Raw genomic sequence first — 230686 nt, 5'->3', positions numbered from 1 at the left:
GCCGGCTGCGCCGCGCACCGGGCTGGGCGGGACTGTGCGCCCTGCTGGACCGCGCCCTCGCCCCGGCGCCGGCCACCTCACGGAGCACCCCGTGAACGCGCTGCTGGTCCTCGCCCTGTGCCTGGCGGGCTGCTCCGCGGCGCTGCTGGGCGGACCGCTCCACCGGGTCCGCGCGGCCGCGCGGCGGGACCCGGGTGGGACACGGGCGCCGGCGTGGCGGTCCCGTCTGTCCCGGGACGCCGCCGCGGAGGCGGCCGAGTGGGTCGCGCTGCTGCGCCGGCTCGCGGCGCTGCTGCAGGCGGGACGGTCGCCGGCGACGGCCTTCGAGGGCGCCGCCGGTGGAGCCGGCCACCGGTCGCGCACACCCACCGCCCGGCACGTGGAGCAGCTGTGCGCCGCCGTGGCGGCCGCCGCCCGCCTGGGCCTGGGCACCGCGGACGCGCTCGCCGCCGTTCCCTCCCCGGCGCTCGGCCACCGGCCCCTGGAGCGGTGGGCGGCCTCGGCCACGGCCGAGCTGACCCTGTGCTGGGAGGTCTCCGAGCGCACCGGCGCACCGCTGGCTGAGCTGCTCGGCGGCCTCGCCGACGCCCTCGAGGCCGAGCTGGACGCCGAGGCGGCCCGGAGCACGGCACTGGCGGGCCCTCGGTCGACCGTCCGGATCCTGTCCTGGCTGCCGGTGCTCGGGATCGCCCTGGGCATGCTGATGGGCGTCGACCCGCTGCGCACGCTGTTCACCACGCCGTGGGGCGTGGCCGCGCTCGTCGCCGGCGCGGTCCTCACCGTCCTCGGCCGTGCCTGGACGCGAGCGCTGATCGCCCGGGCCGAGGCCGTGGGTGCGCGATGACGGCCCTGATCGCCGCCGCCGCCGGGCTGCTCCTGCTCGCGGCCGCGGCCGTGGCGCTCCTGCCGCACCGGGCGCGCCTGACGGCGTCCTCCGGTCCGGCCCCGGACTTCCGCCGGGCTCCCGCGGCGCACGTCTCCGCCGGGGTCCTCGTGGAGCTGACCGCGGCCATGCTGGACGCCGGACTGCCGCTCGGAGAGGCCGTGGCCGTGCTGGGCGGCAGCCGGGGGCACGCGCCCGGCAGCGCCCTGGCCGGGGTGGGCGCCGGGCTGAGGCTGGGTCTGCCGTGGGCCACCGCCTGGGCCGCGGCCGGCGAGCTGCCGGCGCACCTGGAGGACTACCGCGCGGCCCTCGCGTTCACGGCGACCTCCGGGGCGCCCTCGGCGCGGAGCCTGCGGTCCCAGGCCTCCCAGGTGCGCCGGGCCGCCTACCGGCGGGCCGAGCGCGCCGCGGAGGTGCTGTCCGTGCAGCTCGTGCTGCCGCTGGGGCTGTGCTCCCTGCCGGCCTTCGTCTGCTGGGGCGTGCTGCCGGTCGTGATGGGCCTCGTCCCGGAGGTGTTCCGATGACCCGCCGCGCACGGAGCCGCGCGCCCCCGTCCGCGGGAGCCCGCTCCACCCGAAGCACCGCCCACCGATCGATGCGGATCACGCCGCCTCCCTCCGCTCCACCCATCCCGAAAGGACCCGTCATGTCCCAGCAGCAGCTCTCCCGGCCCCGGTTCTCCTCGCGCGAGGCGTCCCGGCGCCGCAGGTCCGTGGCACCCGACCTCGCGCGGGGCACCGGCCTCACGCCCACCGCCGGTCGAGCCGCCCTGCGCGGCGCCACCGCCCCGCCCCGTCCGCTCCGGCGGGCGGAGGACGCGGACCTCGGGGCGACCACGGTCGAGTACGCCATGGTGGTGCTCGCCGCCGCGGCCTTCGGCGGCGTCATGGCCGCGGTGCTCTCCTCCGGTCAGGTGCGCGAGCTCCTGACCGCGATCGTCGAGAAGGCGCTCGGGGTCTGAGAACCGCGACACCTGGGGTCCGCGGCGCCGGTCCCGGCGCCGCGGACCCCACGGTTCTCTCTCCCCTCCCCGGGGCGGGTGCCTGTTCCCCACGCCCGGGTCCGGCGGTGCTCGGGCCCGGGCCGCCGACACCCGCCCTGTCCCCGCCGTGCAGGTCCTGCTGCCGCGGGTCCGTCCGCCCGTCCGGCCGTCGGCACCCGTCCTGTCCCCGCTGTCCACCGGCTCACCGCCTCATCACCGTCCACCGGCTCACCGCCTCATCACCGTCCGCCCACTCACCGCCTCATCACCGTTCACCCTCCACCTGCTCACCGTTCGCTCACCATCCGCGAGGAGACCGCCATGACCGCCGACCGTCCCCGTCCGTCGCCGCGCGCCGCGTGTCCCGACCGCGGGGCCGTCACCGCCGAGACGGCGGTCCTGCTGCCCGCGCTCGTGCTGCTCCTGGCCGTGCTGCTCGCCGCGGCGGCGGCCGGGATGACGCTGATCCGCTACGAGGAGGCCGCGCGGGCCTCGGCCCGGGCCGCAGCCCGCGGCGAGAGCTCCGCGAGCGTCCGCTCCATCGCGCTGTCCGTGGCGGGACAGGACGCCGCGGTGCACCTCGAGGCCGGGACCGGGACCTCCACGGTCGTCGTGGCCGGACCCGCCCCCGGGATCCTGGGCACCTGGGGCGGCTGGGAGCTGCGCGCCGAGGCCTCCGCCGAGACCGAGGGCGCCCGGACGGCGGGGGACCACGGTGGCTGACCCGGCAGCCCGTGCGGCGATCCGCCCGGTGCCTGTCGGCGGCGTGCCGCCGGCCGCCGACCGTGGCAGCGGCACCGTGCACGTGCTGACGCTCTCCCTGGTGCTCGGCGTGCTCCTGGTGACGGTGCTGCTGCTGGCGCAGGCGGGTGTTGCGACCCACCGGGCGGGCAAGGCCGCGGACCTCGCCGCGCTCGCCGCCGCGGACGTCGCCCGCGGTCTCGCGGCCGGTGAGCCGTGCGGCACCGCCGCCCGCGTCGCGCAGGCCAACGGCGCCCAGCTGGAGCTGTGCGAGCTGGTGGAGCCGGAGCGGGTCGTCGTCGACGTGGGAACCGTGGTCGCGCTCGAGGGACCGCTGGCCCGGTTCGGCGCAGCCCGCGGTGTCTCCCGGGCCGGTCCGCCCGGGGACCCGTGAACGGTCAGGCGCCCGGGGCGTTGCGCAGCAGCGCGTCGATCAGCTTCACCGCGCCGTGCTTGTCCAGCGGGTTGTTGCGGTTGCCGCACTTGGGCGACTGCACGCAGGACGGGCAGCCGTGCTCGCACTCGCAGGAGGAGATCGCCTCCCGGGTCGCGCGCAACCACGCGACCGCGGTGTCGTAGCCGCGCTCCGCGAACCCCGCGCCGCCGGGGTGCCCGTCGTAGACGAAGACCGTGGGCAGCTCGGTGTCGGCGTGCAGGGCGGTGGAGAGCCCGCCCACGTCCCACCGGTCGCACGACGCCACGAGCGGGAGCAGGCCGATGGCGGCGTGCTCGGCGGCGTGCAGCGACCCGGGGACGTCCGGCTCCTCGATCCCGGCGCCGTTCAGCACGGGCCCGGGCACGGTGAACCACACGGACTTGGTGAACAGGTCCCGGGCGTCGAGCTCCAGAGGCTCCTCGCCGAGCACCTCGTTGGAGGTCACGGCCTTGCGCTGGAAGGAGACCACCTTCGTGGTGACCTGCACCTGGCCGAAGTGGACGGTCACCGGCCCCCACGTCTCCGAGCGCTCCTCCGCCACCACGGTGACCTGGGTGACGTCCCGGGCGGTCGTGTAGAAGTCCGGGTGCGCCCGGGTCACGGCCGCGTAGGAGTCCGACTCGTTGAGCTCGTCGACGATGTAGGTCCGCCCCTGGTGCACGTACACGGCCCCGGGGTGGGCCTGGTAGTGCGACTGGGGGGCGTCCATGGTGCCCAGCACCGCGCCCGTGTCCGTCTCGATGATCCGGATCGGCCCGCCCCCGTCCGAGCGCAGGGAGACCATCCCGGCCGCGGACTGCGGGTGCGTCCAGAACCACCCGCTCGGCCGGCGGCGCAGGTGCCCGTTGGCCACCAGGGAGGAGAGCACCTCCGCGGCCGTGGGGCCGAACGCGGTGACCTCCTCGGCCCGCAGCGGCTGCTCGGCCGCCGCCGCGCACAGGTGCGGGGCGAGCACGTAGGGGTTCGAGGGGTCGAAGACGGTGGCCTCGACGTCCACGTCGAAGATGGCCTCCGGGTGGTTCACCAGGTAGGTGTCGAGGGGGTCGTCGCCGGCCACGAACGCCGCCAGCGCCTCCTGCCCGGCCCGGCCCGCCCGGCCGATCTGCTGGAATAAGGACGCCCGGGTGCCGGGCCAGCCCGCCACCACCACGGCGTCCAGGCCCGCCACGTCGATGCCGAGCTCCAGGGCGGAGGTGCTGGCCACGCCGAGCAGCCGCCCGTCCCGCAGGGCCGCCTCCAGGGCGCGGCGCTCCTCCGGCAGGAAACCGGAGCGGTAGGCCGCCACCCGGTGGGCCAGGGACGGGTCGACCTCCTCGAGCTGGCGGTGGGCGATCTGGGCGATCGTCTCCGCGCCGCGGCGGGACTTGATGAAGGCGATCGTCCGGACCCGGTGCAGCACCAGGTCCGTGAGCATGTCGGCGGCCTCGGCCAGCGCGGTCCGGCGCACCGGGGCGTCGTTCTCACCCCCGCCGTCCGTCTGCTCGGGCTCCCAGAGCACCACGGTGACCGGCCCGTGCGGGGAGAAGTCCGTGGTCACCGGCGTCACCTCGGCCTCGGGGACGCCCACGAGCCGGGCGAAGGAGGCGTGCGGCTCGAACGAGGTGGCCGAGGCCCCGATGAAGACGGGGTCGGCGCCGTAGGCCCGGCAGATCCGGCGCAGCCGCCGCATGAGGTTGGCCACGTGCGAGCCGAAGACCCCGCGGTAGGAGTGCGCCTCGTCCACGACGACGTACCGGAGCCGGCGGAAGAACCGCGACCAGCGCGCGTGGTTGGGCAGCACCCCGTAGTGCAGCATGTCGGGATTGCACAGCACCACGTCGGCGTGGTCCCGGACCCAGCGGCGCTCGGCCGGGTCGGTGTCGCCGTCGTAGGTGGCGGCCCGCAGGGTCGGCAGGCCCAGCGCCTCCAGCCCCTTGAGCTGGTCGGCCGCCAGGGCCTTGGTGGGCGAGAGGTAGAGGGCCGTGGCCTCGTCCGGGTGGCGCACCATGCCGGGATGGGCGAGCGCGGCCAGCCGGCCCCGGTGCACGGCGTCCGCCACGGGCGCCTGGTAGGCCAGGGACTTGCCCGAGGCCGTGCCGGTGGCCACCACCACGTGCCGGGGGGCCAGCACGGCCTGGACCTGGTGCAGGTACGGCCGGTGCACGCCCAGCCGCTCGTAGGCCGCGACCACGTCCGGGTGCAGGTGCTCGGGCCACGGCGCCGTCACCGCGTCCCGGTCCGGCAGCTCCCGGACATGGCGCACCTGCTCCGGCGCGTCGCCGCGGCCGAGCAGGGGGATCAGGGAGGCGTGGTCGGAGGACGGCACCGGTTCATTGTGCCACCGCGGCCCCGGCGGCCCCACCCGTGGAGGGACCGCCGGGAAGCGCCCGCCGCGGACAGGACCGGCGACCCGGCGCCGGGCGACGCGGTCCGTCCCGACAGACCCGGACGCGCCGGTCCCGTCGCACGGGGATCGCGGCACCGGCCCTGTCCTGCGGCGCGCGTGCCGACGGTCCGGTTCCGCCGGTCCTGCCCGTCAGCCCTGTGCGGCCGCGCCGTGGACCCGCCGGTGCACGCGCGCCTCCCAGGGGGACAGGACGGTGACGTCCGCCGGAGCGGAGCTGCCGGGCAGGTTGCCGAGCAGCACCTCGGTGCCGGCCCACGCGGCGGCGTCCGGGAGGTCGACGCCCACCTCCTCGCCCGAGACGTTGGCCAGCACGAGCAGCTCCACGTCGCCGAGCCGCCGGGTGAAGGCGTAGACCTGCTCGTGCTCCGGGACCAGCATCGTGAAGTCGCCCAGGACCACCGCCGGCTCGGTGCGGCGCAGCTCGATGAGCCGCCGGTAGTGGTGGAACACGGAGCCCGGGTCCGCCCGGGCGGCGTCGGCGTTGACCACGTCGTGGTTCGGGTTGACCGGGATCCACGGGGTGCCGGTGGTGAACCCGGCGTGCTCCCCGGCGCTCCACTGGACCGGGGTGCGGGCGTTGTCCCGGCCCGTCCAGCGCAGGCCCTCCAGCACGGCCGCCGGGTCCGCCCCGGCGGCCGTGGCGTGCCGGTAGTGGTTGACCGACTCGATGTCCCGGAAGTCCTCGATGGAGCCGAAGGCGGCGTTCGTCATGCCCAGCTCCTCGCCCTGGTAGACGTAGGGCGTGCCGCGGTGCAGGTGCAGCAGCGTGGCCAGGCACGTGGCGGAGGTCACCCGGTGCTCGGGAGAGTCGTCGCCGAAGCGGGAGACCACCCGGGGCTGGTCGTGGTTGTTCCAGTACAGGGAGTTCCAGCCCACCTCCTCCAGGCCCTCCTGCCACCGGCCCAGGGAGGCCTTCAGATCGGTCAGGCGCAGCGGCTTCGGATCGAACTTGCCGCCGGGGCCGTGGTCGAGGTTGACGTGCTCGAACTGGAAGACCATGTCCACCTCGGCCCGGGCCGGGTCGGTGAACAGCACCGCCTCCTCCACGGTGACGCCGGGCATCTCGCCCACGGTCAGCAGCTGGGCGTCCCGGCCGGCGAAGACCTCCCGGTGCATCTCCTGGAGGAACTCGTGGATGCGGGGGCCGTTGGTGTAGGACGCCGAGCCGTCGCCGTAGGGGGTCCCCTCCACGGGCGGTCCGTCGTGCAGGTGCCCGTCGGCGGCGACGTCCTTGCTGATCATGTTGATCACGTCCATCCGGAAGCCGTCCACCCCGCGGTCCAGCCACCAGCGCATCATGGCGTGGACGGCCCGGCGCACCTCGGGGTTCTCCCAGTTGAGGTCCGGCTGCTTGGTCGAGAACAGGTGCAGGTAGTACTCGCCGGAGGCCTCGTCGAGCTCCCAGGCGGGCCCGGAGAAGATGCTCTGCCAGTTGGTCGGCTCCGCCCCGGGGGCACCCGCCGCCATGCCGCGGCGGGGCGTGCGCCACCAGTACCAGTCGCGCTTGGGGGAGTCGGGGGAGGAGCGGGACTCCACGAACCAGGGGTGCTCGTCGGAGGTGTGGTTGACCACGAGGTCCATCACGAGCTTCATCCCGCGGGCGTGCACCGCCTCGAGCAGCTCGTCGAACTGCTCGAGCGTGCCGAAGGACGGGTCGATGTCCTGGTAGTCGCTGATGTCGTAGCCGTTGTCGTCCTGCGGCGAGCGGTAGATCGGCGACAGCCAGATCACGCCCACCCCCAGCGCCTCGAGGTGGTCCAGGTGGGCGAGGATCCCGCCGAGGTCACCGATCCCGTCGCCGTTCGAGTCGGCGAAGGAACGGGGGTAGATCTGGTACACCACGGTGTCGGTCCACCACGCGGGGGCCGGGGCGATGGCGACGTCGTGCTGCTGGGGGCTGGTGGTCATTTGACGGCTCCTCGGGTCACGCCGGAGATGACCCACCGCTGGGCGAAGACGTACACCACGAGCAGTGGTGCCATCGCCATGAGGTAGGACGCGAACGCGACGGTGTAGTTGGTCTGGAACTGGGACTGGAACACATACTGCACGAGCGGCAGGGTCGCCTGCCCGGGGTCGGAGACGATGATGAGCGGGAGCAGGAAGTCGTTCCACGCCCACAGGCAGGTCAGGATCCCGACGGTGGCGTTCATGGGCGTGAGCAGCGGGAAGATCACCCGCCAGAAGACGCCCCACGTGCCGGCGCCGTCCATCCGGGCCGCCTCCTCGAGCTCGAGGGGGATGGAGCGGATGTAGGCGGTGAAGATGAAGATGTTGAAGGACAGGCCGTAGACGACGTACAGCAGGACCAGCCCGGCCGGGTTGTCCAGGCCCAGCTGCGCGGTCTGCTTGGCCACGGGGAGCATCAGGATGGGGAAGGGCACGAAGAGCGCGGAGACGAAGTAGAAGAACAGGCCCTTGAAGAGGCGCCGGTGCATGTTCCGGGCGATCGCGTAGGCCACCATCGAGTTCGTCAGCAGGGTCAGGGCCACGGCCGACACCGTGATCACCGCGCTGTTGAGCGCCGCCCGGGGGAAGTCCGTCAGCGTCCAGGCGTCGGCGAAGTTGGCCCACCGGACCTCGGTCGGGAGCGCGAAGCCGCTGCCGCCGAGCTGGTCGGGGGTCTTCAGAGCGGTGACCACCGTGAAGTACAGCGGGACGAGGACGGTCAGGGCCAGCACGACCAGCAGCGCGGTGAGCCACCAGTTGACCCGGGCGCCGGTGCGCCGTCGTCGGGCGGGGCGCGGGGCGGCGGCCCCGAGGGCGGGGGCGGCGGTGCCGCTGGGCGGGGCGGCGACGTTGGTGGAGGACATCAGGCGGACACCTCTTCGCGACGGAGGACTCGGAGCTGGACGACGGCGAAGACCACCAGCACCACCATGAACACCACGGCGTTGGCGATCTGGTAGCCGTACTCCCCGCCCTGGAAGCCGCCCTTGTAGATGAGCACGGAGACGGACTCCGTGGCGGTGCCCGGTCCGCCGCCGGTCATGGCGATGATGTGGTCGAAGACCTGGAGGAAGTTCTTCAGCGACAGCACCATGTTCAGCGTGAAGAACGCCGCGATCATGGGGAAGGTGATGGACCAGAACCGCTTCCACGGGCCCGCGCCGTCGATGGCGGCGGCCTCGTAGAGCTCCGCCGGCACGGTCTGCAGACCGGCGAGGTAGATGATGATGTTGAACGCGACCGCCTGCCACACGGCCAGGACGACGATCCCGACCCACGCGAGCTCGGGATCGGCCAGCAGCGACGTCGAGAGACGGTCGATGCCCAGCGCGGCGCCGATGCTCGGCAGCGAGTTGGTGAACAGGTAGTTGAAGACGTAGCCGACGACCAGCACCGCGAGGACGTTCGGCACGAAGTAGACCCCGCGCAGGGTGTTCTTGAACCTGATCCTCCCGTTGAGGCCCACGGCCAGGGCCAGGGCGACGACGTTGACCAGGACCGTGGCCACCAGGGCGAACCGGAAGGTGAACCAGTAGGCGGCGCGCACCCTCTCGTCGCCGAACAGCGCGGCGTAGTTGGACAGCCCGACGAAGTCCCAGTCGCCGTAGCCGGGGGAGTCGGTGAAGCTGTAGAAGACCCCCTGCAGCACCGGGGCGGTGTGGAAGATCAGGAAGAGCACCAGGGCGGGGAGCACCATCCAGTAGTAGGCACGTCCGGGGCCCGTGCGGCGGTTCCGGGGCCGGCGGGAGGTGGCGGGACGGGTCGTGGTGCTCATCGGGACTCCACCGCCCCCAGGCCCCAGCTGCGCCGGGTGGCGACCTCGTCCCAGCTCTCGTCGAGGGATGCCAGGAACGCCTCCCGGTCCCCGTCGATGAGGTACTGCTGCAGGAGCGGTCCCAGGGGGACGGCGGGGATGAACTGGTGGTCGAAGAATCCCACGATGCGCTCCTGGTCGATGTAGGGCTGGATCCCGGTCAGCGCGGGGTCGTCGTTGGAGAGGCCCTCGAGGGTCGGCACGGCCGTCTGCTCCTCGGCGTAGTCCTGGACGACCTCGGGCTGCATGAGGAACTCGACGAAGCGCCGGACCTCCTCGGGGTGCTCGGTGTCCGCGCCGGCGGTGATCACCACGTCCACGCCGGAGACCAGGACGGTCTGCGCCGGATCGTTCGTGGCGGGCAGGGCGAAGCTGCCGATGGTGAAGTCGGGCTCGAACGAGCGGATCTGGGGGACGGCGTAGTTGCCCAGCAGCAGCATCGCCGACTCGCCCCGGGCGAAGGCGGCGGTGCCGTCCTCGTAGCCGGTGGCCACCGGGTCCGGCTGGGTGTGCTCGAACAGCTCCGCCAGCTTCCCGGCGGCCTCCGGCCACTCCTCCTGGAAGGTCGTCTCCCCGGCGAAGCGCTGCTCCCAGAAGTCCTCGGGGGTGGTCTGCGGGACGATCGGTGCCAGGGGCGCCTGGCCGGTCCACGCGTCGGCGAGCGTCCCGTAGAAGGGGGTGACGCCGCGGTCCTCGAACGTCCGCGCCGCGGCGATCAGCTCGTCCCACGTCTGCGGCACGGCGACACCGTGCTCGGCGAAGAGCTCCTCGTTGTAGAGCACACCGGCGGCGTTGGCCGCGAAGGGGATGCCGTTGACGGCCCCCTCGGAGCCGGCGCCGAGCTCCTGGACGATCTGGGCGTAGGCCGGGTTGACGTCCTCGAGCGCCGCGGAGCCCGCGAAGTCGGCGAAGACACCCGCTGAGGCCAGCTCTCCGAACGTCCCGTTGGCGTTGAGGGTCAGCACGTCCGGCACGTCCTCCTTCACCAGGCGGGTGCGCAGGGCGGTCTCCGGGTCGGGGACGTTGTCCACGACCACGCGCACGTCCGGGTTCTGCGCCTCGAACTGCCGGGCGAGGTCCTCGAAGTAGGCCACGGCCTCGCCCTTGAACTGGAAGAACGTGATCGTGGTGGGCTGCTGCGCCTCGCCCACGGAGCAGCCCGTCAGCAGCAGTCCGCACGCGGCGAGGCCGGTCCAGCGGAACAGGGACCGACGGCCGACCGGGGAGGCCGTCACCTCGTGCCCGCTGAGGGCGGGGCGGCGGTCCGGGAGGAAAAGCGGGAGCTGGTGCGCATGGGGATCTCCTGCGGTGGCGACCCGCGGTGGTCGCCGGTCGGGTCTTCCAGGGATATATTCAGAGCTTAGATTTATTGCTTGGACTATTATGTGGAGCACATTCGACGAACGTCAAGGGGGAGCGAGTGAGCCGTGCCGGAACATCGCCGCGGCTGCTGCGCCGGACCAACCTGGCAGCGGTCCTGCAGGTCCTGCGCGACGCCGGCGTGGTCACCGTCACCGACCTGATGGCCGCCACCGGCCTGGTGCGCACCACGGTGATCGCCGTGTGCGACGACCTGCTGGACCGGGGCTGGATCCAGGAGGTCGAGGGATCCTCCGGGGCGCAGGTGGGCCGGCCCGCGCGGCGGTCCCGGTTCGACGACCGGGCGGGCTTCGTCGTCGGCGTGGACGTCGGCGAGGCCAGGACCACCGCCGTGGTGGCCGACCTCCGGGGTCGCGTCCTGGGCCGGGAGACCCGCGTCTTCGCCGACCGGGCCCCGGTGCGGCGCCTGGCCACCGTGGACGCCGCCGTCGACGGCGCGCTCGCGGACGCCGCCGTGGTGCCGGCCGCGGTGCTGGCCGCCGCGGTCGGGATCGCCGCGCCGGTGGACCGCCGCGGCAGGATCTCCCACGGTCAGCCGTTCTGGGAGGCCTTCGACCACGGCTTCGAGCGCCGGCTGCAGAAGCGCCACGGCTGGCCCACCCTCCTGGCCAACGACGCCAACCTCGCCGCGATGGCCGAGCGCTGGTGCGGTGCTGCCTCCGGGGTGGACGACCTGGTGGTCATGCTGGCCGGGGAGCGGATCGGCACCGGGGTGATGGAGGCCGGCCGCCTGCTGCACGGCCGCTCCGGCGCGGCGGGCGAGCTCGGCGGCCTGGCCCTGGTGCAGGGCGTCGGCAGCCCGGACGGCATCGCGGCGCTGTGCCGGGCCTGGGGTGCCGAGGCGCTGCGGCCGGGGGCGCCGGCCACCGCGCTGCGGGACCTGGCCGGGCCCGCCGGGACGGTGGAGGCCCGGGACGTGTTCCGTGCGGCCGCCGCCGGGGACGACGTCGCCCGGCGGATCCTCGACCGGCTGGCCGAGCGCCTGGCCCGGATCATCGGCCTGCTCGGCACGCTCTTCGATCCCGAGCTGGTGGTCATCGCCGGGGCCGTGGCCGAGTCCTCCGCCGTCCTGCTGGAGGGCATCGACCGGCAGCTGCCGCGGTTCACCGCCACGCCCCCGCGGGTCGCCGTCTCCGCACTCGGGGACGCGGTCGTCTCGGTGGGTGCGGTGCGCCTGGCCCTGGACCACGTGGAGCGCCACGCCCTGGACCTGGAGCTGGGGGCGGCGGCCGGCTGAGGTCCTCCGGGCGCAGCGCGCCGCGGCCGCCGCGAAGGACCTGCGCGCCCGTGGCGTGTGCGCTGCGCCACCGGCGGCACCGCGCTGATACCGTCGATCCGGTACGCCCTTCCGCCGCCCCCGGCGCAGGAGCGGCTCCCCGCCCCCGGCCCGGACCGCCGTCCTGGTCGCCCCACCGTCCTCGCGGCCGTCGCGAGCGGCCCCACCCTCCAGGAGGAACCCGTGACGTCGTTCCCGCTTGCCGCCGGCGGCTACACCGCACTCGTCGACACCCTCGGGGCCGCGCTGTGCGCGCTCGAGCACGACGGCAGGGCCCTGGTGGTGGCCCGGGAGCCGGGCACCACGACCGAGGACTTCCGGGGCGTCGTGTGCGCTCCGTGGCCGAACCGCCTGGCCGACGGCCGGTACCGCTTCGGCGACCGCCGGCTCGAGGTCCCGGTCACGGAGCCCGAGCGCGGGACGGCCCTGCACGGGCTGGTCTTCGACCGCGACTGGGAGGTGGTCTCCAGCAGCCCGACCGACGTGGTGCTCGCCCTCCGCCTGGGCGCGGACCCCGGGTACCCCTTCGCCGTGCGGGTGGAGGTGCACTACACGCTTGGCGAGGACGGCCTGCGGGTCGGGATCCGGGCCCGGAACGAGGGGGAGACCGCCGCGCCCTTCGGGTGCTGCTCGCACCCCTACGTCGTGGCCGGTCCCGGGAACGTGGACGACTGGGTCCTCGAGCTCGACGCGTCGGGCATGCTGCAGGTCTCCCCCGACCGGCTCCTGCCGACCGTCCTGGAGGACACGGCGGGAGGCGCCTTCGACTTCCGGGCGGGGCGTCCGCTGCGGGGCGCCTCCATCGACAACCCGTTCACCGGCCTGGTCCCGCGCGACGGGCGGTGCACGGTCCGCCTCACGGCCCCGGACGGGCACGGGGCGCTGCTCGGCTGGGACCCCCGCGCCGCCTGGGTGCAGATCCACACCGGCGACCACATCGTGGGCGCGCCGCGCAGCGGGCTGGCGGTCGAGCCGATGGACTGCCCGCCCGACGCCTTCAACTCGGGCCAGGACCTCGTGGTGCTCGCCCCGGGGGCCGAGCACACGCTGGACTGGGAGCTCCGCGCGTTCTGAGCGCGCCGCGCCGGCCGGGCCGGGGCCGCGGCTCGGCTCCCCGCCCGGTCGGTGCCGAGCAGGATCCCCGGCCGGCCGTGCCCGGGCAGGACGCCCGGCGGCGCCGGGGCAGGGCAGGGCAGATGGTCCGGCCGTGCCGGGTCAGGATCCCCGGCCGGCCGTGGCCGCGAACGGGGCCTGCCGGACGTACAGGCCCTGCTCGAGGACGTCGGCGAGGAAGGCCGCCAGATCGGCCCGGCGCATGCCCGTGGACCGCGCGGACACGTGCGCATCGTGCTCCACCCGGCCGGTGGCGGGTCCCTCCAGCAGCCTCGGCGGGCGCACCAGCGTCCACTCCGCACCGGTGTCCTGCCACGCCGCCAGCTCGGCGGCCTTGTCGGCCACCATCGACGGGGCGAACCAGCCCATGGCGGTCGAGATCGCCCGGTCCCGGGGCCGTTTCCGGTCGCCGTCCGCGGTGACGCCGGCGCCGCTGACCCCGACGTAGCGGCGCACGGCGGCCGCACGCAGGGCAGGCGCCAGCTGTGCCACGGTCTCCCGGTGCAGGTGCGTGTCCTTCCCGCTGGGCCCCAGCGCCGAGACCACGGCGTCGGCCCCGGCGAGGGCCGAGCGCAGGGCCTCGCCGTTCCTGCTGTCCCCGACGACCACGCGCGCGCCCTCCGGCGCCCGGGACGGGTCGCGGACCAGCGCGGTCACGCCGTGGCCACGCCGCAGCAGCTCCTGCACCAGCAACCGCCCCGTCCGTCCTGACGCGCCGAGCACGGTGACGTTCATGCTGCCCTCCCTGGTGGGCCTTTCGGCCGCGCACCGGACCCGCGCGTCACGACCTCTCGGCGCCGGCTCCCGAGGGCCGGTGGGTGCCCGTCCGGGTCGGCCAGGCATCGGATCCGCCGCTTCAATATGTGTATGGTACACATGTGAGAGCCGACCTGTCCGTCCTCGACGACGCCCTGATCCGTCTGCGCCGGTTGTGGAGTGCCTCGCGCACCCGCTTCGTCGAGGACGGCGCCACCCCGGTGGAGATGTCCAGCCTGCTGGTGGTGGAGGCCTGCGCCCGGGGCGCGGCCGAGGGGCGGGAGGTGGCCGTCGGCGACGTGGCCCGGCTCGCCGACGTCACGGCCTCGACCGCCAGCCGGCTCGTGGACCGCGCCGAGGCGGCCGGCCTGCTGCGCCGCGCCCCGTCCGCGGTCAGCGCCCGGCGCACCGCCCTGGAGCTGACCCCCGCCGGGTCCGCCCTGCGCGAGCGCGCCGTGGCCGCGCGCCTCTCCTGGCTGGCCGGTCAGCTGGAGGACTGGGACCCGGCCGACGTGGCGCTGCTCGGTGGGCTGCTGGCCCGTTTCGCCGACGGTCTGGACCCGGTCGACGGGGCCGGTGGCGCACCGCCCGCACCGGGATCGTGAGCCGCGGCGGCGCCGATCGGACCGCGATGGCCGAGCGCTGGTGAGCGGCGGCCGCGGGGCGGATCCTGAATCGGCCGGCCGAGCGCCTGGCCCTGGACCACGTAGAACGCCACGCCGTGGACCTGGAGCCGGGGCGGCGGCCCGGGGGGCCCTTCCGGCCCCGCGCTCACCGCTGGGCGACCTCTTCTGTTTCGTCCCGGGCTTCGCTCCCGGCGTCGAGGTGAAGGATGCGCAACGTCTCGGGATCCAGACCAGGGGCGTGGACCCCCATCGTCTGCAGGACGCGCCCGGAGAGGGTGGCCCCCTCGCGCCCGGGCCACCACGGTGGTCGGCGCAGCCCATGCGGATCAGGCCCGGGCGTGACGTCCCGGACATGGTAGACCCGGTCCGGATCGAGACCCCGGAACCGGATCCGGCCCACCGGGTCCGTGTCGGGGGTGTCAACGGCGACGACGGCGAACAGCGCCTCGGCGCCGCCGACACCGACCACTCCGTGGACCTGCAACGCGGGATCCGGGGCATCCAAGCGGACGAGCCGACCGGAGTGAAGTAGGTCCCGGTGTTCCCGATGGAAGGCCACCCACTGCGCGAGTTCCGCCGACTCCTCATCCGTGGCTTCGGTGAGGTCCCACTCGATGCCGAGATGTCCCCACAGGGCTGTGCCGGCGCGGAAGTGCAGACTGTGCATGCGTCCGGTGGTGTGGGACCGGCGGGAAGCGACGTGGGCTCCCATCAGCTCAGCGGGGATCAGCTGCTGGGTCCACCGATGAATCTGCTGGCGTTCCAGCGGATCGATGCAGTCCGACGCCCAGACGCGATCGGCATGCTCCAGGACGCCGAGGTCGACCCGGGCGCCGCCCGATGAGCAGGACTCGATCTCCAGGCCCGGGAAGCGCTCCTTCAGCTCGGCCATCAACCGGTAGGCGGCCAGGGTCTGCGCATGGACGCCTGGACGGCCGTCCGGGCGTGTGCCGGCCTCGATCAGGTCCCGGTTGTGATCCCACTTGATATAGCCGATCGGGTACTCCTCGAGCAGGGCGACCATCTGGTTGCGCACATGCTCGTACGCCTCCGGGATCCCCAGGTTGAGGACCTGCTGCCGCCTGGCCTCGAGCGGCCATCTGCCTCGCGGGCCCATGACCCACTCGGGATGGGCGCGGGCGACGTCGGAGTCCGGATTGACCATCTCCGGTTCGAACCACAGACCGAACTCCATGCCCAGCATCCGTACGTGGTCGACCAGCGGGCCGAGCCCGTCGGGCCAGACGTCGGGAGAGACTACCCAGTCACCCAGGCCGGCGCTGTCGTCGCGTCGGGCGCCGAACCAGCCGTCGTCGAGCACGAATCGCTCCACGCCGATCGCGGCCGCCCGGTCGGCGAGTTCGGTCAGACGGTCAAGACGGTGGTCGAAGTACACAGCCTCCCAGACGTTGAGAGTCACCGGCCGGGGCCGAGAGGGATGCTGGGGGCGCGCGCGCGTCCATGCATGGAAACGACTGGCCTGGTCGTCGAGGCCCTGACCGTAGGCGCCGTAGAGCCACGGGGAGCAGTATGTCTGCCCGGCGGCCAGGACCATCTCGCCCGGCAGCAGGAGCTCGGAGCCGCCCAGGACCTGCCGGCCGTTGTGCAGTCGCTCCGCCCAGACCCGGTGATTGCCGGAAAAACCCAGGTGCACTCCCCAAACCTCCCCGTCCGCGAAGCCGAAGCCGGTTTCCCCCACGCTGAGGACGTGGGCGGCGTCGGCACCGGTGCGGCCCTTGCGGCCCTCCCGCAGATGCGTGCCGACGTCAAGGCGTGCGCGCTGTGGCACTCGCTCCTTGGTCCAGCGCCCGGCGAAGTCGAGGATCTCGCGGGCGTGCCCAGGGATCGGCAGGACCAGTCCGAGCTCCTGCAATCGGTACGGTTCATCGGCGGCGTTCGTCAGCGTGGCTCGGCCTCGCAGCAGACCCGATGGTGTCAGTTGCAGCTCGACGACAAGGCGTAGCCCGGCCTCGCGGTCCTCCGCCGTGACCTGCAGGAGGGCGGGCCCGACGGTCACCAGTCCCGCAAGCGTGATCACCGCTCCGGATCCGGCTGGTTCCAAAGCCACGCCGGTCACCTGGAAGCGCGGCGACCACGCCGTCCCGTTGCGGTCACCGACCAGGCCGGGACGGCCCGTCCAACCGGTGTGCTGGGCTCCCAGCACGTCCGGCCGCAGGGGGACGTCCATGTCGTTGGGTGTGCGGTGGGACACGGTGGACGTCGCGAGCGTGGCGGCCTGTAGCGGGTCGAGGTCGCCGAGGGGCGCCCCCCAGTGAAGGATCGCGGGCAGGCGTCGCTCAGAGACGTCCACGAGGACGGAAACCTCAGAGGTACGAAGGTGCACGACGTCCACGGACGAGGGCAGGCGCTCGGTCACGGTCGGGTGGTCCTTTCGAGAAGGTGGTGGGAGACGGGCTCGAGGACCACCTCGAGCCGGGCGCTCCTGGCGTGGAGCCGGGCGACAGGTGAGACGTCGACGCCGCACGACCGGCTGCCGAGACCATGGTGGCCGACGTCCAGGTGCAGGTACCAGTCCCGCCCGGTGACGTCCGGAAGTTCATGGGGATGCGCGGCCGTCATGAGTTCCTGGTCCCGGTGTGGGCCGAGCGTCCAGTTCAGGCCCTGCGGCGCCGGTGCTCCGTCCAGTTCGGCGTGCACGGTGCTCAGCTCGAGCCGGGTACCGTCTTTGAGCGGGATGCTGAGACGGCGGACACGGGCGCGGTTGCCAGAGGACTGGGGGCGAGGGCCGGGCGCGGCCAGGGACCTCACGGGGAGACGGTGCAACCCGTAGCGCGCCGCGGCGTCCGCGTCAGGGTACGACGGGTGCGGTCCGTCCCCCTCGAACTCGACCTCCCCGTCCGGGTCCACGGGCAGGGTGAGGACGCAGCCCACCCGGGCGAGCGGGAAGGGCAGCTCCGGCAACTCCCAGGAGAGTTCGAGGCGTCGGGCGGACGGAGCGTCGTCTTGGCCCCAACGGTGGGAGAGCACGAACGGGGCGTCACGGACGTCGGCGCCCGGTGCGGCCCACAGGGTTCTGACCCACCCCTGCGTGTCATCGGCGCCCGCTGGCAGGGTGCGCGGCTGAAGGCGATGCAGCCCGTGGTCCAGCCAGCGTTGCGCGGTGGACACCACGATGCCCGGTGTGCTGGTGGCGTCGCGCGGATCCGTGCCGGTGTAGTGATGCCAGTCCGTGGCGTCCCCGGCGGGCGACAGAGTCCACAGCTCGCGCGTGGGCTCGATGGTGCCCGCGTCGTTGTCCGTGGGCGCCCGGAAGACAGAGAGTTCAGGGCCGCTGACCCCCGCAGGTGCTTCGGCCGCTGACCCCTGGGGTCCGTCCGAGGCCTCACTCGGCGGACCGAAGCGCTGGGCATCACGCCTGCAGGGACTGCCGGCAGGCCCGTGGGCATCCACCGACACTTCGAGGTACTGTCCCGGCCCCGGATCCTTGGGCAGGGCCACCCTGTGACTGCTGCGGGGCGCGAGGTCCTCCAGGTCCGTGGTTCCTGTGCGCACCACGGCCCGGTCGTCGGTGCGCAGCGCCCAGCGCAGGCGGAGCCCGGTGAGCGCGGTATGGTCGTGGCCGTTGCCCACGACGACGTGCCCGTGACCGAGCTCGAGACGCAGTGGGTCGACGACCGCCGCGTACTCGACGAGGCCGGGCCCGGGGAGTCCGTCGGCGGTGCACAGACCGTCCAGCACGAAGGCGCCGTCGTGTACGGGTTCCCCGAAGTCGCCGCCGTAGGCGAGCAGTGGCATGCCGTCCGGGGTGACGGTGGTGATGCCGTGGTCCTTCCACTCCCACACGAATCCGCCGCACGCTCGCGGGTGGGCCCGGAAGATCTCCTCGTACTCGGCGAGTCCGCCGGGGCCGGTGCCCATGGCATGGGCGTACTCGCACAGCACGAACGGCATCCGGGCGATCCGCTCCGAGCCGGCTGCGTCCGTGGACGGTACCGGTTCACCGGCCGCGATGCTTCGCGTCTCAGCCGGAGTGGGGTACATCCGGGAGTAGACGTCGGTGTAGGCGGCGTCGTGGTCGCCCTCGTAATGCACGGGGCGGTCGTCGTGCCGGCGCAGCCACTCCGCGGCCGCGGCGAGGTTCGCCCCCGTACCGGACTCATTGCCGAGGGAGAGCATCACTACGCTCGCGTGGTTCTTGTCTCGGTGCCACATCCGGGCGGTGCGGTCCAGGTAGGCCTTCTGCCATGCGAGGTCGTCCGACGGATTGCGCTCCCAGTTCTGCTGGACGAACCCGTGGGTCTCGAGGTCGCCCTCGAGGACGACCCACAGCCCCATCTCGTCCGCCAAGTCGAGGGCGTGGTGCGCTGGCGGATAGTGGCTGGTGCGCACCGCGTTGATGTGGTGGCGTTGCATGAGCTCGTACTCGCGGCGCGTGAAGGCGGAGTCCACGGCGCGACCCCGGCGCGGGTGGAACTCGTGCCGATTGACCCCGCGGAAGCGCACCGGTGCGCCGTCGATCTGCAGGACGCCGTCGGCGGAGATCATGACCCGCCGGAACCCGGCCCTGTGGGTCACGCTCTGCCCCTGGGTGTGCAGGTGCACGTCGTAGAGGCATGGGTCCTCGGCGGTCCAGGCGCGTACCGCCCCGACGCGCAGCTCGGCCGGCTCCGGGTCGTCCACCGTGGTGGAGAAACCGAGTTCGGGCAGTTCCACGCGGACGGGGAAAGCTGCGGCCGGTGCCGTGACACGGCACGTCAGAATTCCCTCCCCGGTGGCCGGGTCGCGGTCGGCCTTGAGGTGGACGTCGTCGATCCCGCCGCGCGGTTCCCCTATCACCCGGACGTCGCGGAAGATGCCGGGGAGCCACCACTGGTCCTGGTCCTCGAGGTAGGAACCCGCGCTGAACTGGTGGACCCGGACCACCACAGTGTTTTCGCCTTCGTGCACGAGGTCGGTGATGTCGAACTCGTGCGTCAGCCGGGAGCCCATTGCTTGTCCGGCCCATCTCCCGTTCACCCACACTCGGAAGGCGGACTCGACACCCTCGAAGCGCAGCAGCACGGCACGCAGTTCCTCGGCGGCCCCCGTATCGACGAGGTGGCCCAGATCGAAGGTGGTCCTGTGGTCCGCAGTGGGGTTGGCGTCCGGCACGTGCGGCGGATCGATCGGGAAGGGATAGACGACGTTCGTGTACCAGGGTGTTCCGAAGCGCCGGTCGCCGTCGAGGTGCTCGAGCACCCAGTGCCCCGGGACGGGGATGCGCTCCGGCCAGGCGACCTTTCCCGAAGAGGGATCGGGGCACTGCTCGAGGGCCTGGGAGGCGGAGGGGAACCAGCGGAAGTCCCATTCCCCTGCCAGAGAGAGTTCGGGGCGGTCCGAGACCAGATGGGCTCGCGGCGGTCGAGACCCAAGGGTGCCATCGGGGCGGGTGAACCACCAAGGATCGTCACGAAGGTCGTCAAGGGTCGCCATCTACTTGTTCGCTCCCATGGTCAGACCCGCCACGAAGTGCTTCTGGAGCAGCAGGTAGATGAGCACGGTGGGCAGGGCGACGAGCACGGCCCCTGCGGCCACCAAGTTGTTATCGGTAAAGAAGTTGCCCTGCAAGTTGTTGAGGGCGCTCGTCACGGGCATCTTGTCGCCGTCCCGGACCAGCACGAGCGCCCAGAAGAAGTCGTTGTAGATCCACGCGAACTGCAGTGTGGCAAGGGCTGCGAGTGCCGGGCGGGTCAGGGGTAGCACGATCTGCCAGTACTGACGCCACACGCCGGCCCCGTCCATCCGGGCCGCCTCGGTGAGCTCCTCGGGAAGGGCACGCATGAAGTTGGAGAGCACGAACACACAGAAGCCCATTTGAAATGCCACATTGATCACGATGATCCCGAGCTGAGTGTTGTACAGCCCCAGTTCCAGGAACAGCCGGTACAGGGGGGTGATAATGACCTGCTGGGGCAGCAGGTTCGCCGCGGTGAAGAACATCAGCAGCGGTAGATTGAACCAGAAGCTGAATCGGGCCAGCACGAACGCCGCGGTCGAGGACAGGAACAGCACGGCCAGGACCGCAGGCACGGCGATCAGCAGCGAGTTAACGAAGTACTGGAGCATGTCGCCCTGCGTCCAGGCCGTTACGTAGTTGTCGAAGGTCAGACGCTCAGGCAGGGACACGTACCCCTTGCGGGCAGTCTCCGCGTAAGGACGCAACGACGTGTAGACGGCCCACAGCAGGGGAACCAGCCAGACGACGGCCACGGCAGCCAGGAGGATCTGGCCGATCACGGCTCGCGGACGCCGGCGGGGCCGCCGGGGCCCGTGTGGGGCCGTGGGGCTGTGCGGAGTCGTGGTCGAGGTGCTCATCATCGGTCCTCCGTCTTCAGCATCTGCACCAGGTAGGTAATGATGAACGCGAGCGAGATGACCAGCAGGATGACGGCCAGCGCGGAGCCGAACCCGATGCGGCTCGCCTCGCCCACGATGTTGTTCGTGATGAGCACCGACAGCAGCTCGAGACCGTTGGTGCCCTTGTTGATGATGTAGACGATGTCGAACGCCCGGAGTCCCTCGATCACCGTCACTACGAGGACGACCACGTTGATGGGCCGGAGCGTGGGGAAAACCACTCTGAGGAACGTCTGCACGGGCCCGGCCCCATCGAGGGCAGCGGCTTCCCGCAGGGAATTGTCGACGCCCTTCAGGCCCGCCAGGTAGAGCACCATGATGTAGCCGATGTGGCGCCAGGACGCGGCGACGAGAACGGCCCAGAGATTCACGTCCGGATCGCCCAGCCAGTTCACCTGCGAGCCGCTGAGCTGGTTCAGCAGCCCCTGGTCGGGTGAGTAGATGAGGGTCCAGATGAAACCGACCAGCGCGAGGGAGAGCACGACCGGCAGGTAGAACACGGACTGGTAGAAGCGGCTGCCACGAATCTCGCGGTCCAGCACGATCGCCAGAAGCAGGCCCAGCGGAGTAGCCACCAGCAGCAGGACGGCGAGCCAGATCAGGTTGTGCCTCAGCGCGGGCCAGAACGGCGGATAGATCGTGGTGATCTGCTCGTAGTTGGCCAGACCCACGAACTGGGCCGGGGTGACGCCGTTCCAGCGGGTGAAGGACAGCCCCACCGAGGCGAGGGCGGGGCCCCAGACGAACGTCAGCACGATGAGCGCGGGGATCCCGGCCATCGCGATCAGGGTGAGCCGGTCACCCCGGCTGTAGCGGGGGGTCCGCCGCCGGGGGCGCCGGCGCGACGTGGGCGGGCTCGGGTCGGTGGGGGCGGTGCCGGCGCGGGCCGGGGTGCCCAGGTCGGGATCGGCGGTGGTGCTCATGGTGTGCTCCTACGTGGGAGGGGCGCGGTCCCTTCCGGGGCCGCGCCCCGGGATCAACCGGCGAAGATGGCCTTCTTCTGCTCCTCGATACTGGTCAGGATGGAGTCGACGCTGCCGGGATCGCGCACGAACGACTGCAGGGAGGGAATCATCACCGTGGAAGCGAAATCCGGGCGGGTGTCGCGGTCCATGAACTGGGCGATGTGGTCCGCGTCGTCGACGATGGCCTTGGCCTTGGCCTGCAGAGGGGTGTAGCCGCTGGTGTCCACCTGCGAGGACGCCCCCACGAGGCCCTTGTCCGCCTCGAGGTTGATCTGCTGGGCCTCCGCTGACCCGAGGAACTCCAGCAGCTGCTGGGCGGATCCGCCGTTCTCCGTGACGGCGGACATCATGAAACCGTCGATGGGGGCGTCGATCGAGTCGGTGCCGTGCTCCGGGTTGATCTCCGGGAACGTGAAGAAGTCGAGGTCCTCGAGCAGCTCGGGGTTGGACTCGTCCTGGAACTGCTGCGAGACGAACGTGCCGAGCAGATAGGTGCCCGCCTCCTTGCGTTGCAGGGCCTGGGCGGCCTCCTGCCAATCGCGTCCCAGCGAACCCTCCTGGTGGTAGGGAAGCAGGTCCCTCCACGTGGCGAAGACGTCCTTGACCTCCCCGGAGGTCCAGTCGTGTTCACCGGCCATCAGTTGCTGGTGGAAGTCGTAGCCGTTGATGCGCATGTTGAGGATGTCGAAGGTGCCCATCGCCTCCCAACCGCCCTTGTCCGCGAAGGCGATCGGCACTAGCCCGTCCTTCTGCATCTCCTTGGACAGCGCCACGTACTCGTCGAGGGTCGTCGGGATCTCGTAGCCCTTCTCCTCGAAGAGCGATTTCCGGTAGTGCACGGCCCACGGGTAGTACACGAAGGGGACGAAGTAGGGGTTGCCGTCCGCTGCCGTGGCCGCCTCCCGGAACGAGTCGGAGTACTGCTCGCCGATGGTGTCCCATACGTCGTTGAGCGGTGCGGCCAGTCCTTGGTCGGCGAAGTAGCGCATCCGGTACCCCGCGAACCACGCGAACACGTCGTCGGGGTCGCCCTGGAGATAGGAGTTGATCTGCTCCTGATAGGTGTTGTGGTCGATGGTGTTGATCGAGACGTCGACGCCCGAGCGCTCCTTGAAGGCCTCGATCACGCGAGCGTAGGCGGCCTTGGGGACGGCATCGGACTGGTTGGAACCCAGCGTGATCGCACCGGTACCGTCCGAGGCCGCCCCTGTGGAACCGCCACCGCACGCCGAGAGAGCGGCGAGCATGCCGCCGCCGAGGGCCCCGCCGAGCAGGGCGCGGCGACCGAACGGGACGGTGACGGAACCGGGCAGTGACAGCGGCGACGGGCTGCGACGGGAACGATGGCTGGACGGCATGTCGACTCCTTCGGGAAGCGGTGGGGTGCTGCCACCTGTCCGTTCCGCCGGCCACAGGCAACCGACGATCAAAAACGAACATTTAAGAACAGGAGTGAATGTGTCATAGAGCACAGGCATCGTCAACACGCTCTGTCGGTAGGCAATTGGCGGACAGGTCCATGTTCGGTTTTGTTGACCTAACGTTTGACCTGGGTCACACTGAGCGAAAAGAACATCAACCGGCGGCGGAGTCCGCGTCCGGTCGACCGGCCACAGGAGAGCCCGCATGCCTGAACAACTGCCCACGGAAAGGCGGCGCGCCATCCTCGAGATGGTGCGCGGATCCGGAGCGGTGCGCGTGATCGAGGCGGCTCATCTGCTGGGCGTCTCCGACATGACGGTACGGCGGGACCTCGACCTGCTCGCCAGGGAGGGGGCGGTCCGCAAGGTGCACGGGGGAGCAACCCTGCCCGCGGACTCCACGGCACTCGAGCCAGGTTTCTCGTCCAAGGAAGGGCTGCAGACGTCGGCCAAGGACGCCATCGCCCATGAAGCAGCGGCCATGCTGTTCCCCGGGTGCTCCGTGGCCCTCAACTCTGGCACGACGACGTACGCTCTCGCCCGTCGGCTGGTCCACGTGAACGATCTGACCGTTGTCACCAACTCACCGCGCATCGCGGCGCTCCTCTACGACGCGCCGTCCGAGAACCAGACGGTCGTCACGCTGGGCGGCGTCCGCACCCCGTCGGACGCCCTGGTGGGGCCGCTCGCCGAGGCGGGGCTGCGCACCCTGCACGTGGACCTGTGCTTCATGGGTGTCCACGGGATGAGCGAACGGGCGGGTCTGACCACCCCCAACATGATGGAGGCCGAGATCAACCGCCTGTTCCTCGAGCACTGCGACCGCAGCGTGGTGGTCGCTGACTCCACCAAGTGGGGGCTCACGGGCCTGCACCACATCGCCGACCTGTCGGACGTGGACACCGTGGTCACCGACGCGGGACTCACCCCTGCGGCGCGGAGCGCCCTGGGCCAGGCGGTCCCGGACCTGCGCGTGGTGGAGGTCCCGTGACGCGCCCGAGCCCTGTCGCCCCACCCTCCCGGACCTCCCACAGATCGGATACCGCTGTGACCATCGCCCACCGGACCCACCACCTGGCCGACGGGCGGGAGGCGGTGTTCTTCGCCGATCGCGGCACGGAGCCGGTCGCGCAGGTCAGTGACCGTCGTCCGCTGGGGGAGCGGGCCGGGCACGGTCAGGTGCGCTTCGACCGGTTGACCGGGGAGTGGGTGGCGGTGGCCGCCCACCGGCAGACCCGCACCTATCTGCCGCCGGCCGATCAGTGCCCGCTGTGCCCGTCGGTGGGCGGCCGGGAGTCGGAGATCCCGGCGGCGGACTTCGACGTCGTGGTGTTCGAGAACCGCTTCCCGTCCCTGGGCCCGGAGCTGGGGGCGCTGCCGGTGCCGGACCCGGCGGGGGAGCGGGCGCTGTGGGGGGTCCCGTCCCCGGCCTACGGCCGTTGCGAGGTGGTGGTGTTCACCCCGGAGCACCGTGGGTCCTTCGCGGATCTGGCGCCGGAGCGGGCGCGCACGGTGGTGGAGGCCTGGGCCCAGCGCACCGAGGCGCTGTCGGGGACGACCGGGATCCGGCACGTGTTCCCGTTCGAGAACCGCGGGGAGCAGATCGGGGTGACCCTGCACCACCCGCACGGGCAGATCTACGCGTACCCGTATCCGGCCCCGCACGCCGCCCGCCTGGCGGCCCGGTCGCGGGCGCACCTGCAGGAGACGGGGCGGGCGCTGATGGGGGAGGTGCTCGCCGACGAGACCGCCGCCGGGGAGCGGATGGTGCTGGCCGGGGAGCACTTCTCCGCCTACGTGCCCTACGCGGCGCGCTGGCCGCTGGAGGTCCACCTGGTCCCGCACCGGCAGGTCCCGGACCTGGCGGCGCTGACCGGGCCCGAGCGCGACGAGCTGGCGGTGCTCTACCAGGACCTGGTGCAGCGGGTGGACCGGCTCTACACCACCCCCACCCCCTACATCGCGGCCTGGCACCAGGCCCCGGTGAACGCCGCCGACCGGGCGGCCGGGTGGCTGCACCTGCAGCTGACCAGCCCGCGCCGGGCGGAGGACAAGCTGAAGTTCCTGGCCGGTTCCGAGGCGGCGATGGGCGCGTTCATCAACGACGTCACCGCCGAGCAGACCGCCGCACGCCTGAGGGAGGCCGCACGATGACCGCACCGCACCCCCACCAGCAGACCACCTCCCCGTCGACGGCCCGGCCGGGGACCGGTCGGCACGCCGGGAGCCAGGGCAGCGGGGACCAGGGCACCGGGGGGCAGGACGCCGCCCGGGCCGTCAGCGGGCCCCGGGGCGGGTGAACCTGATCGGGGAGCACACCGACTACAACGACGGGTTCGTGCTGCCCTTCGCGATCGACCGCTCCGCCATGGTGGCGGTGCGGCTGCGCCGGGCCTCGGAGCCGGACCCGGAGCTGGTGGAGCTGGCCTCCACCTACGCCCCCGACGGGCAGCGGCTGTCCCGGGCCCGCTTCCGCATCCCCGACCTCGCCCCGGGGGCGGTCGCCGACTGGGGGGCCTATCCGGCCGGGGTCGTGCACGTGCTCGGCGGGCTGGAGGCGGTGCAGGTGCCCGGCTTCGAGCTGCTGCTGGACTCCACCGTGCCGGTGGGCGCGGGCCTGTCCTCCTCCCACGCCGTGGAGGTCGCCACGATCGTGGCGCTGAACGACCTGCTGGGCCTGGGCCTGGAGCGGGCGGGCATGGCGCGGCTGACCCAGCGGGCGGAGAACGAGTTCGTCGGGGCACCGACCGGGATCATGGACCAGTCCGCCTCGCTGATGGGCCGGGCCGGGGCGGCCCTGTTCCTGGACTGCCGGAGCCTGGCCGCCGAGACCGTGCCGCTGCCGCTGGCCGAGCACGGGCTGGCGGTGCTGGTGATCGACACCAGGGTCGCCCACTCCCACGCCGACGGCGGCTACGGCGCCCGGCGGGCCTCCTGCGAGGCCGGGGCCGCCGCTCTCGGGGCCGCCTCCCTGCGCGAGGTCCCCGCCGACGCCGACCTGAGCGCCCTCGACGCGGTGACCGCCCGGCGGGTGCGCCACGTGCTCACCGAGAACGCCCGGGTGCTGGCCACCGTGGCGCGGCTGCGCGCCGGGGACGTGGCCGGCATCGGGGAGCTGCTGGTCGCCTCCCACACCTCGCTGCGCGAGGACTACGAGGTCTCCTGCCCCGAGCTGGACCTCGCCGTGGACACCGCCCTGGCCGCCGGGGCGATCGGGGCGCGGATGACCGGCGGCGGATTCGGCGGCTCGGCGATCGCCCTGGTGGCCGCCGGGCAGGCCGAGCGGACCGCCGCCGCGGTGAGCGAGGCCTTCGCCCGGGCCGGCCACCGGGCCCCCGCCACGTTCGTGGTCACCCCCGGCGACGGCGCGGACCGGATCCACTGAACCCGCACCCCGGCCCGGGGAGCGACCCCGCACCGGGGCGGACGGCCGGGCCCGGCGAGGGGGCGCGGCGCGGGGAGGGCCGGCCCGCACCCGGCGGGCCGGCCCGCGGACGCGGCGACGACGGGGCGGTCACGAACATGACACGCGTCACCTCGGCCGGGCCCGCGTGCCAGAATGACCGCATGAGCAACCCCATGGACATCTCCGGGCACAACCCCGCGAAGGAGGCCCGGACGCACCGGCCCCCGGTCACGGAGCTGTCCCAGGAGCAGTGCTGGGAGCACCTCTACAGCGCCCGCTTCGGGCGGATCGCCACGATGGACGGCGACGAGATCGAGATCACCCCCATCAACCTCGTGGCCGACGACGGGAAGATCTACTTCCGCACCGCCAAGGGCACCAAGCTGCTGCACCTGGTGCTCAACGAGCACGTCGCGGTGCAGGTCGACCACGCCCAGGGCGGGGAGGCGTGGTCGGTGATCGTGCGCGGCACGGCCCGCCAGCTGACCGACCCCGAGGAGACCGCCCGGGTGGACGAGCTGCCGCTGCGGCCGTGGGTGGAGACCACCAAGCTCGAGTACGTCGAGGTGGTCCCCACGAAGGTCACCGGGCGCGTGTTCCGCCTGGGGCACTGACCCCGGGCGTGGATCCGTGGCACCGGCCCGGGGCGCTGACCCGGGGGGCCGAACCGGGGCGCTGATCCGGGCGGCGCGGGAGGCGCCGCGGCACTTGTAGCCTGGTGCGGTGGCACAGCACCGGATCCTCTCCCACTACGTCTTCGCCCCGCTGCCCGACCCCACGGCCGTGATGCTCTGGCAGCGCACCCTGTGCGAGGGCCTGGGCCTGCGCGGGCGGATCCTGGTCTCCCCGCACGGGCTCAACGGCACCGTGGGCGGTGAGGTCGGGGCGCTCAAGCGGTACGCGCGGGACACCCGCGCCCACCCGGCTCTGCGGGACGTGTCCCTCAGCTGGTCGGACGGCTCGGCCGAGGACTTCCCCCGGCTGTCGGTCAGGGTCCGTGAGGAGCTCGTGTCCTTCGGCGCCCCGGAGGAGCTCGAGGTGGACGAGCGCGGCGTGGTCGGCGGCGGGACGCGGCTGAGCCCGGCCGAGGTGGACCGCCTGGTGGCCCGGCGCGGCGAGGACGTCGTGTTCTTCGACGGGCGCAACGCCCACGAGGCACGGATCGGGCGCTTCCGCGGAGCCGTGGTGCCGGACGTGGCGCACACCCGCGACTTCGTGGCCGCCCTCGACTCCGGGGCCTACGACCACCTCAAGGACCGGCCCGTGGTGACCTACTGCACCGGCGGCATCCGCTGCGAGGTGCTCTCCGCGCTGATGCGCCGCCGCGGCTTCGAGGAGGTCTACCAGCTCGACGGCGGCATCGCGGCGTACGGCCGCGAGCGCGGGGACCAGGGCCTGTGGGACGGGTCCCTGTACGTCTTCGACCGGCGGATGCACGTGGAGTTCACCCCGGAGGCCGTGACGATCGGGCGCTGCGACCGGTGCGGCGCGCCCGCCAACCGCTTCGTCAACTGCGCGGACGGCTCCTGCCGCGCCCTCTTCCTGGCGTGCCCGGCCTGCCGCGGGGCGCACCCCGCGGCGACCTGCCCGGCCGGGTGCGGCACCGCGCCCGGCGACGCCCCGCCCCCCGCCCTGCTCCCGCACGGCGGGACCGCCCCCGGACAGGAGCACTGACATGGCCCCGGACACCCCCGGCCGGCCCCCCGCCTTCTCCCGGGTGCCCGGCACCCCCGTCTCCGACGACCCGCGGCGGCTGGCCGCCCTGCACGGCGCCCTGCGCGGCAGCGGCTTCACCCACGACCGCGTGGCCGGGCTGCTGGGCGCGGCCGCGATGGACGCGCTCGCCCGCGACCAGGCCGTGCCCGCCCTGCGGGTGCTCGAGCCGGTGCTGGGCACGCCGGGGCACCCGGACCGGGGGACGGCGGGACTGGTCGTCCTGTTCCTGCTGGGCCGCGCCGTCCCGGCCGAGGTGCTCGCCGCCTCCGCCGTCGCCCCCGGGGACCTGGTCGGACTGGGCCTCGCGGAGCAGACCCGGGACGGGCTGCGCTCCACGGTGGACCTGCGGCCCCACGCCGCCGACGACGGGACCGAGCTCTACGTGGCGAGCGACCTGGGCGAGTCCCAACGCCCCGGAGTGCTGCGCCGCGACCACGTGCTGGGCATCGGGCAGGCGTCCCTGACCCTGGCGCAGACCACCGACCGCCGGCCGGTCGGGCGGGCGCTGGACGTGGGCACCGGCTGCGGCATCCAGACCTTCCACCTGCTCGCCCACGCCCGGCACGTGACCGCCACCGACCTCTCCGACCGGGCCCTGGGCTTCACCCGGTTCAACCTGCTGCTCAACGCCCAGGCCTTCGCGCTCGACCCGCACCGGCTGGAGGACCGGGTCAGCCTCCGCGCCGGCTCCCTGCTCGACCCCGTGGCCGGGGAGCGGTTCGACCTGGTGGTCTCCAACCCGCCGTTCGTCATCACCCCCCGCGCCCCGGGGGAGACCCCGGCGGACCGCTTCACCTACCGGGACGGCGGCCTGCCCGGGGACCGGATCGTGGCCGACCTCGTGCGGGCGCTGCCCGGGGTCATGGCCCCGGGGGCCACCGCGCACCTGCTCGGCAACTGGGAGGTCCTCGGCGAGGCGGCCGGCGGCGCCGAGGACACCGCCGGGGAGCCCGTGCCCGTCGCCGAGCGGTGGATGCACCGGCCGGACAGCTGGGTGCCCGAGGAGATCGACACGTGGTGGATCCAGCGGGAGCTGGCCGGGCCGGAGGAGTACGCCGAGACGTGGCTGCGGGACGCCGCCGAGTCGCGGGACCCGGAGCACTACGAACGGGCCTACCGGGCCTACCTCGACGACTTCGCCGCCCGCGGCGTCGAGGCCGTGGGCTTCGGGATGATCCGGCTGCGCCGTCCGGCCGCGCCGCGCCCGCACGGCGGGGCGCTGCGCCGCTTCGAGCACGTCCCGCACCCGGTGCAGCAGCCGCTCGCCCCGGCGCTGGCGGCCACGTGGGCGCGCGCCGACTGGCTCGCGGAGCACTCGGAGGACTGGCAGGACGCCCACCTCGTCGCGGCCGAGGACGTCACGGAGGAGCGCCACCAGCGCCCCGGTGCCGAGCACCCCGGCGTGATCCTGCTCCGGCAGGGGGCGGGGCTGCGCCGGACCACGGTGCTCACCAGCGAGGCCGCGGGCTTCGCCGGCGCCTGCGACGGCGAGCTGAGCGCCCGGCAGATCCTCGCCGCGCTCGCCGCGCTGCTGGAGTGGACCGGGGTCGAGCGGGAGCGGCTCGCGGAGGAGGTCCGCCACCTCGTGCTCGACGGCTTCCTGGTGCCGCTCGAGCAGCAGCCGGCCCCGACGGATGTGGGCGGATGAGCACGGGACGCCGAGGCGTCGCGAGTGGAAGGATGAGGGCATGAGCATCGGAGACAACCTCAGCCCCATCAAGACCCTGGACAAGGACACCGTCTGGCAGCTGCTGGCCGCGCACCCCTTCGGCCGCCTGGCCGTGGAGGCCGCCGGGCTGGTGGACATCTTCCCGGTGAACTACGTGGTGCACCAGCACAAGCTGTACTTCCGCACGGCCCAGGGCTCCAAGCTCTCCAGCCTGATCGTCAACGACCAGGTGGCCTTCGAGATCGACGAGGTCACGGACGACGACGTGGTGCGCTCCGTCGTGGTGCACGGCCGGGCCCGCCGGCTGGAGACCCGCGCGGAGATCGAGGCCGCCGAGGAGCTGCCGCTGAAGCCGTGGGCGCCCACGCTGAAGTACAACTTCGTGGTCATCGACGTGGAGACCGCCACCGGCCGCGAGTTCACGATCGCCGACGAGCCGGAGCACTACCCGTCCTGAGCCCGCGGCCCGGCCACACGCCCGGACCGCGCCGGCGGCCGCCGTCGTCCCCCGTGTCCTCCGCGGCGCGAGGGACGCCGGCGGCGACGCGTTATGGTGGAGCGCAAGGCGGGCCGGACGACGCCCGCCCGTCCGACCCGACGTCCAGCAGCGCCGCGTCCCGCGGCCCGCGCGGACCGCAGCAAGGAGTACCGTGCCAACGAAGGCCACCCAGAGCCCGGGAACGGGCAAGAGCCTGCTCATCGTGGAGTCCCCCTCCAAGGTCAAGACCATCGCCGGATACCTCGGCGACGCCTACGAGGTGGAGTCCTCCATGGGGCACATCCGCGACCTCCCGCAGCCCTCGGAGCTGCCGGCGGAGCTCAAGAAGGGGCCCTACGGCAAGTTCGCGGTCGACGTGGAGCACGGCTTCGAGCCGTACTACGTGGTGAACCCGGACAAGAAGAAGAAGGTCACCGAGCTCAAGCGCAAGCTCAAGGATGCCGACGCCCTCTACCTCGCCACCGACGGCGACCGTGAGGGCGAGGCCATCGCCTGGCACCTGCTGGAGGTGCTCAAGCCCAAGGTCCCCGTCTACCGGCTGACCTTCCCCGAGATCACCCGCGAGGCCATCGAGCGCGCCTTCGGGGAGCTGCGCGAGCTGGACCAGGACCTGGTCGACGCGCAGGAGACCCGGCGCATCCTGGACCGGCTCTACGGCTACGAGATCTCCCCGGTGCTGTGGCGCAAGATCGCCTCCGGCCTGTCCGCGGGCCGTGTCCAGTCCGTGGCCACGCGCCTGGTCGTGGAGCGCGAGCGCCAGCGCATGGCCTTCGTGCCCGCCGACTACTGGGACCTCAGCGGGACCTTCGCCCGCACCGACGGCGAGGACGCCGGCACGGCCTTCAGCGCGCGGCTGTCCACCGTGGACGGCAAGCGGGTGGCCGGGGGCCGGGACTTCGGCGACGACGGCGTGCTCAAGGGCGCCGCCGGCAAGCTCGTGCACCTGGACGAGACGGCGGCCCGGGACCTGGCCGCTGGGCTCGAGGACGCCGCGTTCGCGGTCCGGTCGCTGGAGACCAAGCCGTACACCCGCCGCCCGGCCGCGCCGTTCACCACGTCCACGCTGCAGCAGGAGGCCGCCCGCAAGCTGCGCTTCACCTCGCGCACCACGATGCAGGTGGCGCAGAAGCTCTACGAGAACGGCTACATCACCTACATGCGCACCGACTCCGTGGCGCTGTCCGACCAGGCGGTCTCGGCCGCCCGGCGGCAGGCCGCGGAGCTCTACGGCTCCGATTCCGTGCCGGGCTCCCCGCGCGTCTACAGCTTGAAGTCGAAGAACGCCCAGGAGGCGCACGAGGCCGTGCGCCCCGCCGGGGACTCTTTCCGGACGCCGAACCAGGTCCGCGGGGAGCTCTCCGCGGACGCCTACCGGCTCTACGAGCTGATCTGGAAGCGCACCGTCGCCTCGCAGATGGCCGACGCCAAGGGCTCCACGGCCACCGTGCGCCTCGGGGCGACCTCGTCCTCCGGGCGGGACGCCGAGTTCTCCGCGTCCGGCACCGTCATCACGTTCCGCGGCTTCCTCGCCGCCTACGAGGAGGGCCGCGACGAGGAACCGGCCGAGGGCAAGGACGGGGACAAGCGGCTGCCGCGCATGGCGGAGGGCGACCGGCTCGAGGCGACCGACGTCGCCGCGGACGGGCACCGCACCTCCCCGCCCCCGCGCTACACCGAGGCGTCCCTGGTCAAGGTCCTCGACGAGCTGGGCATCGGCCGGCCGTCGACCTACGCGGCCGTGATCTCCACGATCATGGACCGCGGCTACGTCCGGGTCCGGGGCTCGGCGCTCATCCCCTCGTGGACGGCGTTCTCCGTGGTGCGCCTGCTCGAGGAGCACTTCTCCGACTACGTGGACTACGACTTCACGGCCGAGATGGAGGAGGGCCTGGACCGCATCGCCCGCGGCGAGGAGGACAGCACCGACTGGCTGCAGGACTTCTACTTCGGCTCGCAGGAGCACGAGAACGGGCTCAAGCCCATCGTCGACGACCTCGGCGAGATCGACGCCCGCGCGGTGAACTCCATCCCCGTGACGGACACCATCACCCTGCGCGTGGGCAAGTTCGGCCCCTACCTCGAGGTCGCGGGCGCGGTGGACCCCGGGACGGGCGAGATCACGGAGCCGATCCGCGCGAACGTGCCGGAGGACCTGGCCCCGGACGAGCTGACGCCCGAGAAGGCCCGCGAGCTCATCGAGACCGGCAAGGCCGACGGCCGGGAGCTCGGCCGCGACCCGGGCACCGGGCGGGCCATCATCGCGAAGGACGGCCGCTACGGCCCCTATGTCACCGAGGTGATCCCCGAGCCCACCGCCGAGGAGCTCGCGGCCCAGCCGGTCGAGTACTACAAGAACGGCAAGCCCAAGCCCCCGAAGAAGCCGGTCAAGGAGAAGCCGCGCACGGGGTCCCTGCTGTCCTCGATGACCCTGCAGGACGTGACCCTCGAGGACGCGCTGAAGATCCTCTCCCTGCCCCGGACCCTGGGCACCGACGCCGAGGGCAACGAGATCACCGTGCAGAACGGCCGCTTCGGCCCCTACCTGAAGAAGGGCTCCGACTCCCGTTCCCTGCAGTCCGAGGAGCAGCTGTTCACGATCACCCTCGAGGAGGCGCTGCAGATCTATGCCCAACCCAAGCAGCGCGGGCGGGGCACCGCCAAGCCGCCGCTCGCGGACCTGGGCACCGACCAGATCACGGAGCGGCCCATGGTGATCAAGGACGGGCGCTTCGGGCCCTACATCACCGACGGGGAGACGAACGTGACCGTCCCCCGCGGGGAGACCGTGGAGCAGATCACCCCGGCGCGCGCCAGCCAGCTGCTCGCGGAGAAGCGCGCCCAGGGCCCGGCGCCCAAGCGCGCCGCGCGCTCCACCGCCAAGGCCCCGGCCAAGTCCGCTGCGGGGAAGTCGTCAGCGGCGGGGAAGCCGGCAGCGGGGAAGTCCTCGGCGGCGAAGAGCGGCACGCGGAAGAGCACGACCAAGAAGCCGGCGGCGGGCCGGCCCGCCCGCGCCGGGACCAAGGGCTGAGCCGCCCCGCACCGCGGGACGGACACGGAACTCGAAGGAGCACCACGGCATGCGTCTGGGAGTCCTCGACGTCGGATCGAACACGGTCCACCTGCTGCTGCTGGACGTCTACCCGGGCTCCCGGCCCGAGCCGTACGCGTCCCACAAGCTGGCCCTGCGGCTCGTGCAGTACCTGGACGAGGACGGCAACATCTCCGACGCCGGCCGGGACGCCCTGACCTCCTTCGTGATCGAGGCCCGGGACTTCGCGGTGGACAACGCGGCGGAGGACTTCCTGGCCTTCGCCACCTCCGCGATCCGCGAGGCCGGCAACGGGGCCCAGGTGCTGGACCACGTGCAGTCCCGCTCCGGGGTGACCCTCACCGAGCTGGCCGGGGACCAGGAGGCGGCCGTCACCTTCTTCGCGGTGCGCCGCTGGTTCGGCTGGGGCGCGGGCACCGTCCTGGACCTCGACATCGGCGGCGGGTCCTTCGAGATGGCGCTGGGCGACAACGCCCTGCCTGCCGTGGCGACCTCCGTGCCGCTGGGCGCGGGACGGCTCACCCGCACGTTCATCGCCGGTGACCTCGCCACGCCCCAGGAGATGAAGGCCCTGCGCAAGCACGTGCGCCGGGAGCTCAAGCCCGCCGTCGCGAAGGTCCGGGCGGCCGGGGAGCCCACCTGCGTGGTCGGCACGTCGAAGACCTTCCGCTCCCTGGCCCGGATCTGCGGGGCCGCCCCCTACGCCATGGGGCCCTACGTCCCGCGGACCCTGCACCTGGAGGACCTGCGGCTGTGGACCCGGCGGATGGAGGCGATGACCCCGGACGAGCGGGCCGAGATGCCCGGGGTCTCGCCCGCCCGGGCCCGGCAGATCCTGGCGGGCGCGGTGGTGGCCGAGGCCGCCATGGACGCCTACGGGATCGAGTCGCTGCGGATCTGCCCGTGGGCCCTGCGGGAGGGGCTCATCCTCCGCCGCCTGGACCAGCTCAGCAGCCACGCCGACGTCCGCACCGTCGACCCCCGGCACCTGGTGGGGGCGGCATGAGCGAGCAGCAGGGCTCCGCCGCGGAGCCGTACCGGGCGCACGTGGCGCTGTCCACCAGCTCCCTCTACCCGCTCGGGGTCCCGGAGACCTTCGAGGCGGCCGTGGAGCTGGGCTACGACAGCGTGGAGGTGCTCGTCACCCACGAGCGGATGAGCCAGCTCAACCACCAGCTGCGCGACCTCGTGCAGCGCCACCAGCTGCCCATCTCCACCATCCACGCCCCGACCCTGCTGCTCACCCAGCAGGTCTGGGGCAAGTCGTGGACCAAGATCCAGATGGCCGCGGCGCTCACCGAGCAGGTCGGCGCGGAGGTCGTCGTCGTGCACCCGCCCTTCCGGTGGCAGCGCAAGTACGCCTCGAACTTCGTGGAGGGCGTGCGCGTGGTCTCGGAGGCCACGGGCGTGAAGATCTCCGTGGAGAACATGTACCCCTGGCGGGTGCGCGGGCGCGACACCGTGGTCTACGCCCCGCACTACAGCCCGCTCGGGCAGGACTACGACTGGGTGACGTGGGACTTCTCCCACGCCGCGACCGCCCGGATGGACTCCCTCGCCGCGATCCAGGAGCTCGGCCCCCGCCTGGGCCACGTCCACCTCACGGACGGGTCGGGGGAGACCACCGCGGACGAGCACCTGCTGCCCGGCCACGGCGTGCAGCCGGTCGCCGAGTCGCTCCAGCACCTCGCGGCCACCCGGTGGCAGGGGGTGATCGGGGTGGAGGTCTCCACCCGCCGCTCGACGAGCGCCGAGGAGCGCACCCAGTGGCTCGCCGAGTCCCTGGACTTCGCCCGCCGACACACGACCCCGGCCGAGGACGCCCCGCCCGCCGAGGCCCCGGGCGGCTGACGGCCGCCCCGCCCCGACCCATCCCCGCTTCGAGAGGACCCCACCGACCATGACACCTGTGCTCGCCTTCCTGGGCTGCGGCTCCATGAACGGATCCATCCTGCGGGGGGTGCTGGCCTCCGGCGTGCCCGTCGAGCAGGTCCGGGCCACTGTCCGCTCCGCCGAGAGCGCGCACCGGCTCCAGGAGGAGACGGGGGTGCGCCCGTACGTCACCGGGGAGGACCCCGAGGCCAACCGGCGGGCCGCCCGCGAGGCCGACGTCGTGCTGCTCGGCGTGAAGCCGGTGGGCATCCTCGAGCTCGCCCGCGAGATCGCCCCCGCCCTGCGCCCGGGCACCGTCGTGGCCTCCGTGGCCGCCGGCATCTCGGTCGGCGCGCTCGAGCAGGCCCTGCCCGCCGGCCAGCCCGTGGTGCGGACCATGCCCAACACCCCCTCGAGCGTGGGCCGCGGCGTCGTGTCGGTGACCCCGGGTGCTGCCACCACGGCCGAGCAGACCCGCGCCGTGCGCCGGGTGCTCGAGGCCGTCGGCACCGTCGTGGAGGTCCCCGAGGACCAGGTCGACGCCGTGACCGGCGTCTCGGGCTCCGGGCCGGCCTACGTGTTCCTCCTGGCCGAGGCGATGCAGCAGGCGGGGGAGCGGATGGGGCTGCCGTCCGACGTCGCCCGGGTGCTGGCCAAGGAGACCGTCTCCGGCGCCGGTGAGCTGCTGCGCCCGGCCGAGGCCGACCCCGCGGCGCTGCGCAGGGCCGTCACCAGCCCCAAGGGCACCACGGACCGGGCGATCACGACCTTCCAGCAGAACGGCTTCGAGGACCTCGTCGCCGCGGCCGCGCAGGCCTCGGCCGACCGCTCCGCGGAGCTGACCCGGGAGTTCAGCGCCGGCTGAGCCCCGCCCCGCCCACGGCCCGGGCGGGCCGTGCCCTTTCGCCGGTCCGCCCGGGGCCGCGGCCGGCCGGGGGCCGGTCAGGGCCGGGCGGCGAAGCGCTCGAGCAGGTCCACGTGCCCGGAGACGATGAGCAGGTCCCGGGAGGTCACCTTCGTCTCGGGACGGGCGTAGGTGAAGTCCTCCCCGGGCGACTTCACGCCCACCACCGTCACGCCGTACTTGGAGCGGACGTGGGCCTCCCCGAGCGTGAAGCCCTGCACCTCCCGCGGCGGGTGCATCTTGACGATGGCGAAGTCGTCGTCGAACTCGATGTAGTCCAGCAGCCGGCCCGAGACCAGGTGCGCGGTGCGCCGGCCGGCGTCGGCCTCGGGGAAGATCACGTGGTGGGCGCCGATCCGCGAGAGGATCTTGCCGTGGGCCGGGGTGATGGCCTTCGCCCAGATCCGGCTCACGCCGAGGTCCACGAGGTTCGCCGTGATCAGCACGCTGGACTCGATGGACGTGCCGACGCCCACCACCGCGGAGTCGAACTCGGCGGCGCCGAGCTGGCGCAGCGCGTCGATGTCGGTGGCCTCGGCCTCGACCACGTGGGTGAGCTGGCCCGAGAGCTTCTGCACCAGCTGGGCGTCCCGCTCCACGCCCAGGACCTCCCGCCCCTGCCGGGCCAGCTGGAGGGCGGTGGCCGTGCCGAAGCGGCCGAGACCGATCACCAGGACAGGAACGCTGTGGGACGAACGGTCAGCCAATGATCGGCCTTTCCTCGGGGTACTTGTACAGACGGCGGCGCGAGCGCAGGGCCAGGGCGGCGGCCACGGTGGTGGTGCCGATGCGGCCCACGAGCATGATGACGGCGAGGACGTACTTGCCCTCCGGCGGGAGCTCCCCGGACAGGCCCACGCTCAGCCCGCACGTGGCGTAGGCGGAGATCACCTCGAACAGCACCCGGTCGAGGGGCTCCTCGGAGACCTCCACGAGGATCCCGCAGCCGACCAGGACCACGGTGGCGCCCATCATGATGACCGAGATCGCGATGCGCAGGGCGTCCTCGGGAATGGTGCGGTAGAACGCGATGACCGACCGGTCGCCGCGGGCCTCGGCCAGGATCGCGAGGAACACCACGGCGAGCGTGGTGACCTTGATCCCGCCCGCGACGGACGCGGGGCCGCCGCCGGCGAACATCAGCGCGTCCGTCATGAGGAGGGTGACCGGCTCCAGGCTGTTCATGTCCACCAGGTTGAAGCCGCCGGAGCGGACCATGACCGAGTGGAAGAACCCCTCGAAGACCTTCTGCGTCACGTGCCGCCCCTGCAGGGTGTCCGGGTTGGACCACTCGAAGGCCAGGAACAGCGCCCAGCCGACGAACAGCAGGACCGTGGTGGTCACCACGACCAGCTTCGTGTTGAGGTTCCACCGGGAGAAGCGCAGACCCGTCTGCCGGAGCACGAGGACCACGGGGAACCCCAGCGAGCCGAGGAAGACGCCCAGGGCGATGGGCAGGAGGATCAGGGCCGCGTCCGTGTAGGGCACGAGCCCGTCCGAGTGCGGGGTGAACCCGCCGTTGTTGAAGGCGGAGACCGCGTAGAACACCCCGTGCCACAGGGCGGTGAGGAAGGGCTCCCCGACCAGCAGGAAGCCGATCGTCAGGACGGCGGCCAGGATCCCCTCGATCACCACGGACATCACCACGATGACCTGCAGCAGCGAGCCGACCTCGCCGAGGCGCCCGATGTTCAGCGCCTCCTGCGTGATCAGCCGGGACTTCAGGCCCAGCTTGCGGCCGATCGCCAGGGCCAGGATCGAGGTCATGGTCAGGGTGCCCAGGCCGCCGATCTGCATCGCGATCAGGATCACGAACTGGCCGACGAAGGACCAGTTCGTGGCGGTCGGCACCGTGGTCAGCCCGGTGACGGTGACGGCGGAGGTGGCGGTGAAGACGGCGTCCTCGAGCGCCGTGTCCACCCCGGGCGCGGAGGAGACCGGCAGCCACAGCAGGAAGGAGAACACGGTCACGACCGCGGCGAAGGAGATGACGGCGAGGCGGGCCGGGGAGCCGGCCGCGATCCGGTCCACCAGGTCGCGCAGCGAGGTGAGCAGCCAGAAGCGGCCCCGCTCCTCGCGGGACACCCAGGACCGGTGCTGCAGGTTGCTCACGGGCCCTCCTCCTGATGTCCGCACCGCCCGGCCCGGACGGCGTCGGCCGCGGCGCGTGCCCCGGCCCGAGACAGTATCCCACCCGCGCCGGCGCGGCGTGCCGCGCCGCGGGTGTAGGTTATCGCCCATGCCCTTGGAAGAGGCCCTGCTGCGGGCCCGGGTGCGCCGGCTGACCCACGCCTCCAGGCCCCGCCGCAGGCGCCCCCGGGCGTCCCGGAGGAGCACCGACCCGCGGGAGGTCACTCCGAAGCGCACCGCTCAGCTGATCGTCGGCGCCTTCGCGGCCGCACTGGTCGCCGGCACCGTCCTGCTGCTGCTCCCGGTCGCCCGCGTGGGCCCCGGCGGGGCCTCCTTCATGGAGGCCTTCTTCACCGCGACCTCGGCGATGTGCGTGACCGGGCTGATCGTGGTGGACACCCCCACCTACTGGACCCCGTTCGGGCAGGCCGTCGTCCTGGCCCTGATCCAGATCGGCGGGTTCGGGGTGATGTCCTTCGCGACCGTGCTCGGGATCCTGCTGGCCCGCCGGCTCGGGCTGACGGCCAGGATCATGAGCTCCGCCGAGACGAAGAGCCCCGGCTACGGGGACATGCGCCGGGTGCTGCTGCGCGTCCTGGCCACCACCCTGGTGGTCGAGACGCTCGTGGCCGCCGCGCTCGCCCTGCGCTTCGCCGCCGGCTACGGCTATGGGGCGGGACAGGCCGTCTGGCACGGGGTGTTCCACGCCGTCTCGGCGTTCAACAACGCCGGTTTCGCCCTGTACACGCTGTCCATCATGGACTTCGCGACCGACCCCTGGATCAACCTGCCGCTCATCGCCGCGGTGGTCCTGGGCGGGCTGGGCTTCCCGGTGCTCCACGAGCTGCGCCGGGAGTGGCGCCGGCCGCGGCGGTGGAGCATGAACACCCGCATCGTGCTGCTCGCCACCGTGGTCCTGCTCAGCGCCGGCACGGTGTTCCTGAGCGCCGTGGAGTGGGCCAACCCCGCCACCCTCGGCCCGATGCGGGCGGACGAGAAGCTGCTGGCCGGCTTCTTCCAGTCCACCATCGCCCGCACCGCCGGGTTCAACAGCATCGACGTCTCCGCCATGCACCCGGTGTCGTGGCTGGGCCTGGACCTGCTGATGCTCGTCGGCGGCGGGCCGGCCGGCACCGCGGGCGGCCTGAAGGTCACCACGTTCGTCGTCCTGGGCTGCATCGCCTACACGGAGGTCACCGGCGGCGCGGCGGTCAACGTGCTGGGCAGGCGGCTGTCCCGCTCGGTGCAGCGCCAGGCCACCACGGTGGTCGTGCTGGCGCTGGGCGCCGTGGCCGCCGCCACGATGGTGCTGATGCTGCTGCACGAGGACATCGGCCTGGACCGGCTGCTGTTCGAGGTGATCTCCGCCTTCGCCACCGTGGGCCTGTCCACCGGGATCACCGCCGCCCTGTCCCCGGCGGGCCAGGGGGTGCTGATCGCGCTGATGTTCCTGGGGCGGCTGGGGCCCATCACGGTGGCCACGGCCATGGCCGCCCGGCCGCGCAGGGCCCTCTACGAGCTGCCCGAGGAGCGCCCGCTGATCGGCTGATCCCACCACCCCCGCCCCGCCCGGCACCGCAGGGCCCCACGGCCCGCCCCGACGCCTCCAGGAGGTCCCCGCATGTTCCCCACCCGCCCGGCCACCACCGCTCGTCACCCCTCCGGCCGCCGCCGGCCACCGGGCACGGTGGCCGTGATCGGCCTGGGCCGCTTCGGCGCCGCCCTCGCCCTGGAGCTGATGCGCAACGGCGCCGAGGTGCTCGGCGTCGACACCGACGAGGGCGTCGTCCAGGAGCTCAACGGGCAGCTGACCGCCGTGGTGCGCGCGGACGCCACCCAGGAGCAGCTGCTGCGCCAGCTGGGGGTCGACGAGTTCGACAAGGTCGTCGTCGGGATCGGCTCGGACGTGCAGGCCAGCATCCTGGTGGCCTCCCGGCTGCTGAAGTTCGGCCACCCGGAGATCTGGGCCAAGGCCATCACCGGCCCGCACGCCGAGATCCTGGAGCAGCTCGGGGTGCACCACGTGATCAGCCCCGAGCACGACATGGGCGTGCGCTCCGCCCACCTGATCCAGGGCCGGGTGCTCGACTTCGTGGTGATCGACGAGGGCTTCGCGCTCATCCGCTGCCCCGCCCCCGAGGCGGTCCAGCAGCGCCCCCTGGACGCGCTCAACCTCCGCCGGGCCCACGGGGTCTCCGTGGTCTCCGTGCGGCGCCCGGGGGAGTCCTGGGAACCGGCCGAACCGGGGACCGTCCTGTACGAGAACGACCAGGTCCTCGTCATCGGGCCCACCCGCAAGGTGCAGGCGTTCAGCGACCTCGACTGACCGGGCCGACCGGATCCGGCCCGCGGTCCGGGCGGACACAAAGGGCCCCGGCACCGGGGGTCCGGCGCGGGGCGACGACGCGAGTGGTCTAATGGCCGTGTGACTCCTGCTACATCCGGGCCCGGCGCCCCGCACCCCACGCGACTGTTCTGGGACCCCGCCCTGCTCGAGTACGACTTCGGGCCCCACCACCCGATGCACCCCTCCCGGCTCGAGCTCACGTACCGCCTGGTCCAGGAGTTCCGCCTCGACCGCCGGGCCAACGTCACCGTGGAGGCCCCGGAGGTCGCCCCGGACGACGTCCTGCGCCTCGTCCACCCCCAGCACTACCTGGACGCGGTGCGGGCGGTCGGCGCGGACCCCTCCCTGGAGATCCCCGAGTGCGGGCTCGGCACCGAGGACACCCCGGCCTTCCCGCGGGTGCACGAGGCCAGCGCCCGGCTGGTGGGCGGCACCTACCAGGGCGCCGCGGCCCTCCTGGCGGGGGACGCGGTGCGCGCCGTGAACTTCGGGGGCGGGATGCACCACGCCCACGCGGAGCGGGCCAGCGGCTTCTGCATCTACAACGACTGCGCCGTGGGCATCCGGCACCTGCTGGAACAGGGCGTCCAGCGGGTGGCCTACGTGGACGTCGACGGCCACCACGGGGACGGGACCCAGTCGATCTTCTACGACGACCCCCGGGTGCTCACCATCTCGCTGCACGAGACCGGCCTGGCCCTGTTCCCGGGCACCGGCTTCGCCAACGAGACGGGCCGGGGGGCGTCCGAGGGGTACGCCGTCAACGTCGCCATGCCCGCCACCGCCGACGACGCCATGTGGCTGCGGGCCTTCGACGCCGTGGTCCCGCCGCTGCTGCGCCAGTTCGCGCCGGAGGTGCTGGTCAGCCAGCACGGCTGCGACTCCCACTTCGCCGACCCGCTCACCCACCTGCGGGTCAGCGTGGACGCCCAGCGGCAGACCGCCGTCGCCCTCGCCGGACTCGCCGACGAACTGTGCGAGGGCCGGTGGATCGCCACGGGCGGGGGCGGGTACAACTGCCACGACGTGGTGCCCCGGTCCTGGACGCACCTGGTCGCGATCGCCGCCGGGCACCCGGTGGACGTGGGCGCGGCGGTGCCGCAGCCGTGGCGGGAGCATGTGCGCGAGCGCTACGGGGCCGAGGCGCCGCGGGTGATGGGCGACGAGGTGGACCTGTGGTGGCGCTCGTGGGAGGTCGGCTTCGACCCCAACGACGAGACCGACCGCACGATCATGGCCACCCGCAAGGAGATCTTCCCGCAGTGGGGGCTGGACCCGTGGTTCGACTGAGCCCCGAGCCCCCGGCTGCCGGCGGGCGGGGGAGCAGGGCGGACGTGCCGCTGCCGGGTGCCGCCCGCCAACGCGTTTACAGTGATCGGATGGGCAACAACGACGTGTTCGCGGTGATCGCCGACAAGACCCGGCGGGGGATCCTCACCGTGCTCAAGGACGGCGAGCGACCCGTGGGGGACCTCGTGGCGGAGCTGGGCGTCTCCCAGCCCACCGTCTCCAAGCATCTGAAGATCCTGCGCGAGGCCGGTATGGTGTCCATGGAGGCACAAGGGCAGCGGCGGCTGTACGCCGTACGGCCCGAGCCCCTCGCCGAGGTGACCCACTGGATCCACGAGGTCACCGGCGACGCGGTCCAGCAGCGGGCCGCTCCGGAACCCACCGCGCCCGAACCGGCGGCACCGGCGCCCACCGCGCCGGCACCCGGCGGAACGCCCGGTGCCCACACGGCCGCGGCGGACGAACCCGTCACGGGCGCTCCGGAGGAGCTGGTGGTCACCGCCCCCGCCCTCCGGGAACCGGGCCCCGAACTGCTCATGTCCGAACCACCCGGATCCGACCCGTCCGCGGCCGGGCGTCCCGCCGGCGGGACGCCCCGGCGCCCCGCCCGAGGGGCCGGGGCCCGCGCCGCGGACCTCCTGGCCGGCCTGCCCGGCCTGCGCCGCCGGCCCCGGCACCCGCGGCGGTGACCGGCCCACCCTTCCGACCAGCACGAGGAGCACCATGCACGAGGACCTGTATCCCATCCGTCAGGCCGTCCTTGCCCGCAACCCCGGTGAGGTGGAGTTCCACCAGGCGGTGGACGAGGTCTTCGACTCCCTCGGCCCCGTGGTGGCCCGGCACCCCGAGTTCCTCGACGCCGCGGTGCTCGAGCGGATCTGCGAGCCGGAGCGCCAGATCATCTTCCGCGTCCCGTGGACCGACGACGAGGGCCGCGTGCACATCAACCGCGGCTTCCGCGTGGAGTTCAACTCCGCGCTGGGGCCCTACAAGGGCGGACTGCGCTTCCACCCGTCCGTCTACCTCGGCATCGTGAAGTTCCTGGGCTTCGAGCAGATCTTCAAGAACGCCCTCACCGGCATGCCCATCGGCGGCGGCAAGGGCGGCTCGGACTTCGATCCCAGCGGGCGCTCCGACGCGGAGATCATGCGCTTCTGCCAGTCCTTCATGACCGAGCTCTACCGCCACATCGGCGAGTACACGGACGTCCCGGCCGGCGACATCGGCGTGGGCGGGCGCGAGATCGGCTACCTGTTCGGCCAGTACAAGCGCATCACCAACCGCTACGAGTCGGGCGTGCTCACCGGCAAGGGGCTGAGCTGGGGCGGGTCCCTCGTGCGCACCGAGGCCACCGGGTACGGCACCGTGATGTTCGCCGAGGAGATGCTGCGCACCCGCGGGCAGTCCTTCGACGGGCAGACGGTGCTGGTCTCCGGGTCCGGCAACGTGGCGACCTTCGCCATCGCCCGGGCCCAGCACCTGGGGGCCACGGTGATCACCGCCTCCGACTCCGGCGGCTGCGTGGTGGACCCCGACGGCATCGACCTGGAGCTGCTGCGCCAGATCAAGGAGGTTGAGCGCGGCCGGATCTCGGAGTACGCCGAGCGCCGCGGCGGGCGCGCCCGGTTCATCGCCAAGGGCTCCGTGTGGGACGTCCCCGGCACCGTGGCCCTGCCGTGCGCCACCCAGAACGAGCTGGACGGCTCCCACGCCAAGAAGCTGCTGGCGCACGGCGTGGTGGCCGTGGCCGAGGGCGCCAACATGCCCTCCACCGGCGAGGCCACGCGGATGTTCCAGGAGGCCGGGGTGCTCTTCGGCCCCGGCAAGGCGGCCAACGCCGGCGGCGTGGCGACCTCCGCGCTGGAGATGCAGCAGAACGCGTCCCGGGACTCGTGGACCTTCGGCTACACGGAGGAGCGGCTCGGGCAGATCATGACGTCGATCCACGACCGGTGCGCCGAGACCGCCGAGGACTACGGCATGCCCGGCAACTACGTGGCCGGCGCCAACATCGCCGGCTTCGTCAAGGTGGCCGGCGCCATGATGGCCCAGGGCCTCATCTGATCCGCGCCGGGCCCGGCTCCGGCCGGGCCCGGCGGTCCCACCCGTCCGCACTTCCGACACGTCCGGACCCGCGACCGCCCCACGGCGGGCCGCGGGGGACCTACCCTGGAGACTATGGCAACGCATCGACAGGTCCTGCAGTGGCTGGAGAACGAGCTGTTCGACGGCCATCTCGTGCTGGGCCAACAACTGCCCTCGGACCGCGACCTCGCGGCCATCCACCGCGTGTCCCGCAACAACATGCGGGAGGCGCTCAAGACCCTGGAGGCGCAGGGGATCGTCCGTCTCTTCGACGGGCCGCGCAAGTCGATCCTGCCCATGCTGGTCCGGGAGCCGGCGGCCTCCGCCGGTCCGGCCCTGCAGCTGCACATGGCCACCTCGGACTACCCGCTGCGGGACATCGTGCAGACCCGGGTGCTGCTCGAGACCTGGGCGCTGGAGCGCTCGGACCCCCGGCACCCGGCCATGGCCGAGCTGCGGGCGCTGCTCGAGCAGATGGGCCGGGACGACCTCTCGCTCAAGGAGTTCCACCACCTCGAGGTGAGCTTCCACATCGCGCTGTGCAAGACCGCGGGCAACTCGGTGGTCTCCGCCCTGATGTCCTCGCTGCGGGACTCGATCTACGAGTACACGATGGCCCTCGTGGGCCACGTGCCCCTGTGGAGCGCCACCTCGGAGCGGCTGCGCGCCGAGCACCAGGCGATCTACTCCGCCGTGGAGGCGGGCGACCGCAGGCTCGCGGCCCGGCTGGTCGCCGAGCACATCGAGTACCAGTACCGCGAGGCCGGCGTGGACCCCGACCAGGAGCAGCGCACCCCCGGCCCCGCCCCGGACGCGCCGGCCGACCCGGCCGTGCCCGTCGCCACGGGGGAGCTGCCGGTGCGCGCCGCGGAGGAGCCCGGCGGCCCGTCGGAGGTGCCGCGCAGCGCCTGAGCGCCGTCCACCGGGGACGAATACGGCAATTTCCCTGCGAGACGGTAGGGTGTCAGTGAACGTTTGCCCGGCCGTTCCCGTCCGAGGGCCGGCACCCCGGTTCCCGCCTGTCGCGGAGTTCCCGGGGAACACCACCGAGACATAAAGATGCGAGGGATCCTATGGGTTCAGTGATCAAGAAGCGCCGCAAGCGCATGTCCAAGAAGAAGCACCGCAAGCTCCTCCGCAAGACCCGTCACCAGCGCCGCAACAAGAAGTGACCCGGCGCTGACACCGCCAGCGGGGCCGCCGTCCTCCCGGGGACGGCGGCCCCGCGGCGTTGCCGGGACGCGGCCCGGAGGCGCCGGGGCGGGCCGTAGCATGGACCCATGAGCTCCCCGACGCCCCCGGCCGTGACCCTGCTGACCCGCCCCGGGTGCCACCTCTGCGAGGCGGCCCGGGCGTCGGTGGACCGGGTCACCTCCGCGCTGGGCCTGGGCTGGGCCGAGGTCGACGTCGACGGCGACCCCGAGCTGGCCCGCCGGCACGCGGAGGAGATCCCGGTGCTGCTCGTCGACGGCGTGCCACGCGACTTCTGGCAGATCGACGAGCGCCGGCTCGCCCGGCTGCTGCGCGAGCGCCTGGCCGGCTGAGCCGGGCCCCCGTTTTGGGGGCCGGCGCGCCCGTCTGGGAGCATGGGAGCATGCCCTCCTCGACGATCCACCTGCTGCGCCACGGCCAGGTCCTCAACCCGGACCGCATCGTCTACGGCAGGCTCCCCGGCTACGGCCTCACCGAGCTGGGCGCGCGGATGGCCGAGGCCGCCGCCGCCGACCTCGTCCGCCGGGTCGGCGACGGCTCGCGCATCGTCCACCTCGTCTCCTCCCCGCTGCAGCGGACGCGGGAGACCGCCGCGCCGGTGGCGCGGGAGCTGCGGCTGCCGGTGCACCCCGACGAGCGGGTGATCGAGGCCCCCAACCACTTCGAGGGCCTGCACGTGGACGCCCTCGAGCTGCTCAAGCCGCGGCACTGGCCCCACCTGCGCAACCCGCTGCGCCCCTCCTGGGGGGAGCCCTACCGACGGCAGGTGGCCCGCATGGCCGAGGCCGTGCTGGAGGCCGGGCGCACCGCCGTGGAGCGCGGCGGGGACGGCGCCGAGGCCGTGGTGGTCTCCCACCAGCTGCCGATCTGGCTGGCCCGGCGCTCCGCCGAGGGCCGTCCCCTGCCGCACGACCCGCGCCGGCGGCAGTGCAACCTGGCCTCCCTGACCTCGCTCGTGTTCGACGACCTCGACGCCGGGCGCCCGCCCCGGGTCGAGTACCGCGAGCCCGCCGCCGTCTACTATCCAGGGGTCAACCAGCTTCCCGGTTCATAATGGCGGGGCGCCGCCGCCGTCCCCGTCCCGTCCAGAGCACCAGGTGATCCGTCCGTGACCTCCCGTCCCTCGCCCTCCTCCCGTCCGTCCCGCCGCCGCGTGCTCTCGCTCGCGGGCCTGGGCGTCCTCGGGCTCGCCCTCGCCGGGTGCACCGAGGAGGACTCGCTGGCCCAGCAGGCCAACTCCGGGGACCAGAAGGGCTACATCGCCGGCGACGGCACCGTCTCGGAGTACGCGGCCGGGGAGCGCGGGGAGCCCGTGCAGTTCGAGGGCACCCTCTTCGACGGCACCGTGGTCTCGGCCGAGGACCTCCGCGGAACCCCCGCGCTGCTCAACTTCTGGTACGCCGGGTGCGCCCCGTGCCGGGTCGAGGCCCCCGACCTCCGGGAGCTCGCCGAGCGCTTCGACGGCCGGGCCGCCTTCTACGGCGTGAACCTGCGCGACGAGCAGGCCACCGCGGAGGCGTTCGAGCGCACCTTCGAGATCCCCTATCCCTCCTTCGAGGACAAGGACGGGGGCGTGCTGATGGCCCTGAGCGCCTACGTGCCCCCGCAGGCCGTGCCCACCACGCTGGTCCTCGACGCCGAGGGCCGGGTGGCCGCCCGCATCCTCGGCATCGCCGAGCGCTCCGTGCTGGAGACCCTGCTCGAGGACACGGTGGCCGAAGCGGCATGACGGCCGGCAACCCGTTCGCCGAGATCGTCCTCGACGGCTCCCTCCTCGTCGCCCTGCCCGTGGCACTGCTCGCCGGGCTGGTCTCCTTCGCGTCCCCGTGCGTGCTGCCGCTCGTGCCCGGCTACCTGGGCTACGTGACGGGCCTGACGGGCGCGGACCTGCAGGACCAGCGCCGCGGCCGGGTGCTGGCCGGGATCAGCCTGTTCGTGCTCGGCTTCTCGGCCGTGTTCCTGCTGATGTCCGTGCTGCTCGCCCAGCTGGGCGCCTACGCCTGGTTCCTGGGGCAGAGCTGGATCACCGTGGTGCTCGGCGCCCTGGTGGTGCTCATGGGCGTCGTCTTCCTCGGCGGGGTGTCGTTCTTCCAGCGGGACCGCAAGATCGAGCGCCGCCCCCCGCCCGGCCTGTGGGGCGCCCCGCTGCTCGGCGTCACCTTCGGCCTCGGCTGGGCGCCCTGCATCGGCCCGACGTTCGCCGCCGTGCAGGCCCTCGTGTACGTGGACGGCGCCTCGGCCGGGAAGGCCGCCGTGCTCACGGTGGCCTACTGCCTGGGCCTCGGGGTGCCCTTCCTCCTCCTGGCCCTGGCGCTGCGCCGGGGCATGGGGGCCATGGGCTTCTTCCGACGGCACCGCCTCACCATCCAGCGCGCCGGCGGGGGCCTCCTCGTCCTGGTCGGGCTGCTCATGATGACGGGGGCGTGGACCGCGTTCGTGTCCTGGGTGCAGGCCGAGCTCGTCACCGACTGGGTGATGCCGATCTGAGCCCCTCCGGCACCCCGTCCCGCCCCGACCACAGAAAGACCGGCATGAGCACACCAGCGCCTCCCTCGTCGGGTCCTGCCGCGCCCACGGAGCCGCCCCGCGGGCGCTCCTCCGACGCCGAGCTCCCGGCCCTCGGGCCCCGCGGCATGGCCCGGTGGGCGTGGACGCAGCTCACGAAGATGAACACCGCTTTGTTCCTGCTCCTGCTGCTGGCCGTCGCGGCGGTGCCCGGATCGATCTTCCCGCAGCGGATCCAGGACCCGGCGGCCGTGCAGGACTACCTGGACAACAACCCGGTCCTGGGGGAGTGGCTGGACCGGCTGCAGTTCTTCGACGTGTTCTCCTCGGCCTGGTTCTCCGCCGTCTACATCCTGCTGTTCGTCTCCCTCGTGGGCTGCGTGCTGCCGCGCGCGGCCAAGCACTGGCGGGCCTGGCGGGCCGAGCCCCCGCGCACCCCGCGGCGGCTGGAGCGGCTGCCCGAGCACCGTGCGCTGACGCTCGGCGGCCGCGACGGCGCCGAGGCCCCGGCCCCCGACGACGTCGTCGCCGACGCGGCCCGGCTGCTGAAGAAGCGCGGCTACCGGGTCGCGGTGCGGGACGCCGGCTCGGCCGCCCCCTCGGTCGCCGCCGAGCGCGGGATGTGGAAGGAGGTCGGCAACATCGTCTTCCACCTGGCGCTGCTGGGCGTGCTGGTCTCCGTGGCCGTCGGGTCCCTGTTCGGCTACAAGGGCCAGCGGGTGGTCGTGGAGGGCGAGTCCTTCGTCAACACCCTCATCGGCTACGACTCCTTCACCCCCGGCACCAACTACGACGCCGACTGGCTGGAGCCGTTCTCGATCCGGCTCGACCGCTTCGAGGCCGAGTTCAACCGGGACACCACCAACCCGCGCAACTACGGGGCGCCGCTGGACTTCACCGCCGAGGTCACCGTGCAGGACGAGCCCGGCGCCGAGCCGCGGGAGGAGGTGCTGAAGGTCAACCAGCCGCTGAACGTGAACGGCGTGAAGAGCTACCTCGTGGGCAACGGCTACGCCCCGGTGATCCGGGTGACGGACGGCAACGGGGACGTCGCCTTCGAGGGCCCCGTGGTGACCGTCCCCTCCGACGGCGTGTACACCTCCTCGCTCGTGCTCAAGGTCCCGGACGCCCGCCCCGACCAGCTCGGCTTCGTGGGGCTGCTCCTGCCCACCGCCGTCGGCGGGGAGGGGGAGATGCCCCGCTCGGTGGACCCGGGCCTGGCCAACCCCCGGCTGATCCTCTCCGCCTACCACGGCGACCTGGGACTGGACACCGGCGCCCCGCAGAACGTGTACGTGCTCGACGTCGAGCAGCTCACCGAGCTCAACGCCATGACCAACGAGAACGGCGCGATCACCCTCGACGCCGCGAACCCCGTGCACGAGCTGCCCGACGGCAAGGGGACCGTGGAGTTCCTCGACGTGAAGCGCTACGTGGGCCTGGACGTCCACTACGACCCCGGCAAGACAGGCGCCCTGGTCTCCTTCGTGCTGGCCTTCACGGGCCTGCTGATGTCCCTGTTCATCTCCCGCCGCCGGGTCTGGGTGCGGGCGGCACGGGGCACGGACGAGGACGGCCGGGCCTGCACGGTGCTCGAGTACGGGCTGCTGGCGCGCGGCGAGGACCCCCGGCTCACGGCCGAGGCCGAGCGGCTGGGCGAGCTGTGGACCGGGCAGTGGGAGTCCGCCGGTGTGCGGGACCGGGAGACCGCGGGGCCCGCCCCCGCCCGGGCGGGCTCCGAGCCGGCGTCCGGGAACGAGTGAGAGGATGAGCGGCATGACCGTCAACGAGACCCTGGGCGCCTGGAGCGAGCTGTTCATGCTCCTGGCCGCCATGACCTACCTGGTCAGCTTCGTCGCCTTCGCGTGGGACATGGCCGCCCACTCCAAGGCCCTGCGCGGCACGGCCGAGGCCGAGGAGCGCCAGCTCGTCGGCGCCGCCGCGGCCCGGGCGGGCGCGCAGGACGCCGCCGAGCCCGCCGACCCGCGGGCCGGGCACGGGGCGGGCCACCGCGGGCGCGGCTACCGCACGGACGCCCGGTCCGCGCTGGCCGAGCACGTGGCCGACGAGCAGATGCGCTACACCGGGGAGCGCCGACCCGCGGCGCGCGTGGCCGTGGCCGTCATGGTCCTCGCGTTCCTGGTCCACGCCGCCGCCGTGCTGAGCCGGGCGTTCGCGGCGGGCCGGGTGCCCTGGGGCAACATGTACGAGTTCTGCACCACGGGCGCCCTCGTCGTCGCCGGGGTCTACCTGCTGGCCCTGCTCGCCCGGGACCTGCGCTTCGTGGGGACCCTCGTCTCCGGGCTCGTGGTGATCATGCTCTGCGCGGCGACGATCGGCTTCCCCACGCCCGTGGGCCCGCTGCAGCCGGCGCTGCAGTCGTGGTGGCTGGTGATCCACGTGTCCATCGCGGTGGCGGCCTCGGGCGTGTTCACCATCACCTTCGCCATGGCCGTGCTGCAGCTGCTGCAGGCCCGGCGCGAGCGGGCGATCCTGGCCGGGCAGGCCCCCGGCATGGACGTCCTGCGGATGGTCCCGTCCGCCCAGGCGCTGGAGAACCTCTCCTTCCGGCTCAACGCGGTCGGTTTCGCCTTCTGGACCTTCACCCTCGCCGCCGGGGCCATCTGGGCCGAGCAGGCGTGGGGCCGGTACTGGGGCTGGGACACCAAGGAGGTCTGGACGTTCGTGATCTGGGTGGTCTACGCCGCCTACATGCACGCCCGCGCGACCCGCGGCTGGACCGGCACCCGCTCGGCGTGGCTGTCGATCGCCGGGTACCTGTGCATCATCTTCAACTTCACCGTGGTCAACACGCTCTTCGCCGGCCTGCACTCCTACGCCGGCGTCTGAGCCGCCCGGCCGCTCCCGGCACGGCGCGGACTCCACGGCGCCGATTCCACGGACCGGATTCCGCGTCCCGCTCTCCACCGCTCCCGCAGCGGGGCCCGCTCACGGCGGCTCCTGCACCACGGCCCGCACCGGCACGACCGCCGGCGCGGGCCGTGGTGTTCCCGGAGCGCTCAGGCCACCGCGCGGGCGGGAGTCCGCGCCACGGCGGCCGGCACGGGCCGGGTGAGCTCCAGGCCGGCGCGCACCAGCAGCGCCCCGGCGGCCACGGGGCCGAGCATGAGCGCGAACGTGCCCGGGGTCGGCACGGCCGCGGGCCCGGCCATGGGGGCTGCGAGGCCCAGCCCCGCCGAACCGGCCACGGCCGTCACCAGCAGCAGCGGCTGCATCACCGTGCGCGCGGGCGGAGCGCGGCGTGCGCGTGCCCGTGCCGGGGGCGTGCGGGCCCGCACGGAGCCCCGCCCGTCCCGGACCGGGCGGCCTGGTCGAGCGCCGCCGGGACGGCCGCCGTCAGGAGGGGAGGTCAGTCGCGCGGCGGCCGGTTCTTGCCGGGGGAGTCGTCGGAGGCGTCGTCGGCGCGGCCGGCCGAGGACCCGCCCGGGGAGCCGCCCGGGGAGCCGTTCCCGGGCCCGGCCGGACCGGGGCGCCCGCCGGTGGACCCGTCGCCGCGGCGCAGCTCCTCCTCCCACCGGCGCAGCTTCTCGGCCTGCTCCTGCTGCCGGCGGCGCTCCTCGAGGTTGCGCAGGAACTGGGGGTCGTCGTCCGGGCCCTTCCCGCGCGCGGGGGCGGAGGAGTCCGCGGTGCCCCGGGGGCGGCCCAGGAACAGCCACAGGAGGGCGCCGAGCAGCGGGAGGAGGACGATCACCGCGATCCAGCCCCCCTTGCGGAGGCCGCGCATGGCGGCGCTGTCGGTCCGGGCGCACTCGATGAGGGAGTACACGATGACGCCCACCGCCAGTGCGGCTGCGCCGATGATGAGGATGGCTCTGCCCATGCCGACAATCGTAGGGGAGTTGCCTGGGCGCCAGCTCAGCGCCCGGGGAGATCTTCCAGGTCGGCTCGGTAGACTGGCGGGGTGAACTTCCTGAAGTACTCCCTGCTCCGCTTCGGCCTCCTCGTGCTGGTCTTCCTGCTCAGCATGTGGCTGGGCGCGGGGCTGATCCTGTCCGGGATCGCCGCCGTGGCCGCGTCCTTCGCGGTCTCCTACCTGTTCTTCCCGCGCCTGCACACGGCCGCGGGGGAGGAGCTGCGCCGGTGGGTCGCCCGCTCCCCGCGGCCCCGCAACCGGGTGGCGCTCGAGGACCAGGAGGTCGAGGACGCCTACGTGGACCGGAAGCTGCGCGAGGACGGGCGCGAGGTCTGAGCGCTCAGCGGGGGCTCACAGCCACTGCTGCAGCAGCACCGCCAGGGAGAACAGCACGGCCCACCCCACGTTGAGCACCCCGACCTGCTTCAGCACGGGGATGAGCTGGCGGCGGTCCTGCACCCGCAGGACCGTGGCCACCGGCGGCAGCGCCAGCGGCACGAGCAGCAGCACGACGAGCATCCACGGGTTGCCCGGCACCAGGAACAGCACCAGCGCGAACGCCACGGCGATCTCGGCGGTGAACACCACCCGGGCCGGCGGATCGCCCAGCCGCACGGCCAGCGTCCGCTTGCCGACCTCCCGGTCCCCGGGCAGGTCCCGGATGTTGTTGGCCATCAGCAGGGCGGTGGCGATCAGGCCGGTGGCCAGGGCCGCGACCCACGCCTCGAGGTTGAGGGCGCCGGCCTGGGTCAGCGTGGTGCCGAGCACGGCCACGAGCCCGAAGTAGACGAACACGAACACGTCGCCGAGCCCCCGGTACCCGTACGGGGTCCTCCCGCCGGTGTAGCCCCACGCGGCGAGCACGGCGGAGAGCCCCACGGGGATGAACCACCACTGGCGGCTGAGCACCACCAGGGCCGCGCCGGCGAGCGCGCCCAGGCCGAAGCACAGCAGCGCCGCCGCCTTCACCTGCCCGGGGGCCGCGGCCCCGGAGCCGGTCAGCCGCAGCGGGCCGACCCGCACGTCGTCGGTGCCCTTGATGCCGTCGGAGTAGTCGTTGGCGTAGTTCACGCCGATCTGCAGGAAGAGGGCCACCAGCAGGGCGAGGACCGCGCGGACGGGGTCGAAGGAGTGCAGGGCCTGGGCCGCTGCGGAGCCGGCCACGACCGGGGCCACCGCCATGGGCAGCGTCCGGAGCCGGGCTCCCTCGATCCACTGGGCTGGCGTGGCCACGGGCTACCTCCGTCACGATGTGTCCCGCGCGGCCGCGATGCGTCTCGCGCGGAGTGGGGGACCGCGGTGGGGGCCCGGGCCGCCCACCATTGTGTCACGGTCCCGGGCGGGGCCCGCCCGGCTCAACCGAGCAGGCGGGCCACCGCCGCGCGGTCCGGCTTGCCGGTGGGCAGCATCGGCAGCTCCTGCGGCCAGGCCCAGCGGCGGGGCACGGCGGCGCTCCCGTGCTCGGCGCGCACCGCCTCCGCGAGCTCGGCGCGCAGCCGGGCCCGGTCGGTGCCCGCGGCCGCGACCACGGCGGCGCCCACCGCCTGGCCCCACTCGGGGTCGGGCACGCCCAGCACGAGCGCCTGGCGCACGGCCGGGTGCCGGTCCAGCACGGCGGTGACCCGCCCCGCGGAGACCTTCACCCCGCCGGTGTTCAGGACGTCGTCGACCCGCCCGTGCACCGAGAGCACGCCGCCCGGGGAGAGCTCCCCGAGGTCGTCCGTGCGGTACCAGCGGGTCCCCGCGGCCTCGTGGAAGTGCCGCGCGGTCTGCTCCGGGTCCCCGGCGTAGCCGGCGGCGACCACCGCCCCGCCCAGCCAGATCCGCCCGGGCCCCGGCGCGGGCGGGGTGCCGGGCCGCCCGCCGTCCTGCTCGACGTGCACGGAGACCCCGTCCAGGGCCACGCCGTCGTAGACGCAGCCCCCGCAGGTCTCGGACATGCCGTAGGTGCTGATCACGCGCAGGTCCGCCTCCCGGGCGGCCGCGAGCAGCCGCGGGGAGGCCGCCGAGCCGCCCAGCAGGATCGCGGATAAGCTCTTCAGGGCCGAGACGGCGTCCCCGTTGCGGGGCCCGGACTCCGGTTCCAGGATCCGCTGCAGCTGGGTGGGGACCAGGGAGGTGAAGCGCACCGGGTCCTCCAGCCGTTCGGCGGCCGCCGCGAAGGCCTCCGGCGTGAAGCGGGCGGCGGGGTCCAGCGCCACGGGGTCCGTCCCGGCGTAGAGGGAGCGGACCAGGACCTGGAGCCCGGCGACGTAGTGGACGGGCAGGGCCAGCAGCCACTGGCCCACCGCGCCCGTGCGCACCGCGGTGGCCATGGAGGACGCGGCGAGGGCGTCCCGCGTGAGCACCGTGCGCTTGGCGCGGCCGGTCGACCCGGAGGTGCGCACCACGACGGCGGGTCCCGCCCGCCCGAGCGCCCGGGTCAGCGGCGACAGCAGCCGCAGGGGGTCGTCGGCCACGGGGCCGTCGAGGACCACGGCGTCGTCGGGAACGATCAGCTCGGCCATCACGGCCCTCCTCCTCGTGCTGCCGGCCGGGACCGCGGCCTAGAAGTAGTACGGGAAGCCGGACCAGTCCGGGTCCCGCTTGCCCAGGAACGCGTCGCGGCCCTCGACGGCCTCGTCGGTCATGTACGCCATCCGGGTCGCCTCCCCGGCGAAGACCTGCTGGCCGACCATGCCGTCGTCGGGCAGGTTGAACGCGAACTTCAGCATCCGGATCGCCTGCGGGGACTGGGCGGCCACGTCCCGGGCGGCGGCGACCGCCGCGTCCTCCAGCTGCGCGTGCGGGACGACCTCGTTGACCGCGCCCATCTCGAGCATCCGCTGGGCGTCGTACTCGCGGGCGAGGAAGAAGATCTCCCGGGCGAACTTCTGCCCCACCTGGCGGGCGAGCAGGGCCGAGCCGTAGCCGGCGTCGAAGGAGCCCACCGTGGCGTCGGTCTGCTTGAACCGGGCGTGCTCGCGGGAGGCGATCGTGAGGTCGCAGACCACGTGCAGGGAGTGGCCTCCGCCGGCGGCCCAGCCGGGGACCGCGGCGATCACCACCTTGGGCATCGTGCGGATCAGCCGCTGCACCTCCAGGATGTGCAGCCGCCCCGCGCGGGCCGGGTCGATGGACTCGGCGGTCTCGCCGCCGGCGTAGCGGTAGCCGTCGCGGCCGCGGATGCGCTGGTCCCCGCCGGAGCAGAAGGCCCAGCCGCCGTCCTTGGCGGAGGGGCCGTTGCCGGTGAGGATCACGGCGCCCACGTCGGAGCTCATCCGTGCGTGGTCGAGGGCGCGGTACAGCTCGTCCACGGTGCCGGGGCGGAAGGCGTTGCGGACCTCCGGGCGGTGGAAGGCGATCCGCACCCACGGCAGGTCGCGCAGCACGGCGCCGTCGCCGTCCCGCTCCACGCCGCGGTGGTAGGTGAGGTCCCGGAGGTCCTCGAAGCCCTCGACCGTGCGCCACTGCGCCGGGTCGAAGAGCTCGGAGACCCGCTCGGGGAGGTGGTTGCCGGCAGGGGTCGGGGTCGCGTCGGTCACGGGTCCGAGTCTACGGGGCCTTTCCCGCCGGCCCCGAGCCGGGCCCCCGGATCCTCCGGGCCGGTGCCGTGGCGGACGGGAGGCCTCGGCCCGGGCCACGGCCGGGCCGGGGCGGGCACGGTCAGCGTCCCGTCCGGTCCGTGCCCGCAGGGCCGGCAGCGCCCGCCAGCAGCGCACGCACCTCGTCGGCGGACCCGCAGGCCAGGGCCCGCCGCGCGAGATCCCGCGCGCCGGCCAGGGTCACGTCCCGCAGCCGCGCCTTGACGAGCGCCACCTGGGTGGGCACCACGCTGAGCTCCTCGACGCCCAGCCCGGCGAGCATCACCGCCGCGGCGGGGTCGCCGGCGAGGTTGCCGCACACCGCGACGTGCGTGCCCTCGGGCACATCGGCGCACACCCGGGCCACCAGGTCGAGCACGGCCGGATGCCGGGCGTCCGCCAGCGCGGAGACCGCGGTGTTGCCCCGTTCGGCCGCCATCGTGTACTGCGCGAGGTCGTTGGTGCCGATGCTCACGAAGTCGAGCCCCTGCGCGACGCGGCGGACGGCCAGGGCCGCGGCCGGGACCTCGATCATGACGCCGACCCGCATCCCCGCCGGACGGCCGCCGGCCGCCGCGGCCGCCTCGTCGAGCCGCTCCAGCGCCCAGGCCACCTCCTCGGCGGTGCTGACCATCGGGAACATGACGTGCACCGGGTGGTCCCGGGCCACCCGGCAGATCGCGGTCAGCTGGTCGAGGAGCACCTCCGGGGCCCGCCGCATGAGCCGCAGCCCGCGCTCGCCGAGGAACGGGTTCGCCTCGGTGGGCGCCGGCAGGAACGGCAGCGGCTTGTCGCCGCCCACGTCCCAGGTGCGGACGGTCACGGGCCGCCCGGCGAACGCCTCGGCGATCCCGGCGAACGCGGCCGCCTGCGCCTCGACCGACGGGGCGTCGTCCAGGTGGCCGAACAGGACCTCGGTGCGCAGCAGCCCGCACCCCTGCGCGCCGGACGCGACGGCCCGGCCGGCGTCGGCGGGCGTCGTGATGTTGGCGAGCACCGGCACCAGGTGGCCGTCCGCGGTCGCGCCCGGCTCGTGGGCCCGCGCCAGGACCCGCTCGGCCTCGGCGGCCCGGGCGGCCGACAGCTCGCGGAGGGAGCGCCGGGTGTCCTCGCCGGGGTCGACGACGAACCGCCGGGCCCGCGCGTCGAAGCCGACGACGGCGCCGGGTGCCACGGCGGCCGCGGCCGGCCCGGCGTCGTGGTACACCGGGATGCCGCGTGAGCGGGCGACCAGGACGCCGTGGCCGGTGTCCCCGCCCGCAACCGTGACGACGCCCGCGACCCGCTGCGGGTCCAGCGTCGCCGCCGTCGCGGCGTCGAGCTCCCGCACGACGAGGACCACGGGCGGGCCGTCCGCCGGGACCGCCTCGTCGGGGACGCCGGGTCCGGCCAGGGCGGCGAGCACCCGCTGCCGCACGCTGCGGACGTCCTCGGCGCGCGCTCGCAGGTAGGGGTCGTCCATCGCCTCGAGCTCCCCGCCCAGCGCGGCGAGCCGGTCCCCCCACGCCGTGGGCGCGGACGCGCCGGCGGCGATGTCGGCGGCCACGGCGCCGGTCAGCTCGGGGTCGGCGAGCAGGGCCTCGTGGGCCTCGAGGACGGCGCCCGCGGGGCCGGGGCCTCCGGCGGCGGACCGGCGCAGGGCGGCCAGCTCGGCGAGCGCGCGGGCGACGGCGGCGTCCGAGCGCCGCCGCTCCTCGGCCGGGTCGCCCGGCCGGTAGCCGGAGAGGTCGACCGCGCCGCCTCGCACGACCGCCGGGCCGAGGGCGACGTCCGCCGGAGCCGCCGACCCGGGGGCCGCGGGGGCTGCCGGCTCGGGGGGCCGGTCGCCCCAGGAGTCCGCGGCCAGCGCCCGCACCGCCTCGGCCAGCGACTCGGCGCCGGGTCCGGACGCCTCGAAGCGCAGCCGGTCGCCCTGCCGGACGGCGAGCGTCACGAGCCCGGAGAGGCTGCGGGCGTCGACCGGCCCGCGGCCCGTGCGCAGGTTCGTGACCGCGGCGGCGGCGTCGGCGGCCCGCACGAGCCCGACCAGCCGGGCGGCCGGGCGCGCGTGCAGGCCGTGCGGGGTGTCCACGGGCAGCTCGGCGACGACCTCGGGCACCGCGGGCGGCGCCGGCGTCCCGGACGCGGACGGGGCCGCCGCCTCCCCGAGGTGGACCTGCTTGGCGGCCAGGCCGCGGCCGGCCTCCTCGAGCACCGCGTCCAGCGGCGCGCCGGTGGCCGCCGTCACCACGGCGGCGACCAGTCCCTCGACGAGCGGAGCGGGCGACAGGCGCACCCGCTCGGCGACGTCGGGCGGGACGAACTCCTGTGCCATCTCCGCGCTGAGCACGGCGCTGCCGAGGTCGAGGAGCACCAGCACGCCGTCCGGCGAGTCCACGGCGGTGATGGCCTCGGCGACCGCGGCCGCGTCCGTGCCGAACCCGTCGCCCGCGCCCGCCGCCAGGGCGATCGGCGGGCGCTCGTCGACCATCTCGCAGGCCAGCTCGACGGCCGCCTCGGCCAGCGCCCGGCTGTGCGAGACGACGACGATGCCGATCACGGCAGGCTGTCGGCGGCGGAGCGCAGCAGCAGCGCCGTGCTGGTGGCGCCCGGGTCCTGGTGGCCCGCGCTGCGCGGCCCCAGATAGCTGGCCCGGCCCTTGCGCGCCACGAGCGGGATCGTCGCGGCGCAGCCCTCCTCTGCCGCGTCGGCCGCCGCGGACAGCGCCTCGGCGATGCCGGCGCCCCCGGCCACGGCCGCGTCGTACGCGTCGAGCGCCGGCACCAGCGCGTCCACCATCGTCTTGTCGCCCGGTTCGGCCTTGCCCCGGGCGACCACGCCCTCCAGCCCGGCCCGCAGCGCCCGGCCCAGCGTGGCGGCGTCGACGGCCTGCCCCCCGGCCAGCCCGCCGCCGACCCGCAGGAAGAACGTGCCGTACAGCGGGCCGCTGGCCCCGCCGACGGTGCTGACCAGGGTCATGCCGGCCTTCTTCAGCATCGCGTCGGCGGCGCCGGCGGCGCCGTCGTCCAGCGCGCCGACGACCGCGCGCATGCCACGGTCCATGTTGCTGCCGTGGTCGGCGTCGCCGATGGCGGAGTCGAGCTCCGTCAGCTCGGCGGCGTGGTCGTGGACGACGTCGGCGAACCTCCGCAGCCAGCGCTCGAGACCCTCGGCGGTGACCTCGGGCATCAGATGCCCCAGCGCAGGCCGGGCGTGTTGACCGGGGCGTCCCACAGGCGGACGAGCTCGTCGTCCGCGCGCAGCAGGGTCACGGAACAGCCGGCCATCTCCAGCGAGGTGATGTAGTTGCCGACCAGGCTGCGGGCGACCGGGACGCCGGCCTTCTCCAGCAGCTGCTGCACCTCGGAGTACATGATGTACAGCTCGATCAGCGGCGTGCCGCCCATGCCGTTGAGGAACGCGATCACCGGGGCGCCGTCGGCCGCGGGCAGGTCGGCGAGGACCGGCTCGACGAGCATGGCCGCGACCTCCCGCGCGGGGGCGAGCGGACGCCGCTCGCGTCCGGGCTCGCCGTGGATGCCGATGCCGACCTCGATCTCGTTCTCGCCGAGCTCGAACGTGGGCCGGCCCGCGGCCGGGACCGTGCACGAGGTGAGCGCCATGCCCATGCTGCGCCCCTGCTCGTCGACCCGCCGCGCGAGGTCGGCGACCTCGGAGAGCGGACGGCCCTCCTCGGCCGCCGCACCGGCGATCTTCTCCAGCAGCACGGTCACCCCCACACCGCGGCGTCCGGCGGTGTACAGGCTGTCCTGCACCGCGACGTCGTCGTCGGTGACGACCGAGACCACCTCGACACCGTTCTCGGCGGCGAGCTCGGCGGCCATCTCGAAGTTCATGACGTCGCCGGTGTAGTTCTTCACGATGTGCAGGACGCCGGCGCCGCCGTCGACGCCGAGGGTCGCGGCGAGCATCTGGTCCGGCACCGGGGAAGTGAACACCTCGCCGGCGCAGGCGGCGTCCAGCATGCCCGGGCCCACGAACCCGCCGTGCATCGGCTCGTGCCCGGAGCCGCCGCCGGAGACCAGCCCGACCTTGCCGCGCCGGGGGACGTCGGCGCGGAAGACGACGCGGTTGGAGTGGTCGACGCGCAGGCGGTCCCCGTGCGCCGCCTGCATGCCCAGCAGGGCCTCCCGGACGACATCGGCCGGGTCGTTGATGAGCTTCTTCATGTGCACTATCGGACCACTCCGCCGGTGGCCGTGACAACAGTTCGGGGCGACTGTGGGGCATTGAGTCCACGGCGCGTGACGGGAGCACCGCCCCGTGGGCGTCCGGCCGCGTGCCCCGGTTCCCGGGGACCATGCCCCGGAGGCCCGCGCTGTCCTCCCGCAGTGCGGGTCTCCGGCGGTCCGGGCCTGCGGCGGTGCGGGCCTGCGGCGGCCGAGACCCTAAGCTCGGAGGATGGCTGACTTCCGGACGAGCACCCTGCACACGACCCGCGTCGGGGACGACGGCGACCGCATCGTCTTCCTGCACGGCCTGTTCGGCCGGGGCAAGAACTTCACCCGGATCGCCAAGGACCTCCGACCGGACTACCGCAGCCTGCTGGTGGACCTGCCCAACCACGGCCGGTCCGGGTGGACGGACCGGGTGGACTACCGGCAGATGGCCGACTCCGTGGCCGAGACCCTCCGGGAGGACTTCGCCGCGGAGGGGCCGGTCGCCGTCGTGGGGCACTCCCTCGGCGGCAAGGTGGCCATGGTGCTGGCGCTGCGCCACCCGGAGCTCGTCTCCCGGCTCGTCGTGGTCGACATCGCGCCCACCCGGTCCGGGGGCGGCGAGGGGGAGTTCGCCCACCTGCTGGACAGCCTGGCGGCCGTGGACCTCACGGCCGTGGAACGCCGCTCGGACGCGGACGAGGCCCTCAAGGAGCCCATCCCGTGGGACACCACCCGCAGCTTCCTGCTGCAGAACCTGCGCAGCGGCCCGGACGGGCTGTCGTGGGAGCCGAACCTCGAGCTGCTGCGGTCGAGCCTGGACACCATCGGCGGCTTCCCGGACACCGGGGAGGCCGTCTACGAGGGGCCGGTGCTCTGGGTGGCCGGCGGGCGCTCGGACTACGTCCGTGACGAGCACGCACCGCAGATGCGCCGGCTGTTCCCCCGGACGCACCGGGTGACGATCCGCGAGGCCGGCCACTGGGTGCACTCGCAGGAGCCGGAGAAGTTCGTCGAGGTGCTGCGCGGGTTCCTGGCGCACACGGAGGCCTGAGCCCCGCGCCGTCCGCTCCTGCCGTCCGTCCCCGGCCGCGGTGCCACACTGGGGGCGTGAGTCCTGCACCCTTCGACCTCGACGCCATCGGCGCCGGCCTGCCGGTGGCCGGGGCCGCCGGCGCCCTGCGCGCGGCCCTGGCCGGCGGCGCCGCCGTGGTCCAGGCCCCGCCCGGGTCCGGCAAGACCACCCTCGTGCCGCCGCTGGTGGCCGCGCTGCTGCACGAGCGCGGGACCGGCCCCGCGCGGGTGGTCGTCACCCAGCCGCGCCGGGTCGCCGCCCGCGCCGCCGCCCGGCGCCTCGCCGTCCTCGCGGGCACCCGCGTCGGCGGGCTCGTGGGCCACACCGTGCGCGGGGACCGGCGGACCGGGCCCGGCACGCTCGTGGAGTTCGTCACCCCCGGGATCCTGCTGCGCCGCCTGCTGCAGGACCCCGAGCTGCCCGGCACCGGCGCCGTGGTCCTGGACGAGGTCCACGAGCGCGGCCTCGAGACGGACCTGCTCGTCGGGATGCTCGCCGAGCTGCGCGAGCTGCGGGAGGACCTCGTGCTCGCGGCGATGTCCGCGACCGTGGACGCCGCCCGCTTCGCGGCCCTGCTCGGCCGGGACGGACCGGCGCCCGTCGTCGACAGTCCCGCCGTCCTGCACCCGCTGGGCGTCGAGTGGGCCCCGGGCCCCGGCCGGCGCACCGACGAGCGCGGTGTGCGCCCGGAGTTCCTCGACCACCTCGCCCGCACCGCGGCCGCCGCCCACGCCCGGGCCCTGACCGCGGACCCCGGCACCGACGCCCTGGTCTTCCTCCCGGGCGCGTGGGAGGTCGCCCAGGTCGCCCGCCGGCTGCGGGAGCAGGCCCCCGGCACCGAGGTCCTCGAGCTGCACGGGCGGGCCGGGGCCGCGGAGCAGGACCGCGCGACCGCCGGGCGCGCGCCCGGCGGGCCCCCGCGCGCGGTCGTGGCCACCGCCCTGGCGGAATCCTCCCTCACCGTCCCGGGCGTGCGCCTGGTCGTGGACTCCGGGCTCGCCCGGGAGCCCCGCCGGGACGCGGCCCGCGGGATGACCGGGCTCGTCACGGTCGCCGCCTCCCGCGCCTCCGCCGAGCAGCGGGCCGGGCGCGCGGCCCGGCTCGGGCCCGGCACCGTGGTGCGCTGCTACGACGAGCGCACGTGGACGGCGATGCCCGCCCACGGCACCCCGGAGGTCGCCGCCGCCGACCTCACCGGCGCCGCCCTGCTGCTGGCCTGCTGGGGCTCCCCGGGCGGGCGCGGCCTGGCCCTGCCCGATCCGCTCCCGCCCACCGCCCGCGCCGAGGCGGAGGCAGCGCTGCGCGGGCTCGGCGCGGTCGACGCCGAGGGCCGGGCCACCGCCGCCGGCCGCGCGCTCGCCCGGGTGCCGGCCGACCCCCGGCTCGCCCGCGGCCTGCTGGCCGGGTCCCGCCTCGTGGGGGAGCGGGCCGCCGCCGAGGTCGTGGCGGCCCTCGCCGACGACCACCGGGCCCCGGACGGCGACCTGGCCCGGCTGCTGGCCGGGCTGCGCTCGGGGCGCGCCCCGGGCGCCCCGCGGTGGGCCGAGGAGACGGACCGGCTCCGCCGCGCCGCCCGCGAGGCGGGCGCCGGAGACGCCGGGACCGTCCGGGCCGGCGACGCCGGGAGCCGCGACCGGTCCCGGGCGCAGCGCCCCGCGCCGGTGCCCGCCGAGCCCGTGCCCGCCGAGCCCGTGCCCCCCGAGCTGGTGCCCGGCGCGGTGCTCGCCCTGGCCTTCCCGGAGCGGATCGCCCACCGGTCGGGCGGCACCTGGCTGCTCGCCTCCGGCACCCGGGCGGGCCTCCCGGAGGGCAGCCCGCTGGCCGCCCACGAGTGGCTGGCCGTCGCGGAGGCCACCCGCGCCGCCGGGCGGGCCGCCGCCGGCACGGGCGCGGTCGTCCGGGCCGCCGCCGCCCTCGACCGGGAGACCGCCGAGCGGTGCGCCGAGCACCTGCTCACCGACGCGGTGGACACCCGGTACGACGGCGGGCGGGTGAGCGCTCGCCGGATCCGCGCCCTCGGGGCGATCCGGCTCTCCGCCACCCCCGTGCGACCGGCCCCCGCGGCGGCCCGCGAGGCCGTGCGGGCGGCCCTGGCCGAGCACGGCCCGGGCCTGCTCGCCTGGTCCGGGGCGGCGGACGGGCTCCGGCGCCGGCTCGCCCTGCTGCACCACCGGCTCGGCGCCCCCTGGCCGGACGTCTCCGACGACGCCCTCCGGGCCCGGCTCGACGAGTGGCTCGCCCCCGAGCTGGACGCCCTCGCCGCCGGCGGGCCCGTGGACCTCGCCGGGGCCCTGCGCCGGCTCCTCCCGTGGCCGGAGGCCGGACGCCTCGACGAGCTCGCCCCCGAGCGCCTCACCGTGGCCAGCGGGTCGCGGGTCCGGATCGACTACCCGGCGGCCGACGACCCCGCGGGCCGGCCCGTGGTGGCGGTGAAGCTGCAGGAGTGCTTCGGCTGGGCGGAGACGCCCGCGGTCGCCGGCGGGCGGGCACCGGTGCTGTTCCACCTGCTCTCCCCGGCCGGGCGGCCCCTGGCGGTCACCGACGACCTCGCCTCGTTCTGGTCCGGTCCCTACCGGCAGGTGCGGGCCGAGATGCGCGGGCGCTACCCCAAGCACCCGTGGCCCGAGGACCCGTGGTCCGCGGCGGCCACGGCCCGCACGACGCGCCGGGCCTGAGCGGCACGACGCGCCGGGCCTGAGCCGCGCGGTTGGCGCCGCCGTGTGATCTGCGTTATGGTGGGGCCACCGCACCTGCCGAGCGCGTCGATCCAGCGCGCACGGACCGGCTCGCCCACTCCGCGACCCCCGGCCCGAGGCACGCACCGGACGGACCCCCGCGACGCCATCGTTCCCGCGGGACCGCCACCGGTCACGGTTCCGCCGGGCAGCCCCCGACCTCCCCGGCTCGGGCGCCCCGGCTCGCTTGTCGCACCGCAGCACGCTGCGCCACACGGAATGGGTACGCACTCATGACTGCCACCTCGATCGAGTCCACCACGACGACCTCGACCACCTCCTCCTCGCCGCTGGCTCCCCAGGTCGCCGCGCCGGCGGTCGGCCCGGAGCTCGCCCGCTCCTGGCTGCTCGTCAACGGCGCCCAGGCCGAGCGCTTCGCGGTCGCGGCGGGGAGCGCGGCCGACGTCGTCGTCCTGGACATCGAGGACTCCGTGGCGCCCAAGGACAAGGAGCGCGCCCGCCGCAACGTGATCAGCTGGCTGGACGCCCGGGACGAGCGCGGGGTGCAGCAGCACGCCTGGGTGCGCGTCAACGGCTTCGGCACGCAGTGGTGGGAGGACGACCTCCGGGCTCTCGCCGGGGTCGGCGGCCTCGACGGGGTGATGCTGGCCATGGTCGAGTCGCCCGAGCACGTGACCCGCACCGCGGAGCTGCTCAAGGACACGAGGATCGTCGCGCTCGTCGAGACCGCCCGCGGGGTGCAGCACCTGCAGGCCATCGCCGGCGCCCGCTCCACCTACCGGCTCGGGTTCGGCCTCGGCGACTTCCGCCGCGACACGGGCTTCGGCGAGAACCCCATGACGCTGGCGTACACGCGCTCGCAGTTCACCATCGCCTCCCGGGCGGCCAACCTGCCCGGGCCCATCGACGGCCCCGCGGTCGGGGCGCTCGGCCCGAAGCTGGCCGAGGCGACGGCCGTGACCCTGGAGTTCGGCATGACCGGCAAGCTGTGCCTGATGCCCGAGCAGGCGGCCACGGTCAACGAGGGCCTGAGCCCCTCCCTGTCCGAGCTGTCCTGGGCCACCGAGTTCCTGCAGGAGTTCGACGCCGACGGCGGGGAGATCCGCAACGGCTCCGACCTGCCCCGGCTCGCCCGGGCCCGGAAGATCCTCGGTCTCGCCGGGGCCTTCGGCCTGAGCGTGCCCGAGGGCTACGACGTCCACTTCGAGGCGCCGACCGACACGTACCACTGCTGACCCGGTGGTGAGGGGCCGGCCACCGGCCCGTCCGCGCGCGGCGGCGCACCCCCTGCCGCGCGTCCGAGGGACCGGGGGGCGCCGCGCAGACACGGCACCCCCCGGTCCTTCTGCTGTCCCGTCCTCCCGCGGCCGGCCAGCGCCGCGCGCGGGCCGGCCCCAGGCCGGCGTCCCGGCGGGGCGGGACCGCCGCGATGCCCACCGCGCCGCGATGCCCACTGCGCCGCGGGCGCCATGGGTCAGGCGGAGGTCAGGGACGCCGCCAGAGCCTCGACGACCGCCTGGGTGATCTCGGCGGTGTCGGCGGTGCCGCCGATGTCCCGGGTGAGGTGGCCGGCGGCGGTGGTGGCCTCGATCGCGGCCTCGAGCCGGCGGGCCTCGGCGTGCAGGCCGAAGTGGTCGAGCATCAGGGCCGCGCTGGCGATGGCCCCGATCGGGTTGGCGATCCCCTGACCGGCGATGTCCGGGGCGGAGCCGTGGACGGGCTCGAACATCGACGGGAAGCGGCGCTCCGCGTTGAGGTTGGCGCTGGCGGCCAGGCCGAGGCTGCCGGCCAGCGCGGAGCCGAGGTCGGAGAGGATGTCGGCGTTGAGGTTGGAGGCCACCACCACCGAGAGGTCCTCGGGGCGCAGCACGAACTTGGCGCTCATCGCGTCCACCAGCACCGACTCCGTGGCCACGTCGGGGTAGTCCTCGGCCACGCGGGCGAAGACCTCGTCCCAGAGCACCATGCCGTACTGCTGGGCGTTGGACTTGGTGACGCTGGAGACCTTCCGCACCGTGCGGGTGCGGGCCAGGTCGAAGGCGAAGCGGATGATCCGCTCGCACCCCTTCTCGGTGAACAGGGAGGACTGGACGGCGACCTCGTTGCCGGGACCGCGGCCGGAGAGGTTGCGCCCGCCCAGCCCGGCGTACTCGCCCTCGCTGTTCTCCCGGACCACGACCCAGTCCAGCTCGGTGTCCTCGGCCGTGCGCAGGGGGGAGACCACCCCGGGCAGGAAGCGCACCGGGCGGATGTTGGCCCACTGGTCGAAGTTCTGGGTGATGTTCAGCCGCAGCTCCCACAGGGACACGTGGTCGGGGACGTTCTCCCAGCCCACGGCCCCGAAGTAGATGGCGTCGAAGGGCTTCAGGGTCTCCAGCCCGTCGGCGGGCATCAGCACCCCGTGCTCGGCGTAGTACGCGGAGCCCCAGGGGAACTCGGTCCACTCGAAGGAGAAGGCGCCCTTCGACTGCTCGGCCAGCGCGTCCAGGACCGTGCGGCCGGCGGCGACCACCTCCTGGCCGACCCCGTCGGCGGGGATCGAGGCGATCGTGAAGACCTGGTGCTCGGCCATGCTGGTGCTCTCCTTGTCCGTGGGGTCGCCGCCCGGTGCCGCGGCGTCGTGCACCAGTAGACCGGGCACGGGCCCCTGCGGTCCAAGACCGGGATCGTATCCCTCGGATAGCCGGCGCCTATGCCGGCCCGGACGGGGCCGTCGCGTGCTGCTCGGCGACGGCGAGGAACGCCCGGGCGGCAGGGGTCAGGTCGGCCGGGCGGCTCACGACCGCCACGTGCAGCGCGGTGACCGGTTCGATCCGGACCACGCGCAGGCCCATCTGCCGCGCCAGGGGCGTCCAGGAGGAGGGCAGGACGGCGTGTCCGACCCCGGCGAGGACCAGGGGCAGGACGGAGGTGCGGTGGGCGACCTCCGCGGCGATGTCGATGCGGATCCCGGCGGCCAGGGCGTCGTCGACGAGCCACCGCATCAGGGAGCCGCGCTGGGAGACCACGACCCGGTGCCCGTCGAGCTCCTCCCGCCGGACGGCGTTCCCGGCGGCGAAGGTGTCCGCCCGCGGACTGACGATGAGCACGAGCGGCTGCTGCTCCAGGTGCCGGACGTCGACCTCGGCGGAGCGGAACGGTCGGTCCGAGCCCAGGATCCCGATCTCGGCCCGGCCCGTGCGCACCGCGCCGGTCACCTCCTCGGGGGTGAACGCCGCCTCGACGTCGACCGTCACGGCTGGATGGGACCGTGCGTAGGCGGCGATCATCGACGTGAGCGGCTCCACCCCCGGGGAGGGCATCGCCACCACGTCCAGCCGGCCGCTGCGCACCCCGCGCAGGTCGTCGACGGCGGCCCGGGCGGCCTCGAGGTCCCGGAGCACGACCCGGGCGGGGCCCACGAGCTCCTCGCCGGCCTCGCTGAGCACCACCCGCCGGCCGATCCGGTGGAACAGCGGCACGCCCAGCTCCCGCTCCAGCCCCTTGACGGTCTGCGACAGCGACGGCTGGGCGATCAGCAGGTGCTCCGCCGCACGGGTGAAGCCGCCGTGGTCGACCACCGCCAGGAAGTACCTCAGCTGCCGGACGTCCATCCGCTCCTCCCTCCGGGGGCCGGGGTGGGAGGCGCGGCCCGGCGCCCTGCCGCCGGGCCGTTCCGTCACCCATTGTTTCCGCCTATCGGCGTAGTAGACAGCACACCTCGGGCGTGACACAAGTCACAGGCGCATGGTGGTGCCATCCCGACGAGGAGGGACCAGGACCGTGCAGACCCAGCAGCCCGCACCCGCCAGAGCACCGATCTGTCCCTCGCCCTCGGCGTCGCGATCATCTTCGCGCTGCTGCCGCTGAACCTGGACCGCACCCAGCACCTGCTGGCTGCGATGCTGCTCGGCGTGATCATCCTGTGGATCTGCGAGCCGGTGCCCATCCCGATCGGCGGCCTCATGGGCGTGGCCGCCGTCGTGGTGATGGGGTCGCCCCGGCCTCCGACATCCTGGCGCCGTTCGGCTCGACCACGATCTTCACCTTCATCGGCGCGTTCGTCCTGGCCCAGGCCATGCTCAAACACGGCATCGCCCAGCCGCTGGCGCTGGCGGTGCTCTCCCTGCCCGGGGTCGGGACGTCCACCTACCGGATCGTCATCGCCTTCGGCCTGGTCACCTGCCTGCTCTCGGCCTTCGTCCCCAACACGGCCACGGTGGCCATGCTGATGCCCACCGCCCTGGGCATCCTGGCCGTCATCGCCGAGATGATGCAGGACCGCGGGGTGGTGAAGGCCGACTTCGACCCCCCTGCGCCTGCGGATCGGGGCGGCGCTGCTGCTGATGCTCGCCTACGGCGCCTCCGTGGGCGTGGAGGAGTACATCCGCGAGCACCGCGCGGCGCAGGGGAGGGATGTCCCGGGCGGAGAAGAACACCCTGGTCGCCTTCGGGATCACCGTCACCCTGTGGCTGCTGCCGGCCCTCGCCAGCCAGTTCGGCGGCACCGAGACCGCCGCCTACATCTTCCTCGACGACCGCCTCGACGAGGGGATCGTGGCCGTGCTCGGCGCCTCCCTGCTGTTCGTGCTGCCCACCGACTGGGGAAAGCGCGAGGCCACGCTGACCTGGTCCGATGCCGCGAAGATCGACTGGGGCACCATCGTCCTCTTCGGCACCGGCATCATCTTCGGGTCCCTGCTGGCCGACACCGGCCTGGCGGAGAGCATCGGCACCGGGGCCTCGGAGAACCTCAACATCACCAACGTCGTGGCGATCACCGTGTTCTCCGCCGTGCCGGCCGTGCTCATCTCCGAGACGACCTCCAACACCGCCTCGGCGGCGGTGATCGTCCCGATCGTCATCCCGCTGTGCCAGGCCATCGGCGTGGACCCGTTCGTGCCCGCGATGGCCGCGACCTTCGCCGCCTCCTTCGGGTTCATGCTCCCGGTCTCCACCCCGCAGAACGCCATCGTCTACGGCACCGGCGCGGTGCCCATCATCCGCATGATCCGCACCGGCATCGTCTTCGACGTCCTCGGAGTCGTCCTGATCGTCAGCATCGTCCGCGTCATGATCGCCGCGGTCGGCCTCGGCGGATGACACCCGGCGCACCGTGCCGCCCACCGGTCCTCCGCGCGCCCGGTCGCGCGGAGGACCGGTCGCGCGGAGGACCGGTCGCGCGGAGGACCGGTCGCGCGGAGGACCCGGGGCCGCCGGGGGTCCGCGGCGGTCGGCCCGATGACGCCGCGCGGGCCCGGTGCGTGCCCCCGCGGGCGGGCGCCGCGGTGTCACTGCGGCACATGTCGGCTCCCGGGCGGGACCGCCCCGCTAGATTGGGCGGGTGCGCACCGACCAGTCCTCCACCGTCCGCCCCGCTCCGCGACCCGCCGCGCCGGGTCCGGCCCCCCGCCGGGCCGCGGCCGTCTCCCTCGCGCTGAGCGCCGGGCTCCTGGCCTCCGGCTGCTCGGCGCTCAGCGCCGACGACGGGCGCGGGAGCGCCGAGCGGGTCGCCGCGGCACTGACCGCGGGCAGCGTCGAGGACCTGGGCTTCGGCCCCGTCGCCGGGCCCTTCGCCCAGCAGCAGTACGAGGAGACCACCGCCGGGCTGGGCGAGGCCACCGCGTCGGTCGAGGTCACGGCGGTGGAGGACACCGGGCAGGAGGACCGGCGGGAGGCCACCCTGGCCTGGTCCTGGGACCTGCCGGGCACGGACCGGGACTGGGCGTACGACGCGGTGCTCCCCCTGGTCCGCTCGGAGGGCGGGGAGTGGGTCCCCGAGTGGTCCGCCCGCGTGGTGCAGCCGGGGCTGGAGGAGGGCGAGGCCCTGCGCGCCCGGACCGTGGCCGCCGACCGGGGGGACATCCTCGGCGCGGACGGGCAGACCCTGGTGACGGAGCGCCCGATCCGCCGGGTCGGGATCGACCGGTCCCAGCTCGACGGCGCGGAGCCGGCCGCGGCGGCCCGCCGGCTGGCCGCGGCCGTGGACATCGACGCCGACGCCTACGCCGAGGCCGTCGAGCAGGCCGGGCCCGAGGCGTTCGTCGAGGCCGTCCCGCTGCGGCTGGAGGACTTCCGGGAACTGGACGCGCAGCAGATGGAGGCCGTCCCGGGGCTGCTCGTGGTCGAGGACGAGCTGCCGCTGGCACCCTCCCGCGGCTTCGCCGCCGACCTGCTGGGCAGCGTGTCCCCGGCCGCCGCCGAGGACCTGGAGGCCTCCGGCGGCGACCTGGCGAGCGGTGCGCTGGTCGGCCGCGGCGGCCTGCAGGAGCGCTTCGACGACCGGCTGCGCGGCGCCCCCGGCGTGGTGGTCGAGGAGGTCGTGCCCGGCGCCGACGGCGTGCAGGCCTCCGCCGGCGAGCCGCTGTTCGAGGTCCCCGCGCAGGCCGGCGAACCGGTCGCGGTGAGCCTGGACCGCGGGCTCCAGGCCACCGCCGAGGAACTCCTGGCCGACATCGAGTCCCCGTCCGCGATCGTGGCGGTCCGGCCCTCCACGGGCGAGGTCGTCGCGTCGGCCAACGGGCCGGGCTCCGAGGGCTACTCCACCGCGCTGCTGGGCCAGTACGCGCCCGGCTCCACGTTCAAGGTGGTGACGGCCCTGAGCATGCTCCGCGAGGGGGACACGCCCGGCACGGAGGTGCAGTGCCCGCCCTCGACCACCGCCGCGGGCGTGCGGGTCGACAACGTCGAGTCGTATCCGCCCGAGTTCACCGGCGCCATCTCGCTCACCGAGGCGATCGCCCACTCCTGCAACACCACCTTCGTGGACCAGCACGAGCGGATCAGCCAGGCGGAGCTGGCCACCGCGGCCGGGTCCCTCGGGATCGGCGCGGAGACGGACCTCGGGGTGCCGGCGTTCACCGGCGCCGTCCCGGACGAGGAGGACCCGGCCCAGCACGCCGCGGCCCTGTTCGGGCAGGGGCGCACGCTGGTCTCGCCGCTGGCCATGGCGAACCTCACGGCCTCGGTCGCCGCCGGGGAGCTCGTGACGCCCCGGCTGGTCACCACCGAGGGCCTGCTCGACGACGCCGCCACGACCGGGCCCGGTCCGGCGGAGCCCCTGGCCGGACCGGAGGCGGAGCAGCTGCGCACCATGATGCGGGCCGTCGTCTCCTCCGGGCACCTGGAGGTGCTGCAGGAGCTGGAGCCGGACACCGCGATCGGCAAGACCGGCACCGCCGAGTTCGGCGACGAGGACCCGCCCCGGACCCACTCGTGGGTGATCGCCGGGCACGAGGACCTGGCCGTCGCGGTCTTCGTCGAGGACGGCGGCCTCGGCTCGATCACCGGCGGGCCGCTGATGCGCGACTTCCTGGCGGCCGCCTCCGCGGCCCGCACCGGCTGAGGACCCGCACCCGCCGGGGGCCGCGGAAGGTGCCGGCCCGCGGTGGCACGGAGCGGCCCGCCGCCGCGGGCGGCGACCCGTGCGGGGCGGGCCCTTCCGGCGCGCGCCCCACTGGCGCAGGATGGGGGAGGACGTCCCGTCCGCCGCCGCAGACCCCGACCCCGTCAGGAGCTCCCCGTGCCCGAGACCGTTCCCATCTCCTCCGCGCGCACCAAGATCGGCGTGGTCGGCGCCGGCTCCGTCGGCTCGTCCCTGGCCTACGCGGCGCTGATCAAGGGCGTCGCCCAGGAGGTCGCCCTCTACGACCTGGCCGGGGAGCGGGTCCGTGCCGAGGGGCTGGACCTCGCCCACGGGGCCATGTTCACCCCCAGCTCCCGGGTGACCGGCTCCGACGACGTCGCCGTTCTCGCCGGCTCCGACCTCGTCCTCGTCACCGCCGGCGCCAAGCAGCGGCCGGGCCAGACCCGGATGGAGCTGGCGGGCGCCAACGCGCGGATCCTGGAGTCGCTGATGCCGCGGCTGGTGGAGCAGGCGCCCGAGGCCGTGTACGTGCTGGTCACCAATCCCTGCGACGTGCTCACGGTGATCGCCCAGAAGCTCACCGGCCTGCCCCCGGGACGGGTGATGGCCTCGGGGACCGTGCTGGACACCTCCCGGCTGCGCTGGCTGCTGGCCGAGGAGGGCGGGGTGTCCACCACGAGCGTGCACGCCACGATCGTCGGCGAGCACGGGGACACCGAGTTCCCCCTGTGGTCGAACGCGAACATCGGGCAGATCCCGCTGCGGGACTGGACGGTGGAGGGACGCCGGCCCTTCACCGAGGAGCGGCTGGACGACATCACCCACCGGACGATCAACGCGGCGTACACGGTGATCCAGGGCAAGGGCGCCACCAACTACGCGATCGGCCTGGCGGCGACCCGGGTGGCCGAGGCCGTGCTGCGCGACGAGCACGCCGTGCTGCCGGTGTCCACGGTCCTGGAGGACTACCGCGGGATCAGCGGGGTCGCCCTGTCGGTGCCCTCGATCGTCGCGCGGCAGGGCGTCGTCGAACGCCTGGTCGTGCCCATGGACGAGCAGGAGCAGGCCATGCTGCACCGCTCGGCCGCGGCGATCCGGGAGACCCTCGCCTCGATCGGGTACTGACCTGCATGCCGGCACCGGCCCGGGAACGGCGTCGGGGCCCGTTCCGGCGGAACGGGCCCCGATCGTGCAGCGCGGGAGGTCAGCGCTGGGCCATCTCGTCCTGCGCCGCGTGGGTGAGGCGCACGGCGTCGTCGAACTCGCGCTCGACGTCCTCGTCACGCCGGTACGTGGCCTTCGAGACCAGCATGGCGGAGACCAGGGAGACGATGAAGCCGGGGATGATCTCGTAGAGGTCGGCCCACGGGGTCACGGTCCAGGCGAACACGGTGATCGCGCCCAGGGCCATGCCGGTGATCGCGCCGAGGTTGGTGAGCTTGCGCCAGAACAGGGACAGGATCACGATCGGCCCGAACGAGGCGCCGAAGCCCGCCCAGGCGAAGGCCACGAGGCCGAGGATCGTGTTGTTCTGCTCCCAGGCCAGGAAGGTGGCCACGACGGCCACGGCGGCCACGCCCGCGCGGCCCAGCCACACCTGCTTGCGCTCGGACGGGGACTCCTTGACCGTCAGCTTGTACAGGTCCTCCACCAGGGCGGAGGAGGAGACGATGAGCTGGGAGGAGACCGTGGACATGATCGCCGCCAGCACCGCGGCCAGGACGAACCCGGCGACGACCGGGTGGAAGAAGACCTGGGCGAGGTCCAGGAACACGGACTCGGGGTCGGTCGGGCTCTCGTCGGGGCGGTTGCCGTAGTAGGCCAGGCCCACCAGGGCGGTGGCGATCGCCCCGAGGACGCTGAGCACCATCCAGGTCAGCCCGATCCGGCGGCCGGTCTTGGCGTCGGCGGGGGAGCGCATGGCCATGAAGCGGACGATGATGTGCGGCTGGCCGAAGTAGCCCAGACCCCAGGCCAGGGCCGAGATCACGCCGATGGCCGTGGCGCCGGAGACCATGGAGAGGGCGTCCGGGTTCACCGCGGTGATGTTCTCGGCCATCTGACCGAAGCCCCCGACGTTGACGATCCCCACGACCGGGACCATGAGCAGGGCGATGAACATGAGGATGCCCTGGGCCACGTCGGTGTACGTGGCGCCCAGGAATCCGCCGAAGAGGGTGTAGGCGATGGTGACGCCCACGACCAGCAGCAGCCCGGCGTGGTAGGTCGAGCCGAAGGAGGACTGGAAGAAGAGCCCGCCGGCGACCATGCCGGAGGAGACGTAGAAGGTGAAGAACACCAGGATGATCAGCCCGGAGACGATGCGCAGCATCCGGGTCCCGCCCTTGAGCCGGTTGTCCAGGAAGGACGGGATGGTGATCGAGTTGTGCGAGACCTCGGTGTAGGAGCGCAGCCGGGGCGCGACGAACTTCCAGTTCACCCACGCGCCGACGATCAGCCCGACGGCGATCCACGCCTCGACCAGGCCCGAGAGGAACACCGCGCCCGGCAGGCCGAGGAGCAGCCAGCCGGACATGTCGGACGCGCCGGCGCTGAGTGCCGCCACGCCGGGCTTGAGGTTGCGCCCGCCGAGCATGTAGTCGTCGAGGTTCTTGGTCCGGCTGTTGGCGTAGAGACCGATCGCGATCATGGCGGCGAAGTAGATGACGATCGCGATCGTCTGCGATATCTCTTGGGTCATGGCGTCCTTTCCGCCCGGCGCCGGCCGGGTGGTGCGCAGCGTCCAGGAGGGTGGGTGGGTCGGAGGTCCCACGTCACATTACGCGTGCTCCCGGCCAGTGACCAGCTACTACGGGTATAGGCAGACCGCCGGGGGCCCGGGCCGGGGCGGCTCAGCCGCCGTCGTGGACCTGCAGGAACTCGTACACCTCGCGCTCGTCCACGCCCGGGAAGGCGCCCTCCGGCAGGGCCGCGAGCACGTGGGAGTGCGCCCGGGTGTTGGGCCACGCGTGGCCGGCCCAGACCCGGCTCAGGTCCTCCGGCGGGCGCCGGCAGCAGGAGGGGTCCGGGCAGGTGGAGACGGTGCGGTGCGGGGTGTCCCGGCCGCGGAACCAGCGGGCGTCGGTGAAGGCCACGCCCACGCCGATCGAGAAGGTGCCCTGGCCGGAGAGCTCCGTGCGGGTGGAGCACCAGTAGGTGCCGGAGGGGGTGTCGGTGTACTGGGCGAAGGCGGTGAACTGGTTGGGCTGGTCGAAGACCGTGCGCCCGGACCACTTGCGGCAGGAGATCTGCCCCTCGATCGCGCCGGTGTGGTCCGTGGGGAACGCCAGCCCGTCGTTCTCGTAGGCCTTGTGGATCACCCCGGACGAGTGCACCTTGTGGAAGTGGGTGCGGACGCCCAGGTGGCGGGTCGCGAGGTTGGTGAAGCGGTGGCCCGCCGTCTCGTGCGAGACGGCGAACCGGTCCTTGAGGTCCTCCAGGAAAAGATCGCGGTTCTTCTTCGCCTCGAGCAGGAACGGGACGGTCTGGTCCTCGGGCAGCATGACCGCCGCGGCGAAGTAGTTCGCCTGCACCCGCTGGGCCAGGAACTCGGCGTAGTCCTTCGGGGGCTCGTGGCCCAGCACCTGGTGGCCGACCGCCTGGAGCAGCACCGCGCGGGGGTCGTGGTCCGCCCGCGGGCTCTGCACCAGGTAGATCCGCCGGTTGAGCAGGTCGGTGACCGAGCGGGTGGAGTGGGGCAGGTCGGTGACGTGGTGGATGCTGTAGCCCAGCCTGCCCACCATCTCCGAGATCACCGAGTTGGAGACCGGCCCCGAGGAGTACCCGCCCAGGGTCAGCAGCTCCTTGGCGGCCTGCTCGAGGTCCGGGAAGTAGTTGTCCCGCTCCCGCATCAGCCGGCGCAGCTGCACGTTGGCCCGGCGGGCCTCCTCCGGGGTGGCCGAGTTCTTCTCCAGCGCCTGGGCCAGGCGGTCCTGCAGGGCCACGAGCGCCTCGAGCACCTCCGTGGACAGGGCCGAGCTCACGCGGACCGTCGGCAGGCCCAGCTGCTCGTAGAACGGGGAGCGCTGGGCGCGCTCGAGCCGGATCTCCAGGGCCTCCCGCCGGTTGGCGGGCTCGGCCCCGAGCAGCGCGTCCACGCTGGTGCCGAGGACCTCGGCGAGCCGCTGCAGCAGGCTCAGCCGCGGCTCCCGCCGCCCGTTCTCGATGACGGACAGCTGCGAGGTGGCCGTGCCGGCGCGCCCGGCGAGCTCGGCCAGGGTCAGGCCGCGGTCCTTGCGCAGCGACCGGATGCGCCGGCCGAGGCCGATGAGGTCGGTGGTCCGGGGCTGCTCGTCCGAGGCCGGCTGCTCGTAGCCCCACGCACTGGTCGTCATTTCTTCATCGTACGTGAAGAATCGGGAAAGTTCGTGGAGAAATCTGGGTCCAACCGGGCTGATCCGGGCGCACAGTGGTGTGTGTCACCAGGAAGACGCGAACTTCCGGGAGACCCACGAACCCATTCGCACCACCGCCGTACCACCGCCGTACCACCGTGGACCACTCGACGAGGAGCTGACATGTCCTACCCCAACGCCCCCAAGACCGCCGACGAGATCCGCCAGGAGTGGGACGCCGACCCGCGCTGGCAGAACATCACCCGCGAGTACTCCGCGGAGGAGGTCGTCCGCCTGCGCGGCACCGTGCAGGAGGAGCAGACCCTCGCCCGCCGCGGCGCCGAGCAGCTGTGGCAGAAACTGCACACCGAGGACTTCGTCAACTCGCTGGGCGCCCTGACCGGCAACCAGGCCGTCCAGCAGGTCAAGGCCGGCCTGAAGGCCATCTACCTCTCCGGCTGGCAGGTGGCCGGCGACGCGAACCTCGCGGGCCAGACCTACCCCGACCAGTCGATCTACCCCGCCAACTCCGTCCCGGCGGTCGTGCGGCGGATCAACAACGCGCTGATGCGCGCCGACCAGATCGAGCACTCGGAGGGCATCCGCACCGTCGAGGACTGGCTGGTCCCGATCGTCGCCGACGCCGAGGCCGGCTTCGGCGGCCCGCTCAACGCCTACGAGCTGATGAAGTCGATGATCGCGGCCGGCGCCGCCGGCGTGCACTGGGAGGACCAGCTGGCCTCCGAGAAGAAGTGCGGCCACCTCGGCGGCAAGGTGCTCATCCCCACCCAGCAGCACGTCCGCACGCTCAGCGCGGCCCGGCTCGCGGCCGACGTCGCCGACGTCCCCTCGCTGATCATCGCCCGCACCGACGCGGAGGCGGCCACCCTGATCACCTCGGACGTCGACGACCGGGACAAGCCGTTCGTCACCGGTGAGCGCACCGCGGAGGGCTACTACAAGGTGCGCAACGGACTGGAGGCGTGCATCGCCCGCGGCAACGCCTACGCCCCGTACGCCGACCTGCTGTGGATGGAGACCGGCACCCCGGACCTCGAGCTGGCCAAGCAGTTCGCCGAGGGCATCCACGCGGAGCACCCGGACCAGATGCTGGCCTACAACTGCTCGCCGTCCTTCAACTGGAAGAAGCACCTGGACGACGACACGATCGCGAAGTTCCAGCGGGAGCTGGGCGCGATGGGCTTCAAGTTCCAGTTCATCACCCTCGCCGGCTTCCACGCGCTGAACTACTCGATGTTCGACCTGGCCCACGGCTACGCCCGCAACCAGATGACCGCCTACGTCGAGCTGCAGGAGCGGGAGTTCGCGGCCGAGGAGCGCGGCTACACCGCCACCCGGCACCAGCGGGAGGTGGGCACCGGCTACTTCGACCTGGTCTCCACCGTGCTCAACCCGCAGTCCTCCACCACGGCGCTGGCCGGCTCCACGGAGACCGCCCAGTTCTGAGCCGATCGCGGACGGGGCGGCCGGGGACCCGAGCGGGTCCCCGGCCGCCCCGCACCCGCCGACGGCCGCGTCCCGACGGGACGCCCCACCCCATCTCTTCCAGGACACTCCCCAGGCGAGGAGCCAGCCATGATGACCATGACCAGCGATCCCGTGACGATCAACGGCGTGACCCTCACCGGTCACCACGTGCCCCGGCAGAACAGCGTGCTCAGCCCCGACGCGCTGGGCTTCCTGGCGGCCCTGCACCGCGAGTTCGAGCCGCGCCGCCGCGAGCTGCTGGCCGCCCGCGAGGAGCGGCGCAAGGCGATCGCCCGCGGCACCGACCCCACCTTCCTGCCCGAGACCGCGAAGATCCGCGAGGACGACTGCTGGCGGGTCCCGCCGCCGCCGCCGGGGCTGGAGGACCGGCGGGTCGAGATCACGGGGCCCACCGAGCGGAAGATGACCATCAACGCCCTGAACTCCGGGGCCCAGGTGTGGCTGGCCGACATGGAGGACGCCAACACCCCGCACTGGACCAACGTGGTCACCAACCAGCTGAACCTGATCGACGCCCTCGAGGGGACCATCGAGTTCACCAACCCGGACGGCAAGCGGTACGCCCTGAAGAACAAGGACCCGCGGGCGAATCCGACGATCGTGGTGCGGCCCCGCGGGTGGCACCTCGAGGAGAAGCACCTGTCCGTGCGGGGCGAGCCCATCGCCGGGGCGCTGGTCGACTTCGGCCTCTACTTCTTCCACAACGCCCGCCGGCTCAAGAAGCTGGGGCTGGGCCCCTACTTCTACCTGCCCAAGACCGAGTCCCACCGCGAGGCGCGGCTGTGGCACGACATCTTCACCCGGGCGGAGTCCATGCTCGGCGCGGACCACGGCACCATCCGGGCGACCGTCCTGATCGAGACGATCACCGCGGCGTTCGAGATGGAGGAGATCCTGTGGGAGCTCGGCGAGCACGCCGCGGGGCTCAACGCCGGACGCTGGGACTACATCTTCTCGATCATCAAGAACTTCCGCACCCGGGGGCCCCGCTTCATCCTCCCCGACCGCAACGCCGTGACCATGACCCAGCCGTTCATGCGGGCCTACACCGAGCAGCTCGTGCGGGCCTGCCACCGCCGGCAGGCCATGGCCATCGGCGGGATGGCCGCGTTCATCCCGTCCCGCCGCGACGAGGAGGTCAACCGGGCCGCGATCGAGAAGGTGCGGGCCGACAAAATGCGGGAGGCCCAGGACGGCTTCGACGGCTCCTGGGTGGCCCACCCCGACCTCGTGCCCGTGTGCCGGGAGGTCTTCGACGAGGTGCTGGGCGAGAAGCCCAACCAGCTCGACCGGCGGCGGGACGACGTGGTGCCCGACGACAAGGCGCTCATCGACATCGCCTCGGCCGAGGGGAAGATCACCGAGGCCGGGATCCGCAACAACATCGAGGTCGGGATCCGCTACATCGAGGCCTGGCTGCGCGGCAACGGCGCGGTCGGCATCCACAACCTGATGGAGGACGCCGCGACCGCGGAGATCTCCCGCTCCCAGATCTGGCAGTGGGTGAACTCCCGGGCGATCACGGACCACGGCGAGGAGATCACCCGGGAGTGGGTGCAGGAGCTCGTCGAGGAGGAGTTCGGGCGGATCGAGCGGGCCGAGGGCGACCGCTTCGACGACGCCCGCTCGATCTTCGAGGAGGTCGCGCTGGGCGACGACTACCCGGCGTTCCTGACGACCCCGGCCTACGAGCGGTTCCTGGCCGAGCCCGAGGACCCGCACGCCCCGGAGGAGGCCGGTCCCCGGTCCCGGCTCCGCGCCTGAGGCGCCCAGCCGGAGGGGTCCACCACCCAGGGCTCCCGCGGCAGGACGTCCTCGGCGAAGACGGCGAGGACGTCCTGCGCCGTGCGGACGGGGCCGGGCAGGCCCAGCGACGCCGCCAGCCAGCCCAGCACCTCCTCCGCGCCGTGGCCCGCCGCGGCGAGCTCGGAGAGGGTCACGGCCCCGTCGCGCTTGGCCAGCCGCCGGCCCTCCGGGGTGAGCACGAGCGGCACGTGGGCCCACTGCGGCTCGGGCAGCCCGAGCACCGCCGCCAGGTAGGCCTGCCGCGGGGTCGAGGGCAGCAGGTCGTCGCCGCGCACCACCTGGTCCACGCCCTGGTGGGCGTCGTCCAGGACCACCGCGAGGTTGTAGGCGGGCCGCCCGTCGTTGCGCAGCAGCACGAAGTCGTCGACCAGACCCGTGTACGGGCCGGCCCAGCGGTCCACGACCGTGCGGGAGCGCACGTCCGCCCGCAACCGCACCGCCGGCGGCCGGTCGCGGCGGCGGCGTGCGCGCTCGGCGTCGCCGAGGTCCCGGCACGTGCCCGGGTAGGCGCCCGGCGCCCCGTGCGGGGCGCTCGCCGCCGCCTGGATCTCCCGGCGCGTGCAGTAGCACTCGTAGGTGCGCCCCGCCGCGGTGAGCTGCGCGACCGCGGCACGGTGGGCGGTCTCGCGCGTGGACTGCAGCAGCGGCGGGCCGTCCCAGTCCAGTCCGAGACGGGCGAGGTCGGCCAGCTGCTGCCCGGCCGCGCCGGGTCGCACCCGGTCGATGTCCTCGACGCGCAGCACGAAGCGCCGCCCGCTCGAGCGGGCCGCAGCCCACGCGATCAGGGCCGTGCGCAGGTTGCCCAGGTGCAGGTCCCCGGAGGGGGACGGCGCGTAGCGACCGGCGCCTCCGGACGCACGCCCGAGGGAGGAAGTGGTCATGGGTGCCAGGATAGACAGCGCCGGTCGGTACCCTGGCAGGGTGGCCCGCATCAACGAACTCCGCGACGGCGTCTTCGCCGTGAGCACGGACAACTGGAGACTGAACTCCGGTCTCGTGCTCGGGACCCGTCGCGCCCTCGTGATCGACACCGGCGCCGGCCCCCGCCAGGCCCGGGAGATCCTGGGCGCCGTGCGCTCGCTGACGGACCTGCCCCTCACGGTGGTGAACACCCACGCGCACTACGACCACTTCATGGGCAACGCGGTGTTCCAGCGCGACGGCGCCGAGGAGTTCTGGGCCCACCGCGCCTGCGCCGAGGCGATCCAGGAGCACGGCGACTACCAGCGCTCCTACGTGGGCACCCACGAGCCCGAGATGGCCGCCGCGGACGGCCCGGACACCCGCCTGGTGGTGCCCAACCGGCACCTGCCCGGCACCGGCCGGCGCCCCGCGCTGACCCGCGTGGACCTGGGCGAGCGCGGCGCCGTGCTCTTCTCGCTCGGGCGCGGGCACACCGACAACGACGTGTGCGTGGGCGTGGACGACGTCGTGTTCACCGGCGACATCGTGGAGCAGGGCGCCGACCCCAGCTTCGACGACTCCTATCCGCGGGGCTGGGCCACCGCCCTGGAGCACCTCGCCGCCCTCGACCGGTACCGGGTCTTCGTCCCCGGGCACGGCCACCCCGTGGAGCGCGGCTTCGTGCTCCAGCAGGCGCAGACCATGCGCACGGCGATCGAGCGGGTGGACGCGAGCGAGGCCGCCGCCGCGCAGCCCGAGGGCCTGCGGCCGGTGACGGCCTCGATGTTCCGCCTGCCCTACAACCCCGGTGCGGCGCGGATCCTCCTGGACCGGCTCGAACGGATCAGGGTCGAGGACGCCGCGACCGCGGCGCTTGCAGCGCTGCCAGGGCCGCAGCCGCGAGCAGACTGACCCCCAGGATCGCCGCGCAGCCGGCCATCGCCGCCCAGCCGCCGCCCGGCACCCGCAGCGCAGCCCACAGCGGCAGCAGCCCGGCCGCCAGCGCGCCGGCGCCGAGGACGGCCAGCAGCGCGACCAGGCCCCGGCCGGGCACGGGGCGCTCCACCGGGCCGGTCACGCGCAGCACCAGCCCGCCCAGCGCGGCCCACCCCGCCACGACGAGCAGGGAGGCCACGACGTCGGAGGGCCGGTGCCAGCCGTTGAGCAGGGTCGCGACCCCGGTCGCGGTCGTCGCCGCGGCCCCGAGCAGGGCCACGAACGGGCGGGACCGGGCCGGCGCGGCCAGCAGCACCACCGCCACGGCGGCGGCCGCGGCGGCCGTGTGCCCGGAGGGGAAGGAGTTGCCGGCCGCCTCCTGGATGCCCAGGTCCGGCTTCTCCACGAGCACGCGCTTGAGCAGCTGGACCGTGAGGTTGGACAGCACCACCACCGCGGCCCCGGTCAGCGCCGGGGCCAGGCGCCGGGACCGGGCGACGAGCACGGCCAGGCACACGGCGGAGACCACCCCCACCACCCAGGGGAGGAGGTCGAGCAGCTCCCGGGCCCGGTCCGAGAGACCGGGGAACGCGCCCGTGGCCTGCCGCAGGGCCAGCTCGTCGAGCCACTGGCCGGTCGGGGTGGTCAGCGCCACGACGCCCACCGCCACGGCGCCGCCGAACAGCAGGGCGGCGCCGAGCACGTGGGCGAGCGCCTGGAGGACGCTCGGCGCCGGGCGGTGGTGGGCGGTCGTGGTCATGGAGCTCCTGGTGGTCGGGCGGGCGGGCGTCCCGGTGCGGCCGGGTCCGCGCCCGCGGAGCCCTCATTGTTCCACGGGCGGATCAGTGCGGGCTGAGGAACCGCGCCTAGGCTGGTGGCCATGACCGAGCCCGCGTCCCTGCCCCCGCTCGACGAGCTGCTCGACGACGCGCACGTCGTCGCCCTGCCGATGCGCGTGCGCTTCCGGGGGGTGGAGGTGCGGGAGACGATGCTGCTGCGCGGGCCGGCCGGCTGGGGCGAGTTCGGGCCGTTCCCCGAGTACGGGGACGCCGAGGCCGCCGCCTGGCTGCGCGCCGCGGTCGACGCCGCGTGGCACGGCTTCCCGGCGCCCCGGCGCACCCGGATCCCGGTCAACGCCACGGTGCCCGCCGTGCCGGCGGCCCGGGTGCCCGAGGTGCTGGGCCGCTTCGGGACGGGGGTGCGCGCCGTGAAGGTCAAGGTCGCCGAGCGCGGCCAGGACCTCTCCGACGACGCCGCCCGCGTCGCGGCGGTGCGGGCCCTGCTCCCGGACGCGGAGCTGCGGGTGGACGCCAACGGCGGGTGGGACGTGCCCACGGCGCTCGCGGCGCTGGAGCGGCTGGGGGAGCACCGGCTCGCGTACGCGGAGCAGCCCGTGCCCACCGTGGCCGGCCTGGCCGCGGTGCGGGAGGGGCTCGCCGACCGCGGCGTGCCGGTGCTCGTGGCCGCCGACGAGTCCGTGCGCAAGGAGAGCGATCCCCTGGCGGTGGCCCGGGCCGGGGCGGCGGACCTGCTCGTGGTCAAGGCCGCCCCGCTCGGCGGGGTGCGCCGGGCCCTGGACGTGGTGGCGCAGGCCGGGCTGCCCGCCGTGGTCAGCTCCGCGCTGGACTCCTCGGTGGGCATCCGGGCCGGGCTGGCCCTCGCCGCCGCGCTGCCCGAGCTGCCCTATGCGTGCGGGCTGGGCACGGTCTCACTCATGCGCGAGGACGTCCTGCGCGAGCCGCTGCGCCCGGTGGACGGGGCGCTCGAGCTGCGGGAGGCCGTCCCGGACCCCGGTCTGCTGGCGGCCCGGGCGGTGCCCGCGGACCGGCGCCGGTGGTGGCTGGAGCGGGTGCGCCGGGTGCACGCCGGCGCGGCGGGGGCCGTTCCGGCCTGACCGGCGGGGCCCGTGGCGTCCGGGGGCATCCGGTCCCGCTGCGGCAGGACGGTCCGGCAGGACGGCCCGGCGGAACGGCCCGGCGGGATGCCGTCACACAGCGGCGGCTCCGGGCCCGACCGGCGCGTCGCGCCCCCGGGCCGTCACCGCCCGTTAACGTGGGCTTTCCCTCGGCACCCCCCACGCCTCACGCGGCGGTGGTGCAGTGGCGGAGCACCCGTTCCCCGCCCGCGGTCGCCCCGCGGAACCGATCCCCTGGGAGAGCCATGACCGACATCGCCAAGCGCCCCCTCCTTCCCATGCTGGGCCACGCCCGCGGCAAGCGCAGTCCTCTCACCTGCCGGCTGAAGTGCGGCGACGCCTGCGCCGGCCCGGAGTGCAACACCTCCGGCAACGGCTACTTCCGGGACATCGCGAGCGCCGCCCTGTCCCGTCGCTCCGCGCTCGGGCTGGGCGCCGCGGCGGCCGTGACCGTCGGTGTCGTCGGGGCCACCCCCGAGGCCGCCCAGGCCCACGGCCGCGGCCGCTCCGGGCTGTCCTTCACCCCGATCGCCCCCGTCCCGAACACCGTCGACGACCTCACCGTGCCGGAGGGCTACGACTGGTCCCCGATCATCCGCTGGGGCGACCCGCTGTTCACCGACTCCCCGGAGTTCGACCCGCTGCAGCAGACCCCCGAGGCGCAGGCGAGCCAGTTCGGGTACAACTCGGACTATCTGGACATCCTGCAGGACCGCGGCGGCCGCACCGGCGTGCTCGTGAACAACCACGAGTACACCAACGAGGCGAACATGTTCCCGGCCGACCAGCTCGGGGACCTGGAGCGCGTGGCCCGCGTGGCCATGGCCGCGCACGGGATGTCCGTCGTCGAGATCGCCCGCACCGGACCCGGCCGGCCCTGGTCCTACGTGCGCGGCGGCAGCCGCAACCGGCGCATCACCCTGAGCACCCCGTTCGCGGTGGACGGCCCGGCCGCGGGGTCCGACCTGCTGAAGACCCGGGACGACCCCACCGGCACCGTGGTGCTGGGCACGCAGAACAACTGCGCCGGCGGCACCACCCCCTGGGGCACCGTCCTGTCCGGGGAGGAGAACTTCAACCAGTACTTCAAGGGCAACGGCTCCGCCGAGCAGAAGCGCTACGGGATCTCCACCGACGACCCGAGCCGCCGCTGGCACGAGGTGGACCCCCGCTTCGACTCGACCCTGCCCGGCTACGAGAACGAGCCGCACCGCTTCGGCTGGGTCGTGGAGATCGACCCGCAGGACCCGTCCTCCACCCCGGTCAAGCACACGAGCCTGGGCCGCTTCAAGCACGAGGGGGCCAACGTGCGGGTGGCCGAGGACGGCACCGTGGTCGCCTACTCCGGCGACGACGAGCGCTTCGACTACCTCTACAAGTTCGTCTCCGCCAAGAAGTACGTCGAGGGCGACCGGGCGCACAACATGACCCTGCTCGCCGAGGGCAACCTCTACGTCGCGCAGTTCACCGGGGACACCGCCGCCGAGATCGACGGCTCCGGGCGGCTGCCCTCCGACGGCGCGTTCGACGGCTCCGGCCGGTGGCTGCCGCTGGTCGTGGACGGCGAGTCGGCCGTGGACGGCATGTCCGTCGAGGAGGTTCTGGTCTTCACCCGCCTGGCCGCGGACCAGGCCGGGGCCACCAAGATGGACCGCCCCGAGGACGTCGAGCCGTCCCCGCTGACCGGCAAGCTCTACGTGGCGCTGACCAACAACACCCAGCGCGGTACCGCCGGGAAGGCCGGCCCGGACGAGGCCAACCCCCGCACCCAGAACCGCGACGGGCACGTCATCGAGCTGACCGAGCGGAACAACCGCGCCGCCGCCCTGGAGTTCGACTGGAACATCCTGCTGGTCGCCGGGGACCCCGCGAAGAACGCGTCGACCTACTTCTCCGGCTACCCGGCGCAGAAGGTCTCCCCGATCTCCTGCCCGGACAACCTCGCCTTCGACTCCGCGGGCAACCTGTGGATCACCACCGACGGCGCCCCGGGCACGATCGGCTACAACGACGGCATGTACAAGGTGGGACTGTCCGGGCGCCGGCGCGGGAACGTGGAGCAGTTCCTCGCCGTCCCCCAGGACGCCGAGTGCTGCGGCCCGGTGGTCCACGACCGCGAGCGGATGGTCTACGTGGCCGTGCAGCACCCGGGGGAGGACGGCTCGTTCGAGGAGCCCCGCTCCTACTTCCCGGACTACGTCGTGCCCACCCGGCAGGGCGGCGGGGAGTGGGCGCTCCCGCGCCCGTCCGTCGCCCAGGTCTTCCCCGTGGACCGCGACGAGGAGCCCGAGTTCCCCGGGGCGATCTCCGACCGGCCCGGCCGGGAGCGCAACGCGGGCCGGCGCCGCAAGAACGGCGAGCGCGGGCCCCGCTACCGCGGCTACAAGGGCAAGGCCACCGCGGAGACCAAGGCCGCGGCCCGGACCGCCGCCCGCTCCTACTGAGCGGCCTCCGCACCGGACGGTCCCCGTTCCGCCGCCCGGCGGGACGGGGACCGTCCGTCTCCCGGGACTACCCTGGTCTCCTGTGACCACACCGTCCCTCGCCACCGCCCGCGCCGTCCTCGAGGAGCTCGTCGGCGCCGGGATGCGCCACCTCGTCGTCGCCCCCGGCTCCCGCTCCGCGCCCCTGGCCTACGCCGCGGCGGCCGCCCACGCCGCCGGCGCCCTGGAGGTGCACGTGCGCGTGGACGAACGGGGCGCCGCCTTCACCGCCCTGGGCATCGCCCGGGCCACCGGCCGGCCGGCCGGCGTGGTCACCACCTCCGGCACCGCGGTGGGCAACCTGCTCCCGGCGGTCATGGAGGCCGACCACGCCGAGGTGCCCCTCGTCGTGCTCTCCGCCGACCGCCCGCCGGAGCTGCGCGGCACCGGCGCCAACCAGACCACCCGCCAGCTCGGGCTCTTCGGCGGGCACGTGCGCGCCGCCGTCGACCTCCTGCCCGAGGACGGCGACGTCCCCACCCGCCTCGCCGGACCCCTGGCCGCGCTCGCCGGCCGCGGGCCCGGTGGACCCCGCCCCGCCGGGCCCGTCCAGCTCAACGTGGCCCTGCGCGAGCCGCTGCACCCCGCCCCGGAGGACGGCGCCGAGCTCGCCGGGCGGGCGCGCCGGCTGGCGGCCCGCACCGCAACCGCATCGGACCCGGGCCCGCGCGCCGTCGCCGCCGGACCCGTGGTCACCCCGTCCCCGGCCGCGGGGCAGGCCCGCTCCGTGGTCGTCGCCGGGGACGGCGCGGGCCCGGCCGCCGCCCGCTTCGCCGAGGCCTGCGGGCTGCCGCTGTTCGCGGAGCCGTCCTCCAACGCCCGGTCCGGTCCGCAGGCCGTGGGCGCCTACCGGCTGCTGCTGGAGGCGCCCCTGGGGCGGCGGATCGAGCGGGTCCTGCTCGCCGGCCGGCCGACGCTCTCCCGCCCGGTCGCAGCGCTGCTGGCCCGGGCCGACGTGGCCACCGCCGCCGTCCAGCCCGGCCCCGTGGCCTGGTACGACCCGGGGCGCCGGCGCGAGCGCGTGCTCGGGAGCTGGGCCGAGGCCGCCGCCTTCACCGGCCGCGGGGCCCCCGGCTGGGCCGCCGCCTGGCGGGAAGCGGGCGCCGCCGCCGACGGCGCCGTGGCGCGGCTGCTCGCCGCGGAGCCCCCGGGGCGCCCGACCGGCCCAGCCGTGGCCGCCGCGCTGTGGGAGGCCTGCCGGCAGGACGGGGCGGTGCTCGTCGCCGGGTCCTCCAACCCGGTGCGGGACCTGGACCTCGCCGCCCGCCCCGGCCCGGCGTCCCCGCTGGTGGTCGCCAACCGCGGGCTCGCCGGGATCGACGGGACGGTGGCCACCGCCGCGGGCGTGGCGCTGGGCACCGGGCGCCCCGTCCGCGCCCTCGTGGGGGACCTGACCTTCCTGCACGACGCCTCCTCCCTGCTGCTGGGCGCCGGCGAACGGGAGCCCGACCTGCAGGTGCTGGTGCTCAACGACGGCGGCGGCGGGATCTTCGCGACCCTGGAGCACGGTGCGCTGGGGGAGCAGCAGGAGTACCGCGACGTCGTCGAGCGCTTCTTCGGGACCCCGCACGAGGCGCGCCTGGACGCGCTCTGCGCGGGCTACGGGGTCCCGCACCGGCGGGCCGACAGCCTGCCGGAGCTCGCCGCGGCGCTCGCCGGGCCCGTGCGCGGCCGCTCCGTGCTCGAGGTGCGGGTGGACCGGCGGGAGCTGCGGGCCCTGCACGCCCGGATCCGGGCCGCGGTGGCCGCTCCCGCGGACTGAGCCGCCCGCCGCCGCGCCCCGCCGCGGCGCCCGCGCCTCCGGTGGGGTGGGGAAGGGCCCCGTCCCCGGGAGGGGACGGGGCCCTGCGGCGCCCTGCGGGAGCAGCGGCCGCCGGGTCAGCGCTCCGGGGCCTGCACCTGGGTGGGGTTGAGCACCCGGGAGAGGAACGACTGGGTGCGGGGCTCCTTCGGGGCGCCGATGACCTGGGCGGCGGGGCCCTCCTCGACGACCACGCCGCCGTCCATGAAGACGACCTTGTCTGCGACGTCGCGGGCGAACTCCATCTCGTGGGTGACCACGAGCATCGTCATGCCCTCGGCGGCGAGGTCGCGCATGATGGACAGCACGTCGCCCACCGTCTCGGGGTCGAGGGCGGAGGTGGGCTCGTCGAAGAGCATCAGGGACGGGTCCATCGACAGGGCCCGGGCGATGGCCACGCGCTGCTGCTGCCCGCCGGAGAGCTGGTCGGGGTGGCTGTCGGCCTTCTCGGACAGGCCCACGCGGTCGAGGTTGGCCCGGGCGATCCGCTCGGCCTCGGCCTTGTCCCGCTTGAGCACCTTGACCTGGGCCACGGTGCAGTTCTCGAGGACGCTCAGGTGCGGGAAGAGGTTGAACTGCTGGAAGACCATGCCCACGTGCCGGCGCATCCGGTCCACGTCGGCCTCGGGGTCCGTGACGTCGAAGTCGCCGATCGTGATCCGCCCCTGCTGGGGCTTCTCGAGCAGGTTGACGCAGCGCAGGAGGGTGGACTTGCCCGAGCCGGAGGGGCCGATGAGGCAGACCACCTGGCCGGCCCCCACGCTCAGGGAGATGCCCTTGAGCACCTCGAGGGGCCCGTAGGACTTGTGCAGGCCCTCGATCACGACGGAGGCGGCGCCGGCGAGGCCGTCGGCGGACCCGGGCTGCGGGGAGGATGCAGTGCTCATCGTCTGGCTCCTAGGACTTCTTCATGCGGTCGGTCTTGGACTCGAAGCGGCGGGTCAGGATGCCCAGCGGCACCGTGATGATGAGGTAGCAGATGCCCGCCACCACCAGGGGCGTCAGGCCGGCGCCGGCGCCCGAGATCGCCTCGCGGCCGTACTTGGTGAGCTCGTACTGGCCCACGCCCATGCCCAGCAGGTAGACCAGGGAGGAGTCCTTGGTCAGCAGGATCACCTCGTTGGTCAGCGGCGGCAGCACGATCCGCAGGGCCTGCGGGATGACGATCGTGACCATCGCCCGGGCGTGCGACATGCCCAGGGAGCGGGCGGCCTCGTACTGGCCCTTCGGCACGGCCTGCAGGCCCGCCCGCAGCGACTCCGCGATGTAGGCGGCGGCCACGAGGCCCAGGGCGACCATGACCGTGACGTAGTGGTTGAAGCGGAAGCCGAAGGCCAGCGGGATGCCGTAGCCGAAGGCGAGGAAGACCAGCAGGGCGGGCACGCCGCGGAAGAACTCGATGTACAGCGTGGCCAGCCACCGGTACGGCGCCACGGAGGAGAGCTTCATCAGCGCCAGGACCACACCGCCGGTGAGACCCACCACGAAGCCCAGCAGCGTGTAGATGACGGTGTTCTTCAGCGCGGTGGTGATGATGCCGGGGAACTGCTGGGCCGCGATCTCCGGGTTGAACACCTTCTCGATCAGCAGCGGCCAGTCGGCGATCGCGAGCAGCGCGAGGACGACGACGATCAGGACGGCGTACTGGATGCCGCGGGAGAGACGGGCTCTCTGGTGCATGGTCATGGCCATGGGGTGGTCCGTTCTGGGTGGTACGGGCGGTCGGTGGCGGAGCCGGCGCCCCGGGTGCGGGGCGCGGGTCCTTCGGTCAGTCCTTCTCCTGGACGGGGATCCACTGCTCGACGATTCGCTCGAGCGTGCCGTCCTCCTCGATGCGGTCCAGGGTGGCGTCGACGGCCTGGAGCATCGCCGCGTCGCCCTTCTGGACGGCCACGCCGAGCTGGTCGTCGAGGTCCGCGGTCTCCTGGACCACGAAGTCCGGGTCGTCCTGGGCGTGCTCGGCGATCGCGGTGACGTCGTCGAGCACGGCGTCCACGCCGCCGGTGCTGAGCGCGGTGAACAGCGTGGTGGCGTCCTCGAACTGGACGGCGTCGAGGCCGAGCTCCCGGGCCTGGGTCTCCCCGACGGTGCCCTGCATGACCCCCACGCGCACCTGCTCCTCGCGGGCGGCGTCGATCGAGTCGACGCCGTCCTCCCCGTCGGTCACGAGGCCGACCTCGTTGTCGTAGTACGGGTCGGAGAAGTCCATCACCGTCCGCCGCTCCTCGGTGATGGACAGGGCCGAGATCGCCACGTCGCACTGGTCGGTGTCGAGGGCGGCGCCGGACTGGATGGACTCGAAGGCGAGCGTGACGTTCTTCATCTCCACCCCGAGGTCGGCGGCGATCTCCCGGCCCAGGTCCATGTCGAGGCCGACCATCTCGCCGCCCTGCTCCATCTCGAACGGCGGGTAGTTGGACTCCGAGCACACGGTGAGGAAGCCGGGCTCCACCAGGGCCACGGCGGCCGATCCGCCGTCCACCGGGGTCGCGGGCTCGGCGGCGGTGTCCTCGGCGGAGCCGCCGGAGCAGGCCGTGAGGGCGAGGGCGGCGGCGGCGGACAGGAGGCCGGCGGCGCGGCGGCGGGACGGGCGGGGCATGGGCGGTTCCTCCGGTGGGAGCGGTGGTCGACGGCGCGGTCGGGCCGCGCGAGGAGCCGGCTCTACGGGGCGGTAACCCCCGACTGCGTTCGGGACACAAGGATACGGTGCGATCCGGGCGTCCGGGCGCGCGCCGGGCGCGCCGCCGCCGGGGCCCGCCCCCACCGGGCTCAGCGGGCGGAGAGCCCGGGGGCGGGCACGAGCCGCTCGGCGGCGCCGTCGGCGCCCTGCCCGAGGGCCTGGAGCATGGGCCGCAGCTTCGCCCAGGTCTCGGCGAGCTCGGCCTCGGGGTCGGAGGCGGCCACGATGCCGCACCCGGCGTAGAGCCGCACGGTGCGCTCGTCCTCCTGCACTGCGCCGCGCAGGGCGATGCCCCAGTCGCCGTTGCCGGCGGCGTCCAGCCAGCCGACCGGCCCGGCGTACAGGCCCCGGTCCATCTGCTCCAGCTCCGGGATGGTGGCCGCCGCCACGGCGGTGGGCGTCCCGCAGACCGCGGCGGTCGGGTGCAGCGCCTCGGCCAGCTCCAGGGCGGAGGGCGGGTCCCCGGCCGGACCCGGGCGCAGCGCGGCGGTGACGTCGGAGGCGAGGTGCCACACGTTGGGCAGCTCCAGGATGAACGGCTCGGGGGAGGTGGTCACCGCGTCCGTGTAGGGCGCCAGCGACGCCACGAGGGAGTCGATCGCGAAGCCGTGCTCGTGCTGCTGCTTCTCGGACTCCCCGAGCACCCGGGCGGCGTACTCCTGGGGGTCCTCGTCCACCGGGGCCGCGTCCCGGTCCAGGGTGCCCGCGAGCACGCGGGCGTGGGCCGCTCCGTCGAGCACCTGCACGAGCATCTCCGGGGTCGCCCCCATCAGCCGCCCCGCGGCGCCCCCGCCGAAGCCCACGCAGTACGTCCAGCACTGGTCGTAGCGGTGGGCGAGGTCCCGGACCACGGCCACAGGGTCGAGCGGCTCGTCGGTGCGGGCCACGACGTCGCGGGCCAGGACCAGCTTCTCCAGCCGTCCCGCGCGGATCAGGTCCACGCCGTCGCGCACGGCCCCGGTCCACTCGTGCTCGCCCAGCGTGCCGGGGGACAGCCGGACGGCGGCGGGCACCGCGGCCGGGTCCTCCCCGGCGGCCGGCGGGCGGCCGGGGGCGGTGCCGAAGCGGCGCAGCCAGGCCGCGGCCACGTCGTCGGCGCCCAGCGCGAAGGCCGTGCCGGGAGCCACGGCCACCACGAGGCTGGCCCAGGCCAGGTCGTCGCGGCGGCCCACGAGCAGCTCCGGCACCACGAGTCCGGAGTCGGCCCCGGAGGCCGAGGCGAAGGTGAACGCGCCGAAGGCGGTCAGCCCGGTGCCCGGGACGCCCACCCGGTCCTCGACCACGGCGGCGGCGACCACGTCGTCCCACCACACGCGCGCGGCGGTGAAGCGGTCCGGGCCGCGCACGGTGTGCTCGGCGACCCGGCCGTGGGCCACGAGGCCGCGTCCGTCCACGGTCCAGCTGAGCAGGTCGGGCCCGGCCAGCAGCTCCCGCAGGTCCGGGGCGTCCGCGGGGTCCGCGCCGAGGGCGGACAGCGGGACCGTGAGGGCGTGCAGCACGGGGACCGGCGGGGCGGTGGCGGGGTCGGTGGAGGACATCGCCCCCCAGTCTAAGCGGCGCGGCCGACAGCCCCGGCCCGTGCCCGAGCGCCCCCGGACCGCCGGGCGCGGGCGGGCCGGGGGCGGACCGGGGGCGTCGGAGGGAGGTGCGACAATGACCGGGTGAACCGAGCAGACCTGTCCAAGCAGCCGCACGAAGTCTCCGCCATGTTCGACGACGTGGCGCCGCGCTACGACCTCGTCAACGACATCCTCTCCCTGGGCCGGGCCCGCGGGTGGCGCAAGGTCGTCGCGGAGGCCGTCGCGGCGGTGCCGGGGGAGCGGGTGCTCGACCTCGCCGCCGGGACCGGCACCTCGTCGGAGCCCTATGCCGACGCCGGCGTGGACGTCGTGGCCGCGGACCTCTCGCTCGGGATGCTCGAGGTGGGCCGCGCCCGCCGCCCCGACATCGAGTTCGTGCAGGCCGACGCCACGCAGCTGCCGTTCGCGGACGCCTCCTTCGACGCCGTGACGATCTCCTTCGGCCTGCGCAACATCCAGGGCCACGGCCGGGCGCTGGCCGAGATGCTGCGCGTCACCCGCCCGGGCGGGCGGCTGGTGATCTGCGAGTTCTCCACCCCCACCCTGGCCCCGCTGCGCACCGTCTACACGGAGTACCTCATGAAGGCGCTGCCGGGGATCGCCGCTCGCACCTCCTCCAACCCCGCGGCCTACCAGTACCTCGCCGAGTCCATCGCGGCGTGGCCGGACCAGGAGGAGCTCGCCGCGCAGATCCTCGGCACCGGCTGGGAGGGCGTGCAGTACCGCAACCTCACCGGCGGCATCGTGGCCGTGCACCGGGCCGTGAAGCCCATCCCGGCCGCCCCGGCCCGATGAGGGCCCTCGTTCTCGGCGGCGGCCCGGCGGGGGCCACCGCCGGGTACTGGCTCGCGGCGCACGGGATCCGGGCCACGGTCCTGGAGAAGACCGCGTTCCCCCGGGAGAAGGTCTGCGGCGACGGGCTGACCCCGCGGGCCGTGCGGGAGATGCAGCTCATGGGCCTGCCGCACGGCCCGGAGCTGGGCTACGCCCGCAACCGGGGCCTGCGCCTGGTGGCCCGGCGGCGCACCGTCGAGGTGCCCTGGCCGGAGCTCAGCGACTTCCCCGGCTACGGGCTGGTGCGCACCCGCACCGGCTTCGACCAGCAGCTCGCCGAGCACGCCCGCGCCGCCGGGGCGCGGGTGCTCGAGCGCCGCTCCGTCACCGGGGTGCTGCGCGACGGCACCGGGCGGGTCGTCGGCGCCCGGGCGAACGTCCTCGACGACGCCGGGCGGCGCACCGGCGAGACCGAGGAGCACCGCGCCGACGTCGTGCTCGCCGCCGACGGCAACTCCGCCCGCGCCGCCGTGTCGGCCGGGCTGCACAAGCGCGACGACCGGCCCATGGGCGTGGCGGTGCGCGCCTACTACGAGTCCCCCCGCTCGGAGCTGGACTGGATGGAGGGCTGGCTCGAGCTCACCGACGGCCACGACCCGCGCGGGGCGCTGCTGCCCGGCTACGGCTGGGTCTTCGGCGTCGGGGACGGCACCGCCAACGTGGGGCTCGGGATCCTGGACACCTCCCCGGCGTTCGGGGCCCTGGACTACCGCAGGGTGCTCGCCGGCTGGACCGCCTCCATGCCCGCCGAGTGGACCTTCGACGAGGAGCACCGCCGCGGCCGCGTGCTGGGGGCGGCCCTGCCGATGGCCTTCAACCGCACCCCGCACCACGTCCCGGGGATGCTCCTGCTCGGCGACGCCGCGGGCCTCGTCTCCCCGTTCAACGGCGAGGGCATCTCCAACGCGATGGAGTCCGCCCGCTACGCCGCCGAGCACGTCGTGGCCGCGGCGGCCGCCAACGGCCCGGCCCAGCGCGAGCGCGTGCTCGCCGGCTACCCCGACCGGGTGCGACAGGAGTGGGGCGCCCACTTCACGCAGGGCCGGGTCCTCGCCCAGCTGATCGGCAGTCCCGCCGTGATGAAGGCCGCCGTGCGCACCGGCATGGCGGTGCCCGCCCTGATGCGGTTCGTGGTGCGGGTGATGACGGAGCTCTCCGACCGCCCGGCCGCCGCGTGGGAGGACCGCGTGGTCGCCCTCCTGGACGCCCTGACGCCCCCCACGGACAACACCCGGCCCCCGAAAACTCGCTAGAGTGGTGGACCGTGACTGAATCCTCCTCCTCGAGCGCCGGCGGCCCCTCCACGGGTCTCGGCACCGATCAGGTGAAGCTGCCGGCCGGCTTCGACCTCATCGCGACCGACGACCGGCTGGGTCCGGTCGTGCTGCAGGCGCTCGCCCGGATCGAGGAGCGCCTGGACGAGGCGGTGCGCAGCGCCGACCACCTCGCCGACGTCACCTCCCGCCACCTGCTCCAGGCCGGCGGCAAGCGGGTGCGACCGCTGCTGACCGTGCTGGCCGGGGAGATCGGCGGCGGCGTCAACGACGCCGTGCTCGAGGCCGCCGCGGTGGTCGAGCTCACGCACCTGGCCACCCTCTACCACGACGACGTCATGGACTCCGCGCCCCTGCGCCGCGGCGTGGCCACCGCCCAGACGGTGTGGGGGAACTCGGTGGCGATCCTCACCGGCGACCTCATCTTCGCCCGCGCCTCCTCCATGGTCTCCGACCTCGGCCAGCGTGCCCTGAAGATCCAGGCGGACACCTTCGAACGCCTCGTGCTGGGCCAGCTGCACGAGACGGTCGGCCCGCGCGACGGGCAGGACCCGCTGGAGCACTACCTCGACGTGCTCGCGGGCAAGACCGGCTCCCTCATCGCCGCCTGCGGGCACTTCGGCACCGTGCTGGCCGGCGCCCCGCAGGACGTCGTGGAGGTCATGGTCGAGTACGGGGAGAAGGTCGGCATCGCCTTCCAGCTCGCCGACGACGTCATCGACGTGACCGGCGAGGACGAGGTCTCCGGGAAGTCCCCCGGCACCGACCTGCGCGAGGGCGTGCCGACCCTGCCGGTGCTGCTCCTGCGCCGCATGGCGGGGGAGGGCGACCCCGAGGCCCGGCGCGCCGTCGAGCTCCTCGACGGCGACCTCGCCTCCGACGAGGCGCTGGCCGAGGCCGTGGCCGCGGTCTCCGGGCACCGGGCCACGGACGAGGCCTGGCGGATCGCCCGCCGGTGGGCCGACGAGGCCATCGCCTCCCTCGAGCCGCTGCCGGACTCGGTGGCCAAGCGCGCGCTCGTGGCGTTCGCGCACGCCGTCGTCCACCGCGAGGCCTGAGCGAGACCGGCAGCCCGGCACGGCCGGACCTCGGTGCGTCGCGGCGGCGGGACGGACTAGCCTGTAGCCGTCCCCAGACCACTTCCCGCACCCGAGGACCACCATGACCCAGTCCCCACCCGGCCGTGCCGCGGCGCCCCGCGAGGCGTTCTCCAGCCGCACGGTCTTCATCCTGGCCGCGATCGGCTCCGCCGTCGGCCTGGGCAACATCTGGCGCTTCCCGTACATCGCCTACGAGAACGGCGGCGGCGCCTTCCTGATCCCGTACCTCGTCGCGCTGCTCACCGCCGGGCTGCCGCTGCTCATGCTCGAGTACGGTGTGGGCCACCGCTTCCGCGCCTCCGCGCCCCTGGCCTTCCGCCGCCTCCACCCCAAGACGGAGTGGATCGGCTGGTGGCAGATGGGCATCAGCTTCGTCATCGCCGTCTACTACGCCGTGATCCTCGGCTACGCGATGCTCTACACGATCTTCTCGTTCAGCAAGGCCTGGGGCGACGACCCGGCGACCTACTTCCTCTCCGACGTCCTGCAGAGCTCGGAGCAGATCACGGTGGGCTTCGACTTCGTCCCGACCGTGCTGTTCGCCACGGCCATCGCCTGGGTCGCGCTGCTGGTGGTCCTGCTGCTGGGCGTGCAGAAGGGCATCGGCCGGGTGAACCTCGTGCTCATCCCGCTGCTGGTGCTGATGTTCCTGTCGATCGTGATCATCGCCCTGACCCTGCCCGGAGCCACCGACGGGCTCAACGCCTTCTTCACCCCGAACTGGGCGGCTCTGGCCGACAGCTCCGTGTGGGTCGCCGCCTACGGCCAGATCTTCTTCTCGCTGTCCGTGGGCTTCGGCATCATGATCACCTACTCGTCCTACCTCAAGCCCAAGACGGATCTCACGAGCTCGGGCCTGGTCGTCGGTTTCGGCAACTCGAGCTTCGAGCTGCTGGCCGGCATCGGCGTCTTCGCGGCGCTGGGCTTCATGGCCGGTGCCGCGGGCACCAGCGTCGACGAGGTCGCGACCTCCGGCATCGGTCTGGCGTTCATCGCGTTCCCCACGATCATCTCCCAGGCGCCGTTCGGCACCCTGATCGGTGTGCTGTTCTTCGCGACCCTGACCTTCGCCGGCTTCACGTCCCTGGTGTCGATCGTCGAGGTGGTCGTGGCCGCCGCCCAGGACAAGCTCGGGCTGCGCCGGCGCAGCGCGGTCCTGCTGGTGGTCCTGCCCATGGCCCTGATCTCGCTGGCGCTGTTCACGACCACCACGGGCCTGAACCTGCTGGACGTGACCGACAACTTCGTCAACCAGTTCGGCATCGTCGCCGCGGCCCTGGTGTCCGTCATGCTGCTCACCGCAGGCTTCTCGGCGCTGCCCACGCTGCGGGACCACCTGAACTCCGTCTCCTCGTTCAAGCTCGGCCGGGTGTGGATGGTCGTGGTCGGAGGCGTCACCCCGATCGTGCTGGGCTACATCCTCATCAACACGCTCACCACGACCCTCGCGGAGGGCTACGGTGACATGCCGGCGTGGTTCGTCAACACGTTCGGCTGGGGCACCGCCGTCGGCCTGGTGATCATCGCCCTGCTGCTCTCGCGGCTGCCGTGGCCGGCCTCGTCCGCGGCCTCGGACCTGAGCCCGTCCCCGGCGATCCTGGACGCCTTCGTGGACCGCAACCGGATCCGCGGCGACCAGCCGCTGTCCCGCTGGTCGGACACCGCGCTGCGCACCCCGGCCCTGGACCAGGACTTCTCCTACCGCACGGTGGAGCAGGGCACGGCCGCGCCGTCGGGCAAGCACGCCGCAGGGACCGCCACCCCGGCGGCGCCCTGGACGAGCACCGGGTCCGACACCGGGTCCAGCGTCCCGTCCGCCACCCCGTCCACGTCCGAGGAGGACCCCCGATGACCACGTCCGCCGTCATCATGATGATCGTCGCCGCGCTGCTGCTGTGGGGCGGCTTCGTCGCCGCGGTGCTGCACCTGCGACGCACCCCGGAGGTCCCGGACGACGACCAGGGCTTCGGCTCCGACGACTACCCCCGCACCACCTGACCGCCGTCCCGGGCCCGCCCGGGACGGCAGGAGGGCCCCCGGCGCCGCACGGCGCCGGGGGCCCTCCTCGTCCTCGGACCGGCCCGGTCCCGGGCCGGGCCGGGCCCCGCGGACGCTGCGTGCACTTCGCGTCGGCTCGTTCCGGGACCGGCCTCGACCGCCCCGCGGAGGTCGCCGAGCAGGTGCCCCGGGACGGGGTCAGGCCCGCCGGGCCCGCGGCGTGCGCACGGCGTCGAGCACGAGCAGCAGGACGGCCAGCCACACGAAGCAGAAGCTGACCCAGCGCACCAGCGGCATCTGCTCGCCGAGCACGAGCACGGCCAGCAGGAACTGCATGATGGGCGTCAGGTACTGGATCATCCCCACGGTGGACAGCGGGAGCCGGCTGGCCGCGGCGCCGAAGAGGATCAGGGGCACGGCCGTGATCACACCGGCGGCCAGCAGCAGCGCGGCGTGGCCGGGGCCCTCCGCGCCGAGGGTCAGCGAGCCGTCCGCCGACAGCGCCGCCACGACCACCGCGGCCACGGGGGTCAGGGCCAGGGTCTCCACCGTGAGGGTCACCACGGCGGGGAAGGAGGCCCCCACCCGGTTCTTGACCAGCCCGTAGAGGCCGAAGGAGAAGGCCAGGCCGAGGGACAGCCAGGGCACGCTGCCGTAGAAGACGGCCATCACCACGACGGCGACGAACCCCACCCCGACGGCCGCCCACTGCAGCCGCCGCATCCGCTCCCGCAGCACGACCACGCCGAGCAGGATGGCCACGATCGGGTTGATGAAGTACCCCAGGGAGGCCTCGATGGTGTGCCCCGTGGTCGTCGCGACCACGTACAGGAACCAGTTGATCCCGATGAGCAGGCCCGCGAGCGCGAGGGCCGCCAGGGTGCGGGGGGTGCGCAGCGCCCGGCCCAGCGTGCCCAGCTGCCGCGTGAGCGCGAGCAGCCCCAGGCAGAACAGCAGGGAGAAGAGCACGCGCAGCGCCACGATCTCCAGGGGCGTGGCCGGCTCCAGGACGACGAAGTAGAGGGGCAGCAGCCCCCAGATGCCGTAGGCGCCGAAGCCGGCCAGCAGACCGGCCCGGGTCCTCGACTGCTCGTCGGGATCCGGGCCGGGCGCGGTGTTGTATGCGGTCACGCTCGAGGGTATCGCCCGGGCTCAGAGGCCGAAGAATCGGCTGAAGAAGCCCTTCTTCCGCTCGCCCTGCTCCTCCTCGGCCGGCTCCTCGCCCTCCACGACGGGCTCGGCCTCGGCGCTGCCCGGGACGCCGGGGCCGGCCACGACCTCCCGCTCCACCTCGCGCTCGGGCGCGGGCTCCGGGGCGCGCTCCGGGGTCCGCTCGACGACCGGCTCGGGGGCCTCCTCCGCGGCGGGGCGGACGGGCTCGGGCCCGGGCACCACCGTGGTGCTCACCCGGCCGGGACGCACGTCCCGGTCCGAGGGCTCCTGGTCGAAGGGAAGATCGCCGTCCGCGGCGGCGGCGACCGGCTCCGCGGTCTCCCGGGGCTGCTCGGGCGCGCGCACCGGCGCCGCGTGCTCCGGTGCCACGTGCTCCGTCTCCACGAAGTCGGGGACCTCCAGCGGCTCGGGCTGCTCCTGCCGGGCGTCGGCGGGCACCGGGGCCGCCTCGGGCGCGGCGGGCTGCGGCCGGCTCGCCTCGCGGGCGGCCGCGCTCTCGGCGGCGGCCCGGTCCTCGCGCAGCGCCACGGCCCGGGCACGGGCGTCCGCGGCGAGGTCCGCGAGCACGTCGGGGCCGACGGTGGGCTCGGCGGGCTCGACGCCGGAGATCTGGTGGTCGTCGAACCAGAAGCGCTGGGCGCCGTCCCGGACGGTGACCACGCACGTGGCCTCGGTGTCCCACTCGATGTGCGCGCCGCGCAGCTTGGCGTAGGAGTCCACCGCGAGGTTGTGGTCCACCGCGGTGTCGGTGGTCAGCGCCTCGGCGATGACCCGCATCATCCGCTCCACGGTGAGCTCGGGCAGCTCGAACTCGGGGCCCTCCAGCAGCAGCCACGCGGTGACCCCGCCGCCGGCGCCGGCGGGGTAGTGCGCGTAGACCCCGGTCACGGCCTTGGCCGCGAGCGTCAGCCGGCGGGCGAGTCCGTCCGCCACGGGCAGCTCGTCGGTGGACAGCTCCTCCACGCCCAGGCGCCGGCCGGCCTCCCGCGCCTGCACCGCGGCGGAGACCACGGTGTCCGGGAAGTGGCCCAGCTCCTGCCAGGACCAGATCCAGGACCCGCGCGAGGCAGACTCGGTGCCCAGCAGGTACGGGGTGAGGCGCACGGGCGGGTCGGTCTGCAGGGTGAACGCCGGGGCGGAGAAGTCGACGTCCCACTCGGCGCCCTGGGTCAGCTCGGCCAGCCTGGCCTGGTACTCGGTGGAGATGAAGATCGACTCGTCGATCAGATCCTGCAGCGTTTTCGTCATGCGACCAGGCTAGCAACCATCCCGGTCGCGGGAGCGTCACGGCGGGGCCTCCGCCGTGCGTCGGGGACGCCGCCCGCGCCGCCGCGCAGGGGCGGCGCGGAGGGCCTTCGGTAGGGTGGAGAACGAGGCCTCCGGGCTCCGCGGCGCCGCGTCCTGCCCGTGGCCGTCCGGCGAGACCACCACGATCCGAGCAGGCCCCGCGCGGGCCGGGAACGAGCCACCGCATGAGCCAGACCCCAGCCACCCCGACACCCGGACCGGGCCGGCAGGAGCTGCTGAACACCATCGGCACCTGGATCCTCTCCGTGCTGCGCACCGAGCCGGGATGGGACCGGATGATCGTGGACCTCAAGTTCCAGGGCGGCCGCGTCCACCTGCGCGTGCGCGAACAGCGCGGGCAGGAGACGGTGCCCGGCACCGTGGGCCCCATCAAGGCGGACAGCGCCGTCATCCCCGCGGTCGAGCAGCTGCGGGAACGCTCCTACGTCCGGGGCCGCGGGACCTGGTTCACCGCGACCGTGGTGATCCTCGCGGAGGGCTGGCCCGAGCCCACCCACCGGATCGGCGGGACCTACGACCTCGACGGCGAGCCGCGTCCGTGGGGCGACGAGGGGCCCTGGACGGCGCAGGACGTGCTGGAGCACCTCCGGAGGTTCCCGCGCACCCGGGCCAGGATCCCGGGGTGGGCGGCGGAGCTCGCCGCGCGGGAGGGCGTCGAGCTGCCGGCCCTGGACCCCGGCGCCGAGCAGGAGCCGGAGCGCGAGGGCGTGGTCCACCCGCTGGTGCGGGCGGCGATCGACCGGTTCGTGGAAGCCCCCGACAACAAGGCGATGATCGAGGTCATCCGCCAGTGCATGGCCGGGTCCCTGCTGCTCGACGTCACCTCGAGCACGCTGGTGGAGGGCCCCGACGGGCAGGCCGTGGGGCCAGGCTCGACGCTGCGCGTCCAGACCCTCACCGAGCCCGACGGGACCCGGTCGCTGGCCGCCTACACGTCGGCCGCCGAGGCGCAGGCCATGTTCGACCGGCACCACCCGGACGGGGGCAAGCCCGTGCTGCTGCGCGAGTCGGCCGTGAAGATCCTGCAGATGCTGGTGGACGACCCCCAGCACGACCACCTGGTCATCGACCCCGCCCACCGGGGCTGCCGGATCAGCCGGCCCCAGATCCAGTGGGCCGTGCGGGCGCCGCACAACGACGTGGTCAAGGCGGCGATGCTCGAGAACAACATGTCCCAGCTGCTCGCCGGGCTCCTGGCCCCGGACGGGGTGCTGCTGCTCGGCGCCCGCGTGCAGGGCGAGCGGGCCGTCCCGGTCTACGCCAAGCCGCAGGAGGAGGGCGCGGCCCCCGACACCCTGCTGCTGTTCACCTCCGCGGCGGAGGTCGCCGCCCTGGACCCGGGCCTGGAGGCGCGGTCCGCGCCGTCGCGCCAGGCGCTGCGCTTCGCCCTGGACTCGGGGGCGGCGAAGGTGTGCATCAACGCGCACCCGCCCGTGGCGACGCTGACCGCCGAGCAGCTCCGGGAGCTGCTCGCCCTCGTGGAGACGGAGGACGCGCAGAAGCAGGACGCGCAGAAGGATCAGCCGGGCCCGTCCGCGGGGCGGCGTGCCGCCCGGGAACCGCACGAGGACTGAGCCCGGCGGCGGTGTCCAGCCGACGCTGTTCAGCCGGGGTCGTTCACCCGGGGCCGCTCACCCGGGGGCGTTCAGTCGGCGTCGGGCGGCGGGGCCGGTGCGGCGGCCAGGCAGTCGGCGCAGATGCCCTGGTAGACCACGTCGGCGGCCAGCAGGCGCATGCCGTGGTGCTCCGAGGGCGTGAGGCACGGGGCGTGGCCGACGGCGCAGTCGACGTCGACGACCGCCCCGCAGCGCACGCAGTAGGCGTGGTGGTGGTTGTCCCCGGTGCGGGTCTCGTAGAGGGCCGGTGAGGCCGGCGGCTCGAACTTGCGCAGCATGCCGACCGCGGTGAGGTCCGAGAGCACCACGTACACGGACTGCACGGTGATCGCCGGCAGCACCGCGCGGACCTCGGCGACGACGTCCTCGGCGGTGGAGTGCGGGCGGCGTTCCACCGCGTCGAGGACGGCCAGCCGCTGCTTGGTGACGCGGCGGCCGTGGGAGCGCAGCCGGTCCGACCACGCGGCGGTGCGGCCGGCGTCCGGGGCGGGGCGTTCCGTTGTCTGCATGCCCCCACCGTAGCGTTATCACGATGGACTCACAATAGTGCGGCAGGCGTCCGGGCCCGCCGGAGCGCACCCCCGGGCCCGTGTTACGAACGAAAAGGCGGCGTGACGTGGGCGCCGTGCCACCGTCGGGCGGCCCCACCTACCATGGGGAACGGGGGATCGGGGGATCCGCAGCGGGAGGCGCACGCCTCGGCCGCGCGCCGTCACCGTCCGGGCAGGGACCCGGGCATCGCGAGAGCACTTCCGGGTCGCCCGCACCACCCTGCAGCCGCCCCCTCCCGAGAGCGACGGAGACCCATGACGCGCACCACCGACGAGGAACTGCTCGCCGCCGTCCGAGCGGGACAGCCCCACGCGTTCCAGGACCTCAGGGACCGGCACTGGCCCACGGCCGTGGCCGTGGCCCGCCTCCACACCCCCAGCCGCCCCGACGCGGAGCAGCTGGCCGGCACCGCGGTGGACCAGGTCGTCGCGGACCTGTCCGCCGGCGACGGACCGGAGGCCTTCCTCCGCGCCCGGCTGGTCGGCGTCGTCGGCCGGGCCGGGGCGGAGCCGCCGCGCTCCGCCGAGGCCGTGTCCCGCGTCTACCTCGGGCTGCCCCCGGCCTGGCAGGCCGTGCTGTGGCACACCGAGGCGGAGGCGCTGCCGCTGGACCGCACCGCCGCGGTCCTCGGCCTGAGCCCCGCCGCCACGACCGCGCTGCACCTCGAGGCGCGCGCCGGGCTGCGGGCCGCCTACCGGCGGCTCCGGCTCGACCACCCCCGCACGTCCGCCTGCGAGGAGTGCGCCGGGGAGCTCGGAGCCTTCGTGGACGGGGCCCTGCCCGGGCCGCGGCGGCGCGAGGTCGAGGCGCACCTGGACGGGTGCCCCCGCTGCACCGCCGACCTCCTGTACCTGCAGGACACCGAGGCCGGTCTGCGCGGCTGGGTGCTGCCGGTCCTCGCCGGTGTGCCCCTGTGGGGGGCCGCCGTGGACGAGCTCGGCGAGATCGTGCGCACGGCCGGCCGGGAGGGTGCGGAGCGCCCGGCCCCCGCCCCGGGGGCGGACCATGCCGGAGGGTCCCTGGCCGCAGTCGGCACCACACGGCGGGGACGGAAGGTCCTGCTGGGCGCCGGCACGCTCGCGGCGGCCGCCGCGCTCGCCGGGCTGGCGGTGACGGGCACGAGCGGGCCGGGGGACAGGACGACCCGGGCCGCCGACAGCGGGGGCGCGGGCGTGGGCGCCCCGAGCGGCTCCTCGTCGACGTCCGCCGCCGAGGACGGGGACGGCCGGGCGCTCGCGAGCGGCCCCGGCACCTCGGGAGCCGGCGTGCCGTCCCTGCCCGTCGTCGATCCCTCCCCGGGCCCGTTGACGGAGGCCGCCGCGACCGCCCGGAGCGCGGCCCGCGGATCGATCGCCACGGCGGGCGGGGGAGCCGCGGACACCGGGGCGGCGGCACCGGGCGACGACGGTGCCCGGACCGCGACTTCCCGGACCGCGACCTCCCGGAGCACGGGCGGCGGAAGCGGCGCCGCGGCGGAGCGCACCGGGACGGATGCGCCGGCGGGGCAGCGTGCCCCCGACGGCCGCAGCACTCCGGACGGGCGGAGCACCCCGGACGGGCGGAGCGACCCGGGCGGGCGGAGCGACCCGGGCGGCGCCGCGACGGGCGGAGGCAGCGGCGGGACACCTGCGCCCCAGGACGGTCCCGCACCGGCTCCCCGGGACCCGGCCGGACCGCCGGCCCCGGACCGCTCCGGGGACCGCCCGGCGGAGCAGCCGAGCGCCCCGCCCGCCGAGCAGCCGGACCCCGCTCCGGCCGAACCGCCCAGCGCTCCGCCGACCACGCCTCCGGACACCCCGCCCGCCGAGCAGCCGGGCCCCGCTCCGGCCGAGCCGCCCAGCGCTCCGCCGGCGTCGCCGAGCACCCCGCCCGCCGACACCCCCAGCATGCCCCCGGCGGCCGAGCCGGGGCCCCAGGTCCCGGACGCCCCGGCCACCGCCCCGGCTACCGTCCCGTCCACGGACCCTGCGCCCGGCGGGGGTGCTCCCTCCGGCGATCCCGCGCCGAGCGCCTGAGCCGGGGCGCCGCCGCGCCGTCGGCCCGGCGGACCACGCAGGGTGCCCGGCACAGGAGCGGGCGGAGGAGAAAGGCTCGGAGCCGGCTGGGAACTCGCCGTGCGCACGGCAGGGCGGGAAGAGGGCGGCCCCCGAGGCTGTTGTCCTGAGCAGCAGACCACGCCCCCGGCAGAAGGAGCCGCGCCCACGATGCACCAGCACCACAACGGACTGAAGACCGTCCTGCTGCTCGGCGGCCTGTGGGGGGTGCTGCTCGCCATCGGGTGGGTGGTGGCCAGCGGCACGGGCAGCAGCGTCTTCATCTGGGTCTTCGCCCTCATCGGCCTGGCCTCGACCGCCTACAGCTACTGGAACAGCGACAAGCTCGCGCTCCGGTCCATGCGCGCCATCCCCGTCACGGAGCAGCAGGCCCCGGGGTACCACCGGATCGTGCGGGAGCTGTCCCGGCGGGCGAACCAGCCGATGCCGCGGCTCTACATCGCCCCGACGATGAGCCCCAACGCCTTCGCGACGGGCCGCAACCCGGAGAACGCGGCCGTGTGCGTCACCGAGGGCATCCTGCAGCTGCTCGACGAACGGGAGCTGCGCGGCGTGCTGGGCCACGAGCTCATGCACGTCTACAACCGCGACATCCTCACCTCCTCGATCGCCGCGGCCGTCGCCGGCATCATCACCTCCGCGGCCCAGTTCCTGCAGTTCACGGCCATCTTCGGCGGCGGCCGGGACGGCGACCGCGGCAATCCGCTCGTCGGGCTGCTGCTGGCCTTCCTCGCCCCCCTGGCCGCCACGATCATCCAGCTCGCCGTCTCCCGGACCCGCGAGTACGACGCGGACCAGGACGGCGCCCAGCTCACGGGCGACCCGCTGGCCCTGGCCTCGGCCCTGCGCAAGATCGAGGCGGGCACCGGCGCGCGGCCGCTGAACCCGGCGGACCAGAAGCTCGTCAACACCTCGCACCTGATGATCGCCAACCCGTTCCGGGGCGGCGGGGCGTCCAGCCTGTTCCGCACCCATCCGCCGACCGCCGACCGCGTGGCCCGGCTCGAGGGCATGGCCGGCCTGGGGCGCCGCTGAGCCCGCGCCTTTCACGTGCCGTTCATCCGGGGCCGGTACGGTCGTGCCGTCCACCCCCGGGGACGGGTGCCCGAGACCCCCATCGGGCACGAGAACGCCCCGTCTGCCGCACGGCAGGCGGGGCGCTTTCGTCACCGCTCGAGCGTCCCCTCGGCATGCTCGAGCAGCTCGGCCATCATGCTGAGCACCGCATGGCGCTCCAGGGCGGTGATCGCCGCGGGATCCGTCCGGTACCTCGTCGACAGTGCGGCGTGGAAGCTGCGGATCTCCTCGACCCGGTGCGCGGTCATCATGCACCGACCGTAGCTCCGGGCCGGACCCGCCGACCGGACGTGCCGCAGTGACCGTCCGGCCGCGGAGTCCCTCCGCGGCCGGCGCGCACCGGACGGGGCCGGCGCCCGGACTCAGCGGTAGTTGATGAACTGCAGGTCGACCTCGAGGTCCGAGCCCTTGAGCAGGGCGATCACGTCCTGCAGGTCGTCGCGGGACTTGGAGGACACCCGCAGCTCGTCGCCCTGGATGGTGGCCTTCACGCCCTTGGGGCCCTCGTCGCGGATGAGCTTGGTGATCTTCTTCGCCTGGTCCTGGGCGATGCCCTCCTTGACGGAGGCCTCGATCCGGTACTCCTTGCCGGAGGCGAAGGGCTCTCCGGCGTCGAGGGACTTCAGCGAGATGCCGCGCTTGACGAGCTTCGACTGGAAGACGTCGAGCACCGCGGTGACCCGCTCCTCCGAGTTGGCCTTCATGAGGATCTTCTCGCCGGAGAAGTCGATCTCCGCCCCCACGCCCTTGAAGTCGTAGCGCTGGGCGATCTCCTTCTGCGCCTGGTTCAGGGCGTTGGACACCTCCTGCTTGTCCACCTTGCTGACGACGTCGAACGAGGAATCGCTGGCCATAGTGCCTCCCGGACTGTGCGCTGTGGAGCGGGCGACGTGCGTCCCGCCGGACTGGGCGCCAGTCTAACGGGCGGTCCCCGTCACCGTTTCGTGACCCGCACCCAAGGATCCGTCCAGGTCGGCCTTCGAGGATGGCGGCATGAGCACACCCCAGGACCCCGACGACGTGGTGCCCGGTCCGGCGCGGAGCCTGCGCGGGACCGCCGTGGCGGCCACCGCGCTGGCGGCCGCCCTGCTGATGGGCATCGGGCTCGGCCCGGCCGCGGCCGACCCGTCCGCCGCTCCGGGGGACACGGTCGCCGCGGTCCCCGCCGCGATCGGCCCCGAGGCCGCGGAGCGGCTGGCCGGGATCGCCGAGGACCTGGCGGAGGCCGTCACCCACGGGGAGATCACCACCCAGCAGGCCGAACGCTTCCTCCAGCAGGTCCACCACCGGATCGTGTCCTGAGCCCGCCGGGCCGGGGCGGGCAATTTCGCATCCCGCCCGATCTTCTGTACTGTTGAACTGCTCCCGCACGCGGGGGCTGCACCCCGGCAGATTACCCGAGCGGCCAAAGGGGGCTGACTGTAAATCAGCTGGCATTGCCTACGGGGGTTCGAATCCCTCATCTGCCACACCGAGATGTCACAGGACATCGGAAACACCCCGGACCACAGGTCCGGGGTGTTTTTTCGTGTCGGGGTGCTGAGGGCCCGGTCGCTGCCGAGGGCGTCACCGCAGCGTGCGCCGGCCCCGATGTCCCACGGGCGTGCCGGTCCCTCGCCGCCGGGACGGGCGGGGGCGGTGCCGGCCCCGGCCCGGCCGTCCGGAGGGGCGGCCACCCAGGCGCCACCGATCCGGCGCTGCAGGCACGTCTTCCGTGCTGTTCCGCGGGCAGCGCCCCCGGAAGAGGGGACGGGGCCGCGGGGCCACCGTGCCGACGTGCCATTAACAATTGCTAAAAAGATGCAAATCCTTGTAGCTTGAACCGACAGCATCATCCGGCCGCGTTCCAGCATCCCCCGAGCTGGGCGCCGGGGCCCCCACACCGGATGAACCAGCAGCACGACGAACCCTGCCGCGATTCCGCCGGTGCGCGACCCCGGGACGCCAGGAGAACTGTGCCGCGCGCTGGGACCCCAGGGGCAGGCCCGGGGTTCTGAACGATTTGAGGAGACGTACCGATATGACTGCTGTGAAGAAATGGGTGGCCGCCGGTTCGTCGGCCGCGGTTCTGGCGGGTGGCCTGTTCCTGGGTGCTCCGGCGGCCCACGCCGACACCTGCGCCGCTCCCGAGATGAGCGCCACCGTGAGCAACCTGGTCACGGCCGCCGACCACCTCCACGACACGAGCGTGCACTTCAACTCCCTCGTGGCCGACGCGGGCACCCTCGCCCAGCTCGAGGCGGCGCAGGCCGACCTGGAGCACGCCATCGTGCACGCCGACACCATGGGCCCGGCGCGCGACGCCTGGAACACGATCCTCGGGCTGCAGCAGGGCTACGCCGACGCCACCGAGGACCCGGCGGTCGACGAGGCCTACGCGGCCTCCTCCAGCGCCGCCGCGCACTTCCAGACCGCCGCCACGGACGCCCGCGCCCAGGGCGAGGTCTACATGGAGGACGGCGCCGCGCTCCTCGCCCTGTTCCAGGGCAACTGCGGCGGCCTGCTCACCGGCACCGGCGACTGGACCGGCACCGAGGGCGACTCCGCCGCCGGCGTGAACGAGGGCATCAACATGCAGACGGCCGAGGAGAGTGGCCCCGGTGCCGGCGTGCTCGCCGCGCTGCTGGCCTCCGTCGCGGCCGTGGCCGGGGCCGTGGCCTTCCGGGTGCGCCGCGCCCGCGCCTGACCCCGCTAGGCTGGAACGCCCTGGTGCCGCGCTCGCGCGGCACCAGGGCGCAGTCGTCTGCCGACCCGAGCACGGAGGCCTCCCGCATGGACCCCACGCAGCAACAGCCGCCACGGCGCCGGTCCGGGGCGCGCTGGGCGGCCGCGGCCGGGGGCCTCGGCGCCGTGGCGGTCCTGTCCACGGTGCTGCTGACGGACCCGCTCGGGGCGACCCCGCCGGAGCCCGTCCCGCCGGCCCCCGCCGCGTCCGCCACCGCTGCGCCCACCCCGGCCCCGACCGCCGAGGCGGCGCCCACCGAAGCCGCGCCGGAGCCGGACGCTCCCCGCCCGGAGGCCGCTGCGCCCGTCCGGCTGCGGGTCGACGACGCCCAGCTCGACGTGGCGGTGCTGCCCCTGGCCCCCAGCGAGCAGGAGCTGGCCACTGAGATGCTGGTCCCCCCGGACACCCTGGACGGCTACTGGCTCACCCCGTACGGCATGCCGGGGGAGGGCTCGGAGAACACCACGTACATCACGGGGCACAGCTGGGAGGGCCGTGACGCCCCGTTCAACCGGCTGAGCGACCCCGGGCTCGTGGGCAGCGAGATCGAGCTGGAGACGGAGACCGGGATCCTCGAGTACCGGGTGGACTCCGTGGTGACCCACGACAAGAACACCCTCAAGGACAGCGACATCTGGCGGATCGTGCCGGACCGGCTGGTCGTCGTCAGCTGCTACACCGAGGACCTGTGGGGCAAGAACGTGGTGCTCACGGCCTCACCGGTGCCGTCGTAGCAGGCCTGAGAACTGCCGGGGCGCTCAGCACAGCGCGGCCCGCACCCGGGGCACCACCTCGGTGCCGAGCAGGGTGATCGCCTCGAGCGCCAGGTGGTGCGGGACGCCGCCCGCGTCCATCCGCAGCAGCAGCCGCCCGTGGCCCAGCGCCTGCTGCTGGGCCACGATCTTCGCGACGACCTCGTCCACGTCCCCCACCACGAGGGAGCCGGCGGGGGCGCACTGCCGGTCGTACTCCTCGCGGGTCCACCGGGGATCGCGCGCGAGGACGGGCCCGTGGCTGCGGGCCCCCGCCGCGAAGTAGGGATAGCTGAGCTCACGCGCCTGCTCGGGGGTGCGGGCGACGAACCCGGGGACGTTGAGGCTCACCGGGGTGTCCGGGTCCCGGCCGGACTCCTCGAGGGCCTGGCGGTAGACCGCCACGGCCGGGAGCGCGTCGGCGAGGGGCCCGTGCGTGCGCAGCAGCGCCAGGGGCAGGCCCAGCACCCCGGCGCGGACCACGGAGTGCAGGGTGCCGGAGGAGCCCACCCACACCGGGAGCCGTGCCTGCAGGGGGCGCGGCTGGAGGTCGAGCTCCGCCTCCCGGCCGGCGAGCCGGCCGTCGAAGGTCGAGGGATTCGTCTCCAGCAGCTCCAGCAGCTGGAGCAGCTTCTGCTCGAACAGCGCGTCGTGGTCCGCGCCCTCCAGCCCCAGGGCGCGCAGCACGCGGGCGGACGCGCCGCGGCCCACGACCATCTCGGCGCGCCCGCCCGAGATGTTGTCCAGCATCGCGATCTGCTCGTAGAGCTGCACGGGGTTCCCGGCGGTGAGCACGGACACCGCGGTGGTGAGGCGCAGGAGGCTGGTGCGGCCGGCGATCGCGGACAGCAGCACCACCGGTGAGGCTGCCACCACGTCCGTGCCGTGGTTCTCCCCGACGCCCATGACCATCAGGCCGGCGCGCTCGGCGGCCTCGGCCTGCTCGATCATGTCCCCGAGCCGCTGCCGGGTGTCGGGCCGGGCGCCGGTGACGGGGTCCTGGGCGACCTCGCCGAGGGAGAAGATGCCGATCTCGAATGCCATGCTGCGCCTCCGCCCGTCCCGGTCGTGCCCCTCAGTGTAGGAGCAGCGCCGGCCCGTCTTGAGCCACGAGTGAAATCCGGTGCCGCCCGGGTGGCCCGGCCCCTACGCTGGGTCCCATGGCTACCGTTGACATCACCCAGGACACCCTGGGCCAGACCATCGCCGAGAACGACATCGTCCTGCTCGACTGGTGGGCCGAGTGGTGCGGACCGTGCAAGCAGTTCGCGCCCACCTACGAGGCCGCCTCCGAGAAGCACGAGGACATCGTCTTCGGGAAGGTCGACACCGAGGATCAGCAGATGCTCGCCGCCTCGGCGCAGATCTCCTCGATCCCCACGCTCATGGCCTTCCGCGAGGGCATCCTCGTCTTCTCCCAGCCCGGGGCGCTGCCCTCCTCCGCTCTCGACCAGGTGATCGACGCCGTCAAGGGCCTCGACATGGACGAGGTCCGCGCGGAGGTCGCCAAGCACTCCCAGGACGCGACCGACGCCTGAGCGCCGCTCCGCTCCCGCTGACGACGACGCCGGCGACGCCGAACAGCGAGCCGAGCGCGAAGGTGGCCACCAGGGCCAGCGCCCCGCCGACCACCACGCGCACCACCGCGCGGCCGCGCTGCGGGGTGCCGCCGAGCTGGGCGCCCAGCCAGCCGGTCACGGCCAGGGCGGCGAGCACGGCCACGAAGGTGACCGGGATCCGCCAGGCCTCCGGCGGCAGCAGGATCGCCAGCATGGGCAGCAGCGCCCCGACGAGGAAGGACAGCGCCGAGGCGACCGCCGCGCCCCACGGGCTGACGACGTCCTCCTGGTCGATGTTGAGCTCCGCGTCCAGGTGCGCGGCCAGCGCGTCGTGCTCGGTGAGCTCGTGCGCCACCTGCCGGGCCGTGCCGGCGGACAGGCCCTTGGCCCGGTAGATCTCGGCGAGCTCGCGGAGCTCGGCCTCGGGCATGTCGATCAGCTCCTGCCTCTCCTTCTCGACGAGGGCCCGGTGGGAGTCCGCCTGGCTGGACACGGACACGTACTCGCCCTGGGCCATGGACAGGGCCCCGCCGACCAGGGCGGCGCCCCCGGCCAGGAGGATCGCGCTGGTGCTCGACGTGGCGCCGGCCACGCCCACCACGACCGCGGCCACCGAGACGATGCCGTCATTGGCACCCAGCACCCCGGCCCGCAGCTTGTTCATCCGCTCGGTGTAGCCCGCACCGTGCGGTTCCTCGATCACGTGTTCGGTCGTCATGGTTCCATTGAACGCCCGGCGGCGCCGCCCTGCCAGGAAGGACAGGATGTCCTCACCCGGCGTCACCGGTGCCGGTGGTCCTCCGGGTGCAGCCGCGGGGCGAACGAGGGCTTGCGGAAGCCCGAGGCCCGCAGCAGGCGCACGACCCGCTGCCGGTCGCCCCGCCACGGCTCGAGCAGCTCGAGCATCCGCCGGTCGTCGCCGGGACGGCGGTCGAAGAACCAGCACACGGTGTCCGCGAGGTGGAAGTCGAAGACGCTGACCGCGTCCGGGTCCCCGTGCGTGCACTGGAGGATCTCCGCGGCCGTCCACGGGCCCAGGCCCGGGATCGAGCGCAGGGCCCGGTGCAGGCCGGCGTCCAGCGGGCCGCGGCCCAGGCGCTCCAGGGCGGCGGCCCGCTCGGCCACGCGCCGGACGGTGGCGGCCCGCGCCCCGTCGACCCCGGCCCGGTGCCACTCCCACGAGGGCACCGCCCGCCACGCCTCGGCGGTCGGGGGGATCCGCATCCCCTCCGGGGCCGGCCCCGGGGCGGGCTCGCCGTGACGGCGGACGAGCCGGCGGTGCGCGGCCACGGCCTCGCGCACGGTGACGCGCTGCTCCAGCACCGACAGCACCGCCCGGTCCAGCAGCCGCCCGGTCGAGGGCAGCCGCAGACCCGGGTGGTGGTGCCGGGCCGCGGCCAGCCGGTGCGGCAGGGCGCGGAAGGCCTCCGAGGCCTCGAACCGGGTCCAGGAGTCCTCCGCCCCGGCCCACCGCGGGGCCTCAACGAGGAACTCCGCCGCTCCGGGGCCCCAGGCGCGCACCAGCACGGGCCGCTGCAGCGGCCGGCCCGCCCCGGTGCGGGAGAACCGGGCCGTCACGGGTCCCGCCGCCGTGCGGGTGGCCACCCACACGCAGTCCGGCGCCGTCACCCGCACCAGCGGATCGCCGGTCCCGCGGGAGAGCACCCCGAGGGTCTGCCCCAGGTGCAGGGCGCCCGCCGGGTCCCACACCAGCTCGGCGTCCGCGGGCCGGGCCGGGCGGGGGCCGGCGGACGGGGGAGCGGTGGCGGTCATGAGACCATGATGGCAGTCCTGTCCGACGGCGCCGCGCCGGTCCGGGCGGGCCGCCCAGCCACCGAGGAGGCCATGCCCGCCACCGCGCTCCGGCGCCCCGCAGCCCCGGCCCCGCCGCCCGGACCCCTCACCGGTAGGGCGCGGCTGGTGCCCCTGGGCGTGGGGGCGCTCGTGCTGGTCCTGTACGCGTGGTGGTCCCTGCTGCAGTGGCACCGCTGGGAGGTCCCGTCCTGGGACCTGGGGATCTTCACCCAGCTGGCCAAGTCCTACGCGGGCGGGCACGGGCCGGTCGTGCACCTCAAGGGGCACGGCGCCAACCTGCTGGGCGACCACTTCCACCCGATCCTCGTCCTGCTGGGCCCGCTCTACGCCCTGTTCCCCTCCGCGCTGACGCTGCTGGTGCTCCAGGACGTGCTCGTGGCGGTCTCCGCCGCGGCGCTGACCGGCTTCGCCGTCCGCGGTCTCGGCGCGGCGCCGGGTGCGGCCCTGGGGCTGGCCTACGGGCTGAGCTTCGGGCTGCAGGCCGCCGTGGCGGTGCAGTTCCACGAGGTCGCCTTCGCCCTCCCGCTGCTGGTGCTCGCCCTGGGGTGCCTGGTGGAGCGGCGCTGGACGCCGGCCGCGCTGTGGGCCGCGCCCGTCGCCCTCGTCAAGGAGGACCTCGGCGTCACCGTGGCGGTGCTCGGCCTCGTGTTCGCCTGGCGGGCCCAGCGGGAGGGCGGCGGGGGCCGCGGCCCGGTGCTGCTCGGTCTCGGCCTCGCCGTGTGGGGGCTCTCCTGGTCCGTCCTGGCGATCGCCGTGGTCCTGCCCGCGCTCAGCCCGGACGGCCGGTTCGCCTACGCCGACCGGCTGGACCTCGCGGCCGCGGCGGCCGATCCCCTCGCGGCGCTGGTCTCCCTCGTGGTGCCGGGGCAGAAGGCGCTGACCTGGCTGGCGCTGCTGGCCACCGGGGTGGTGCTCGCGCTGCGCTCGCCGCTGGCGCTCGTGGCCCTGCCCACGCTGGCCTGGCGGATGCTCTCCCCGAACCACGGCTACTGGGGCACGGGGTGGCACTACAGCGCGGTGCTCATGCCCGTCGTCCTGCTCGCCCTGCTCGACGCCGTGCTGCGCCTGCGGCACGGGCGGCTCCACCGGCTCGCCCGCGCCGCTCCGGCCCTGGCCCTCGCGGTGGCGCTGCTGCTGCTCCCGGGCCGGCCACTGGCCGACCTCGCCGACCCGGCCGCGTACCGGCCGGACCCCCGCGCGCCCGCCAAGGAGGCGGTCCTCGCCGCCGTCCCGGAGGGGGCGAGCGTGGCCACGGACCTGACGCTGATCCACCACCTCGTCCCCGGCGCCGAGGTGCACTGGCTGGGCACCGAGGGCGACCCCGCCCCGCAGTACGTGGTGGTCGACCGGCTCGGCGCCACGTGGGGCGGGAACCCGCCCGGGGACGTCGCCGCCTACGCCCGGGAGCGCTACGGGGCCGAGTACACGGTGGTGCGTGACGAGGACCACCTCGTGCTGGTGCGGCGCCGGGCCTGAACGGACCGCCGCGTGCGATAGAATGGTCGGACCGAATCCGGTCACTCCCTCACTTTCTCGTGCAACGCGATGCCATGACGCGCATCGTGTTCGGCCGCGGCCCGTCCGCGCCGTGTCCGACGCTCCCGCCCCGCGCGGGGCTCCAAGTGGTTGGCAGGGACGTCCGGACACCACGACCGTGGCCGACGCCCCTGGGAACGCTCCCGGGCCGCCACCCGCACAGAACGAGGCACCGCTCCATGACCACCGACACCTCCACCGCGCCCGGCACCGCCGAGGAGCACACGACCACCTTCGCCGAGCTGGGCATCGACCCCCGCGTGCTCGCCACCCTCGACGAGGTCGGCTACGAGAACCCCACCCCCATCCAGGCCGCGACCATCCCGGCGCTGCTGGCGGGCAACGACGTCGTGGGCCTCGCCCAGACCGGCACCGGCAAGACCGCGGCCTTCGCGGTGCCCGCCCTGTCCCGGCTCGCCGAGCTCTCCGACGTCAACGGCGTCTCCCGCGACACCCAGGTGCTCGTGCTCGCCCCGACCCGCGAGCTCGCCCTCCAGGTCGGCGAGGCGTTCTCCTCCTACGCCGGCCACCTCGAGGACTTCACCGTCCTGCCGGTCTACGGCGGTTCCCCCTACGGCCCGCAGCTGGCCGGACTGCGCCGCGGCGCCCAGGTGGTCGTCGGCACGCCCGGCCGTGTGATCGACCACCTCAAGAAGGGGTCCCTGGACCTGTCCCACCTGCAGTACGTGGTCCTCGACGAGGCCGACGAGATGCTGCGGATGGGCTTCGCGGAGGACGTCGAGGAGATCCTCTCCCAGACGCCGGTGGAGAAGCAGGTCGCGCTGTTCTCCGCGACCATGCCCCCGGCCATCCGCAAGATCGCCAAGCAGTACCTGCGCGACCCGCAGGAGATCGCGGTCAAGGGCAAGACCACCACGGGCACCAACACCCGGCAGCGCTACCTGCAGGTCATGGGCTCGCACAAGATGGAGGCCATGACCCGCATCCTCGAGGTCGGGGACTACGACGGCGTCATCGTCTTCGTGCGCACCAAGGCCGCCACCGAGGAGGTCGCCGACCGGCTCAAGGCCCGCGGCTACGCCGCCGCCGCCATCAACGGCGACATCCCGCAGAACATGCGCGAGCGCACCGTGGAGGCCCTGCGCGAGGGCAAGGTCGACATCCTCGTGGCCACGGACGTCGCCGCCCGCGGCCTCGACGTCGAGCGCATCTCCCTCGTGGTCAACTACGACATCCCCCACGACACCGAGTCCTACGTGCACCGGATCGGCCGCACGGGCCGCGCCGGGCGCTCCGGCGAGGCGATCCTGTTCATGACCCCGCGGGAGAAGTACCTGCTGCGGGCCATCGAGAAGGCCACCCGCCAGCCGGTGGAGCTCATGCGCATGCCCTCCACCGAGGACGTCAACCGCACCCGCAAGGACAAGTTCGCCCAGCAGATCACGGACACCATGGAGTCCGAGGACCTCGGCCAGTTCCGCGAGCTCGTCGAGCAGTACCAGGCCGAGCACGACGTCGACGCCGTGGAGATCGCCGCCGCGATCGCCGTGATGGCCCAGGACGGGCGGCCCTTCTTCGTGGAGGAGCTGCCCGAGCCGCCGCAGCGCAGCCGGGACCGCGAGCGCCCGGGCCGGGACGGCGACGACCGGCCGCGGCGCGAGCCCCGCACCGAGAAGGGCATGGCCACGTACCGGCTGGCCGTGGGCCACCGCCACCGCGTGTCCCCGGGCTCCGTGGTGGGCGCGCTCACCAACGAGGGCGGCCTGAGCGGCGAGCAGATCGGGGCGATCGACATCCGCTCCACGCACACCCTCGTGGGCCTGCCCGAGAACCTGCCCGCCTCCACCCTGGACCGGCTCTCCCGCACCCGCATCAACGGCGAGCTCATCCAGCTCGAGGCCGACCGCGGCCCCGGCGCCGGCGGCCGGGCCCGGCCGCGGAGCACCTCCTCCTACCAGGACCGCCCTCGTCGCGGCGGCCCCCGGGGCGGGGAGTCCCGCGGCGGCTACCAGGGCCGCAAGCCCGGGTACTCGGCCGGGGAGCGCGACGGCGACCGGCCGCACCGCAAGCCGCGCCACAAGAACTACTGAGCCCGGAGCAGGGGCACCTGAGAGGGGGATGGGCCGGACGGCTCATCCCCCTCTCATGTGCCGCCGATAGTCTGGGCGCATGTCGGCGGGCCCGCGGTGGGAGAGACTGCGGGCGGAGCTGAAGTCCGTCCGCAGCCGGGTGCTCGCCACCACGCTGGTGTTCCTGGCCGTCGCGCTGCTCGCGGTGGGCGGGCTGACCCACTACCTGCGCCTGGTCGACCTCGACGAGTCCGCGCGCCAGGACATCGTCCAGGAGGCCGGGGAACTCCAGCGGCTGGCCCAGCGGGGCCCGCTGGGCCCCGACGCCTCGCCCGCCGAGGACCTGGACACTCCCGCGGACGAGCCGTTCACCGACCTGTCCCAGCTGTTCTACACCTTCATGACCACCACGGTTCCCGGCGAGCACGAGAGCATCCTCGCCCTCGTCGGCGGCGAACCCGCGTTCCAGCACGCCGACCTGTCCCGGTTCCAGCTCGACGACCCCGCTACGCTCGCCGCGGTCCAGGACCGTGCGCGGCCGGGGCAGACCGTGGTCTTCGACCACGAACAGGACGGACGGGAGCTGCGCCTCGGGGTCATCTCCGTGGTTCTGGACGAGGACCCCCGGCAGGGCTACCTGGTGGTCGGCTTCGACATGAGCGCCCAGCGCGGGATCGTCCTCGACTCGCTGTGGCGCTACCTGGGCCTCAGCACCCTCACGATGGTCGTCGCCGGGCTCGCCGCCTACGTCCTCGTCGGACGGGTCACCGCCCCGATCACCCGCCTGCGCCGGGCCACCGAGCAGATCAGCCCGGACGATCTCGGTCGGCGCGTGCCCGTGGCCCAGGACGACTCCGACGTGGGCCAGCTCGCCACCAACTTCAACGCGATGCTGAGCCGGATCGAGACGGCCTTCGTCCAGCAGCGCCAGTTCCTGGACGACGCCGCCCACGAGCTGCGCACCCCTCTGACGATCCTGCACGGCAACCTCGAACTGATGGACGAGCGGGACCCGCACGACGTCGAGGAGGTCCGGGCGATGCTCCTCGACGAGATCGAGCGGATGAACCGGCTCGTGGAGGACCTGCTGCTGCTCGCCAAGTCCCAGCGGCCCGACTTCGTCCGCCCCGGCACCGTCGAGATCTCCTCGTGGCTCGACGACACCATGGACCGGCTGCGGGCGCTGGGGGACCGGCGCTGGGAGCTGGAGGCCCGGGCGGAGGGGCCGGTCATGGCCGATGCGCAGCGGCTCACCCAAGCCGTCCTGCAGCTCGCGGCCAACGCGGTGAAGTTCTCCGCCCCCGGCGACCTCGTGGCACTGGGGGCGGCCTGGGCCACCGAACCGGCCGCGCCCGGCACCGACCTGCCCGTGCGCCGGCTCGAGGTGTGGGTCCGGGACACCGGCGTGGGCGTGGCAGCGGAGGACCAGCAACGGATCTTCGAGCGCTTCGTCCGGGCCGACACCGGGCGCACCGTGGAGGGCTCCGGGCTCGGGCTCGCGATCGTGGCCGCCATCGCCCACGGCCACGGCGGGTCCGTGGGACTGCGCTCGAGCCCCGGGGACGGATCCACGTTCACGCTCCGCCTGCCCGGCCCCCCATCGGCCCCCGCGCCCGCCCCCGGCACCGCCGGGCAGGACCCCGCCGGGCACGCTCCGACGGTGTCCGGCACCCACGTCACCACGGCATCGCCCGGGAAGTAGAGGAACTCCATGGCCAGCATCCTCATCGCAGAGGACGAGGAGCGCATCGCGCGCTTCATCCAGAAGGGCCTGCGCGCCGCGGGCTACACGACCACGGTGGTCGAGGACGGCACGAGCGCCCTCGACTACGCGAGCACCGGGGAGTTCGACCTGCTCGTCCTCGACGTGGGCCTGCCCGGCATGGACGGTTTCCGGGTGCTCACGATGCTGCGTTCCCTCGGCTTCTCGATCCCGGTGATCATGTGCACCGCCCGCGACTCCGTCGAGGACACCGTCGCGGGACTGGAGCAGGGCGCCGACGACTACCTCGCCAAGCCGTTCCGCTTCCAGGAGCTGCTGGCCCGCGTCCGGGCCAGGCTCCGGGACCGGGCGGTCGGCGACCAGGGTGCCGACGAGCTCCGCTACGGCGGGCTCGCGCTCGACGCCGGGACCCGGTGCGCGGTGCTGGAGGGCCAGCAGATCGAGCTCTCGGCCCGGGAGTTCTCGATGGCCAGGGCCTTCCTCGAAAGCCCCGGTCAGGTGCTCACCCGTGAGCAGCTGCTCAACAAGGTCTGGGGCTACGACTTCGACGGCTCGTCCAACGTGGTGGACGTGTATGTCCGCTACCTGCGCAACAAGCTCGGCGCGGAGCGCATCGTCACCGTCCGCGGGGCGGGGTACCGGCTCGCCAAGCTGTGAGGGACGCGGGTCCGGGGGCTCGGGCCGGCGGGTGCGGGCCGGCCCGGATGAGAACCTTTTCATCGACGGCTCATGTTCTCATCATGTCCCTCCACCACAGTGGGCGGCAGCCGCACCGGCGCCGGACCCACCGGCGCCGCCCCCGAGGAGGACACGATGAGCGACGACGAGCTGCGGGTGGTGCTGTACTCGCACGACTCCCAGGGCCTGGGCCACACCCGCCGGAACCTGGCGCTCGCCCGGTCCCTCGCCCAGCACCTGCCGGCGCTGACCGGGCGCCCGGTGACGGGCATGCTGCTGACCGGCATCGACGCCGCCACCTCCCACGGGCGCCCGGACGGCTTCGACTGGGTGGTGCTGCCCGGCATCCGCAAGGGCGACTCCGGCTACACCCCCCGCAACCTCTCCGTGGACATGGCCCACCTCACCGCCCTGCGCTCGGGAATGGTGGACGCCGCCCTCACGGGCTTCCGCCCGCACCTCGTCGTCGTCGACCGCCACGCCTGGGGCGTGGACCGGGAACTGCTCGAACCGCTGCGGCGGCTCCGGGCGCAGAGCCCGGCAACGGTCGTGGTCCTCGGCCTGCGCGAGGTCCTCGACGAGCCCACCGTCGCGGCCCGCGAGTGGGCCGCGCTCGGTGACCTGGACGCCGTGCGGGACGTCTACGACCAGATCTGGGTCTACGGCGACCGGGCGGTGCACGACCCCGTGGCCTCCGGCGAGATCCCCGGCGAGCTCGCCGACCTGGTCCGCCACACCGGCTACCTCGCGACCGGCCGGACGGCGGGGCGGCGGACGAGCGGCGTGGACCGCCCCTATGTCCTGACCATGGCCGGCGGAGGCTCCGACGGCCACCGCCTGACCCTCGCCGCCGCGTGCGCCCCGGTGCCCCACGGCTACCGCCACGTGGTGATCACGGGCCCGCAGATGCCCGGGGAGCACGCCCAGCAGGTCCGTGCCGCCGCCGTGCCGGGGACCCTCGTCCTGCCCTCCGTCCCCGACGCGCTCGCGGAAGTGGTGGACGCGAGCGCGGTGGTGTCCATGGGCGGGTACAACTCCGTGGCCGAGATCCTCACCACCAACACCCCGGCGCTCCTGGTGCCGCGCGACCACCCCCGGCAGGAGCAGCTGATCCGGGCCCGCGCCCTCCAGGCGCACGGCGCGGTGGACGTGCTGAGCGCCGCCGACCTCACCGGCGCCGCGCTCAGCGGTTGGCTGCACCGGGTGGTCGGCACCGTGCGGATGCGCCGCCACCTCGGGCTCGACGGGTTGCGCACCGTCCCCGTGCTCGCCGCCCGGCTCCTGCCCGCGGGCCTGCCGCCGGTGCCGGCCGCCGCCCCGGCCCGCTCCGGGGGCCCCCGGTGAGCGGCCACCGCATCGGCTACGTGCTGAAGGTCTACCCCCGCTTCTCGGAGACGTTCGTCGTCACCGAGGTCCTGGCCCGGGAGGCCCAGGGCGAGGACCTGACGATCTTCGCCCTGCGGCACAGCACCGATCCCCGCTTCCACCCCGAGCTGGCCCGCGTCCAGGCGCCGGTGCACCACGTGGACCGCCCCGAGCGGGCCTCCGCCGGTTGGGCCGTCCTGGCCCGCGCGGCGGAGACGGTTCCCGGCTTCGGGCCCCGCTTCGCCGAGCTGCTCCCCGAGCTGGCCGGCACGGAGGCCTCGGAGGTCCACCAGGGAGTGGCTCTGGCCACCCAGGTCGTGGAGCAGGGCATCACCCACCTGCACGCGCACTTCGCGACCCTCGCCGCGCACGTGGCCGAGATCGCCTCCCGGCTCACGGGGGTGCCGTTCTCGGTGACGACCCACGCGAAGGACATCTTCCACGAGTCCGTGGACCCGGCCCGGCTGCGCCGCACCCTCGAACGTGCCGAGCACGTGGTGGTGATCTCCGAGTACAACCGGCGGCACCTGGCTGCCGCGTTCCCCGAGCAGGCGCACCGGCTGCGGCTCGTGCGCAACGGCCTGGAGCTCGACCGCTTCCCCTACCGGGACCCGGGGCCGGTGGGGGAGACCCTGCGGGTCGTTGCCGTGGGCCGCCTCGTGGAGAAGAAGGGCTTCGACCGTCTCGTGCGGGCGGCCGCCCGGTACCGGGACATGGGCGGCCGCCCGGCCGTCACCGTGGCAGGCGGCGGTGAGCTGGCGGGGCCGCTGCGCGCCCTGATCGCGGAGCTCGGGGCCGAGGACGTCGTCGAGCTGGTCGGGCCCCGCACCCAGGCCGAGATCGGGCGGCTGCTGCGCACCGCGGACGTGTTCGCGGCCCCGTGCACGATCGGCGCCGACGGCAACGCCGACGGGCTGCCCACGGTGCTGCTCGAGGCGATGGCCATGGGCGTGCCCGTGATCGCGAGCGACGTCACCGGCATCCCCGAGGTGGTCCGCAACGAGCTCCCGCGCACCGGGGTCCTCGTGCCCGCCGCCGACGACGACGCGCTCCTCGGGGCGCTCGCCGCGGTCGCCGACCCCGGCTTCGACCGGGTGGGCGCGGCCCGCGCCGCCCGGGCGGTCGTCGCCCGGGACCACGACGCCACTGGTCAGGCAGCCGCCCTGCGGGCGCTGCTGCCGCCGGAGCCGGCCCACCCGGGGTCCGCTCCACCGGGTTCTGTCCTGCCGGGCGCGGTTCCGCCGTGGTCTGCCGTGCCGGGGAGCGCCCCGCACCCCGGCCGGGATCCCGGCCACAGTCCCCTCCGGGATCCCCACCACGATGCCGGCCGGGCCGCCGACCGGAGGTCCGTCCGGGTTCCCGTCCCGGAGGGCGCCCTCGGCCTCGTCCCGGCCACCGAAGGAGCCGAACGCTGATGCGCCTCGCCTACGTCTGCGCCGACCCCGGCGTTCCCGTGTTCGGCACGAAGGGCGCCTCCGTCCACGTCCAGGAGATCCTGCGCGCCTGGCGCGCCCGCGGCGCCGAGGTCCGTCTCTACGCCACTCGCCTCGGTGAGCAGATGCCCGCCGACCTCGCCGACGTCCCGGTCGTCCACGTGCCGGTGCCGCCGGCCCCCCTCGGGACCGCCCCTGGGCGCGCGGACCGCGTCGCCGCCCGGGAGCGCGCCCAGGCCGACGCCGCCCGCCGGATCGCCGAACGGGTCGTTGCCGACGGCGCGGACGCGGTCCACGAACGGTACTCCCTGTTCTCCACCGCACTGGCCGTGATCACCGGCGCGCTCGGCGTCCCGGGCGTCCTCGAGGTCAACGCGCCCCTCGTCGACGAGCAGCGGACCCACCGCGACCTCGTGGACGAGGACGCCGCCCGGGCCGCGCTGGCCGCGCAGGTCGCCGCGGCCGAGCGCACGGCCTGCGTCTCCGAGCCGGTGGCCCGCTGGGTGCAGCGGACCGTGGCCGCCGCCGGAGGAGAGGCCGGGCGGGTCCTGGTCGCGCCCAACGGCGTGAACGTGGAGCGCATCCTCCCGAGCCGCGACTCGGCCGCCCGGGGACCGGACCCCGGACCGCCGGTCGTCGTGTTCGTCGGCACGCTCAAGCCGTGGCACGGCGTGGAGCACCTGCTGCGCGCCCGTGCGAGCGCGGCCACGGACTGGCACCTGCGCGTGGTGGGGGACGGGCCCCAGCGGGCGTTCCTCGAGGAGCTGGCCGCCTCGCTGGGCGTCGAGGCCGAGTTCACCGGCGCCGTGGCCCCGGCCGAGGTGCCCGGGCTGCTGGCCGGCTGCGCCGTGGCCGTGGCGCCCTACCCTGCCACGGCGGACGCGGAGGACCAGTACTTCTCCCCGCTGAAGATCTACGAGTACGCCGCCGCCGCCCTCCCGGTCGTCGCGTCCCGCGTGGGCCAGGTGCCGGCAGCCGTCCAGGACGGGGTCACCGGTCTGCTCGTGGCGCCCTCGGACCCCGCCGCGCTGGCCCGGGCGATCGACGCGCTCGTGGCCGATCCCGGCCGGCGGCGGGCCATGGGGCGGGCCGGCCGGCGTGACGCGGTGGCCCGGCGCTCCTGGACCGCGGTGCTCGACGACATCCTCGCCGACACGGGCCTCGCCGGTGCGGATCCCCGGGGAACTCCGCGGAGCGGGAGCACCGCCCCGCGGCCGAGCGCCGCGGGAGCGCCGCGGTGAGCCGGGGCAAGCGGCTCGACCGCCGGGCCCTCCGGCGCACCCTCGGGCTGCTCGGCCCGCACCTGCGGGAGCACCGGCCGCTCGCCGCCGGCGGGATCCTGGTGCTGCTGGCCGAGGTGGCGTTCCGCGTACTCGAGCCCTGGCCGCTCAAGATCGTCGTCGACGCGATCTCCCTGTCCCTCGGCGCCGGCAACGTCGACCCGTGGATACCGGAGGCCTCCTGGCAGCTGCTCCTGGCCGCCGGGCTGGCCACGGTCGCGGTGGTCGGCTTCCGCGCGCTCGCCAACTACCTCGCCACGGTCGCGTTCGCGCTCGTCGGCTCCCGGGTCTCCACCGCCCTGCGCGAACGGGTGTTCGCGCACGTCCAGTCCCTCTCCGACCGCTACCACTCGGTCTCCCGGGCCGGGGACACGGTCCAGCGCCTCGTCTCCGACATCGGCAAGCTCCAGGAGGTCGCCGTCACCGCGGGGCTGCCGCTGCTCGCCAACGTCATCACCCTCGTGGTCATGTGCACGGTGATGCTCTTCCTCGACTGGCTGCTGGGCCTCGTGGTGGTGGCGGCGATCCTGGCCTTCCTGCTGGTGGGGCGCGGCTCCGCCGCCAGGATCACCGAGGCCTCGCGCCGGACCCGGCAGGGGGAGGGCGCCCTGGCGAACACCGCCCACGAGTCCCTCGGCGCGATCCGCACGGTCCAGGCCTACGGGCTGGAGGAGCACATGGCGGACTCCTTCGGCCGCTCCAACCGGCAGGCCCTCACCCAGGGCGTGCAGTCCCGCCGTCTGGCCGCCGCGCTCGAGCGGGTCACCGACGTGATCGTGGGCGTGGCCACCGCTGCCGTGCTCTTCGGCGGCGGTCTGCGGGTGCTCGAGGGCGCGATGAGCCTGGGCGACCTGGTGCTGTTCACGACGTACCTGAAGACCTGCATGAAGCCCCTGCGGGACATGGCCAAGTACACCGGGCGGATCGCCCGCGCCGCGGCGTCGGGGGAGCGGGTGGCCGACCTCGTGGACGAGTGCGTGGACGTGCGGGAGGCCCCGGACGCCCTGGTCCTGCCGCGGGTGCGCGGTGAGATCGCCCTCCGCCACGTGGACGCGGCGCACGGCGACCCGGGAGGCCGCGGGCGTGCCGTGCTGCGCGACGTCGACCTCGTGATCCCGGCGGGCCAGCACGTCGCCGTCGTGGGCCCCTCCGGCTCCGGGAAGTCGACCCTGGTCTCCCTGCTCGTGCGGATGATGGACCCGGTGGCCGGCGCCGTGACCCTCGACGGACACGACCTGCGCCGGCTCAGCCTCGGCACCGTGCGCGGCAGCACGGCCCTGCTGCTGCAGGACCCCGTCCTGTTCCACGGCACCGTCCGGGAGAACATCCGGCTCGGCCGCCCGCAGGCCACCGACGCCGAGGTCGAGGCCGCGGCCGCGGCCGCCCAGGCCCACGAGTTCATCACGGCGTTCCCGCAGGGCTACGACACCCCGGTCGGGGAGCGCGGGGCGACGCTCTCGGGCGGGCAGCGCCAGCGGCTGGCCATCGCGCGGGCCCTGCTGCGGGACGCGCCGGTCGTGGTGCTCGACGAGGCCACCACCGGGCTGGACCCCCGGGCGGCCCGGGACGTGCTGGACGCCGTCGGCCGCCTCGTCCGCGGCCGCACGTCCCTGGCCGTGACCCACGACGCCGCCCTGGCCCTCGCCGCCGACCGGGTGCTGTGGGTCCAGGACGGCCGCATCCTGCTCGACGGCACTCCCGAGGAGCTGCATGCCCGCCCGGACGGCGTGTTCGCCGCGTGGGTCGAGCAGCAAGGGGCGCAGGGCCGCCGGGAGGTCCGCTCGTGACGTCGCACCTGCCGGACTCCTGGGAGAGCCTGCCCGCCCTGGCCACGGTCCTCGATCCCGGCCGGCTCACCGAGCTCTTCGGCCACGAGCTGGGCGGACGGCTGCGGACCAGCCGGCTGCGGTACAAACCGGAGGTCTCGGCCGTGGCCCGTGTGGACGTCGACGGGACCGGCGCGGTGCACTGGGTGGCCGCCTACGCACCCTCCGTGCCCGGGCGGGACAAGCTCGAGAGGATCCTGGCGGGCGCCGGGCCGGGCCGGCCCGGACACGGCGCGCCCGTGCTGGTGGCGGACGTGCCGGACCTGCCCGGGCACCGGCTGGCCGTGGGGCGCATCCGCACGGACCCGGGGCTGCGGCGACCGCTCGCCGCGCTCGGGCCGGAGCGGGCCGAGCGCCTCGGGCAGCCGGGGGACGCCGCACGGCTGCTGCGCTACAATCCCCGCCGTCGCACGGTGCTCACGGGCCCCGCCGGCCCCGGCCCCCGCCTGGTCACCAAGATCACGGCCGGACCGTCCGGTGCGGACCCGGTCCTGCTGGCCCGGCTCGCCGCCGCCGGGCTGCCGGTCCTCGCCCCGGTGCCCGCCCCCGGCCTCCCTGTGACACCGCACGTGCTGCACTACCCCTGGTTCGGGGACGGGGACCTCGCGGCCCACGCCGCCGCCGACCCGCCCGGTCGCGGCGCCGGTAGGCCGGTGCTCGGGGCCGCCGCCGCCGCGGGTGCCGCCCTGGCCGAGCTGCACGTGCGCGGCCCGTCGCTGCTCGGTACCGCGCGGGCCGGCGCACCCCTCGACGCCGACCGGAAGCTGCGCTCCCTGGCCGCCGACCTCTCGGCCCTCGACCCGAGGCCGGCCGCTCGCAGCGCCCGCGTCGGGCAGGCCGTCGCCGAGGCCGTCGCCGCGCGCCCCGGGAGCCCGGCGCGCCTGCTCCACGGGGACTTCTCCGCGGACCAGGTGCTCGTGCACGGCTCCGCACCCCCGGGGGCGCCGAGCCTCCGGCTCGCCGACCTCGACCGGATGCGCACCGGCGCGGCGGCCGACGACCTCGGCGCGTTCCTGGCCGTCGAGCTGCTGGACGCCGGGGCGGTGGAGGCCCCGGCCGGCCCGGAGGACTCCCCGCTGACCGGCGCCCTGCTGGGCGGTTACGGATCCGTGGCGGCGCTTCCGCCGTGGCCCGAGATCCTGACCTGGGCCGCGTTCCACGTGCTGGCGCGGTCCATGGAGCCCTTCCGCTCCACCACTCCGGACTGGCGGGAGCTCACCGATCAGCGGCTCCTGCTCGCGGAGCGGCTGGCGGAGCGGGCCCGGAGGACACCGCAGGCCGTGCCGATCCTGCCGGGGCCCGCCGCGCGCACCGTTCCGGCGCGCACCGGAACGCACCCGGTGCGCGTGCCGGAGACCGTGCCGGGCGCTGACGGGCGCCCCCTGCGGGTGCGCCGGGCCTGGCCCACGGGCCGCTCCCGGCTCGTGCTCGAGCTCGAGGACGAGCAGGGGCGCGTCCGGGCGGGCACGACCGGTCCCGGGGCGTCGGGACTGACGGCCGTCCAGGTCCTGCCCCACGGCGAGGACCCCCGACTGCCGGGACTCGCGGTCGCGGTCGCGGCGGGCGGGCGGGTGGTCGTGCACCGGCACGGCCGCCGCGCCGTGCTCGCGGCCCCGGACCGCTTCGTGAAGGTCCTCGCGCCGGGGCGGGCCGGGCAGGTCGCCGAGCTGTCCGGCCGGCTGCACGGCCTGGGCACCGCGGCGGGCCTCGCCGTCCCCGAGGTCCTGGCCCGGACCGAGCACCGGGTCGAGTTCTCCGTGCTGCCCGGCCGGAGCCTGCACGAGCTGGGCGCCGCCGGTGAGACGGACGCGTACCGTGCGGCGTGGACCCAGTGGGCGCAGCGCTGGCCGGACCTGGCCACCGCCGTTCCGGGGGCGGGGCTGCTGCCCCAGCACACCGCCGAGGACGAGGCCCACATGCTGGCCCGGTGGGCGGACCGCCTCGACGCGTTCCCGGGTCTGCTCAGGGCACCACGGGGAGCGGTCGCCAGGCTGGCCCACCGGATCGGCGAGGAGCTCACCACCGCGCCCGCGGGTCGGCGTGCCCGGGCCGTGCTGCACCGGGACCTGCACGACAAGCAGCTGCTGTTCGACGGCGTCCGGCTCGGGCTGCTGGACTTCGACACGGCAGCGCTCGGCGAGCCCGAGCTCGACCTCGCGAACCTCTCCGTCCACCTGGAGCTGCGTGCGGCCCAGGGCCTGCTCGACGCCCCGCTGCAGGCGGCGGGACAGGAGGCGGTGACCGTGGTGGCCGTCCGCCTGGGCGCCGAGCCGGCGCGCCTCGCCGTCCACGCCGACGCGACGCGGCTGCGACTCGCCTGTCTGTACGCGTTCCGCCCGCGGTGGCGAACCATGGCCCAGGGGCTGCTCGACGCTCTGCTTTCCTGAGAGGGCTCTCATGTTCTCATGCCCGCCTCAACCCGTCCCGGGACACTGGGCTGCATGAGGATCCTCTGGTCGGCAGTCTCGCTCCTGGCCGTCGCGGCCCTGGCCGTCCTGCTGTGGGGGGTGGCGAGCGGCACGGACCGCGTGGAGGTCGTGCGCGGCGGCGTCTCCGTGAGCGGCGCGCCCGGTCCCGCTCCGACGCCCGGCACGTCGCGGACCGCCGAGGTCCCCTCGTCGGCGCAGCCGGCTCGCTCCGGTGCGCCCGGCGCCCGGGAGGAGGCGCCGGGCGTCGGGACCGAGAAGCCCCCGGCACCCGTCGTGCCGGTCCCGCCCGCCGAGCAGACACCCGTCCCGCCGGCCGCGCCCGCCCCCGGCCCTCCGGCCCAGGTGCCCCTTCCCGTCCAGCCCCCCCTGCCGGGTGACGACGCGGACGGCGACCTGGACGACGGCCCGGACGACGACTGGGACGACGACTGGGACGACGACTGAGCGCGGACGGCCCGGCGACCGGTCCCGACGGCGCCGGTGGCGCCGGACTCCGCGTCCGACCAGGCCGGACGGCGTCGTCGGGAGGACGCCGGCGGGACCTCCGACGGGACCTCCGACGATTTTTGTTTTGCCGAAACGTGCTGGTAGAGTCTTCGTCGTTGCCCCGATAGCTCAGTGGTAGAGCGCCATCTTGGTAAGATGGAGGTCCCGGGATCGATTCCCGGTCGGGGCTCTCGTGATGAGATCCCGTGGGCACGGCCGCCAGGCCGTGCACCACGGTTTCCCATCGACCTGGCGGTGTAGCTCAGCTGGTTAGAGCGCACGACTCATAATCGTGAGGTCGACGGATCGAGCCCGTCCACCGCTACGGCGAAAAGCCCGTGACCCTTGCCGGTCACGGGCTTTTGTCGTCCCGCACCGGCAGCTCCCCGCCCGGGGCCCGCGGCACCGGACCGGCGACGACCCGGTCCCCGGCCGGGGAGTCCACCGGCCGGAACGCGCCGGGCGGCGGGCCACGACGGCGCGGGGCCCCGCCGTAGACTGGGCGGGTTCCTGCCGCGCCAGCGCGGCGCCGTCCAGCGAGGAGCTGCCATGCCCCTGAACCCCGATCTGGTCGGGTGGACCTATCCGCCGACCGAGGCCTACAGCGTCGGCCGGGAGGCGATCCGCGAGTTCGCCCGCGCCGTCCAGGCCGGCCACCCCGCCCACCACGACGTCGAGGCCGCCCGGTCGCTCGGGCACGCCGACCTCGTGGCGCCCCCCACCTTCGCGATCGTCGTGGCGCAGCGGGCGGACGCCGCGCTGATCGCCGACCCCGAGGCCGGCATCGACTTCTCGCGCGTGGTCCACGCCGACCAGCGCTTCACCCACCACCGCCCGATCGTCGCCGGCGACGAGCTCGTGGCCGAGCTGCACGTGGACCAGGTCCGGGCCATGGGCGCGGGCGCCATGGTGACGTCCCGGGCCGAGATCCGCACCGCGGACGGCGAACGGGTCGCCACGACCGTGTCGTCCCTGCTGGTGCGCGGAGAGGAGCAGGACGCGTGAGCATCGCCTTCGACGACCTCGAGAAGGGCCAGGAGCTCGGGCAGCGCCGCATCGAGCTCTCCCGGGCGGACCTGGTCCGCTACGCCGGCGCCTCCGGGGACCTCAACCCCATCCACTGGAACGAGCAGTTCGCCCGGGCCGTGGACCTGCCCGACGTCATCGCGCACGGGATGCTCACCATGGGCGCCGCCGTGCAGCTCGTCACCGACTGGGCCGGCGACCCCGGCGCCGTCGTCGACTACCAGACCCGCTTCACCAAGCCGGTCGTCGTGCCCAACCGCTTCGGGACCGCGGTCGAGGCCTCCACCGCGCTCACGGTCAGCGGGAGGATCGGGGCGCTCGACGCCGCCGCCCGCACCGCGCGCGTCGACCTCACCGTGACCGCCCCCGACCTCGCCGAGCAGGACGCCGACCCGGCGACCGCCGCGCAGCTCAAGGTGCTGGTGAAGGCCCAGGCCGTGGTGCGGCTGGCATGAGGGCCTGGCGGGACGCGGTCCTCGCCGTCTACCTCGCCTCGGGGCTGGCGCTCTCGGCCTGGCTGACCCGCCTGCCCGCCATCGCCGACGGACTCGGGCTCTCGCCCGCGGGGCTGGGGGCACTGCTGCTCACGCAGACGGTGGCGGCCTTCGTGTCCGTGTCCCTGTCCGGGGTCACGGTGGCGCGGCTGGGCCCGGCCCGCGCCCTGCGCCTGACCTCCGCCCTGGTGGCGGCCGGGCTCGTGCTCATCGGCGCCGGTGCCTCCGCGGTCGGGTCCCTGCCGGTGACCACGGCCGGTTTCCTGCTCTTCGGCACCGGACTGGCCACCTGGAACGTGGCCGCCAACGTCGAGGGCGTGGCCTGCGAGAGCGCGCTCGGCCGGACGGTCATGCCGGTCATGCACGCGTTCTTCTCGGTCGGCACCGTGCTCGGCGCGGGGATCGGCGCCGGTGCCGCCGCCCTCGGGGTGCCGGTGGCCTGGCACACGGGGGCCGTGGCCGTGGTGGTCCTGGCGGTCGTCCGGACGGCGGTGCGCTCCTTCCGGGGGGAGGACCCCCGCGCCCGGCCGGAGCCGCGCACCGACACCGGGTCCCTGGACCTCGAGGCCGTCGCCGCCGCGTCCCCGCGCACCCACGGGGTGCGGGGCGCGTGGCGCACCCCGCGCAACCTGGTGGTCGGGCTCTTCGTGCTGGGCGTGGCGCTGGCCGAGGGGGCGGCCAACGACTGGGTCGCGCTCGCCCTGACCCAGGGCTACGGCACCACCGAGGCGCTCGGCGCCCTGGGCTACGGGATCTTCGTGACGGCGATGACCGCCGGCCGGCTCGCCGGCACCCCGCTGCTCGACCGGTTCGGGCGGGTGACGATCCTCCGGGCGGCGGGCACCCTGGCCGCGGCGGGCCTCGGCGTGTTCGTGCTCTCCCCGTGGCTGTGGCTCGGTCTGGCGGGACTGTTCGTGTGGGGCCTGGGGGTCTCCCTCGGCTTCCCGGTCGGCATGTCCGCCGCCGCGGACGACACCGAGAACGCGGCCGCCAACGTCTCGGTCGTCTCGACCATCGGCTACGGCGCCTTCCTCGGGGGCCCGCCGCTGCTGGGCCTGCTCGGCGAGGCGGTCGGGGTGCGCCCGGCGCTGGGCGCCGTGGGGCTGTTCGTCGTCGTCTCCCTGCTCCTGGTACCCGCCCTGCGCCCGGCGAACCCCTCGGCGCCGCCGCGGGCCGTGGGCGCCGGCTCTCCCCGGGACGGCCGATAAACTGGGCGCCATGACGACCCCTCACCTCGCAGACCTCACCACCGCCGCCGTGGGCGGTCCCGCCCGGCACTACGTGCGGGCGGAGACCGAGCAGGCGGTCGTCGACGCCGTGGCGGAGGCCGACGCCGCCGGGCGGGACGTGCTCGTGGTCGGCGGCGGCTCCAACCTCATCACGGCCGACGCCGGGTACGCGGGCACCGTGGTGCACGTGGCCTCCCGGGGCGTGCAGGCCGTGGCGGAGGACGCCGGCGGCGTGCTCCTGGAGGTCCAGGCCGGGCACTCCTGGGACGAGCTCGTGGCGCAGGCGGTGGCCGAGGGCCTGGTGGGCATCGAGGCGCTCTCCGGCATCCCGGGCACCACCGGCGCCACCCCGGTGCAGAACGTGGGCGCCTACGGCCAGGAGGTCGCCCAGACCGTGGAGCTGGTGCGCGTCTGGGACCGGCACGAGCGCCGGGTGCGGGAGTTCGCCCCGGCCGAGCTGGCGTTCGCCTACCGCGACTCGGCGCTCAAGCGCAGCACCGTGGACGGCTCGCCCCGCCACGTGGTCCTGGCGGTGCGCTTCCGGCTCGCGCGCGGGGCGGACAGCGCCCCCGTCCGCTACGGCGAGCTCGCCCGCCGGCTGGGCGTGGAGGTGGGGGAGCGGGCCCCGCTGGCGCGGGTCCGCGAGACGGTCCTGGCCCTGCGGGCCGGCAAGGGCATGGTGCTCGACCCGGCCGACCGGGACACGTACAGCACCGGCTCGTTCTTCACCAACCCGATCCTCCCGGCGGCCGCGCTCGGGGACCGGCTGCCCGCCGACGCCCCCCGGTTCCCCGTGGTGGACGCCGCCGGGAACCCGCTGGCGGGCCGGGTCAAGCTCTCGGCCGCCTGGCTCATCGACCACGCCGGCTTCGGCAAGGGTTTCGGGCTGCCCGGGACGCGCAACGAGGTCCTGGACCTCGACGGCGCCGCGGTCGCCGGGGGCCGGGCCTCGCTGTCCACCAAGCACACGCTCGCGCTGACCAACCGCGGGGACGCCTCGGCGGCCGACCTCATGGCCCTGGCCCGCACCGTGCGCGACGGGGTGGCCTCGGTCTACGGGGTGGACCTGGTCGCCGAGCCCGTCATCGTGGGCACCGGCGTCTGAGGCGGCCGCGGTGAGCAGCCTCGAGGACGAGATCGCCCAGGGGGAGGACTCCGAGGGGCGGGTGCGCCGGGCGCTGGGCCGGGTGCGCACCTGGGCCCGGGGCCACCCGCTGCTCTTCGTCGCCTACAAGACGCTCGTGACGGTCCTCGGCGGGGTGTTCGTGCTGGCCGGGCTGATCATGCTCGTCACCCCGGGGCCGGGCTGGCTGGCGATCTTCCTGGGCCTGGGCATCTGGAGCACCGAGTACCACTGGGCGCACCGGCTCAACGTGTGGGCCAAGGGGCAGGTCATGCGCTGGTGGCGCTGGTGGCTGGCCCGGACCGCGGAGGGCCGCCACCGCCGGGCGCTGGCCGGTCCGGGCGGGCTGGTGCCGGGGCCCCGCCACCTGCGCAGCCCCGGGGCCTGAGCCCGGCCGGGCTCGGCCCGGACCGGGGCTCAGCCGGACCGGCGCAGCTGGGCGGCGACGAGCTCCAGGGCCCGTGCGGACGGGACCCCCAGCCCGGCGACCGTCTCGGCGTAGCGGCGGGCGGCCTCGACGGCCAGCTCCTCGCCGCGGTCCCCGGCGCGCACGAAGCTGCCCAGCCGGCCGCGGGTCTCGATCACGCCGGTGGACTCCAGCTCCCGGTAGGCCTTGGCCACGGTGTTCGCCGCGAGACCGAGTGCCCGCCGGCAGCGTGCCGTCCTCCCGGCCCCGCAGCACCGCCTGCCTGAGCTGCTCGTAGGGCGGGCGCGGGTCGGCGGGATCGACAGTCAGCCCCGCGGGGACCCCGGTCTCGGCCACGGCTACAGGGTGCCGGTGGCGATGCGCAGCATGCGGCGCAGCGGCTCGGCCGCGCCCCACAGCAGCTGGTCGCCGATCGTGAAGGCGCTGATGTAGCCCGGGCCCATGGCGAGCTTGCGGATCCGGCCCACGGGGATCTGCAGCGTCCCGGAGGTCGCCACGGGGGTCAGGGCCCGCATCGTGTCCTCCTTCGTGTTGGGCACCACGGTGGCCCACTCGTTGTCGGCGTCGATGATCCGCTCGATCTCCTCCACCGGCAGGTCCTCCCGCAGCTTGAGCGTCAGGGCCTGGGAGTGCGAGCGCATCGTGGCGATGCGCACGCACAGCCCGTCCATGGGCACCCAGTCCTGGGCGAAGCGGTCCGTGCGGCCGAGGATCTTGTTCGTCTCGGCCGCGGACTTCCACTCCTCGCGGGACTGCCCGTTGCCGAGGTCGGCGTCGATCCACGGGATCAGGGAGCCGGACAGCGGCGCGCCGAACATCGAGCTGTCCAGGGCGTCGCCGCGCTGGGCCTCGAGGACCTTGCGGTCGATCTCCAGGATCGCGGAGGCGGGGTCGGCGAGTTCGTCGGCGACGGCGCCGTGCAGGGCCCCGAACTGCGTGAGCACCTCGCGCATGTGCCGGGCCCCGCCGCCGGAGGCCGCCTGGTAGGTCATGGACGTGGCCCACTCGACGAGGTCGTTGCGGAACAGCCCGCCCAGGCCCACGAGCAGGCAGGAGACCGTGCAGTTGCCGCCCACGAAGTCCTTCACGCCGGCCTCGAGGCCCCGGTCGATGACGTCGCGGTTGACCGGGTCCAGCACGATGATGGCGTCGTCGTTCATCCGCAGGGTGGAGGCGGCGTCGATCCACAGCCCGTCCCACCCTCGGGCGCGCAGCTCGCCGTGCACGGCCTTGGTGTAGTCCCCGCCCTGGGCCGTGACGATCACCGGCAGCGACGCGAGGCACTCGAGGTCGTAGGCGTCCTGCAGCACCCCGGCGTCCCCGGCGAACGAGGGGGCAGGCCGGCCGGCGCTCGAGGTGGAGAAGAACACCGGGGTGATGCCGGCGAAGTCCCCCTCCTCCTGCATGCGCTGCATGAGCACGGAGCCCACCATGCCCCGCCAGCCGACGAACCCTACCTGATCACCCGAGCGAAAAGTCATGGCCCCCAGTCTAGTGGGAGCGGTGCAGGGCCCAGCGACGCCGCTTCTCCTTGACCGCCGGGGCGGGGGGCAGCGCGCGGCCGGCGGCGATGAGGTCCTGGTACTGGGGGAAGCGGTGCAGGTAGTCCTGGACGTAGGTGCACGTGGGCCGCACGGTGGTCCCCTGCGCCCGGAAGCCCTCCAGGAGCAGCGTGACGAGCGTGCGGGCGTAGCCCTGCCGGCCGAACTGCTCGCCGATGATCGTGTGCTGCAGCTCGACCGTGCCGTCCTCGTGCTTCTGGAAGCCCTCGAAGCCGATGAACTGCTCCCCGTTCCACAGCTCGTAGCGGTCGAGGTCCGCGTTCTCCACGACGCGCAGCTGCTCGTCGTCGCGGATCGCCGGGTCGGGGTGCGGTGCGGTCACGGTCGTCCTCCTGGTCGTGGTGCGGCTCACGCTACCGGAGCGCCGGGACGGACGGAACAGGCCCGCGGCTCAGGAGCGGGTGCGCCGGTCGATCCGGTAGCCGAGCCCGGTGCGGGAGACGGAGGGCCCCACGACCGGCTCCGTGGCCCACCCGTCGCCGAGCACCGGGGCGTGCGTGTCTCCCTCCACGGCGAGGTCGATGACCGTCACGAGCGCCTCCGTCACGGGGTCTCGGGGGTCGGCCAGGGCCTGCCGGTAGACCTCCCCGCCGCCGATCACCCAGATCCGCTCCGCGCCGGGGCTGCTGCGCGCCAGCGCGACGGCCGCGGGGTACGACGGCGCGGTGCGCACGGCGCCGTCGCCGCTCCCGGGGACCACCCGCTCGGGGGTGGAGGTGATCACGATGTTGGTGCGCCCGGGCAGGGGACGGAAGCGCTCGGGGAACGACTCCCAGGTGCGCCGGCCCATGATCACGGGGTGGCCGGTGGTCGTGCGCCGGAAGAAGGCCAGGTCCTCCGGCAGGGACCAGGGCATCGTGCCGCCGCGGCCGATGACGCCCTCGGCGGTCTGCGCCCAGATCGCCCCGACGGTCCCCGCGGGGGCCTGCGGCGCGTCCGGTCCGGGGTGCGCGCTCATACGGCCACCGGCGCCGAGATCGCGGGGTGGTGGCGGTAGTCGAGGACCTCGAAGTCCTCGTAGGCGTAGTCGAAGAGGGACCCGGGCCGCCGGGCCAGCCGCAGCCGCGGATAGGGGTAGGGCGTGCGGGAGAGCTGCTCGCGGACCTGTTCCACGTGGTTGTCGTAGACGTGGCAGTCCCCGCCGGTCCACACGAACTCGCCGGGCACCAGGTCGGTCTGCTGGGCCACCATGACGGTCAGCAGCGCGTAGGAGGCGATGTTGAACGGCACGCCCAGGAACATGTCCGCCGAGCGCTGGTAGAGCTGGCACGAGAGCCGCCCCGGCCCGTCCTCGGCGGGCTGGACGTAGAACTGGAACAGGGCGTGGCACGGCGGCAGCGCCATCTCGTCCACCTCGGCCGGGTTCCACGCCGTCACCACGTGCCGGCGGGAGTCCGGGTTCGTGCGGATCTGCTCCACGACCTTCGCGATCTGGTCGATCGAGCCGCCGCCGGGGGTGGGCCAGGAGCGCCACTGCACCCCGTAGACGGGCCCGAGCTCCCCGTTCTCGTCGGCCCACTCGTCCCAGATGGACACCCCGCGCTCCTGCAGCCAGCGCACGTTCGAGTCCCCGCGCAGGAACCACAGCAGCTCCAGCGCCAGGGACCGGAAGTGCACCCGCTTGGTGGTCAGCAGCGGGAAGGAGTCCGCCAGGTCGAAGCGGATCTGGCGGCCGAAGACGCTGCGGGTCCCGGTGCCCGTGCGGTCCGGCTTGTGCACGCCCGTCTCGAGGATCTCGCGCAGGAGGTCCTCGTAGGGGGTCGGCACGGGCGTGGGCACGGGGGAGGGGGAGGTCATGCGGGACTCCTCGGGCAGGGAGGCGGAAGGGTCAGTCGTCGAAGGGCTTCACGAGCTCCACCGAGACCACCCGCCGGCGGTGCCGGCGGGAGATCTGGAGCACGATCATCTCGCCCGGGGACAGGTACGGGTCCTTGGCGGGCAGCTGCTCGGCGAGCTCGGGGGGCATGTGCCGGGCGAGCACCTTGAGGACGGTCGGCAGCACCGGGCGGTGGGTGCACAGCGCGGCCGGGACGTCCTTGTCGAACAGGGTCTGCACCACCGCGGCGGCCTTCTTGGGGTGGCGCTTGTGGGAGGCCTCGGTCAGCTGGGGCCGCTCCCGCACGGTGACCCCGGCCTTGCGGGCGTAGGGCACCACGGTGGACAGGCAGCGCAGCCAGGGGGAGGTGACGATCCGCTCGGGGGACCACGCCCGCAGGAGCCGGGTGACGGCGAGCGCCTGCCGCTTCCCGGTCGCGGCCAGCGGCCGGTCGCCCTCGGCCCGGGACCACGACGAACGCGGCTTGGCCTTGGCGTGGCGCACCACGATCGCCGGGCGGGTGGCGAGGTCGCCGCGGGCGTGCAGGTCCACGAGCGCGGCCAGGGGCTCGAGGTCGGAGGGGTTGGTGAGGATCCGGGCCGCCGTCTTGGGGTCCGTCCAGCGGACCTCGTCGACCTCGCGCCCGTCGGGCACGGGCCGGGCGCCCGGGCCGAACTCCGCCGCCCAGTAGCGCACGTCCTTGACGCCGTCCTTGACGCCGTAGCGGATCGTGGGCAGCGGAACGCCCAGGCGCGGGAGCAGGCCGATCTCCTCGCCCACCTCCCGGTGGGCGGTCTCGGGCAGCGTCTCGCCGGCGTCCTGCTTGCCCTTCGGGAAGGACCAGTCGTCGTAGCGGGGGCGGTGGATGAGGAGCACCTCCACCCCGGTGCCCGCCCGGCGCCAGCACAGGCACCCCGCCGCCAGCACGTCGGCGGGGCGCGCGGACGTCCCGCCGTCCCGCGGAGCGGCCCGCCCCGCAGTGCTCCCGGCGGTCTTCCCGGCGGACTTCTCGGCGGACTTCTCCGGGGACTTCCCGTTGGACCTCCCGGACGTCTCGTCGGTGGTCTTCCCCGGCGTCCTCCCGGCGGTCGTCCCGGTGGTGTTGTTCCCGGTGGTGTTCCCGGTGGTGTTGTTCCCGGTGGTCCTCGGAGCGGTCTTCTCGGCGGTCCTGGGCATGGTCCCTCTCTCGTCCCGTGTCCGTGGTGCACCGCCCCGCCCCGGCCCGGGGTCGTCGGGTGGCACCCCCCACGATGGTACCGGTGCTCAGATCGTGGGGCGGCCCAGGGCCCGGCTGCGCAGGAGGTGCTCCTGGACGTCCACCAGCGGGCGCCCCTCGGCGTCCCGGTGGTGACGGGTCCACACCCCGTCCGCGCCCAGGTGCCAGCTGCTCGTGGCGTCCGAGGCGTACCGGGCGAGCAGCCGCACCAGCGCCTCGGCCTGCTGCGGGTCGGTGATCCGCACGAGGGTCTCCACCCGGCGGTCCAGGTTGCGGTGCATCATGTCCGCCGAGCCGATGTAGACCAGCGGCTCCCCGGCGTTGCAGAACGCGAACACCCGCGAGTGCTCCAGGAACCGGCCCAGCACCGAGCGGACCCGGATGTTCTCGCTCAGCCCCGGCACCCCCGGGCGCAGGGCGCAGATCCCGCGCACCACCACGTCCACCGGCACCCCGGCCTGGGAGGCCCGGTACAGGGCGTCGATGACGGCCTCGTCCACGATGGAGTTGCACTTGACCTGGATCCGGGCCTTCCGGCCGGCCCGGTGGTGGCGGATCTCGGCCTCGACCAGGTCGATCAGCCCGGAGCGCACCGAGCGGGGGGCCACCAGCAGGCGCTGGAAGGTGGTCTTCGGGGCGTAGCCGGAGAGCTGGTTGAACAGCCGCGAGACGTCCTCCCCGACCTCCGGGTCGCAGGTGAGCAGCCCCAGGTCCTCGTAGAAGCGCGCGGTGGAGGGGTGGTAGTTGCCGGTGCCGATGTGCACGTAGCGGCGCAGCCCCTGGTCGTCCTGGCGCACCACGAGCGAGAGCTTGCAGTGGGTCTTCAGCCCCACGATGCCGTAGACCACGTGCACCCCGGCCTGCTCGAGCTTGCGGGCCCAGGAGATGTTGGCCTGCTCGTCGAAGCGGGCCTTGATCTCCACCAGCGCCAGGACCTGCTTGCCGGCCTCGGCGGCGTCGATGAGCGCGTCCACGATCGGGGAGTCCCCGGAGGTGCGGTACAGGGTCTGCTTGATCGCCTGGACCTTCGGGTCCGCGGCGGCCTGCTCGAGGAAGGCCTGCACGCTGGTGGCGAAGGAGTCGTAGGGGTGGTGCAGCAGCACGTCCCGGGACCGGGTCGCGGCGAAGACGTCGGCGGCCTTCGCGGTCTCCGCGGCGTTGAGGTAGCGGGAGGTGTGGGCCACGTGGCGGGGATAGTGCAGCTCCGGGCGGTCGACGGCGGCGATGACCGCCAGCCCGCGCAGGTCCAGCGGGGCGGGCAGCCGGTAGATCTCGGACTCGTCGATGCCCAGCTCGGAGACCAGCAGCTCGAGCACCTCCGCGCTGATGCTGTCCGTGACCTCCAGGCGCACCGCCGGGCCGAAGCGGCGGCGCAGCAGCTCCTTCTCCAGGGCCTGCAGCAGGTTCTCGGCGTCGTCCTCCTCGACCTCCAGGTCCTCGTTGCGGGTCACCCGGAACACCTGGTGCTCCTCGACCTCCATCCCGGGGAACAGGTCGTCCAGGTGCTGGGCGATGACGTCCTCGAGCGGGATGAAGCGGGCCTGCCCGTGCGGCGGGCGGGTCGCGCTCGACCCGTCCACCGAGAGCAGCCGGGGCAGCTGGTCCGGGACCTTGACGCGGGCGAACAGCCGCTTGCCCGACTGCGGGTTGCGGACCATCACGGCCAGGTTGAGGCTGAGCCCGGAGATGTAGGGGAACGGGTGGGCCGGGTCCACCGCCAGCGGCGTGAGGATCGGGAAGACCTTGCGGTGGAAGTCCCGGGTGAGCCGCTCCCGGGTGGGGCCGTCGAGGTCCTCCCAGCCGATGAGGTGGATGTCCTCCCGGGCCAGCTCCGGGCGCACCAGGTCGTGGAAGGCCCGCGCGTGGCGCTCCTGCAGCTCGTGGGCGCGCACCGCGATGGTGGCCATCTGCTCCGCGGGGGAGTGCCCCGAGGCCGCGGGCCGGGCGATGCCCGTGGCGATGCGCCGCTTGAGCCCGGCCACCCGGACCATGAAGAACTCGTCCAGGTTGGAGGCCACGATGGACAGGAAGTGCACCCGCTCCAGCAGGAACAGGTCCGGATCCTCCGCCAGCTCCAGGACCCGGGTGTTGAAGGCGACCCAGCTCGCCTCCCGGTCGAGGAAGCGCTCGGGTCCGTGGGCGCCCTCGAGCACCTGCCGGGCGGCGGGCACGGGGTCGTCGATCCGGTCGCGGTCCCCGTGGCCGCGGGCGGCGTCGGCCAGCTCGGCGGCGCCGTCGGCGGCCGCCGCCGCCGCCGGCTCGGCCTCCGGGGGTGCGGCCGGGTGCGGGGCCGGCGCGGGCTGCGGGGCGTCCTGCTGGTGCGTGGTCATGGTGATCCTGTCTGGTGGGGCCGGTGCGGGACCGGGCCGGGGCGCGGGCGGGTGGGTCAGGCGGGGACGTCGCGGGCGTACATCACGTCGAGGTGCCAGGGCCGGAAGCCCAGCCGCTCGTACAGCCGCAGCGCCGCGGTGTTGTCGCCGTCCACGTAGAGCATGACCTCGCCCAGACCCTGTCGGGCGAGGTGGTTGACCCCCGCGGCGGTCAGGGCCCGGCCCAGGCCGGTGCCCTGGTGCTCCGGGGCGACGCCCACGGCGTAGACCTCGCCCAGGGCGGGGCGCTCGCCGTCGCCGGGGTGGACCTTGGTCCAGTGGAAGCCGGCCACGGTGCCCGGCTCCCCGGACCGGACCGCCAGCAGGAACCCCGCGGGGTCGAACCAGGGCTCGGCCTCCCGCTGCCGGAGGTCCTCGAGGGTCATCCGGCCCTGCTCGGGGTGGCCGGCGAACGCGGCGGCGTTGACGCGCAGCCACTCGTCCTCGTCCCGGCCGGGCTCGAAGGCGCGCAGCCGGTAGCCGGCGGGCATCGCCTCGGGCAGGGGAAGGTCGGGCGCGTCGCCCAGCGGGCGGAGCAGGCGGTGCAGGTCGCGCACCGGCACCAGCCCGTGCCGGGCGGCCAGCGCCGCCGCCGCTGGGTGGCCGCCGTGGGCCCACGCCCGGACCGTGCCCGCGGTCTCCTCGGCCAGGGCCACGGCCAGCGCTGCCCCGATCCCGCCGCGGCGGTGCCCGGGGTCCACCACGAGCTCCACGAGCGCGGCGCCGTCGTCGGGCTCGTGGACACGCACCGCGGCCCCGAGCAGCTGCCCGCCGGAGGCCCGTACGAGGACGGTGCGCACCCGCCCGCCGGGCGCGGTCCGCAGGTCCACGAGCGTCTGGTCGGAGAACGGCGGGTCGCCGTCCGCGGCCTCGGCCCGGGAGGCGAGGCCGGTGATCTCCTCGACCGGCGCGACGGCCGGGCGCTCGAGCTCGTACGGCACGGACTGGGGCATCTGGACCTCCTGCGGAACGGGGCGGCGGGACGGACGGGCCGGTGGGCCGGTGCTCAGTGCTCCCGGCTCCGGCTCGTGGCGAAGCTGTAGCCCACGTTACGCACCGTGGTGATCAGGTGCTCGTGGTCAGCACCCAGCTTGGCCCGCAGTCGCCGCACGTGCACGTCCACGGTGCGGGTGCCGCCGTAGTAGTCGTAGCCCCACACCTCGCTCAGCAGCTGCGCGCGGGTGAAGACCCGTCCGGAGTGCTGGGCCAGGAACTTCAGCAGCTCGAACTCCTTGTAGGTCAGGTTCAGCGGCTGGCCGTTGACGTGGGCGGAGTAGGCGGCGTCGTCGATGACCACCGAGCCCGCGCGGATCCGGGTGTCGTCCTCGGGGGCCTCGGCCGTGCGGGAGGAGGCCAGGCGCAGCCGGGCCTCCACCTCGGCCGGGCCGGCGGTGTCGAGCACCACGTCGTCGACCATCCAGTTCGCGGCCACCGCGGCCATCCCGCCCTCCGTGAGGACCATCAGCAGCGGCGCCGACAGGCCCTTCGTGGTGAGCAGCTGCGCGAGGTTGCGCGCGGTGATCAGGTCGGTGCGCCCGTCCAGCAGCACGACGTCGGGGTGGCGGCCGTCGAGGCTGCCCGAGACGGTGCGGGTCGGGGCGACCGTCACCCGGTGGTTGAGCAGGTCGAGGGCCGGCAGCACCGATGCCGAGGGACCGTCCGCGTCGGTCAGCATCAGGATCTGGAACACTCGTGCTTCTCCACTCTGGCGTACGGGCTGAGCTGTCAGTATAAGTCGGCGCCGCTCCCCTCCCGCGCGCCCCGGCCCCGGCGCGGGGCGCCGCGAGCCCCGTCCGCCCCTCCCGGCCAGCCGCTATCGTTGCTCCTGTCCGCCCGGTCGCGCCGGTCCGGGCGCCGGCCCCGACCCTCGACAGTGCAGGAACCCGATCGCCATGAGATACGCCATGATCGCCGCGTGCAGCGTGCTCAGCCTGGCGGCGGCCCTGGCCGCGGTCGTGGTCGCCGGTCCCGCGCCGCTGCTCCTGGCCGCCGGGATGTCCCTGGTGATCGGCTTCGGCTGGCCCGCCGCCACCGGCATCGCCGCCCGGCACCGGCACAACGTGATCATGAGCGCGGCCGGCGTCGTGGCCGCGCTGCTCGTCCAGACCCTGCCCGGCCAGCAGCTCGTGTGGCTGCCCGCGGTCGTGGGCGTGGCCCTGGTGACCGTGTTCGCGGCGGAGCTGGTGCGCGGCGAGGGCGCCGAGCACCGGCTGGAGTCCACCATCGCCTCCACGGCCGGGGTCCTCGCCACGGTCAGCTCCTCCGGCTGGATCGCCCTGGCCAGCGACTACCGGGCGACCGGCCCGGACCCCGTGCAGCTGGTGGTGGTCGGCGCCGTGGTCGCCGCGCTCGTGGGCGTCGTGGGCGCCCGGGTCATCTCGTCGGCCCCGAAGCGCTCGCCGAAGCGGGGGGTGGTGGCCCTCGGCGTGACCCCCGTGGCGTTCCTCGGCGTGGGGGCCCTGTTCACGGCCCGCCTGGTGAGCACCGTGGTAGCTTAGGGACCATGCTTGCACTCGAGATCTTCTACCTGGTCCTGCTGGGCATCTCCGGTCTGTTCATCGCCGGGATCTCCCTCAAGGTGATCCTCGGCCTGTTCAAGGGACAGCACTAGTTCCGTGCCGATCGAGATCCCCTCGGATCTGACTCCCGAGCTCGTCCCGTTCGCCTGGCTGCTGGGCGCCTGGGAGGGCGACGGCTTCATGGGCTACGGCGAGGTCGAGCAGCGGCCCTTCCGGCAGCGGGTGACCTTCGAGCAGAACGGCCTGCCGTTCCTCGAGTACCGGGCCGAGACCACGCTCCTCGACGAGGAGGGGCAGCCGATGCGCCCGGCCACCGTGGAGCAGGGCTTCTGGCAGCTCGACCGCACCCTGGAGGACGGCGACGTCGGTCCCGGCATGCTCCCGCCGGACCTCGTGCCGGTGCTCAAGGGCGCCGAGGACGTCGAACGGCTGCGCAACGGTGACGGCGGCTTCGACGTCCTGGTGACCCTCACGCACCCCGGTGGCATCGCCGAGCTCTACGTCGGACAGATCAAGGGCCCCCGCATCGACCTCGCCACGGACGCCGTGGTGCGCGCCCGGGGCGCCAAGGAGTACAGCTCCTCGACCCGGATGTACGGCCTGGTCCACGGCGACCTGTTCTGGGCCTGGGACATGGCCGCCTTCGGCGAGCCGCTGGCCACGCACGCCTCCGCCCAGCTCAAGAAGATCGGCTGATCCCCGTGACCGCCTACCGCTCACCCCTGCTCGACCGCCCGGGCGCCGTCGAGGCCGAGGGCCTGGACCGCGGGGTCGCCGCCCACTACGGCGATCCGCTGCGCGAGCAGCGCGCCCTCGTGCGGACCCCCGGCACCGTGGTCGACCTCTCCCAGAAGGGCGTCGTCACCGTCACCGGCCCGGACCGGCTCAGCTGGCTGACCACGCTCTCCTCGCAGGTGCTCACCGGGCTCGCCCCGGGCAGCAGCGCCGAGACCCTGTTCCTCTCCGTGCAGGGGCGCATCGAGACCGCGCCGCACGTCGTGGACGACGGCACCACCACGTGGCTGATCACCGAGGCCGAGGAGACCGCCCCGCTGGTCGCGTGGCTGGAGTCCATGCGCTTCGCGCTGCGCGTGGAGGTGGCCGACCGCTCCGGCGCGTGGGCCGTGCTCGGCGCCTCCGCTCCCGTGCCCGGGCTGGGCGACGGGCCGGTCTGGCGCGACCCCTGGCCCGCGGTCGCCCCGGGCGGATGGAGCTACGCCGCCCTCGACGGCCCGCACCCGGGGGAGGAGCGCACCTGGTGGGAGCACCTGGTGCCCCGGGCCGAGCTGGACGCCCTGACCCGCGACCTGCCCCTCGCCGGCGCGTGGGCGGCCGAGGCGCTGCGGATCGCCGCCTGGCGCCCGCGCTGGGGGGCCGAGACGGACGAGCGGACGATCCCGCACGAGCTCGACCTCCTGCGCACCGCCGTGCACCTGCAGAAGGGCTGCTACAAGGGGCAGGAGACCGTGGCGCGCGTGCACAACCTGGGCCACCCGCCCCGGCGGCTCGTGCTGCTCGACCTCGACGGCTCCGAGCACACGCTGCCGTCCCCCGGCGCCGAGGTCCTCGCGGGCGAGCGGGCCGTCGGCCGGGTCACCTCCGTGCAGCTGCACCACGAACAGGGCCCGATCGCGCTGGCCGTGCTCAAGCGCACCGCCGATCCCGAGGCCCGGCTCCTCGTCACGGACGGCGAGCAGCGCTGGGCCGCCGCCCAGCAGGTCGTGGTCCAGCCCGACGCCGGCCAGGTGGTCGGGCGGCAGGCCGGCTTCCTCCGCGGCCCCCGCGGCGCGCGCCCCTAGCACACCCCTGCCGGGCGGTGCCGGGCCGCCCCCGGTCCGCCGGGAGCGCCGGCCGCGGCCTGCGCCGGCACGGGCGGTCCTCGGCAGGGGGACGGACTGCCGTCCCCGCGCCGAGCCGCCCGCCCAGCCGCGCACGGCGTGGATGCGGGCGCTCTTGGGGTAGCGCCGCGGATCCTCCGACCGCGGCCCGATCTCGAACAGGTCCAGCATCAGGAACAGCGGATAGCCCGGAGCCGCGGCGGACCGTGCGACGACGACTCCCTCGCAGCCGATCACCGTGCCCGCGGGCCCCCACCGGACCGACCACGTGTGGGGGAGCGAGGCGTCGAGGGGCACGGTCACCTCCACCATCCCGGTGACCAGAGCCGGGTCACCGTGGGCCTTCAGCCCGCAGCGGGCACGGCTCGCCACCCGGCCGACGGCGCTCGCGTCGATCTCGAAGACGCAGATCTCCCCGCTGTGCTCGGGCGAGAGGTGCTCCGTCCCGACGAGCCACGCAGCCAGCATGCACCCCTCGTCGGCACTCGCGCTGACCGTGACGTCCACCCGACCCGACGACGGGGCCCACAGCAGGCGCTCCGGGGTCCCGGTGCGCACCACCAGGCCGTCGGGGCGGTGCCGGTGCGTGCCCCGTCCGGACCCCGGCGGGCCGGAGAACACCCCGGTCTGCAGGTTCGAGACCCGCAGCGGCGCGTCCTCCGGCCGCCAGTCCGGCTGGTCCTCGTCGATCCGCAGGCGGATCCCGGCGCCGTCCAGGTCGTACCGGGCGCGGGACCGCTCCGGCGTGGTCCAGTGCGGGAGGTAGTGATCGACCCACAGGTCCTCCCGCAGACGCGGCCCCCGGAAGTCGTCCGCCACGTCGGGCGCGCGCCCGGGTGGCGCCGGGAACGTCTCGGCCTCGTCGACCATGGCACCATCGTGCCCGGGGCGCCGCCGGGAGCACAGGGGCCCGGCCGGCGGGATCAGCGGCCGAAGAGGACCCGGGCCTCGTCCCAGCGGTGCTGGGGCACGGTCTTGAGCCCGTCGAGGGCCTCGCCGAAGGGCACCCGGACCATGTCGGTGCCGCGGATGGCGACCATCTGGCCCCAGCCCTTGTCGGTGACCAGGTCCACGGCGGCCAGCCCGAAGCGGGTGGCCAGGACCCGGTCGAAGCCGGTGGGGGCCCCGCCGCGCTGGATGTGGCCCAGGATGGTGTTGCGGGTCTCGATCCCGGTGGCGGCCTCGATCTGCTCGGTGACGTACTCCCCGACCCCGCCCAGCCGGGGCCGGCCGGAGGCCTCGGTGCCCTTGCCGGCGAGCACGTCGCCGTGGCCCTCGGGGATGAAGCCCTCGGCCACGACCACCAGCGGGGAGCGGCCGCGCTCGTGCACCTCGGTGACCCAGGCGCAGACCTGCTCCATGGACACCGACTGCTCGGGGATCAGCACCGCGTGCGCCCCGGCGGACATCCCCGAGTGCAGCGCGATCCACCCGACGTGGCGGCCCATGACCTCGGCGACCATGCACCGGTGGTGGGACTCCCCGGTGGTGCGCAGCCGGTCCATGGCGTCGGTGGCGATCTGCACGGCGGTGTCGAAGCCGAAGGTGTAGTCGGTGGCCTGCAGGTCGTTGTCGATGGTCTTGGGCACCCCGACCACCGGCAGCCCGGCGTCGGCCAGGCGCTTGGCCCCGGCCAGGGTGCCCTCCCCGCCGATGGCCACGATCGCGTCGATGTGGTGGCGTTCGAGCATCACGGCGATCTTCTCCGGTCCGCCGCCGGGCCCGTCGTAGGGGTTGGTGCGGGAGGTGCCCAGGATGGTGCCGCCCTCCCGGGCCAGCCCGCGCACCCGGGTGCGGGGCAGGTCCATGATGTCGCCCTCCACCACCCCGCGCCAGCCGTCGCGGAAGCCCACGAACTCGTGGCCGTAGCTCTTGATCCCGTGCAGCACCGCCGCCCGGATCACCGCGTTGAGCCCGGGGCAGTCCCCGCCGCTGGTCAGCAGTCCGATCTTCATCCGTACAGTCTCCTCCGGGTCGGCGGGGTGCGAGTCGGCCGGACGTGCACCGGCTCGACCAGTCTAGTGAACGGGCCCCGGGGCGGGGACCGCGGACGGCCGGGCGGGCCGGGTCCCCGTGCTGCGGGGCCGGGCCTAGACTGCGGGAAAGGGGCCTGACGGGCCCGGAAGGAGGTCGGCGGTGAACGAGGACATGGAACCGGTCCGGGAGAACCTGCGGGAGTTCATCGACAAGCTGGTCGATCAGGGCTACACGGTGCGGGACGGGCAGTCGCCGGACCCGGACCTGATCGACCCGGGGGGCTCGGCGGTGCAGACCTGGCGGGAGGACTACCCCTACGAGGAGCGGCTGGAGCGGGAGGACTACGAGCTGGAGAAGTACCAGTTGCAGATCGAGCTGCTGAAGTTCCAGTACTGGGGCCAGGACCACGACCTCAAGCACGTCATCGTGTTCGAGGGCCGCGACGCGGCCGGCAAGGGCGGGACGATCAAGCGCTTCACCGAGCACCTGAACCCGCGCGCCGCCCGGGTGGTGGCACTGACCAAGCCCTCCGACCGGGAGCGGGGGCAGTGGTACTTCCAGCGCTACATCGGCCACCTGCCCACCGCCGGGGAGATCGTGATGTTCGACCGCTCCTGGTACAACCGGGCCAACGTGGAGCGGGTGATGGGCTTCTGCTCGGACACGGAGTACGAGGACTTCATGGTCCAGGCCCCGGTGTTCGAGAAGATGCTGGTGGAGTCGGGCATCCACCTGACCAAGTTCTGGTTCTCCGTCACCCAGCACGAGCAGCGCACCCGCTTCGCGATCCGCCAGATCGACCCGGTGCGCCGCTGGAAGCTCTCCCCGATGGACCTGGCCTCCCTGGACCGGTGGGAGGACTACACCGAGGCCAAGGAGGAGATGTTCCTGCGCACCGACACCGACCACGCCCCGTGGATCACGGTGAAGTCCAACGACAAGAAGCGGGCCCGGCTCAACGCCATGCGTTTCTTCCTGGACCAGTTCGACTACGAGGACAAGGACCCGGCGGTGGTCTACCCGCCCGACCCGCTGATCGTCCGGCGCGGCCGCGACGCCGTGGGCGACTGAGCCGCGGCACGACCGACGACACCGCCCGTCCCCGGGAGGGGGCGGGCGGCGTCGTCGCGGGACGGGGCGGCTCAGCGGCCGGGACGGTCCACCAGCACGGCGTTGGCGGCGGCGTTGACGGCGGTGACGGCCAGCACCGAGGGCCAGGCGCCGATCCGCTTGGCCAGCGGGTGGGAGAGCCCGAAGCCCAGGACGTAGAGCCCGCCGAGCGCCGCCGTGGTCGCCGGTCCGCCGCGGTGCCACCACGAGTGGGCGGCCGCCGCACCCGCGGCGGCCAGCACCGCCCCGCCCAGGGGGCGGACGCCGGTCGCCCGGGCGGTGGCGTAGCCGCCGATCAGCCCGCCGGTCACGAGCACGGCGGCGGGGACCGACTCCGCCGCGGCCACGGCGCCGTCGAGGGCGCTCACGCGGCGCTCCCCAGGAACTCCTGGAGCCGGCGCAGGCCCTCGGCGAGGTCGTCGTCGCCCAGGGCGTAGGACAGCCGCAGGAAGCCGGAGGGGCCGAACGCCTCGCCGGGCACCACGGCGACCTCGGCCCGCTCGAGGATCAGCTCGGCCAGCTCGGCCGAGGTCTGCGGCACGGCGTCGCCGAAGCGCCGGCCGAGCAGCCCGCGCACGTCGGCGTAGGCGTAGAAGGCCCCGGTGGGCACGGGGCACTCCACCCCCTCGACGGCGTTGAGCGCCTCCACCATGGTCCTGCGCCGGCGGTCGAACGCCTCCCGCATCCGGTGGGCCTCGTCGAGGGGCCCGGACACCGCGGCCAGCGCCGCGCGCTGGGCGACGTTGTTGACGTTGGAGGTCAGGTGGGACTGCAGGTTGGTGGCGGCCTTGACGACGTCCGGGGCCGCGATCATCCAGCCCACGCGCCAGCCGGTCATCGCGTAGGTCTTGGCCACGCCGTTGAGGATCACCACCCGGTCGCCGAGCTCGGGCACGGCGGCGGCGATCGAGGTGAACGGGACGCCGTCGTAGGTGAGGTGCTGGTAGATCTCGTCGGTGAGCACGAAGATCCCCTTCTCGGCCGCCCAGCGGCCCACGGCCGCGGTCTCCTCGGGGGAGTACACCGCGCCGGTGGGGTTGGACGGGGAGCAGAACAGCAGCGCCTTGGTGCGCTCCGTGCACGCCTCCTCGAGCAGCTCCGGGGTCACCTTGTAACCGAGCTCCGGGCCGGCGAAGACCTCCACCGGGTTGCCGCCGGCGAGCTTGATCGCCTCCGGGTAGGTGGTCCAGTACGGGGCGGGGAGCAGGACGTCGTCGCCCTCGTCCACGACCGTGGCGAAGGCCTGGAACACGGCCTGCTTGCCGCCGTTGGTGACGAGCACCTGCGAGGGCTCCACCGCGTACCCGTCGTCCCGCGCGGTCTGCTCGGCGACCGCCCTCCGCAGCTCGGGCAGGCCCGCGGCCGGCGTGTACCGGAAGTTGGCCGGGTCCTGCAGGGCCGCCGCGGCGGCGTCCACGATGTACTGCGGGGTGGGGAAGTCCGGCTCCCCGGCCCCGAAGCCGATCACGGGGCGGCCGGCGGCCTTGAGGGCCTTCGCCTTGGCGTCCACCGCGAGCGTCGCGGACTCTGCGATGGCGCCGACGCGCCGGGAGATGCGGGATGCGGTCATGACCGGGGGCCTCCTGGAAGGGGGACGGACGGGCGCCGCCGTGCGCGGCGACGGCGGTGCGGACCTGCCCCATGCTACTCGGGGCCGCCCGGTGGCCCGGGGGCGGGGCGCGCCGCCGCCCCCGGGCGGATTGCACCGGCGCGCCCCGGTCGCCTAGGATGGACGACTGGTGTCATCGACGCCTGCCCGGGCGCGCCGTCGCGGCGGTGCCGGGTGGTAGAGTCGGTCACCGGGTCCGAGCGATCGAGGTCGGCGTGCGCACGCCGGCCGAGGCCGTGAGGCGCGAAGGGCAGTGGCGCAATTGGTAGCGCAGCGGTCTCCAAAACCGCAGGTTGCAGGTTCGAGTCCTGTCTGCCCTGCTCCAGTCCGGAGCGGATCCGGCGCCCCCTTACGGGGGTGCCGGGCCCGTCACGGCGACGGCGGGCCGGCAGCACCGCACGGCCCGCACGAGTCCACACAGGGAGAGCCGATGTCGCAGACCACCGCCGGCAGGGCGTCGGGCCAGCCCCCGGAGCAGGGCGCCGAGAGTCCTCGCGGCATCTTCGGGCGCCTGTTCCTCTTCCTGCGCCAGGTCGTCGGGGAGCTCCGGAAGGTCGTCACCCCCACGCGGCGCGAACTGGTGAACTACGTGCTGGTCGTCCTCGTGTTCGTCGCGTTCATGATGGTGCTCATCTCCGTCCTGGACCTCGCGTTCGGGCAGGCCGCCCTGTGGATCTTCGGGCAGGGCGACGCCGCCGGATGACCCGGGCGGCGCACGGACCGGCAACGGCGACCGTGGCCCAGCAGCGCACGACATCCACGACAGAACAGGGAGATCCAGTGACCGAGCACGAGCTCGAAAACGGCACCGAGGCACCGGCCGAGGTCGACCAGCAGGCCCCGGCGCTGCCGGAGTCCGAGGCCTCCGTGCAGGAGGAGGACTTCGCCGCCGCCCACGCGCCGGAGGAGTCCGCGGCCGCACCCGTCGCCGAGGAGGCGCCCGCTGCGGACGAGGCCCCCGCGGTGGACCCTGTCGAGGAGTTCAAGTCGAAGCTGCGCCGCCAGGAGGGTGACTGGTACGTCATCCACACCTACGCCGGCTACGAGAACCGCGTGAAGACGAACCTGGAGACCCGCATCCAGTCCCTCAACATGGAGGAGGACATCTTCCAGATCGAGGTCCCCATGGAGGAGGTCGTCGAGATCAAGAACGCCCAGCGCAAGGTGGTCCGCCGCGTGCGGATCCCCGGCTACGTGCTGGTGCGCATGAACCTCACCGACGCCTCCTGGGGCGCGGTGCGCCACACCCCGGGCGTGACGGGCTTCGTGGGCCAGGACGCGTACAACCCCGTCCCCCTGCGCCTGGACGAGGTCTTCGAGATGCTCAACCCGGTGTTCGAGGCCCCGCAGGGCGCCGGCGGCGAGGCCGCCGCCCAGCCGAGCGCGCAGCCGCAGATCGACATCGACTTCGAGGTCGGGGAGTCCGTGATCGTCAAGGAGGGCCCCTTCGAGACCCTCCCCGCCACCATCTCCGAGATCAAGGTGGAGTCCCAGCAGCTCGTCGTCCTCGTGTCGATCTTCGAGCGCGAGACCCCCGTCACCCTCGGCTTCAACCAGGTCTCCAAGATCTGACCCGGCGGGCGCGACCGCCCGCCCACCGTTCCCGTCCCCGCGGCGCATGCTTCGCCGCCGGGGCCGACCGGCCGCCGCGCCACGGCGGCCACCCGCCGTCGTACGCTCCTGTGCGCCGGTACGTCCAGCAGAAGAAGGACCAGCACATGGCTCCCAAGAAGAAGAAGGTCTCCGGCCTCATCAAGCTGCAGATCCAGGCAGGCGCCGCCAACCCGGCGCCCCCCGTGGGCCCGGCCCTCGGTCAGCACGGCGTGAACATCATGGAATTCTGCAAGGCCTACAACGCGGCCACGGAGTCCCAGCGCGGCAACATCGTCCCCGTGGAGATCACGGTGTACGAGGACCGCTCGTTCACCTTCGTCACGAAGACCCCGCCCGCCGCGCAGCTGATCAAGAAGGCCGCCGGCGTCGCCAAGGGCTCCGGTGTCCCGCACACCCAGAAGGTCGGCAAGCTCACCATGGACCAGGTCCGGGAGATCGCCGAGACCAAGAAGGAAGACCTCAACGCCAACGACATCGACGCCGCGGCGAAGATCATCGCCGGCACCGCCCGCTCGATGGGCATCGAGGTCGAGTGATCAGCCTCGGCTGACACCACCCACCGTTATTGACGTGGCAGGGCCGAGCGCGGTCCGCAGACCACAACTGCACAAGGAGAAGAAGCAGATGGCAAAGCGCAGCAAGGCATACCAGGCGGCAGCGGCCCGGATCGGCGAGGGGCTCTACAGCCCGGCCGAGGCCGTGGCCCTGGCCAAGGAGATCGACACCGCCAAGACCGACTCCACCGTGGAGGTCGTCCTCCGTCTCGGCGTGGATCCCCGCAAGGCCGACCAGATGGTCCGCGGCACGGTCAACCTGCCCAACGGCACCGGCAAGACCGCCCGCGTCGTCGTCTTCGCGACCGGCGACAAGGCCGCCGCCGCGGAGGAGGCCGGCGCCGACCACGTGGGCTCCGACGACCTGATCGCCCGCATCCAGGGCGGCTGGACCGACTTCGACGCCGCCGTGGCGACCCCGGACATGATGGGCAAGGTGGGGCGCCTGGGCAAGGTGCTGGGTCCGCGCAACCTCATGCCGAACCCGAAGACGGGCACCGTCACCATGGACGTGGCCAAGGCCGTCAACGACATCAAGGGCGGCAAGATCGACTTCCGCGTCGACAAGCACTCGAACCTGCACTTCATCGTGGGCAAGACCTCCTTCGAGGTCGAGAAGCTGGCCGAGAACTACGGCGCCGCGCTCGAGGAGATCCTGCGCCTGAAGCCCTCCGCCTCGAAGGGCCGCTACATCACCAAGGCGACCGTCTCGACCACGTTCGGCCCGGGCATCCCGGTCGACCCGAACGCCACCGAGGTCGTCGTCGGCGCCTGACGCCGGACACCGGGCCCCGACGGGCCCGCACGGGGGGCCCGGCCGCTGCGGCCGGGCCCCCCGTCGTTCCACCCACGCGAACCCGGGGGCACCGCCGCCCTCCGGAAGGGAGTCCCCGTGATCGAGCACCCCCCAGTGCGGATCGAGCAGATGCGCATCCCCGACGACTTCGACGACGCCGCCCAGGAGCTGCTGGGCCGGGTCGCCGGTCTCGTGCGCCGGTCCCGCCAGCACGTCTGGGGCATCTCGGACCTCACCGGCGACGCGCAGGAGCTCTACCGGGACCTGCTGGACCCCTTCGAGCGGGTCGTGGTGCTGCTGGCCTGGACCGGGGACCGGCTCGCGGGCCGGGCCGAGGTGCGCATGCCGCTGGTGGCCTCCACCGGCACCGCGCACATCACCGTCGACGTGGACCCCGAGGTCACCTCGCAGGGCACGGGCAGCGAGCTGCTCAGCGCCGCCGAGCAGCTCGCGGTGGGCGAGTCCCGCCGGCACCTGCGGATCCAGACCGAGCACCCCGGCCCGGAGGAGATCCAGGGCGACGGCAGCGTGACCGGGGTCTTCCCGGTGATCACCCCGGGCATGGTCGAATGGGTCGACGCCGCCGACGGCTCCGGCCGCCTGCCCGTCTCCAACCGGCAGACCCGCTTCGCCCTCCACGCCGGGTACCGGCTGGAGTCCGTCAGCGACTTCGGCGTCCTGGAGGTCCCCCTGCCGCCGGCCCGGGTGCAGGCCCTGCTGCGCGAGGTCGCCGCCTCGCCGGCGCCGGAGGCGTACCGCATCCACGTGTGGGCCGGGCCCGCCCCCGAGGAGCGGCTCGACGAGCTCGCCGCCCTGCACTCGCGCATGGCCGCCGACTCCTTCCTGGCGCCGGTGGCGGCCGACCCCGAGCCCTGGGACGCCGAGCGGGTGCGCCGCACCGAGCAGCTGCGCGCCGAGGCCGGCAACGTGTCGCTGGTCGCCGTCGCCGAGCACGGGACCACCGGCCACCTGGTCGGGATGACCGAGATCGTCCTGGCGGGGGAGGACCCGGTGATCGGGATGCAGGACGAGACCGTGGTGCTGCGCGAGCACCGGCGCCGCTGGCTCGCCACCCGCCTCAAGCTGGCGAACCTGCAGCAGCTCGAACGGCTGGCCCCGACCGTGCGCACCGTGTACTCGTGGTCCCACAGCGGCGACGACCGGATGAGCCGGGTCAACAGCCGCCTCGGCTTCCGGGTCGCCGGGCGCAGCGGGGTGTGGTCCCGCGAGTTCCCGGCGGCGTGAGCGGGCCGCGGGGGAGGCGCCGATTTGGCGGGTGCGGGACCCTCGGGTAGGGTGGGACGTACCAAAGACCGCCGGTCGTGTTCTCCCCTGCCTCGTGCGCCCCGTTCAGGAGCGCGCGGAACGGGGAGCAGCCGTAAGAGTTCCGCCAGGAACGGCCAGCGCAGGTGAACCAGCACAGCGAGCACGTCCCCGACCAGGGATGGGCCGCCGAGCCCCGGGCATCTGCGCGGGGCTTTTTCTGTGCCCGGGCCCTTCCGGCAGCGGCCGGCATCGAAGACCGGAAGGAGTACCATGGCGAACCCGGAAAAGGCAGCCGCGGTCGCCGAGTTGAAGGAACTGTTCTCCAACTCGGACGCCGCTGTCCTGACTGAGTACCGCGGCCTCACCGTGGCCCAGCTCAAGGAGCTGCGCCGCTCGCTCGGTGAGAACGCCGAATACGCCGTGGTGAAGAACACGCTGACCGCGATCGCGGCCAAGGAGATGGGCATCGACGCGTTCGACGGCCAGCTCGCCGGCCCGAGCGCGATCGCCTTCATCTCGGGGGACCCCGTCGAGGCCGCCAAGAGCCTGCGTGACTTCGCCAAGGCGAACCCGCAGCTCGTCGTCAAGGGCGGTTACCTCGAGGGCAAGGCCCTCAGCGAGGCGGAGATCAAGCAGCTCGCGGACCTCGAGTCCCGCGAGGTGCTGCTGGCCAAGGTGGCCGGTGCCGCCCAGGCGTCCCTGTCCCAGGCCGCGGCGCTGTTCCAGGCCCCGCTGTCCAAGACCGTCCGTACGGCCGAGGCGCTGCGCGCCAAGGTCGAGGAGCAGGGCGCCTGACCAGCACCCCGCCGCGAGGCACATTCTCACCACGGAACCAGACCGTCCCGCGCCGACGAACCCGGCCGGGGCACACCATCGAAAAGGAGCCACACCATGGCCAAGCTCACCACCGCTGAACTGATCGACGCGTTCAAGGAGCTCTCCCTCATCGAGCTCTCCGAGTTCGTCAAGGCCTTCGAGGAGACCTTCGACGTCACCGCCGCCGCCCCCGTGGCCGTCGCCGGTGCCGCCGCTCCGGCCGCCGCCGCCGAGGAGGCCGAGGAGCAGACCGAGTTCGACGTCGTGCTCGAGGCCGCCGGCGACAAGAAGATCCAGGTCATCAAGGAGGTCCGCGCGCTGACCTCCCTCGGCCTCAAGGAGGCCAAGGACCTCGTGGACTCGGCCCCCAAGGCCGTCCTCGAGGGCGCCAACAAGGAGGCCGCGGACAAGGCCAAGGAGGCCCTCGAGGGCGCCGGCGCCACCGTCACCCTCAAGTAGGACCCTCTCGGAGGCGCCACGGCGCACCCGATCCCGCGAGGCCCCGGACGCACGGCGTCCGGGGCCTCGTGCCGTGCCCGGCGGGGTGTGGGACACTGGAGGCACAACCACATCGGCCGCCCACCCGCAGCGGGAGAGTCCGCCGCCGTCCGCACCCGGACGGCCGGCGGCGCCGAAGGAGCAAATCCTCCCCGGGAATCTCTCAGGCACCCGTACCGCTGCGAGCAGGCCACTCTGAAGAGGCCCACCCGCCCACGGCCACCGGCCCCGGGCGGAGGCCACCGACGGTGCAAGCCGGCCCCCGCCCGGGGCCGGTGAAAACTCTCAGGTCAGCGAACAGAGCGGGGAGGGCCGGACGGGCCCCACCGGGCCTCGAACCACGAGGAGCTGACCTTGTCCTTCCTTCCACGCCACCTCGGACCGGACGCCGCCGAGACCGGGATCATGCTCGAGACCGTCGGCGCGGCCGACCTCGACGAGCTCGTCGCCCGCGCGGTCCCCCGCGGCATCGCCAGCGACGAGCCCCTGCCGCTGCCGGAGCCCATGTCCGAGCACGAGGCCCTCACCGCCCTGCGCCGGATCGCGGCGAAGAACCGGGTGATGACCCAGATGATCGGGCAGGGCTACGCCGAGACCGTCACCCCGCCCGCGCTGCGCCGCAACATCCTCGAGAACCCCGCCTGGTACACCTCCTACACCCCGTACCAGCCGGAGATCTCCCAGGGCCGGCTCGAGGCCCTGCTGACCTTCCAGAACGCCGTCATGGACCTCACCGGCCTCGACCTGGCCAACGCCTCCCTGCTCGACGAGGCCACCGCCGTCGCCGAGGCCGTGCTCATGATGCGCCGTGCCAACCGCAGGTCCGGCAGCCGCCGCGTCGCCGTGGACTCCCACAGCCTGCCGCAGACCCTCGCCGTGCTGCGCGGCCGCTGCCGGGCCGTGGGCATCGACCTGGTCGTCGCCGACCTCTCCGAGGGCCTGCCCGAGGGCGAGTTCTTCGGCGTGGTCCTGACCCAGGTCGGCGTGGACGGGGACGTCGCCGACCTGGCGGAGCGCACGGAGCAGGCCCACGCGCAGGGCGCGCTCGTGGCCGTCGCCACCGACCTGCTGGCCCTCACCCTCCTGCGCTCCCCGGGGGAGCAGGGCGCGGACATCGCCGTCGGCTCCGCCCAGCGCTTCGGGGTGCCCCTGTTCTTCGGCGGGCCCCACGCCGCCTTCATGGCCTGCCGCAAGGGGCTGGAGCGCAATCTGCCCGGGCGCCTGGTGGGCGTCTCGGTGGACTCCTCCGGCCGGCCCGCCTACCGCCTGGCGCTGCAGACCCGCGAGCAGCACATCCGCCGCGAGAAGGCCACCTCCAACATCTGCACGGCCCAGGCGCTGCTGGCCATCGTCGCCGGCGCCTACGCCGCCTACCACGGCGCGGACGGGCTGCGCGCCATCGCCGAGCGCGTGCACCGGCTCGCCGCGCGGCTGGCCGAGGGGCTCACCGCCGCCGGGGTGCCGGTGGTGCACGACACGTTCTTCGACACCGTCCTGGCCCAGGTGCCCGGCCGCGCCGACGCGGTCGTCGCGGCCGCCGCCGAGCGCGGCGTCAACATCCGCCGGGCCGACGCGGACCACGTGTCCGTCTCGGTGGGGGAGCCCCACGACGAGCGCGACGTGGACGCGGTGCTCGCCGCCTTCGGGGCGCCCGCCCCCGAGGACGGGACCGCCGGCTGGGACCTGCCGGCCGCGCTGCTGCGCACCGACTCCTACCTCGCCCACCCGGTGTTCACCCTGCACCGCTCCGAGACCGCGATGATGCGCTGGCTGCGCTCCCTCGCGGACAAGGACCTGGCCCTGGACCGGACCATGATCCCGCTGGGCTCCTGCACCATGAAGCTCAACGCGGCCGCGGAGATGGAGCCCATCAGCTGGCCCGAGTTCGCCTCGATCCACCCGCTGGCCCCCGAGGAGCAGACCGTCGGCTACCGGGAGCTCATCGCCCAGCTGGAGTCCTGGCTCGCGGAGATCACCGGCTACGCCGCCGTGTCCGTCCAGCCCAACGCCGGGTCGCAGGGGGAGCTCGCCGGTCTGCTGGCGATCCGCCGCTACCACCTCTCCCGCGGGGACGACCGGCGCACCACCATCCTCATCCCGTCCTCCGCCCACGGCACGAACGCCGCGTCCGCGGTGCTCGCCGACCTGAAGGTCGTGGTCGTGGCCACCGCCGAGGACGGCTCCGTGGACCTGGACGACCTCGACGCGAAGATCGCGGCCGTGGGGGACGAGCTCGCGGGGATCATGATCACCTACCCCTCCACGCACGGGGTGTTCGAGGAGCAGGTCACCGCCGTCTGCGCGGCCGTGCACGACGCCGGCGGGCAGGTCTACGTGGACGGCGCCAACCTCAACGCGCTCATGGGCCTGGCCCGTCCCGGCCGCTTCGGCGGGGACGTCTCCCACCTGAACCTGCACAAGACCTTCTGCATCCCGCACGGCGGCGGCGGACCCGGGGTGGGGCCGGTGGCGGTCGCCGAGCACCTGGTGCCGTTCCTGCCCGAGGACCCGGCCGCCGCGGACGCGGGCGCGGGCGCCGAGACCTTCCCCGTCTCCCAGGCCCGCTACGGCTCCGCCGGGGTGCTGCCGATCTCCTGGATGTACATCGCCATGGCCGGCGCCGAGGGACTCACCGCGTCCTCGCGCACCGCGATCCTCAGCGCCAACTACGTCTCCGCCCGGCTCGCGGACGTCTTCCCGACGCTGTACACCGGCCCCGGCGGGCTCGTCGCCCACGAGTGCATCCTGGACCTGCGCCCCCTCACCAAGGCCTCCGGGGTCACGGCCGAGGACGTGTGCAAGCGGCTGGTCGACTACGGCTTCCACGCCCCCACGCTCGCGTTCCCCGTGGCCGGCACCCTCATGGTCGAGCCCACCGAGTCCGAGAACCTCGCCGAGCTGGACCGCTTCGTGGCCGCGATGCGCTCCATCCACGCCGAGATGCAGGCCGTGGCCGACGGCGAGGTGGCGCTCGAGGACTCCGTGCTCCGCCACGCCCCGCACACCGCGGAGGTGCTCACGGCCGACTCCTGGGAGCGGGCCTACCCGCGCTCCCAGGCCGCCTACCCGCTGCCCGAGCTGCGGCTGGCGAAGTACTGGGTGCCCGTGGGCCGGGTGGAGAACGCCGCCGGGGACCGCAACCTGGTCTGCAGCTGCCCGCCGATCGAGGCCTTCGCCTCGGCCGCGCCGGCGGAGGCCGCCCGATGAGCCCCCGCACCACGCCGCTGGACGCCGCCCACCGGGAGGCCGGTGCCGTGAGCACCGACTTCGGCGGCTGGCAGATGCCCCTGAAGTACGGCAACGACGTCGCCGAGCACCACGCGGTGCGCCGGGCCGCCGGGGTCTTCGACCTGTCCCACATGGGCGAGATCGCCGTGGAGGGCCCGCAGGCGGCCGCGTTCCTGGACGCGGCGGTCGTCGCCCGGATGAGCGCCGTGACCCCCGGCCGGGCGAAGTACTCGCTCCTGGTCGACGAGGCCGGCCGGGTCCTCGACGACCTCATCACCTACCGCCTGGCCGAGGACCGCTTCCTGGTGGTGCCCAACGCGGCGAACACGGCGACCGTGCTGCGGGCGCTGGAGGAGCGCGCGGACGGCTACGACGTCGCGGTCGAGGACCGCACGGAGGCCACCGCCCTGGTGGCCGTCCAGGGCCCCGCGGCCCAGGACACGCTGCTCGACGCCGGCTGCGCCGACGCGGACGCCGTGCGGGAGCTCGGGTACTACGCCTGCACGCCCACCGAGGTCGCCGGGGTGCCCGCGCTCGTGGCCCGCACCGGGTACACGGGCGAGGACGGCTTCGAGCTCTACACGGCCCCCGAGCACGCGCGCACCGTGTGGGACGCGCTGCTCGCGGCGGGGGAGGCCCGCGGCGTGGTGCCCGCCGGGCTCGCCGCCCGCGACTCGCTGCGCCTCGAGGCGGGGATGCCGCTGTACGGCCACGAGCTCGGCCCCGGGATCACGCCGTTCGAGGCCGGGCTGGGCCGGCTCGTGGAGGCGGCGCTGCGCGGCAAGGGCGACTTCGTGGGGCGGGCCGCGCTCGAGGCGCAGGCGGCCGCGCCCCCGGACCGGGTGCTGGTGGGGCTGCGGGGGCTCACCCGCCGTCCCGTCCGGGCCGGCAACGCGGTGCTCGCGGGGGAGGAGACGGTCGGCGAGGTCACCAGCGGCGTCCCGTCACCGACCCTCGGCCACCCGGTGGCCATGGCCCTCGTGCGACCGGCGGCCCTGGAGGCCGGGGTCCCGCTCGAGGCCGACGTGCGGGGCCGCCGCGCCCCGGTGGAGGTCGTCGGGCTGCCCTTCTACCGGCGCGGCTGAGACGCACCGCACGAAAATTCCTCATCCTACGGCCGGTGGGCGCCCGCGTCCACCGGCCGGGTGGACAGACCGGCGACTCCGGCCTATGCTGGTTATTTGCGTTGTCCCTCATTCTGCGTGCCTTCATATAGCGGTGGGCACCCCCGGGGCGCGAACCAGCGGCTCAGCGCGCTGGCCCGCGCACACCCGTATCCCCGATCTCGGGAACTGCGCGATTCAACTGCAGGTCTGTGGAAGGAATCCATCTTGGTCGCCTCGAGCACCGATTCGAACGTAACCGCTAACCGACCGGCCGACGGGAACCTCCCGCGCCGCATCTCCTTCGCCAAGATCCACGAACCGCTGGACGTGCCGAACCTGCTGGCCCTCCAGACGGACAGCTTCGACCGTCTCGTCGGCAACGAGCGCTGGCAGGCCCGCGTCCAGCAGGCCGTCGAGAGCGGTGAGCAGGGCATCGCCCGCACCTCCGGGCTCTCCGACATCTTCGAGGAGATCTCCCCGATCGAGGACTTCCAGGGCACCATGTCCCTGTCCTTCTCGGAGCCGGAGTTCTACGAGCCCAAGTACACCATGGACGAGTGCAAGGACCGGGACGCCACGTACTCGGCGCCCCTGTACGTCAAGGCCGAGTTCATGAACAACAACACGGGCGAGATCAAGCAGCAGACCGTGTTCATGGGCGACTTCCCGCTGATGACCGAGAAGGGCACCTTCGTCATCAACGGCACCGAGCGTGTCGTCGTGTCCCAGCTCGTCCGCTCCCCGGGCGCCTACTTCGAGCGCGGCCAGGACCGCACCTCGGACAAGGACATCTACTCCGCGAAGATCATCCCCTCCCGCGGGGCCTGGTTCGAGCTCGAGATCGACAAGCGCGACCAGGTGGGCGTGCGCCTGGACCGCAAGCGCAAGCAGTCCGTGACCGTGCTGCTCAAGGCCCTGGGCTGGAGCGAGTCCCGCATCCTCGAGGAGTTCGGGGAGTTCGACTCGATCCGCGCCACCCTCGAGAAGGACACCGTCGACTCGCGCGACGACGCGCTGCTGGACATCTACCGCAAGCTGCGCCCGGGGGAGCCCCCCACGGTCGACGCCGCGCAGGCGCTGCTGGACAACATGTACTTCAACGCCAAGCGCTACGACCTCGCCAAGGTGGGTCGCTACAAGATCAACCGCAAGCTGGGCCTGGACAAGGCGTTCGAGGACGAGGACGCCTCGGTGCTCTCGGTCGACGACATCGTCGCGATGATCCGCTACCTCGTGACCCTGCACGCCGGCGGCGGCACCATCCAGGGCGTGCGCAACGGCGAGGCCCGGGAGATCGTCGTGGACGTCGACGACATCGACCACTTCGGCAACCGCCGCATCCGGGCGGTCGGCGAGCTGATCGAGAACCAGATCCGCACCGGGCTCTCCCGCATGGAGCGGGTCGTGCGCGAGCGCATGACCACCCAGGACGTCGAGGCGATCACCCCGCAGACCCTGATCAACATCCGTCCCGTCGTGGCGGCGATCAAGGAGTTCTTCGGCACCTCGCAGCTGTCGCAGTTCATGGACCAGAACAACCCGCTGGCGGGGCTGACCCACAAGCGGCGCCTGTCCGCGCTGGGCCCCGGCGGTCTCTCCCGCGACCGCGCCGGCATGGAGGTCCGTGACGTCCACCCGTCGCACTACGGCCGCATGTGCCCGATCGAGACCCCTGAGGGCTCCAACATCGGCCTCATCGGCTCGCTGGCGACCTACGGGCGGATCAACCCGTTCGGGTTCATCGAGACCCCGTACCGCAAGGTCGTGGAGGGCGTGGTGACCGACGACGTCGAGTACCTCACCGCCGACGACGAGCGCGGCGTCACGATCGCGCAGGCCAACGCCCCGCTGACCACCGACAACCGGTTCGCCGAGGACGCCGTGCTCGCGCGCGCCGCCGACGGCTCGGGCGAGGCCGTGCTGGTCGACCCGACCGCCGTGCAGTTCATGGACGTGTCCCCGCGGCAGATGGTGTCCGTGGCGACCGCGCTCATCCCGTACCTCGAGCACGACGACGCCAACCGCGCGCTCATGGGCGCCAACATGCAGCGCCAGGCCGTGCCGCTGCTCGAGTCCGAGGCCCCGCTCGTGGGCACCGGCATGGAGCGCTACGCGGCCCTGGACGCCGGGGACTCGGTGCTGGCCCGCAAGGCCGGCGTGGTCGAGGAGGTCTCCGCGAACCTGGTGCGCGTGCTCAACGACGACGGGACGACCACGGTCTACCCGATCAACAAGTTCACGCGCTCCAACCCGGGCAACACCTACAACCAGCGCGTGATCGTCTCCGAGGGCGAGCGCGTCGAGGAGCGCTCGGTCATCGCCGACGGCCCCTCCACGGACCAGGGCGAGCTGGCCCTGGGCAAGAACCTGCTGGTGGCCTACATGTCCTGGGAGGGCCTCAACTACGAGGACGCGATCATCCTCTCCCAGCGGATGGTCTCCGAGGACGTGCTCACCTCGATCCACATCGAGGAGCACGAGATCGACGCCCGCGACACCAAGCTGGGCGCCGAGGAGATCACCCGGGACATCCCCAACGTGTCCGAGGAGGTGCTGTCCGCCCTCGACGAGCGCGGCATCATCCACATCGGCGCCGAGGTCCAGGCCGGGGACATCCTGGTCGGGAAGGTCACGCCCAAGGGCGAGACCGAGCTCACCCCGGAGGAGCGGCTGCTGCGGGCGATCTTCGGCGAGAAGTCCCGCGAGGTGCGCGACACGTCCCTGAAGGTGCCCCACGGCGAGTCCGGCACCGTCATCGGCGTGCGCGTCTTCGACCGCGACGACGAGGACGACGACCTGCCCGCGGGCGTCAACCAGGTGGTCCGGGTGTACGTGGCGCAGAAGCGCAAGATCACCGACGGCGACAAGCTCGCCGGCCGGCACGGCAACAAGGGCGTCATCTCGAAGATCCTGCCGCTGGAGGACATGCCGTTCCTGGAGGACGGCACCCCGGTGGACATCATCCTCAACCCGCTCGGCGTGCCCGGCCGCATGAACCTGGGGCAGGTCCTCGAGGTGCACACCGGCTGGCTGGCCAAGCAGGGCTGGAACATCGAGGGCGACCCCGAGTGGCTGGACCGGCTGCCGAACTTCCCGAAGCAGTCGGGCCCCACGAACGTGGCGACCCCGGTGTTCGACGGCGCGCGCGAGGAGGAGATCTTCGACCTCCTCGACCACACCAACCCGACCCGCGACGGCGTGCGCCTGATCGACCGGTCCGGCAAGGCCCGGCTGTTCGACGGCCGCTCCGGCGAGCCGTTCCCCGACCCGGTGTCGGTGGGCTACCAGTACATCCTGAAGCTGCACCACCTGGTCGACGACAAGATCCACGCGCGCTCGACCGGCCCGTACTCCATGATCACCCAGCAGCCGCTGGGCGGTAAGGCGCAGTTCGGCGGCCAGCGCTTCGGCGAGATGGAGGTCTGGGCCCTGGAGGCGTACGGCGCCGCCTACACCCTGCAGGAGCTGCTGACGGTCAAGTCCGACGACGTGCACGGGCGCGTGAAGGTCTACGAGGCCATCGTCAAGGGCGAGAACATCCCCGAGCCGGGTGTTCCCGAGTCCTTCAAGGTGCTCATCAAGGAGATGCAGTCGCTGTGCCTGAACGTCGAGGTGCTCTCGGCCGACGGCAACACCATCGAGATGCGCGATTCGGATGACGAGGTCTTCCGGGCGGCCGAGGAACTGGGCATCGATCTCTCGCACTCCGAGCCCAGCTCGGTCGAAGAGGTCTGAGACCCTCCGTTCCACCCCCGACGAGACGTCAAACTTTCCAGAGAAAGAGATAAAGGACCCTCATGTCCAACGAATCTTCACTTGGCCTCATGCGGATCGGTCTTGCGACCGCGGAGGACATCCGGACCTGGTCGTACGGCGAGGTCAAGAAGCCGGAGACCATCAACTACCGCACGCTCAAGCCGGAGAAGGACGGCCTGTTCTGCGAGAAGATCTTCGGCCCCACCCGGGACTGGGAGTGCTACTGCGGCAAGTACAAGCGGGTGCGCTACAAGGGCATCATCTGCGAGCGCTGCGGCGTGGAGGTCACCCGTGCCAAGGTGCGCCGTGAGCGCATGGGCCACATCGAGCTCGCCGCTCCCGTGACCCACATCTGGTACTTCAAGGGCGTGCCCTCGCGGCTGGGCTACCTGCTGGACCTGGCCCCGAAGGACCTCGAGAAGGTCATCTACTTCGCGGCGTACATGATCACCTCGGTGGACGAGGACGCCCGCCACGACGACCTGCCCAACCTGCAGGCCGCCGTGGACCGGGAGAAGGCCCAGATGGAGTCCACCCGCGACGCCGACATCGCCGCGATCGCCCGTGACCTCGAGACCGAGCTCGGCCGCGTCGAGGAGGAGGGCGGCAAGGCCGCGGAGAAGCGCAAGCTCCGCGACTCCGCCGACCGCCAGATGGCCAACGTGCGCAAGCGCGCCAACCTGGAGATCGACCGCCTCGAGCAGGTCTGGGACCGCTTCAAGAACCTCAAGGTCAACGACCTCGAGGGCGACGAGGCGCTCTACCGCATGATGGTGGACCGCTACGGCATGTACTTCGAGGGCTCGATGGGCGCCGAGGCGATCAAGAAGCGCCTGGAGACCTTCGACCTCGAGGCGGAGGCCGAGTCCCTGCGCGAGACCATCGCCACCGGCAAGGGCCAGCGCAAGACCCGCGCCCTGAAGCGGCTGAAGGTCGTCAACGCGTTCCTGACCACGGACAACTCCCCGCTGGGCATGGTCCTGGACGCCGTCCCGGTGATCCCGCCGGAACTGCGCCCCATGGTCCAGCTCGACGGCGGCCGCTTCGCCACCTCGGACCTCAACGACCTCTACCGGCGCGTGATCAACCGCAACAACCGCCTCAAGCGGCTGCTGGACCTCGGCGCCCCGGAGATCATCGTCAACAACGAGAAGCGGATGCTCCAGGAGGCCGTGGACTCGCTGTTCGACAACGGCCGCCGCGGCCGCCCGGTCACCGGGCCGGGCAACCGGGCGCTGAAGTCGCTGTCCGACATGCTCAAGGGCAAGCAGGGCCGGTTCCGCCAGAACCTGCTCGGCAAGCGCGTCGACTACTCGGGCCGCTCGGTCATCGTGGTCGGCCCGCAGCTGAAGCTGCACCAGTGCGGTCTGCCCAAGCAGATGGCCCTCGAGCTGTTCAAGCCCTTCGTGATGAAGCGGCTCGTGGACCTCAACCACGCGCAGAACATCAAGTCGGCCAAGCGGATGGTCGAGCGCTACCGCCCCCAGGTGTGGGACGTGCTGGAGGAGGTCATCACCGAGCACCCCGTGCTGCTCAACCGTGCCCCCACCCTGCACCGTCTGGGCATCCAGGCGTTCGAGCCGCAGCTCGTCGAGGGCAAGGCCATCCAGCTCCACCCGCTCGTGTGCGGCGCGTTCAACGCCGACTTCGACGGCGACCAGATGGCCGTGCACCTGCCCCTGTCCCCGGAGGCCCAGGCCGAGGCCCGCATCCTGATGCTGTCCTCGAACAACATCCTGAAGCCCTCGGACGGCAAGCCGATCGCCCTGCCCTCGCAGGACATGATCATCGGCCTGTACCACCTCACCACCGTCCGCGAGGGCGAGGTGGGGGAGGGCCGCTCGTTCTCCTCCGTGGCCGAGGCGATCATGGCCCACGACGCGGGCCGGCTGCACCTGAACGCCCTGTGCCGGATCGAGCTGGACGACTTCGTGCCGTTCGAGGGCTGGACCGCCCCCGAGGGCTGGGAGCCGGGCCGGCCGGTCCTGGTGGAGACCACCCTGGGCCGCGTGCTGTTCAACGACACGCTGCCGGAGGACTACCCCTGGGACGAGGCCGTCGCGGACAAGAAGCACCTGTCCGCGCTGGTCAACGACCTCGCGGAGCGGTACCCGATGGTGACGGTGGCGCACACGCTGGACGAGCTCAAGGACGCCGGGTTCCACTGGGCGGCCCGCTCGGGCGTGACCGTGGCGATCTCCGACATCGCGACCCCGCCGGAGAAGCCCGCCATCATGGAGGGCTACGAGGCGCAGGCCGCGAAGATCCAGGGCCAGTACGACCGCGGTCTGATCGACGACGACGAGCGCCGCTCGGAGCTCATCGACATCTGGACCAAGGCCACCGACGAGGTCGCCGAGGCCATGCAGGCCAACCTCTCGCCGCTGAACACCATCAACCGCATGGTGTCCTCCGGCGCCCGAGGCAACTGGATGCAGGTCCGCCAGATCGCCGGCATCCGCGGGCTCGTGTCCAACCCGAAGGGCGAGATCATGCCCCGCCCGATCAAGTCCTCCTACCGCGAGGGCCTGTCGGTGCTGGAGTACTTCATCGCGACCCACGGCGCCCGCAAGGGCCTGGCCGACACCGCGCTGCGCACGGCGAACTCGGGCTACCTGACCCGTCGCCTGGTGGACGTCTCCCAGGACGTCATCGTGCGCGAGGCCGACTGCATGACGGAGCGCGGCCTGAACCTGCCGATCGCCGACGTGCTGGAGACCGGTGCCCGCACCCTGCACGAGGACATCGAGAACACCGTGCACGGCCGCGTGCTCGCGGTCGACGCGGTGGACGCGAACGGGGAGATCCTGGCCTCGGCCGGCACGGACCTCTCCGACCCGCTGATCCACGCGCTGTTCACCGGCGGGATCGACACGGTGCGCGTGCGCTCCGTGCTGACCTGCGAGTCCGCGGTGGGCGTGTGCGCGGCGTGCTACGGCCGCTCCCTGGCGTCCAACCAGCTCGTGGACATCGGCGAGGCGGTGGGCATCATCGCCGCGCAGTCGATCGGCGAGCCGGGCACCCAGCTGACGATGCGCACCTTCCACACCGGTGGTGTGGCGTCCTCGGACGGTGACATCACCCAGGGTCTGCCCCGCATCCAGGAGCTCTTCGAGGCCCGCACGCCCAAGGGCGTCGCGCCGATCTCGGAGGTCGCCGGGCGGGTGAGCCTGGAGGACACCGAGAAGTCGCTGAAGGTCGTCGTGACCCCGGACAACGGGGACGAGGCGATCGGCTACCCGGTGCTGCGCCGCGCCAAGCTGCTCGTCACCGAGGGCGACCACGTCGAGGTCGGCCAGCAGCTGGTCTCCGGCGCGGTCGACCCCAAGGAGGTGCTGCGCATCCGCGGTCCGCGGCAGGCGCAGAAGCACCTCGTGGACGAGGTGCAGCGCGTGTACCGCTCGCAGGGCGTGGGCATCCACGACAAGCACGTGGAGGTCATCGTGCGGCAGATGCTGCGCCGCGTGACGATCATCGAGTCCGGCGAGACGGACCTGCTGCCGGGCGAGCTCGTCGAGAACGTCCGCTTCCTGGAGGCCAACCGGAAGGCGGTGGCCGAGAGCACCCGGCCCGCCGCCGGCCGGCCGGAGCTGATGGGCATCACCAAGGCCTCGCTGGCCACCGACTCGTGGCTGTCGGCCGCGTCCTTCCAGGAGACCACCCGCGTGCTCACGCAGGCGGCCATGGAGGGCAAGTCCGACCCGCTGGTGGGCCTCAAGGAGAACGTGATCATCGGCAAGCTGATCCCGGCCGGCACCGGGCTCGCGCGGTACAACAACATCGACGTCGAGCCGACCGACGAGGCGAAGGCCTCGCTGTTCACGGAGCCGGGGGCGTTCTCGGACTTCAGCTACGCGGAGGAGAACTCCGCGCCGGCCGAGTTCCAGGCGATCCCGCTGGAGGACTACGACTTCGGGTCCAACTGAGGTCGGCGTCCTGACAGGGACGTGATCACGCGGTGATCAGCACGGCAGCCCCGCCCCGGAGGAGCACCTCCGGGGCGGGGCTGCCGCCGTTGCACGGCCGGGCGCACGCCGGGCGCGCCGCCCGGCGGGTGCCCTCCGCCTCCGGAAAGGAACCAGCAGGACCATGGCCAACTCACCCAGCGGGGAGTCCGTGCTCGAGCGCGCGGACCGCATCCTCGCGGCCTTCACGGCGGAGGAGCCCCGGCTGACCGGGGCCGGCATCGCCGCCCGCGCGGGGCTGCCCCCGGCCACGGCGCACCGCCTGGTGCGGGAGATGGCCCGCCGGGGGTGGCTCGACCGCGTCGAGGGCGGACGCTACGTCGTCGGCACCCGGCTGTGGGAGCTGGCCAACCGGTCCTCCCGGGAGCTGGGCCTGGCGCAGGCCGCCCGCCCGTTCATGGGGGACATCCACGCGGTGCTGCGCCAGCACGTGCAGCTCGGCATCGTGGAGGGCCGGGAGGTGCTGCTGGTGGAACGGCTGTCCCACCCGCGGGCGGTGCCCGTCCGCTCCGCGGTGGCGGGACGGCTGCCCCTGCACCTCTCGGCCACGGGCCTGGTGCTGCTGGCCCACGCCCCCGAGGAGTTCCGGGAGAGCTACCTCGAGGGCCCGCTCCCCGCGCTCACCGAGCTCTCGCCCACGGACCCGGGGGTGCTCGCGGAGGAACTGGCCCGCATCCGGGTCGCCGGGCACGCCCTGCAGACGGGCTACCTGGAGACCGACACGGCCGGCATCGCCGTCCCCGTGCGCGGCCGGGGCGAGCAGGTGGTGGCGGGACTGGGGGTGATCACCCCCGCCGGCGACCCCGCCGCGCGGGCCGGGGCCATCGTCCAGGCCCTGCACACCGCGGCGCACGGCATCCGGCGCACGCTCCGGGAGACCCGCCGGGACACGGCCGGCTGAGCGCCCCACCGCCGTCCCGATGAACGGGAGGCCTGTGGTGACCCCCACAGGCCGCTGAGACACTGGACACACCCCGTCCGTCGTCCCAGGAGCATCCATGAGCACCGAGCGCACCGTTTCCTCGACCCGCGTCGGCATCGTCGGCGCCGGCCCGGCGGGGCTCATGCTCGCCCACCTCCTGGACCGGGCCGGGATCGACAGCATCGTGGTGGAGAAGCGCGACAAGGACACGATCCACGCCACCCACCGCGCCGGCATCCTGGAGGCCGCCACGGTGCGGATGCTCTCCGAGACGGGCGTGGACGGGCGCGTGCTCACCGAGGGCCACGAGCACCGCGGCACCGTCCTGCGCTTCCAGGGCGAGAGCCACCGCATCGACTTCCAGGAGCTCGTCGGCCACTCCGTGTGGCTCTACCCGCAGAACGAGGTGTTCTGGGACCTGGCCGCGGCCCGCGAGCGCGACGGCGGGGACGTCCGCTGGTCGGTCACGGACACCGAGGTCCTCGACCTGGACACCGACCGGCCGCGGATCCGCTTCACCGACGCCGAGGGCACGCCGTGCGAGGTCCGCTGCGACGTCCTGGTGGGCGCCGACGGGTCGCAGAGCATCTGCCGCCGCGCGATCCCGGAGCACGCGCGCACCGACAACTTCGTCGAGTACCCCTTCGCGTGGTTCGGCATCCTCACCGAGGCCCCGCCGAGCGCCCCCGAGCTCATCTACGCGAACTCCGAGCACGGCTTCGCCCTGATCTCCTCCCGCAGCGAGGAGGTCCAGCGCATGTACTTCCAGTGCGACCCGGACGAGGACGTCGCCCAGTGGGACGACGAGCGGATCTGGGCCGAGCTGCAGCGCCGCGTCGACGGCCCGGACGGCCTGCGGCTGCAGCAGGGCCCCATCTTCGACAAGACCGTGCTGAAGTTCCGCTCCTACGTCTGCGAGCCGCTGCGCCACGGCAGCCTCTTCCTCGTGGGCGACGCCGGCCACACGGTGCCCCCGACCGGCGCGAAGGGTCTGAACCTGGCCTTCTGCGACGTCCGCGCCCTGGCCCCGGCCCTGATCGACCACTTCCGGGACGGCGACGACTCCGGGCTGGCGGGCTACTCGGCCACCGCCCTGGAGCGGGTCTGGAAGGCGCAGAACTTCTCCTACTGGGCGACCAACCTGCTGCACGCCCAGCCGGGGGAGAACCCGTTCCACCAGAAGCGCCGGCACGGGGAGTTCACGGCGATCACCTCGTCCGCCCGCGGCGCCGCCTACTTCGCCGAGTGCTACACCGGCTGGCCCGAGGACTGACCCGCAGGTGCCGCCCCGGCACCTCCCCGCGCGTTCGCCGTGCGAACACCTGTGCGAAATACGCACCGGTGCGCTAGAGTGCGAGGAGTCCTCCGCCGGGACGGCCGGCCGGTGCGGCAACCACCCCGCCACAGCGCAGCCACCCGCCACAGCGCAGCCATCCGCAGCAGCGCAGCCACCCGCAACAGAGGAGTTGAACCATGGCAGAGGAAGACCAGGACGCGCTCGACGGCACCTTCGAGCCGGTCTCGTGGACCCGGGGCGCCGACGACGCGGCCGAGAGCCAGGCGGACCTGAGCCGGGAGATGGACCGGATCAACGAGGAGTACGCCGCCTCGGGGGCCGTCGAGACCCAGCCCCGCCTGGACTACGCGCCGTACCGCAGCTCGGTGCTGCGCCACCCCACCAAGGACCTGCACCACGCGGACCCGGAGACCATCGAGCTGCACGCCCCCGCCTTCGGCGACCGGGACGTGCACGCGCTCGAGTCGGACCTGACCGTCCAGTCCGGCGGGGAGCCCATCGGCGAGCGGATCAAGATCCGCGGGCGGGTCCTCGACGGCGACGGCCGCCCGGTGCGCCGCCAGCTGGTGGAGATCTGGCAGGCCAACGCCGCCGGGCGCTACATCCACAAGCGCGACCAGCACCCGGCGCCCGTCGACCCGAACTTCACGGGCGTGGGCCGGTGCCTCACCGGCGAGGACGGCTCCTACGAGTTCATCACCGTCAAGCCCGGCCCGTACCCCTGGAAGAACCACCGCAACGCGTGGCGTCCCGCGCACGTGCACTTCTCCCTGTTCGGCACGGACTTCACCCAGCGGATGATCACCCAGATGTACTTCCCGGGCGACCCGCTGTTCGACCTCGACCCGATCTACCGGTCGATCGTCGACCCCACGGCCCGCGAGCGCCTCGTGGCGCAGTACGACCACGAGGTCTCCGAGCACGAGTGGCTGCTCGGCTACCGGTGGGACATCGTGCTCAGCGGCTCCCACCGCACCTGGACGGAAGGCGACACCCATGTCTGAGACCCCCATGAGGACCCCGCTGCCGGCCACCCCCGGCCAGACCGTCGGGCCGTTCTTCGGCTACGCGCTGCCCTACGAGGGCGGCGAGCAGCTCGTGCCGTTCGGGCACCCGCAGGCGGTGCGCCTGCACGGGGACGTCATCGACGGCCACGGGGCGCCGGTGCCCGACGCCCTGCTGGAGATCTGGCAGGCCGACGGGGACGGCGAGGTCCCCTCCGCCCCCGGCTCGCTCCGGCGGGACGGCTGGACCTTCACCGGCTTCGGCCGCGCGGCCGTGGACCACGCCGGGCACTACACCTTCACGACCGTCGACCCGGGCCCGACCGAGCCGGGCAAGGCACCGTTCATCGCGCTGACCCTCTTCGGCCGCGGCGTCACGAACCGGCTGTTCACCCGCGTCTACCTGCCCGAGGACGCCGAGGCCCTGGCGGGAGACCCGCTGCTGGCCTCGCTGCCGGAGGAGCGCCGCCGCACCCTGATCGCCCGGCGGGAGGCCGACGGCTCCCTGCGCTTCGACCTGCGGCTCCAGGGGGAGGGGGAGACCGTCTTCCTCAGCTATCCCCGCCACGAGCAGTGACCCGCCCGCGCAGGGGCCCCGGCCGCACCAGGCCCCTGCGCGGGGAGCCGCACCCACCGCACCGGCACCGGCCGGCCGACTTCCCAGGAGGATCCGCATGACCGACGTCGGGCTGCTCAGCCCCGGGGCCCACCGCGGCGCCGCGGCCACGGACGACACCGCGGTCCTCCAGGCGCTGCTGGACGCCGAGGCCGCCTGGGTCCCTCGGCCCGGGCGGCCGCCCGGGCCGAGGACTACGACGCCGCGGACCTGGCCCGGCGCGCCGAGGGCGGCGGCAACCCGGTCATCCCGCTGCTGGCCGACTACCGCCGCCGGCTGGGGCAGCTCGACCCGGACGCGGTGCGCTTCGTCCACCGCGGGCTGACCAGCCAGGACGTCATGGACACCGCGATGATGCTGGTCGTCCGCCGCGCCGCCGAGCCCCTCGCCCGGGACCTGCGCGCTGCCCAGGACGCCCTGGCCCGTCTCGCGGACGAGCACCGCGGCACCGTCCAGGCCGCCCGCACCCTCACCCAGCACGCCCTGCCCACCACCTTCGGGCTCAAGGCGGCCGGCTGGCTCGCCGGGCTGCAGGACCTCGAGGAGGACCTCGCCGAGCTCGCCCGGCCCCCGCTGGCCTGCGGCGGGGCCGCCGGCACCCTCGCCGGGACCGTGGCCCTCTTCCCGCACGCCCCGGAGGCAGCGCAGCAGGCCCTGGACCTCGCCGGGGCCTGGGCGGAGGAGCTGGGCCTGGACCTAGCGCCCCACGTGTGGCACACCACGCGCCGGCCCGTGCTGCGGGCCGCCCACACCTTCGCGGCCGTCTGCGCGGCGCTGGGCCGGATCGCCAACGACGTGCTGCTGCTCTCCCGGCCCGAGCTCGGGGAGCTGCGGGAGCCGGCCGCCGCGGGCCGGGGCGTGTCCTCCGCGATGCCGCAGAAGCAGAACCCCGTGCTGTCCGTGCTGCTCAAGCGCACCGCGCTCACCGCGCCGCAGCTCGTGGCCCAGGTCCACGTCGCGGCCGCCGCCGTCGTCGACGAGCGACCCGACGGGGCCTGGCACGCCGAGTGGCCCGCCCTGCGGGAGCTCGCGCGGCTGGCCGTCGCGGCGTCCTCGCACGCGGCCGAGCTCACCGCCGGGCTGAGCGTGGACGCCTCCCGGATGCGGGCCCACCTCGAGGCCTCCGGCCCCGGGGTGCTCGCCGAGCGGATCAGCGCCGCGCTCGCCCCGCTGCTGCCGCCCGCGGCGGACGGCAGCACGGGTGCCCAGCAGGTGCAGGCGGCCGTGCGGGAGCACGCCGCCGACCGGCAGGCCCTGGGGGAGGCCCTGGTCCGGCTCGCCGCGGGCACCACCCTGCCCGACGGGACGCCGGTGGACGCGTCCGCCGTGGCCGGGCTCCTGGAGCCCACCGGCTACCTCGGCGCCCACGACCTGCTGATCGACCGGGTGCTCGAGCGCCACCGCCGCACCGCCGGAGGCCCGCCGCCCACCGCCCGCCCGACCCCAGGAGCACCCGCATGAGCGTCCCCGTCCTGACCCTCGTGGAGTTCACCGACCGCCCGGCCCCCTCGGCGCACGCGCCGCTGGTCGTGCTCGGGCCCTCCCTCGGCACCTCCGTGACCGCGCTGTGGTCGGCCACCGCCCGCGCCCTCGAGGGCGACTACCGGGTGGTCGGCTGGGACCTGCCCGGCCACGGCGCCTCGCCGGCCGCCCCGGAGGCCTTCGACATGGCCGAGCTCGCCCAGGGGGTGCTCGCCGCCGTGGACCGCTCCCCGGACACGACCTCGGTCGAACGACCGTTCTTCTACGCCGGGAACTCCGTGGGCGGCTGCGTCGGCCAGCAGCTGCTCCTGGACGCCCCCGGCCGGGTGCGCGCCGCCGTCCTGCTGGGCACCGCCGCCCGCGTCGGCGAGCCCGCCGGCTGGGCCGAGCGCGCCCGGCTCGTGGCCGCCGCCGGCACCCCCACCCAGGTCGAGGGCTCGGCCCGGCGGTGGTTCGCCCCCGGGTTCCTCCAGCGCGACCCGGTCGCGGCGACGGAGCTGCTGCACGACCTGCAGGACGCGGACCGGGCCTCCTACGCCCGGGTCTGCGAGGCCCTCGGCTCCTTCGACGTCCGCGGACGGCTCGCCGCCGTGGACGCGCCCGTGCTCGCGGTGGCCGGGGCGCACGACCAGCCGGTCCCGCCCGAGGCCGTGGCGGAGCTGGCCGCCGCGACCGGCGGGCGCACCGTGGTGCTCGAGGGCGCCGCCCACCTGCTGCCCGCCGAGGCCCCGCTGGAGGTCGCCCGCCTGCTGGCCGGGCACTTCGCCGCCGTTCCCACCGACCCCGAAGGAGCCCGAGCATGAGCCAGGACCCCCGCCGCACCGAGCAGCAGGCGCACGCCGAGGGCATGGCCGTGCGCCGCGAGGTGCTCTCCGACGCCCACGTGGACCGCGCCGAGGCCGGCAAGGACGCGTTCACCGCGCCGTTCCAGGACTTCATCACCCGCTACGCCTGGGGCGAGATCTGGACCCGCCCCGGACTGGACCGCAGGATGCGCAGCGCCGTCACCCTCACCGCGCTCATCGCCGCCGGGCACTGGGAGGAGTTCGAGATGCACGTGCGCGCCGCGCTGCGCAACGGCCTGGAGCGCGAGGAGATCCAGGAGGTCCTCCTGCAGTCGGCGATCTACCTCTCCGTGCCCTCCGCCAACAACGCCTTCAAGCACGCCCAGCAGGTCCTCGACGCCCTCGACGCGGAGGCCGCCGGCGGAGCCGTGCCCCCGGCCTCCTGACCGCCCGCCGCTTCCCCCGCCCGACACCCCGTGACCGACCCGCCCCGACGCAAGCGAGGAACCCCATGACCGAGGCCTACATCTACGACGCCGTGCGCACCCCGTTCGGCCGCTTCGGCGGAGCCCTGGCCGGGGTGCGCCCCGACGACCTGGCCGCCCTGGTGATCGGCGAGCAGGTGAGGCGCGCCCCCGGGCTGGACCCGGCCGCGATCGACGAGGTGGTCCTCGGCAACGCCAACGGCGCCGGCGAGGAGAACCGCAACGTCGCCCGGATGGCCACCCTGCTGGCCGGCCTGCCGGTGGGGATCCCCGGCACCACCGTCAACCGCCTCTGCGGCTCCTCCCTGGACGCGGCGATCATCGCCTCCCGGCAGATCGGCGCCGGCGAGGCCGACGTGATGCTCGTCGGCGGCGTCGAGTCGATGAGCCGGGCGCCCTGGGTGCTGCCGAAGACGGAGAAGCCCTACCCGGCCGGGGACCTGGCCCTGGCCTCCACCACGCTGGGCTGGCGGCTGGTCAACCAGAGGATGAACCCGGCGTGGACGGTCTCGCTGGGGGAGGCCACGGAGCAGCTGGCCGCACGGCACGGGATCACCCGCGAGCGGATGGACGAGTTCGCGTTCCGCTCCCACCAGCGCACCCAGCAGGCCTGGGACGAGGGCTTCTACGACGACCTCACCGTCCCGGTGCCCGGCACGGAGCTGGCCCGCGACGAGTCCGTGCGGGCCTCCTCCACCGTCGAGAGGCTGGGCGGGCTGCGGACCGTCTTCCGCACCCCGGAGCAGGGCGGCACCGTGACCGCCGGCAACGCCTCCCCGCTCAACGACGGGGCCTCGGCCGCCCTGCTGGGCTCCGCGCGGGCCGCCGAGCTCACCGGCCTGGCGCCGCTGGCCCGGATCGCCGGGCGCGCCGCGGCCGCCAACGAACCCCAGTACTTCGGCTTCGCCCCGGTGGAGGCCGCCAACCTGGCCCTGAAGCGCGCCGGCATCACCTGGGACGACGTCGCGGCCGTGGAGCTCAACGAGGCCTTCGCCGCCCAGTCCCTGGCCTGTCTCGACGCGTGGGGCGTCGACCCGGAGATCGTCAACCGGCACGGCGGGGCCATCGCGATCGGCCACCCGCTCGGGGCCTCCGGCACCCGGATCCTCGGCGCCCTGGCGAAGTCACTGCGGGACTCGGGGCAGCGCTGGGGCGTGGCGGCCATCTGCATCGGCGTGGGCCAGGGGCTGGCCGTCGTGCTCGAGAACGAGAACGCCTGAGACCCGGGCCGGGCGTCGCACAGACCACCGAAGGAAGGCACATCGCATGCTGCACATCGCAGAGAGCTGCGCGCAGGCCGTGGCCGGCATCCACGACGGCGCCACCGTCATGATCGGCGGCTTCGGCGTGGCCGGCCAGCCCGTCGAGCTCATCGACGCGCTGATCGACCACGGCGCGACCGATCTGACCGTCGTCAACAACAACGCGGGCAACGGTGACGTCGGGCTGGCCCGGCTCATCGGGCTGGGCCGGGTCCGGAAGATCATCTGCTCCTTCCCGCGCCAGTCCGACTCGTGGCACTTCGACGAGAAGTACCGTGCCGGGCAGATCGAGCTCGAGGTCGTGCCCCAGGGCAACCTGGCCGAGCGGATCCGCGCCGCCGGGGCCGGCATCGGGGCGTTCTTCACGCCCACCGGCTACGGGACCCCGCTGGCCGAGGGCAAGGAGGTCCGGGAGATCGACGGCCGGCACTACGTCCTGGAGCACCCCATCAGGGCCGACTTCTCCCTGACCAAGGCGCACGTCGCCGACCGGGCGGGCAACCTCGTCTACCGCAAGACCGCGCGCAACTTCGGCCCCGTCATGGCCGCGGCGGCCACCACCTCGATCGTGCAGGTCACCGAGGTCGTCGCCCGCGGGGCGCTCGATCCCGAGGTCGTCGTCACCCCCGGCATCTACGTGGACACGGTCGTGCGGATCGCCGACCCGGCCCGGACCGACCCCCGAGAGGAGCTCTGACATGAGCGAGCACACCGGCACGGACCCGAACACCGGCACGGACGGGACCGCCCGCACGGGCGAGGACCGCGCGGGCGTCGTGCCCATGACGTCGGCGACGCCCCTGCGCCCGGAGGAGCTGGCCCGCGTGGTGGCCCGGGACATCCCGGCGGGGTCCTACGTCAACCTGGGGATCGGGCAGCCGACCCTCGTGGCCGACCACCTCACCGCCGAGGACGACGTCACCCTGCACACCGAGAACGGCATGCTCGGCATGGGCCCCGCGGCCCAGGGCGAGGATGTGGACCCCGACCTCATCAACGCCGGCAAGATCCCCGTGCTCGAGACCCCCGGGTGCTCCTACTTCCACCACGCCGACTCCTTCGCCATGATGCGCGGCGGCCACCTCGACTGCTGCGTGCTCGGGGCCTTCCAGGTGGACGTGCACGGCAACCTCGCCAACTGGCACACCGGCAAGCCCGACGCGATCCCCGCCGTGGGCGGGGCCATGGACCTCGCCACCGGGGCCAAGCAGACCTTCGTGATGATGTCGTTGCAGAGCCGGGGAGGACAGGCCAAGCTGGTGGAGCGGTGCACCATGCCGCTCACCGGCGTGGGCTGCGTGTCCCGGATCTACACCGACCAGGCCGTGTTCCTCGTGGAGGAGGACGGGGTGAGCGTGCGCGAGACCTTCGGCACGAGCTTCGAGGAGCTCCGGCGGATCGTCGACGTCCCGCTCCGGCCCGCCCGCTGAGCACGGCGCGGCACCGGGTGCGCGGCGGCCCGCCGCGCACCCGCCCCAGGCTCCGAGGAGGCCACCGATGACCGAGCAGGACCGGACCGAGCCCGCGGAGGAGCGGGGGGCGCCCGGGCAGTTCGTGCAGTCGCTCGCCCGCGGGCTGCAGGTGATCACCGCCTTCGACGCCCGGCACCCCCGCATGACCCTCAGCGACGTGGCCCGGCGCACCGGCCTGACCCGGGCGACCGCGCGCCGGTTCCTGCTGACGCTGGAGGAGCTGGGCTACGTCCGCACCGACGGGCGCCTGTTCGAGCTCACCCCCCGGGTGCTGCGGCTGGGCTTCTCCTACCTCTCCGCGCTGTCGCTGCCGGCCCTGGCCGGACCGCACCTGGAGGCGCTGTCCGCGCAGGTCGAGGAGTCCACCTCCGCCTCCGTGCTGGACGGCTCCGACATCGTCTACGTGGCCCGGGTGTCCACGCACCGGATCATGACCGTGGCGATCGCCGTCGGCACCCGCTTCCCGGCCCACGCCACGTCCATGGGCCGGGTCCTGCTCGCCGGCCTCGACGCCCAGCGGCGCGCCGAGTACCTGCGCACGGCCCGGCTGGAGCGCCTCACCGAGCACACCCTCACCGACCCCGCCGCCCTGGAGGCCGACCTGCAGCGGGTCCGCGCCCAGGGGTGGGCGCTCGTGGACCAGGAGCTGGAGATCGGCCTGCGCTCGGTCGCCGCCCCCGTCACGGACCGGACGGGACGCGTGGTCGCGGCCGTCAACGTGTCCATGCGCGTGGGCATGCCCGGGGCCAGCGCGGGGGACCCCGTGCGCGACGTCGTCCCGGCCCTGCTCGAGTGCGCCCGGCGGATCTCCGCGGACCTCGCCGCGACCGGGCGCTGAGCCCGCCCGGCCCCCTGTTCCGCCCGGGCGGGCCGGTCTGATAGGCTGTCGAGGAATTGCACGGTCGTCCGCCGGCGCTCACCAGCGCCGCCGGGGGCCGCGGGAATCAATGGCAGAACGGACTCGGTCCTCTGGTACGCGGTGTGTACCAAAATGCCATCCTTTTCGTCTGCCCACGTGCCGGCAGCGCGGACGCCGTGGTGCCCGCCCGCCGGGTCCACGCCAGGCGCTGCACCCGTTCCCGGCCCCGGCCGGTCGCGGGGGAGCCGACCATCCAGCGGGCCGCTGCCGCGGCCCGTCCAATCAGGAGACACTGTGCCTACAATCCAGCAGCTGGTCCGCAAGGGCCGGACCCCGAAGGTCGTCAAGACCAAGGCGCCCGCACTCAAGGGCAGCCCCATGAAGCGCGGTGTGTGCACCCGCGTGTACACCACCACCCCCAAGAAGCCGAACTCCGCGCTGCGCAAGGTCGCCCGCGTGAAGCTCAACGGCGGCATCGAGGTCACGGCCTACATCCCCGGTGAGGGCCACAACCTCCAGGAGCACTCCATCGTGCTCGTCCGCGGCGGTCGCGTGAAGGACCTCCCCGGTGTCCGCTACAAGATCGTCCGCGGCGCGCTCGACACCCAGGGTGTCAAGGGCCGCCAGCAGGCCCGTTCCCGCTACGGCGCCAAGAAGGAGAAGAAGTAATGCCTCGTAAGGGTCCCGCTCCCAAGCGCCCGCTCGTCGTCGACCCGGTCTACAGCTCCCCGGTCGTCACGCAGCTGATCAACAAGGTCCTCCAGGACGGCAAGAAGTCCACCGCCGAGCGCATCGTCTACGGCGCCCTCGAGGGCGTCCGCGGCAAGACCGGCGCCGATCCCGTCGCCACCCTCAAGAAGGCCCTGGAGAACGTCAAGCCGGCCCTCGAGGTGAAGTCCCGCCGCGTCGGCGGCGCCACCTACCAGGTGCCCGTGGAGGTCAAGCCCGGCCGCGCCCAGGCCCTGTCCCTGCGCTGGCTCGTGGGCTACTCCAAGCTCCGCCGCGAGAACACCATGACGGAGCGTCTGCAGAACGAGATCCTGGACGCGTCCAACGGTCTCGGTGCCGCCGTGAAGCGCCGCGAGGACACCCACAAGATGGCGGAGTCCAACAAGGCCTTCGCCCACTACCGCTGGTAGAATCTTCTTCGGCCTGTCGGCCCCACCGGGCCGACAGGCCGCCGGCACCATCTCCTGAAGGGAAACACCGTGGCACTTGACGTGCTTACCGACCTCAAGAAGGTCCGCAACATCGGCATCATGGCCCACATCGATGCCGGGAAGACCACCACCACCGAACGCATCCTGTTCTACACCGGTATCTCCCACAAGATCGGCGAGACCCACGATGGTGCCTCCACCATGGACTGGATGGCGCAGGAGCAGGAGCGCGGCATCACCATCACGTCGGCCGCGACGTCCTGCTACTGGCACGACAACCAGATCAACATCATCGACACCCCCGGCCACGTGGACTTCACGGTCGAGGTCGAGCGCTCCCTGCGCGTGCTCGACGGCGCCGTTGCCGTCTTCGACGGCAAGGAGGGCGTCGAGCCCCAGTCGGAGACGGTCTGGCGCCAGGCCGACAAGTACGACGTCCCCCGCATCTGCTTCGTCAACAAGATGGACAAGCTGGGCGCCGACTTCTACTTCACCGTCGACACCATCATCAACCGCCTCGGCGCCAAGCCGCTGGTCATGCAGCTGCCGATCGGCTCCGAGTCCGCGTTCACCGGCGTGGTCGACCTGCTCACCATGAAGGCCTTCGTGTGGCCCGGCGACTCCAAGGGCGACGTCTCCATGGGCGCCAAGTACGAGATCGAGGAGATCCCCGCCGATCTCCAGGAGCGGGCCGAGCAGTACCGCAACGAGCTGGTCGAGGCCGTGGCCGAGGCCGACGACGACCTGATGGAGAAGTACCTCGGCGGCGAGGAGCTGACCCTCGACGAGCTGAAGGCCGGCATCCGCAAGCTGACCATCAACTCGCAGGCCTACCCCGTGCTGTGCGGCTCCGCGTTCAAGAACCGCGGCGTGCAGCCGATGCTCGACGCCGTGATCGACTTCCTGCCGTCCCCGCTGGACGTGCCCAACGTCGAGGGCCACGCGCTCAACGACGAGGAGGAGATCCTCACCCGCCCGGTCGACTCGACCGCGCCGTTCTCCGCCCTCGCGTTCAAGGTCGCCACCCACCCCTTCTACGGGCAGCTGACCTACATCCGCGTGTACTCCGGCAAGGCCGGCAACGGCGACCAGGTGCTGAACTCCACCAAGGGCAAGAAGGAGCGCATCGGCAAGCTGTTCCAGATGCACTCCAACAAGGAGAACCCGGTCGACACCATCCAGGCCGGCCACATCTACGCCGCCATCGGGCTCAAGGACACCACCACGGGCGACACCCTGTGCGACCTCCAGAACCCGATCGTGCTGGAGTCCATGTCCTTCCCGGACCCGGTCATCTCGGTGGCCATCGAGCCGAAGACCAAGGGCGACCAGGAGAAGCTCTCCGTCGCGATCCAGAAGCTCTCCGCCGAGGACCCCACGTTCACCGTGTCCCTCAACGAGGAGACCGGCCAGACCGAGATAGGCGGCATGGGCGAGCTCCACCTGGACATCCTGGTGGACCGCATGAAGCGCGAGTTCAAGGTCGAGGCCAACGTCGGCAAGCCCCAGGTGGCCTACCGCGAGACGATCAAGAAGGCCGTCGAGAAGATCGACTACACGCACAAGAAGCAGACCGGTGGGTCCGGTCAGTTCGCCAAGGTGCAGGTGGCCTTCGAGCCGATCCCGCTGGACGCCGAGGAGCTCTACGAGTTCGACAACAAGGTCACGGGCGGTCGCGTGCCCCGCGAGTACATCCCCTCCGTGGACGCGGGCATCCAGGACGCCATGCGGCTCGGCATCCTCGCCGGCTACCCGGTCGTGGGCGTCAAGGCCACGCTGCTGGACGGCGCGTACCACGACGTCGACTCCTCCGAGATGGCGTTCAAGATCGCCGGCTCCATGGTCTTCAAGGAGGGTGCCCGCAAGGCGCAGCCCGTGCTCCTCGAGCCGCTCATGGCGGTCGAGGTGCGCACCCCCGAGGAGTACATGGGCGAGGTCATCGGCGACCTGAACTCCCGCCGCGGCCAGATCCAGTCCATGGAGGACGTCAGCGGCGTCAAGCTGGTCAGCGCCCTCGTGCCGCTGTCGGAGATGTTCGGCTACATCGGCGACCTCCGGTCCAAGACCCAGGGCCGCGCCGTGTACTCGATGCAGTTCGACAGCTACTCGGAGGTCCCGAAGGCCGTCGCCGAGGAGATCGTGCAGAAGAACCGCGGCGAGTAGGCACCACCCCTCGGCCCCGGCCGGGAATTTCATCAATCACGCACAGCCAAAGTAGACTTGCAGAGGTTTCAGTACTGCTGAGTGCCTCAGCTCCCCCCGACCAACACCCGGTGGGGTAGTGCTGAGCAAGTTTCGACAAATGTTCTAGGAGGAACAACCATGGCGAAGGCCAAGTTCGAGCGCACCAAGCCGCACGTCAACATCGGCACCATCGGCCACGTCGACCACGGCAAGACGACGCTCACGGCTGCCATCTCCAAGGTCCTGGCGGACAAGTACCCGGACCTGAACGAGCAGCGCGACTTCGGCGCCATCGACTCCGCCCCGGAGGAGAAGCAGCGCGGTATCACGATCAACATCGCGCACATCGAGTACCAGACGGAGAAGCGTCACTACGCTCACGTGGACGCCCCGGGCCACGCCGACTACGTCAAGAACATGATCACCGGTGCGGCGCAGATGGACGGCGCCATCCTCGTGGTCGCCGCCACCGACGGCCCCATGGCCCAGACCCGCGAGCACGTGCTGCTCGCCCGCCAGGTGGGCGTCCCCTACCTGCTGGTGGCCCTGAACAAGTCCGACATGGTCGACGACGAGGAGCTGCTGGACCTCGTCGAGATGGAGGTGCGCGAGCTCCTCTCCGACCAGGGCTTCGACGGCGACAACGCCCCGGTCGTGCGCGTCTCGGCCCTGAAGGCCCTCGAGGGCGACGCCGAGTGGGTCTCCAAGATCGAGGAGCTCATGGAGGCCGTCGACGAGAACGTGCCGGACCCCGTCCGCGAGATGGACAAGCCGTTCCTCATGCCGATCGAGGACGTCTTCACGATCACCGGTCGCGGCACCGTGGTGACCGGCCGTGCCGAGCGTGGCACGCTGCCGATCAACTCCGAGGTCGAGATCGTCGGCATCCGCCCGGTCCAGAAGACCACCGTCACCGGCATCGAGATGTTCCACAAGCAGATGGACGAGGCCATGGCGGGCGAGAACTGCGGTCTGCTGCTGCGCGGCCTCAAGCGTGACGACGTCGAGCGCGGCCAGGTCGTGTGCAAGCCGGGTTCCATCACCCCGCACACCGACTTCGAGGCGAACGTCTACATCCTCTCCAAGGAGGAGGGCGGCCGTCACAACCCGTTCTACTCGAACTACCGTCCGCAGTTCTACTTCCGGACCACCGACGTCACCGGCGTCATCACGCTGCCCGAGGGCACCGAGATGGTCATGCCCGGCGACAACACCGAGATGACGGTCGCGCTGATCCAGCCGATCGCCATGGAGGAGGGCCTCGGCTTCGCCATCCGCGAGGGTGGCCGCACCGTGGGCTCCGGCCGCGTCACCAAGATCATCAAGTAGTCCCTCCGGGCTCCTTGCCGATCAGCAGGACCCCCCGTCGCTCGAGCAGCGGCGGGGGGTCCTGCCATGTCCGGGGCCGGCTCAGCCGGTCCGCTGGTGCAGGCACAGGATGTTGCCCTCGGAGTCGGTGAACCAGGCGGCCCGCATCCCCTCCGCGGTGGCCACGTGGTCCACGGTCCGCAGGCCGGGGAGGTCGTAGTCCTCGAAGCGCACGCCCCGGCCCTCGAGCTCCCGGACCGCGGCCTCGACGTCGGGGACCTCGAAGCTGGCCTGCGTCAGCTCCGACACGGGCGCGTCCGGGCGCAGCAGCAGCTGCAGACCGGTGTGCCCGTCGTCGCTGAACAGCACGCCCTCCGGGTCGGGGGCGTCGCCGGGGGAGAGGCCGAGGGTCTGCTCGTAGAAGTTCCGGGCGCGGTCGAGGTCCCGCACGGGCACGATCGCGACCAGTCGCGTGGTGGACAGCATGGGAACCATCTCCCCGGACGTCGGTGCGCGGACACGGCCAGGATACGGCCGCCCCCGCCGGCGCGGGTCGCGGAACCCTCACGGTTGCGGCACGGTCGGGTACGCCCGGGCGCCGGCGGGGCGGTGCGGGCCCGCGTGCGTTTGCACCGGGTGCCCATCTCTGGCAGGATGGACGACGTTGTTCAAGCGCCGACGTGTGCTCTCAGCGGTTCGAACCGGCACCACCCGAGAAGTCGTCGGGACCCGAAGCAGAACCGAGGGCCAGCTGCCCGAGACGCTGCCACGTACGGACCACATACAGCCCACCCCGTTCAGCGGATTCGGTGCGCCCGCGTGTGCTGCACGCGGCGACACGCCCGAGTTCGGGGGTCGGAGCTCCAGCAGGGTGAGGAACCCGGAGGATTCCGGATTCAGTCTGCGTGGAGGGGCGCCCAGCAGGCGGCGCCATGCACAAGGAGCACATGCTCCGTCACAGGGAAGTACTTGAAGAAAGAGAGTCACGACGCCATGGCGGGACAGAAAATCCGCATCCGGCTGAAGTCGTACGACCACGAGGTCATCGACGTCTCGGCCCGGAAGATCGTTGAGACGGTGACGCGCGCAGGCGCCACGGTGGTCGGCCCCGTGCCGCTGCCCACGGAGAAGAACGTGTACTGCGTCATCCGCTCGCCGCACAAGTACAAGGACAGCCGTGAGCACTTCGAGATGCGCACCCACAAGCGGCTGATCGACATCATCGACCCCACGCCGAAGGCCGTCGACTCGCTCATGCGCCTCGACCTGCCGGCTGACGTGAACATCGAAATCAAGCTGTAAAGAGGATCGCATCCCAATGACTACCACTTTCGAACGCCAGGTGAAGGGCCTGCTGGGCACCAAGCTCGGCATGACCCAGGTCTGGGACGAGAACGGGAAGTTCGTGCCGGTGACCGTCGTCAAGGCGGACTCCAACGTCGTGACCCAGCTGCGCAACCAGGACCGGGACGGCTACTCGGCCGTGCAGATCGGGTTCGGTGCGATCGACCCCCGCAAGGTGACCCAGCCGCTGGCCGGCCACTTCGAGAAGGCCGGCGTCACCCCCCGCCGCCACGTCGTCGAGCTCCGCACCGCGGACGCCGACACCTACGAGCTGGGCCAGGAGCTCTCCGTCGAGCTCTTCGAGGCCGGCCAGAAGGTCGACGTCATCGGCAAGACCAAGGGCAAGGGCACGGCCGGTGTGATGAAGCGTCACGGCTTCTCCGGCGTCGGCGCGTCCCACGGCGCCCACAAGAACCACCGCAAGCCGGGATCCATCGGCGGCGCGTCCTACCCCGCTCGCGTGTTCAAGGGCATGCGCATGGCGGGCCGCATGGGCGCCGTCCGTCACACGACGCAGAACCTCACGGTTCACGCCGTGGACGTCGAGAACTCCCTGCTGCTCATCAAGGGCGCCCTGCCGGGCCCCAAGGGTTCGGTCGTCCTCGTCCGCACCGCAGTGAAGGGAGCCTGATAGGCCATGGCAACTCAGACCGTCAACGTCGACCTGCCCGCTGAGATCTTCGACGTCCAGACCAACGTGCCGCTGCTGCACCAGGTCGTCGTCGCCCAGCTGGCGGCCGCCCGCCAGGGCACGCACAAGACCAAGAACCGCGCCGAGGTCTCCGGCGCCGGCCGCAAGCCCTTCAAGCAGAAGGGCACCGGCCGCGCCCGCCAGGGCTCGATCCGCGCCCCGCACATGACCGGCGGCGGCGTGGTGCACGGGCCGACCCCGCGCGACTACAGCCAGCGCACGCCCAAGAAGATGAAGGCCGCCGCGCTGCGCGGAGCCCTCTCGGACCGGGCGCGCAACGGCCGCATCCACGTCGTGGAGGCCGTCGTCGAGGGCTCCGTCCCCAGCACGAAGGGCGCCATGGCGACCCTGCGCGGGCTCACCGACCGGAAGAACCTGCTGGTCGTGCTGCACCGCAACGACGACGTGGCCGCGCTCTCGGTGCGCAACCTCGACGACGTCCACACCGTCTACGCCGACCAGCTCAACACCTACGACGTGCTGGTCTCCGACGACGTGGTCTTCACCAAGGACGCCTTCGAGTCCTTCGTGGCGGCCGCCGGCAAGAAGAAGCAGGAGGACGCCAAGTGAGCGCGACCACCATCAAGGATCCCCGCGACGTCATCATTGCACCCGTCGTCTCGGAGAAGTCCTACGGTCTCATCGACGAGGGCCGCTACACGTTCTTCGTGGCGCCCGACTCGAACAAGACGGAGATCAAGTACGCCGTGGAGCAGATCTTCGGCGTCAAGGTCGAGACCGTGAACACCATCAACCGTGCCGGGAAGCGGAAGCGCACGCGCTTCGGCTGGGGTCAGCGCAAGGGCACCAAGCGTGCCGTTGTGACCCTGAAGGAAGGCACCATCGACATCTTCGGCGGTCCGCTCGCCTGAGCGGAGACCACTTTAACGAGGAACTGACACATGGCTATCCGTAAGCACAAGCCGACAACCCCGGGCCGTCGCGGCTCCTCCGTTGCCGACTTCGCAGAAATCACGCGCACGACCCCCGAGAAGTCGCTGGTCCGGCCGCTGCCCAAGAAGGGCGGCCGGAACAACACCGGCCGCATCACCACCCGGCACAAGGGTGGCGGGCACAAGCGCCAGTACCGCGTCATCGACTTCCGTCGCCACGACAAGGACGGCGTCGACGCCAAGGTCGCGCACATCGAGTACGACCCCAACCGCACGGCGCGCATCGCGCTGCTGCACTTCGTGGACGGCTCCAAGCGCTACATCATCGCGCCCAACAAGCTGTCGCAGGGCGACGTCGTCGAGTCGGGCCCCGGCGCCGACATCAAGCCCGGCAACAACCTGCCGCTGCGCAACATCCCCGTCGGCACCGTGATCCACGCCGTCGAGCTCCGTCCGGGCGGCGGCGCCAAGCTCGCCCGCTCCGCCGGCGCGTCGGTGCAGCTCGTGGCCAAGGAGGGCAAGTACGGCCAGCTGCGCCTGCCCTCCGGCGAGATCCGCAACGTCGACGTCCGCTGCCGCGCGACGGTCGGCGAGGTCGGCAACGCCGAGCAGTCGAACATCAACTGGGGCAAGGCCGGCCGCAACCGCTGGAAGGGCGTCCGCCCGACCGTCCGCGGTGTGGTCATGAACCCCGTCGACCACCCGCACGGTGGTGGCGAGGGCAAGACCTCCGGTGGCCGCCACCCGGTCAACCCGAACGGCAAGCCCGAGGGCCGCACCCGCCGCCCCAACAAGGAGAGCGACAAGCTCATCGTCCGCCGTCGTCGCACCGGCAAGAACAAGCGCTAAGGAGCCTGACACATGCCACGCAGCCTGAAGAAGGGCCCTTTCGTCGATCAGCACCTTTTCCTGAAGGTCGCCAAGGAGAACGACAAGGGCACCAAGAACGTCATCAAGACGTGGTCCCGCCGCTCGATGATCATCCCCGACATGCTGGGGCACACGATCGCCGTGCACGACGGACGCAAGCACATCCCCGTGTTCATCACCGAGTCGATGGTCGGGCACAAGCTCGGCGAGTTCGCTCCCACGCGGACCTTCCGCGGCCATGTGAAGGACGACAAGAAGGGCAAGCGCCGCTGATCCTCCGGGATCCCGCAGCGTGAGCACTTCGAGAAGACGAGAGAAGGAAAGCAATGGAAGCCAAGGCATCTGCGCGCTACATCCGCGTGACGCCTATGAAGGCCCGGCGCGTCGTCAACCTGATTCGTGGCCAACAGGCGAATGAGGCTCTGGCGATTCTGAAGTTCGCCCCCCAGGGCGCTTCGGAGCCGGTGTTCAAGGTCCTCCAGTCGGCGGTCGCCAACGCGCGCCAGCTGGCCGACCGCGACGGCCTGCCGTTCAAGGAGGACGAGCTCGTGGTGAGCGAGGCCTTCGTCGACGAGGGTCCGACCATGAAGCGGTTCCAGCCGCGCGCCCAGGGCCGCGCCTACCGCATCAACAAGCGCACGAGCCACATCACCGTGATCGTGGCGAGCCCTGACAGCGAGGAGGTCCGCTAAGTGGGACAGAAGATCAACCCGCACGGGTTCCGGCTGGGCATCACCACCGACCACGTGTCGCACTGGTACGCGGACTCCACCAAGGAGGGCCAGCGGTACAAGGACTACGTCCGTGAGGACATCAAGATCCGCAAGCTCATGTCCACGGGCATGGAGCGCGCCGGCATCTCGAAGGTCGAGATCGAGCGGACCCGGGACCGGGTGCGCGTGGACATCCACACCGCCCGCCCCGGCATCGTCATCGGCCGCCGCGGCGCCGAGGCCGACCGCATCCGCGGCGAGCTCGAGAAGCTCACGGGCAAGCAGATCCAGCTGAACATCCTCGAGGTCAAGAACCCCGAGGTGGACGCCCAGCTGGTCGCCCAGGGCGTCGCCGAGCAGCTCGCCTCCCGCGTAGCCTTCCGCCGCGCCATGAAGAAGGCCATCCAGTCGGCGCAGCGCGCCGGCGCCAAGGGCATCCGGATCCAGTGCGCCGGCCGCCTCGGCGGCGCCGAGATGAGCCGCTCCGAGTTCTACCGCGAAGGCCGTGTGCCCCTGCACACCCTGCGCGCGAACATCGACTACGGCTTCTTCGAGGCCAAGACCACCTTCGGCCGCATCGGCGTGAAGGTCTGGATCTACAAGGGCGACCTCACCGCCAAGGAACTGGCGGCCCAGCAGGCCGCCGCTCCGTCGCGCGGCCGTGGTGGCGACCGTGACCGCCGCGGCGGTCCGGGTGAGCGCCGTGGCGGCGGCGGCGGCGACCGTCGTCGCACCGACCGTAACGACCGTGGCGGACGCCGTGAGCGCGGCGACTCCGCCCCCGCCTCCCAGGCCCCGGCCGCGGGGGCGACCAACGCAGAGGGTGGTAACTAAATGCTCATCCCACGTCGTGTGAAGTTCCGCAAGCAGCACCACCCGAAGCGCACGGGCGCAGCCAAGGGCGGCACCACCGTCGCCTTCGGCGAGTGGGGCATCCAGGCGCTCACGCCGGCCTACGTGACGAACCGTCAGATCGAGGCCGCCCGTATCGCCATGACCCGCCACATCAAGCGTGGCGGCAAGGTCTGGATCAACATCTACCCGGACCGTCCCCTGACCAAGAAGCCCGCCGAGACCCGCATGGGCTCCGGCAAGGGCTCGCCCGAGTGGTGGGTCGCGAACGTCAAGCCCGGGCGCGTGATGTTCGAGCTCTCCGGTGTCTCCGAAGAGGTCGCCCGCGAGGCCCTGCGCCTGGCGATCCACAAGCTCCCGATGAAGGCACGCATCGTGCGTCGCGAAGGTGGTGAATGAGAATGGCTGTTGGATCCAAGGATCTGAGCATCGAGAACCTCGCGGCCCTCGACAAGGACTCTCTGGGTGAGGCGCTGCGCAAGGCCAAGACGGAGCTGTTCAACCTCCGTTTCCAGTCCGCAACGGGTCAGCTCGAGAACAACGCCCGCCTGAAGGCGGTCAAGCGCGACATCGCCCGCATCTACACGGTGCTGCGCGAGCGCGAGCTCGGCATCCGGCCCCAGGCGGGCTCCGCCGAGACCACCGCCGAGACCACCTCCGAGGAGGACGCCAAGTGACCGAGCAGATCAACAACGGGGCCGAGCAGGCCCCCGAGCGCGGCGACCGCAAGAGCCGCCGCGGCTACGTGGTCTCCGACAAGATGGACAAGACCGTCGTCGTGCAGCTGCAGGACAACGTCAAGCACGCCCTGTACGGCAAGGTCATGCGCCGTTCGTCGAAGGTCAAGGCCCACGACGAGCAGAACGCCGCCGGCGTCGGCGACCTCGTGCTGATCGCCGAGACCCGCCCGCTGTCCGCCTCCAAGCGGTGGCGGATCGTGGAGATCATCGAGAAGGCGAAGTAGTCCGGACCGGCTCTGCCGAGCCGGCCACCGCGGCGACGGCCCGTTCCTCCGTGCGAGGGGCGGGCCGTCGCCGTCCTCCGGCGGCCCGGGCGCTGTGGCGCCTGTGCTAAGCTGGTGAGCTTGTATGGGCGTTTTCGTCTGCCCGTGCACCCCACAGCTCTTCGTGCCAGCGCATAATGACCGCGTGCAGGGCGCCTCCGCGCCGCCTGGTGGCGGGTTCAGATGCTCCTGGCATGGAGGGCTGGGCCCGGTCCGGCGTGCGACGCCGGGGGAGGGCACATCATCCGACAAGCTGTTCCGCAAGGCCCGCACCGTGCTCTCGATCGGTGTTGGAACCGGCGTGACGACAGGAGTAATCAGTGATTCAGCAGGAGTCGCGACTGAAGGTCGCCGACAACACGGGTGCGAAGGAAATCCTCACCATCCGTGTTCTCGGTGGATCCGGACGTCGCTACGCAGGCATCGGCGACATCATCGTCGCCACCGTCAAGGACGCGATCCCGGGCGGCAACGTGAAGAAGGGCGACGTCGTCAAGGCCGTCATCGTCCGCACCAAGAAGGAGCGCCGTCGTCCGGACGGTTCCTACATCAAGTTCGACGAGAACGCCGCAGTGATCCTGAAGAACGACGGGGACCCCCGTGGTACTCGCATCTTCGGCCCCGTGGGCCGCGAGCTGCGCGACAAGAAGTTCATGAAGATCATCTCGCTGGCCCCGGAGGTGCTCTGACCATGGCGAAGTTCAAGATCAAGACCGGCGACCTGGTGCAGGTCATCTCCGGCAGCAAGGACAACAAGGGCAAGCAGGGCAAGGTCCTGCGCGTGTTCCCCGAGACCTCCCGCGTGCTCGTCGAGGGCGTCAACGTGGTCACCCGCCACCGCAAGGCCTCCATGCAGGGCGAAGCCGGCGGCATCGAGAAGGTCGAGGCCCCGATCCACGTGTCCAACGTGGCCTTCGTGGACCCGGAGACCAACAAGCCGACCCGCATCGGCTACCGCACCGAGACCGTGGAGCGCGACGGACGCCAGAAGACCGTCCGTGTCCGCGTCTCCAAGAGCACCGGCAAGGATCTGTGATGAGCGAAACCACCGAGATCAGCGTGTCCCCGCGCTTCAAGGACAAGTACCGCGAGACCGTCGTCCCCGCGCTGCAGGAGCAGTTCGGCTACGGCAACGTCATGGAGATCCCGCGCGTCGTCAAGGTCGTCGTGAACATGGGCGTCGGTGACGCCGCCAAGGACTCGAAGCTGATCGACGGCGCGGTCCGCGACCTCACCGCGATCACCGGCCAGAAGCCGCTCGTGACCCGGGCGAAGAAGTCCATCGCGCAGTTCAAGCTGCGCGAGGGCATGCCGATCGGCGCGCACACCACGCTGCGCGGCGACCGCATGTGGGAGTTCCTCGACCGCCTCGTCACCCTGGCGCTGCCGCGCATCCGCGACTTCCGCGGGCTGTCCGACCGCCAGTTCGACGGCAACGGCAACTACACCTTCGGCCTGACCGAGCAGTCGATGTTCCACGAGATCGACCAGGACCGCATCGACCGCGTCCGCGGCATGGACATCACGGTGGTCACCACCGCGAAGACCGACGACGAGGGCCGCGCGCTGCTGAAGGCGCTCGGTTTCCCCTTCAAGACCAACTAATCTCGCTACGTTCCAGGTCTGCTCGCGCGCCGCACGGCGCCGGCGGAAACCGGGACGAGGAAGGGCACGTGCCCCCAAAATGACAATGACAGATCCTGTCGCGGACATGCTGACGCGTCTGCGCAACGCCAACTCCGCCTACCACGACTCCGTGAGCATGCCGTACTCGAAGCTCAAGGCCCGGGTTGCGGACATCCTCAAGACCGAGGGCTACATCGCGGACTACAAGGAAGAGGCGGCCGAGGTCGGCAAGACCCTGACGCTGTCCCTGAAGTTCGGTCCCAACCGGGAGCGCTCCATCGCGGGCGTCCGTCGCATCTCCAAGCCGGGCCTGCGCGTCTACGCCAAGTCCACCAACCTCCCCAAGGTCCTGGGCGGCCTGGGCATCGCCATCCTGTCCACCTCCTCCGGGCTGCTGACCGACAAGCAGGCCGCGAAGAAGGGCGTGGGCGGCGAAGTCCTCGCGTACGTCTGGTAACCCGGAACAGAAAGGAAGAGAACATGTCACGTATCGGACGTCTCCCCATCTCTGTGCCGGCCGGTGTGGAGATCAAGATCGACGGCAACGTCGTCTCCGTCAAGGGCGCCAAGGGCGAGCTGCAGCACACCGTTGCCAGCCCGATCACCGTCGCGCTCGAGGACAGCACCCTCACCGTCACCCGACCCAACGACGAGCGCGAGTCCCGTTCGCTGCACGGGCTGACCCGCACCCTGATCGCCAACATGATCCAGGGCGTCACCCAGGGCTACACCAAGGGCATCGAGATCGTCGGCACCGGTTACCGCGTGCAGGCCAAGGGCCAGGACCTCGAGTTCGCCCTCGGCTACAGCCACCCGATCACCTTCAAGGCCCCGGACGGCATCTCGTTCACCGTCGAGGGCGTCAACAAGCTCTCGGTCAACGGCATCGACAAGCAGCAGGTCGGCGAGGTCGCCGCGAAGATCCGCAAGCTGCGCGCCCCCGAGCCCTACAAGGGCAAGGGCGTGCGCTACGCCGGCGAGCAGATCCGCCGCAAGGCCGGAAAGGCTGGTAAGTAATCATGGCTCTGAAGATCAAGGGCAAGTCCAAGGCCGCCGCGCGCAGCCGCCGCCACGTCCGGGTGCGCAAGCACCTGGCCGGCACGGCCGCCCGCCCGCGCCTGGTCGTCAACCGCTCGGCCCGCCACGTGTTCGTCCAGGTCGTCGACGACACCAAGGGTGTCACCGTCGCCTCGGCGTCCACCATGGAGGCCGATCTGCGCGGTGCCGAGGCGGACAAGACCGCCAAGGCCAAGCGCGTGGGTGAGCTCGTGGCCGAGCGCGCCAAGGCCGCCGGTGTCGAGGCCGTCGTGTTCGACCGCGGCGGCAACAAGTACCACGGTCGCGTGGCGGCTGTCGCCGACGGCGCCCGCGAAGGAGGTCTGGCACTGTGAGCGAGCAGAACAACGAGAAGGAAACCCAGGTGACCGAAGCGAGCACTGCCTCCACGGAGGCGACCGGGGCCCAGCAGACCACCGAGGCCAACCGCTCCCAGGACTCCCGCGGCGACCGCGGGGGCCGTGGCGAGCGCGGCGGCCGCGGTGAGCGCGGCGGCCGTGGCGAGCGCGGCGGCCGCGGCGGCCGTGGCGGGCGCGAGGAGGAGAAGGACAAGTTCCTCGAGCGCGTCGTGACCATCAACCGCGTCTCCAAGGTCGTCAAGGGTGGTCGTCGCTTCAGCTTCACCGCCCTGGTCGTCGTCGGCGACGGCAACGGCATGGTCGGTGTCGGCTACGGCAAGGCCAAGGAGGTGCCGGCCGCGATCTCCAAGGGCGTCGAGGAGGCGAAGAAGAACTTCTTCCGCGTTCCGCGCATCGAGGACCGCACCATCCCGCACCGCGTGCAGGGCGAGGCCGCTGCCGGCGTCGTCATGCTCCGTCCGGCGACCCCCGGTACCGGTGTGATCGCCGGTGGCCCGGTCCGTGCCGTGCTCGAGTGCGCCGGCATCCACGACGTGCTGTCGAAGTCCCTCGGCTCGTCGAACCAGATCAACATCGTGCACGCAACGATCGAGGCGCTCCGTCAGCTCGAGGAGCCGGCGGCCGTCGCGGCCCGTCGCGGGCTGCCGATCGACGAGGTCGTCCCCGGTCCGCTGCTGCGCTCGATCCAGAAGGCAGGTGCCTGATGTCCGGCAAGCGTATCCAGCCCGACGGGGCGGAGCTGCGCATCACGCAGATCCGCTCGGTGGTCGGCCAGAAGCAGAACATGCGCGACACCCTGCGGTCCCTCGGCCTCAAGCGGCCGGGCAACGTCGTGGTCCGCAAGGCCGACGGCGTGACCGCGGGCATGGTCAACACCGTCGCCCACCTGGTCAAGGTCGAGGAGGCCAAGTAACCATGGCAGAGAACACTGCTGAGAAGAACGAGAAGGTGCACGCCCTCAAGGTGCACCACCTGCGTCCGGCCCCGGGCGCGAAGACCGCCAAGACCCGCGTGGGTCGCGGTGAGGGCTCCAAGGGCAAGACCGCCGGCCGCGGCACCAAGGGCACCAGCGCCCGGTACCAGGTCAAGGCGGGCTTCGCGGGCGGGCAGCTGCCGCTGCACATGCGCCTGCCGAAGCTGCGCGGGTTCAAGAACCCGTTCCGCGTGGAGTACCAGGTCGTCAACCTCGACAAGCTCTCCGAGCTCTACCCGGAGGGCGGCGAGGTGACCGTGGAGTCGCTCGTGGCCCGCGGCGCGGTCCGGAAGAACCAGCCGGTCAAGGTGCTGGGCTCCGGCGACATCGCGGTCGCGGTCGACGTGAAGGCGCACGCCTTCTCCGGCTCCGCCGCCGAGAAGATCGCCGCCGCCGGCGGCAGCACCACCGCGCTGTGAGCGCGCGCCGTGGGGCCGGGCACGCCCGGTCCCACGGCACCGTCGGAGCAGGCCCCGTCCACGCGAGCGTGGGCGGGGCCTGACCCGTTGGCCGCCCCGCGGCCCGGCGCGCGCCGGGCCGCCCCGGGCGCGGCGGGTTCGTTAGACTGACCGGAGTCGTCCGTGCCCGCCCGCGCGCGGACCGCAGGACCGAGCTCCCGCCCCACCCCACCCCGCGGCCGGACGCCGGTCGGACCCAGTCTCTAGGAGGACATGTGCTCAGCGCTTTCGGACGGGCGTTGCGAACCCCCGACCTGCGACGCAAGCTGGGGTTCACCCTCGCCCTCATCGTGCTCTACCGCCTGGGCACGTTCATCCCGGCGCCGGGCGTCGACTACGGCAACGTGCAGCAGTGCCTGGCCCTGGGCACCACCACCGGCGGGGTCTACGACATGGTGAACCTCTTCAGCGGCGGCGCCCTGCTGCAGCTGTCGGTCTTCGCCCTCGGCGTGATGCCCTACATCACCGCGAGCATCATCGTGCAGCTGCTGCGCGTGGTCATCCCGCGCTTCCAGGAGCTGCACGAGGAGGGCGCGCAGGGACAGACCCAGCTCACCCAGTACACCCGCTACCTCACGATCGGGCTGGCGCTGCTCAACGCCACCACGATCGTCTCCCTGGCCCGCTCGGGCGCCCTGCTGGGCGACTGCCCGCTGCCGGTCATCCCCAACGACACGGTCCTGACGGTCGTCATCATGATCATCACGATGACCGCCGGCACCGCCATCATCATGTGGCTGGGGGAGCGGATCACGGAGAAGGGCGTGGGCAACGGCATGTCCCTGCTGATCTTCACCTCGATCGCCGCGACCTTCCCCTCCGCCCTCGGCGAGATCCTGCGCACCCGGGGCTGGGGCGTGTTCCTGTCGGTGCTGGCCGTGGGGCTCGTGGTGATCACCTGCGTGGTGTTCGTGGAGCAGTCCCAGCGCCGGGTGCGGGTGCAGTACGCCAAGCGGATGGTGGGCCGGCGCACGATCGGCGGCACCACCACCTACATCCCGCTCAAGGTCAACATGGCCGGCGTCATCCCCATCATCTTCGCGTCCTCGATGCTGATGCTGCCCGGCATGCTCTCCCAGTTCGGCATGCCGGACGACGGCTCGGACATCCCCGGCTGGGTCAACTGGATCAACACCTACCTCGTCACCGGCGACCACCCGGTGTACATGGTGCTGTACTTCCTGATGATCGTGTTCTTCACGTACTTCTACGTGTCGATCACGTTCAACCCGGAGGAGGTCTCCAACAACATGAAGCGCTACGGCGGCTTCATCCCGGGCATCCGGGCGGGCCGGCCCACGGAGAAGTACCTGCAGTACGTGCTGAGCCGGATCACGTTCCCCGGGGCCCTCTACCTGGGCATCGTGTCCATGATCCCGCTCGTGGCGCTCGTGCTGGTCGACGCCAACCAGAACTTCCCGTTCGGCGGGCCCTCCCTGCTGATCATGGTGGGCGTGGGCCTGGACACGGTGAAGCAGATCGAGGCGCAGCTGCAGCAGCGCAACTACGAGGGCCTGCTGCGCTGAGCCCGGCCCCCGGGGCCCGGCCCCCGGGCCCCGGGAGGGCGCCCGGTAGACTGGGCCCGCAGCCCATCCCGACCGCAAGGAGACTTCATGACCCGCATGCTCATCATCGGCCCCCCGGGCGCAGGCAAGGGCACCCAGGCGGTGCGCATCTCGGAGAAGCTCGGCGTGCCGGCGATCTCCACCGGTGACATCTTCCGGGCCAACATCAAGGGCCGGACGGCCCTGGGCCAGGAGGCCAAGAGCTACATCGACGCCGGCGACCTCGTCCCGGACTCGGTGACCAACCGGATGGTGCGCGACCGCCTGGCCGAGACGGACACCGCGGACGGCTTCCTGCTCGACGGCTACCCGCGCAACGCCGCGCAGGTGGAGGAGCTCGACGCGATCCTGGCCGAGCTGGACCAGGAGCTCGACGCCGTGCTCAAGCTGACCGCCGACCGCGACGAGCTCGTCCAGCGCCTCCTCGGCCGGGCGCAGAAGGAGGGCCGCACCGACGACACCGAGGACGTCATCCGGCACCGCCTCGACGTCTACGACGCGGAGACCGCCGCGGTCGTGGACCTCTACGACCGGCGCGGGATCGTCCGCGAGGTCGACGGGCTGGGGAGCGTCGAGGACGTCACCGCACGGATCCTGGCGGCGCTGTCCTGACCGGACGCCCCGCACCGCCGACTCCGTGACACCCCCGGACCCCCCGGGGGTCTCACGTTTAACCCACGACCGCCGCGCGCACCCGACCCCGGGGCAGCGGCCCGGAAGGAACACCGCATGTTCGGCCGCCGCCGGATCGAGTACAAGACCAACGCCCAGCTGCGCGCCATGCAGCGCGCCGGGACGGTGACCTCGCGCGCCCTCGACGCCGCCGTGGCGGCCGCCGTGCCCGGGGTGACCACCGCGTCCCTCGACGCCGTGTTCCGCTCCGTCCTGGAGGAGCACAGCGCGAGCTCCAACTTCCTCGGCTACTACGGCTACCCGGCCGCGGTGTGCGTGTCCGTCAACGAGGTCGTGGTGCACGGCATCCCCGGCGAGCAGGTGCTGCAGGAGGGCGACATCCTCTCCGTGGACGGCGGGGCGATCGTCGACGGCTGGCACGGGGACTCGGCGCGCACCGTGCTGCTCGGCCGCCCCGACCCCGCCGACGCGGAGCTGTCCGAGGTCACCCGCCAGGCGATGTGGCGCGGGATCGCCGCCGCCGCCACCGGCACGCACGTCGGCGACATCGGCGCGGCCGTGGAGGACCACGTCCGCCAGGTCTCCGGGCACCGGTTCGGGATCCTCGAGGAGTACGTGGGGCACGGGATCGGCTCCAAAATGCACATGGCCCCCGACGTCCTGAACTTCCGCAGCACCGACCGCGGGCCCCGGCTGCGCCCGGGGATGGCCCTCGCCATCGAGCCGATGCTCGTGCGCGGGGGGATCGGCACCCGCGTGCTCGACGACGACTGGACCGTGGTCACCACGGACGGCGCCCGCTCCAGCCAGTGGGAGCACTCCGTGGCCCTGCACGCCGACGGCATCTGGGTGCTCACGGCCGAGGACGGCGGCGCCTCGGAGCTGGAGCCGCTCGGCGTCACCCCCGTCCCGATCCCGGAGGACCGCCCGTGAACCGGCAGACCGACCCACGACCCCCCGAGGAGACCACCGTGACCGAGGCACCGCAGCAGAGCAGCCCGGCCGGCGGCTCGACCGCAACGCCCGTCGAGCTGACCGTCCGCCCGAAACCCGGCCAGCTGACCTTCACCGCGCCGCGCCGGGGCAAGCCGCCGAAGCACCTCGCCGACTTCGACCTCGCGGGCCGCCGCGAGTTCCTCGCCCAGCTCGGGCACAAGCCCTTCCGCGCGGGGCAGCTCTCCCGGCACTACTTCGACCGGCTCGCCTCGGCCCCCGAGGACATGACCGACCTGCCCGCGGCCGGGCGGGAGGAGCTGGTGGCGCAGGCCCTGCCCACGCTGCTCACCTCCGTGCGCACCCTCGAGGCGGACCAGGGCGCCACGCTCAAGAGCGTGCACCGGCTCTTCGACGGGGCGATGGTGGAGTCGGTGCTGATGCGCTACACCAACCGGGTGACCATGTGCATCTCCTCGCAGGCCGGCTGCGGGATGAACTGCCCCTTCTGCGCCACCGGGCAGGCCGGGCTGACCCGCAACCTCTCCACCGCCGAGATGGTCGAGCAGGTGGTCCAGGGGGCGCGCCTGCTGCGCGGCGGCAAGGTGGGCCGGGCCGAGCAGGAGCCGCTGCGCGTCTCCAACATCGTGTTCATGGGCATGGGGGAGGCCCTGGCCAACTACAAGGCCACGCTGGGCGCCGTGCACCGGCTGATCGACCCCTCGCCCGAGGGCCTGGGCATCTCGGCGCGCGGGATCACCATGTCCACCGTCGGCCTGGTCCCCGGGATCCGGAAGTTCACCCGGGAGAAGCTGCCCGTGACGCTCGCCCTGTCCCTGCACGCCCCGGACGACGAGCTGCGCGACGACCTGATCCCGATCAACACCCGGTGGAAGGTCGACGAGGCCCTCGACGCCGCCCGCGAGTACTACGACGTCACCGGCCGGCGGGTGTCCATCGAGTACGCCCTGATCCGCGACATCAACGACCAGGGCTGGCGCGCCGACCTGCTGGGGGAGAAGCTCAACGCCCGGGGGGCCGGCTGGGTGCACGTCAACCCCATCCCGCTCAACCCGACCCCCGGCTCCAAGTGGACCGCGTCCCGGCCCGGCGTGGAGCAGAACTTCGTGGAGCGCCTGCGCGCCCACGGCATCCCCACCACCGTGCGGGACACCCGCGGCTCGGACATCGACGGGGCCTGCGGGCAGCTCGCCGCCGTGGTCTGAGCCGCGAGCCGAGCCGGGGTCCGGCCGGCCCGGTCCCGGGGGCGCCTCCCGCGTTGCGGGAGGCGCCCCCGATCACGTAGAGTGTTCTGTTGGTTGTCTGTGCTCCAGCGATTCCGCACTCATCGGACCCCGCCGACCCTCACCGTGCACCACGAACGGTGATGGTGCGCGCGTACAGGTCCGCTGCGGCGTTTAACGACGATGTACACCCGAAACCCTGCCCGCCGCCCCGGCGGGGGGCACCTGAAGTTAGCGGAGGATATGGCCAAGAAAGACGGAGTCATCGAGATCGAAGGCACTGTGGTCGAGGCTCTGCCCAACGCGATGTTCCGCGTTGAGCTGAACAACGGTCACCTGGTCCTCGCCCACATCTCCGGCAAGATGCGCCAGCACTACATCCGGATACTCCCCGAGGACCGCGTGGTGGTGGAGCTGAGCCCGTACGACCTCACCCGCGGTCGTATCGTCTACCGCTACAAGTAGGACCGGCGGCCTCCGGGCCGCACCCACTCGAGAGAACGACGCGAAGGAATGCGATGAAGGTCCAACCGAGCGTGAAGCCGATCTGCGACAAGTGCAAGGTGATCCGCCGCAACGGGCGGGTCATGGTGATCTGCGAGAACCCGCGCCACAAACAGCGTCAGGGCTGACCAGCCCCGACCACCCACGCAAGTGGAACCACGAAAGGCACCGCTCCCGACCGGAGAGATCCGGGCGGGTGCCCCCGGTACAGAGGCCGGGGACCGGCGGACGGACATGACGTCACCGACCGGACAGCGATGCTCCAGACCTCTGGAGAAGCACAAGGAGAACCGCCGATATGGCTCGTCTCGCAGGCGTCGACCTTCCCCGTGAAAAGCGGCTGGAAGTCGCGCTCACCTACATCTACGGCGTGGGCCGCACCCGCGCGCTGGCAACCCTCGCCGCCACCGGCATCTCGGGCGACCTGCGCGTGCGCGAGCTCACCGATGCCCAGCTCGTGGAGCTGCGCGACTACATCGAGGACAACTACAAGGTTGAGGGTGACCTCCGCCGCGAGGTGGCCGCCGACATCCGCCGCAAGGTCGAGATCGGCAGCTACCAGGGCATCCGGCACCGCCGCGGCCTGCCGGTGCACGGCCAGCGCACCAAGACCAACGCCCGCACCCGCAAGGGTCCCAAGCGCACGGTCGCCGGCAAGAAGAAGTAGCCGGCTGCCGCTCGCACGCCGGGACCGCACGGTCCCCCGAGCGGCCCACCACCACTCTTCACTGCTCTTCCTGAAAACTTTGTAGGAGACATCCATGCCCCCGAAGACTCGCGCAGCGGCTGCCCGCAAGCCCCGCCGCAAGGACAAGAAGAACGTCACCCAGGGCCAGGCCCACATCAAGTCGACGTTCAACAACACCATCGTCACCATCACCGACCCCACCGGCGCCGTCCTCTCCTGGTCCTCCGCCGGGGAGATGGGGTTCAAGGGCTCTCGCAAGTCCACCCCGTTCGCCGCCCAGATGGCCGCCGAGGCCGCCGCCAAGCGCGCGCAGGAGCACGGCGTGCGCAAGGTCGACGTGTTCGTCAAGGGCCCGGGCTCCGGGCGCGAGACCGCCATCCGCTCCCTGCAGGCCACCGGCCTCGAGGTCGGCTCCATCTCGGACGTCACCCCGAGCGCGCACAACGGTTGCCGCCCGCCGAAGCGCCGCCGCGTCTGATGCGAGCGTGCCCACCGGGACCCCGCCGGGGTCCCGGTGGGCACGCCGACTGAAGGACCGGGCACCGGTCCGCACCCATCAACTGTTTTCCACCATTTGCGCGCGTCATATAGCGGATGCCCGCTGAAAGGAAACATCAGTGCTCATCGCACAGCGCCCCACCCTCTCCGAAGAGGTCGTGGCCGACAACCGGTCCCGCTTCGTGATCGAACCGCTCGAGCCCGGCTTCGGCTACACCCTCGGCAACTCCCTCCGCCGCACGCTGCTCTCCTCCATCCCCGGTGCGGCCGTGACCAGCATCCGGCTCGACGGGGTGCTCCACGAGTTCTCCACCGTGGAGGGCGTGAAGGAGGACGTCACCGAGATCATCCTCAACGTCAAGAAGCTCGCCGTGTCCTCGGAGCAGGACGAGCCCGTCGTCGCCTACCTGCGCAAGCAGGGCCCGGGCGTCGTGACCGCCGCGGACATCACGGCCCCGGCCGGCGTGGAGATCCACAACCCGGACCTGCACATCGCCACGCTCAACGCGAAGGGCCAGCTCGAGCTCGAGCTGACCATCGAGCGCGGCCGCGGCTACGTCTCGGCCGCCCAGAACAAGGCGGGCGACGCGGAGATCGGCCGCATCCCGGTCGACTCCATCTACTCGCCGGTGCTCAAGGTGACCTTCCGCGTGGAGGCCACCCGCGTGGAGCAGCGCACCGACTTCGACAAGCTGGTGCTCGACGTGGAGACCAAGGAGGCCATCACCCCGCGTGACGCCGTGGCCTCCGCCGGCACCACCCTGGTCGAGCTGTTCGGCCTGGCCCGGGAGCTCAACACGGCCGCCGAGGGCATCGAGATCGGCCCCTCGCCGACCGACGCCGCGATGGCCGCCGACATGGCGCTGCCCATCGAGGACCTCGAGCTCACCGTGCGGTCCTACAACTGCCTCAAGCGCGAGGGCATCCACACCGTGGGTGAGCTCGTGGGCCGCTCCGAGGCGGACCTGATGGACATCCGCAACTTCGGCGCCAAGTCGATCGACGAGGTGAAGGCCAAGCTCGTCGACCTCGGCCTGTCCCTCAAGGACTCGCCTCCCGGCTTCGACCTCGCCGCTCGCGCCGCCGCGATCGACGACGAGAACCCGTTCGACGACGACGACCACTAGTCCTTCCCGCTGAAGTCCCACCGGCCGCCCGGCCCGGGCGGGACGAACTTCCAGGAGATCAACAACCATGCCTACTCCCACCAAGGGACCCCGCCTCGGAGGCGGCCCCGCCCACGAGCGCCTGATGCTGGCGAACCTGTCCCAGCAGCTGTTCGAGCACAAGCGCATCACGACCACCGTCACCAAGGCGAAGCGGATGCGTCCCTACGCCGAGCGGCTGATCACCTTCGCCAAGCGCGGTGACCTGGCCGCCCGCCGGCGCGTGCTCGCCCAGCTGACCGACAAGTCCGTGGTGCACGAGCTGTTCACCACCATCGCCTCGGCGATGGAGGACCGCAACGGCGGCTACACCCGCATCACCAAGATCGGCAACCGCAAGGGCGACAACGCCCCCATGGCCGTCATCGAGCTCGTGATGGAGCCCGTCGCGACCAAGGCCACCGTGGCCGAGGCCGAGCGCGCCACCGCGAAGGCCGCCCCGGCGCCCGCCGCCCCGGTCGACACCCCGGCGGACAGCACCGCCGCCGAGGTCGCCGCCGAGGAGATCCCCGCCGAGGAGCAGGCCCCCGAGGTCGGTTCCGAGCAGGCCGCCGAGGTCGCCGCCGAGAACACCGAGGCGGAGTTCCCCGGCTCGCACGCCCCGCTGGAGTCCGGCGAGGCCCCCGAGGGCTTCGAGATCAAGGGCAACCGGAACTCGATGAAGTACCACGTGCCCGGTTCGCGCTGGTACGCGGGCACCACCGCCGAGATCTGGTTCGACTCCCCGGCCAACGCCGAGGCCGCCGGCTTCCAGCCGGCCGGCGGCTCCGCCGCGCAGAAGCTGCGCTGAGCGGGTCCGTCCGGACGAACACCGCGCACGCCGCCGGGGACCTGGTCCCCGGCGGCGTTGCCGTGCCCGGCCCCCTGTCGCGCCCGGCTCCTCGTCCCGGTCCCTCGCGCCCGACCGCGAGCCCTGCCGCCGCCCCCTGACCGAGAGGAACGCCCATGACCGAGTCCCCCGTGCGGGTGCGCATCGACCTGGCCTACGACGGAGCGCCCTTCGCCGGGTGGGCCCGCCAGCCGGGGCTGCCCACCGTCCAGGGCTCCCTCGAGGACGCCCTGGCCGTGCTGGTGCGCCGCGAGGTGCGGGTCGTGGTGGCGGGCCGGACCGACGCCGGTGTCCACGCCCGCGGCCAGGTGGTCCACCTCGACCTCACCCCGGAGGAGTGGCGCGGACTCGCCCGCGGCCGGGGGGAGGACCCCGGGGCCGCGCTCGGACGCCGGCTCACCGGGGCGCTCGGCCACGTGCTGGGGCGCGGGCGCCGCGAGCGCGGCCTGCCGGAGAGCCCGGGGGCGGTCGTGGTGCGCCGGGCCGCGGCCGCGCCGGCGGGCTTCGACGCCCGGTTCTCGGCCGTCTCGCGCCGCTACAGCTACCGGATCGACGACGGCGCGGCCGGCCACGACCCGCTGACCCGCCACCTGACCTGGTGGACCAAGGACGTGCTGGACGCCGACGCGATGGCCGCCGCCGTGCAGGACCTGGTCGGGCTGCACGACTTCCTCTCCTTCTGCCGGCCGCGGGAGGGCGCCACCACGGTGCGGGAGGTCCTCGGCGTGTCCGTCGAACGGGACCGGGACGGCCTCGTGCTGCTCGGCATCGAGGCGGACGCGTTCTGCCACCACATGGTCCGCTCCGTCGTCGGCGCCGCGGCCCGGGTGGGCGCCGGACGCGAGGCCCAGGACTGGCTGGGGCGCCGCCTGGCGGACCGGGTGCGCGACGCCCGGGTGCTCCTGGCGCCCCCGCACGCCCTCGTCCTCGAGGAGGTGCGCTACCCCGGCGACGCCGGGCTGGGGGAGCGGGCCGAGCGCACCCGGGCGCTCCGGGACCCGCTGCACCGGGATTGACCGCCTCACCGTCCGGGTGTATGCCGCGGAGTGGTCTTTGACCGCCCGATCCGGTAACGTGGGGTGCTGTTGTGCGTGTCCCGCCTCGGTTCACGTGTACCCGGATCCGCCGTCCAGTTGCAGGACGCATGGCGCTCCGGTGCACCGGGGTCTCGGGCACCGGATGCAGCTCGGTCCTCACCCGAGCCCCGGACGGCACACCGAGAAACGGCGTGATCCCAACTAGCGCCACCGAGAGAACCCGAACGAAGGCAAACTAACGTGCGTACGTACACCCCGAAGCCCGGTGACATTCAGCGCCAGTGGCACGTCATCGATGCCACCGACGTCGTCCTGGGTCGTCTTGCCAGCCAGACCGCAACGCTGCTGCGCGGAAAGCACAAGCCGACCTTTGCTCCCCACGTGGACGCCGGTGATTTCGTCATCATCATCAACGCCGAGAAGGTCGCCCTGACCGGCTCCAAGCTCGAGAAGAAGCGGGCCTACCGCCACTCCGGCTACCCGGGCGGACTCAAGTCCACCTCCTACGCCGAGCTGCTGGAGAAGAACCCGGTCCGCGCCGTGGAGAAGGCCATCCGTGGCATGCTCCCGAAGAACAAGCTGGCCGCCCAGCAGATGTCCAAGCTCAAGGTCTACGCCGGTCCGGAGCACCCCCACGGTGCCCAGCAGCCCCAGACCTTCGAGTTCACCCAGGTCGCCCAGTAGTTCCGGGCCTACGAGACAAGAACTGATCGAGGAGAATCGTGGCTCAGAACACTGAAGAGCAGAACACCGTGGACGTCGAGGAGCAGCTGAGCAGCTACACCTCCGAGTCGGCCCCCGCCGCGGAGACCGCCGTCGCCGCCGAGCGTCCCGCCCTGACCGTCTCCGGCCAGGCCGTGGGCCGCCGCAAGGAGGCCGTCGCCCGCGTGCGCGTCGTCCCCGGCTCCGGCCAGTGGACCATCAACGGTCGCGCCCTGGAGAACTACTTCCCGAACAAGCTGCACCAGCAGGAGGTCAACGACCCCTTCCGGCTGCTGGAGCTCGAGGGCGCCTACGACGTCATCGCCCGCATCCACGGCGGTGGCCCCTCCGGCCAGGCCGGCGCGCTGCGCCACGGCGTGGCCCGCGCCCTGAACGAGATCGACGTGGAGAACAACCGGCCCACGCTCAAGAAGGCCGGCTTCCTCACCCGTGACCCGCGCGTCATCGAGCGCAAGAAGGCCGGTCTGAAGAAGGCCCGCAAGGCCCCGCAGTACTCCAAGCGCTGATCGACGGGCCGCCCGGCCCGCTCGCCCAGCCCCACGGACCCCGTCCGTCCCGGTGCCCACCGGACGCGGACGGGGTCCGTGCGTTCGTGCGCCGCCTGCCGTCCCCCGCGGCGACGGGAACGTAGGATGGGGGGCGATGTCTAGATTATTCGGAACGGACGGCGTGCGCGGGCTCGCGAACGACCTCCTCACAGCCAACATGACCCTGGACCTGGCCCAGGCCGCCGCCATCGTGCTGGGCCACGGCCACGCCCCCGAGGGGCGGCGTCCCACCGCGGTCGTCGCCCGGGACGGGCGCGCCAGCGGCGAGTTCCTCAGCGCCGCCGTCTCCGCCGGCCTCGCCGGGTCGGGGGTGGACGTGCACGACGCCGGAGTGCTGCCGACCCCCGCGCTGGCCTACCTGGTCGCGGACCTGGACGCGGACTTCGGGGTGATGATCTCCGCCTCGCACAACCCGGCCCCGGACAACGGGATCAAGTTCCTCGCCCACGGCGGGCGCAAGCTGCCCGACCGCGTGGAGGACGAGATCCAGGCGGCCTTCGAGGCCGGTGACTTCCGGCGCCCCACGGGCGCCGGGGTGGGGCGCATCCACCTGCTCACGGACGCGGAGGACCGCTACGTCCTGCACCTGGTCGGGGCGATCCCGCACCGGCTGGAGGGCCTCAGCGTCGTCCTGGACTGCGCCAACGGCGCCGCCAGCGGCGTCTCCCCGGACGCGTTCCGCGGCGCGGGCGCCGACGTGCACGTCATCGGCGCGGAGCCCGACGGCCTGAACATCAACGACGGCTGCGGCTCGACCCACCTGGAGCCCCTCCGGCGGGCCGTCGTGGAGCTCGGCGCCGACCTCGGGATCGCCCACGACGGCGACGCGGACCGCTGCCTCGCCGTGGACGCCTCCGGCCGGGAGGTGGACGGCGACCAGATCATGGCGATCCTCGCCCTGGCCATGAAGGACGCCGGCCGGCTCGTCGACGACACCCTGGTGGCGACGGTGATGAGCAACCTCGGGCTCAAGCTCGCCCTGCGGGAGGCGGGCATCGAGCTGCGCGAGACCGCCGTGGGGGACCGGTACGTCCTCGAGACCATGACCGAGCACGGCTACAACCTCGGCGGGGAGCAGTCCGGCCACGTGATCATGTCCGACTTCGCCACCACGGGGGACGGCCTGCTGACCGGGCTGATGCTGGCCTCGCGCGTGGCCCAGACCCGGGCGCCGCTCGCGGAGCTGGCCACGGTGATGACCCGCCTGCCGCAGGTGCTGCTGAACGTGCGCGGCGTGGATCGCGCCGCGGTGGGCTCCAACCCCGGTGTGCAGGCGGCCGTCGCGGAGGTCGAGCAGCGCCTCGGCGAGACGGGCCGGGTGCTGCTGCGCCCCTCGGGCACGGAGCCCGTGGTCCGGGTGATGGTCGAGGCGGCCTCCGAGGAGGTCGCCCGGGCGGAGACCGAGTACCTCGCCTCCGTGGTGGAGCGGGAGCTGGCCCTCACGGTCTGAGCCGCCACCGCCGACGCGGCAGGCCCGCACCGAGAACTCGGTGCGGGCCTGCCGCGTCCCCGGGGTCAGGCGCGCCGGCGCAGCTCGTCACGGATCTCCGTGAGCAGCTGCACCTGGGCGTCGGCCTCCTCCTCGTCCGGGGCGATGCCGAGGCGCCGGTTGCGGGCCTCGAGCATCTTGTTCATGGGCAGGACGACGGCGACGTAGACCGCGGCGGCCACGAGCAGGAAGTTGACCAGCGCGGTGAGCAGCACGCCGAACCTGATGTCGTTGCCGTTGAGGGAGAGCACGGCGAACGAGTCGAAGTCGGGCGAGCCGACCAGCGCGGAGATCCCCGGCATGAGCACCGCCTCGACCATGGCGTTGACGACCTGGGCGAAGGCCGCGCCGACGATCACGGCCACGGCCAGGTCCAGCACGTTGCCCTTCATGATGAAGTCCTTGAATCCCTTGAGCATCCCCGCAGACTACCCGCCGGCGTCCCGCACGGTGCCACCGCCCCGGTGCGCCTGTCGCGGGGCCTGTCCCGGCGGCTGGCCCGGCGCCGGCGCCCGGCGCGACGCCCCGGAGGGCCCGGCGGTGGATCAGCCCGGGGCGGCCGCCGGGTAGTCCGGGGCCGGGCCCAGCCCGGCGAACTCCTCGAGGGTGGCGGCGCCCGAGCGCACGAGCTCCTGCGCGCGCCCGGGCCCGAGATAGCGCAGGTGCCACGGCTCGTACCAGTAGCCGGTGACGGCCTCCTCGCCCCACGGGTAGCGGACGACGAAGCCGTGCTCGGGCCCGTGCTCGGCCACCCACGCGGCGGCGGCCGTGTCGGCGAAGCACACCTGCAGGTCGCAGCCGCCGCCCTCGCCGACGTCCACGGCCAGACCGGTCTGGTGCTCCGAGTGGCCCGGCCGGGCGGAGACGACGTCCGCGGCGGCGGGACCCTTCCGCGCCACCCAGCCGGCGTAGGTCTCCTGCTGCTCCGCCCAGGAGCGGTAGCCGGAGACGATCCGCAGCCGCACCCCGTCCGCCCGCGCCGCGGCGAGCATCCCGCGGGCGGCCGCGGCGGCCTCGGGCCGCAGCCGGTGGCCCTCGACGTCCTCGAGGACCGGCGGTGCCCAGTCCGCCGGGACGAGGGGACGGCGCTTGTTGACCACGACCGACAGGGAGACCGGGTCGTCCAGCTCCGGCGGCCGGGGCGGCTCCGCCGGGGCCGTGGGGGACCCGTCGCCGGAGGGCGGGCCCGGGGACGGCGCGGTGCCGGACGGCCCGGTGCCGGACGGGGCGGTGGCCGACGACGCCGGGGGAGCGCTCCCCGGCGCGGGGTCCTCACGGCCGGCGGACGGCCCGACGCCCGGAGCGCACCCGCCGAGCAGCCCGGCCACGAGCAGCCCGGCCACGAGCAGTCCCGTGCCGAGCAGCCCGGTCACGCGGGGCACCGGGCCCGGCGCGGCACTGCGGAGGGCGCGCATCAGTTCTTGCGCAGCAGCACGCGCCGGATCGAGTGGTCGGAGTCCTTGGAGAGGATCAGCCGGGCGCGTCCGCGGGTCGGCTGCACGTTCTCGATGAGGTTCGGCTCGTTGATCCGCCGCCAGATCCCGGTGGCGGTCGCGACGGCCTCGGCGTCGGAGAGATCGGCGTAGCGGTGGAAGTACGAGCCCGGGTCGGCGAAGGCGGAGTAGCGCAGCGCCTGGAACCGCTCCACGTACCACCGTTCGATGTCCGAGGGCCGGGCGTCCACGTAGATGGAGAAGTCGAAGAAGTCGCTGAGGGCGAGGGCGGCCCGGTCCCCGGGGCCCACCTTGGCCGGTGCGAGCACGTTGAGCCCCTCGATGATCACGACGTCGGGCCGGGTGACCACGACCTCCTCGCCGGGCACGATGTCGTAGCTGTGGTGCGAGTACTTCGGGGCCCGCACCTCGGGGGCGCCGGACTTGATCTTGGCGACGAAGCGGAGCAGGGCCCGGCGGTCGTAGGACTCCGGGAAGCCCTTGCGGTCCATGAGCCCGCGGCGCTGGAGCTCGGCGTTGGGGTGGAGGAACCCGTCCGTGGTGATCAGCTGGACGTTCGGGGTGGAGGGCCACCGGGACATCAGCTCCCGCAGCAGGCGGGCGGTGGTGGACTTGCCGGCCGCCACGGACCCGGCGATGCCGATCACGAAGGGCGTCCGGGCGTGCTCCTCGCCGAGGAAGGCGTTGGTGGAGGCGTTGAGCCGGTTGGAGGACTCGTCGTAGAGGGTGAGCAGCCGCGAGAGCGGGAGGTACACCTCGCGGACCTCCGCGACGTCGAGCCGGTCGCCGAGGCCGCGCAGGTTCTCGATCTCCTGAGAGGTGAGAGGAACGTCGATCTCGTGGGAGAGCCTCGACCAGGTCTGCCGGTCGAGCTCCACGAAGGGCGAGGTGCGTTCGCTCAGCGTAGATGCGGTCATCGAGCACAGTCTAGACCGCGGCGCGTCACGGCCCCGCGCGCCGCAGACAGCGCCGCGGCCCGGGTGTAGATTTGGGCACGTTCCGGCCCGTCGACGTCCGACGGGTCGCGACACCGCAGGGCGCGTGCGATCCGCCGGAGGGAGCACCGCCTCTCCCGAGAGCGAGGACAGCACCATGGCCACGGCGACGACCACGGGAACGACAACATCGACGGGCGGGCGGTCACAGGTCGCCCGCGCGCACGTGCAGCGGTTCGGGACGTTCCTCTCGGGGATGATCATGCCCAACATCGGGGCGTTCATCGCCTGGGGGCTGATCACGGCGTTCTTCATCGAGGCCGGGTTCACGCCCTTCGGCCCGCTGGGCGGGTTCGGGCAGAACGCCGAGGGGGAGCCGTACACGGGCCTGGTGGGGCCGATGATCACCTACCTGCTGCCGCTGCTGATCGCCTACACCGGCGGGCGGATGGTCTACGACGTGCGCGGCGGGGTGGTCGGGGCGATCGCCACGATGGGGGTGATCGTGGGCACCGACATCCCGATGTTCATCGGGGCGATGCTGATGGGCCCGCTCACCGCGTGGCTGATGAAGCGGATCGACGCGATCTGGGACGGGAAGATCAAGCCCGGGTTCGAGATGCTGGTGAACAACTTCTCGGCCGGGATCTTCGCGGCGCTGATGGCGATCGTGGGGTTCTTCGTGGTCGGCCCGGCGGTGCTGGCCTTCTCCACCGCGGCCGCGGCGGCGGTGGACTTCCTCGTGACCCGCGGGCTGCTGCCGCTGACCTCGATCCTGATCGAGCCGGCCAAGGTGCTGTTCCTGAACAACGCGATCAACCACGGCATCCTCACCCCGCTGGGCACCGCCCAGGCGCTGGAGGAGGGCAAGTCGATCCTGTTCCTGCTGGAGGCCAACCCCGGTCCGGGGCTGGGCATCCTGCTGGCCTACACGTTCTTCGGCCGCGGCGCCGCCCGGGCCTCGGCCCCGGGGGCGGCGCTGATCCACTTCGTGGGCGGGATCCACGAGATCTACTTCCCCTACGTGCTGATGAAGCCGGCGCTGATCCTCGCCGCGATCGCCGGGGGCATGACCGGGATCTTCACGCTGACCATCTTCGACGCCGGACTGCGCGCCCCGGCCGCACCGGGGTCGATCATCGCGGTGCTGGCCCAGACCGCCTCGGACTCCTACATCGGGGTGATCCTGGCGGTGACCGCGGCCACCGCGGTGTCCTTCCTGGTGGCCTCGGTGATCCTGAAGGCCTCCCGGGACAAGGGCGAGGGCGACCTCACCGAGGCGACCTCCCGGATGGAGGCGATGAAGGGCAAGAGGTCGAGCGTCTCCTCCGCGGTGGTCGGCACCAGCGGCGGCGCCGACACCGGCGGGACCTCCGCCCGGGAGCTGGCCGACGGCGGGCCGGTGCGCCACATCGTCTTCGCCTGCGACGCCGGGATGGGCTCCTCCGCGATGGGCGCCTCGGTGCTGCGCAACAAGGTCAAGGCCGCCGGCTTCGGGGACGTGAAGGTCACCAACGCCGCGATCGCCAACCTCACCGACGACTTCGACATCGTGGTCACCCACCAGGACCTGGCCACCCGGGCCCGCCCCAAGGTGCCCAGCGCCTCGGTGGTGACCGTGGACAACTTCATGGGCAGCCCCCGCTACGACGAGATCGTCGAGGCCGTCCAGCAGCGCAACGGCGCCACCGTCCCCGCCGCCCCGGCAGCGGACACCGCCGCGTCCGGCACCGCGTCCGGCACCGCGTCCGGCACCGCGTCCGAACCCGCGGCCGCGGCCGCGACGGGCGGGCCGGCGACCGGCGGGGACGCCCCGTCCGGGGGCGCGATCCTGACCCGGGAGCGGATCGTGATGGACGGCGGGGCGCGCGACGCCGCGCAGGCCATCGACGAGGCCGGCGGGCTGCTGGTCGCGGCCGGGGCGGTGACCGACGCGTACGTGGCCTCCATGCACGAGCGCGAGGCCTCCGTGTCCACGTTCATGGGCAACGGGCTGGCGATCCCGCACGGCACCAACCAGGCCAAGGACAGCATCCGCTCCGCGGCCCTGTCGGTGGTGAAGTACCCCGAGGGCCTGGACTGGAACGGCAAGCCGGTGACCTGGGTGATCGGCATCGCCGGCAAGGACAACGAGCACCTGGCCATCCTGTCGCGGGTCGCGAAGATCTTCGGCAACAAGGAGAAGGTCCGGCAGCTGGACGAGGCGAGCACCGCCGACGAGGTGCTCGAGCTGCTCGGGAAGGTCAACGACTGACGCGGGGCCCGGAGCGGGCCGTCGGACCGGGCCCGCTCCGGGGGCGCGGCGTCGCGGACGTCCCCGGAAATGGGGTCCGCGCCCCCGGTCGGGCGCGCCCGGGCGGCACGGATCCATGCGGTAGCCTGAAGCGCATGTGTGGAATTGTTGGATATGTGGGCCCCTCCTCCCAGGTCGCGGACGAGCGCGGCACCTCCTCCGGGCACGACGCCCTGGACGTCCTCGTGGAAGGCCTCCGGCGCCTCGAGTACCGCGGCTACGACTCCGCGGGTGTGGCGGTGCTCTCGAACGGCAGCGTCGGCTTCCGCAAGAAGGCGGGCAAGCTGCTGAACCTCGAGCAGGAGCTGGGCGAGCGCCCCCTGCCGCCCTCCACCACGGGCATCGGGCACACCCGCTGGGCCACCCACGGCGGCCCGTCCGACACCAACGCCCACCCGCACGTCGTCGACGGCGGCCGGCTGGCCGTGATCCACAACGGCATCATCGAGAACTTCGCCGAGATCAAGCGCGAGCTGGTCGAGAAGGGCCACGAGTTCCTCTCGGAGACCGACACCGAGGTGGCCGCCACGCTGCTGGCCGACACCTACAACGACCTCGGCGACCAGGACCTCACCACCGCCATGCAGGTCGCCTGCCGCCGGCTCGAGGGCGCGTTCACCCTCCTCGCCGTGCACGTGGACCACCCCGGCCGCGTCGTCGCGGCCCGCCGCAACTCCCCGCTGGTGCTCGGCCTCGGCGAGGGCGAGAACTTCCTGGGCTCCGACGTCTCCGGGTTCATCGACTACACCCGCAGCGCCGTCGAGCTCGGCCAGGACCAGGTCGTGACCATCACGGCCGACGACTACGAGATCACCGACTTCCACGGCAACCCGGCCCAGGGCAAGCCCTTCGAGGTGCTGTGGGACGCCGCCGCGGCCGAGAAGGGCGGCTTCCCCTCCTTCATGGAGAAGGAGATCAACGAGCAGCCCGCCGCCGTGGAGCAGACCCTGATGGGCCGCACGGACCCGGACGGCAACCTCGTGCTCGACGAGCTGAAGATCGACGAGTCCGTGCTCCGTGCGGTGGACAAGATCGTCGTCGTGGCCTGCGGCACCGCCGCCTACGCCGGGCAGGTGGCCCGCTACGCCATCGAGCACTGGTGCCGGATCCCCACCGAGGTGGAGCTCGCCCACGAGTTCCGCTACCGCGACCCGATCGTCAACGAGCGCACCCTGGTGGTGGCCCTGTCCCAGTCGGGCGAGACCATGGACACCCTCATGGCCGTCCGGCACGCCCAGGAGCAGGGGGCCAAGGTCGTGGCGATCTGCAACACCAACGGCTCCACCATTCCGCGCGAGGCCGACGCCGCGCTGTACACGCACGCCGGGCCCGAGATCGCGGTGGCCTCCACCAAGGCGTTCCTGGCCCAGATCACCGCCGCCTACCTCCTGGGGCTCTACCTGGCCCAGCTGCGCGGCAACAAGTACAAGGACGAGATCGCCGGGATCCTCGCCGAGCTCGAGGCCATGCCCGCCAAGATCCAGCAGGTCATCGACGCCCAGGCCGCGGTCAAGGACCTCGCCCAGTCGATGAAGGACGCGGCCTCCGTGCTCTTCCTCGGCCGCCACGTCGGCTACCCGGTGGCCCTGGAGGGCGCCCTGAAGCTCAAGGAGCTCGCCTACATCCACGCCGAGGGCTTCGCCGCCGGCGAGCTCAAGCACGGCCCGATCGCGCTGATCGAGGAGGGGCAGCCCGTCTTCGTGATCGTGCCCTCCCCGCGGGGCCGCGACTCCCTGCACGCGAAGGTGGTCTCCAACATCCAGGAGATCCGCGCCCGCGGCGCGGTGACCATCGTCATCGCCGAGGAGGGGGACGAGGCCGTCGCCGACTACGCGAACCACATCTTCCGCGTTCCGCAGTCCCCGGTGCTGCTCCAGCCGCTGCTCACCACGGTGCCGCTGCAGATCTTCGCCTGCGAGCTCGCCACCGCCAAGGGCTACGACGTGGACCAGCCGCGCAACCTCGCGAAGTCCGTCACCGTCGAGTAGCCGCCCGCCGGGCACCGGCCCGTCGTCCCGTTCCCGGGGCGGCGGGCCGGTGCTCGTCGGAGGCCCCGGCCGGGTGTGGCTAGGGTGGGGGGCATGATCATCGGCACCGGCATCGACGTGGTGGACATCGCCCGCTTCGAGGAGCAGATCGCCCGCACCCCCGGCCTCGTGGCCCGGCTGTTCACCCCGCTCGAGCGGGACCTGCACGTCCGGTCGCTCGCGGCGCGCTTCGCGGCGAAGGAGGCGGCGGCCAAGGCGCTGAAGGCGCCGCCCGGCATGATCTGGCAGCACTGCTGGATCGAGAACGACCCCGCCGGCGCCCCGGTGCTGTGCACCGAGGGGACCGTGGCGGAGGAGGCCCGGCGGCAGGGCATCGACCGGTGGCACCTGACCATGACCCACGACGGCGGGATCGCGATGGCCATGGTCATCGCCGAGCGCACCGGGGAGCCCGCCGGCGCCGCGGCCGCCGGGGCCCGGGCGGCGGAGTCCTGCGGGGACGGGGCGGCGTCGTGATCGCGGCGTACACGGGCGCGCAGGTCCGTGACGCGGAGGCGCCCTTCCTGGCCCGGGGGGAGGGTCCCGCCCTGATGCGCCGCGCCGCGCACGGACTGGCTCTGGCCTGCGCCGAGCGCCTGCGCGCCCGCCGCGGCCGGGTCGCCGGGGCCCGGGTGGTCGTCCTGGCCGGCACCGGGAACAACGGCGGGGACGGCCTGTGGGCCGGGGCCGAGCTCGCCCGGCGCGGAGCGTCCGTGCTGGCCGTGGCGGTCGGGGACCGGCTGCACCCGGAGGCCGCCGCGGCGCTCGCGGCGGCCGGCGGGCGCGTCCTGCCGCTGGCGGAGTCCCCGGAGGGGGAGGGGCCCGCCCGCGTGCTCGCCGCCGACCTCGTGCTCGACGCCGTGCTCGGCACCGGTGCCCGCGGCGGGCTGCGCGGCGCCGCCGCGGACCTCGTCCGGGCGGTGCTGGAGCGGTGGCCGGACCGGGACGCCCCGCTGGTCGTGGCCTGCGACGTCCCCTCCGGGGTCTCGGCCGACACGGGCGCCGTCTGCGGGCCGGTGCTCCCCGCGGACGTGACGGTGAGCTTCGGCGGCGCGAAGGCCGGGCTCCTCCTGCCCCCGGGCGAACGCTCCTGCGGGGAGGTGCGCACCGTGCGGATCGGCATCGAGGCCGCCCTGCCCGCCCCGGCGCTGCGCCGCCTCGAGCCCGGCGACGTCGCGGCGCTGTGGCCGCGGCCGGGCGCGGCCTCCCACAAGTACTCCCGCGGCGTGGTCGGCGTCGTGGCCGGTTCGCCCACGTACCCCGGTGCCGCCCTCATGTGCACCCGGGCCGCCGTGGACGCCGGCGCCGGCATGGTCCGCCACCTCGGCGACGCCGCGACCCGCTCGCTCGTCTGCCTGACCAGCCCGGAGGTCGTCGCCTCCGAGGACCACCCCGCCGACGTGCACGTCCAGGCGTGGGTCGTGGGACCGGGCGCGGTGGGCGACCCCGCGCAGGAGTCGCGGATCGGGGCGGTCCTCGGCGGGGGGCTGCCCGCCGTCGTGGACGCCGGCGCGCTCACGGCCGCGGCGCGCGCCGCGGCCGAGGGCGGTCTCGGCCCCGGGAAGGTGCTGACCCCGCACGCCGGGGAGCTGGAGCAGGTCCTCGCCTGGCTGGCCGCCCTGCGCGGGGACGCGGACGCCCCCGACCGCGCCGCGATCGAGGCCGAGCCCGCCCGGTGGGTCCGCGCGGCCGCGGAGGCCACGGGCGCCGTGGTCGTGCTCAAGGGCGCCACCACCCTGGTGGCGGCCCCGGACGGCACGCTGCTCTCCCAGGCGGACGGCAGCCCCTGGCTGGCCACGGCCGGCAGCGGGGACACCCTCGCGGGGATCATGGGCGCCGCGCTCGCCGGCTGCGCCGAGGACCCGGACGCGTTCGCCGCCGCCGGGGACTGGGCCCGAGGGGACGCCCGCCTCGCGGTGGCGGCCGCGCTCGCCGTGGCCGTCCACGGGTACGCCTCCCGCCTGGACGGGCTCGGGCCCGTGCCGCCCACGGTCCTCGCCGGCAACGTCCGGCGGGTGCTGCGCTCCCGGCCCTGATCCGCGCACCCGGCTCGGCGGGCGGCTCGGCGCCCGAGCGGCCACGGCCGCCGCCCGACCCGGCTAAGGTTAAGCGCACTTGCCCCGAAACCCAGCCCGCTGACGGTGACCCCTGCCCGGCGGTACGACAGGAGATTCCATGGAAGTCTGGCCCGGCCAGCCCTATCCCCTCGGCGCCACCTTCGACGGCACCGGCACCAACTTCGCGCTCTTCAGCGAGGTCGCCGAGAAGGTCGAACTGTGCCTGTTCGACGACGACGGGACGGAGACCCGCATCGAGGTCGACGCCCAGGACGGCTACGTCTGGCACTGCTACCTGCCCACGGTCCAGCCCGGCCAGCGCTACGGCTACCGGGTGCACGGGCCGTGGAACCCCGCGGCGGGCCAGCGCTGCAACCCCTCCAAGCTGCTGCTCGACCCCTACGCGAAGGCGATCGCGGGCGAGTTCGACTGGGCCCAGCCGCTGTTCTCGTACAACTTCGGGGAGGAGGACTCCTTCAACGAGGAGGACTCGGCCCCGCACATGCCCAAGGGCGTGGTGATCAACCCGTTCTTCAACTGGGAGGGCGACCGCACCCCGCGCACCCCCTACCACAAGTCCGTGATCTACGAGGCGCACGTCAAGGGCCTCACCGAGCGCCACCCGGAGATCCCGGAGGAGCAGCGCGGCACCTACGCCGGGGTCGCCCACCCGGCCGTGATCGCCCACCTGCAGAAGCTCGGGGTGACCGCGATCGAGCTCATGCCGGTGCACCAGTTCGTGCAGGACTCCACGCTGCTGGAGAAGGGCCTGCGCAACTACTGGGGCTACAACACCATCGGCTTCTTCGCCCCGCACAACGAGTACCACTCCACCAACGACCTCGGCGGGCAGGTCCAGGAGTTCAAGGCCATGGTCAAGGCCCTGCACGAGGCGGACATCGAGGTGATCCTCGACGTGGTCTACAACCACACCGCCGAGGGCAACCACCTGGGTCCCACGCTGTCGATGAAGGGCATCGACAACCAGGCCTACTACCGCACGGTCGAGGACGACCAGAAGTACTACATGGACTACACGGGCACGGGCAACTCCCTCAACGTCCGCCACCCGCACTCGCTGCAGCTGATCATGGACTCCCTGCGCTACTGGGTGACCGAGATGCACGTGGACGGCTTCCGCTTCGACCTGGCCGCCACCCTGGCCCGCGAGTTCTACGACGTCGACAAGCTCTCCACGTTCTTCGAGCTCGTCCAGCAGGACCCGGTCGTCTCCCAGGTCAAGCTCATCGCCGAGCCGTGGGACATCGGCCCCGGCGGCTACCAGGTGGGCAACTTCCCGCCCCAGTGGACGGAGTGGAACGGCAAGTACCGCGACACCGTGCGCGACTTCTGGCGCGGCGAGCCCTCGACCCTCGGCGAGTTCGCCTCCCGCATCACGGGCTCCGCCGACCTCTACGAGCACAGCGGCCGCCGGCCCTTCGCCTCCATCAACTTCGTCACCGCCCACGACGGCTTCACCCTGCGCGACCTCGTCTCCTACAACGAGAAGCACAACGACGCCAACGGCGAGGGCAACAACGACGGCGAGTCCCACAACCGCTCCTGGAACTGCGGGGTGGAGGGCCCCACCGACGACCCGGAGGTCCTGGGGCTGCGCGCCCGCCAGCAGCGCAACTTCCTCGCGACCCTGCTCCTGTCCCAGGGCACGCCCATGGTCCTGCACGGCGACGAGCTCGGGCGCACGCAGAACGGCAACAACAACACCTACTGCCAGGACAACGAGCTGTCGTGGATCGACTGGGACACCATGGACGGGCCGCTGACCGAGTTCGTGGCCGCGGTGACCCAGCTGCGCCACCAGCACCCCACGTTCCGCCGATCCAACTTCTTCGACGGCCGCCCCGTCGAGATGGACGAGGACGACGCCGGCCGGCCCATGCCGGACATCGCCTGGCTGAACACCGACGGCTCCCCGATGAAGCCCGCCGACTGGGACGAGCCGCTGTCCCGCTCGCTGGGGATGTGGCTCAACGGCCACGGCATCGCCGGGGTGGACATGCGCGGGCGCCCCATCACGGACGTGAACTTCATCGTGTACTTCAACTCCAACCCGGAGGCCGTGAAGTACAAGCTGCCGCCGGCGCGCTACGGCCGGCAGTGGGAGGAGATCCTGGACACCGCCGGGAAGCACTCCGACGGGCAGATCCGCAAGGCCCGCAGCTCCATCACCCTGGAGGGCAAGTCCACGGTCGTGCTGCGCGCCTACGAGGCCCCCGAGGAGGAGCCCGACGCGTCGGTCGCCGCCTCCGTGGCGGTGTACTCCCGGACGCCCACGGACCAGTGACCTGAGGCGCCGGCAGGCTGTCGACCCGGACACGGGTCGACAGCCTGCTGGCATTTCCGGGGCCGGGCCGACAGACTGGAGCGGTGCGCACACCTATCTCGACCTACCGACTGCAGATCACCTCCGACCTGACGCTGGACCGCTCGGCCGGGCTCGTGGACTACCTCCACGACCTCGGCGCGGACTGGGTCTACCTGTCCCCGATCCTGCGGGCCGTCGACGGCTCGGACCACGGCTACGACGTCGCCTCCCCGGCCGAGGTGGACCCCGTCCGGGGCGGCCCCGCCGGGCTCAGGGCGCTCGCCGACGCCGCCCACGCCCGCGGCATGGGCGTGCTGGTCGACATCGTCCCCAACCACCAGGGCGTGGCCGTCCCGGAGCAGAACCCGTGGTGGTGGTCCCTGCTCGCGCAGGGGCAGGACTCGCCCTACGCGGACGCCTTCGACGTCGAGTGGGAGGCCGGCGGCGGCAAGGTGCTGATCCCCGTGCTCGGCGACGGCGCGGACGAGCTCGACCGGCTGCGCGTCGAGGACGGCACGCTGCGCTACTACGACAACGTCTACCCCCTCGCGGAGGGCACCTGGGCCGCCGGCGACGACCCGCGGGAGGTCCACGCCCGCCAGCACTACGAGCTGATCAACTGGCGCCGCGGGGACGCCGAGCTGAACTACCGCCGCTTCTTCACCGTGGCCACGCTCGCCGGGGTGCGGGTGGAGGACCCGCAGGTCTTCGACGAGTCCCACGCCGAGATCAAGCGCTGGATCGACGAGGGCCTCGTCGACGGGCTGCGCATCGACCACCCCGACGGGCTGCGCGACCCGCGGCAGTACCTCGAGCGGCTGAAGGAGCTCACCGGCGGCGCCTACGTCGTCGTGGAGAAGATCCTGGAGCCCGGCGAGCGGCTGCCCCGGGACTGGGCCACGGCCGGCACCACGGGCTACGACGCCCTGGGCGTGCTCGACCGGCTGCTCACCGACCCGGCGGGGGAGTACGCCCTCACCAGCCTCGACGCCCGCCTGCGCGGCGGGGAGCCGGTGCACTGGGAGGAGATGATCCACGGCACCAAGCGCGCCATGGCCGACAACGCCCTGCACGCCGAGGTCCTGCGCCTGGCCCGGGCGGTTCCCGCCGACGCCGGGCTCGGCCACGACGAGGCCGTGGACGCCCTCGCGGAGATCCTCGCGAACTTCCCCGTCTACCGCAGCTACCTCCCCGAGGGCGCCGAGCACCTGCGCGCGGCCCTCGACGCCGCCGGGGGGCGGCGCCCCGACCTCGCCGGGCCGATCGGCACCCTGGGGGAGCTGCTCGGGGTCGGCGCCACGGACGACGCCGAGCTCGGCGAGCTGGCCCGCCGCTTCCAGCAGACCTCCGGGATGGTCATGGCCAAGGGCGTAGAGGACACCGCGTTCTACCGCTTCCCCCGCCTGACCTCCCTGACCGAGGTGGGCGGCGACCCCTCGCACTTCGCCGTGACGCCCGGGGAGGCCCACGCGGAGCTCGGCCGCCGGGCCGCCGAGGAGCCGCTGGCCATGACCGCCCTGTCCACGCACGACACCAAGCGCTCGGAGGCCGTGCGCGCCCGGATCACGGTCCTGTCCGAGGCCGGCGAGCAGTGGGCCGGCGTGGTGGGCACCGCGAAGAGGCTTGCCGAGGAGGCCGGCGTCCGGGTGGGCGACGGGCCGCTGGTCAACCTCGTGCTGCAGGCCGTGGTGGGCGCCTGGCCGATCTCCCAGGAGCGCACCGTGGACTACGCGCTCAAGGCCGCCCGCGAGGCCGGCAGCTCGACCGCCTGGGTGGACGGGGACGCGGACTTCGAGGACCGGCTCGTGCGGTTCATCGACCTGGTCTTCCACGACCCCGAGATCCGGGCCGTGGTGGAGGGCTTCGCCCAGCACGTCACCGAGGCCGGCTGGAGCAACGGGCTCGCGGCCAAGCTGGTCCAGCTCACGATGCCCGGCGTCCCCGACGTCTACCAGGGCTCCGAGCTGTGGGCCGAGTCCCTCGTGGACCCGGACAACCGCCGCCCCGTGGACTTCGAGGCGCGGGCCGCGATGCTCGCCCGGCTGGACACCCCCGTGGGCGGGACCGCCGAGGGGATCCCGGCCGTGGGCCCCGACGCCGCGGCCAAGCTGCTCGTCACCAGCCGGGCCCTCCGGCTGCGCCGCGACCACCCGGAGCTGTTCGACGGCTACACCGCGCTGGAGGCCTCCGGACCGCGGGCCGGGCACGTGTTCGCCTTCGACCGCGGCGGCGCCGTGACCGTGGTCACCCGGCTTCCCCTGGGCCTGGCGGCCCGGGGCGGCTTCACCGACGAGACCCTCGAGCTGCCCGGGGGCGACTTCGAGGACGTGCTCACCCGCCGCCCGCACACGGGCACCGTGGCGCTGTCCGCCCTGCTGTCCGACTACCCCGTGGCGCTGCTGCGCCGGAAGGACTCCTGAACCCCATGACAACCCGTGACCACCTGAACCGCTTCGACGTCTGGGCCCCGCACGCCAGGTCCGTGACCGCGCGGATCGAGGGCGAGGACCACGCCATGGTCCCCGCCGCCGCCCTGCCCGCGGACTCCCCCGAGGGGCCCGCCGCCCGCCGCGACGGCTGGTGGACCCTGCCCGACGACGCCGACGTCCCCGCGGGCACCGTCCGCTACGGCTACGTCCTGGGCAAGACCTTCGACGAGGGCACCCCCGAGGAGCGCTCGCAGGTCTCCGAGGTCCTGCCCGACCCCCGCTCGCGCCGCCAGCCGCAGGGCGTGCACGACCTGTCCTGCACCTTCGACCCCTCCGCGCACCGGTGGGGCGACGCCGCGTGGACGGGCCGGACCCTCGCGGGCTCGGTGATCTACGAGCTGCACATCGGCACCTTCACCCCCGCGGGCACGCTCGACGCGGCGGTCGAGCGGCTCGACCACCTCGTGGAGCTCGGCGTGGACTTCGTGGAGCTGCTGCCCGTCAACGGCTTCAACGGCGAGCACAACTGGGGCTACGACGGCGTCCTCTGGTACACCGTGGACGAGTCCTACGGCGGGCCCGCGGCCTACCAGCGCTTCGTGGACGCGTGCCACCAGCGCGGGATCGGCGTGATCCAGGACGTGGTCTACAACCACCTGGGCCCGTCCGGGAACTACCTGCCCCTGTTCGCCGACTACTTCAAGCCCGGCTCCAGCACCTGGGGCGACCTCATCAACCTCGACGGCTGGGGCTCGGACGGGGTGCGCGACTACATCCTCGACAACGTGGAGATGTGGCTGCGCGACTACCACGTGGACGGCTTCCGCCTCGACGCCGTGCACGCGCTGCAGGACCACCGGGCCGTGCACATCCTCGAGGAGATCGCCGAGCTCGTGGAGCGGGTGGGCGTGGAGACGGGCAAGCCGCTGTTCACGGTGGCCGAGTCCGACCTCAACGACCACCGGATGATCACGCCGACCACGGCCCACGGCCTGGGCATGACCGGGCAGTGGCTCGACGACTTCCACCACGCCGCCCACGTGGCGCTGACCGGGGAGACCCAGGGTTACTACGCCGACTTCGCCGCGCTGGGGACCCTCGACAAGGTCATGCGCGACGCGTTCTACCACGACGGCACCATGTCGGTGTTCCGCGGCCGCCACCACGGCCGGCCGGTCGACAAGCAGCGGGTGCGCCCGTGGCAGTTCGTCACCTGCATCCAGAACCACGACCAGGTGGGCAACCGGGCCGCCGGGGACCGGATCAGCGCGAGCCTCTCGGCCGACCAGCTGGTGCTCGGCGCCACCGTGCTGCTCACCCAGCCGTTCACCCCCATGCTGTTCATGGGGGAGGAGTGGGGCGCGTCCACCCCCTGGCAGTTCTTCACCGCCCACCCCGAGCCCGAGCTCGGCGAGGCCGTGGCGAAGGGCCGCAAGGCGGAGTTCGCCGCGATGGGCTGGGACGAGTCCACGGTCCCGGACCCGCAGGCGCCCAGCACCTTCACCGACTCGAAGCTGGACTGGGACGAGCCCGGCCGGGGCGACCACGCCCGGGTGCTGGCCGCCTACCGCGAGCTCATCGCGCTGCGGCGCGCGGTGCCCGAGCTCACGGACCCGCGCTTCGCGACCATCGGCACCGACCACGACGAGGACGCCCGCTGGTTCGTGCTCCGCCGGGCCACTGCGCCGGGCTCCGACCACGGGGTCGCCGTCGTCCTGAACTTCGGGGCGGGCCCCGTCGAGGCGCCCGTGCCGGGAGCGGCCGGCGCCGAGGTGCTGTTCCGCTCCGGCGAGGTGTCCCTCACCGCGGGGGCCGACGGCGGCGCCGTCGCCGCGCTGCCCGCCCACGGCGCGGCGGTGGTGCGGTACTGAGCCGCCGCGACCCGTCTCCCCGATCGTCCACCGACCCACGAAAGGCCGCCGTGCGCACCTACGGACCCGATGCCCGCTACCTCGCCGCCGAGGACCGCTACGAGACCATGCCCTTCCGGCGGGTGGGGCACTCCGGGCTCAAGCTGCCCGTGATCTCCCTGGGCCTGTGGCACAACTTCGGCGACGACAAGCCGCTCGCCACCCAGCGGGCCACGCTGCGCCGGGCCTTCGACCTCGGCGTGACCCACTTCGACCTCGCCAACAACTACGGCCCGCCGGCCGGGTCCGCCGAGCTGAACTTCGGCAGGATCCTGCGGGAGGACTTCGCGCCCTACCGGGACGAGCTGGTGATCTCCACGAAGGCCGGCTGGGACATGTGGCCGGGGCCCTACGGCTTCGGCGGCTCGCGCAAGTACCTGGTGTCCTCCCTGGACCAGTCCCTGCAGCGGATGGGCCTGGACCACGTGGACGTGTTCTACCACCACCGCCCGGACCCGGACACGCCGCTCGAGGAGACCATGCGGGCCCTCGACCACGTCGTGCGCTCGGGGCGGGCACTGTACGTGGGGATCTCCTCCTACAACGCGGAGCTGACCCTGCGCGCCCAGCAGATCATGCGCGAGCTCGGCACCCCGCTGCTGATCCACCAGCCCTCCTACTCGATGCTCAACCGGTGGGTCGAGGCCCCGGGCCCCTCGGGGACCTCGCTGCTGGGGGCGCTGACCGAGGCCGGCATGGGCTCGATCGTGTTCTCCCCGCTGGCCCAGGGCATGCTCACGGACCGCTACCTCGACGGGATCCCGGAGGGCTCCCGGGCCGCGGCCGAGAAGTCCCTGAAGCCGGAGTGGCTCTCGGACACGACCCTGGAGAAGGTCCGCGGCCTGCACGAGATCGCCGCCGACCGCGGGCAGAGCCTGGCCCAGATGGCGATCGCGTGGGTGCTGCGCGAGCAGCAGGACGGGCAGGTGACCACGGCCCTCGTGGGCGCCTCCTCCCCGCAGCAGCTCGAGGACAGCGTGGGCGCGGTGCGCAACCTCGCGTTCACCCCCGGGGAGCTGGAGGCCATCGACCGGCTGGCCACCGACTCCGACATCAACATCTGGGCGGGCGCCCAGGACTCCAAGCACGCATGAGCCGCAGGACCCGGTAGGCCGTGGAGGTCTCGCAGTACCTCGCCCTGCTGGGGCTGTGGATCGCCGGGATCGTCGCCCCCGGCCCGGACGTGCTGGTGATCCTGCGCAACTCGTCGCTGGGCTCCCGCGCGGCCGGGGTGCTCACCGCCGTGGGCGTGATGACCGGCAACCTCGTGTGGATCACGCTGTCCCTCACGGGCGTCACCGTCCTGATCAGCCAGGCCGACACCGCGCAGCGGCTCATCCAGGTGGCGGGGGCGCTGTTCCTCGGCTGGTTGGGGGTGAACGGGGTCCGGGCCGGGCTCGCCGCACGGACCGCGCCGGCGGCCGTGCCGGCGGGACCGGCCCCGCCCACGGGGTCCGCCCCGTCCACGGTGCCGCCGGGTGCAGTGCCGCTGCCCGGTGCGGTGCCGCGCGGGCGGGCGCTCGGCCCGGCCCGGGCGTTCGTGCTGGGGCTCGTCACCAACCTCTCGAACGCGAAGGCCATCATCTTCTTCGTGGCCCTGTTCGCCAACGTGGTCCCGGCCGGGGCCCGCTGGTGGGAGACCGCCCTGGTCTTCGTGCTGCTGGTGGCGGTGGGCCTTGCCTGGTTCACCGCCGTGGCCTGGATGGGCTCCGTCGAGCGGCTGGCGGCGACCTTCCGCCGCCACGGCGCCGTCGTGGAGCTGGCCTCCGGAGCCCTGTTCCTGGTGCTCGCCCTGGCGTTGCTGGTGAGCGCGCTGTGAGAATCGCCCCCGTCGGCGGTCACACGCCGCCAGGGGTTCCCTCCCGCACCGGCCGAGGATAGGAACTAAGCATCCTTATTGCTGGAGCGTCCGCTCCGCGGTCGCTCTGAGCCCGTCAACAGGAAGAGCAGTGCGATGTCCGACAACGAGTACCTGACCCGCTCGATCCACGACCTCACCGCGGCGGCATGGTTCGGCGGCTCCCTCATGGGCGCCGTCGGGCTCAACGGGGCGGCCGCGGCCGCCCAGGACCCGCGGGAGCGCACCCGCCTGTCCAACCTGGGGTGGAAGAAGTGGGCCCCTCTCCAGGCGGCGGCACTGGTCGCCCACGGCGTCGCCGGCGCGGCCCTCATCGCCCAGAACAAGGGCCGGCTGACCACCCAGGAGGGGGTCGGCGGGGCGACGGTCTCCAAGGCCCTGATCACCGTCGTGGGCGCCGGCGTCACGGCCTACTCCCGCGTGCTCGGCAAGAAGATCGAGAAGCTCTCGGACGAGGGCGCGCAGGGCGCCACCGAGCCCCGCCCGGACGCCTCCCCGGAGCTGGCCTCCGCCCAGAAGCAGCTGAAGGTGCTCCAGTGGGTGATCCCCGCCCTGTCGGGGACCGTGGTGGTCCTCGGGGCCAAGCACGGCGAGATGCAGCGGCCGCGCAACGTGCTCCAGGGCTGGCTGCGCTGACCGACGGCCCGCCCGCGGGAACGGCCCGTCCCTCCGGGGGCGGGCCGTTCCCCGTGGCGGGGTCTAGACTTGGGGGGTTTGAGTCCTCCCCGCTGCACCCGGACGCCGTCGACGACGTCGCTGCGGCCTGAGCCGCCGGGCGGGGGGCGGACGTTCCACGACGAAGGAGAATCGTGTCCCACCATCCGATCCGAGTGGCCGTGGCCGGTGTCGGCAACTGCGCCTCGTCCCTGATCCAGGGCGTGCACTTCTACGCCGACGCCGACCCGGGGCAGACCGTGCCCGGGCTGATGCACGTGGTCTTCGGCGACTACCACGTCTCCGACGTGCAGTTCGTGGCCGCCTTCGACGTCGACGCCGCCAAGGTCGGGGTCGATCTGTGCGAGGCGATCACCGCCGGGCAGAACAACACCATGGTCTTCGCCCCGGTCCCGCACACCGGGGTGACCGTCCAGCGCGGGCCGACCCTGGACGGGCTGGGGGCCTACTACCGGGAGATGGTCCAGGAGTCGGACGCCGAGCCGGTGGACGTCGCGCAGGCGCTGCGGGAGGCGCAGGTGGACGTGCTGGTGTCCTATCTGCCGGTGGGCTCCGAGGCCGCCGACCGGTTCTACGCCCAGGCCGCCCTGGACGCGGGGGTGGCCTTCGTCAACGCCCTGCCGGTGTTCATCGCCTCCACCGAGGAGTGGGCGGAGAAGTTCACGGCCGCGGGGGTGCCGATCGTGGGGGACGACATCAAGTCCCAGATCGGGGCGACGATCACCCACCGGGTGCTGGCCAAGCTCTTCGAGGACCGCGGCTACGTGCTGGACCGGACCTATCAGCTCAACGTGGGCGGGAACATGGACTTCATGAACATGCTCGAGCGCACCCGGCTGGAGTCCAAGAAGATCTCCAAGACCCAGGCGGTGACCTCCAACGTGGTGCGGGAGTTCGGCACCCAGGACGTGCACATCGGCCCCTCCGACCACGTGCCGTGGCTGGATGACCGCAAGTTCGCCTTCGTGCGGCTGGAGGGCCACGGCTTCGGCAACGCCCCGATCTCCTTGGAGTACAAGCTGGAGGTGTGGGACTCCCCGAACTCGGCCGGGGTGATCATCGACGCGATCCGGGCGGCGAAGATCGGCCTGGACCGCGGGATCGGCGGGCCGCTGACCTCGGCGGCGGCGTACTTCATGAAGTCCCCGCCCGAGCAGCAGGCCGACGACACCGCCCGGGCGAACCTGGAGGCCTTCATCCGCGGCGACCTCGAACGCTGAGCGCCGCCCCTCCGGGCCCAGGAGCCCCGCACCGGCCCGGTGCGGGGCTCCTGCCGTGCCCGGCGGGGCCTACACGTAGTCCTCGAGGCCGGCGCGGCGCAGCACGAACGCGGTGACGGGGTCGTAGAGACGCGGCGGCAGATTGTCGTCGAGCGGGACGGCGACCTCCACCTGGCCCTGCGCCTCGGCGACGAACACCCCGGGGTCGTTGCAGTCGGCGATCGCGATCGTCCGCAGCCCGCGCGAGCCGGCCGCCCCGGCGAGGCCGTGGTCGGCGACCACGAGGTCCGGCGGGTTCTGCCCGTCGCGGCGCAGCTTCTCCAGGGCCAGGGACATCGGCCCGGGGAAGTGGGTGTGCCGCAGGCCCCCGTACTGCTCGACCATCACCACGTGCTCGATCTGGCGCACGTCGCCGTCCTCGAAGGCGAAGCCGTCCGGGACCCGGACGACGTGGGCGCCCGCGCGGCGGGCCACGCGCGCCAGCTGCGCGTAGACGGGGAACAGCCCGGCCGGGTGGCCCGTGGCGAAGAGCACGCGCCCGCCGGCGGCGACCACCTCCCCGAGCACGCGCGCGTAGCGCTCCAGCGCGGCGACGGCGAGCTCGGCGGAGATCGTGTCCTGGCCCTCCACGTGGGAGCGGTCGGGCGAGATGCCGACCCGGTCGCGCATGAGCGCGAACACCTCGTCGTAGGTCCAGTCCCGGGTGCGGACCACGCCCATGTGCTGGTGCTGGTCGCCGTCGAGGAACCCCTGGATGTTGCGCAGGTTCGCCTCCCGGGGGGTGGCCACCGCTCCGGTGAGACGGTGGCGGTCGAGGTGGCGGGCGAGGTCGGCGGGGGGAAGGAACGAAGTCGTCACCGTTCGAGTGTATTCACGCACCACCGGCTACCGTGGCGTACCCGCACGCGGTCCCGGACCCGGGCGTAGACCTCGGCCGTGGCCAGGGCGGTGCGCTCCCAGGAGTGCTCCCGGGCGCGGCGGGCCGCCGCGGCGCCCATGCGCGCCAGGGCCTCCGGGTCGCGACCGAGCCCGAGGAGGGCGTGCGCCCACGACGCGGGGTCGCGGTCCGCGACCAGCCGCCCGGTGACCCCGTCGAGCACGGCGGTGCGCAGCCCGTCCACGTCCGTGGCGAGCACCGGGGTGCCGCAGGCCTGGGCCTCCAGCGCCACGAGGCCGAACGTCTCGGAGGAGGAGGGCACGGCCACCACGTCGGCGCGGCGCATCCGCTCCGCCAGCTGCGGGGCCGGCAGGGCGGGGCCGAAGCCCACCGCGTCCTCCAGCCCCAGCTCGCGCACCTGCTGCTGCAGCCCGGCCGTGAACCGGCGGGTGCCCACGCCCACGATCTCGAGCTCGACCGGCACCCCGGGGGCGTCCGCGCGGATCCGGGCGAGCGCGTCCACCAGCACGTGCGGGCCCTTGAGGGCCTGCAGCCGGCCGGCGAAGAGCACCCGCAGCGGGCGGCCCGGGGAGCCGGGCCGGGGCCCGGCCCGGCGGTTCCCGCCGGGCTCCGGCGGGGAGAAGGCGGAGAGGTCGACGCCGGGCATGATCACGGTCAGCCGCGCCGGATCGGCGTCGTAGAGCTCGACCATCTGCAGGGCCTCGGTGCGGGTGTTGACCACGGTGGCCTCGGCCCGTGCGATCAGCTCGGCCTCCGCCTCGGCACGGGCGGCGGGCTCCAGCCCCTCGTCGGCCCGGGTCCGCAGGTTCTTGCCCAGGGCCGTGGTGTGCAGGGTGAGCACCAGGGGCACGCGCCAGTCGTCGGCGAGCTCCCGGCCCACGGCCCCGGAGAGCCAGTAGTGGGCGTGCACCACGTCCGGGCGGGAGGCCTCGGCGCGGAGCACCTCGGCGAAGGCGCCGGTCAGTCCCGGGAGGTCCTCCTTCGCGGCGCCGGCCGCCCCGGGCAGCGAGACCGTGAGCAGCCGCAGGCCCTCGCGGATGCGGGACGCCCGCATCCCCGCGGTGCGCGGCGCGCCGGGGTCCCGGTCCAGGGTGGCCATGTCCACCGTGTGCCCCGCGTCCACCAGCGCCCCGGCGAGCTGGTGCACGTAGACGTTCATCCCGCCCGCGTCACCGGACCCCGGTTGCTCGAGGGGACTGGTGTGCAGGCTGATCAGCAGGACGTGCAGCGGAGCGTCGGACACGGCTCCACTGTAGTCCCCGGCCCGGACCCCGCCCCGTGTCGGCGCCCGCTGGTACCCTCCGGCCATGGCCTTCCGAGCGGTCCTGCGGCGGTACCCGGGCCCCGGCGCGTGGGTGTTCGCGCCGGTGCCGGAGGAGCACGCCCCCGACGTGCGCGGTCCCTTCGGCCGGGTCCCGGTGACGGCCACGGTCGACGGCACGACGTGGTCCACCAGCGTCTGGCGGGACTCCCGGGCCGGGTGGCTGCTCGCCGTGCCGGCGCGCGTGCGCGGGGACAAGGACGACGGGGACGTGGTGAGCGTGGACGTCGTCGTGGACGCCTCCCGGCTCTGAGCCGGGACGCGGTCGGCCGGGTGCGAGAATGGGACCCGTGAACCGTGCTGAGCCCGTCCCGTTCCCTCCGCCCGGCGCCGCCACCCCCGGCGTCCCCTCCGGTGACCTCCCCGGGACCTTCTCCGGGACCTTCTCCGGACACGTCTCCGGGGAGCTCTCCGGCGGCGTCCGGCCCGAGCGCAGCGCCGTGGTCGATCTCGCCGCGGTCCGCGCCAACGTGCGCCGGATCCGGGACCTGGCCGGCCCCGCGCGGCTGATGGCCGTGGTCAAGGCGGACGCCTACGGCCACGGGGCCGTGCCCGTGGCCCGCGCCGCCCTGGAGGCGGGCGCGCACGCCCTGGGCGTCGCCCACGTCGCCGAGGCCCTCACCCTGCGCGCGGCGGGGATCACCGCCCCGGTGCTCGCGTGGCTGCACACCGTGGACACGGACTTCCGCGCCGCCCTCGCCCAGGACGTCGAGCTCGGCGTCAGCGGGTGGGAGCTCGGCCCGGTCGCCGAGGCCGCGCGGGCGCTCGGCCGGCCGGCGCGGATCCACCTCAAGATCGACACCGGGCTGGGCCGCAACGGCGCGACGGCCGAACGGTGGCCCGAGCTCGTGCGCCGCGCCGCGCAGGCCGAGGCCCAGGGTCTCGTGCGGGTCACCGGCGTGTTCACCCACCTGGCCGTGGCCGACGAGCCCTCCCGGCCCGAGACCCGGGAGCAGCTCGAGCGCTTCCGCGCGGCCGTGGACACGGCGCGCGCCGCCGGGCTGCGGCCCGCGCTGCGGCACGCCGCGAACTCCCCGGGCCTGTTCCAGGCCGCCGGCCTGGAACGCCCGGAGGACATGCTCCTGGACATGGTCCGCGTGGGCGTCTGCCTGTACGGGCTCTCCCCGTTCCCCGACCGCACTCCGCGGCAGCTCGGCCTGGTGCCGGCCATGACCCTGCGCAGCACCGTCAGCGCGGTCAAGGAGGTCCCCGCCGGGCAGGGCGTCTCCTACGGGCTGGGCTACGTGACCGAGCGGCCCACCACCCTCGCGCTGATCCCGCTGGGCTACGCCGACGGCGTGCCGCGCTCCGGGACCGGCGGGCCGGTGCGCATCCAGGGGCGCACCTATCCGGAGGTCGGGCGGATCGCGATGGACCAGCTCGTGGTGGACCTGGGCGCCCCCGGCCTGTCCGCGCCCGAGCACGGGCTGCTGGGCGCGGAGGCCGTCCTGTTCGGGGCGGGGGACGACCCCTCCGCGTCGGCCTGGGCGGACGCCGCCGGCACCATCAACTACGAGATCGTCACCCGCGTCTCGCCCCGTGTGCCGCGGGTGCACGTGGACCGCCCGGCGGACCCGGAGCACGAGGACCCGGGGCGCACCGGCCCAGGACGCCGCAGCGCGGGGGACGGGACCCCGGGGCGCGTGGACGGCTCGGCCGCTGATGGGGAGGAGCGGGCATGAGCGAGTGGACCCTGAGCCTGACCGTGGACGGCCCGGAGCGGACCCAGGCCCTGGCCGAGCGGCTCGGCGCCGGGCTGCGCGCCGGGGACCTGCTGGTCCTCACGGGCGAGCTCGGCGCGGGCAAGACGACCTTCACCCAGGGGCTGGGCCGGGGGCTGGGGGTGCGCCCCGGCATCATCTCGCCCACGTTCGTGCTGGTGCGGCGCCACCCCAACGTCCCGGACGGGTCCCGCCCCGGCGGCCCGGACCTCGTGCACGTCGACGCCTACCGGCTGGGCAGCGCGGCGGAGGTCGACGACATCGACCTCGAGGACACCGTGGACTCGGCCGTCACCGTGGTGGAGTGGGGGGCCGGGAAGGTCGAGCACCTCGCCGACTCCCGCCTGGAGATCGTGCTGGAGCGCGCGGTGGGCGCCGCGCCCGTCGGCGGCACCGTGGACGAGCACGGGCAGGAGGACGAGGACGCCGAGCCGCGCCGGATCACGCTGACCGGGATCGGCCCGCGCTGGGCGGGCGGCCCCCCGTCCCTGGAGCCGCCCGCGGAGAGCCCCGCGCCCGGGCACTAGAATGGCCGGGTGCTTCTCCTGTGCCTGGACTCCTCCGCCGTCGCCTCCGCCGCGCTCGTGACCGGCGCGGGTGAGATCGCCGGCTCCTTCGTGAGCCCCGACACCCGCTCCCACGCCGAGGTGCTGGCCCCCGCCGTCCGCGACCTGCTGGACGGGCACGGCCTGACCGGCGCCGGGCTCGACGGCGTGCTCGTGGGCACCGGTCCCGGCCCCTTCACCGGGCTGCGCGCCGGGATCGCGACCGCCCGGGCCCTCGCCTTCGCCTGGGACCTGCCGCTGCACGGCCTGATGAGCCTGGAGGCCCTGGCGCAGGACGCCGCCGAGCACGCCCGGGCGGCCGGCCACGAGGAGTTCCTCGTGCTCACCGACGCCCGCCGCAAGGAGGTCTACTGGGCCCGCTACGCCCTCGACCCCGACGGCCCGCGGCGGGTCGCCGGGCCGGGGGTCGCCGCCGCGGAGCAGCTCCCGGCGCTGCCCGCCTACGGCCGCGGCGCGGGGATCTGGGCGGAGCGGCTGGCGCTGCCCGTGCCGGCGTTCGCCGGGGCCCAGCCCTCGGCGGCGTCGCTCGGGCTCGCCGCGCTGCGCCTGCGCGCCCGCGGCGAGGAGCCGGGCCCGGACACGACCCCCCTGTACCTGCGCGAGTCCGACGCGAAGGTCCCCGGCCCCCGGAAGAAGGCCCTCGCGTGAGCGCCGCCCCGCAGCCGCCCTGGACCCTGCGCCGGATGACCGCCCAGGACGTCCCCGTGGTGCACGCCCTGGAGCAGGACCTCTTCCCGGCCGACGCCTGGCCGCTGGAGATGTTCTCCGCCGAGCTGGCCCAGCCCGTGTGCTGGTACTGGGTGGCCGAGCAGGACGACCGGATCGTCGGCTACGCGGGACTGATGTGCATCCGCCCGGTCGGCGACGTCCAGACCATCGCGGTGCTGCCCGAGCACGAGGGCCGCGGGATCGGCTCGGCGCTGCTGCGCACCCTGCACGGGCAGGCCCGCGAGCTCGGCGCCACCGAGGTGCTGCTCGAGGTCCGCGCCGACAACCCCCGCGCCCAGCGGCTCTACCGCCGCTTCGGCTACGAGCACATCCACACCCGGCCCCGCTACTACCGGGACGGCACCGACGCGCTGATCATGCGCCTGGACCTCACCGCCCCGGAGCCCCCGAGCACCCCGGCCCCGACCCACCCCACGGAGGACGACCGATGACCGACGGACCGCTGGTGCTGGGCATCGAGTCCTCCTGCGACGAGACCGGCGTCGGGATCGTGCGCGGGCGCACGCTGCTCGCCAACGTCGTGTCCTCCTCGATGGACGAGCACGCCCGGTTCGGGGGCGTGATCCCCGAGATCGCCTCCCGGGCCCACCTCGACGCCCTCGTGCCCACCCTGCGCGAGGCCCTGGACCGGGCCGGTGTGGGCCTGGCCGAGCTCGACGCCCTGGCCGTGACCTCCGGGCCCGGCCTGGCCGGGGCGCTCATGGTGGGCGTCGCCGCCGCGAAGGCGCTCGCCGTGGCCACCGGCAAGCCGCTGTACGCCGTCAACCACCTGGTGGCCCACGTCAGCGTGGGTGTGCTGGAGGACTCGGGGATCGAGGGCTTCCGGGGCGGCTTCGACGACGGCCTGCCCCGGGACCTGGGCGCGCTGCTGGTCTCCGGCGGGCACACCGAGATCCTCGCCGTCGACGACCTCTCCCGGGACGTGCGGCTGCTCGGGGCCACGATCGACGACGCGGCCGGCGAGGCCTACGACAAGGTGGCCCGGGTCCTGGGGCTGGCCTACCCGGGCGGTCCGGCCATCGACGCCGCCGCCCGGTCCGGGGACCCCACGGCCTTCCGCTTCCCGCGCGGGCTGACCGCGGGCAAGTACCTGGGCTCGGCCGAGCGGCCCGGCCCGCACCGCTACGACTTCTCCTTCTCCGGGCTCAAGACAGCGGTGGCCCGCGTGGTCGAGGCGCACGAGGCCGAGGGCCGGGCGGTGCCGGTCGCGGACGTCGCCGCGTCCTTCCAGGAAGCCGTGGCCGACGTCGTCACGCGCAAGGCGGTGCTCGCGTGCACCGAGCAGGGGCTCGGCACGCTGCTGCTGGGCGGGGGAGTGGCCGCCAACTCGCGGCTGCGGGAACTCACCGCCGAGCGCTGCGCCGCGCACGGGATCGAGCTGGTCGTCCCGAAGCTCTCCCTGTGCACCGACAACGGGGCGATGGTCGCGGCCCTCGCGGCCCGGGTCGTGGCCGAGGGCCGCGAGCCCTCGGGCCTGGGCTTCGCCGCCGACTCCTCCCTGCCCGTCACCACCGTCTCCGTCTGAGCCGGGCGGCGGCCGGTCAGGCCACGGGCGTGACCAGGGTGCCGTCGGCGAGCCAGCTGCGGAGGTTGCGCAGGGTCAGCTCGGCCATCGCCCGGCGCGTCTGCACCGTGGCGCTGCCCACGTGCGGCAGCAGCACCACGTTCTCGAGCCGGCGCAGCGCGGCCGGCACGTGCGGCTCGGCGCGGTACACGTCCAGACCGGCCCCGGCCAGGCGGCCCTCCTCCAGGGCAGCGACGAGCGCGGTCTCGTCCACGACCGCGCCGCGGGCGACGTTGACCAGGAAGCCCTGGGGGCCGAGGGCGTCCAGGACCGCGGCGTCGACCAGCGCCGCGGAGTCCGGGCCGCCGGGCACGGCGACCACCAGGGCGTCGACGGCCGCGGCGAGCTCCGCGGGGGAGCCGTGGTAGCGGTGCCCGACGCCGGGGACCGGCCGCCGGTTGTGGTAGTGGATCTCGCAGCCGAGCGCGGTGAGGCGGTGGGCCACGGCCCGGCCGATCCGGCCGAGGCCGAGGATCCCGACGCGGCGGCCGGAGGCGTGCACGGTCAGCGGGTAGTTGCCGGTCGTCTCCCACTCCCCGCGGCGCACGAAGCGGTCGGCGGCGGAGAACCGGCGCAGCACGTCGAGGTAGAGGGCCAGCGCGGTGTCCGCCACGGCGTCGGTGAGCACGTCGGGGGTGTTGCTCATCCGGATCCCGCGCGCGGCGGCCTCGGCGGCGTCCGTCCCGTCGTAGCCGACGCCGAAGTGCACGACGGCCTCGAGGCGGGGCAGGCGGCCCATGAGCTCCCGGTCCACGCCGGTGCGCCCGGAGCACACAGCCACGCGCACCTCCCCGGCGTGCCGGTCCAGGAACTCCTCCCGGTCCCGGCGTGCCGCGGGCAGGCGCAGCGCCGAGAACTCGGTGGTGAGGGTGTCCTCCACCAGGGGGTGCAGGGCGCCGATCTGCAGGACGGGGCCCTGCGGCACGGTGCTGCCCGGTCGGGTCGGTTCGGTCATGTCTGCCACCTGTGGGGGACGGGAGCCCGCGCGGGCTCGGCCGGACGGGACGGTCAGTCGTTCTCGCGGGTGCGGCGCACGATGTCGAGGGCGACGGCGCGCAGGTCGCCCCCGTGGGCGCGGGCCACGGCCCGCTGGCGCTGGTAGCCGGCGCCCTCCCGCAGGATCCGCTCCACGTCGGAGAGCTCCTGCGCGCAGCCCAGCCGCGCGGCGACGGGCTCGAGCCGGTCGAGCAGGCCGATCAGGTCCTCGCGCAGGTCCCGCTCGGTGTTGTGCGGGCCGGTGATCACCTCGGCGTCCAGGCCGTAGCGGGCGGCCCGCCACTTGTTCTCCTGGATGTGCCACGGCCGCAGCCGGGCGGGCTCCCGGCCGGCCTCGACGTCGCGGGACAGGGACTCGGCGAGGCACTGGGTGAGGGCGGTGAGCGCCCCGACCTCCCACAGGGTCGAGAGCCCGTCGCAGAACCGCACCTCGTCCGTGCCCAGCCGCGGCACGGGGCGCACGTCCCAGCGCGCCTCGCTGAGCTCCTCGATGATCCCGGTGGAGACCATGTCCTCGATGCACTGCTCGTAGGCGTCCCAGGAGGGGAAGTGGTAGGGCAGCCCGGCGGTGGAGAGCTGCTGGAAGATCATGGAGCGCTGGGACGCGTAGCCGGTGTCCTCCCCGGCCCAGAAGGGAGAGTTGGAGGACAGGGCCAGCAGGTGCGGGTAGTAGGTCAGCAGCCCGTCGAGCACCGGCAGGGCCTTGGCCCGCGCGTCCAGGCCCACGTGCACGTGCACCCCGTAGATGACCATCTGCCGGCCCCAGTACTGGGTCCGCTCCACCAGCTTGTGGTAGCGCTGCTTGTCGGTGACCTGCTGGTCCTGCCAGCGCGCGAAGGGGTGGGTGCCGGCGGCGAAGATCTCGAGGCCCTGCGGGTCGGTGACCCTGCGGATCTCGTCCATCATGGCCGCCAGCTGCTCGGTGGAGTGGGCGACGTCACGGCACACCCCGGTGACCATCTCGACGGTGTTGAGCAGGAACTCCCCGGTGAGCTGCGGGTGGTCGCCGTCGGTGCCCCACTCGGGGTGGGCCTCCAGGACCGCCTCGAACGTCTCCCGGCCGCGGGGCACGAGATCGCCCGTGGTGCCGTCCACCAGGGCGATTTCCCACTCGACGCCCAGCGTCGACTGGTCGGAGCGGGCGAACGAGATCTCCACGCGGCAGGTCCTCCGTGCTCTGCGGGCGCGTCGGCCCGCGGGGTGCGGGCCGGATCGCCCGGTCGGGTGCGGGCCCTTTCGCCCGCGGAGCCCTCAGTCTACGGTTTCGACGACGAGCACGACGCGCCGCTCCCCGGCGCCGGCCCCGGTCCCCGGCCCGCCGTCCGGGGCGGACGCCGGGCCCGTGCGGGTGAGCACGAGGGTGGCCCGGCCGGGTCCCTTCGGCGCGAGCTGGCGGCGCAGCTGCTCGGGGGTGACGTCGGTGCCCCGCTTCTTGATCTCGAGGGTGCCCACCTCGTGCTCCCGCACCCACCGCTTGAGCACCTTGACGGTGTGCGGGAGCACCTCCCGCACCCGGTAGGCGCGGGCCAGCGGCGTGCGGACCAGCTCGTCGGAGCTCAGGTAGGCGATCCGCGGGTGGATCAGCCGCGCGCCCAGCCGGCGGGCGAGGTCGGTGACGAGGCCCGCGCGGATCACCGCGCCGTCCGGCTCGTACAGGTACGACCCCACCGGGCCCACCACCGCGTCCGCGTGGGCGGGGTCGAGGTCCTCCGGGCTGGTGAGCTCCGTGGACCCGTGCTCGGAGAGCACGAGGGCCGCCCGCCGGACCCCGGGCCGGGCCACGGCGTTAAACCACAGCACGGCCTCGACCACGTCCCCGCGGTCGGAGACCCACTGCGCCTCGCACCCGGCCGGCACCGCCTCGTGGGGGATGCCGGGGCCCAGCTTCACGCCCACGGGCAGCCCCCGCGCGGCGAGCGCCTCGACGAAGGACAGCGGCGGGGAGAACGCCTCGGGGTCGAAGATCCGGCGGGTCCCGGACGACGACGTCTCGCGCCGGGCCGGGTCCAGCCACACCCCGTCCGGCGGCCCGCCGGGGAGCGCGTCGAGGTCCAGGGAGGCGGCGTCCCCGTGCAGCACCGTGGCCTCGGGGAAGGGGCGGAGGTTGAGCAGGGCCACGGCCGCCGTGGTCTCGTCCAGCTCCACCGCGGTGACCCGCCGGTCCAGGGAGGCCAGGGCGAGGGCGTCGGCGCCGATGCCGCAGCCGAGGTCGGCCACGTGGGCGAGCCCGGCGTCGGCGAAGCGGCGGGCGTGCAGGACGGCCACGCGCAGCCGGGTGGCCTGCTCGAGGCCGGCCCGGGTGAACAGCATCTGCTCGGCGAAGTCCCCGAACTTGGCGCGCGCCCGCGTGCGCAGCCTCGCCTGGGTGAGCACCGCGGCGACGAGCTCGGCGTCGTGCCCCCGGGCCCGCAGCCGGGTCGCCGCCGCGAGCGCGTCGTCGGCGTCGTAGGGGCCGGTCTCCGCGAGCAGCCGGCGCCCCTCGTCCGTGAGCAGGGGTGCGATGTCGGTGGCCTCGTCGCGCATGGGGCCACCCTATCCGGCCCCGGCCCCGGCCCGGTGCGCCCGGGCGCCGGGCGGTCAGTAGAACGCGGCGAGCCGGCCCCGCGGGCCGTCGATGACGGTCACCGGGGTCTCGAAGACGCGGCTGAGGACGGCGTCGTCCATGATCTCCCGCGGCTCGCCGAACTCGGCGACCCGGCCGTCCTTCACGGCGCAGATCCGGTCGGCGTAGTGGCTGGCGAAGTTGACGTCGTGCAGGACGATGAGGATGGTGCGGCCCATCTCGTCGCAGGCCCGCCGCAGGTGCTGCATCATCGACACGGCGTGGCGCATGTCCAGGTTGTTCAGGGGCTCGTCCAGCAGCACGTGGTCGGTCTCCTGGGCCAGGACCATGGCCACGTAGGCGCGCTGGCGCTGTCCGCCCGAGAGCTGGTCGAGGTAGCGGTGCTCCAGCGGCCGCAGCCCGAGGAAGTCGATGTAGGTGCTGACGACCTCCTCGTCCAGCGCGGTCAGCCGGCCGTGGCTGTGCGGGAACCGTCCGAAGCCGACCAGCTGCCGCACCGTGAGCCGCGTGACGTAGTGGTTCTCCTGGCGCAGGACGGACACGATCCGGGCGAGGTCCTTGGACTTCGTGCGGGCCACGTCGTAGCCGGCGATGTCGATGGTGCCGGCGTCGAGGCCGAGCAGCCGCCCGATCATGGTCAGGAGCGTGGA

The 230686-nt window shown here is 73.6% G+C and carries 216 protein-coding genes, 4 tRNA genes, 2 pseudogenes and 1 riboswitch (2 of these 223 cut by a window edge); of the genes and pseudogenes, 161 read left to right on the top strand and 61 right to left on the bottom strand.

The window, feature by feature from the left end:
* From AYX06_RS06530 to AYX06_RS06505, 6 genes are all read left to right on the top strand, one after another.
* Positions 1-95, top strand: partial view of a TadA family conjugal transfer-associated ATPase gene (locus AYX06_RS06530; protein WP_232319409.1) — the end only. 1099 nt of this gene lie to the left of the window's left edge; only the last 95 of its 1194 coding nucleotides appear in the window; the start codon falls outside the window, past its left edge; it ends in the stop codon at positions 93-95.
* On the top strand, positions 92-844 hold the full coding sequence (locus AYX06_RS06525; RefSeq protein ID WP_062735078.1) for a type II secretion system F family protein: 753 nt from the start codon (positions 92-94) through the stop codon (positions 842-844). Before AYX06_RS06530 ends, AYX06_RS06525 begins: the two co-directional genes overlap by 4 nt.
* The gene (locus tag AYX06_RS06520) at positions 841-1407 is read left to right on the top strand and encodes a type II secretion system F family protein (protein ID WP_062735077.1); all 567 of its coding nucleotides are present in this window, start codon (positions 841-843) and stop codon (positions 1405-1407) included. Before AYX06_RS06525 ends, AYX06_RS06520 begins: the two co-directional genes overlap by 4 nt.
* Before the next feature lie 122 nt (positions 1408-1529).
* Positions 1530-1844 carry a DUF4244 domain-containing protein gene (locus AYX06_RS19195; RefSeq protein ID WP_084271482.1) on the top strand — a complete coding sequence of 105 codons (315 nt, stop codon included), beginning with the start codon at positions 1530-1532 and terminating at the stop codon, positions 1842-1844.
* A 342-nt stretch (positions 1845-2186) separates the two neighbouring features.
* The gene (locus tag AYX06_RS06510) at positions 2187-2588 is read left to right on the top strand and encodes a TadE family type IV pilus minor pilin (protein WP_062735076.1); all 402 of its coding nucleotides are present in this window, start codon (positions 2187-2189) and stop codon (positions 2586-2588) included.
* Positions 2581-3000, top strand: a complete 420-nt coding sequence (locus AYX06_RS06505; protein WP_232319408.1) for an Rv3654c family TadE-like protein — start codon at positions 2581-2583, stop codon at positions 2998-3000. The genes AYX06_RS06510 and AYX06_RS06505 overlap by 8 nt, the downstream gene beginning before the upstream one ends.
* A 4-nt stretch (positions 3001-3004) precedes the next feature.
* Here AYX06_RS06505 and AYX06_RS06500 read toward each other — a convergent pair whose 3' ends face one another.
* From AYX06_RS06500 to AYX06_RS06480, 5 genes are all read right to left on the bottom strand, one after another.
* Entirely contained in the window at positions 3005-5347 is a 2343-nt protein-coding gene (locus tag AYX06_RS06500; RefSeq protein WP_062735075.1) for a DEAD/DEAH box helicase, read from the bottom strand.
* 210 nt (positions 5348-5557) lie between these two features.
* A complete protein-coding gene (locus AYX06_RS06495) occupies positions 5558-7336 on the bottom strand; it encodes a glycoside hydrolase family 13 protein (RefSeq protein WP_062735074.1) in 1779 nt (592 codons plus the stop codon).
* Positions 7333-8241, bottom strand: coding sequence for a carbohydrate ABC transporter permease (locus AYX06_RS06490; protein ID WP_062735073.1), 909 nt, complete (start codon positions 8239-8241; stop codon positions 7333-7335). The genes AYX06_RS06495 and AYX06_RS06490 overlap by 4 nt, the downstream gene beginning before the upstream one ends.
* The gene (locus AYX06_RS06485; protein WP_062735072.1) at positions 8241-9152 is read right to left on the bottom strand and encodes a carbohydrate ABC transporter permease; all 912 of its coding nucleotides are present in this window, start codon (positions 9150-9152) and stop codon (positions 8241-8243) included. The genes AYX06_RS06490 and AYX06_RS06485 overlap by 1 nt, the downstream gene beginning before the upstream one ends.
* A complete protein-coding gene (locus tag AYX06_RS06480; protein ID WP_062735071.1) occupies positions 9149-10426 on the bottom strand; it encodes an ABC transporter substrate-binding protein in 1278 nt (425 codons plus the stop codon). The genes AYX06_RS06485 and AYX06_RS06480 overlap by 4 nt, the downstream gene beginning before the upstream one ends.
* A gap of 185 nt (positions 10427-10611) precedes the next feature.
* Between AYX06_RS06480 and AYX06_RS06475 the strand changes: the two genes are divergently transcribed.
* A complete protein-coding gene (locus tag AYX06_RS06475; RefSeq protein WP_062735070.1) occupies positions 10612-11808 on the top strand; it encodes an ROK family transcriptional regulator in 1197 nt (398 codons plus the stop codon).
* 222 nt (positions 11809-12030) lie between these two features.
* Complete coding sequence (locus tag AYX06_RS06470; RefSeq protein WP_062735069.1) at positions 12031-12921, top strand: aldose 1-epimerase family protein; 891 nt, start codon at positions 12031-12033, stop codon at positions 12919-12921.
* A gap of 141 nt (positions 12922-13062) precedes the next feature.
* Here AYX06_RS06470 and AYX06_RS06465 read toward each other — a convergent pair whose 3' ends face one another.
* Positions 13063-13695, bottom strand: a complete 633-nt coding sequence (locus AYX06_RS06465; RefSeq protein ID WP_062735068.1) for an NAD(P)-dependent oxidoreductase — start codon at positions 13693-13695, stop codon at positions 13063-13065.
* 143 nt (positions 13696-13838) lie between these two features.
* Between AYX06_RS06465 and AYX06_RS06460 the strand changes: the two genes are divergently transcribed.
* Positions 13839-14321: a MarR family winged helix-turn-helix transcriptional regulator gene (locus AYX06_RS06460; RefSeq protein ID WP_062735067.1), complete on the top strand. Its 483-nt coding sequence runs from the start codon at positions 13839-13841 to the stop codon at positions 14319-14321.
* 166 nt (positions 14322-14487) lie between these two features.
* On the opposite strand, the gene AYX06_RS06455 is transcribed toward AYX06_RS06460, so the two are convergent.
* The 5 genes from AYX06_RS06455 to AYX06_RS06435 form a co-directional block, all read right to left on the bottom strand.
* On the bottom strand, positions 14488-16719 hold the full coding sequence (locus tag AYX06_RS06455; protein WP_232319407.1) for an alpha-galactosidase: 2232 nt from the start codon (positions 16717-16719) through the stop codon (positions 14488-14490).
* Positions 16716-19775, bottom strand: a complete 3060-nt coding sequence (locus tag AYX06_RS06450; RefSeq protein WP_062735066.1) for a glycoside hydrolase family 2 TIM barrel-domain containing protein — start codon at positions 19773-19775, stop codon at positions 16716-16718. The genes AYX06_RS06455 and AYX06_RS06450 overlap by 4 nt, the downstream gene beginning before the upstream one ends.
* Positions 19776-20579 (bottom strand): carbohydrate ABC transporter permease, encoded by an 804-nt coding sequence (locus tag AYX06_RS06445; protein ID WP_232319406.1) that lies wholly within the window; start codon positions 20577-20579, stop codon positions 19776-19778. It abuts the gene before it with no gap.
* Between the two features lie 77 nt (positions 20580-20656).
* Entirely contained in the window at positions 20657-21622 is a 966-nt protein-coding gene (locus AYX06_RS06440; RefSeq protein ID WP_062735064.1) for a carbohydrate ABC transporter permease, read from the bottom strand.
* Between the two features lie 53 nt (positions 21623-21675).
* A complete protein-coding gene (locus AYX06_RS06435) occupies positions 21676-23022 on the bottom strand; it encodes an ABC transporter substrate-binding protein (protein ID WP_062735063.1) in 1347 nt (448 codons plus the stop codon).
* A gap of 268 nt (positions 23023-23290) precedes the next feature.
* On the opposite strand from AYX06_RS06435, the gene AYX06_RS06430 reads away from it, so the two are divergent.
* The 12 genes from AYX06_RS06430 (at position 23291) to proC (ending at position 36161) form a co-directional block, all read left to right on the top strand.
* Positions 23291-24076, top strand: a complete 786-nt coding sequence (locus AYX06_RS06430; RefSeq protein ID WP_062735062.1) for a DeoR/GlpR family DNA-binding transcription regulator — start codon at positions 23291-23293, stop codon at positions 24074-24076.
* 62 nt (positions 24077-24138) lie between these two features.
* Positions 24139-25239, top strand: a complete 1101-nt coding sequence (gene galT, locus AYX06_RS06425) for a galactose-1-phosphate uridylyltransferase (RefSeq protein ID WP_062736920.1) — start codon at positions 24139-24141, stop codon at positions 25237-25239.
* The gene (locus tag AYX06_RS19685) at positions 25236-25385 is read left to right on the top strand and encodes a hypothetical protein (protein ID WP_157093454.1); all 150 of its coding nucleotides are present in this window, start codon (positions 25236-25238) and stop codon (positions 25383-25385) included. Before galT ends, AYX06_RS19685 begins: the two co-directional genes overlap by 4 nt.
* A complete protein-coding gene (galK, locus tag AYX06_RS06420) occupies positions 25382-26470 on the top strand; it encodes a galactokinase (protein WP_084271479.1) in 1089 nt (362 codons plus the stop codon). Before AYX06_RS19685 ends, galK begins: the two co-directional genes overlap by 4 nt.
* A gap of 182 nt (positions 26471-26652) precedes the next feature.
* Positions 26653-27105 (top strand): pyridoxamine 5'-phosphate oxidase family protein, encoded by a 453-nt coding sequence (locus tag AYX06_RS06415; protein ID WP_232319405.1) that lies wholly within the window; start codon positions 26653-26655, stop codon positions 27103-27105.
* A gap of 109 nt (positions 27106-27214) precedes the next feature.
* Positions 27215-28165 (top strand): oxygen-dependent tRNA uridine(34) hydroxylase TrhO, encoded by a 951-nt coding sequence (gene trhO, locus AYX06_RS06410; protein WP_062735060.1) that lies wholly within the window; start codon positions 27215-27217, stop codon positions 28163-28165.
* Between the two features lies 1 nt (position 28166).
* Positions 28167-29855 (top strand): DUF7059 domain-containing protein, encoded by a 1689-nt coding sequence (locus AYX06_RS06405; RefSeq protein WP_062735059.1) that lies wholly within the window; start codon positions 28167-28169, stop codon positions 29853-29855.
* A gap of 40 nt (positions 29856-29895) precedes the next feature.
* Positions 29896-30333, top strand: coding sequence for a pyridoxamine 5'-phosphate oxidase family protein (locus AYX06_RS06400; RefSeq protein WP_062735058.1), 438 nt, complete (start codon positions 29896-29898; stop codon positions 30331-30333).
* A gap of 193 nt (positions 30334-30526) precedes the next feature.
* A complete protein-coding gene (gene topA / locus AYX06_RS06395) occupies positions 30527-33403 on the top strand; it encodes a type I DNA topoisomerase (protein ID WP_062735057.1) in 2877 nt (958 codons plus the stop codon).
* Between the two features lie 49 nt (positions 33404-33452).
* The gene (locus AYX06_RS06390; RefSeq protein WP_062735056.1) at positions 33453-34430 is read left to right on the top strand and encodes a Ppx/GppA phosphatase family protein; all 978 of its coding nucleotides are present in this window, start codon (positions 33453-33455) and stop codon (positions 34428-34430) included.
* Entirely contained in the window at positions 34427-35275 is an 849-nt protein-coding gene (locus tag AYX06_RS06385; RefSeq protein WP_062735055.1) for a sugar phosphate isomerase/epimerase family protein, read from the top strand. Before AYX06_RS06390 ends, AYX06_RS06385 begins: the two co-directional genes overlap by 4 nt.
* A 49-nt stretch (positions 35276-35324) precedes the next feature.
* Entirely contained in the window at positions 35325-36161 is an 837-nt protein-coding gene (gene proC / locus AYX06_RS06380; RefSeq protein ID WP_062735054.1) for a pyrroline-5-carboxylate reductase, read from the top strand.
* A gap of 77 nt (positions 36162-36238) precedes the next feature.
* On the opposite strand, the gene AYX06_RS06375 is transcribed toward proC, so the two are convergent.
* A complete protein-coding gene (locus AYX06_RS06375; RefSeq protein ID WP_047804683.1) occupies positions 36239-36907 on the bottom strand; it encodes a potassium channel family protein in 669 nt (222 codons plus the stop codon).
* Positions 36900-38312 carry a TrkH family potassium uptake protein gene (locus AYX06_RS06370; protein WP_147017452.1) on the bottom strand — a complete coding sequence of 471 codons (1413 nt, stop codon included), beginning with the start codon at positions 38310-38312 and terminating at the stop codon, positions 36900-36902. The genes AYX06_RS06375 and AYX06_RS06370 overlap by 8 nt, the downstream gene beginning before the upstream one ends.
* A 127-nt stretch (positions 38313-38439) precedes the next feature.
* On the opposite strand from AYX06_RS06370, the gene AYX06_RS06365 reads away from it, so the two are divergent.
* The 13 genes from AYX06_RS06365 (at position 38440) to ccsB (ending at position 50619) form a co-directional block, all read left to right on the top strand.
* Positions 38440-39879, top strand: a complete 1440-nt coding sequence (locus tag AYX06_RS06365) for a TrkH family potassium uptake protein (protein WP_084271478.1) — start codon at positions 38440-38442, stop codon at positions 39877-39879.
* Between the two features lie 72 nt (positions 39880-39951).
* Positions 39952-40656 (top strand): potassium channel family protein, encoded by a 705-nt coding sequence (locus tag AYX06_RS06360; protein ID WP_062735053.1) that lies wholly within the window; start codon positions 39952-39954, stop codon positions 40654-40656.
* A 99-nt stretch (positions 40657-40755) separates the two neighbouring features.
* Positions 40756-41967 (top strand): acetoin utilization protein AcuC, encoded by a 1212-nt coding sequence (locus AYX06_RS06355; RefSeq protein WP_062735052.1) that lies wholly within the window; start codon positions 40756-40758, stop codon positions 41965-41967.
* A gap of 89 nt (positions 41968-42056) precedes the next feature.
* Positions 42057-42656, top strand: a complete 600-nt coding sequence (locus AYX06_RS20165; protein ID WP_062735051.1) for an ArsR/SmtB family transcription factor — start codon at positions 42057-42059, stop codon at positions 42654-42656.
* A 34-nt stretch (positions 42657-42690) separates the two neighbouring features.
* Complete coding sequence (gene gdhA / locus AYX06_RS06345; RefSeq protein ID WP_062735050.1) at positions 42691-44031, top strand: NADP-specific glutamate dehydrogenase; 1341 nt, start codon at positions 42691-42693, stop codon at positions 44029-44031.
* A 114-nt stretch (positions 44032-44145) separates the two neighbouring features.
* Complete coding sequence (locus AYX06_RS06340) at positions 44146-44964, top strand: FadR/GntR family transcriptional regulator (protein ID WP_062735049.1); 819 nt, start codon at positions 44146-44148, stop codon at positions 44962-44964.
* A gap of 161 nt (positions 44965-45125) precedes the next feature.
* Complete coding sequence (locus tag AYX06_RS19190) at positions 45126-45224, top strand: 30S ribosomal protein bS22 (protein WP_005504750.1); 99 nt, start codon at positions 45126-45128, stop codon at positions 45222-45224.
* Positions 45225-45332: 108 nt separating this feature from the next.
* Positions 45333-45596: a glutaredoxin family protein gene (locus tag AYX06_RS06335; protein ID WP_062735048.1), complete on the top strand. Its 264-nt coding sequence runs from the start codon at positions 45333-45335 to the stop codon at positions 45594-45596.
* Between the two features lie 50 nt (positions 45597-45646).
* Complete coding sequence (locus AYX06_RS06330; RefSeq protein WP_062735047.1) at positions 45647-46318, top strand: histidine phosphatase family protein; 672 nt, start codon at positions 45647-45649, stop codon at positions 46316-46318.
* Between the two features lie 54 nt (positions 46319-46372).
* A complete protein-coding gene (locus AYX06_RS06325) occupies positions 46373-46993 on the top strand; it encodes a TlpA family protein disulfide reductase (protein WP_062735046.1) in 621 nt (206 codons plus the stop codon).
* Entirely contained in the window at positions 46990-47751 is a 762-nt protein-coding gene (locus AYX06_RS06320; protein WP_047804692.1) for a cytochrome c biogenesis CcdA family protein, read from the top strand. Before AYX06_RS06325 ends, AYX06_RS06320 begins: the two co-directional genes overlap by 4 nt.
* Before the next feature lie 44 nt (positions 47752-47795).
* A complete protein-coding gene (gene resB, locus AYX06_RS06315; protein ID WP_232319404.1) occupies positions 47796-49532 on the top strand; it encodes a cytochrome c biogenesis protein ResB in 1737 nt (578 codons plus the stop codon).
* Between the two features lie 13 nt (positions 49533-49545).
* On the top strand, positions 49546-50619 hold the full coding sequence (gene ccsB, locus AYX06_RS06310) for a c-type cytochrome biogenesis protein CcsB (RefSeq protein WP_062735045.1): 1074 nt from the start codon (positions 49546-49548) through the stop codon (positions 50617-50619).
* Between the two features lie 170 nt (positions 50620-50789).
* Here the strand turns inward: ccsB and AYX06_RS06305 are convergent, their stop codons facing one another.
* Both AYX06_RS06305 and AYX06_RS06300 read right to left on the bottom strand, forming a co-directional pair.
* Complete coding sequence (locus AYX06_RS06305; protein WP_147017454.1) at positions 50790-51008, bottom strand: hypothetical protein; 219 nt, start codon at positions 51006-51008, stop codon at positions 50790-50792.
* Positions 51009-51139: 131 nt separating this feature from the next.
* Positions 51140-51610 carry a PLDc N-terminal domain-containing protein gene (locus tag AYX06_RS06300; protein WP_062735043.1) on the bottom strand — a complete coding sequence of 157 codons (471 nt, stop codon included), beginning with the start codon at positions 51608-51610 and terminating at the stop codon, positions 51140-51142.
* A gap of 81 nt (positions 51611-51691) precedes the next feature.
* Between AYX06_RS06300 and AYX06_RS06295 the strand changes: the two genes are divergently transcribed.
* Positions 51692-51979, top strand: a complete 288-nt coding sequence (locus tag AYX06_RS06295; RefSeq protein WP_062735042.1) for a DUF4229 domain-containing protein — start codon at positions 51692-51694, stop codon at positions 51977-51979.
* Between the two features lie 15 nt (positions 51980-51994).
* Here the strand turns inward: AYX06_RS06295 and AYX06_RS06290 are convergent, their stop codons facing one another.
* From AYX06_RS06290 to dhaK, 6 genes are all read right to left on the bottom strand, one after another.
* A complete protein-coding gene (locus AYX06_RS06290) occupies positions 51995-52876 on the bottom strand; it encodes a 1,4-dihydroxy-2-naphthoate polyprenyltransferase (protein WP_062735041.1) in 882 nt (293 codons plus the stop codon).
* Positions 52877-52998: 122 nt separating this feature from the next.
* Positions 52999-54150, bottom strand: a complete 1152-nt coding sequence (locus AYX06_RS06285) for an AMP-binding protein (protein ID WP_062735040.1) — start codon at positions 54148-54150, stop codon at positions 52999-53001.
* A gap of 39 nt (positions 54151-54189) precedes the next feature.
* Positions 54190-55167 (bottom strand): 1,4-dihydroxy-2-naphthoyl-CoA synthase, encoded by a 978-nt coding sequence (locus tag AYX06_RS06280; protein ID WP_062735039.1) that lies wholly within the window; start codon positions 55165-55167, stop codon positions 54190-54192.
* Between the two features lie 121 nt (positions 55168-55288).
* Positions 55289-57745 carry a phosphoenolpyruvate--protein phosphotransferase gene (ptsP, locus tag AYX06_RS06275; RefSeq protein WP_062735038.1) on the bottom strand — a complete coding sequence of 819 codons (2457 nt, stop codon included), beginning with the start codon at positions 57743-57745 and terminating at the stop codon, positions 55289-55291.
* Positions 57742-58374: a dihydroxyacetone kinase subunit DhaL gene (gene dhaL / locus AYX06_RS06270; protein WP_062735037.1), complete on the bottom strand. Its 633-nt coding sequence runs from the start codon at positions 58372-58374 to the stop codon at positions 57742-57744. Before dhaL ends, ptsP begins: the two co-directional genes overlap by 4 nt.
* Complete coding sequence (gene dhaK / locus AYX06_RS06265; RefSeq protein ID WP_062735036.1) at positions 58374-59375, bottom strand: dihydroxyacetone kinase subunit DhaK; 1002 nt, start codon at positions 59373-59375, stop codon at positions 58374-58376. The genes dhaL and dhaK overlap by 1 nt, the downstream gene beginning before the upstream one ends.
* A 232-nt stretch (positions 59376-59607) precedes the next feature.
* On the opposite strand from dhaK, the gene AYX06_RS06260 reads away from it, so the two are divergent.
* The 3 genes from AYX06_RS06260 (at position 59608) to AYX06_RS06250 (ending at position 64369) form a co-directional block, all read left to right on the top strand.
* Positions 59608-60417 carry an alpha/beta fold hydrolase gene (locus AYX06_RS06260; RefSeq protein WP_062735035.1) on the top strand — a complete coding sequence of 270 codons (810 nt, stop codon included), beginning with the start codon at positions 59608-59610 and terminating at the stop codon, positions 60415-60417.
* A 56-nt stretch (positions 60418-60473) separates the two neighbouring features.
* Entirely contained in the window at positions 60474-63113 is a 2640-nt protein-coding gene (gene hrpB / locus AYX06_RS06255) for an ATP-dependent helicase HrpB (RefSeq protein WP_062735034.1), read from the top strand.
* Positions 63114-63406: 293 nt separating this feature from the next.
* Entirely contained in the window at positions 63407-64369 is a 963-nt protein-coding gene (locus tag AYX06_RS06250; RefSeq protein ID WP_232319403.1) for an HpcH/HpaI aldolase/citrate lyase family protein, read from the top strand.
* A gap of 239 nt (positions 64370-64608) precedes the next feature.
* On the opposite strand, the gene AYX06_RS06245 is transcribed toward AYX06_RS06250, so the two are convergent.
* Both AYX06_RS06245 and AYX06_RS06240 read right to left on the bottom strand, forming a co-directional pair.
* Positions 64609-65706: a tartrate dehydrogenase gene (locus AYX06_RS06245; RefSeq protein WP_062736916.1), complete on the bottom strand. Its 1098-nt coding sequence runs from the start codon at positions 65704-65706 to the stop codon at positions 64609-64611.
* A gap of 118 nt (positions 65707-65824) precedes the next feature.
* Positions 65825-66727 (bottom strand): LysR family transcriptional regulator, encoded by a 903-nt coding sequence (locus AYX06_RS06240; RefSeq protein WP_062735033.1) that lies wholly within the window; start codon positions 66725-66727, stop codon positions 65825-65827.
* A gap of 113 nt (positions 66728-66840) precedes the next feature.
* Here AYX06_RS06240 and AYX06_RS20850 point away from each other — a divergent pair.
* From AYX06_RS20850 to AYX06_RS06225, 4 genes and pseudogenes are all read left to right on the top strand, one after another.
* A pseudogene (locus tag AYX06_RS20850) lies at positions 66841-67311 on the top strand (SLC13 family permease); the annotation flags it as partial.
* A gap of 218 nt (positions 67312-67529) precedes the next feature.
* Positions 67530-68216, top strand: coding sequence for an SLC13 family permease (locus AYX06_RS20400; RefSeq protein ID WP_062735032.1), 687 nt, complete (start codon positions 67530-67532; stop codon positions 68214-68216).
* Positions 68217-68457: 241 nt separating this feature from the next.
* Complete coding sequence (locus tag AYX06_RS06230; RefSeq protein WP_062735031.1) at positions 68458-70458, top strand: penicillin-binding transpeptidase domain-containing protein; 2001 nt, start codon at positions 68458-68460, stop codon at positions 70456-70458.
* 177 nt (positions 70459-70635) lie between these two features.
* Entirely contained in the window at positions 70636-71604 is a 969-nt protein-coding gene (locus AYX06_RS06225; RefSeq protein ID WP_062735030.1) for an L-lactate dehydrogenase, read from the top strand.
* 79 nt (positions 71605-71683) lie between these two features.
* On the opposite strand, the gene putP is transcribed toward AYX06_RS06225, so the two are convergent.
* Together putP and AYX06_RS06215 are read right to left on the bottom strand one after the other, a co-directional pair.
* Complete coding sequence (gene putP, locus AYX06_RS06220; RefSeq protein ID WP_062735029.1) at positions 71684-73180, bottom strand: sodium/proline symporter PutP; 1497 nt, start codon at positions 73178-73180, stop codon at positions 71684-71686.
* Between the two features lie 151 nt (positions 73181-73331).
* On the bottom strand, positions 73332-74813 hold the full coding sequence (locus tag AYX06_RS06215; protein WP_062735028.1) for a helix-turn-helix domain-containing protein: 1482 nt from the start codon (positions 74811-74813) through the stop codon (positions 73332-73334).
* Between the two features lie 183 nt (positions 74814-74996).
* On the opposite strand from AYX06_RS06215, the gene aceA reads away from it, so the two are divergent.
* Both aceA and aceB read left to right on the top strand, forming a co-directional pair.
* Positions 74997-76280 (top strand): isocitrate lyase, encoded by a 1284-nt coding sequence (gene aceA / locus AYX06_RS06210; RefSeq protein WP_062735027.1) that lies wholly within the window; start codon positions 74997-74999, stop codon positions 76278-76280.
* Between the two features lie 132 nt (positions 76281-76412).
* Positions 76413-78086, top strand: coding sequence for a malate synthase A (gene aceB / locus AYX06_RS06205; RefSeq protein ID WP_062736914.1), 1674 nt, complete (start codon positions 76413-76415; stop codon positions 78084-78086).
* Here aceB and gluQRS read toward each other — a convergent pair.
* Positions 78008-79009, bottom strand: a complete 1002-nt coding sequence (gene gluQRS / locus AYX06_RS06200; protein WP_062736915.1) for a tRNA glutamyl-Q(34) synthetase GluQRS — start codon at positions 79007-79009, stop codon at positions 78008-78010. The two genes, aceB and gluQRS, sit on opposite strands and share 79 nt — an antisense overlap.
* 40 nt (positions 79010-79049) lie before the next feature.
* Here gluQRS and AYX06_RS06195 point away from each other — a divergent pair, with 40 nt between their 5' ends.
* Complete coding sequence (locus AYX06_RS06195; RefSeq protein WP_062735026.1) at positions 79050-79943, top strand: MBL fold metallo-hydrolase; 894 nt, start codon at positions 79050-79052, stop codon at positions 79941-79943.
* On the opposite strand, the gene AYX06_RS06190 is transcribed toward AYX06_RS06195, so the two are convergent.
* On the bottom strand, positions 79876-80727 hold the full coding sequence (locus AYX06_RS06190) for a phosphatase PAP2 family protein (RefSeq protein ID WP_062735025.1): 852 nt from the start codon (positions 80725-80727) through the stop codon (positions 79876-79878). The genes AYX06_RS06195 and AYX06_RS06190 overlap by 68 nt on opposite strands.
* 120 nt (positions 80728-80847) lie before the next feature.
* On the opposite strand from AYX06_RS06190, the gene AYX06_RS06185 reads away from it, so the two are divergent.
* From AYX06_RS06185 to menD, 3 genes are all read left to right on the top strand, one after another.
* Complete coding sequence (locus tag AYX06_RS06185; RefSeq protein ID WP_062735024.1) at positions 80848-81861, top strand: o-succinylbenzoate synthase; 1014 nt, start codon at positions 80848-80850, stop codon at positions 81859-81861.
* Between the two features lie 266 nt (positions 81862-82127).
* Complete coding sequence (locus tag AYX06_RS06180) at positions 82128-84326, top strand: PhoX family protein (protein WP_062735023.1); 2199 nt, start codon at positions 82128-82130, stop codon at positions 84324-84326.
* An 82-nt stretch (positions 84327-84408) separates the two neighbouring features.
* Positions 84409-86127, top strand: coding sequence for a 2-succinyl-5-enolpyruvyl-6-hydroxy-3-cyclohexene-1-carboxylic-acid synthase (gene menD, locus AYX06_RS06175; protein WP_062735022.1), 1719 nt, complete (start codon positions 84409-84411; stop codon positions 86125-86127).
* A gap of 116 nt (positions 86128-86243) precedes the next feature.
* Here menD and AYX06_RS06170 read toward each other — a convergent pair whose 3' ends face one another.
* The 4 genes from AYX06_RS06170 to AYX06_RS06155 all read right to left on the bottom strand — a co-directional run bounded on the left by AYX06_RS06170 (position 86244) and on the right by AYX06_RS06155 (position 90384).
* Positions 86244-87053, bottom strand: coding sequence for an amino acid ABC transporter ATP-binding protein (locus tag AYX06_RS06170; protein ID WP_062735021.1), 810 nt, complete (start codon positions 87051-87053; stop codon positions 86244-86246).
* Positions 87054-87063: 10 nt separating this feature from the next.
* Positions 87064-87858 carry an amino acid ABC transporter permease gene (locus AYX06_RS06165; RefSeq protein ID WP_062735020.1) on the bottom strand — a complete coding sequence of 265 codons (795 nt, stop codon included), beginning with the start codon at positions 87856-87858 and terminating at the stop codon, positions 87064-87066.
* 76 nt (positions 87859-87934) lie between these two features.
* Positions 87935-88765 (bottom strand): ABC transporter substrate-binding protein, encoded by an 831-nt coding sequence (locus tag AYX06_RS06160; protein WP_062735019.1) that lies wholly within the window; start codon positions 88763-88765, stop codon positions 87935-87937.
* 170 nt (positions 88766-88935) lie between these two features.
* Positions 88936-90384 (bottom strand): isochorismate synthase, encoded by a 1449-nt coding sequence (locus AYX06_RS06155; protein WP_062735018.1) that lies wholly within the window; start codon positions 90382-90384, stop codon positions 88936-88938.
* A 123-nt stretch (positions 90385-90507) separates the two neighbouring features.
* Between AYX06_RS06155 and AYX06_RS06150 the strand changes: the two genes are divergently transcribed.
* From AYX06_RS06150 to AYX06_RS19180, 5 genes are all read left to right on the top strand, one after another.
* The gene (locus AYX06_RS06150; RefSeq protein WP_084271476.1) at positions 90508-91221 is read left to right on the top strand and encodes a demethylmenaquinone methyltransferase; all 714 of its coding nucleotides are present in this window, start codon (positions 90508-90510) and stop codon (positions 91219-91221) included.
* Positions 91218-92513 carry a geranylgeranyl reductase family protein gene (locus AYX06_RS06145; RefSeq protein ID WP_062735016.1) on the top strand — a complete coding sequence of 432 codons (1296 nt, stop codon included), beginning with the start codon at positions 91218-91220 and terminating at the stop codon, positions 92511-92513. Before AYX06_RS06150 ends, AYX06_RS06145 begins: the two co-directional genes overlap by 4 nt.
* An 11-nt stretch (positions 92514-92524) precedes the next feature.
* Positions 92525-93592, top strand: a complete 1068-nt coding sequence (locus tag AYX06_RS06140) for a polyprenyl synthetase family protein (RefSeq protein WP_062735015.1) — start codon at positions 92525-92527, stop codon at positions 93590-93592.
* A gap of 103 nt (positions 93593-93695) precedes the next feature.
* On the top strand, positions 93696-95486 hold the full coding sequence (locus AYX06_RS06135; RefSeq protein WP_062735014.1) for a sodium-dependent transporter: 1791 nt from the start codon (positions 93696-93698) through the stop codon (positions 95484-95486).
* A complete protein-coding gene (locus AYX06_RS19180; RefSeq protein WP_084271475.1) occupies positions 95483-95632 on the top strand; it encodes a methionine/alanine import family NSS transporter small subunit in 150 nt (49 codons plus the stop codon). The genes AYX06_RS06135 and AYX06_RS19180 overlap by 4 nt, the downstream gene beginning before the upstream one ends.
* A gap of 198 nt (positions 95633-95830) precedes the next feature.
* On the opposite strand, the gene rarD is transcribed toward AYX06_RS19180, so the two are convergent.
* Positions 95831-96763, bottom strand: coding sequence for an EamA family transporter RarD (gene rarD, locus AYX06_RS06130; protein WP_232319402.1), 933 nt, complete (start codon positions 96761-96763; stop codon positions 95831-95833).
* Positions 96764-96784: 21 nt separating this feature from the next.
* On the bottom strand, positions 96785-98053 hold the full coding sequence (locus AYX06_RS06125) for a DUF6882 domain-containing protein (RefSeq protein WP_062735013.1): 1269 nt from the start codon (positions 98051-98053) through the stop codon (positions 96785-96787).
* A 224-nt stretch (positions 98054-98277) separates the two neighbouring features.
* Here AYX06_RS06125 and AYX06_RS06120 point away from each other — a divergent pair, with 224 nt between their 5' ends.
* Positions 98278-99687 carry an SseB family protein gene (locus AYX06_RS06120; RefSeq protein WP_084271474.1) on the top strand — a complete coding sequence of 470 codons (1410 nt, stop codon included), beginning with the start codon at positions 98278-98280 and terminating at the stop codon, positions 99685-99687.
* Positions 99688-99758: 71 nt separating this feature from the next.
* Here the strand turns inward: AYX06_RS06120 and AYX06_RS06115 are convergent, their stop codons facing one another.
* Complete coding sequence (locus AYX06_RS06115) at positions 99759-100238, bottom strand: Fur family transcriptional regulator (protein ID WP_062735012.1); 480 nt, start codon at positions 100236-100238, stop codon at positions 99759-99761.
* A 297-nt stretch (positions 100239-100535) separates the two neighbouring features.
* Here AYX06_RS06115 and AYX06_RS06110 point away from each other — a divergent pair, with 297 nt between their 5' ends.
* Positions 100536-102296: a zf-HC2 domain-containing protein gene (locus AYX06_RS06110; RefSeq protein ID WP_062735011.1), complete on the top strand. Its 1761-nt coding sequence runs from the start codon at positions 100536-100538 to the stop codon at positions 102294-102296.
* A gap of 189 nt (positions 102297-102485) precedes the next feature.
* A complete protein-coding gene (gene htpX, locus AYX06_RS06105; protein WP_062735010.1) occupies positions 102486-103370 on the top strand; it encodes a zinc metalloprotease HtpX in 885 nt (294 codons plus the stop codon).
* Positions 103371-103501: 131 nt separating this feature from the next.
* On the opposite strand, the gene AYX06_RS19675 is transcribed toward htpX, so the two are convergent.
* Positions 103502-103663 (bottom strand): hypothetical protein, encoded by a 162-nt coding sequence (locus AYX06_RS19675; protein WP_157093453.1) that lies wholly within the window; start codon positions 103661-103663, stop codon positions 103502-103504.
* Between the two features lie 111 nt (positions 103664-103774).
* Entirely contained in the window at positions 103775-104266 is a 492-nt protein-coding gene (locus tag AYX06_RS06100) for a YajQ family cyclic di-GMP-binding protein (protein ID WP_062735009.1), read from the bottom strand.
* A gap of 139 nt (positions 104267-104405) precedes the next feature.
* On the opposite strand from AYX06_RS06100, the gene AYX06_RS06095 reads away from it, so the two are divergent.
* From AYX06_RS06095 to AYX06_RS06080, 4 genes are all read left to right on the top strand, one after another.
* Positions 104406-104714, top strand: coding sequence for a hypothetical protein (locus tag AYX06_RS06095; protein ID WP_062735008.1), 309 nt, complete (start codon positions 104406-104408; stop codon positions 104712-104714).
* Between the two features lie 85 nt (positions 104715-104799).
* Positions 104800-104881 (top strand) — tRNA-Tyr (locus AYX06_RS06090).
* A 551-nt stretch (positions 104882-105432) separates the two neighbouring features.
* A complete protein-coding gene (locus AYX06_RS06085; RefSeq protein WP_147017461.1) occupies positions 105433-106098 on the top strand; it encodes a hypothetical protein in 666 nt (221 codons plus the stop codon).
* A gap of 86 nt (positions 106099-106184) precedes the next feature.
* Complete coding sequence (locus tag AYX06_RS06080) at positions 106185-106871, top strand: class F sortase (RefSeq protein ID WP_062735006.1); 687 nt, start codon at positions 106185-106187, stop codon at positions 106869-106871.
* A gap of 24 nt (positions 106872-106895) precedes the next feature.
* Here the strand turns inward: AYX06_RS06080 and AYX06_RS06075 are convergent, their stop codons facing one another.
* Positions 106896-107933 carry an LLM class flavin-dependent oxidoreductase gene (locus tag AYX06_RS06075; RefSeq protein WP_062735005.1) on the bottom strand — a complete coding sequence of 346 codons (1038 nt, stop codon included), beginning with the start codon at positions 107931-107933 and terminating at the stop codon, positions 106896-106898.
* A gap of 116 nt (positions 107934-108049) precedes the next feature.
* Here AYX06_RS06075 and AYX06_RS06070 point away from each other — a divergent pair, with 116 nt between their 5' ends.
* Positions 108050-108427 carry a thioredoxin family protein gene (locus tag AYX06_RS06070; protein WP_062735004.1) on the top strand — a complete coding sequence of 126 codons (378 nt, stop codon included), beginning with the start codon at positions 108050-108052 and terminating at the stop codon, positions 108425-108427.
* Here AYX06_RS06070 and AYX06_RS06065 read toward each other — a convergent pair.
* Positions 108357-109166 (bottom strand): VIT1/CCC1 transporter family protein, encoded by an 810-nt coding sequence (locus tag AYX06_RS06065; RefSeq protein WP_084271734.1) that lies wholly within the window; start codon positions 109164-109166, stop codon positions 108357-108359. The two genes, AYX06_RS06070 and AYX06_RS06065, sit on opposite strands and share 71 nt — an antisense overlap.
* A gap of 62 nt (positions 109167-109228) precedes the next feature.
* Complete coding sequence (locus AYX06_RS06060; RefSeq protein ID WP_062735003.1) at positions 109229-110221, bottom strand: DNA-3-methyladenine glycosylase family protein; 993 nt, start codon at positions 110219-110221, stop codon at positions 109229-109231.
* 6 nt (positions 110222-110227) lie between these two features.
* Here AYX06_RS06060 and AYX06_RS06055 point away from each other — a divergent pair, with 6 nt between their 5' ends.
* From AYX06_RS06055 to AYX06_RS05975, 18 genes and pseudogenes are all read left to right on the top strand, one after another.
* Positions 110228-111739 carry a DUF2079 domain-containing protein gene (locus tag AYX06_RS06055; RefSeq protein WP_232319401.1) on the top strand — a complete coding sequence of 504 codons (1512 nt, stop codon included), beginning with the start codon at positions 110228-110230 and terminating at the stop codon, positions 111737-111739.
* Positions 111740-111978: 239 nt separating this feature from the next.
* The gene (locus tag AYX06_RS06050; RefSeq protein WP_062735002.1) at positions 111979-113850 is read left to right on the top strand and encodes a DEAD/DEAH box helicase; all 1872 of its coding nucleotides are present in this window, start codon (positions 111979-111981) and stop codon (positions 113848-113850) included.
* Positions 113851-113929: 79 nt separating this feature from the next.
* Positions 113930-115531, top strand: coding sequence for a sensor histidine kinase (locus tag AYX06_RS06045; protein ID WP_062735001.1), 1602 nt, complete (start codon positions 113930-113932; stop codon positions 115529-115531).
* Positions 115532-115540: 9 nt separating this feature from the next.
* Positions 115541-116209, top strand: a complete 669-nt coding sequence (locus tag AYX06_RS06040) for a response regulator transcription factor (RefSeq protein WP_062735000.1) — start codon at positions 115541-115543, stop codon at positions 116207-116209.
* A gap of 156 nt (positions 116210-116365) precedes the next feature.
* Positions 116366-117574, top strand: a complete 1209-nt coding sequence (locus tag AYX06_RS06035) for a glycosyltransferase family protein (RefSeq protein ID WP_062736911.1) — start codon at positions 116366-116368, stop codon at positions 117572-117574.
* A complete protein-coding gene (locus tag AYX06_RS06030; protein ID WP_084271473.1) occupies positions 117571-119010 on the top strand; it encodes a glycosyltransferase in 1440 nt (479 codons plus the stop codon). The genes AYX06_RS06035 and AYX06_RS06030 overlap by 4 nt, the downstream gene beginning before the upstream one ends.
* Positions 119010-120269, top strand: a complete 1260-nt coding sequence (locus tag AYX06_RS06025) for a glycosyltransferase family 4 protein (protein ID WP_062734999.1) — start codon at positions 119010-119012, stop codon at positions 120267-120269. The genes AYX06_RS06030 and AYX06_RS06025 overlap by 1 nt, the downstream gene beginning before the upstream one ends.
* Positions 120266-122095: an ABC transporter ATP-binding protein gene (locus tag AYX06_RS06020; RefSeq protein ID WP_062734998.1), complete on the top strand. Its 1830-nt coding sequence runs from the start codon at positions 120266-120268 to the stop codon at positions 122093-122095. Before AYX06_RS06025 ends, AYX06_RS06020 begins: the two co-directional genes overlap by 4 nt.
* Entirely contained in the window at positions 122092-124521 is a 2430-nt protein-coding gene (locus tag AYX06_RS06015) for a phosphotransferase (RefSeq protein ID WP_062734997.1), read from the top strand. The genes AYX06_RS06020 and AYX06_RS06015 overlap by 4 nt, the downstream gene beginning before the upstream one ends.
* A gap of 54 nt (positions 124522-124575) precedes the next feature.
* Complete coding sequence (locus tag AYX06_RS06010; RefSeq protein ID WP_062734996.1) at positions 124576-125007, top strand: hypothetical protein; 432 nt, start codon at positions 124576-124578, stop codon at positions 125005-125007.
* A gap of 160 nt (positions 125008-125167) precedes the next feature.
* Positions 125168-125239 (top strand) — tRNA-Thr (locus AYX06_RS06005).
* A 61-nt stretch (positions 125240-125300) separates the two neighbouring features.
* A tRNA-Met gene (locus tag AYX06_RS06000) sits at positions 125301-125374 on the top strand.
* A 224-nt stretch (positions 125375-125598) separates the two neighbouring features.
* Complete coding sequence (locus AYX06_RS05995) at positions 125599-126054, top strand: MaoC family dehydratase N-terminal domain-containing protein (RefSeq protein WP_062734995.1); 456 nt, start codon at positions 125599-125601, stop codon at positions 126052-126054.
* Positions 126051-126530, top strand: a complete 480-nt coding sequence (locus AYX06_RS05990) for a MaoC family dehydratase (RefSeq protein WP_062734994.1) — start codon at positions 126051-126053, stop codon at positions 126528-126530. Before AYX06_RS05995 ends, AYX06_RS05990 begins: the two co-directional genes overlap by 4 nt.
* Positions 126515-126817: pseudogene (locus AYX06_RS20845) on the top strand (MFS transporter); the annotation flags it as partial. The gene AYX06_RS05990 and the pseudogene AYX06_RS20845, both read left to right, overlap by 16 nt.
* A 102-nt stretch (positions 126818-126919) precedes the next feature.
* Positions 126920-127777 carry an MFS transporter gene (locus AYX06_RS05985; RefSeq protein ID WP_330999248.1) on the top strand — a complete coding sequence of 286 codons (858 nt, stop codon included), beginning with the start codon at positions 126920-126922 and terminating at the stop codon, positions 127775-127777.
* A gap of 10 nt (positions 127778-127787) precedes the next feature.
* A complete protein-coding gene (locus tag AYX06_RS05980) occupies positions 127788-128903 on the top strand; it encodes a UDP-N-acetylmuramate dehydrogenase (RefSeq protein ID WP_062734992.1) in 1116 nt (371 codons plus the stop codon).
* 10 nt (positions 128904-128913) lie between these two features.
* Positions 128914-129309, top strand: a complete 396-nt coding sequence (locus AYX06_RS05975; protein WP_062734991.1) for a PGPGW domain-containing protein — start codon at positions 128914-128916, stop codon at positions 129307-129309.
* Positions 129310-129338: 29 nt separating this feature from the next.
* Here the strand turns inward: AYX06_RS05975 and AYX06_RS20395 are convergent, their stop codons facing one another.
* The 9 genes from AYX06_RS20395 to AYX06_RS05930 form a co-directional block, all read right to left on the bottom strand.
* Positions 129339-129542 (bottom strand): GntR family transcriptional regulator, encoded by a 204-nt coding sequence (locus AYX06_RS20395; protein ID WP_232319400.1) that lies wholly within the window; start codon positions 129540-129542, stop codon positions 129339-129341.
* 144 nt (positions 129543-129686) lie between these two features.
* The gene (asd, locus tag AYX06_RS05965; RefSeq protein ID WP_062734990.1) at positions 129687-130829 is read right to left on the bottom strand and encodes an aspartate-semialdehyde dehydrogenase; all 1143 of its coding nucleotides are present in this window, start codon (positions 130827-130829) and stop codon (positions 129687-129689) included.
* A gap of 10 nt (positions 130830-130839) precedes the next feature.
* Positions 130840-131232 carry a GNAT family N-acetyltransferase gene (locus tag AYX06_RS05960; RefSeq protein ID WP_062734989.1) on the bottom strand — a complete coding sequence of 131 codons (393 nt, stop codon included), beginning with the start codon at positions 131230-131232 and terminating at the stop codon, positions 130840-130842.
* Positions 131233-131301: 69 nt separating this feature from the next.
* Entirely contained in the window at positions 131302-131868 is a 567-nt protein-coding gene (locus AYX06_RS05955; protein ID WP_062734988.1) for a dihydrofolate reductase, read from the bottom strand.
* Positions 131865-132707: a thymidylate synthase gene (locus AYX06_RS05950; RefSeq protein WP_062734987.1), complete on the bottom strand. Its 843-nt coding sequence runs from the start codon at positions 132705-132707 to the stop codon at positions 131865-131867. The genes AYX06_RS05955 and AYX06_RS05950 overlap by 4 nt, the downstream gene beginning before the upstream one ends.
* A 31-nt stretch (positions 132708-132738) precedes the next feature.
* The gene (locus AYX06_RS05945) at positions 132739-133902 is read right to left on the bottom strand and encodes an NUDIX hydrolase (protein ID WP_261775378.1); all 1164 of its coding nucleotides are present in this window, start codon (positions 133900-133902) and stop codon (positions 132739-132741) included.
* 87 nt (positions 133903-133989) lie between these two features.
* Positions 133990-136272, bottom strand: coding sequence for an RNA degradosome polyphosphate kinase (locus AYX06_RS05940; RefSeq protein ID WP_084271472.1), 2283 nt, complete (start codon positions 136270-136272; stop codon positions 133990-133992).
* A 56-nt stretch (positions 136273-136328) separates the two neighbouring features.
* Entirely contained in the window at positions 136329-137264 is a 936-nt protein-coding gene (mshD, locus tag AYX06_RS05935) for a mycothiol synthase (protein WP_062734986.1), read from the bottom strand.
* A gap of 53 nt (positions 137265-137317) precedes the next feature.
* Entirely contained in the window at positions 137318-138001 is a 684-nt protein-coding gene (locus AYX06_RS05930) for a response regulator transcription factor (protein WP_147017467.1), read from the bottom strand.
* Between the two features lie 202 nt (positions 138002-138203).
* Between AYX06_RS05930 and AYX06_RS05925 the strand changes: the two genes are divergently transcribed.
* The 3 genes from AYX06_RS05925 (at position 138204) to ygfZ (ending at position 140629) form a co-directional block, all read left to right on the top strand.
* Positions 138204-138809, top strand: a complete 606-nt coding sequence (locus AYX06_RS05925) for a hypothetical protein (RefSeq protein ID WP_062734985.1) — start codon at positions 138204-138206, stop codon at positions 138807-138809.
* A gap of 117 nt (positions 138810-138926) precedes the next feature.
* Positions 138927-139526, top strand: a complete 600-nt coding sequence (locus AYX06_RS05920; RefSeq protein WP_062734984.1) for an FABP family protein — start codon at positions 138927-138929, stop codon at positions 139524-139526.
* Positions 139527-139531: 5 nt separating this feature from the next.
* Positions 139532-140629 carry a CAF17-like 4Fe-4S cluster assembly/insertion protein YgfZ gene (gene ygfZ / locus AYX06_RS05915; RefSeq protein ID WP_062734983.1) on the top strand — a complete coding sequence of 366 codons (1098 nt, stop codon included), beginning with the start codon at positions 139532-139534 and terminating at the stop codon, positions 140627-140629.
* A gap of 962 nt (positions 140630-141591) precedes the next feature.
* Here the strand turns inward: ygfZ and AYX06_RS05905 are convergent.
* Positions 141592-142623: a 6-phosphofructokinase gene (locus AYX06_RS05905; RefSeq protein ID WP_062734981.1), complete on the bottom strand. Its 1032-nt coding sequence runs from the start codon at positions 142621-142623 to the stop codon at positions 141592-141594.
* Between the two features lie 193 nt (positions 142624-142816).
* Here AYX06_RS05905 and ppk2 point away from each other — a divergent pair, with 193 nt between their 5' ends.
* Positions 142817-143716: a polyphosphate kinase 2 gene (gene ppk2, locus AYX06_RS05900; RefSeq protein ID WP_062736907.1), complete on the top strand. Its 900-nt coding sequence runs from the start codon at positions 142817-142819 to the stop codon at positions 143714-143716.
* A 71-nt stretch (positions 143717-143787) separates the two neighbouring features.
* Here ppk2 and AYX06_RS05895 read toward each other — a convergent pair whose 3' ends face one another.
* Together AYX06_RS05895 and AYX06_RS05890 are read right to left on the bottom strand one after the other, a co-directional pair.
* Complete coding sequence (locus tag AYX06_RS05895; RefSeq protein ID WP_186815618.1) at positions 143788-144123, bottom strand: hypothetical protein; 336 nt, start codon at positions 144121-144123, stop codon at positions 143788-143790.
* The gene (locus AYX06_RS05890; protein WP_062734980.1) at positions 144120-145325 is read right to left on the bottom strand and encodes a pyridoxal phosphate-dependent aminotransferase; all 1206 of its coding nucleotides are present in this window, start codon (positions 145323-145325) and stop codon (positions 144120-144122) included. The genes AYX06_RS05895 and AYX06_RS05890 overlap by 4 nt, the downstream gene beginning before the upstream one ends.
* Before the next feature lie 286 nt (positions 145326-145611).
* Here AYX06_RS05890 and AYX06_RS05885 point away from each other — a divergent pair.
* From AYX06_RS05885 to tuf, 27 genes are all read left to right on the top strand, one after another.
* Positions 145612-145684: transfer RNA gene (locus AYX06_RS05885), tRNA-Trp, on the top strand.
* A gap of 110 nt (positions 145685-145794) precedes the next feature.
* Entirely contained in the window at positions 145795-146067 is a 273-nt protein-coding gene (gene secE / locus AYX06_RS05880; protein WP_062734979.1) for a preprotein translocase subunit SecE, read from the top strand.
* A 77-nt stretch (positions 146068-146144) separates the two neighbouring features.
* Positions 146145-146936 carry a transcription termination/antitermination protein NusG gene (nusG, locus tag AYX06_RS05875; protein WP_062734978.1) on the top strand — a complete coding sequence of 264 codons (792 nt, stop codon included), beginning with the start codon at positions 146145-146147 and terminating at the stop codon, positions 146934-146936.
* A 146-nt stretch (positions 146937-147082) separates the two neighbouring features.
* Positions 147083-147514, top strand: coding sequence for a 50S ribosomal protein L11 (rplK, locus tag AYX06_RS05870; protein WP_047803898.1), 432 nt, complete (start codon positions 147083-147085; stop codon positions 147512-147514).
* Between the two features lie 88 nt (positions 147515-147602).
* A complete protein-coding gene (gene rplA / locus AYX06_RS05865; protein ID WP_062734977.1) occupies positions 147603-148307 on the top strand; it encodes a 50S ribosomal protein L1 in 705 nt (234 codons plus the stop codon).
* Positions 148308-148424: 117 nt separating this feature from the next.
* Positions 148425-149573, top strand: coding sequence for a GNAT family N-acetyltransferase (locus AYX06_RS05860; RefSeq protein ID WP_062734976.1), 1149 nt, complete (start codon positions 148425-148427; stop codon positions 149571-149573).
* A 291-nt stretch (positions 149574-149864) separates the two neighbouring features.
* Entirely contained in the window at positions 149865-150389 is a 525-nt protein-coding gene (gene rplJ, locus AYX06_RS05855; RefSeq protein WP_062734975.1) for a 50S ribosomal protein L10, read from the top strand.
* 96 nt (positions 150390-150485) lie between these two features.
* Positions 150486-150869 carry a 50S ribosomal protein L7/L12 gene (gene rplL, locus AYX06_RS05850; RefSeq protein ID WP_047803902.1) on the top strand — a complete coding sequence of 128 codons (384 nt, stop codon included), beginning with the start codon at positions 150486-150488 and terminating at the stop codon, positions 150867-150869.
* Between the two features lie 120 nt (positions 150870-150989).
* Positions 150990-151097: riboswitch (glycine riboswitch) on the top strand.
* Between the two features lie 165 nt (positions 151098-151262).
* Positions 151263-154115, top strand: coding sequence for an aminomethyl-transferring glycine dehydrogenase (gene gcvP / locus AYX06_RS05845; RefSeq protein WP_062734974.1), 2853 nt, complete (start codon positions 151263-151265; stop codon positions 154113-154115).
* The gene (gcvT, locus tag AYX06_RS05840; RefSeq protein WP_062734973.1) at positions 154112-155221 is read left to right on the top strand and encodes a glycine cleavage system aminomethyltransferase GcvT; all 1110 of its coding nucleotides are present in this window, start codon (positions 154112-154114) and stop codon (positions 155219-155221) included. Before gcvP ends, gcvT begins: the two co-directional genes overlap by 4 nt.
* 246 nt (positions 155222-155467) lie before the next feature.
* Positions 155468-158977: a DNA-directed RNA polymerase subunit beta gene (rpoB, locus tag AYX06_RS05835; protein ID WP_062734972.1), complete on the top strand. Its 3510-nt coding sequence runs from the start codon at positions 155468-155470 to the stop codon at positions 158975-158977.
* Between the two features lie 62 nt (positions 158978-159039).
* Positions 159040-162924: a DNA-directed RNA polymerase subunit beta' gene (locus AYX06_RS05830; protein WP_062734971.1), complete on the top strand. Its 3885-nt coding sequence runs from the start codon at positions 159040-159042 to the stop codon at positions 162922-162924.
* Between the two features lie 163 nt (positions 162925-163087).
* Complete coding sequence (locus AYX06_RS05825; protein ID WP_062734970.1) at positions 163088-163864, top strand: IclR family transcriptional regulator; 777 nt, start codon at positions 163088-163090, stop codon at positions 163862-163864.
* A 97-nt stretch (positions 163865-163961) separates the two neighbouring features.
* Positions 163962-165158: a 4-hydroxybenzoate 3-monooxygenase gene (locus AYX06_RS05820; RefSeq protein WP_062734969.1), complete on the top strand. Its 1197-nt coding sequence runs from the start codon at positions 163962-163964 to the stop codon at positions 165156-165158.
* A 200-nt stretch (positions 165159-165358) separates the two neighbouring features.
* Positions 165359-166186, top strand: coding sequence for a protocatechuate 3,4-dioxygenase subunit beta (pcaH, locus tag AYX06_RS05815; RefSeq protein WP_062734968.1), 828 nt, complete (start codon positions 165359-165361; stop codon positions 166184-166186).
* The gene (gene pcaG, locus AYX06_RS05810; protein WP_198161418.1) at positions 166179-166763 is read left to right on the top strand and encodes a protocatechuate 3,4-dioxygenase subunit alpha; all 585 of its coding nucleotides are present in this window, start codon (positions 166179-166181) and stop codon (positions 166761-166763) included. Before pcaH ends, pcaG begins: the two co-directional genes overlap by 8 nt.
* A 339-nt stretch (positions 166764-167102) precedes the next feature.
* Positions 167103-168263 (top strand): lyase family protein, encoded by a 1161-nt coding sequence (locus AYX06_RS05800; protein ID WP_062734965.1) that lies wholly within the window; start codon positions 167103-167105, stop codon positions 168261-168263.
* Positions 168260-169087: an alpha/beta fold hydrolase gene (locus AYX06_RS05795; protein ID WP_062734964.1), complete on the top strand. Its 828-nt coding sequence runs from the start codon at positions 168260-168262 to the stop codon at positions 169085-169087. The genes AYX06_RS05800 and AYX06_RS05795 overlap by 4 nt, the downstream gene beginning before the upstream one ends.
* The gene (gene pcaC, locus AYX06_RS19670; RefSeq protein WP_062734963.1) at positions 169084-169515 is read left to right on the top strand and encodes a 4-carboxymuconolactone decarboxylase; all 432 of its coding nucleotides are present in this window, start codon (positions 169084-169086) and stop codon (positions 169513-169515) included. The genes AYX06_RS05795 and pcaC overlap by 4 nt, the downstream gene beginning before the upstream one ends.
* Positions 169516-169580: 65 nt before the next feature.
* Positions 169581-170774 (top strand): thiolase family protein, encoded by a 1194-nt coding sequence (locus AYX06_RS05785; protein WP_062734962.1) that lies wholly within the window; start codon positions 169581-169583, stop codon positions 170772-170774.
* Between the two features lie 46 nt (positions 170775-170820).
* The gene (locus AYX06_RS05780; protein WP_062734961.1) at positions 170821-171513 is read left to right on the top strand and encodes a 3-oxoacid CoA-transferase subunit A; all 693 of its coding nucleotides are present in this window, start codon (positions 170821-170823) and stop codon (positions 171511-171513) included.
* An 85-nt stretch (positions 171514-171598) separates the two neighbouring features.
* Positions 171599-172246 carry a 3-oxoacid CoA-transferase subunit B gene (locus tag AYX06_RS05775; protein WP_062736905.1) on the top strand — a complete coding sequence of 216 codons (648 nt, stop codon included), beginning with the start codon at positions 171599-171601 and terminating at the stop codon, positions 172244-172246.
* Between the two features lie 67 nt (positions 172247-172313).
* Entirely contained in the window at positions 172314-173126 is an 813-nt protein-coding gene (locus tag AYX06_RS05770) for an IclR family transcriptional regulator domain-containing protein (protein WP_062734960.1), read from the top strand.
* A 315-nt stretch (positions 173127-173441) separates the two neighbouring features.
* Positions 173442-173816 carry a 30S ribosomal protein S12 gene (gene rpsL / locus AYX06_RS05765; RefSeq protein WP_062734959.1) on the top strand — a complete coding sequence of 125 codons (375 nt, stop codon included), beginning with the start codon at positions 173442-173444 and terminating at the stop codon, positions 173814-173816.
* Positions 173816-174286, top strand: coding sequence for a 30S ribosomal protein S7 (gene rpsG, locus AYX06_RS05760; protein ID WP_047803917.1), 471 nt, complete (start codon positions 173816-173818; stop codon positions 174284-174286). Before rpsL ends, rpsG begins: the two co-directional genes overlap by 1 nt.
* A 69-nt stretch (positions 174287-174355) precedes the next feature.
* Positions 174356-176470, top strand: a complete 2115-nt coding sequence (fusA, locus tag AYX06_RS05755; protein ID WP_062734958.1) for an elongation factor G — start codon at positions 174356-174358, stop codon at positions 176468-176470.
* A gap of 159 nt (positions 176471-176629) precedes the next feature.
* The gene (gene tuf, locus AYX06_RS05750; protein ID WP_062734957.1) at positions 176630-177820 is read left to right on the top strand and encodes an elongation factor Tu; all 1191 of its coding nucleotides are present in this window, start codon (positions 176630-176632) and stop codon (positions 177818-177820) included.
* 81 nt (positions 177821-177901) lie between these two features.
* Here tuf and AYX06_RS05745 read toward each other — a convergent pair whose 3' ends face one another.
* Positions 177902-178285, bottom strand: coding sequence for a VOC family protein (locus tag AYX06_RS05745; RefSeq protein ID WP_062734956.1), 384 nt, complete (start codon positions 178283-178285; stop codon positions 177902-177904).
* 507 nt (positions 178286-178792) lie between these two features.
* Between AYX06_RS05745 and rpsJ the strand changes: the two genes are divergently transcribed.
* The 34 genes from rpsJ (at position 178793) to glmM (ending at position 200455) form a co-directional block, all read left to right on the top strand.
* Positions 178793-179101 carry a 30S ribosomal protein S10 gene (gene rpsJ / locus AYX06_RS05740; protein ID WP_003803825.1) on the top strand — a complete coding sequence of 103 codons (309 nt, stop codon included), beginning with the start codon at positions 178793-178795 and terminating at the stop codon, positions 179099-179101.
* Positions 179102-179117: 16 nt separating this feature from the next.
* Positions 179118-179774: a 50S ribosomal protein L3 gene (gene rplC / locus AYX06_RS05735; protein ID WP_047803921.1), complete on the top strand. Its 657-nt coding sequence runs from the start codon at positions 179118-179120 to the stop codon at positions 179772-179774.
* Positions 179775-179780: 6 nt separating this feature from the next.
* Entirely contained in the window at positions 179781-180404 is a 624-nt protein-coding gene (gene rplD / locus AYX06_RS05730) for a 50S ribosomal protein L4 (RefSeq protein WP_062734955.1), read from the top strand.
* Positions 180401-180706, top strand: coding sequence for a 50S ribosomal protein L23 (rplW, locus tag AYX06_RS05725; protein WP_047803923.1), 306 nt, complete (start codon positions 180401-180403; stop codon positions 180704-180706). The genes rplD and rplW overlap by 4 nt, the downstream gene beginning before the upstream one ends.
* Positions 180707-180736: 30 nt before the next feature.
* Positions 180737-181576 carry a 50S ribosomal protein L2 gene (gene rplB / locus AYX06_RS05720; RefSeq protein WP_017833299.1) on the top strand — a complete coding sequence of 280 codons (840 nt, stop codon included), beginning with the start codon at positions 180737-180739 and terminating at the stop codon, positions 181574-181576.
* A 12-nt stretch (positions 181577-181588) separates the two neighbouring features.
* Positions 181589-181870: a 30S ribosomal protein S19 gene (gene rpsS / locus AYX06_RS05715; RefSeq protein ID WP_047803924.1), complete on the top strand. Its 282-nt coding sequence runs from the start codon at positions 181589-181591 to the stop codon at positions 181868-181870.
* Positions 181871-181923: 53 nt separating this feature from the next.
* Entirely contained in the window at positions 181924-182289 is a 366-nt protein-coding gene (gene rplV / locus AYX06_RS05710; RefSeq protein WP_047803925.1) for a 50S ribosomal protein L22, read from the top strand.
* Positions 182290-183144, top strand: coding sequence for a 30S ribosomal protein S3 (rpsC, locus tag AYX06_RS05705; protein WP_062734954.1), 855 nt, complete (start codon positions 182290-182292; stop codon positions 183142-183144).
* Positions 183145-183561, top strand: coding sequence for a 50S ribosomal protein L16 (gene rplP, locus AYX06_RS05700; protein WP_047803927.1), 417 nt, complete (start codon positions 183145-183147; stop codon positions 183559-183561). It abuts the gene before it with no gap.
* Positions 183562-183563: 2 nt separating this feature from the next.
* Positions 183564-183839, top strand: coding sequence for a 50S ribosomal protein L29 (rpmC, locus tag AYX06_RS05695; protein ID WP_047803928.1), 276 nt, complete (start codon positions 183564-183566; stop codon positions 183837-183839).
* Positions 183836-184126, top strand: a complete 291-nt coding sequence (gene rpsQ / locus AYX06_RS05690; RefSeq protein WP_047803929.1) for a 30S ribosomal protein S17 — start codon at positions 183836-183838, stop codon at positions 184124-184126. The genes rpmC and rpsQ overlap by 4 nt, the downstream gene beginning before the upstream one ends.
* A gap of 359 nt (positions 184127-184485) precedes the next feature.
* Positions 184486-184854: a 50S ribosomal protein L14 gene (gene rplN / locus AYX06_RS05685; protein ID WP_017833306.1), complete on the top strand. Its 369-nt coding sequence runs from the start codon at positions 184486-184488 to the stop codon at positions 184852-184854.
* 2 nt (positions 184855-184856) lie between these two features.
* Complete coding sequence (gene rplX / locus AYX06_RS05680) at positions 184857-185201, top strand: 50S ribosomal protein L24 (RefSeq protein WP_047804320.1); 345 nt, start codon at positions 184857-184859, stop codon at positions 185199-185201.
* Entirely contained in the window at positions 185201-185770 is a 570-nt protein-coding gene (gene rplE / locus AYX06_RS05675) for a 50S ribosomal protein L5 (RefSeq protein WP_047804319.1), read from the top strand. The genes rplX and rplE overlap by 1 nt, the downstream gene beginning before the upstream one ends.
* 79 nt (positions 185771-185849) lie before the next feature.
* Positions 185850-186248 carry a 30S ribosomal protein S8 gene (gene rpsH / locus AYX06_RS05670; RefSeq protein WP_047804318.1) on the top strand — a complete coding sequence of 133 codons (399 nt, stop codon included), beginning with the start codon at positions 185850-185852 and terminating at the stop codon, positions 186246-186248.
* 23 nt (positions 186249-186271) lie between these two features.
* Complete coding sequence (gene rplF / locus AYX06_RS05665; protein WP_062734953.1) at positions 186272-186808, top strand: 50S ribosomal protein L6; 537 nt, start codon at positions 186272-186274, stop codon at positions 186806-186808.
* Between the two features lie 2 nt (positions 186809-186810).
* Positions 186811-187182, top strand: a complete 372-nt coding sequence (rplR, locus tag AYX06_RS05660) for a 50S ribosomal protein L18 (protein ID WP_062734952.1) — start codon at positions 186811-186813, stop codon at positions 187180-187182.
* Positions 187179-187910 (top strand): 30S ribosomal protein S5, encoded by a 732-nt coding sequence (rpsE, locus tag AYX06_RS05655; protein WP_047804315.1) that lies wholly within the window; start codon positions 187179-187181, stop codon positions 187908-187910. The genes rplR and rpsE overlap by 4 nt, the downstream gene beginning before the upstream one ends.
* Complete coding sequence (rpmD, locus tag AYX06_RS05650) at positions 187910-188119, top strand: 50S ribosomal protein L30 (protein WP_047804314.1); 210 nt, start codon at positions 187910-187912, stop codon at positions 188117-188119. The genes rpsE and rpmD overlap by 1 nt, the downstream gene beginning before the upstream one ends.
* A gap of 2 nt (positions 188120-188121) precedes the next feature.
* A complete protein-coding gene (gene rplO, locus AYX06_RS05645; protein ID WP_062734951.1) occupies positions 188122-188598 on the top strand; it encodes a 50S ribosomal protein L15 in 477 nt (158 codons plus the stop codon).
* Positions 188599-188852: 254 nt separating this feature from the next.
* Positions 188853-190163, top strand: a complete 1311-nt coding sequence (secY, locus tag AYX06_RS05640) for a preprotein translocase subunit SecY (protein ID WP_062734950.1) — start codon at positions 188853-188855, stop codon at positions 190161-190163.
* Between the two features lie 87 nt (positions 190164-190250).
* Positions 190251-190814 carry an adenylate kinase gene (locus AYX06_RS05635; protein WP_062734949.1) on the top strand — a complete coding sequence of 188 codons (564 nt, stop codon included), beginning with the start codon at positions 190251-190253 and terminating at the stop codon, positions 190812-190814.
* Between the two features lie 117 nt (positions 190815-190931).
* Positions 190932-191768, top strand: a complete 837-nt coding sequence (gene map, locus AYX06_RS05630) for a type I methionyl aminopeptidase (protein ID WP_062734948.1) — start codon at positions 190932-190934, stop codon at positions 191766-191768.
* 38 nt (positions 191769-191806) lie between these two features.
* Positions 191807-192994 (top strand): 23S rRNA (adenine(2503)-C(2))-methyltransferase RlmN, encoded by a 1188-nt coding sequence (gene rlmN / locus AYX06_RS05625; protein ID WP_062736904.1) that lies wholly within the window; start codon positions 191807-191809, stop codon positions 192992-192994.
* A 261-nt stretch (positions 192995-193255) separates the two neighbouring features.
* Positions 193256-193477 (top strand): translation initiation factor IF-1, encoded by a 222-nt coding sequence (gene infA / locus AYX06_RS05620; protein ID WP_017833319.1) that lies wholly within the window; start codon positions 193256-193258, stop codon positions 193475-193477.
* A gap of 53 nt (positions 193478-193530) precedes the next feature.
* Positions 193531-193644, top strand: coding sequence for a 50S ribosomal protein L36 (gene rpmJ / locus AYX06_RS05615; RefSeq protein ID WP_017833320.1), 114 nt, complete (start codon positions 193531-193533; stop codon positions 193642-193644).
* Positions 193645-193814: 170 nt separating this feature from the next.
* A complete protein-coding gene (rpsM, locus tag AYX06_RS05610; RefSeq protein ID WP_062734947.1) occupies positions 193815-194183 on the top strand; it encodes a 30S ribosomal protein S13 in 369 nt (122 codons plus the stop codon).
* 94 nt (positions 194184-194277) lie between these two features.
* On the top strand, positions 194278-194682 hold the full coding sequence (gene rpsK, locus AYX06_RS05605; RefSeq protein WP_047804309.1) for a 30S ribosomal protein S11: 405 nt from the start codon (positions 194278-194280) through the stop codon (positions 194680-194682).
* Positions 194683-194821: 139 nt separating this feature from the next.
* Positions 194822-195829 (top strand): DNA-directed RNA polymerase subunit alpha, encoded by a 1008-nt coding sequence (locus AYX06_RS05600; RefSeq protein ID WP_047804308.1) that lies wholly within the window; start codon positions 194822-194824, stop codon positions 195827-195829.
* 67 nt (positions 195830-195896) lie between these two features.
* Positions 195897-196658 carry a 50S ribosomal protein L17, sunset domain variant gene (gene rplQ / locus AYX06_RS05595; protein WP_047804307.1) on the top strand — a complete coding sequence of 254 codons (762 nt, stop codon included), beginning with the start codon at positions 195897-195899 and terminating at the stop codon, positions 196656-196658.
* A 155-nt stretch (positions 196659-196813) separates the two neighbouring features.
* Complete coding sequence (truA, locus tag AYX06_RS05590) at positions 196814-197713, top strand: tRNA pseudouridine(38-40) synthase TruA (protein WP_062734946.1); 900 nt, start codon at positions 196814-196816, stop codon at positions 197711-197713.
* Between the two features lie 261 nt (positions 197714-197974).
* Entirely contained in the window at positions 197975-198418 is a 444-nt protein-coding gene (rplM, locus tag AYX06_RS05585; protein WP_062734945.1) for a 50S ribosomal protein L13, read from the top strand.
* A 38-nt stretch (positions 198419-198456) separates the two neighbouring features.
* Positions 198457-198963, top strand: a complete 507-nt coding sequence (rpsI, locus tag AYX06_RS05580) for a 30S ribosomal protein S9 (RefSeq protein WP_062734944.1) — start codon at positions 198457-198459, stop codon at positions 198961-198963.
* Positions 198964-199099: 136 nt separating this feature from the next.
* Entirely contained in the window at positions 199100-200455 is a 1356-nt protein-coding gene (gene glmM, locus AYX06_RS05575) for a phosphoglucosamine mutase (RefSeq protein WP_062734943.1), read from the top strand.
* 65 nt (positions 200456-200520) lie between these two features.
* On the opposite strand, the gene mscL is transcribed toward glmM, so the two are convergent.
* The 3 genes from mscL to coaA all read right to left on the bottom strand — a co-directional run bounded on the left by mscL (position 200521) and on the right by coaA (position 202865).
* On the bottom strand, positions 200521-200913 hold the full coding sequence (gene mscL, locus AYX06_RS05570; protein WP_062734942.1) for a large conductance mechanosensitive channel protein MscL: 393 nt from the start codon (positions 200911-200913) through the stop codon (positions 200521-200523).
* A 126-nt stretch (positions 200914-201039) separates the two neighbouring features.
* Complete coding sequence (locus AYX06_RS05565) at positions 201040-201909, bottom strand: M15 family metallopeptidase (RefSeq protein ID WP_062734941.1); 870 nt, start codon at positions 201907-201909, stop codon at positions 201040-201042.
* Positions 201909-202865, bottom strand: a complete 957-nt coding sequence (gene coaA, locus AYX06_RS05560; RefSeq protein WP_084271470.1) for a type I pantothenate kinase — start codon at positions 202863-202865, stop codon at positions 201909-201911. Before coaA ends, AYX06_RS05565 begins: the two co-directional genes overlap by 1 nt.
* A gap of 175 nt (positions 202866-203040) precedes the next feature.
* On the opposite strand from coaA, the gene AYX06_RS05555 reads away from it, so the two are divergent.
* From AYX06_RS05555 to AYX06_RS05505, 11 genes are all read left to right on the top strand, one after another.
* Positions 203041-205137 carry a PTS mannitol transporter subunit IICBA gene (locus AYX06_RS05555; protein WP_186815620.1) on the top strand — a complete coding sequence of 699 codons (2097 nt, stop codon included), beginning with the start codon at positions 203041-203043 and terminating at the stop codon, positions 205135-205137.
* 134 nt (positions 205138-205271) lie between these two features.
* Positions 205272-207164, top strand: a complete 1893-nt coding sequence (gene glmS / locus AYX06_RS05550; protein ID WP_062734938.1) for a glutamine--fructose-6-phosphate transaminase (isomerizing) — start codon at positions 205272-205274, stop codon at positions 207162-207164.
* 93 nt (positions 207165-207257) lie between these two features.
* Positions 207258-207680 (top strand): holo-ACP synthase, encoded by a 423-nt coding sequence (locus AYX06_RS05545; protein WP_062734937.1) that lies wholly within the window; start codon positions 207258-207260, stop codon positions 207678-207680.
* The gene (locus AYX06_RS05540; protein ID WP_062734936.1) at positions 207677-209239 is read left to right on the top strand and encodes an NAD(P)H-hydrate epimerase; all 1563 of its coding nucleotides are present in this window, start codon (positions 207677-207679) and stop codon (positions 209237-209239) included. The genes AYX06_RS05545 and AYX06_RS05540 overlap by 4 nt, the downstream gene beginning before the upstream one ends.
* Before the next feature lie 139 nt (positions 209240-209378).
* Positions 209379-211565: a glycogen debranching protein GlgX gene (glgX, locus tag AYX06_RS05535; protein ID WP_062734935.1), complete on the top strand. Its 2187-nt coding sequence runs from the start codon at positions 209379-209381 to the stop codon at positions 211563-211565.
* 83 nt (positions 211566-211648) lie between these two features.
* Entirely contained in the window at positions 211649-214006 is a 2358-nt protein-coding gene (treY, locus tag AYX06_RS05530) for a malto-oligosyltrehalose synthase (RefSeq protein WP_062734934.1), read from the top strand.
* Between the two features lie 5 nt (positions 214007-214011).
* Positions 214012-215886, top strand: a complete 1875-nt coding sequence (gene treZ / locus AYX06_RS05525) for a malto-oligosyltrehalose trehalohydrolase (protein ID WP_062734933.1) — start codon at positions 214012-214014, stop codon at positions 215884-215886.
* A 50-nt stretch (positions 215887-215936) separates the two neighbouring features.
* Entirely contained in the window at positions 215937-217019 is a 1083-nt protein-coding gene (gene mgrA, locus AYX06_RS05520) for an L-glyceraldehyde 3-phosphate reductase (protein WP_084271469.1), read from the top strand.
* Positions 217020-217039: 20 nt separating this feature from the next.
* Positions 217040-217744 (top strand): LysE family translocator, encoded by a 705-nt coding sequence (locus AYX06_RS05515; protein ID WP_062734932.1) that lies wholly within the window; start codon positions 217040-217042, stop codon positions 217742-217744.
* A 135-nt stretch (positions 217745-217879) separates the two neighbouring features.
* Positions 217880-218419: a hypothetical protein gene (locus tag AYX06_RS05510; RefSeq protein ID WP_062734931.1), complete on the top strand. Its 540-nt coding sequence runs from the start codon at positions 217880-217882 to the stop codon at positions 218417-218419.
* Between the two features lie 173 nt (positions 218420-218592).
* Positions 218593-219678 (top strand): inositol-3-phosphate synthase, encoded by a 1086-nt coding sequence (locus tag AYX06_RS05505; protein WP_062734930.1) that lies wholly within the window; start codon positions 218593-218595, stop codon positions 219676-219678.
* A 69-nt stretch (positions 219679-219747) separates the two neighbouring features.
* On the opposite strand, the gene AYX06_RS05500 is transcribed toward AYX06_RS05505, so the two are convergent.
* Positions 219748-220536: a phosphatase gene (locus AYX06_RS05500; RefSeq protein WP_062734929.1), complete on the bottom strand. Its 789-nt coding sequence runs from the start codon at positions 220534-220536 to the stop codon at positions 219748-219750.
* Positions 220533-221819: a glycosyltransferase gene (locus AYX06_RS05495; protein WP_062734928.1), complete on the bottom strand. Its 1287-nt coding sequence runs from the start codon at positions 221817-221819 to the stop codon at positions 220533-220535. Before AYX06_RS05495 ends, AYX06_RS05500 begins: the two co-directional genes overlap by 4 nt.
* A gap of 64 nt (positions 221820-221883) precedes the next feature.
* On the opposite strand from AYX06_RS05495, the gene AYX06_RS05490 reads away from it, so the two are divergent.
* The 6 genes from AYX06_RS05490 (at position 221884) to tsaD (ending at position 226438) form a co-directional block, all read left to right on the top strand.
* Entirely contained in the window at positions 221884-222150 is a 267-nt protein-coding gene (locus tag AYX06_RS05490) for a DUF1905 domain-containing protein (protein WP_062734927.1), read from the top strand.
* A 187-nt stretch (positions 222151-222337) separates the two neighbouring features.
* On the top strand, positions 222338-223579 hold the full coding sequence (gene alr, locus AYX06_RS05485) for an alanine racemase (RefSeq protein ID WP_084271732.1): 1242 nt from the start codon (positions 222338-222340) through the stop codon (positions 223577-223579).
* Positions 223576-224145 (top strand): tRNA (adenosine(37)-N6)-threonylcarbamoyltransferase complex ATPase subunit type 1 TsaE, encoded by a 570-nt coding sequence (gene tsaE, locus AYX06_RS05480; RefSeq protein WP_062734926.1) that lies wholly within the window; start codon positions 223576-223578, stop codon positions 224143-224145. Before alr ends, tsaE begins: the two co-directional genes overlap by 4 nt.
* Before the next feature lie 9 nt (positions 224146-224154).
* On the top strand, positions 224155-224832 hold the full coding sequence (gene tsaB / locus AYX06_RS05475) for a tRNA (adenosine(37)-N6)-threonylcarbamoyltransferase complex dimerization subunit type 1 TsaB (protein ID WP_062734925.1): 678 nt from the start codon (positions 224155-224157) through the stop codon (positions 224830-224832).
* 35 nt (positions 224833-224867) lie between these two features.
* Complete coding sequence (gene rimI / locus AYX06_RS05470; RefSeq protein ID WP_062736902.1) at positions 224868-225344, top strand: ribosomal protein S18-alanine N-acetyltransferase; 477 nt, start codon at positions 224868-224870, stop codon at positions 225342-225344.
* Positions 225341-226438: a tRNA (adenosine(37)-N6)-threonylcarbamoyltransferase complex transferase subunit TsaD gene (gene tsaD / locus AYX06_RS05465; protein ID WP_062734924.1), complete on the top strand. Its 1098-nt coding sequence runs from the start codon at positions 225341-225343 to the stop codon at positions 226436-226438. The genes rimI and tsaD overlap by 4 nt, the downstream gene beginning before the upstream one ends.
* 16 nt (positions 226439-226454) lie before the next feature.
* Here the strand turns inward: tsaD and AYX06_RS05460 are convergent, their stop codons facing one another.
* From AYX06_RS05460 to AYX06_RS05445, 4 genes are all read right to left on the bottom strand, one after another.
* Positions 226455-227432 carry a 2-hydroxyacid dehydrogenase gene (locus AYX06_RS05460; protein ID WP_062734923.1) on the bottom strand — a complete coding sequence of 326 codons (978 nt, stop codon included), beginning with the start codon at positions 227430-227432 and terminating at the stop codon, positions 226455-226457.
* Positions 227433-227485: 53 nt separating this feature from the next.
* Positions 227486-228631 carry a glutamate--cysteine ligase gene (locus tag AYX06_RS05455; protein ID WP_062734922.1) on the bottom strand — a complete coding sequence of 382 codons (1146 nt, stop codon included), beginning with the start codon at positions 228629-228631 and terminating at the stop codon, positions 227486-227488.
* A 93-nt stretch (positions 228632-228724) separates the two neighbouring features.
* The gene (locus tag AYX06_RS05450; protein WP_062734921.1) at positions 228725-229996 is read right to left on the bottom strand and encodes a class I SAM-dependent methyltransferase; all 1272 of its coding nucleotides are present in this window, start codon (positions 229994-229996) and stop codon (positions 228725-228727) included.
* A 54-nt stretch (positions 229997-230050) separates the two neighbouring features.
* Positions 230051-230686 carry the 3' portion of an iron ABC transporter ATP-binding protein gene (locus AYX06_RS05445; protein ID WP_062734920.1) on the bottom strand. 120 nt of this gene lie beyond the right edge of the window, so only the last 636 of its 756 coding nucleotides appear in the window; its start codon lies beyond the right edge, outside the window — the gene reads right to left on this strand; the stop codon is at positions 230051-230053.

The sequence above is a fragment of the Kocuria turfanensis genome, assembly GCF_001580365.1.
Classification (GTDB): Bacteria; Actinomycetota; Actinomycetes; order Actinomycetales; family Micrococcaceae; genus Kocuria; species Kocuria turfanensis.
Note: the sequence above shows the minus strand (reverse complement) of the source record. Positions and strands in the feature narration are given on the sequence as shown.

Coding starts and splice junctions, on each gene's coding strand:
- rplD (WP_062734955.1), top strand. CDS start 179,781: ATGGCAACTCAGACCGTCAACGTCGACCTGCCCGCTGAGATCTTCGAC.
- AYX06_RS05955 (WP_062734988.1), bottom strand. CDS start 131,868: ATGAGCGCGCACCCCGGACCGGACGCGCCGCAGGCCCCCGCGGGGACC.
- AYX06_RS06160 (WP_062735019.1), bottom strand. CDS start 88,765: ATGCCCCGCCCGTCCCGCCGCCGCGCCGCCGGCCTCCTGTCCGCCGCC.
- AYX06_RS06055 (WP_232319401.1), top strand. CDS start 110,228: ATGATGGCAGTCCTGTCCGACGGCGCCGCGCCGGTCCGGGCGGGCCGC.
- rpsH (WP_047804318.1), top strand. CDS start 185,850: ATGACAATGACAGATCCTGTCGCGGACATGCTGACGCGTCTGCGCAAC.
- AYX06_RS05460 (WP_062734923.1), bottom strand. CDS start 227,432: ATGACCGAACCGACCCGACCGGGCAGCACCGTGCCGCAGGGCCCCGTC.
- AYX06_RS06185 (WP_062735024.1), top strand. CDS start 80,848: ATGACCGAGCCCGCGTCCCTGCCCCCGCTCGACGAGCTGCTCGACGAC.
- gdhA (WP_062735050.1), top strand. CDS start 42,691: ATGCACGAGGACCTGTATCCCATCCGTCAGGCCGTCCTTGCCCGCAAC.
- AYX06_RS06390 (WP_062735056.1), top strand. CDS start 33,453: ATGCGTCTGGGAGTCCTCGACGTCGGATCGAACACGGTCCACCTGCTG.
- AYX06_RS19180 (WP_084271475.1), top strand. CDS start 95,483: ATGACCACGTCCGCCGTCATCATGATGATCGTCGCCGCGCTGCTGCTG.
- rplB (WP_017833299.1), top strand. CDS start 180,737: ATGGCTATCCGTAAGCACAAGCCGACAACCCCGGGCCGTCGCGGCTCC.
- AYX06_RS06440 (WP_062735064.1), bottom strand. CDS start 21,622: ATGAGCACCACCGCCGATCCCGACCTGGGCACCCCGGCCCGCGCCGGC.
- AYX06_RS06170 (WP_062735021.1), bottom strand. CDS start 87,053: ATGAGCACTGCATCCTCCCCGCAGCCCGGGTCCGCCGACGGCCTCGCC.
- AYX06_RS06300 (WP_062735043.1), bottom strand. CDS start 51,610: ATGGGCAGAGCCATCCTCATCATCGGCGCAGCCGCACTGGCGGTGGGC.
- AYX06_RS06450 (WP_062735066.1), bottom strand. CDS start 19,775: ATGGCGACCCTTGACGACCTTCGTGACGATCCTTGGTGGTTCACCCGC.
- rpmJ (WP_017833320.1), top strand. CDS start 193,531: ATGAAGGTCCAACCGAGCGTGAAGCCGATCTGCGACAAGTGCAAGGTG.
- AYX06_RS06145 (WP_062735016.1), top strand. CDS start 91,218: ATGAGGGCCCTCGTTCTCGGCGGCGGCCCGGCGGGGGCCACCGCCGGG.
- aceB (WP_062736914.1), top strand. CDS start 76,413: ATGACCATGACCAGCGATCCCGTGACGATCAACGGCGTGACCCTCACC.
- AYX06_RS06360 (WP_062735053.1), top strand. CDS start 39,952: ATGTTCCCCACCCGCCCGGCCACCACCGCTCGTCACCCCTCCGGCCGC.
- AYX06_RS06510 (WP_062735076.1), top strand. CDS start 2,187: ATGACCGCCGACCGTCCCCGTCCGTCGCCGCGCGCCGCGTGTCCCGAC.
- AYX06_RS19195 (WP_084271482.1), top strand. CDS start 1,530: ATGTCCCAGCAGCAGCTCTCCCGGCCCCGGTTCTCCTCGCGCGAGGCG.
- AYX06_RS06085 (WP_147017461.1), top strand. CDS start 105,433: ATGACTGCTGTGAAGAAATGGGTGGCCGCCGGTTCGTCGGCCGCGGTT.
- treZ (WP_062734933.1), top strand. CDS start 214,012: ATGACAACCCGTGACCACCTGAACCGCTTCGACGTCTGGGCCCCGCAC.
- AYX06_RS05555 (WP_186815620.1), top strand. CDS start 203,041: ATGGCCACGGCGACGACCACGGGAACGACAACATCGACGGGCGGGCGG.
- AYX06_RS06485 (WP_062735072.1), bottom strand. CDS start 9,152: ATGAGCACCACGACCCGTCCCGCCACCTCCCGCCGGCCCCGGAACCGC.
- rimI (WP_062736902.1), top strand. CDS start 224,868: ATGACCGCCCAGGACGTCCCCGTGGTGCACGCCCTGGAGCAGGACCTC.
- rpsJ (WP_003803825.1), top strand. CDS start 178,793: ATGGCGGGACAGAAAATCCGCATCCGGCTGAAGTCGTACGACCACGAG.
- putP (WP_062735029.1), bottom strand. CDS start 73,180: ATGACCCAAGAGATATCGCAGACGATCGCGATCGTCATCTACTTCGCC.
- AYX06_RS20400 (WP_062735032.1), top strand. CDS start 67,530: ATGTCCCGGGCGGAGAAGAACACCCTGGTCGCCTTCGGGATCACCGTC.
- AYX06_RS06075 (WP_062735005.1), bottom strand. CDS start 107,933: ATGGCATTCGAGATCGGCATCTTCTCCCTCGGCGAGGTCGCCCAGGAC.
- AYX06_RS05980 (WP_062734992.1), top strand. CDS start 127,788: ATGACGACCCCTCACCTCGCAGACCTCACCACCGCCGCCGTGGGCGGT.
- AYX06_RS19190 (WP_005504750.1), top strand. CDS start 45,126: ATGGGTTCAGTGATCAAGAAGCGCCGCAAGCGCATGTCCAAGAAGAAG.
- AYX06_RS06100 (WP_062735009.1), bottom strand. CDS start 104,266: ATGGCCAGCGATTCCTCGTTCGACGTCGTCAGCAAGGTGGACAAGCAG.
- AYX06_RS05950 (WP_062734987.1), bottom strand. CDS start 132,707: ATGACCTCCCCCTCCCCCGTGCCCACGCCCGTGCCGACCCCCTACGAG.
- AYX06_RS05745 (WP_062734956.1), bottom strand. CDS start 178,285: ATGCTGTCCACCACGCGACTGGTCGCGATCGTGCCCGTGCGGGACCTC.
- rplF (WP_062734953.1), top strand. CDS start 186,272: ATGTCACGTATCGGACGTCTCCCCATCTCTGTGCCGGCCGGTGTGGAG.
- AYX06_RS06110 (WP_062735011.1), top strand. CDS start 100,536: ATGACGCGCACCACCGACGAGGAACTGCTCGCCGCCGTCCGAGCGGGA.
- AYX06_RS05995 (WP_062734995.1), top strand. CDS start 125,599: ATGCCCCTGAACCCCGATCTGGTCGGGTGGACCTATCCGCCGACCGAG.
- AYX06_RS06335 (WP_062735048.1), top strand. CDS start 45,333: ATGAGCTCCCCGACGCCCCCGGCCGTGACCCTGCTGACCCGCCCCGGG.
- AYX06_RS05775 (WP_062736905.1), top strand. CDS start 171,599: ATGACGTCGGCGACGCCCCTGCGCCCGGAGGAGCTGGCCCGCGTGGTG.
- rpmD (WP_047804314.1), top strand. CDS start 187,910: ATGTCCGGCAAGCGTATCCAGCCCGACGGGGCGGAGCTGCGCATCACG.
- AYX06_RS05890 (WP_062734980.1), bottom strand. CDS start 145,325: ATGACCGCATCCCGCATCTCCCGGCGCGTCGGCGCCATCGCAGAGTCC.
- rplJ (WP_062734975.1), top strand. CDS start 149,865: ATGGCGAACCCGGAAAAGGCAGCCGCGGTCGCCGAGTTGAAGGAACTG.
- glgX (WP_062734935.1), top strand. CDS start 209,379: ATGGAAGTCTGGCCCGGCCAGCCCTATCCCCTCGGCGCCACCTTCGAC.
- AYX06_RS20165 (WP_062735051.1), top strand. CDS start 42,057: ATGGGCAACAACGACGTGTTCGCGGTGATCGCCGACAAGACCCGGCGG.
- rpsK (WP_047804309.1), top strand. CDS start 194,278: ATGCCCCCGAAGACTCGCGCAGCGGCTGCCCGCAAGCCCCGCCGCAAG.
- AYX06_RS05825 (WP_062734970.1), top strand. CDS start 163,088: ATGGCCAACTCACCCAGCGGGGAGTCCGTGCTCGAGCGCGCGGACCGC.
- mscL (WP_062734942.1), bottom strand. CDS start 200,913: ATGCTCAAGGGATTCAAGGACTTCATCATGAAGGGCAACGTGCTGGAC.
- AYX06_RS05795 (WP_062734964.1), top strand. CDS start 168,260: ATGAGCGTCCCCGTCCTGACCCTCGTGGAGTTCACCGACCGCCCGGCC.
- aceA (WP_062735027.1), top strand. CDS start 74,997: ATGTCCTACCCCAACGCCCCCAAGACCGCCGACGAGATCCGCCAGGAG.
- glmS (WP_062734938.1), top strand. CDS start 205,272: ATGTGTGGAATTGTTGGATATGTGGGCCCCTCCTCCCAGGTCGCGGAC.
- rpsG (WP_047803917.1), top strand. CDS start 173,816: ATGCCTCGTAAGGGTCCCGCTCCCAAGCGCCCGCTCGTCGTCGACCCG.
- glmM (WP_062734943.1), top strand. CDS start 199,100: ATGTCTAGATTATTCGGAACGGACGGCGTGCGCGGGCTCGCGAACGAC.
- AYX06_RS06155 (WP_062735018.1), bottom strand. CDS start 90,384: ATGTCCTCCACCGACCCCGCCACCGCCCCGCCGGTCCCCGTGCTGCAC.
- coaA (WP_084271470.1), bottom strand. CDS start 202,865: ATGACCGCATCTACGCTGAGCGAACGCACCTCGCCCTTCGTGGAGCTC.
- map (WP_062734948.1), top strand. CDS start 190,932: ATGTTCGGCCGCCGCCGGATCGAGTACAAGACCAACGCCCAGCTGCGC.
- AYX06_RS06250 (WP_232319403.1), top strand. CDS start 63,407: ATGACTGCCACCTCGATCGAGTCCACCACGACGACCTCGACCACCTCC.
- dhaL (WP_062735037.1), bottom strand. CDS start 58,374: ATGCCCGAGGTCACCGCCGAGGGTCTCGAGCGCTGGCTGCGGAGGTTC.
- AYX06_RS06495 (WP_062735074.1), bottom strand. CDS start 7,336: ATGACCACCAGCCCCCAGCAGCACGACGTCGCCATCGCCCCGGCCCCC.
- AYX06_RS06125 (WP_062735013.1), bottom strand. CDS start 98,053: ATGACGAAAACGCTGCAGGATCTGATCGACGAGTCGATCTTCATCTCC.
- AYX06_RS06320 (WP_047804692.1), top strand. CDS start 46,990: ATGACGGCCGGCAACCCGTTCGCCGAGATCGTCCTCGACGGCTCCCTC.
- AYX06_RS19685 (WP_157093454.1), top strand. CDS start 25,236: ATGACCGCACCGCACCCCCACCAGCAGACCACCTCCCCGTCGACGGCC.
- AYX06_RS05770 (WP_062734960.1), top strand. CDS start 172,314: ATGACCGAGCAGGACCGGACCGAGCCCGCGGAGGAGCGGGGGGCGCCC.
- pcaG (WP_198161418.1), top strand. CDS start 166,179: ATGTCTGAGACCCCCATGAGGACCCCGCTGCCGGCCACCCCCGGCCAG.
- AYX06_RS05820 (WP_062734969.1), top strand. CDS start 163,962: ATGAGCACCGAGCGCACCGTTTCCTCGACCCGCGTCGGCATCGTCGGC.
- AYX06_RS19675 (WP_157093453.1), bottom strand. CDS start 103,663: ATGATGACCGCGCACCGGGTCGAGGAGATCCGCAGCTTCCACGCCGCA.
- AYX06_RS05905 (WP_062734981.1), bottom strand. CDS start 142,623: ATGAAGATCGGACTGCTGACCAGCGGCGGGGACTGCCCCGGGCTCAAC.
- proC (WP_062735054.1), top strand. CDS start 35,325: ATGACACCTGTGCTCGCCTTCCTGGGCTGCGGCTCCATGAACGGATCC.
- AYX06_RS06285 (WP_062735040.1), bottom strand. CDS start 54,150: ATGGCCGAGCTGATCGTTCCCGACGACGCCGTGGTCCTCGACGGCCCC.
- AYX06_RS06180 (WP_062735023.1), top strand. CDS start 82,128: ATGACCGACATCGCCAAGCGCCCCCTCCTTCCCATGCTGGGCCACGCC.
- htpX (WP_062735010.1), top strand. CDS start 102,486: ATGCACCAGCACCACAACGGACTGAAGACCGTCCTGCTGCTCGGCGGC.
- AYX06_RS06215 (WP_062735028.1), bottom strand. CDS start 74,813: ATGACGACCAGTGCGTGGGGCTACGAGCAGCCGGCCTCGGACGAGCAG.
- AYX06_RS06065 (WP_084271734.1), bottom strand. CDS start 109,166: ATGACGACCGAACACGTGATCGAGGAACCGCACGGTGCGGGCTACACC.
- secE (WP_062734979.1), top strand. CDS start 145,795: ATGTCGCAGACCACCGCCGGCAGGGCGTCGGGCCAGCCCCCGGAGCAG.
- rplR (WP_062734952.1), top strand. CDS start 186,811: ATGGCTCTGAAGATCAAGGGCAAGTCCAAGGCCGCCGCGCGCAGCCGC.
- truA (WP_062734946.1), top strand. CDS start 196,814: ATGACCGAGTCCCCCGTGCGGGTGCGCATCGACCTGGCCTACGACGGA.
- AYX06_RS06045 (WP_062735001.1), top strand. CDS start 113,930: ATGTCGGCGGGCCCGCGGTGGGAGAGACTGCGGGCGGAGCTGAAGTCC.
- AYX06_RS06245 (WP_062736916.1), bottom strand. CDS start 65,706: ATGGCCGAGCACCAGGTCTTCACGATCGCCTCGATCCCCGCCGACGGG.
- infA (WP_017833319.1), top strand. CDS start 193,256: ATGGCCAAGAAAGACGGAGTCATCGAGATCGAAGGCACTGTGGTCGAG.
- AYX06_RS05545 (WP_062734937.1), top strand. CDS start 207,258: ATGATCATCGGCACCGGCATCGACGTGGTGGACATCGCCCGCTTCGAG.
- AYX06_RS06260 (WP_062735035.1), top strand. CDS start 59,608: ATGGCTGACTTCCGGACGAGCACCCTGCACACGACCCGCGTCGGGGAC.
- rplP (WP_047803927.1), top strand. CDS start 183,145: ATGCTCATCCCACGTCGTGTGAAGTTCCGCAAGCAGCACCACCCGAAG.
- AYX06_RS06040 (WP_062735000.1), top strand. CDS start 115,541: ATGGCCAGCATCCTCATCGCAGAGGACGAGGAGCGCATCGCGCGCTTC.
- AYX06_RS06435 (WP_062735063.1), bottom strand. CDS start 23,022: ATGCCGTCCAGCCATCGTTCCCGTCGCAGCCCGTCGCCGCTGTCACTG.
- AYX06_RS06115 (WP_062735012.1), bottom strand. CDS start 100,238: ATGCAGACAACGGAACGCCCCGCCCCGGACGCCGGCCGCACCGCCGCG.
- AYX06_RS05450 (WP_062734921.1), bottom strand. CDS start 229,996: ATGCGCGACGAGGCCACCGACATCGCACCCCTGCTCACGGACGAGGGG.
- AYX06_RS06025 (WP_062734999.1), top strand. CDS start 119,010: ATGCGCCTCGCCTACGTCTGCGCCGACCCCGGCGTTCCCGTGTTCGGC.
- AYX06_RS06365 (WP_084271478.1), top strand. CDS start 38,440: ATGCCCTTGGAAGAGGCCCTGCTGCGGGCCCGGGTGCGCCGGCTGACC.
- tsaD (WP_062734924.1), top strand. CDS start 225,341: ATGACCGACGGACCGCTGGTGCTGGGCATCGAGTCCTCCTGCGACGAG.
- AYX06_RS06520 (WP_062735077.1), top strand. CDS start 841: ATGACGGCCCTGATCGCCGCCGCCGCCGGGCTGCTCCTGCTCGCGGCC.
- AYX06_RS05785 (WP_062734962.1), top strand. CDS start 169,581: ATGACCGAGGCCTACATCTACGACGCCGTGCGCACCCCGTTCGGCCGC.
- AYX06_RS06465 (WP_062735068.1), bottom strand. CDS start 13,695: ATGAACGTCACCGTGCTCGGCGCGTCAGGACGGACGGGGCGGTTGCTG.
- rplK (WP_047803898.1), top strand. CDS start 147,083: ATGGCTCCCAAGAAGAAGAAGGTCTCCGGCCTCATCAAGCTGCAGATC.
- rplC (WP_047803921.1), top strand. CDS start 179,118: ATGACTACCACTTTCGAACGCCAGGTGAAGGGCCTGCTGGGCACCAAG.
- AYX06_RS06190 (WP_062735025.1), bottom strand. CDS start 80,727: ATGACCACGACCGCCCACCACCGCCCGGCGCCGAGCGTCCTCCAGGCG.
- gcvT (WP_062734973.1), top strand. CDS start 154,112: ATGAGCCCCCGCACCACGCCGCTGGACGCCGCCCACCGGGAGGCCGGT.
- AYX06_RS05565 (WP_062734941.1), bottom strand. CDS start 201,909: ATGCGCGCCCTCCGCAGTGCCGCGCCGGGCCCGGTGCCCCGCGTGACC.
- rpsM (WP_062734947.1), top strand. CDS start 193,815: ATGGCTCGTCTCGCAGGCGTCGACCTTCCCCGTGAAAAGCGGCTGGAA.
- AYX06_RS05635 (WP_062734949.1), top strand. CDS start 190,251: ATGACCCGCATGCTCATCATCGGCCCCCCGGGCGCAGGCAAGGGCACC.
- AYX06_RS06060 (WP_062735003.1), bottom strand. CDS start 110,221: ATGACCGCCACCGCTCCCCCGTCCGCCGGCCCCCGCCCGGCCCGGCCC.
- rplA (WP_062734977.1), top strand. CDS start 147,603: ATGGCAAAGCGCAGCAAGGCATACCAGGCGGCAGCGGCCCGGATCGGC.
- AYX06_RS06490 (WP_062735073.1), bottom strand. CDS start 8,241: ATGTCCTCCACCAACGTCGCCGCCCCGCCCAGCGGCACCGCCGCCCCC.
- ccsB (WP_062735045.1), top strand. CDS start 49,546: ATGACCGTCAACGAGACCCTGGGCGCCTGGAGCGAGCTGTTCATGCTC.
- AYX06_RS06400 (WP_062735058.1), top strand. CDS start 29,896: ATGAGCATCGGAGACAACCTCAGCCCCATCAAGACCCTGGACAAGGAC.
- pcaC (WP_062734963.1), top strand. CDS start 169,084: ATGAGCCAGGACCCCCGCCGCACCGAGCAGCAGGCGCACGCCGAGGGC.
- AYX06_RS06330 (WP_062735047.1), top strand. CDS start 45,647: ATGCCCTCCTCGACGATCCACCTGCTGCGCCACGGCCAGGTCCTCAAC.
- resB (WP_232319404.1), top strand. CDS start 47,796: ATGAGCACACCAGCGCCTCCCTCGTCGGGTCCTGCCGCGCCCACGGAG.
- ppk2 (WP_062736907.1), top strand. CDS start 142,817: ATGGAACCGGTCCGGGAGAACCTGCGGGAGTTCATCGACAAGCTGGTC.
- AYX06_RS05925 (WP_062734985.1), top strand. CDS start 138,204: ATGAGATACGCCATGATCGCCGCGTGCAGCGTGCTCAGCCTGGCGGCG.
- AYX06_RS06240 (WP_062735033.1), bottom strand. CDS start 66,727: ATGGACGTCCGGCAGCTGAGGTACTTCCTGGCGGTGGTCGACCACGGC.
- AYX06_RS05940 (WP_084271472.1), bottom strand. CDS start 136,272: ATGACCACGCACCAGCAGGACGCCCCGCAGCCCGCGCCGGCCCCGCAC.
- rplX (WP_047804320.1), top strand. CDS start 184,857: ATGGCGAAGTTCAAGATCAAGACCGGCGACCTGGTGCAGGTCATCTCC.
- AYX06_RS06165 (WP_062735020.1), bottom strand. CDS start 87,858: ATGGCCATGACCATGCACCAGAGAGCCCGTCTCTCCCGCGGCATCCAG.
- AYX06_RS06135 (WP_062735014.1), top strand. CDS start 93,696: ATGACCCAGTCCCCACCCGGCCGTGCCGCGGCGCCCCGCGAGGCGTTC.
- AYX06_RS06340 (WP_062735049.1), top strand. CDS start 44,146: ATGGCAACGCATCGACAGGTCCTGCAGTGGCTGGAGAACGAGCTGTTC.
- pcaH (WP_062734968.1), top strand. CDS start 165,359: ATGGCAGAGGAAGACCAGGACGCGCTCGACGGCACCTTCGAGCCGGTC.
- AYX06_RS06385 (WP_062735055.1), top strand. CDS start 34,427: ATGAGCGAGCAGCAGGGCTCCGCCGCGGAGCCGTACCGGGCGCACGTG.
- AYX06_RS06430 (WP_062735062.1), top strand. CDS start 23,291: ATGCCTGAACAACTGCCCACGGAAAGGCGGCGCGCCATCCTCGAGATG.
- AYX06_RS06095 (WP_062735008.1), top strand. CDS start 104,406: ATGAGCACACCCCAGGACCCCGACGACGTGGTGCCCGGTCCGGCGCGG.
- dhaK (WP_062735036.1), bottom strand. CDS start 59,375: ATGAAGAAGCTCATCAACGACCCGGCCGATGTCGTCCGGGAGGCCCTG.
- AYX06_RS05780 (WP_062734961.1), top strand. CDS start 170,821: ATGCTGCACATCGCAGAGAGCTGCGCGCAGGCCGTGGCCGGCATCCAC.
- rplE (WP_047804319.1), top strand. CDS start 185,201: ATGAGCGAAACCACCGAGATCAGCGTGTCCCCGCGCTTCAAGGACAAG.
- AYX06_RS06120 (WP_084271474.1), top strand. CDS start 98,278: ATGAGCCAGACCCCAGCCACCCCGACACCCGGACCGGGCCGGCAGGAG.
- rplO (WP_062734951.1), top strand. CDS start 188,122: ATGGCAGAGAACACTGCTGAGAAGAACGAGAAGGTGCACGCCCTCAAG.
- AYX06_RS06070 (WP_062735004.1), top strand. CDS start 108,050: ATGGCTACCGTTGACATCACCCAGGACACCCTGGGCCAGACCATCGCC.
- rplQ (WP_047804307.1), top strand. CDS start 195,897: ATGCCTACTCCCACCAAGGGACCCCGCCTCGGAGGCGGCCCCGCCCAC.
- rpmC (WP_047803928.1), top strand. CDS start 183,564: ATGGCTGTTGGATCCAAGGATCTGAGCATCGAGAACCTCGCGGCCCTC.
- tsaE (WP_062734926.1), top strand. CDS start 223,576: ATGAGCGAGTGGACCCTGAGCCTGACCGTGGACGGCCCGGAGCGGACC.
- AYX06_RS06405 (WP_062735059.1), top strand. CDS start 28,167: ATGGCCCCGGACACCCCCGGCCGGCCCCCCGCCTTCTCCCGGGTGCCC.
- rpsS (WP_047803924.1), top strand. CDS start 181,589: ATGCCACGCAGCCTGAAGAAGGGCCCTTTCGTCGATCAGCACCTTTTC.
- AYX06_RS05945 (WP_261775378.1), bottom strand. CDS start 133,902: ATGCCCAGGACCGCCGAGAAGACCGCTCCGAGGACCACCGGGAACAAC.
- tuf (WP_062734957.1), top strand. CDS start 176,630: ATGGCGAAGGCCAAGTTCGAGCGCACCAAGCCGCACGTCAACATCGGC.
- AYX06_RS05510 (WP_062734931.1), top strand. CDS start 217,880: ATGTCCGACAACGAGTACCTGACCCGCTCGATCCACGACCTCACCGCG.
- asd (WP_062734990.1), bottom strand. CDS start 130,829: ATGACTTTTCGCTCGGGTGATCAGGTAGGGTTCGTCGGCTGGCGGGGC.
- AYX06_RS06035 (WP_062736911.1), top strand. CDS start 116,366: ATGAGCGACGACGAGCTGCGGGTGGTGCTGTACTCGCACGACTCCCAG.
- AYX06_RS06415 (WP_232319405.1), top strand. CDS start 26,653: ATGAGCAACCCCATGGACATCTCCGGGCACAACCCCGCGAAGGAGGCC.
- mshD (WP_062734986.1), bottom strand. CDS start 137,264: ATGCCCCAGTCCGTGCCGTACGAGCTCGAGCGCCCGGCCGTCGCGCCG.
- rplL (WP_047803902.1), top strand. CDS start 150,486: ATGGCCAAGCTCACCACCGCTGAACTGATCGACGCGTTCAAGGAGCTC.
- AYX06_RS06080 (WP_062735006.1), top strand. CDS start 106,185: ATGGACCCCACGCAGCAACAGCCGCCACGGCGCCGGTCCGGGGCGCGC.
- AYX06_RS05830 (WP_062734971.1), top strand. CDS start 159,040: ATGTCCAACGAATCTTCACTTGGCCTCATGCGGATCGGTCTTGCGACC.
- AYX06_RS05985 (WP_330999248.1), top strand. CDS start 126,920: ATGCCGGTCATGCACGCGTTCTTCTCGGTCGGCACCGTGCTCGGCGCG.
- AYX06_RS06010 (WP_062734996.1), top strand. CDS start 124,576: ATGAGGATCCTCTGGTCGGCAGTCTCGCTCCTGGCCGTCGCGGCCCTG.
- AYX06_RS06050 (WP_062735002.1), top strand. CDS start 111,979: ATGACCACCGACACCTCCACCGCGCCCGGCACCGCCGAGGAGCACACG.
- rplV (WP_047803925.1), top strand. CDS start 181,924: ATGGAAGCCAAGGCATCTGCGCGCTACATCCGCGTGACGCCTATGAAG.
- gluQRS (WP_062736915.1), bottom strand. CDS start 79,009: ATGACCACTTCCTCCCTCGGGCGTGCGTCCGGAGGCGCCGGTCGCTAC.
- AYX06_RS05490 (WP_062734927.1), top strand. CDS start 221,884: ATGGCCTTCCGAGCGGTCCTGCGGCGGTACCCGGGCCCCGGCGCGTGG.